The 217,413-nt window shown below is 58.4% G+C and carries 196 protein-coding genes, 2 tRNA genes and 4 pseudogenes (1 of these 202 cut by a window edge); 87 read left to right on the forward strand and 115 right to left on the reverse strand.

The window, feature by feature from the left end; translation table 11 throughout:
* A protein-coding gene (locus tag ABIE13_RS05950; protein WP_354441995.1) for a hypothetical protein crosses the window boundary here: on the forward strand, positions 1-206 show its 3' portion. The gene continues 118 nt to the left of window position 1, outside the view; only the last 206 of its 324 coding nucleotides appear in the window; its start codon lies off the left edge, out of view; its stop codon occupies positions 204-206.
* Positions 207-320: 114 nt separating this feature from the next.
* On the opposite strand, the pseudogene ABIE13_RS27515 reads toward ABIE13_RS05950, so the two are convergent.
* Positions 321-416 (reverse strand): annotated as a pseudogene (locus ABIE13_RS27515) (ESPR domain-containing protein); the annotation flags it as partial.
* Between the two features lie 199 nt (positions 417-615).
* Between ABIE13_RS27515 and ABIE13_RS05955 the strand changes: the two are divergent.
* The gene (locus ABIE13_RS05955) at positions 616-1,089 is read left to right on the forward strand and encodes a DUF4019 domain-containing protein (protein WP_354441997.1); all 474 of its coding nucleotides are present in this window, start codon (positions 616-618) and stop codon (positions 1,087-1,089) included.
* Positions 1,086-2,213, forward strand: a complete 1,128-nt coding sequence (locus ABIE13_RS05960; RefSeq protein WP_354441999.1) for a DUF2827 domain-containing protein — start codon at positions 1,086-1,088, stop codon at positions 2,211-2,213. Before ABIE13_RS05955 ends, ABIE13_RS05960 begins: the two co-directional genes overlap by 4 nt.
* A gap of 237 nt (positions 2,214-2,450) precedes the next feature.
* Here the strand turns inward: ABIE13_RS05960 and ABIE13_RS05965 are convergent, their stop codons facing one another.
* Positions 2,451-5,339 (reverse strand): aconitate hydratase, encoded by a 2,889-nt coding sequence (locus ABIE13_RS05965; RefSeq protein ID WP_354442000.1) that lies wholly within the window; start codon positions 5,337-5,339, stop codon positions 2,451-2,453.
* A 209-nt stretch (positions 5,340-5,548) separates the two neighbouring features.
* Positions 5,549-6,169 carry a DUF3617 domain-containing protein gene (locus tag ABIE13_RS05970; protein WP_354442002.1) on the reverse strand — a complete coding sequence of 207 codons (621 nt, stop codon included), beginning with the start codon at positions 6,167-6,169 and terminating at the stop codon, positions 5,549-5,551.
* A 298-nt stretch (positions 6,170-6,467) separates the two neighbouring features.
* Here ABIE13_RS05970 and trhP point away from each other — a divergent pair, with 298 nt between their 5' ends.
* Complete coding sequence (gene trhP, locus ABIE13_RS05975) at positions 6,468-7,856, forward strand: prephenate-dependent tRNA uridine(34) hydroxylase TrhP (RefSeq protein ID WP_354442004.1); 1,389 nt, start codon at positions 6,468-6,470, stop codon at positions 7,854-7,856.
* Positions 7,857-7,996: 140 nt separating this feature from the next.
* Here trhP and ABIE13_RS05980 read toward each other — a convergent pair whose 3' ends face one another.
* The 5 genes from ABIE13_RS05980 to ppa form a co-directional block, all read right to left on the reverse strand.
* On the reverse strand, positions 7,997-8,953 hold the full coding sequence (locus ABIE13_RS05980; protein ID WP_354442362.1) for a tripartite tricarboxylate transporter substrate binding protein: 957 nt from the start codon (positions 8,951-8,953) through the stop codon (positions 7,997-7,999).
* A 355-nt stretch (positions 8,954-9,308) separates the two neighbouring features.
* Entirely contained in the window at positions 9,309-9,626 is a 318-nt protein-coding gene (locus ABIE13_RS05985) for a hypothetical protein (RefSeq protein ID WP_354442006.1), read from the reverse strand.
* Positions 9,627-9,742: 116 nt separating this feature from the next.
* Entirely contained in the window at positions 9,743-11,194 is a 1,452-nt protein-coding gene (locus ABIE13_RS05990) for a GTPase/DUF3482 domain-containing protein (RefSeq protein ID WP_354442008.1), read from the reverse strand.
* A complete protein-coding gene (locus ABIE13_RS05995) occupies positions 11,187-12,626 on the reverse strand; it encodes a DUF2868 domain-containing protein (RefSeq protein ID WP_354442010.1) in 1,440 nt (479 codons plus the stop codon). Before ABIE13_RS05995 ends, ABIE13_RS05990 begins: the two co-directional genes overlap by 8 nt.
* Positions 12,627-12,704: 78 nt before the next feature.
* Complete coding sequence (ppa, locus tag ABIE13_RS06000; protein WP_354442012.1) at positions 12,705-13,241, reverse strand: inorganic diphosphatase; 537 nt, start codon at positions 13,239-13,241, stop codon at positions 12,705-12,707.
* Between the two features lie 225 nt (positions 13,242-13,466).
* Between ppa and ABIE13_RS06005 the strand changes: the two genes are divergently transcribed.
* Complete coding sequence (locus tag ABIE13_RS06005) at positions 13,467-15,908, forward strand: sodium-translocating pyrophosphatase (protein ID WP_354442014.1); 2,442 nt, start codon at positions 13,467-13,469, stop codon at positions 15,906-15,908.
* A gap of 202 nt (positions 15,909-16,110) precedes the next feature.
* On the opposite strand, the gene ABIE13_RS06010 is transcribed toward ABIE13_RS06005, so the two are convergent.
* Positions 16,111-16,779 (reverse strand): c-type cytochrome, encoded by a 669-nt coding sequence (locus ABIE13_RS06010; protein ID WP_354442016.1) that lies wholly within the window; start codon positions 16,777-16,779, stop codon positions 16,111-16,113.
* A 171-nt stretch (positions 16,780-16,950) separates the two neighbouring features.
* Between ABIE13_RS06010 and ABIE13_RS06015 the strand changes: the two genes are divergently transcribed.
* Genes ABIE13_RS06015 through ABIE13_RS06025 form a run of 3 tightly spaced genes read left to right on the forward strand, consistent with a single transcriptional unit; the run spans position 16,951 to position 18,668 of the window.
* On the forward strand, positions 16,951-17,793 hold the full coding sequence (locus ABIE13_RS06015) for an AAA family ATPase (RefSeq protein ID WP_354442018.1): 843 nt from the start codon (positions 16,951-16,953) through the stop codon (positions 17,791-17,793).
* 4 nt (positions 17,794-17,797) lie between these two features.
* Positions 17,798-18,046, forward strand: a complete 249-nt coding sequence (locus tag ABIE13_RS06020; RefSeq protein ID WP_354442020.1) for a hypothetical protein — start codon at positions 17,798-17,800, stop codon at positions 18,044-18,046.
* A gap of 4 nt (positions 18,047-18,050) precedes the next feature.
* Positions 18,051-18,668 carry a GNAT family N-acetyltransferase gene (locus tag ABIE13_RS06025; protein WP_354442022.1) on the forward strand — a complete coding sequence of 206 codons (618 nt, stop codon included), beginning with the start codon at positions 18,051-18,053 and terminating at the stop codon, positions 18,666-18,668.
* 349 nt (positions 18,669-19,017) lie between these two features.
* Here ABIE13_RS06025 and ABIE13_RS06030 read toward each other — a convergent pair whose 3' ends face one another.
* Positions 19,018-20,331 carry an MgtC/SapB family protein gene (locus tag ABIE13_RS06030; RefSeq protein ID WP_354442024.1) on the reverse strand — a complete coding sequence of 438 codons (1,314 nt, stop codon included), beginning with the start codon at positions 20,329-20,331 and terminating at the stop codon, positions 19,018-19,020.
* Between the two features lie 158 nt (positions 20,332-20,489).
* Between ABIE13_RS06030 and ABIE13_RS06035 the strand changes: the two genes are divergently transcribed.
* Entirely contained in the window at positions 20,490-22,268 is a 1,779-nt protein-coding gene (locus ABIE13_RS06035) for an ABC transporter ATP-binding protein/permease (RefSeq protein WP_354442026.1), read from the forward strand.
* Between the two features lie 126 nt (positions 22,269-22,394).
* Here the strand turns inward: ABIE13_RS06035 and ABIE13_RS06040 are convergent, their stop codons facing one another.
* Positions 22,395-23,672: an MFS transporter gene (locus ABIE13_RS06040; protein WP_354442028.1), complete on the reverse strand. Its 1,278-nt coding sequence runs from the start codon at positions 23,670-23,672 to the stop codon at positions 22,395-22,397.
* A 134-nt stretch (positions 23,673-23,806) separates the two neighbouring features.
* Between ABIE13_RS06040 and ABIE13_RS06045 the strand changes: the two genes are divergently transcribed.
* On the forward strand, positions 23,807-24,526 hold the full coding sequence (locus ABIE13_RS06045) for an ArsR/SmtB family transcription factor (RefSeq protein ID WP_354442030.1): 720 nt from the start codon (positions 23,807-23,809) through the stop codon (positions 24,524-24,526).
* Between the two features lie 231 nt (positions 24,527-24,757).
* On the opposite strand, the gene ABIE13_RS06050 is transcribed toward ABIE13_RS06045, so the two are convergent.
* The 5 genes from ABIE13_RS06050 to ABIE13_RS06070 all read right to left on the reverse strand — a co-directional run bounded on the left by ABIE13_RS06050 (position 24,758) and on the right by ABIE13_RS06070 (position 29,111).
* Complete coding sequence (locus ABIE13_RS06050) at positions 24,758-25,375, reverse strand: acyloxyacyl hydrolase (protein WP_354442032.1); 618 nt, start codon at positions 25,373-25,375, stop codon at positions 24,758-24,760.
* A gap of 79 nt (positions 25,376-25,454) precedes the next feature.
* Positions 25,455-26,180 (reverse strand): 7-cyano-7-deazaguanine synthase QueC, encoded by a 726-nt coding sequence (gene queC / locus ABIE13_RS06055; RefSeq protein ID WP_354442034.1) that lies wholly within the window; start codon positions 26,178-26,180, stop codon positions 25,455-25,457.
* A gap of 7 nt (positions 26,181-26,187) precedes the next feature.
* On the reverse strand, positions 26,188-26,847 hold the full coding sequence (locus tag ABIE13_RS06060; RefSeq protein WP_354442036.1) for a nitroreductase family protein: 660 nt from the start codon (positions 26,845-26,847) through the stop codon (positions 26,188-26,190).
* A gap of 65 nt (positions 26,848-26,912) precedes the next feature.
* Positions 26,913-28,097 (reverse strand): M20 aminoacylase family protein, encoded by a 1,185-nt coding sequence (locus tag ABIE13_RS06065; protein ID WP_354442038.1) that lies wholly within the window; start codon positions 28,095-28,097, stop codon positions 26,913-26,915.
* A 27-nt stretch (positions 28,098-28,124) separates the two neighbouring features.
* The gene (locus tag ABIE13_RS06070; RefSeq protein WP_354442040.1) at positions 28,125-29,111 is read right to left on the reverse strand and encodes a Bug family tripartite tricarboxylate transporter substrate binding protein; all 987 of its coding nucleotides are present in this window, start codon (positions 29,109-29,111) and stop codon (positions 28,125-28,127) included.
* 147 nt (positions 29,112-29,258) lie between these two features.
* Between ABIE13_RS06070 and ABIE13_RS06075 the strand changes: the two genes are divergently transcribed.
* Positions 29,259-30,137: a LysR family transcriptional regulator gene (locus ABIE13_RS06075; protein WP_354442042.1), complete on the forward strand. Its 879-nt coding sequence runs from the start codon at positions 29,259-29,261 to the stop codon at positions 30,135-30,137.
* Here the strand turns inward: ABIE13_RS06075 and ABIE13_RS06080 are convergent, their stop codons facing one another.
* The 5 genes from ABIE13_RS06080 to ABIE13_RS06100 all read right to left on the reverse strand — a co-directional run bounded on the left by ABIE13_RS06080 (position 30,138) and on the right by ABIE13_RS06100 (position 34,199).
* Entirely contained in the window at positions 30,138-30,548 is a 411-nt protein-coding gene (locus tag ABIE13_RS06080) for a RidA family protein (RefSeq protein WP_354442044.1), read from the reverse strand.
* A 75-nt stretch (positions 30,549-30,623) separates the two neighbouring features.
* On the reverse strand, positions 30,624-31,628 hold the full coding sequence (locus tag ABIE13_RS06085; protein WP_354442046.1) for a Bug family tripartite tricarboxylate transporter substrate binding protein: 1,005 nt from the start codon (positions 31,626-31,628) through the stop codon (positions 30,624-30,626).
* A gap of 59 nt (positions 31,629-31,687) precedes the next feature.
* Positions 31,688-32,323, reverse strand: a complete 636-nt coding sequence (locus ABIE13_RS06090; protein WP_354442048.1) for a fumarate hydratase C-terminal domain-containing protein — start codon at positions 32,321-32,323, stop codon at positions 31,688-31,690.
* Entirely contained in the window at positions 32,320-33,189 is an 870-nt protein-coding gene (locus ABIE13_RS06095; RefSeq protein ID WP_354442049.1) for a fumarate hydratase, read from the reverse strand. Before ABIE13_RS06095 ends, ABIE13_RS06090 begins: the two co-directional genes overlap by 4 nt.
* 5 nt (positions 33,190-33,194) lie before the next feature.
* Positions 33,195-34,199 (reverse strand): ketopantoate reductase family protein, encoded by a 1,005-nt coding sequence (locus ABIE13_RS06100; protein ID WP_354442051.1) that lies wholly within the window; start codon positions 34,197-34,199, stop codon positions 33,195-33,197.
* A 105-nt stretch (positions 34,200-34,304) separates the two neighbouring features.
* Between ABIE13_RS06100 and ABIE13_RS06105 the strand changes: the two genes are divergently transcribed.
* On the forward strand, positions 34,305-36,086 hold the full coding sequence (locus ABIE13_RS06105) for a tripartite tricarboxylate transporter substrate-binding protein (protein WP_354442052.1): 1,782 nt from the start codon (positions 34,305-34,307) through the stop codon (positions 36,084-36,086).
* A 39-nt stretch (positions 36,087-36,125) separates the two neighbouring features.
* Here ABIE13_RS06105 and ABIE13_RS06110 read toward each other — a convergent pair whose 3' ends face one another.
* The 3 genes from ABIE13_RS06110 to ABIE13_RS06120 form a co-directional block, all read right to left on the reverse strand.
* On the reverse strand, positions 36,126-38,618 hold the full coding sequence (locus ABIE13_RS06110) for an adenosylcobalamin-dependent ribonucleoside-diphosphate reductase (RefSeq protein WP_354442054.1): 2,493 nt from the start codon (positions 38,616-38,618) through the stop codon (positions 36,126-36,128).
* Positions 38,615-39,907, reverse strand: coding sequence for an NAD(P)H-dependent flavin oxidoreductase (locus ABIE13_RS06115; RefSeq protein ID WP_354442056.1), 1,293 nt, complete (start codon positions 39,905-39,907; stop codon positions 38,615-38,617). The genes ABIE13_RS06110 and ABIE13_RS06115 overlap by 4 nt, the downstream gene beginning before the upstream one ends.
* 224 nt (positions 39,908-40,131) lie before the next feature.
* Entirely contained in the window at positions 40,132-40,860 is a 729-nt protein-coding gene (locus ABIE13_RS06120) for a GntR family transcriptional regulator (protein ID WP_354442058.1), read from the reverse strand.
* Between the two features lie 252 nt (positions 40,861-41,112).
* Between ABIE13_RS06120 and ABIE13_RS06125 the strand changes: the two genes are divergently transcribed.
* From ABIE13_RS06125 to ABIE13_RS06135, 3 genes are all read left to right on the forward strand, one after another.
* Entirely contained in the window at positions 41,113-42,018 is a 906-nt protein-coding gene (locus ABIE13_RS06125; RefSeq protein WP_354442059.1) for a dihydrodipicolinate synthase family protein, read from the forward strand.
* Between the two features lie 212 nt (positions 42,019-42,230).
* Positions 42,231-43,097: a tripartite tricarboxylate transporter substrate binding protein gene (locus tag ABIE13_RS06130; protein ID WP_354442060.1), complete on the forward strand. Its 867-nt coding sequence runs from the start codon at positions 42,231-42,233 to the stop codon at positions 43,095-43,097.
* 84 nt (positions 43,098-43,181) lie between these two features.
* The gene (locus tag ABIE13_RS06135) at positions 43,182-44,225 is read left to right on the forward strand and encodes an Ldh family oxidoreductase (protein ID WP_354442364.1); all 1,044 of its coding nucleotides are present in this window, start codon (positions 43,182-43,184) and stop codon (positions 44,223-44,225) included.
* A gap of 158 nt (positions 44,226-44,383) precedes the next feature.
* Here ABIE13_RS06135 and ABIE13_RS06140 read toward each other — a convergent pair whose 3' ends face one another.
* From ABIE13_RS06140 to ABIE13_RS06160, 5 genes are all read right to left on the reverse strand, one after another.
* Entirely contained in the window at positions 44,384-45,364 is a 981-nt protein-coding gene (locus ABIE13_RS06140; protein ID WP_354442061.1) for a Bug family tripartite tricarboxylate transporter substrate binding protein, read from the reverse strand.
* 164 nt (positions 45,365-45,528) lie between these two features.
* Positions 45,529-46,170 (reverse strand): GntR family transcriptional regulator, encoded by a 642-nt coding sequence (locus ABIE13_RS06145; protein ID WP_354442063.1) that lies wholly within the window; start codon positions 46,168-46,170, stop codon positions 45,529-45,531.
* 164 nt (positions 46,171-46,334) lie between these two features.
* Complete coding sequence (locus tag ABIE13_RS06150; protein ID WP_354442065.1) at positions 46,335-47,303, reverse strand: Bug family tripartite tricarboxylate transporter substrate binding protein; 969 nt, start codon at positions 47,301-47,303, stop codon at positions 46,335-46,337.
* 130 nt (positions 47,304-47,433) lie between these two features.
* Entirely contained in the window at positions 47,434-48,693 is a 1,260-nt protein-coding gene (locus tag ABIE13_RS06155; protein WP_354442067.1) for a metal-dependent hydrolase family protein, read from the reverse strand.
* A gap of 20 nt (positions 48,694-48,713) precedes the next feature.
* On the reverse strand, positions 48,714-49,601 hold the full coding sequence (locus ABIE13_RS06160) for a transporter substrate-binding domain-containing protein (RefSeq protein WP_354442069.1): 888 nt from the start codon (positions 49,599-49,601) through the stop codon (positions 48,714-48,716).
* Positions 49,602-49,700: 99 nt separating this feature from the next.
* Between ABIE13_RS06160 and ABIE13_RS06165 the strand changes: the two genes are divergently transcribed.
* A complete protein-coding gene (locus tag ABIE13_RS06165; protein WP_354442070.1) occupies positions 49,701-50,882 on the forward strand; it encodes an NAD(P)/FAD-dependent oxidoreductase in 1,182 nt (393 codons plus the stop codon).
* 96 nt (positions 50,883-50,978) lie between these two features.
* On the opposite strand, the gene ABIE13_RS06170 is transcribed toward ABIE13_RS06165, so the two are convergent.
* From ABIE13_RS06170 to ABIE13_RS06200, 7 genes are all read right to left on the reverse strand, one after another.
* Positions 50,979-52,097: an NADPH:quinone oxidoreductase family protein gene (locus ABIE13_RS06170; protein WP_354442071.1), complete on the reverse strand. Its 1,119-nt coding sequence runs from the start codon at positions 52,095-52,097 to the stop codon at positions 50,979-50,981.
* A gap of 2 nt (positions 52,098-52,099) precedes the next feature.
* Positions 52,100-53,083, reverse strand: a complete 984-nt coding sequence (locus ABIE13_RS06175; protein WP_354442073.1) for a Bug family tripartite tricarboxylate transporter substrate binding protein — start codon at positions 53,081-53,083, stop codon at positions 52,100-52,102.
* Positions 53,080-54,936, reverse strand: a complete 1,857-nt coding sequence (locus ABIE13_RS06180; protein ID WP_436278375.1) for an acyclic terpene utilization AtuA family protein — start codon at positions 54,934-54,936, stop codon at positions 53,080-53,082. The genes ABIE13_RS06175 and ABIE13_RS06180 overlap by 4 nt, the downstream gene beginning before the upstream one ends.
* The gene (locus ABIE13_RS06185; RefSeq protein ID WP_354442076.1) at positions 54,921-55,709 is read right to left on the reverse strand and encodes an enoyl-CoA hydratase/isomerase family protein; all 789 of its coding nucleotides are present in this window, start codon (positions 55,707-55,709) and stop codon (positions 54,921-54,923) included. Before ABIE13_RS06185 ends, ABIE13_RS06180 begins: the two co-directional genes overlap by 16 nt.
* The gene (locus ABIE13_RS06190) at positions 55,706-56,968 is read right to left on the reverse strand and encodes a CaiB/BaiF CoA transferase family protein (RefSeq protein WP_354442366.1); all 1,263 of its coding nucleotides are present in this window, start codon (positions 56,966-56,968) and stop codon (positions 55,706-55,708) included. The genes ABIE13_RS06185 and ABIE13_RS06190 overlap by 4 nt, the downstream gene beginning before the upstream one ends.
* A 72-nt stretch (positions 56,969-57,040) precedes the next feature.
* Entirely contained in the window at positions 57,041-58,015 is a 975-nt protein-coding gene (locus ABIE13_RS06195; protein WP_354442078.1) for a Bug family tripartite tricarboxylate transporter substrate binding protein, read from the reverse strand.
* Positions 58,016-58,027: 12 nt separating this feature from the next.
* The gene (locus ABIE13_RS06200; protein ID WP_354442080.1) at positions 58,028-59,188 is read right to left on the reverse strand and encodes a CaiB/BaiF CoA transferase family protein; all 1,161 of its coding nucleotides are present in this window, start codon (positions 59,186-59,188) and stop codon (positions 58,028-58,030) included.
* Positions 59,189-59,358: 170 nt separating this feature from the next.
* Between ABIE13_RS06200 and ABIE13_RS06205 the strand changes: the two genes are divergently transcribed.
* The 3 genes from ABIE13_RS06205 (at position 59,359) to ABIE13_RS06215 (ending at position 62,160) form a co-directional block, all read left to right on the forward strand.
* A complete protein-coding gene (locus ABIE13_RS06205) occupies positions 59,359-60,267 on the forward strand; it encodes a LysR family transcriptional regulator (protein ID WP_354442081.1) in 909 nt (302 codons plus the stop codon).
* Positions 60,264-60,998, forward strand: a complete 735-nt coding sequence (locus ABIE13_RS06210; protein ID WP_354442083.1) for an ABC transporter substrate-binding protein — start codon at positions 60,264-60,266, stop codon at positions 60,996-60,998. Before ABIE13_RS06205 ends, ABIE13_RS06210 begins: the two co-directional genes overlap by 4 nt.
* Before the next feature lie 208 nt (positions 60,999-61,206).
* Complete coding sequence (locus ABIE13_RS06215) at positions 61,207-62,160, forward strand: CysB family HTH-type transcriptional regulator (RefSeq protein ID WP_354442085.1); 954 nt, start codon at positions 61,207-61,209, stop codon at positions 62,158-62,160.
* A 108-nt stretch (positions 62,161-62,268) separates the two neighbouring features.
* On the opposite strand, the gene ABIE13_RS06220 is transcribed toward ABIE13_RS06215, so the two are convergent.
* The 3 genes from ABIE13_RS06220 to ABIE13_RS06230 form a co-directional block, all read right to left on the reverse strand.
* Complete coding sequence (locus tag ABIE13_RS06220) at positions 62,269-63,153, reverse strand: alpha/beta fold hydrolase (protein ID WP_354442087.1); 885 nt, start codon at positions 63,151-63,153, stop codon at positions 62,269-62,271.
* Positions 63,154-63,223: 70 nt separating this feature from the next.
* Positions 63,224-64,195, reverse strand: coding sequence for a Bug family tripartite tricarboxylate transporter substrate binding protein (locus tag ABIE13_RS06225; protein ID WP_354442088.1), 972 nt, complete (start codon positions 64,193-64,195; stop codon positions 63,224-63,226).
* Positions 64,196-64,220: 25 nt separating this feature from the next.
* On the reverse strand, positions 64,221-65,261 hold the full coding sequence (locus tag ABIE13_RS06230) for an asparaginase (protein WP_354442090.1): 1,041 nt from the start codon (positions 65,259-65,261) through the stop codon (positions 64,221-64,223).
* Between the two features lie 133 nt (positions 65,262-65,394).
* Here ABIE13_RS06230 and ABIE13_RS06235 point away from each other — a divergent pair, with 133 nt between their 5' ends.
* Positions 65,395-66,099 carry a GntR family transcriptional regulator gene (locus tag ABIE13_RS06235; RefSeq protein ID WP_354442092.1) on the forward strand — a complete coding sequence of 235 codons (705 nt, stop codon included), beginning with the start codon at positions 65,395-65,397 and terminating at the stop codon, positions 66,097-66,099.
* 78 nt (positions 66,100-66,177) lie between these two features.
* Here the strand turns inward: ABIE13_RS06235 and ABIE13_RS06240 are convergent, their stop codons facing one another.
* The 4 genes from ABIE13_RS06240 to purB form a co-directional block, all read right to left on the reverse strand.
* On the reverse strand, positions 66,178-68,481 hold the full coding sequence (locus tag ABIE13_RS06240) for a molybdopterin guanine dinucleotide-containing S/N-oxide reductase (RefSeq protein ID WP_354442094.1): 2,304 nt from the start codon (positions 68,479-68,481) through the stop codon (positions 66,178-66,180).
* Positions 68,482-68,591: 110 nt separating this feature from the next.
* The gene (locus ABIE13_RS06245; RefSeq protein ID WP_354442096.1) at positions 68,592-69,449 is read right to left on the reverse strand and encodes a sulfurtransferase; all 858 of its coding nucleotides are present in this window, start codon (positions 69,447-69,449) and stop codon (positions 68,592-68,594) included.
* Entirely contained in the window at positions 69,446-70,441 is a 996-nt protein-coding gene (locus tag ABIE13_RS06250) for a Bug family tripartite tricarboxylate transporter substrate binding protein (protein WP_354442098.1), read from the reverse strand. The genes ABIE13_RS06245 and ABIE13_RS06250 overlap by 4 nt, the downstream gene beginning before the upstream one ends.
* A 57-nt stretch (positions 70,442-70,498) precedes the next feature.
* Positions 70,499-71,860 (reverse strand): adenylosuccinate lyase, encoded by a 1,362-nt coding sequence (gene purB / locus ABIE13_RS06255; protein ID WP_354442100.1) that lies wholly within the window; start codon positions 71,858-71,860, stop codon positions 70,499-70,501.
* A 238-nt stretch (positions 71,861-72,098) separates the two neighbouring features.
* Here purB and ABIE13_RS06260 point away from each other — a divergent pair, with 238 nt between their 5' ends.
* On the forward strand, positions 72,099-72,857 hold the full coding sequence (locus tag ABIE13_RS06260; RefSeq protein WP_354442102.1) for an IclR family transcriptional regulator: 759 nt from the start codon (positions 72,099-72,101) through the stop codon (positions 72,855-72,857).
* Here ABIE13_RS06260 and ABIE13_RS06265 read toward each other — a convergent pair.
* The 4 genes from ABIE13_RS06265 to ABIE13_RS06280 all read right to left on the reverse strand — a co-directional run bounded on the left by ABIE13_RS06265 (position 72,832) and on the right by ABIE13_RS06280 (position 76,633).
* Positions 72,832-74,217 carry an MmgE/PrpD family protein gene (locus tag ABIE13_RS06265; protein WP_354442104.1) on the reverse strand — a complete coding sequence of 462 codons (1,386 nt, stop codon included), beginning with the start codon at positions 74,215-74,217 and terminating at the stop codon, positions 72,832-72,834. The genes ABIE13_RS06260 and ABIE13_RS06265 overlap by 26 nt on opposite strands.
* 55 nt (positions 74,218-74,272) lie before the next feature.
* Positions 74,273-75,130: a Rossmann-like and DUF2520 domain-containing protein gene (locus ABIE13_RS06270; protein WP_354442106.1), complete on the reverse strand. Its 858-nt coding sequence runs from the start codon at positions 75,128-75,130 to the stop codon at positions 74,273-74,275.
* A 119-nt stretch (positions 75,131-75,249) separates the two neighbouring features.
* Positions 75,250-75,543, reverse strand: a complete 294-nt coding sequence (locus ABIE13_RS06275; RefSeq protein ID WP_354442108.1) for a hypothetical protein — start codon at positions 75,541-75,543, stop codon at positions 75,250-75,252.
* 133 nt (positions 75,544-75,676) lie between these two features.
* Positions 75,677-76,633, reverse strand: coding sequence for a LysR family transcriptional regulator (locus ABIE13_RS06280; RefSeq protein ID WP_354442110.1), 957 nt, complete (start codon positions 76,631-76,633; stop codon positions 75,677-75,679).
* A gap of 55 nt (positions 76,634-76,688) precedes the next feature.
* On the opposite strand from ABIE13_RS06280, the gene ABIE13_RS06285 reads away from it, so the two are divergent.
* The 4 genes from ABIE13_RS06285 to ABIE13_RS06300 are packed head-to-tail and all read left to right on the forward strand — an operon-like array spanning position 76,689 to position 81,251.
* Positions 76,689-77,735 carry a ketopantoate reductase family protein gene (locus ABIE13_RS06285; RefSeq protein WP_354442112.1) on the forward strand — a complete coding sequence of 349 codons (1,047 nt, stop codon included), beginning with the start codon at positions 76,689-76,691 and terminating at the stop codon, positions 77,733-77,735.
* Positions 77,736-77,750: 15 nt separating this feature from the next.
* Positions 77,751-78,722 (forward strand): Bug family tripartite tricarboxylate transporter substrate binding protein, encoded by a 972-nt coding sequence (locus ABIE13_RS06290; RefSeq protein WP_354442114.1) that lies wholly within the window; start codon positions 77,751-77,753, stop codon positions 78,720-78,722.
* Between the two features lie 13 nt (positions 78,723-78,735).
* Positions 78,736-80,109: an MmgE/PrpD family protein gene (locus ABIE13_RS06295; protein WP_354442116.1), complete on the forward strand. Its 1,374-nt coding sequence runs from the start codon at positions 78,736-78,738 to the stop codon at positions 80,107-80,109.
* Positions 80,094-81,251, forward strand: a complete 1,158-nt coding sequence (locus ABIE13_RS06300; protein ID WP_354442118.1) for an alpha-hydroxy acid oxidase — start codon at positions 80,094-80,096, stop codon at positions 81,249-81,251. Before ABIE13_RS06295 ends, ABIE13_RS06300 begins: the two co-directional genes overlap by 16 nt.
* Positions 81,252-81,330: 79 nt before the next feature.
* Here the strand turns inward: ABIE13_RS06300 and ABIE13_RS06305 are convergent, their stop codons facing one another.
* The gene (locus tag ABIE13_RS06305) at positions 81,331-82,170 is read right to left on the reverse strand and encodes an IclR family transcriptional regulator (RefSeq protein ID WP_354442120.1); all 840 of its coding nucleotides are present in this window, start codon (positions 82,168-82,170) and stop codon (positions 81,331-81,333) included.
* A gap of 144 nt (positions 82,171-82,314) precedes the next feature.
* On the opposite strand from ABIE13_RS06305, the gene ABIE13_RS06310 reads away from it, so the two are divergent.
* On the forward strand, positions 82,315-83,352 hold the full coding sequence (locus tag ABIE13_RS06310; RefSeq protein ID WP_354442122.1) for a TRAP transporter substrate-binding protein: 1,038 nt from the start codon (positions 82,315-82,317) through the stop codon (positions 83,350-83,352).
* Positions 83,353-83,365: 13 nt separating this feature from the next.
* On the forward strand, positions 83,366-84,055 hold the full coding sequence (locus ABIE13_RS06315) for a hypothetical protein (RefSeq protein WP_354442124.1): 690 nt from the start codon (positions 83,366-83,368) through the stop codon (positions 84,053-84,055).
* 34 nt (positions 84,056-84,089) lie between these two features.
* Here ABIE13_RS06315 and ABIE13_RS06320 read toward each other — a convergent pair whose 3' ends face one another.
* Positions 84,090-84,872, reverse strand: a complete 783-nt coding sequence (locus tag ABIE13_RS06320) for an IclR family transcriptional regulator (RefSeq protein ID WP_354442126.1) — start codon at positions 84,870-84,872, stop codon at positions 84,090-84,092.
* A 425-nt stretch (positions 84,873-85,297) separates the two neighbouring features.
* On the opposite strand from ABIE13_RS06320, the gene ABIE13_RS06325 reads away from it, so the two are divergent.
* From ABIE13_RS06325 to ABIE13_RS06360, 8 genes are all read left to right on the forward strand, one after another.
* Complete coding sequence (locus tag ABIE13_RS06325; protein ID WP_354442128.1) at positions 85,298-86,296, forward strand: TRAP transporter substrate-binding protein; 999 nt, start codon at positions 85,298-85,300, stop codon at positions 86,294-86,296.
* An 18-nt stretch (positions 86,297-86,314) separates the two neighbouring features.
* A complete protein-coding gene (locus ABIE13_RS06330; RefSeq protein ID WP_354442129.1) occupies positions 86,315-86,752 on the forward strand; it encodes a type II 3-dehydroquinate dehydratase in 438 nt (145 codons plus the stop codon).
* A 70-nt stretch (positions 86,753-86,822) separates the two neighbouring features.
* Positions 86,823-87,407 carry a TRAP transporter small permease gene (locus ABIE13_RS06335; RefSeq protein WP_354442131.1) on the forward strand — a complete coding sequence of 195 codons (585 nt, stop codon included), beginning with the start codon at positions 86,823-86,825 and terminating at the stop codon, positions 87,405-87,407.
* A complete protein-coding gene (locus ABIE13_RS06340; RefSeq protein WP_354442133.1) occupies positions 87,404-88,684 on the forward strand; it encodes a TRAP transporter large permease subunit in 1,281 nt (426 codons plus the stop codon). The genes ABIE13_RS06335 and ABIE13_RS06340 overlap by 4 nt, the downstream gene beginning before the upstream one ends.
* A 562-nt stretch (positions 88,685-89,246) precedes the next feature.
* Positions 89,247-90,275 (forward strand): hypothetical protein, encoded by a 1,029-nt coding sequence (locus ABIE13_RS06345; RefSeq protein WP_354442135.1) that lies wholly within the window; start codon positions 89,247-89,249, stop codon positions 90,273-90,275.
* Positions 90,275-91,438: a hypothetical protein gene (locus ABIE13_RS06350; protein ID WP_354442137.1), complete on the forward strand. Its 1,164-nt coding sequence runs from the start codon at positions 90,275-90,277 to the stop codon at positions 91,436-91,438. The genes ABIE13_RS06345 and ABIE13_RS06350 overlap by 1 nt, the downstream gene beginning before the upstream one ends.
* Positions 91,439-91,512: 74 nt before the next feature.
* Positions 91,513-92,145 (forward strand): hypothetical protein, encoded by a 633-nt coding sequence (locus ABIE13_RS06355; RefSeq protein WP_354442139.1) that lies wholly within the window; start codon positions 91,513-91,515, stop codon positions 92,143-92,145.
* 32 nt (positions 92,146-92,177) lie between these two features.
* The gene (locus tag ABIE13_RS06360) at positions 92,178-93,905 is read left to right on the forward strand and encodes a CsgG/HfaB family protein (protein ID WP_354442141.1); all 1,728 of its coding nucleotides are present in this window, start codon (positions 92,178-92,180) and stop codon (positions 93,903-93,905) included.
* 254 nt (positions 93,906-94,159) lie between these two features.
* On the opposite strand, the gene ABIE13_RS06365 is transcribed toward ABIE13_RS06360, so the two are convergent.
* Positions 94,160-95,101, reverse strand: a complete 942-nt coding sequence (locus ABIE13_RS06365) for a LysR family transcriptional regulator (RefSeq protein WP_354442143.1) — start codon at positions 95,099-95,101, stop codon at positions 94,160-94,162.
* 71 nt (positions 95,102-95,172) lie between these two features.
* On the opposite strand from ABIE13_RS06365, the gene ABIE13_RS06370 reads away from it, so the two are divergent.
* From ABIE13_RS06370 to ABIE13_RS06395, 6 genes are read left to right on the forward strand one after another with little or no spacing between them, the layout of a single operon-like run.
* The gene (locus tag ABIE13_RS06370; RefSeq protein ID WP_354442145.1) at positions 95,173-96,249 is read left to right on the forward strand and encodes a ketopantoate reductase family protein; all 1,077 of its coding nucleotides are present in this window, start codon (positions 95,173-95,175) and stop codon (positions 96,247-96,249) included.
* Positions 96,246-96,995, forward strand: a complete 750-nt coding sequence (locus ABIE13_RS06375; RefSeq protein WP_354442147.1) for an SDR family NAD(P)-dependent oxidoreductase — start codon at positions 96,246-96,248, stop codon at positions 96,993-96,995. Before ABIE13_RS06370 ends, ABIE13_RS06375 begins: the two co-directional genes overlap by 4 nt.
* Positions 96,992-98,107 carry a M20 family metallopeptidase gene (locus ABIE13_RS06380; RefSeq protein ID WP_354442149.1) on the forward strand — a complete coding sequence of 372 codons (1,116 nt, stop codon included), beginning with the start codon at positions 96,992-96,994 and terminating at the stop codon, positions 98,105-98,107. The genes ABIE13_RS06375 and ABIE13_RS06380 overlap by 4 nt, the downstream gene beginning before the upstream one ends.
* Positions 98,104-99,153, forward strand: coding sequence for an NADH:flavin oxidoreductase/NADH oxidase (locus ABIE13_RS06385; RefSeq protein WP_354442151.1), 1,050 nt, complete (start codon positions 98,104-98,106; stop codon positions 99,151-99,153). Before ABIE13_RS06380 ends, ABIE13_RS06385 begins: the two co-directional genes overlap by 4 nt.
* Before the next feature lie 10 nt (positions 99,154-99,163).
* A complete protein-coding gene (locus tag ABIE13_RS06390; RefSeq protein WP_354442153.1) occupies positions 99,164-100,054 on the forward strand; it encodes a polysaccharide deacetylase family protein in 891 nt (296 codons plus the stop codon).
* Positions 100,055-100,070: 16 nt separating this feature from the next.
* Positions 100,071-101,084, forward strand: coding sequence for a Bug family tripartite tricarboxylate transporter substrate binding protein (locus ABIE13_RS06395; protein ID WP_354442155.1), 1,014 nt, complete (start codon positions 100,071-100,073; stop codon positions 101,082-101,084).
* A gap of 258 nt (positions 101,085-101,342) precedes the next feature.
* Here ABIE13_RS06395 and ABIE13_RS06400 read toward each other — a convergent pair.
* Positions 101,343-101,435 (reverse strand) — tRNA-Ser (locus ABIE13_RS06400).
* Between the two features lie 830 nt (positions 101,436-102,265).
* On the opposite strand from ABIE13_RS06400, the gene ABIE13_RS06405 reads away from it, so the two are divergent.
* Positions 102,266-102,598 (forward strand): YegP family protein, encoded by a 333-nt coding sequence (locus tag ABIE13_RS06405; RefSeq protein ID WP_354442157.1) that lies wholly within the window; start codon positions 102,266-102,268, stop codon positions 102,596-102,598.
* Positions 102,599-102,749: 151 nt separating this feature from the next.
* Here ABIE13_RS06405 and ABIE13_RS06410 read toward each other — a convergent pair whose 3' ends face one another.
* The 5 genes from ABIE13_RS06410 to ABIE13_RS06430 all read right to left on the reverse strand — a co-directional run bounded on the left by ABIE13_RS06410 (position 102,750) and on the right by ABIE13_RS06430 (position 106,321).
* Positions 102,750-102,941, reverse strand: a complete 192-nt coding sequence (locus ABIE13_RS06410) for a hypothetical protein (protein ID WP_354442158.1) — start codon at positions 102,939-102,941, stop codon at positions 102,750-102,752.
* Between the two features lie 102 nt (positions 102,942-103,043).
* Positions 103,044-103,607: a hypothetical protein gene (locus ABIE13_RS06415; RefSeq protein WP_354442160.1), complete on the reverse strand. Its 564-nt coding sequence runs from the start codon at positions 103,605-103,607 to the stop codon at positions 103,044-103,046.
* A 485-nt stretch (positions 103,608-104,092) separates the two neighbouring features.
* A complete protein-coding gene (locus tag ABIE13_RS06420; protein WP_354442162.1) occupies positions 104,093-104,638 on the reverse strand; it encodes a DUF6680 family protein in 546 nt (181 codons plus the stop codon).
* A gap of 114 nt (positions 104,639-104,752) precedes the next feature.
* Entirely contained in the window at positions 104,753-105,400 is a 648-nt protein-coding gene (locus ABIE13_RS06425) for a hypothetical protein (RefSeq protein ID WP_354442163.1), read from the reverse strand.
* A gap of 33 nt (positions 105,401-105,433) precedes the next feature.
* Positions 105,434-106,321 carry a hypothetical protein gene (locus ABIE13_RS06430; protein WP_354442164.1) on the reverse strand — a complete coding sequence of 296 codons (888 nt, stop codon included), beginning with the start codon at positions 106,319-106,321 and terminating at the stop codon, positions 105,434-105,436.
* Positions 106,322-107,246: 925 nt separating this feature from the next.
* Here ABIE13_RS06430 and ABIE13_RS06435 point away from each other — a divergent pair.
* Positions 107,247-108,041, forward strand: a complete 795-nt coding sequence (locus ABIE13_RS06435; RefSeq protein WP_354442166.1) for a hypothetical protein — start codon at positions 107,247-107,249, stop codon at positions 108,039-108,041.
* 127 nt (positions 108,042-108,168) lie between these two features.
* Here ABIE13_RS06435 and ABIE13_RS06440 read toward each other — a convergent pair.
* Positions 108,169-108,256, reverse strand: a tRNA-Ser gene (locus tag ABIE13_RS06440).
* A gap of 279 nt (positions 108,257-108,535) precedes the next feature.
* On the opposite strand from ABIE13_RS06440, the pseudogene ABIE13_RS06445 reads away from it, so the two are divergent.
* Positions 108,536-108,667, forward strand: a pseudogene (locus ABIE13_RS06445) (transposase); the annotation flags it as partial.
* Positions 108,668-108,737: 70 nt separating this feature from the next.
* On the opposite strand, the gene ABIE13_RS06450 reads toward ABIE13_RS06445, so the two are convergent.
* Complete coding sequence (locus ABIE13_RS06450) at positions 108,738-111,110, reverse strand: IPTL-CTERM sorting domain-containing protein (RefSeq protein WP_354442168.1); 2,373 nt, start codon at positions 111,108-111,110, stop codon at positions 108,738-108,740.
* A 528-nt stretch (positions 111,111-111,638) separates the two neighbouring features.
* Between ABIE13_RS06450 and ABIE13_RS06455 the strand changes: the two genes are divergently transcribed.
* The gene (locus tag ABIE13_RS06455) at positions 111,639-112,055 is read left to right on the forward strand and encodes an FKBP-type peptidyl-prolyl cis-trans isomerase (RefSeq protein ID WP_354442170.1); all 417 of its coding nucleotides are present in this window, start codon (positions 111,639-111,641) and stop codon (positions 112,053-112,055) included.
* A 437-nt stretch (positions 112,056-112,492) separates the two neighbouring features.
* Here the strand turns inward: ABIE13_RS06455 and ABIE13_RS06460 are convergent.
* Positions 112,493-112,714: pseudogene (locus tag ABIE13_RS06460) on the reverse strand (IS5/IS1182 family transposase); the annotation flags it as partial.
* A 134-nt stretch (positions 112,715-112,848) separates the two neighbouring features.
* On the opposite strand from ABIE13_RS06460, the gene ABIE13_RS06465 reads away from it, so the two are divergent.
* Positions 112,849-114,054, forward strand: coding sequence for a choice-of-anchor U domain-containing protein (locus ABIE13_RS06465; RefSeq protein WP_354442172.1), 1,206 nt, complete (start codon positions 112,849-112,851; stop codon positions 114,052-114,054).
* Between the two features lie 81 nt (positions 114,055-114,135).
* Here the strand turns inward: ABIE13_RS06465 and ABIE13_RS06470 are convergent, their stop codons facing one another.
* On the reverse strand, positions 114,136-116,097 hold the full coding sequence (locus ABIE13_RS06470; protein WP_354442173.1) for a sensor histidine kinase: 1,962 nt from the start codon (positions 116,095-116,097) through the stop codon (positions 114,136-114,138).
* Between the two features lie 51 nt (positions 116,098-116,148).
* The gene (locus tag ABIE13_RS06475) at positions 116,149-116,847 is read right to left on the reverse strand and encodes a response regulator transcription factor (RefSeq protein WP_354442174.1); all 699 of its coding nucleotides are present in this window, start codon (positions 116,845-116,847) and stop codon (positions 116,149-116,151) included.
* Between the two features lie 672 nt (positions 116,848-117,519).
* On the opposite strand from ABIE13_RS06475, the gene ABIE13_RS06480 reads away from it, so the two are divergent.
* Complete coding sequence (locus ABIE13_RS06480) at positions 117,520-118,242, forward strand: IPTL-CTERM sorting domain-containing protein (RefSeq protein WP_354442175.1); 723 nt, start codon at positions 117,520-117,522, stop codon at positions 118,240-118,242.
* Between the two features lie 44 nt (positions 118,243-118,286).
* On the opposite strand, the pseudogene ABIE13_RS06485 reads toward ABIE13_RS06480, so the two are convergent.
* The 6 genes and pseudogenes from ABIE13_RS06485 to ABIE13_RS06510 form a co-directional block, all read right to left on the reverse strand.
* Positions 118,287-118,767, reverse strand: a pseudogene (locus ABIE13_RS06485) (hypothetical protein).
* 163 nt (positions 118,768-118,930) lie between these two features.
* A complete protein-coding gene (locus ABIE13_RS06490) occupies positions 118,931-119,932 on the reverse strand; it encodes a Bug family tripartite tricarboxylate transporter substrate binding protein (RefSeq protein WP_354442177.1) in 1,002 nt (333 codons plus the stop codon).
* Positions 119,933-120,211: 279 nt separating this feature from the next.
* Positions 120,212-121,261, reverse strand: coding sequence for an amidohydrolase family protein (locus ABIE13_RS06495; protein WP_354442179.1), 1,050 nt, complete (start codon positions 121,259-121,261; stop codon positions 120,212-120,214).
* A gap of 315 nt (positions 121,262-121,576) precedes the next feature.
* Positions 121,577-122,335 carry an SDR family NAD(P)-dependent oxidoreductase gene (locus tag ABIE13_RS06500; protein ID WP_354442181.1) on the reverse strand — a complete coding sequence of 253 codons (759 nt, stop codon included), beginning with the start codon at positions 122,333-122,335 and terminating at the stop codon, positions 121,577-121,579.
* Positions 122,336-122,608: 273 nt separating this feature from the next.
* Entirely contained in the window at positions 122,609-123,088 is a 480-nt protein-coding gene (locus ABIE13_RS06505) for a hypothetical protein (RefSeq protein WP_354442182.1), read from the reverse strand.
* A gap of 143 nt (positions 123,089-123,231) precedes the next feature.
* Entirely contained in the window at positions 123,232-124,083 is an 852-nt protein-coding gene (locus ABIE13_RS06510; protein ID WP_354442184.1) for a LamG domain-containing protein, read from the reverse strand.
* Positions 124,084-124,473: 390 nt separating this feature from the next.
* Between ABIE13_RS06510 and ABIE13_RS06515 the strand changes: the two genes are divergently transcribed.
* From ABIE13_RS06515 to ABIE13_RS06530, 4 genes are all read left to right on the forward strand, one after another.
* The gene (locus tag ABIE13_RS06515) at positions 124,474-125,988 is read left to right on the forward strand and encodes a xylulokinase (RefSeq protein ID WP_354442186.1); all 1,515 of its coding nucleotides are present in this window, start codon (positions 124,474-124,476) and stop codon (positions 125,986-125,988) included.
* A 133-nt stretch (positions 125,989-126,121) separates the two neighbouring features.
* Positions 126,122-127,078, forward strand: a complete 957-nt coding sequence (locus tag ABIE13_RS06520) for an ABC transporter permease (RefSeq protein ID WP_354442187.1) — start codon at positions 126,122-126,124, stop codon at positions 127,076-127,078.
* A gap of 46 nt (positions 127,079-127,124) precedes the next feature.
* Positions 127,125-128,072: a sugar ABC transporter substrate-binding protein gene (locus ABIE13_RS06525; RefSeq protein WP_354442188.1), complete on the forward strand. Its 948-nt coding sequence runs from the start codon at positions 127,125-127,127 to the stop codon at positions 128,070-128,072.
* 24 nt (positions 128,073-128,096) lie between these two features.
* Positions 128,097-128,861: an ATP-binding cassette domain-containing protein gene (locus ABIE13_RS06530; RefSeq protein ID WP_354442190.1), complete on the forward strand. Its 765-nt coding sequence runs from the start codon at positions 128,097-128,099 to the stop codon at positions 128,859-128,861.
* 254 nt (positions 128,862-129,115) lie between these two features.
* Here the strand turns inward: ABIE13_RS06530 and ABIE13_RS06535 are convergent, their stop codons facing one another.
* The 14 genes from ABIE13_RS06535 to ABIE13_RS06600 form a co-directional block, all read right to left on the reverse strand.
* Positions 129,116-129,892 carry an IclR family transcriptional regulator gene (locus tag ABIE13_RS06535; RefSeq protein WP_354442192.1) on the reverse strand — a complete coding sequence of 259 codons (777 nt, stop codon included), beginning with the start codon at positions 129,890-129,892 and terminating at the stop codon, positions 129,116-129,118.
* Between the two features lie 134 nt (positions 129,893-130,026).
* Positions 130,027-131,043 carry a tripartite tricarboxylate transporter substrate binding protein gene (locus tag ABIE13_RS06540; RefSeq protein ID WP_354442194.1) on the reverse strand — a complete coding sequence of 339 codons (1,017 nt, stop codon included), beginning with the start codon at positions 131,041-131,043 and terminating at the stop codon, positions 130,027-130,029.
* Positions 131,044-131,151: 108 nt separating this feature from the next.
* Positions 131,152-132,237 carry a glutathione S-transferase N-terminal domain-containing protein gene (locus ABIE13_RS06545; protein WP_354442196.1) on the reverse strand — a complete coding sequence of 362 codons (1,086 nt, stop codon included), beginning with the start codon at positions 132,235-132,237 and terminating at the stop codon, positions 131,152-131,154.
* A complete protein-coding gene (locus ABIE13_RS06550) occupies positions 132,212-133,081 on the reverse strand; it encodes a MaoC/PaaZ C-terminal domain-containing protein (RefSeq protein ID WP_354442198.1) in 870 nt (289 codons plus the stop codon). Before ABIE13_RS06550 ends, ABIE13_RS06545 begins: the two co-directional genes overlap by 26 nt.
* Before the next feature lie 11 nt (positions 133,082-133,092).
* A complete protein-coding gene (locus ABIE13_RS06555) occupies positions 133,093-133,899 on the reverse strand; it encodes an enoyl-CoA hydratase/isomerase family protein (protein WP_354442200.1) in 807 nt (268 codons plus the stop codon).
* 19 nt (positions 133,900-133,918) lie between these two features.
* Positions 133,919-134,695: an SDR family NAD(P)-dependent oxidoreductase gene (locus ABIE13_RS06560; protein ID WP_354442202.1), complete on the reverse strand. Its 777-nt coding sequence runs from the start codon at positions 134,693-134,695 to the stop codon at positions 133,919-133,921.
* Between the two features lie 41 nt (positions 134,696-134,736).
* A complete protein-coding gene (locus tag ABIE13_RS06565) occupies positions 134,737-135,969 on the reverse strand; it encodes a CaiB/BaiF CoA transferase family protein (protein ID WP_354442204.1) in 1,233 nt (410 codons plus the stop codon).
* 9 nt (positions 135,970-135,978) lie between these two features.
* Positions 135,979-136,371 (reverse strand): Zn-ribbon domain-containing OB-fold protein, encoded by a 393-nt coding sequence (locus tag ABIE13_RS06570; protein WP_354442206.1) that lies wholly within the window; start codon positions 136,369-136,371, stop codon positions 135,979-135,981.
* Complete coding sequence (locus ABIE13_RS06575) at positions 136,368-137,537, reverse strand: thiolase domain-containing protein (protein WP_354442208.1); 1,170 nt, start codon at positions 137,535-137,537, stop codon at positions 136,368-136,370. Before ABIE13_RS06575 ends, ABIE13_RS06570 begins: the two co-directional genes overlap by 4 nt.
* Positions 137,538-137,913: 376 nt before the next feature.
* Positions 137,914-138,885, reverse strand: coding sequence for a Bug family tripartite tricarboxylate transporter substrate binding protein (locus ABIE13_RS06580; protein ID WP_354442211.1), 972 nt, complete (start codon positions 138,883-138,885; stop codon positions 137,914-137,916).
* A gap of 144 nt (positions 138,886-139,029) precedes the next feature.
* Positions 139,030-140,184, reverse strand: a complete 1,155-nt coding sequence (locus ABIE13_RS06585) for a CaiB/BaiF CoA transferase family protein (RefSeq protein WP_354442213.1) — start codon at positions 140,182-140,184, stop codon at positions 139,030-139,032.
* The gene (locus ABIE13_RS06590; protein WP_354442215.1) at positions 140,181-141,038 is read right to left on the reverse strand and encodes an HpcH/HpaI aldolase/citrate lyase family protein; all 858 of its coding nucleotides are present in this window, start codon (positions 141,036-141,038) and stop codon (positions 140,181-140,183) included. The genes ABIE13_RS06585 and ABIE13_RS06590 overlap by 4 nt, the downstream gene beginning before the upstream one ends.
* Positions 141,035-141,499 carry a MaoC family dehydratase gene (locus ABIE13_RS06595; protein ID WP_354442217.1) on the reverse strand — a complete coding sequence of 155 codons (465 nt, stop codon included), beginning with the start codon at positions 141,497-141,499 and terminating at the stop codon, positions 141,035-141,037. The genes ABIE13_RS06590 and ABIE13_RS06595 overlap by 4 nt, the downstream gene beginning before the upstream one ends.
* A gap of 3 nt (positions 141,500-141,502) precedes the next feature.
* Entirely contained in the window at positions 141,503-142,249 is a 747-nt protein-coding gene (locus tag ABIE13_RS06600; protein ID WP_354442219.1) for an IclR family transcriptional regulator, read from the reverse strand.
* Positions 142,250-142,766: 517 nt separating this feature from the next.
* Between ABIE13_RS06600 and ABIE13_RS06605 the strand changes: the two genes are divergently transcribed.
* A complete protein-coding gene (locus ABIE13_RS06605) occupies positions 142,767-143,198 on the forward strand; it encodes a cupin domain-containing protein (RefSeq protein ID WP_354442221.1) in 432 nt (143 codons plus the stop codon).
* Positions 143,199-143,383: 185 nt separating this feature from the next.
* Positions 143,384-143,710, forward strand: coding sequence for a hypothetical protein (locus ABIE13_RS06610; protein WP_354442223.1), 327 nt, complete (start codon positions 143,384-143,386; stop codon positions 143,708-143,710).
* Positions 143,711-143,803: 93 nt separating this feature from the next.
* Here the strand turns inward: ABIE13_RS06610 and ABIE13_RS06615 are convergent, their stop codons facing one another.
* A complete protein-coding gene (locus tag ABIE13_RS06615; RefSeq protein ID WP_354442225.1) occupies positions 143,804-144,406 on the reverse strand; it encodes an MOSC domain-containing protein in 603 nt (200 codons plus the stop codon).
* A gap of 516 nt (positions 144,407-144,922) precedes the next feature.
* On the opposite strand from ABIE13_RS06615, the gene ABIE13_RS06620 reads away from it, so the two are divergent.
* From ABIE13_RS06620 to ABIE13_RS06640, 5 genes are all read left to right on the forward strand, one after another.
* Positions 144,923-145,372 (forward strand): tripartite tricarboxylate transporter TctB family protein, encoded by a 450-nt coding sequence (locus ABIE13_RS06620; protein WP_354442227.1) that lies wholly within the window; start codon positions 144,923-144,925, stop codon positions 145,370-145,372.
* A 3-nt stretch (positions 145,373-145,375) separates the two neighbouring features.
* Positions 145,376-146,884, forward strand: a complete 1,509-nt coding sequence (locus tag ABIE13_RS06625; protein WP_354442229.1) for a tripartite tricarboxylate transporter permease — start codon at positions 145,376-145,378, stop codon at positions 146,882-146,884.
* A gap of 56 nt (positions 146,885-146,940) precedes the next feature.
* Positions 146,941-147,633 (forward strand): response regulator transcription factor, encoded by a 693-nt coding sequence (locus tag ABIE13_RS06630; protein WP_354442231.1) that lies wholly within the window; start codon positions 146,941-146,943, stop codon positions 147,631-147,633.
* A gap of 59 nt (positions 147,634-147,692) precedes the next feature.
* Positions 147,693-149,039, forward strand: a complete 1,347-nt coding sequence (locus ABIE13_RS06635) for a sensor histidine kinase (protein ID WP_354442233.1) — start codon at positions 147,693-147,695, stop codon at positions 149,037-149,039.
* A gap of 209 nt (positions 149,040-149,248) precedes the next feature.
* A complete protein-coding gene (locus ABIE13_RS06640; RefSeq protein ID WP_354442235.1) occupies positions 149,249-150,214 on the forward strand; it encodes an EamA family transporter in 966 nt (321 codons plus the stop codon).
* Between the two features lie 69 nt (positions 150,215-150,283).
* On the opposite strand, the gene ABIE13_RS06645 is transcribed toward ABIE13_RS06640, so the two are convergent.
* Complete coding sequence (locus ABIE13_RS06645) at positions 150,284-151,510, reverse strand: serine hydrolase domain-containing protein (RefSeq protein WP_354442237.1); 1,227 nt, start codon at positions 151,508-151,510, stop codon at positions 150,284-150,286.
* Between the two features lie 66 nt (positions 151,511-151,576).
* On the reverse strand, positions 151,577-152,566 hold the full coding sequence (locus ABIE13_RS06650) for a Bug family tripartite tricarboxylate transporter substrate binding protein (RefSeq protein ID WP_354442239.1): 990 nt from the start codon (positions 152,564-152,566) through the stop codon (positions 151,577-151,579).
* Positions 152,567-153,102: 536 nt separating this feature from the next.
* Between ABIE13_RS06650 and ABIE13_RS06655 the strand changes: the two genes are divergently transcribed.
* A complete protein-coding gene (locus ABIE13_RS06655) occupies positions 153,103-153,600 on the forward strand; it encodes a hypothetical protein (RefSeq protein ID WP_354442241.1) in 498 nt (165 codons plus the stop codon).
* Between the two features lie 187 nt (positions 153,601-153,787).
* Complete coding sequence (locus ABIE13_RS06660; RefSeq protein WP_354442243.1) at positions 153,788-155,731, forward strand: trypsin-like peptidase domain-containing protein; 1,944 nt, start codon at positions 153,788-153,790, stop codon at positions 155,729-155,731.
* 54 nt (positions 155,732-155,785) lie between these two features.
* On the opposite strand, the gene ABIE13_RS06665 is transcribed toward ABIE13_RS06660, so the two are convergent.
* Positions 155,786-156,997, reverse strand: coding sequence for an acyl-CoA dehydrogenase family protein (locus ABIE13_RS06665; RefSeq protein ID WP_354442244.1), 1,212 nt, complete (start codon positions 156,995-156,997; stop codon positions 155,786-155,788).
* Positions 156,998-157,023: 26 nt separating this feature from the next.
* Between ABIE13_RS06665 and ABIE13_RS06670 the strand changes: the two genes are divergently transcribed.
* A complete protein-coding gene (locus ABIE13_RS06670) occupies positions 157,024-157,926 on the forward strand; it encodes a LysR family transcriptional regulator (protein ID WP_354442246.1) in 903 nt (300 codons plus the stop codon).
* A 9-nt stretch (positions 157,927-157,935) separates the two neighbouring features.
* On the opposite strand, the gene ABIE13_RS06675 is transcribed toward ABIE13_RS06670, so the two are convergent.
* The gene (locus ABIE13_RS06675) at positions 157,936-158,934 is read right to left on the reverse strand and encodes a Bug family tripartite tricarboxylate transporter substrate binding protein (RefSeq protein WP_354442248.1); all 999 of its coding nucleotides are present in this window, start codon (positions 158,932-158,934) and stop codon (positions 157,936-157,938) included.
* Between the two features lie 254 nt (positions 158,935-159,188).
* Here ABIE13_RS06675 and ABIE13_RS06680 point away from each other — a divergent pair, with 254 nt between their 5' ends.
* The gene (locus ABIE13_RS06680) at positions 159,189-160,742 is read left to right on the forward strand and encodes an AMP-binding protein (protein WP_354442250.1); all 1,554 of its coding nucleotides are present in this window, start codon (positions 159,189-159,191) and stop codon (positions 160,740-160,742) included.
* Positions 160,743-160,790: 48 nt separating this feature from the next.
* On the opposite strand, the gene ABIE13_RS06685 is transcribed toward ABIE13_RS06680, so the two are convergent.
* Positions 160,791-161,450, reverse strand: coding sequence for a dihydrofolate reductase family protein (locus ABIE13_RS06685; RefSeq protein ID WP_354442252.1), 660 nt, complete (start codon positions 161,448-161,450; stop codon positions 160,791-160,793).
* A gap of 201 nt (positions 161,451-161,651) precedes the next feature.
* Between ABIE13_RS06685 and ABIE13_RS06690 the strand changes: the two genes are divergently transcribed.
* Together ABIE13_RS06690 and ABIE13_RS06695 are read left to right on the forward strand one after the other, a co-directional pair.
* Positions 161,652-162,464 carry a helix-turn-helix domain-containing protein gene (locus tag ABIE13_RS06690; protein WP_354442254.1) on the forward strand — a complete coding sequence of 271 codons (813 nt, stop codon included), beginning with the start codon at positions 161,652-161,654 and terminating at the stop codon, positions 162,462-162,464.
* An 82-nt stretch (positions 162,465-162,546) separates the two neighbouring features.
* Entirely contained in the window at positions 162,547-162,960 is a 414-nt protein-coding gene (locus tag ABIE13_RS06695) for a hypothetical protein (RefSeq protein ID WP_354442256.1), read from the forward strand.
* On the opposite strand, the gene ABIE13_RS06700 is transcribed toward ABIE13_RS06695, so the two are convergent.
* The 6 genes from ABIE13_RS06700 to ABIE13_RS06725 form a co-directional block, all read right to left on the reverse strand.
* The gene (locus ABIE13_RS06700; RefSeq protein WP_354442258.1) at positions 162,957-163,535 is read right to left on the reverse strand and encodes a nucleotidyltransferase family protein; all 579 of its coding nucleotides are present in this window, start codon (positions 163,533-163,535) and stop codon (positions 162,957-162,959) included. The two genes, ABIE13_RS06695 and ABIE13_RS06700, sit on opposite strands and share 4 nt — an antisense overlap.
* Before the next feature lie 93 nt (positions 163,536-163,628).
* Positions 163,629-164,645, reverse strand: coding sequence for a phosphoglycerate dehydrogenase (locus ABIE13_RS06705; RefSeq protein ID WP_354442260.1), 1,017 nt, complete (start codon positions 164,643-164,645; stop codon positions 163,629-163,631).
* 2 nt (positions 164,646-164,647) lie between these two features.
* Entirely contained in the window at positions 164,648-165,652 is a 1,005-nt protein-coding gene (locus ABIE13_RS06710) for a Bug family tripartite tricarboxylate transporter substrate binding protein (RefSeq protein WP_354442261.1), read from the reverse strand.
* Between the two features lie 29 nt (positions 165,653-165,681).
* Complete coding sequence (locus tag ABIE13_RS06715) at positions 165,682-166,224, reverse strand: hypothetical protein (protein ID WP_354442262.1); 543 nt, start codon at positions 166,222-166,224, stop codon at positions 165,682-165,684.
* Between the two features lies 1 nt (position 166,225).
* Positions 166,226-167,569: a 3-isopropylmalate dehydratase large subunit gene (locus tag ABIE13_RS06720; RefSeq protein ID WP_354442264.1), complete on the reverse strand. Its 1,344-nt coding sequence runs from the start codon at positions 167,567-167,569 to the stop codon at positions 166,226-166,228.
* Between the two features lie 241 nt (positions 167,570-167,810).
* Positions 167,811-168,710, reverse strand: coding sequence for a LysR family transcriptional regulator (locus ABIE13_RS06725; RefSeq protein ID WP_354442266.1), 900 nt, complete (start codon positions 168,708-168,710; stop codon positions 167,811-167,813).
* On the opposite strand from ABIE13_RS06725, the gene ABIE13_RS06730 reads away from it, so the two are divergent.
* Entirely contained in the window at positions 168,705-168,878 is a 174-nt protein-coding gene (locus tag ABIE13_RS06730; RefSeq protein ID WP_354442268.1) for a hypothetical protein, read from the forward strand. The genes ABIE13_RS06725 and ABIE13_RS06730 overlap by 6 nt on opposite strands.
* Here ABIE13_RS06730 and ABIE13_RS06735 read toward each other — a convergent pair.
* Positions 168,850-169,293 carry a GFA family protein gene (locus ABIE13_RS06735; protein WP_354442270.1) on the reverse strand — a complete coding sequence of 148 codons (444 nt, stop codon included), beginning with the start codon at positions 169,291-169,293 and terminating at the stop codon, positions 168,850-168,852. The genes ABIE13_RS06730 and ABIE13_RS06735 overlap by 29 nt on opposite strands.
* A gap of 230 nt (positions 169,294-169,523) precedes the next feature.
* On the opposite strand from ABIE13_RS06735, the gene ABIE13_RS06740 reads away from it, so the two are divergent.
* Positions 169,524-170,819 carry a hypothetical protein gene (locus ABIE13_RS06740; RefSeq protein ID WP_354442272.1) on the forward strand — a complete coding sequence of 432 codons (1,296 nt, stop codon included), beginning with the start codon at positions 169,524-169,526 and terminating at the stop codon, positions 170,817-170,819.
* A 93-nt stretch (positions 170,820-170,912) separates the two neighbouring features.
* Positions 170,913-173,042 carry a TonB-dependent receptor domain-containing protein gene (locus tag ABIE13_RS06745; protein ID WP_354442273.1) on the forward strand — a complete coding sequence of 710 codons (2,130 nt, stop codon included), beginning with the start codon at positions 170,913-170,915 and terminating at the stop codon, positions 173,040-173,042.
* Positions 173,043-173,453: 411 nt separating this feature from the next.
* On the opposite strand, the gene ABIE13_RS06750 is transcribed toward ABIE13_RS06745, so the two are convergent.
* The gene (locus tag ABIE13_RS06750) at positions 173,454-174,722 is read right to left on the reverse strand and encodes an aspartate kinase (RefSeq protein ID WP_354442275.1); all 1,269 of its coding nucleotides are present in this window, start codon (positions 174,720-174,722) and stop codon (positions 173,454-173,456) included.
* A gap of 137 nt (positions 174,723-174,859) precedes the next feature.
* Complete coding sequence (tilS, locus tag ABIE13_RS06755) at positions 174,860-175,909, reverse strand: tRNA lysidine(34) synthetase TilS (RefSeq protein ID WP_436278376.1); 1,050 nt, start codon at positions 175,907-175,909, stop codon at positions 174,860-174,862.
* A 123-nt stretch (positions 175,910-176,032) separates the two neighbouring features.
* Here tilS and ABIE13_RS06760 point away from each other — a divergent pair, with 123 nt between their 5' ends.
* The gene (locus ABIE13_RS06760) at positions 176,033-176,314 is read left to right on the forward strand and encodes a YkvA family protein (protein ID WP_354442276.1); all 282 of its coding nucleotides are present in this window, start codon (positions 176,033-176,035) and stop codon (positions 176,312-176,314) included.
* A 145-nt stretch (positions 176,315-176,459) separates the two neighbouring features.
* Here ABIE13_RS06760 and ABIE13_RS06765 read toward each other — a convergent pair whose 3' ends face one another.
* From ABIE13_RS06765 to cysS, 3 genes are all read right to left on the reverse strand, one after another.
* Positions 176,460-177,434: an acetyl-CoA carboxylase carboxyltransferase subunit alpha gene (locus tag ABIE13_RS06765; protein WP_354442278.1), complete on the reverse strand. Its 975-nt coding sequence runs from the start codon at positions 177,432-177,434 to the stop codon at positions 176,460-176,462.
* Positions 177,435-177,556: 122 nt separating this feature from the next.
* Complete coding sequence (locus tag ABIE13_RS06770; protein ID WP_354442280.1) at positions 177,557-178,216, reverse strand: DNA-3-methyladenine glycosylase family protein; 660 nt, start codon at positions 178,214-178,216, stop codon at positions 177,557-177,559.
* 43 nt (positions 178,217-178,259) lie between these two features.
* A complete protein-coding gene (gene cysS / locus ABIE13_RS06775; RefSeq protein WP_354442281.1) occupies positions 178,260-179,642 on the reverse strand; it encodes a cysteine--tRNA ligase in 1,383 nt (460 codons plus the stop codon).
* 274 nt (positions 179,643-179,916) lie between these two features.
* Here cysS and ABIE13_RS06780 point away from each other — a divergent pair, with 274 nt between their 5' ends.
* The 5 genes from ABIE13_RS06780 to ABIE13_RS06800 all read left to right on the forward strand — a co-directional run bounded on the left by ABIE13_RS06780 (position 179,917) and on the right by ABIE13_RS06800 (position 183,452).
* Positions 179,917-180,474, forward strand: coding sequence for a tetratricopeptide repeat protein (locus ABIE13_RS06780; RefSeq protein ID WP_354442283.1), 558 nt, complete (start codon positions 179,917-179,919; stop codon positions 180,472-180,474).
* A 90-nt stretch (positions 180,475-180,564) separates the two neighbouring features.
* Positions 180,565-181,233: a peptidylprolyl isomerase gene (locus ABIE13_RS06785; RefSeq protein WP_354442285.1), complete on the forward strand. Its 669-nt coding sequence runs from the start codon at positions 180,565-180,567 to the stop codon at positions 181,231-181,233.
* Between the two features lie 35 nt (positions 181,234-181,268).
* Positions 181,269-181,775: a peptidylprolyl isomerase gene (locus ABIE13_RS06790; RefSeq protein WP_354442286.1), complete on the forward strand. Its 507-nt coding sequence runs from the start codon at positions 181,269-181,271 to the stop codon at positions 181,773-181,775.
* A 37-nt stretch (positions 181,776-181,812) separates the two neighbouring features.
* A complete protein-coding gene (locus tag ABIE13_RS06795) occupies positions 181,813-182,622 on the forward strand; it encodes a UDP-2,3-diacylglucosamine diphosphatase (RefSeq protein ID WP_354442287.1) in 810 nt (269 codons plus the stop codon).
* On the forward strand, positions 182,616-183,452 hold the full coding sequence (locus tag ABIE13_RS06800; RefSeq protein ID WP_354442288.1) for a zinc-dependent peptidase: 837 nt from the start codon (positions 182,616-182,618) through the stop codon (positions 183,450-183,452). Before ABIE13_RS06795 ends, ABIE13_RS06800 begins: the two co-directional genes overlap by 7 nt.
* 28 nt (positions 183,453-183,480) lie before the next feature.
* Here ABIE13_RS06800 and ABIE13_RS06805 read toward each other — a convergent pair whose 3' ends face one another.
* The 5 genes from ABIE13_RS06805 to ABIE13_RS06825 all read right to left on the reverse strand — a co-directional run bounded on the left by ABIE13_RS06805 (position 183,481) and on the right by ABIE13_RS06825 (position 187,101).
* Positions 183,481-184,389 carry an aspartyl/asparaginyl beta-hydroxylase domain-containing protein gene (locus ABIE13_RS06805; protein WP_354442290.1) on the reverse strand — a complete coding sequence of 303 codons (909 nt, stop codon included), beginning with the start codon at positions 184,387-184,389 and terminating at the stop codon, positions 183,481-183,483.
* A gap of 130 nt (positions 184,390-184,519) precedes the next feature.
* The gene (locus ABIE13_RS06810) at positions 184,520-184,945 is read right to left on the reverse strand and encodes a hypothetical protein (RefSeq protein ID WP_354442292.1); all 426 of its coding nucleotides are present in this window, start codon (positions 184,943-184,945) and stop codon (positions 184,520-184,522) included.
* A 176-nt stretch (positions 184,946-185,121) separates the two neighbouring features.
* Positions 185,122-185,778, reverse strand: a complete 657-nt coding sequence (locus ABIE13_RS06815) for a DsbA family oxidoreductase (protein WP_354442293.1) — start codon at positions 185,776-185,778, stop codon at positions 185,122-185,124.
* A gap of 4 nt (positions 185,779-185,782) precedes the next feature.
* The gene (locus ABIE13_RS06820) at positions 185,783-186,667 is read right to left on the reverse strand and encodes an alpha/beta fold hydrolase (protein WP_436278377.1); all 885 of its coding nucleotides are present in this window, start codon (positions 186,665-186,667) and stop codon (positions 185,783-185,785) included.
* Positions 186,668-186,678: 11 nt separating this feature from the next.
* A complete protein-coding gene (locus ABIE13_RS06825) occupies positions 186,679-187,101 on the reverse strand; it encodes an RNA-binding S4 domain-containing protein (RefSeq protein ID WP_354442294.1) in 423 nt (140 codons plus the stop codon).
* A gap of 183 nt (positions 187,102-187,284) precedes the next feature.
* On the opposite strand from ABIE13_RS06825, the gene ABIE13_RS06830 reads away from it, so the two are divergent.
* The 3 genes from ABIE13_RS06830 (at position 187,285) to ABIE13_RS06840 (ending at position 190,769) form a co-directional block, all read left to right on the forward strand.
* Positions 187,285-188,247: a Bug family tripartite tricarboxylate transporter substrate binding protein gene (locus ABIE13_RS06830; protein WP_354442295.1), complete on the forward strand. Its 963-nt coding sequence runs from the start codon at positions 187,285-187,287 to the stop codon at positions 188,245-188,247.
* A 455-nt stretch (positions 188,248-188,702) separates the two neighbouring features.
* Positions 188,703-189,263, forward strand: a complete 561-nt coding sequence (locus ABIE13_RS06835; RefSeq protein WP_354442297.1) for a tripartite tricarboxylate transporter TctB family protein — start codon at positions 188,703-188,705, stop codon at positions 189,261-189,263.
* Positions 189,264-189,275: 12 nt separating this feature from the next.
* Entirely contained in the window at positions 189,276-190,769 is a 1,494-nt protein-coding gene (locus tag ABIE13_RS06840; protein WP_354442299.1) for a tripartite tricarboxylate transporter permease, read from the forward strand.
* 121 nt (positions 190,770-190,890) lie between these two features.
* Here ABIE13_RS06840 and ABIE13_RS06845 read toward each other — a convergent pair whose 3' ends face one another.
* The 3 genes from ABIE13_RS06845 to ABIE13_RS06855 all read right to left on the reverse strand — a co-directional run bounded on the left by ABIE13_RS06845 (position 190,891) and on the right by ABIE13_RS06855 (position 196,282).
* Positions 190,891-193,284, reverse strand: a complete 2,394-nt coding sequence (locus ABIE13_RS06845) for an ankyrin repeat domain-containing protein (protein ID WP_354442301.1) — start codon at positions 193,282-193,284, stop codon at positions 190,891-190,893.
* Between the two features lie 989 nt (positions 193,285-194,273).
* The gene (locus ABIE13_RS06850) at positions 194,274-195,674 is read right to left on the reverse strand and encodes an MATE family efflux transporter (RefSeq protein WP_354442302.1); all 1,401 of its coding nucleotides are present in this window, start codon (positions 195,672-195,674) and stop codon (positions 194,274-194,276) included.
* Positions 195,671-196,282 (reverse strand): DUF2239 family protein, encoded by a 612-nt coding sequence (locus ABIE13_RS06855; RefSeq protein WP_354442303.1) that lies wholly within the window; start codon positions 196,280-196,282, stop codon positions 195,671-195,673. Before ABIE13_RS06855 ends, ABIE13_RS06850 begins: the two co-directional genes overlap by 4 nt.
* A gap of 108 nt (positions 196,283-196,390) precedes the next feature.
* On the opposite strand from ABIE13_RS06855, the gene ABIE13_RS06860 reads away from it, so the two are divergent.
* The 8 genes from ABIE13_RS06860 (at position 196,391) to ABIE13_RS06895 (ending at position 204,254) form a co-directional block, all read left to right on the forward strand.
* Positions 196,391-196,627: a YegP family protein gene (locus ABIE13_RS06860; RefSeq protein WP_354442304.1), complete on the forward strand. Its 237-nt coding sequence runs from the start codon at positions 196,391-196,393 to the stop codon at positions 196,625-196,627.
* On the forward strand, positions 196,627-198,123 hold the full coding sequence (locus ABIE13_RS06865; RefSeq protein ID WP_354442306.1) for a sigma-54 interaction domain-containing protein: 1,497 nt from the start codon (positions 196,627-196,629) through the stop codon (positions 198,121-198,123). Before ABIE13_RS06860 ends, ABIE13_RS06865 begins: the two co-directional genes overlap by 1 nt.
* A gap of 175 nt (positions 198,124-198,298) precedes the next feature.
* Entirely contained in the window at positions 198,299-199,495 is a 1,197-nt protein-coding gene (locus ABIE13_RS06870) for a substrate-binding domain-containing protein (protein ID WP_354442307.1), read from the forward strand.
* Positions 199,496-199,707: 212 nt separating this feature from the next.
* Complete coding sequence (locus ABIE13_RS06875; RefSeq protein ID WP_354442308.1) at positions 199,708-200,505, forward strand: ABC transporter ATP-binding protein; 798 nt, start codon at positions 199,708-199,710, stop codon at positions 200,503-200,505.
* Entirely contained in the window at positions 200,502-201,227 is a 726-nt protein-coding gene (locus tag ABIE13_RS06880) for an ABC transporter ATP-binding protein (protein WP_354442310.1), read from the forward strand. Before ABIE13_RS06875 ends, ABIE13_RS06880 begins: the two co-directional genes overlap by 4 nt.
* Positions 201,224-202,207 carry a branched-chain amino acid ABC transporter permease gene (locus ABIE13_RS06885; protein ID WP_354442312.1) on the forward strand — a complete coding sequence of 328 codons (984 nt, stop codon included), beginning with the start codon at positions 201,224-201,226 and terminating at the stop codon, positions 202,205-202,207. Before ABIE13_RS06880 ends, ABIE13_RS06885 begins: the two co-directional genes overlap by 4 nt.
* A gap of 89 nt (positions 202,208-202,296) precedes the next feature.
* Positions 202,297-203,376: a branched-chain amino acid ABC transporter permease gene (locus tag ABIE13_RS06890; protein WP_354442313.1), complete on the forward strand. Its 1,080-nt coding sequence runs from the start codon at positions 202,297-202,299 to the stop codon at positions 203,374-203,376.
* A complete protein-coding gene (locus ABIE13_RS06895) occupies positions 203,373-204,254 on the forward strand; it encodes an alpha/beta fold hydrolase (RefSeq protein ID WP_354442315.1) in 882 nt (293 codons plus the stop codon). The genes ABIE13_RS06890 and ABIE13_RS06895 overlap by 4 nt, the downstream gene beginning before the upstream one ends.
* A 513-nt stretch (positions 204,255-204,767) precedes the next feature.
* Here the strand turns inward: ABIE13_RS06895 and hemH are convergent.
* Complete coding sequence (hemH, locus tag ABIE13_RS06900) at positions 204,768-205,775, reverse strand: ferrochelatase (protein WP_354442316.1); 1,008 nt, start codon at positions 205,773-205,775, stop codon at positions 204,768-204,770.
* An 84-nt stretch (positions 205,776-205,859) separates the two neighbouring features.
* Between hemH and ribD the strand changes: the two genes are divergently transcribed.
* Positions 205,860-207,002 carry a bifunctional diaminohydroxyphosphoribosylaminopyrimidine deaminase/5-amino-6-(5-phosphoribosylamino)uracil reductase RibD gene (ribD, locus tag ABIE13_RS06905; protein WP_354442318.1) on the forward strand — a complete coding sequence of 381 codons (1,143 nt, stop codon included), beginning with the start codon at positions 205,860-205,862 and terminating at the stop codon, positions 207,000-207,002.
* Positions 207,003-207,067: 65 nt separating this feature from the next.
* On the opposite strand, the gene ABIE13_RS06910 is transcribed toward ribD, so the two are convergent.
* The 4 genes from ABIE13_RS06910 to ABIE13_RS06925 all read right to left on the reverse strand — a co-directional run bounded on the left by ABIE13_RS06910 (position 207,068) and on the right by ABIE13_RS06925 (position 210,761).
* Positions 207,068-207,784: an ABC transporter ATP-binding protein gene (locus tag ABIE13_RS06910; RefSeq protein WP_354442320.1), complete on the reverse strand. Its 717-nt coding sequence runs from the start codon at positions 207,782-207,784 to the stop codon at positions 207,068-207,070.
* Positions 207,785-207,847: 63 nt separating this feature from the next.
* Positions 207,848-208,621 carry an ABC transporter ATP-binding protein gene (locus tag ABIE13_RS06915; protein ID WP_354442322.1) on the reverse strand — a complete coding sequence of 258 codons (774 nt, stop codon included), beginning with the start codon at positions 208,619-208,621 and terminating at the stop codon, positions 207,848-207,850.
* A gap of 5 nt (positions 208,622-208,626) precedes the next feature.
* The gene (locus ABIE13_RS06920; protein ID WP_354442324.1) at positions 208,627-209,820 is read right to left on the reverse strand and encodes an ABC transporter permease subunit; all 1,194 of its coding nucleotides are present in this window, start codon (positions 209,818-209,820) and stop codon (positions 208,627-208,629) included.
* An 11-nt stretch (positions 209,821-209,831) separates the two neighbouring features.
* A complete protein-coding gene (locus ABIE13_RS06925) occupies positions 209,832-210,761 on the reverse strand; it encodes a branched-chain amino acid ABC transporter permease (RefSeq protein ID WP_354442326.1) in 930 nt (309 codons plus the stop codon).
* A 322-nt stretch (positions 210,762-211,083) separates the two neighbouring features.
* Here ABIE13_RS06925 and ABIE13_RS06930 point away from each other — a divergent pair, with 322 nt between their 5' ends.
* Entirely contained in the window at positions 211,084-212,127 is a 1,044-nt protein-coding gene (locus tag ABIE13_RS06930; RefSeq protein ID WP_354442328.1) for a helix-turn-helix transcriptional regulator, read from the forward strand.
* A 109-nt stretch (positions 212,128-212,236) separates the two neighbouring features.
* On the opposite strand, the gene ABIE13_RS06935 is transcribed toward ABIE13_RS06930, so the two are convergent.
* Positions 212,237-213,538: a replication-associated recombination protein A gene (locus tag ABIE13_RS06935; RefSeq protein ID WP_354442372.1), complete on the reverse strand. Its 1,302-nt coding sequence runs from the start codon at positions 213,536-213,538 to the stop codon at positions 212,237-212,239.
* A gap of 300 nt (positions 213,539-213,838) precedes the next feature.
* Here ABIE13_RS06935 and ABIE13_RS06940 point away from each other — a divergent pair, with 300 nt between their 5' ends.
* The gene (locus tag ABIE13_RS06940; RefSeq protein ID WP_354442330.1) at positions 213,839-214,489 is read left to right on the forward strand and encodes a Crp/Fnr family transcriptional regulator; all 651 of its coding nucleotides are present in this window, start codon (positions 213,839-213,841) and stop codon (positions 214,487-214,489) included.
* On the opposite strand, the gene ABIE13_RS06945 is transcribed toward ABIE13_RS06940, so the two are convergent.
* Positions 214,490-215,626, reverse strand: a complete 1,137-nt coding sequence (locus ABIE13_RS06945) for an NAD(P)/FAD-dependent oxidoreductase (protein WP_354442332.1) — start codon at positions 215,624-215,626, stop codon at positions 214,490-214,492.
* 72 nt (positions 215,627-215,698) lie between these two features.
* A complete protein-coding gene (locus tag ABIE13_RS06950) occupies positions 215,699-216,919 on the reverse strand; it encodes a DesA family fatty acid desaturase (protein WP_354442334.1) in 1,221 nt (406 codons plus the stop codon).
* Positions 216,920-217,413 lie beyond the last annotated feature (494 nt).

Genomic DNA, 217,413 nt, shown 5'->3' on the forward strand with positions numbered 1-217,413 from the left:
TGGGCAGAATTGCCGACGGCTACTGCGCTGGTGTTGATGGCCTGGGCGGCGCTGCCAATGGCGACGGCATTGGATCCACTCGTGACCGCGTTGGTGCCACTCGACGAACCGCTTCCCCGCGAACCAATCGTAATATTGGTTGTGGAGCCTTCATTGCTGCCGGTTGTGCCATTGCCTGCAACGTAACCCGCATTCGCGCCAGTTGATCCCAAACCAACCAAAAGCACGAGAACGGCTATTGCCGTCCCTCGCAACCGCGCCCCCCCGCCCGCACGCTCCAGTTCACCAGCGCGATCGCTTACATCATTGAGAACGTTTGACCCACTGGATCGCTTTCCACGCGATACAACAGTTTCGGAAACGGCTACCCAGGCGCCCAGCGCCTCGTTCCAGAGGGTTCTATATGCCTTGTTCATCAGAAATACCTATCTAAGCGATGCAAACGCGGATCTAACGCGCACGTTTTGTTACTTCCTGATTATCGAAGTGCCGAGCTAGGGTTTACACCAACAACCGAGAGAAATCGTGACGAAATTCACAATTTCTCATTTTTTAAAAATCGCGCAGTTTGCCAGACAATTCAACTTGTCCTCATACCAATCGGTTCATTTTTTTATGAAATTCATTTCGCTCATCACTCGCCGGACGGCGGGCACCGCAGCCTTTGCGATCAGCCTGTGCCTTCAATCGCAAGCCATGGCGGCAGGATCTCCCGCCCCAAGCCAATCGGCAGATGACCTGATCACTGCGGCGCAAGCCGTACTCAGCCGCATCGATGCCAAGCAGGAGACCTCACTCTGGCAAACCGCAGCGCCGTTCATGAAGGCCCTGATCAACCAAAGCGAATTCCAGACTCAGACACGCGAGGCTCGTGCCGCACTGGGCGAAGTCACGGAGAGACGTTGGGCATCGGTGACGCGTTTGATCTACCCTGCAGACAGCAAAACTCCCCCACCGGGGCTTTATGCCAACGTGGACTTTGCAAGCATTCAAAAGGATGGCAAAACCTCGTTCGAAATGGTCAGCTTCAGATTCAATGAGCAGGGTCACTGGGAGCTAACCGGCTACCGGCCGCGCCAATCGCAATGAATGCGCCCCGACGCTTGCGCGTAGGTATCACGATTGGCCTGCACAGCGAGGCCGAAACCTTGTGGAACAACGGTATCAAGCAAAACGCCGTGTTCTTGGCTGAAGCGCTTCGTCTCTGTCCCAATGTAGCCAGCACCACGCTGGTCAACACCACGGCCATTCCGATCACCTCCGCCCTGCCCTGGGATTTACAGCGCTGGCCGACAAGAGGATTTGAAGAGGCCAAAGACGAACTGGACGTGGTCATTGAGCTAGGCGGCCAGGTGAGTGCCGAGCAAACAGCCTACCTTCACCAGCGGGGCAGCAAGCTGGTGTCGTACTGCTGCGGATTCGAGTACGTCCATGCCATGCAGGCAGTTCTGTTCAATCGTCCTCTATGGGGCAGCAACCTGTTTGTGAACCAGAGATACGACGCGATCTGGATGATTCCTCAGGTCGAGAACATCAGCAAAAGCTTCTTTGAAACACTGCGCCGGCAGCAGGCCCGTCCAGTCCCGTTTGTTTGGAGCCCTGTGTTTCTCAATCAACGGACGGAGCATCTACCTCGCAGCGGTGAATATGCACCGCGGGGGACTTCGCCGCGTCGGATCTCCGTCATAGAGCCCAATATTGACGTAGTCAAATTCTGCCTGTATCCCATACTGATAGCAGAAGAAGCCTACAGAAGCCAGCCGAAGTCCATAGAAAGACTCCAGGTAACCAACGCTGAACACTTCGCGCGCGAAAACATGGATTTCATTGCGCTGATGAACCAGTTGGACATTGTGCGAGAGCAGAAAGCGGTGTTCCTTGGGCGTTATGAAACGCCACAGTTCCTGGCGGAGCACACCGACGTTGTGGTTTCACACCAATGGGAAAACCCGCTCAACTATTTCTACCTGGAAGTTTGCTGGCAGGGCTATCCGCTGGTTCACAACGCGACGCTTTGTACGGACCTTGGGTACTTTTATCCGGGTAACGACGTGGCGGCCGGGGCGGCGAGACTGCTGGATGTTCTACACAACCATGATGCAATGGCCCAAACTTACCGGGAAGAGCAGCGTCAGAAGATAGGGCGCTTTCTGGTAGATAACGAGGACGTAACGAGAGAATACACCGCGCTGCTTGAGGGTTTGTATTCTTGAGGGGCCAGGGTCCTGGTCTTGGAAGATTGGAGCGGCGTTGAGAGACGCTGGGCTCGTTTGTAAGCAGGCAGCAACTCATTTTGGAGGGGCACTGCGACGTCCGACCCCCTGTCGGGCGCCCCTTGGCGAGCACCCCTCGCCGGGCACCCCCAACCCTCCTCTAGCCGGGCGCCCGCCCGCAGGAGAGGGAGTTAAACGGGGGGCGCCTAGCGGTGCCGGCGCCGATCCCGGGAAACCTTACGCCAGCAACTGCCTGAGGACGTAGGGCAAGATGCCTCCGTTCAGGAAATACTCCACCTCAATGGGCGTGTCTATGCGCAAAGTCAGCGTGGTTTCAAATTTGGAACCATCGGCACGGGTAATCACCAGGCGAGCTTCGCTCTGGGGTGCCAGATCATCGGCAGGAGTGATGTCTATCTTCTCGTCGCCCTTGAGGCCCAGGCTCTCCCAGGATTCGCCCGCCTTGAACTGCAGCGGCAGTACGCCCATGCCGACCAGGTTGCTGCGGTGAATCCGCTCGAAGCTCTTGGCCACCACGGCTTTGATGCCCAGTAACTGAGTGCCCTTGGCAGCCCAGTCACGGCTGGAGCCCGTGCCGTATTCCTCACCCGCAAAGATCACGGTTGGCACCTTGGCCGAAATGTAGCGCATGGCCGCGTCGTAGATGAACTGTTTGCTGCCTTGCAGTTCACCAGGCAATTGAAGCAGGGTCAGGCCGCCTTCTTCACGGCCGCCATCACTCAGTACCGGCAGCATGAGGTTCTTGATGCGAACGTTGGCAAACGTGCCGCGCATCATCACCTCGTGGTTGCCACGGCGCGCGCCATAGCTGTTGAAATCAGCTTTCTGAACGCCGTTTTGCAAAAGCCACTGGCCGGCTGGCGAAGTGTCGCGAATAGAACCGGCTGGAGAAATATGGTCTGTGGTGATGGAATCGCCAAAGAGCGCCATGATGCTGGCACCTCGCACGGCGGCTGATACAGGCTCTTCCGTGATCTCCTTCTCAAGCGCAAAACCGTTGAAAAAAGGCGGTTCGGCAATATAAGTACTGGCGGGCCAGTTGTAGAGGTTGCCCGTGACCCCTTCTATTTTTTCCCAAAGCTTGCCGGGCTCGCTGGCAATCTTGCTGTAGTTTTCGCGGAAGGCTTTGCCTTTCATCGCGTACTTGAGGAGCTTCTGAATCTCGTCGCTGGTGGGCCAGATATCTCCCAGGTAGATTTCTTTCCCGCCTTTTCCTCGTCCCACGGGCTGAGTCATCAGGTCGACCATGACATTGCCCGCAATCGCATACGCCACCACCAGCGGAGGACTGGCCAAGAAGTTGGCCTTGAGGTTGGGGTGGATACGAGCTTCAAAGTTACGGTTGCCTGAGAGCACCGCAGCGCACACAAGGTCATTGCGGGAGATAGTCTCATTGAGTTCAGGCGCGAGATCGCCCGCATTCCCAATACACGTGGTGCATCCATACCCTGCCACCGCGAAACCAAGCTTTTCGAGGTAAGGCAGCAGGCCGGTTTCCGTCAGGTATTCGGTCACGATACGCGAGCCGGGGGCGAGCGAGGTCTTGATGTGAGGCTTGACCCTGAGACCCGCCTCCACAGCTTTCTTGGCCAGCAGGCCCGCGGCCAGTAAAACGCTGGGGTTGCTGGTATTGGTACAGCTGGTGATGGCCGCAATCAGGACGTCACCATTGCCCAGGTTGTATCGGTAAGGTGATGACGGCTCGATCACATCCGCTTCCGCCAGGGCAGATTGGAGAGTCGGCTTGTTGGCCCCCATCTCCATGACGTGGCGCGGTGCGCCCACGGGAATGGGCTTGTCCTCCGGGGCACGCTCAAAATGATCCGGCTCGTTGTCGCGGCGCACCTCAACGCGCCGATGCAACTCTCCCTCAGGCCGATTAAACCCGTTGTCGCTCATGGGCTTGCTGAAGAGTTCAGCAAACTGAGTGGCCACATTACCAATCTCAATGCGGTCTTGAGGCCGTTTAGGGCCTGCCAGGCTGGGGGTGACGTCACCAAGGTCCAGCGTGACAACTTGCGAGTAGTCAATGTCTCCTGCCTTGGGAATCCCAAACAGGCCTTGCGCCTTGAACCAGGATTGAAAGGCATCAATTTCAGCCTTGGTACGCCCCGTGCCTTCAAAATACTCAATGGTGCGCTCATCGACCGGGAAAAAGCCCATGGTGGCGCCGTACTCTGGAGCCATGTTGCCAATGGTGGCGCGATCCGGCAGGGAAAGCGTGCGTGTACCTTCACCAAAAAATTCCACAAACTTGCCGACCACCTTGTGCTTGCGCAAGATCTCAGTGACTGTGAGTACGAGGTCGGTGGCGGTGCAGCCCTCCCGCAAGCGGCCCTTGAGCTCAAAACCCACCACATCAGGCGTAAGAAAATAGACTGGCTGGCCAAGCATGGCAGCTTCGGCCTCGATACCACCTACCCCCCAGGCCACAACGCCAATGCCGTTGATCATGGTGGTATGGCTGTCGGTGCCGACCAAGGTGTCAGGGTAGTACACCCCGTCTTTGGTCTTGTGCACACCGCGCGCCAGATATTCCAGGTTCACCTGGTGAACGATGCCAAAGCCGGGAGGCACGACGCCAAAGGTATCAAACGCCTGCATGCCCCATTTCATGAACTCGTAGCGCTCGCGATTGCGCAGGAATTCGAGCTTCATGTTGAGGTCCAGCGAGTTCTTCTTGCCGTAGTAGTCCACCATCACTGAGTGATCTACCACCAGGTCAACCGGCACCAGGGGCTCGATCTTCTTGGGGTCCTTGCCCAGGCTTTGCGCTGTGGACCGCATGGCGGCCAGATCGGCGAGCAGCGGCACGCCGGTGAAATCCTGCAGCACCACGCGCGCCACGGTAAACGGGATCTCATCCGTTCGAGCTGCATTGGGCTTCCAGTTAGCCAGTTGCTCTACGTGCTCTGCGGTCACCTTCAAGCCGTCGCAATGGCGCAGCACTGATTCCAGCACGATGCGCAGCGACACCGGCAATCTATGCACATTGGGGTATTTGCGCGCCAGCGCAGGCAAAGAATAGAGCTCTCCAGTCTTGCCTGAGGCAGTTTTGAACGATTTACGGGTCGCGGAGAAAGCGTGGGATTTTTTGGTAGCCATGGCGTTTTCCTTCAACATACGGCAGGTGCGCAAAGCGCGCTGGCTACCATTTTGTCAGGCCCGCGAAGGGTCTGCTACCAAAGAGGACATGCCGACCGATTTTTTCCAGGCGAATCAGCCTGGAAACATTGGTTTGATAGCTTCGTCTTGAGTCAGCTCATGCACTCGGCATATGCCCCCTATGCGGGAGTGCTGCATGGGTGGGCCGCCTACTTCTTCGCCGGAGCTGGGCCAGCACCTTTATCCATTTGAGTGCGGATGTCTTTCATCAGTTGATCGACAGGCTTTACCGAACCACAGTCGCTGCTGACGAATTTCATCTGAGTTTCGGTCACCGAGGTGCGCTTGACGCCGCCCGCTTCAGTCACCACGGCGTCCACCTTGGTGGTCATCTGGTCGCCTGCGATCAGGGTTTCGCCTTTGGCCACCGTTTGGGTCCCCCCCTGCTTGCAACTCATCTCGAAATTGGTGCGGTTGCCGTTCTTGCTGAACTTCGGAGTTTCACATTCTGAATTGGCGGGCCGTTGGAACATGGACCCATCTTTAGCGGCCATTTCGGGCGATATACAGATTCGGGACGTTGCGCCGCCTCCGCTCTGCGCCGACATCATGGCTTCCATTCTCTTGCGTTGGTCAGGAGGCAATTGGGCAAGCGACTTGCGCATTTGCTCCTGGGCCGCATTCATCTGGGCGAGCATGTCCTTGCCATCCACCGTCAAACGCAGCACAGTGGAATCCCACAGGCCAGGTTTCACGCTTTGCGCTTGGGCGACGCTGGTAGCGGCCAGCAATACCGTCAAAACAGGCACAGCAATTTGTGCGACTTTCATGGCAACCCCTCTAGAAAAAGCAATGAATTTCAGATGTTAAGCCACTATGTGACGCCCTAGGGCGTGTTCACACTAAATTCGCCCCCGCGCCGGGGCCTGCCGGGCCTCAGCCCGAAGGGTGAGGCTCTGGCCAGCCGCACTCGGCGTTGCAACTCCTCGCCGGGTGTCCAACCCGGCTGCGAGTTGCGCCTTGATTGCGGCTGGCCAGAGCCTCACGCGGGGGCGAATTTAGTGTGAACACGCCCTAATAACAAATTTAGCGGGCACCAATTCTCCAGAACGCGGACAATATGCCCCTATGACGCTACGAGCCCCCGAATTGCTGCTGCCCGCTGGCAGCCTGGACAAAATGTCTGCCGCCTACGATTTTGGCGCGGACGCGGTGTATGCCGGCCAGCCCCGCTACAGCCTTCGCGCAAGAAACAACGAGTTCCGCCTGGAACAGATTGCGACCGGCATCGCGCATGCCCATGCGCGGGGAAAAAAGTTCTTTGTAACCAGTAACTTGCTGGCCCACAACGACAAAGTCCGCACGTACATCCGTGATCTGGAGCCTGTGGTTCAACTGAACCCGGATGCGCTGATCATGGCCGATGCCGGCCTGATCATGATGGTGCGTGAAAAGTGGCCCCATATTCCCATCCACCTTTCAGTTCAGGCCAACACGACCAACTGGGCGGCGGTGAAGTTTTGGCAAAAGATGGGGGTGGCGCGCATCATCCTCTCGCGCGAGCTCAGTCTGGATGAAGTGGCCCGCATACGCGAGGAATGTCCTGACATGGAGCTGGAGGTGTTTGTGCACGGAGCGCTGTGCATTGCCTATTCCGGCCGCTGCCTGCTCTCAGGCTACTTCAACCGGCGCGATCCCAACCAGGGAACCTGCACCAACGCATGCCGCTGGAACTACAAGACGCATGACGCCGAAGTCGACCCCAACACGGGCGAGGCCATGGCTCAGACAGAGGGGTTGCAAGGCTTCAATTTCGCCTCAGCGCAGCAGGAAGCCGAGGAAAACGCTTATTCTGAGTCCAGCTGTGGCAACGGACAGCGGCATCCGTCCGCCGACAAGGTCTACCTGATCGAAGAACAAGGCCGGCCCGGCCAGTTGATGCCGATCATGGAAGACGAGCACGGCACGTACATCATGAACAGCAAAGACCTGCGTGCCGTCGAGTTGGTGGAAAAACTGACCAAGATTGGGGTGGATTCGCTCAAGATCGAAGGCCGCACCAAGAGCCTGTACTACGTTTCGCGCACAGCACAGGTGTACAGACGCGCCATTGATGACGCCGTTGCGGGGCGCCCATTCAACCCGGAACTGATCACGGAACTGGAAGGTCTTGCCAACCGTGGCTACACCAGCGGCTTCCTGGAGCGCCGTCCTGCCGCCGACTACCAAAACTACGAAACTGGCCACTCTGTTACGCAGCGCAGCCAGTACGTGGGGGAAGTCAAGAACGTGTCAGACGGCTGGGCCGAGGTCGAAACGAAAAACCGCTTCGCCGTGGGGGACTGGATTGAAATCATTCACCCTAGCGGTAACCGCACGATGAAGCTGGAAACCATGAAAGGCCTGGACGGCACTCCCATGGAAGTGGCGGTAGGCAACCCAGTGCGGGTCTTGATCCCTGTCACGGGCCCCGCAGACAGCGCGCTGATCGCGAAACTGAGCCAAGCACCGGCCTAACCAGTTTTCTGCGCTTCCAGCCTACGCCTACCCTCGGCGAGGCTAAGCTGAGCAGTTGATCCGCAAGCCCATGACGCTTGTGGTCGGCACCACACAGGCCAGGTCGTCGTTGGGCTATAACGACCTGGTGCCTGGTACCGTCACTCCGGCTTCGCCCCCGAGAACTTGACCACCCTCGCCCAGCGCGTTATTTCGCTCTGTACGAAGGTAGAGAACTGCTCGGGTGTATTGCCCACAGGCAGCGCCCCCTCAATATCAAGACGCTGGCGCATATCAGGCTGCTGAAGCGCCTGGCGGGCCGCATCAGATATCTGTTTGATTCGTGCGGCGGGCATGTGAGCCGGCCCAAAGAGACCGAACCATGCGCTGGATTCATAGCCGGGAAGCGCCTCGGCTATAGCTGGTACGTCCGGGAAAGCTGGCAAGCGTTTCAAGCTGGTGACCCCCAATGCCTTGAGCTTGCCAGCCTGGATATGCGCCTTCACATTCCCTATCGCTGCAAACATGAGCTGTACTTGCCCGGCCAGTACGTCTTGCACTGCAGGCGCAGTACCTTTGTAGGGGATATTCACGATATCCACACCTGATTGCATCTTGAAAGCCTCACCGGCCATGTGCAATGACGAACCCACCGAGCCAATAGCGAAATTGAGCTGGCCCGGCTTTGCCTTGGCGAGTGCAATGAGTTCCTGCACGTCCTTAACAGGCAACGACGGGTGTGCAACAAGAATCGAAGGTGAGGTCGCCACGCAGGTGAGCGCGGTGAAGTCCTTTACCGGATTAAAAGGCAGTGAAGGATAGAGCGTGGCGTTGATTGCGTGGCTGGTAAAACTCAACAACAGCGTATTGCCATCAGGCGCGGCCTTGGCCACCGCGTCGGCTGCGATGTTGCCGCCAGCCCCAGGCCTGTTTTCAACTATGACAATGCGACCCAGCACTGGACCCATGCTAAGAGCGAGCGAGCGGGCCAGCGTGTCGGTCGAGCCACCGGCTGGCGCACCGACAAGTATGCGTATCGGTGCATTGGTACTTTGCCCATGAGCGCCGCCCGTCAAGGCAATGGCCGTAGCCGCAAGTACGACATTGCGACGCGTCATCGTGGTCTTATCAAACGTGGCTAAGGTGCCCGTTTTGGGCGTTTTATTTTCCATGATCGTCTCCCTTTTTAGATAACTTTAGATTTTCTAATGCGCGTTCCGGTGCGCTTGGGAATTGAGGGTTGCAACACACAACGCGAATGCGAGTAAGTGCATTTGCCCCAAAACTCAGCATCCGCCATCATCCCTTGAGCACATCGATTTCAGTATTCACTTTAGCATCAATGTATCTACAGCAATACAAATAGCAGGGACTACTGTGCCCATCATCATGCCGTTACCCCGTCATCGGCATGGCGCGGAGACTGAAGAGTGGCCGCATTGGCCATCGGCCAAATTGACTCGCAGACCGCCTTTACTGGCGGTCCTGCCGAGGAGCTGGCATTCGAGCGCCCTGGCGTGCATGGCCAGTCACCTCGGCGCTCACAGTGTGAAGAGCTTGATCAGGGTCTATACGCGCGCCGCAATTACCGTCTGCGATGCCGAACACCAGCACCGCGCCAGGGCCAAAACGTTCTGGAACGGTGACGTGCAGTGGGTAAGCCATGTTGACCGGGGGATTCGTCGACTCCGAAAGCATCTCCCCTTTCGGTCCCAGGACTCTGTAACATGACGCCGATGCCGCTGCGCTGAACAGTCCAGCAGCAATGAGAATGGCAGCTTGTTTTTTCATGGCCGGGCCGCTCCCAAGATGAAAAAGCACCCCCTTCGGGGGCAGCGGACCGCGCGAAGCGGGGAAGCGTGGGGGCCATTTTTCATGGCTCTTTTGTACGCCAAACAGCGTGCTTATCAAAGAGGCGTAGAGCTCAATTCCGGTACTTTTCCCTCTAACGGGGGTTTTGATAGCAGAATTTCGAGGTGACTAGCCACCGCCTGCAGTGTTTCCTTGCGGTCATTGTCCGTTTCACGCCCTGGTTTGGCGCCACGCTCCCACCCGGGATGGCCACGCGCAGGCTGAAGCGCATTGATGACTTCACGCAGGGCGTTATTTGCGCCATCGGCCCGGTGAGAAGGCAGGCGAAGTTTGTCCATGGCCGCGTGGCCACGCTGCTCCAATGCGCCGACGAGTTGCACCAGATGGTCTGCCAGCAGAAGCAGCACCGGGTCTTCCACCGTCAGTTCCTGCACTCCATTCAGGCGATTTTCCAGTTTGCGCCATAGCGGCTTCCAGCCGCCGCTCAGAGCGCCCCCTATGGTGGCACCCAGGGTAGTGGCAGCACCCAGAGACAACCCAGCCAATGCCACATCAGCCACAGCGCCAACGCCAGCGCCAATCATGGCACCCAAACCCAGCTTCTTGCCTGCTTCACGCAAAGTCTCGGAGTTGAAAAGGTCGTCTTCCCAGCGCGCGGCCATTTGAGGAAGACGCGCCACTTCAGCGTCTCCCCTGCGAAAGGCAAACACCTGCAGCAACTCATCCACGGTCCGGCGAGCATGAGCGCCCACGTCTTCATGCAGGGCTCGTACAAATTCCGTACGACGCAGCTCTATGGAGAAATCCTCTGCACTGATTTGCCGCCTTAATGCCGCCACGTCTACCAAGCCGCTGGCGGCAACCCGGCAGGCTGCGCGCCGCCGATCGGCTGACTCGCGGGCCAGGTACTCTACGATTTCGCTCAATTGCTGGCGCTTTCCATGCAATAGCGTTGCCAGATCACCGTAGAGCCGCCGCTCTGCTCCTACAAAGGGCGCTACAGCGTCAAACTCCACCTGCGCATGCAGATTGCTCTCCAGCAACACTTTCTGCCATTCCTCACGCCGGCTGTTGGGAGCCCGAACGAAATTAAGCACCGGCATGACTGGTTTGGCGCACCAGGTGAGGATCTCGATCTCGGCGCGGTACTTGGGTAAGACGGGCTCACGCGTATCAATGACCAGCATGGCGGCGTCGGCTTGCTCGAGCAAGGCGCGCAGTACCTTGGCTTCCTGCTCGAAGGACTCGCGTGCTTCGGGGCCCTGCAAAAAGGCTCGCACTCGCTCGGGGCGCGATTCGCCTGGCAAACGGCTCAAATACTCCTGCAGTGCGACGGAGTCCTCAAGGCCTGGGGTATCGGTGAAACGTACGGCCGCCACGCCCTCTACCTTGAGGTCAATGGCTTCCGCGTGCCGAGTGGTGCCCGGGCGGTCCGCCACCTCACCAAAGTCCACTTGGCGCGTGAGCGTGCGCAACAGCGAGGTTTTACCTGCGTTGGTATGGCCAACAACGGCCACGCGGATAGGTGCGGTGATCGGTTCAGGCATTTTCTTGACCGACTTCGGGGAAGGCCACCAACTCTATAGCATCCAGTTTTTCGGCTTTGAGCCAATCCGACCACCTGCGCAGACCCGACGCACTGTTGGACAAACGATTGCTTTCTTCAGCTTCCACCAGAAGAATGCGGCTCTTTTCTACCCTATGTGAGGTTTCGCGCAGGAAGCGGGCAGTGCCTCGATCAGGGCTGGACGCGCCATGACATACCAGCAACAGCGTCCAGGGCCTGATCTGCCCCAGTGCCTGGATTGCATTCTGCCGTTCTGCGGCAGCGCCAGCCAGGCGCAATTCGAGCACAGTCGTGCCCTCGATTCCGACAGGCAAACTCTGAAGCGGCCACGGCAACTCAGGGGGCAATTCGAATCCGATCACGGCCAAGGTGCCAGGGATCCCAGGGCCACGCGGGGGGAGCGTGTGAGCTGGATGCGTAGAACGCCGCTCTTCATCCGTGACGAGAGGAGGATCAAGCGCCTCCAGCCGAGCAAATATCCCTCGAACATAGGGGTCGCCGGAGTCAGGTTGTCCCATGTTAGCCACACCTGCACTCCAGCGCAGGTAACTCAAAAGGGCGAAACCCACTCGAGGAAGAAGGCCATAGGTGAAAACACAACCCATGAGCCACCATGCCCAGTCGCGCTGCACGTCAGCACCTGTCAAGGCCGTTAACCCTTGCGCACCGGCATGCTGAACAGCGACTGGATCGGGTACGGGAAAGCCTATCAAGGACGGCAGCCAACCAGCTATCTGCACAAAGCGCTGGAAGAACTCGCTGCTGAGAATGGTAGTTTCCCAGCTGAGTTGATAGGAGTGAAAAGAAAACCCGAAAGCCAGTACTGCCAGAATCAACACAAATGCCAGAGCCCAGATGGTATGGCTGATGAGCCCAAACGCCCAAGGCAAAAGCCTGCGCTCTTGCAACAGTCGATTGGTGGCGCGCACGACGGTGAGCGCATGCGGGCTGCGTTCGCCAGGCATACGCGCACCAAGCCAGAGGGCCAGCCGCCCCAGAGACAGGCCAGACATGGCGCCAGGCCACAGGACACTCAGCAACCACAGGCCTAGCGTCAGGAAATGCAGGCCCAGCAGAGTCACCAGCGCAGCGATGGCATTGATGCTGCGCGACTCACCCACAACGGCGCGGCTCATGCCCAATGCGGACAAGGCCACCAGCACCGCCAACGCTGCCACAACCAAGTGAATGGTAGAGCGCCAGCGCGATAAGTCGTCTGGCAATCCCAAGCGCTCACCCAGCAGCCAGGCACGCTCCATGAACTGTGCGGAGCGAGTAGCTTGTGCGCCATGCGCACGCACCAACTCGGACTGATCTTCCAGCGGTCCTGCGGACTCTATGAGCGCTACCGTGCCGGCAATGATTGCGGCAGGTAGCGGGGGGCGGGAAGTTACTGGATCGGAAGCTGGCACCGCTCGATTATGCCGAGCGGCAGCCAACTTTTAGGGCGAATCAGCGCGTGGGGGGTTAATTGATGACACGCCCTAGCCTCAGCCTTGCGCTTTGCGGTAATTGGCGATGCCGTCCATGATTTCCTTGCGGGCGGAATCTGTGCCTTCCCAACCCAGAACCTTGACCCATTTGCCTGGCTCCAGGTCTTTGTAGTGCTCAAAGAAGTGGGCGATGGTCTTGAGCCGCATGGGGTTCAGGTCTTCGGGCTTCTGCCACTGGGTATAGATGGACAGGATCTTGTCTGTAGGGACCGCCAGCACCTTGCCATCTTGCCCTGCTTCGTCTTCCATCATCAGGATGCCAATGGGGCGGCAGGTCACGACCACGCCGGGAATCAGGGGCACGGGGGTGATCACCAGGACATCTACCGGATCGCCGTCGCCCGACAGGGTTTGGGGCACGTAACCGTAGTTGGTGGGGTAGTGCATCGCCGTGCTCATGAAGCGGTCGACGAATATGGCGCCAGTTTCTTTATCTACTTCGTATTTGATGGGATCGGCGTTCATCGGGATTTCGATGACGACGTTGAATTCATCGGGAGCCTTGCTGCCAGGAGTCACTTTGTCGAACGACATATTGCTTTTTACGTTGATAGGAATTTAAGAAACTATCGCCAATTTTACTTTCGCGCGGCTTTCAACTTGGACATAAGTCACGTTTTCGCGCTAAATTCGGGGCGTTGGCCAATCATCGCCCGATAAATCGGGGGAGCGAGGAAGCAACGCAGTGGGAGATGCCCTTTGCGATGCGAATTGGCTAGAGGCGTCTCCTGAGCGAAAACAGCTAATGAGGAGACGTCTATGAACGGGAATGCAGCGCTGATATTGGCGCTTGTTTGCGGGGTGGTGGCCGTGGCCTATGGTTTTTGGGCTCGCGGTTGGATTCTTTCTCAGGACGCGGGCAACCCGCGCATGCAGGAAATCGCTTCGGCGATTCAGTCAGGTGCCGCGGCCTATCTGGCGCGGCAATACAAAACCATTGCCATTGTTGGCATCGTGCTGGCCATTTTAATTGGCCTCTTTCTTGACGTAACGAGCGCCATAGGCTTTGTAGTTGGCGCCGTGCTCTCAGGAGCCTGTGGTTTCATCGGGATGAATGTCTCGGTGCGTGCCAACGTCCGCACGGCCCAGGCGGCCACCAAAGGGATAGGTCCCGCGCTGGACGTGGCCTTCAGAGGGGGCGCTATCACGGGGATGCTGGTCGTCGGTCTGGGTTTGCTGGGTGTGACCGGTTTTTACTGGTTCCTGGGGGGGACGGCAGCCGCGCCCGAGGCCCTTAATCCCCTGATTGGATTTGCCTTCGGCTCTTCTCTCATCTCTATTTTTGCCCGATTGGGCGGCGGCATATTCACCAAGGGCGCCGACGTGGGCGCTGATCTGGTGGGTAAAGTGGAAGCAGGTATTCCTGAAGATGACCCCCGCAATCCCGCGGTGATCGCTGACAACGTGGGCGACAACGTGGGTGACTGCGCCGGCATGGCCGCCGACTTGTTTGAAACCTACGCGGTGACCTTGATCGCCACCATGGTGCTGGGTGGGTTGATGGTGGTGAACGCGCCCACCAGCGCCGTGCTCTACCCGCTCGGCCTGGGTGCGGTTTCCATCATTGCATCCATCATTGGGTGCTTCTTCGTGAAGGCTTCGCCAGGCATGAGGAATGTGATGCCCGCCCTCTACAAGGGTCTTGCAATTGCCGGGGTGCTCTCGCTGATTGCGTTTTACTTTGTCACCGTCTGGCTGATGCCAGACAACGCCATTACCGAAAGTGGCTCGCAAATGCGCCTGTTTGGTGCTTGCGCGGTGGGCTTGATTTTGACTGGCGGGCTGGTCTGGATCACCGAGTTCTACACCGGTACGCAGTACTCACCTGTCCGTCATATTGCACAAGCCAGCACGACCGGGCACGGCACCAACATCATCGCAGGGCTGGGCGTTTCCATGCGCTCTACAGCCTGGCCGGTGATGATGGTCTGCCTGGCCATCATTGCCTCTTATGCACTGGCTGGGCTCTACGGTATTGCGGTGGCCGCCACTGCCATGCTCAGCATGGCCGGAATCGTGGTGGCCCTGGATGCCTATGGCCCCATTACCGACAATGCGGGCGGCATTGCGGAGATGAGCGAAATGCCCGCGAGCGTGCGTGACATCACCGACCCTCTGGACGCCGTCGGTAATACCACCAAGGCGGTGACCAAGGGCTATGCCATTGGTTCGGCAGGACTGGCTGCGCTGGTGCTGTTTGCTGACTACACCCACAAACTCGAAGCGCTGGGCCAGGACATCAGCTTCAACCTCAGCGACCCCATGGTCATTGTGGGTCTGTTCATAGGCGGCATGATTCCTTATCTCTTCGGCGCGATGGCGATGGAAGCCGTTGGCCGCGCTGCAGGCAGCGTGGTGGTGGAGGTGCGGCGTCAATTCAGCACCATCAAGGGCATCATGGAAGGCACGGCCAAGCCCGAATACGGCAAAGCCGTCGACATGCTGACCAGCGCGGCTATCAAGGAAATGGTGATTCCCAGCCTGCTGCCGGTGGTGGTGCCCATTCTGGTGGGCTTGATTCTCGGCCCCAAAGCGCTGGGCGGCCTGTTGATGGGCACGATCGTCACCGGTTTGTTCGTGGCCATTTCCATGTGCACCGGCGGCGGTGCCTGGGACAACGCCAAGAAGTACATCGAAGATGGTAACTTTGGTGGCAAGGGCTCTGAGGCGCACAAGGCGGCTGTCACGGGTGACACCGTGGGCGATCCCTACAAGGATACGGCCGGCCCTGCCATCAACCCACTGATCAAGATCATCAACATCGTGGCGCTGCTGATCGTACCGCTGGTGGTCCAGATCCATGGAGGCGGAGTTGCCGCGGCCCCTCAGACACCTGCGGTGCCCGCCGGGGCTGTGGTGACCGTGGCAGCCATTGAAGGGGACGCTGTGCGGCTGGAGGGTCCTACGGTATTTTTTTACTTTTCCACCGGAAAGACCACGCCTCATCCTGATGGCGCCACCGCACTCGCTGTGATCGCAGACGGGGTCAAGGCAGGTCGCAAGGCGGTGGTCAGCGGCTATGTGGATGCCTCTGGCAGCGCCGCTGCCAACGAGGAAGTCGCCAAGCAGCGCGCCTTGGCGGTGCGCGATCTGCTGAAGACCCTCGGAGTTCCAGAAGATCAGGTGGAGATGGCCAAACCGGACAATATCCACGCGGGCACGGGCGCCCAAGCAAGGCGGGTGGAGGTGACTCTGCGGTAACGCTTGGCTTTTTTTACACGGGAGGAGCAAGCTCTTCACAAGCGCTCCCCTCAAGCAAAATGCCCCGCACGCAGCGGGGCATTTTCTTTTTCAGCTCGTCAATCAGGCTGCTGGCGCATTCCTGTGCCGGAGCAATCCGGGAGTTTTCTGGAAATAAACCGGCCTGAGTCCAGGTTTGGCCAGAGCCTCTCCTGGATATTTATTAGCGGAAGCGCGACTGCGGTACCGTCTTCATTTCGCCATCAAGCGAACTGATGTAGTTGGCCATAGCCTTCAGTTCTGCGTTGGAGAACTGTTTGACCATGCCTGCCATGACAGGGTTGGCACGGCCCCAGGTGTGGTGTGAGTTGTCGCGATAGGATTTGAGAGCGACAAACAGATAGTCCGAATATTGACCTGCAATCTTGGGATAGCTTGGGTCGATAGGCTTGGAGAAATTGTCTCCATGGCAGGAGATGCAAGCGCCCTTTTGCAGCAACTGCGCCACTTGAGCCGACGGAGCGCGTGGCGCAGGCAGAGGGCTTGCCCCCTCGACGCGACCACTTTGCTCGTAGTAGGCCGCCACATCAGCAATGTCTTGCTCACTCAAGGTGGTGGCAATGCCGCGCATGCTGGGGTGCTTGCGGTCGCCCTTTTTATAGCCTTCCAGCACTGCGGCAATGTATTTGGCGTTCTGGCCCGAAATCTTCGGGACCTTATACACCTCTGGGAAACTGGACTGATAGCCCTGGATACCATGGCATCCAATACACATGGCCACCTTGCCGGCACCTGCCTTGGCATCACCGGCAGTGCCTTGCGCATGGGCCGGAAACACCGCCGCTGCGGCGAGTGTCAGTGCTGCGAACATCGGGGACAAAGCTTTTTTCATTTTGCGCGCACAATTCACGTTGGTTTGATCCGGATCAGCGGACGATTGTAATCGACCATTTCTGGGACTTGTCGCGCAGCTCCACAGCCCTTCCCAGGGCTGTAAGTTGGGCGACACTCTCCAGCGTTCCGACAGCCGCAGCCCCTCCTTCTTTTCGTCCTCATACTCGACATGAAATTTCAAGGCTCAGAAAACTACGTCGCCACCCAAGACCTGAAGCTGGCGGTCAATGCAACCATTACGCTCAAACGGCCTTTGCTGGTCAAGGGCGAGCCAGGCACCGGCAAGACCATGCTGGCCGAAGAAGTGGCCCAATCGCTGGGAATGCCACTTTTGCAATGGCACATCAAGAGCACCACCAAGGCACAGCAGGGGCTCTACGAATATGACGCTGTGAGTCGCCTACGCGACTCTCAATTGGGTGATGCACGCGTGAAAGACATTCACAACTACATCGTCAAGGGGGTTTTGTGGCAGGCCTTCACGGCGGAAGAGCCGGTAGCGCTCTTGATCGACGAGATCGATAAAGCGGACATCGAATTCCCGAACGACCTGCTGCGCGAACTCGACCGCATGGAATTTCACTGCTATGAGACACGCGAGCTCATCAAGGCCAAGAACCGTCCCCTGGTGTTCATTACGTCGAACAATGAGAAAGAGCTGCCCGACGCTTTCTTGCGCCGTTGCTTTTTCCACTACATCAAGTTCCCGGAAGCTGAGACCATGCGCCAGATCGTGGACGTGCACTTCCCGAACCTCAAACAGGAATTGCTGGGTGCGGCCATGAAGGTGTTCTACGACGTGCGCGGCTTGCCAGGGCTGAAGAAAAAACCCTCTACCAGTGAGTTGCTTGACTGGCTGAAGCTGCTGGTCGCCGAAGATATCCCGCTGACAGCGCTTCAAAGTGCCGACAGCAAAGTCTCAGTGCCACCCCTAGTAGGCGCCTTGCTGAAAAACGAGCAGGATGTCAGCTTGTTTGAAAAGCTGGTGTTCATGAACCAGCGTAACCGCTGAACCTATGCAACGAGACGAAACGCCTTCCGCCACACAGCTACTGATTCAGGGCACCAGCCAAGCTGCCGGATTTGTCATTGGAGCCTTGCTGGGCCGATGGCTCGGCACCCTTGTGGGGTGGGATGCTTTCGGTCCCGACGGATACACCTGGCCTGCCATGGCGGGCATTGTGCTCATTGGCTTGGGCGGCGGCGCCGGCCTGCAGTTGGCAAGGCGTTGGTATAACCGCCGCTACGGAATTTCAAGAACCTAGGGATATGACCGCAGACGTTTTTGTACAGCCTGCCGCCTTGAGTGCCTTGCGGCTCAATGGCCTTCTTCTGGAGCCCCTGGCACTGAACCACGAAGAAGCCTTGCGCGAGGCCGCAGCGGACGGGGAGCTTTGGAGAGTTCGGGTGACTTCCGTGCCTGAACCCAAGGACACACGAGACTACATAGAAAACGCGCTCGCCATGCGCGAGGCGGGCAACCGGTTTGCTTTCGCAGTCATTGAAGAAGCCACTGGCAAAGTGCTGGGGTGCACCAGCTACCACGATATCGTTGCGCCCCTCAAGCGGGCCGAGATTGGCTGGACCTGGTACAGGAAAAGCGTGCAACGCACCCACGTGAACACGAGCTGCAAACTGCTCATGATGGGCCATGCCTTCGACACCATGGGCTGCGCAGTGGTGGGCTGGCGCACTGACAACTACAACTTTGCCAGCCAGCGTGCCATTGAGCGCCTGGGAGCTCGCAAGGACGGCGTGATTCGCCACCATGCGGTCCGCCGCGACGGCACGGTACGAGACACTGTCATGTACAGCATGGTGGCCAGTGAGTGGCCTGAAGCAAAAGCGCAGCTGCTTTATTTGCTGGACCGGCACAAACAAGCCTAGGGCGTGTAGAGGCGCCGCATGAGGCTTCGACCTCAATGAGTAGCATTTGCTTTTTGCAAACAGTCGGAGTCCACGCCAATCCGTTCGGGCTGAGCCTGTCGAAGCGTTGCGCGAGGCTTCGACAGGCTCAGCCCGAACGGTTTTAGGTAGTTCAAATGCCAATTTCTACTTGACCAAAACCATAGAACCTCAGCCAGAACGGCTCTTTTCGAAGGAGGGCAGCTCGGTATAGGCCCGCCCCAGCCCTTCAAGCGACGCCAGTCAACGCCAGTCTAAGGCCCTTCGCGCTAGAAGCCAGCTTCAGATGCGTATGAGGTTGCAGGACTGGCTTTGCGACTTGCGCCAGCGGTCACGGTCTCATCAGCGCGAGTATCTGCTCAACCCAGGGTTCGAACAGATGGCCCAGCAGCAGCCCGCATACCCCGGCAATGGCAATCATCACCATCGACAACGCCAATTGCTTGACCAGCAGGGGATTGCGCGTGCGAAGAACAAATGACAGGCTGAAAGCAATGCTGGTGAATGAAGCCAACACAGCACCGACGCCGGCTGTGAGGGGCGAAACACTTCCCTGAGACGCCAGCGCCGCAGCAGCGGCCACCGCGCTGGCACTGGACAACAGCCCCCCCACAATGCTGACAAAATAGAAACCTGAATCCCCAAACTGCCTTTGCGTCAGGGCACCCACTACGTGCAAAAGCAAGAAAATGAGGCCGTACTTGAGCGCCTGGGGAAGAGAAAACGGCATGTCCAGGTGGATGTCAGGCGCACTCCCCGCTGCGTGATTGTGACGATTGCGAAGGCTGAACAACACGAGTATGGCGCTGGCTCCCAGCATGAGTGCGAACGCGCTCATGGCGCCAATCAGCGCAGCGGGCGCAAGGATCAGCAGCAAGGTAGCATTGCGTGCCACCATGGCCGTCGTGGCCAGCAAGATGCCTCTGTAGGCGGTCCCTACAAACGCCGGCCCCACTTCCCGAACGCGGTTGGAAAGCTCAATCACCGTGAAGTTGCTGTTGATCAATCCTCCGAAGAATCCGGACAGCTCGGTTCCGCGAGTTCCATACAGCTTCCATAGAACGTAGTTGAAGAAACCGATTCCCGCGATGAGGATCACGGTGACCCAAGCGGCACGCGGCTCTATCAGGTCCCAAGGGCCCATGGATCCCGCAGGCAAAGCCGGGTAGATGACGATGGCCAAAATGGCCAGCAGCAGTGCGGAACGCACCTCCCCTTCCGAGATGCCCATGGAGAAGTCCGCCAGGCGCTCCTTCCACGCAAGCAAGGCGGTCGCGATCACCATCACGGCCGCTGGTGAAATGGTGTGACCCATACCGCACATGACGCCCGCCACACAGGTCACCATCATGGCGGCGGACGTGGTGAGCTCTGAGCCCAGTCCGCTGCGAAGCGATGAAACATTGAGTATGGCCACCAGGAGCGCTGTCAGCGCCAAAGTCCCCAGTGCGAAAGAAGGCCCTAGCGCGCCTCCCATGGTGCCCAGCAGGCCGATAAACCCGAAGGTGCGCAGGCCGGCCTCTTTGCCACGCCGTTCTCGCTCCAACCCAATCAAAAGGCCCAGCGCCAGACCCAATGCCAACCGGACCAGGATTTGCGCGTAAGGCCATTCGGCCTGAGGCAAACCACTCAACGTATTCGACATGCAGCCATTCCTCCACAGCACATTGAATGTCACTCTTCATGTCACTACATAGACATAAAAATTCAGTATAAGCCCGCTCTTCAGAAACCTCCCGAATACGTGTACCAAGCGTTAGCATGGCAACACTTCAATTGCGGTTGCGCCAAGCAGCAAATTCCATGAACTGGTCAGAAAAACTCTCGCGCTTCAGGGGTTTCCTAAGCCAAGTCTGGCAACTCTCTCTACCCTATTTCCAGTCCGAAGAAAAATGGCGTGCGCGCGCCATGCTGGCGGCCGTGGTGGTGCTGAACCTGGCCGCCGTCTACATGCTGGTGCTGCTCAACGACTGGAATCGCGTTTTCTACGATGCGCTGCAAAACAAGGACCAAGGCATTTTTTGGAGCCAGCTGGGACGCTTTACCTACCTGGCCATGATTTTCATCGCCATTGCGATTTACAGGTTCTACCTCACTCAGCTGCTGCAGGTGCGCTGGCGAGCCTGGATGACCCGCCAAATGATGGGTCGCTGGTTGAGTGGCCACGCGTTCTACGGCATGGAATTGGCACGATTCACTGACTCGGACACAGCGCCTCTTACGGCAACCGGACTTCCCGCGCCTGGCCAGCGCGTACCTGACAACCCTGATCAGCGCCTGCAGGAAGACGTGAACCTGTTCACCGCGCAAACCGTCGGTCTGTCGATGGGGTTTCTGAACGCGGTGGTCACACTGGCGAGTTTCGTGGGCATCTTGTGGGCGCTGTCGGGCAGTTTTTCATTCAGCCTGGGCGGCGAGAGCTTCACCATTCCCGGCTTCATGGTCTGGATGGCCTTGTTGTATTGCGGTGTGGGTAGCGTATTGACTCACTACATTGGCCGCCCTTTGATTGGCCTGAACTTCGCGCAGCAGAAAAAAGAAGCCGACTTTCGCCATCACCTCATGCGGGTACGTGAATACAGTGAATCCATTGCCCTGGACAAGGGTGAGGCATTGGAAAACCGAAACCTTGACACGCGGTTTTCCGCAGTCTTTGTAAACTATCTCAAGCTCATTGCCAAGCAAAAGCAACTGGTGGGATTCACCAATCTGTTCGGGCAAGCCGCGATGGTCTTTCCATTCATTGTGGCTGCCCCCCGTTTCTTCAGCGGGGCAATTCAATTGGGCGAGTTAATGCAGATTTCCAACGCCTTTGACCGCGTCCAGACGGCACTTTCATGGTTTGTGGACAACTATGACAGCCTGGCCAGCTGGCGCGCCACCACGGAGCGTCTGACCAGCTTTGAAGCTGCGCTTTCGCGCCAGAATCAGACTCAGACCGCCGTTGAGAATGTGGCTCCGGCAGAAGGATTCAGCGGAGTGGAAACGCGCGATCTCACCGTGCAATTGCCCACTGGAGTCACGCTGCTGCAAAGCGCCAATCTGAAGGCTGCTCCTGGCCAACATACCCTGCTTCAGGGGCCTTCAGGCAGTGGCAAATCCACCTTATTCCGATCTTTGGCCGGCATATGGCCCTGGGCACGCGGAAAGGTCACCATGCCGAAGGACGCCATGTTCATACCGCAGCGGCCCTATTTCCCGGACGGGTCCTTGCGAGCCGCACTCGCCTACCCCGAGCTGGAATCGCAGTACACCGATCAGGCCCTGCAAGAAGCACTGAGACAAGCGCTTTTGCCTGGGTTGATAGATCGACTGGATGATTACGATAACTGGACTCAAAAGCTGAGCGGCGGCGAACAGCAGCGGCTGGCGATTGCACGGGTGTTCCTTAAAAACCCGGCATGGGTCATGGCTGATGAAGCCACCAGCGCGCTCGACGTACCCACAGAACAGGCCCTGTACGAACGTCTTAGGGATATGACGGAGCAAGCAGGTGGTGCGCTGATTTCGATCGCTCACCGGCCTACAGTCACGCCGTTTCATAACCATTTCTGGAAGATGAGGCCAGACCAGGCGAATTGAGGCCGAGTGGGCACACGACTTCTCTGAGGCTTTGAAGGGTAAAAAACTAATCGGATTATCTTGAACCTGCCGTCTGAGTCATAGATCATGATTCGAAGCAACGGCACTGTCGCAGCGGGTTTTTCGTCAAGGGAGGGCTGGCCGCGTACGCCCACTCAACATACATGCCGCGGCCACCGTCTGCAGCGCAAAGATCACTGCGAAATACCTGCCGGTGGCGCTGTCCAACGAAGCCCCGTCCCCAGCGCCGACGACGATCAGTCCAGCCAGTACGGCGGGTGCAAATGCGTAAAGTGCTTGTGACAGCGCCACGATCCGGGCCACTACACGTGCCACATCGGTCGGGGCGAACTCTGTTTGAGCAATCACCGGCGGCACCGAAGTGGCATTGCCGATGCCGAGGCCGAAGAGCACGATACCCAGTATGAAGAGCGGCAAATGTTCAGGCCCGGCAACCCATAAGAGTATCGTACCGAGTGCCTGCACGGCGTAACTGGCGGCGGCCGCTCTGCGCCGGTCGGCACGCCCACTCAGCAACCGCGCCATGATGAACCGTCCGGCCATTGCGCAGCCAGTCGCCAGCGCCATGATCCCGCCAGCCAATCGCACGCCCGTGCTGGGCGCCATCAAGGAGAAGAGTTGAGCGATGAGCCCTATCTGGGCAAACAGGCCTAGCGACATCGCGGCCGCGAGTGTCAGGAACCTGCGTTCTTTCCAGAGCACCGGTCTGAGGACGGATGCCGCTCCTTCAGAAAAATGGGGGGTGGCCGGGGCATTAATTTGCATCTTTCCATCGACTTGACCTTCAGCGAAGGGGGTCCTGGCCAGTACGCGTGTCGCAATGAACATCACCACGGCGACCATGAGCAGTCCCACCATTATGGCTGTTGCAGGAAAGCCGGCGCGGTCGATCAGCACAGCCCACGTCGGGGAGAAAACCAGGCCGCCCACACTGGCGCCGTTATAGGCCTTTGCCAAGGCAAGAGGCCGCTTCTCAACAAACCAGGGTGCGATGATGGCGTTGATCCCTGCCGCACCCAGTGGCGCCCACCCCCCGCCGGTCAACATGGCGGCGACAAACAACTGCCAAGGCTCGATGGCAGTCGCCCAACCGAGTACACCTGCGGCCAGCAGCAGAGAGCCGACCGTGGTGGCCGCAGGAATACCGAAACGCCTGTGGATTCTGGGTAGGCAGGCGATCACGCCAGCACCGAACAGAAAGTGGAAGGTGACAGCGGCAGAGACTAGTGAAAGGGACCAATCGGTCCGGACCAGAACTGCATGCAGGAAGACGGGAGGTCCGTAGAAGCCCACGCCCCAGCCAAAGAGCGCTACAACAAATGCGGCGCGTACGACCTTATCGCCATAGAAGTTGGAGGGTTGCGTTGAAGGCAGGAATGACATGTTGCGAGCAGCGATAGAGGCGGTGTTTGCCGCGATGCACTCGATACTACGGCTCCGGTCGCTCTGAACATTTCGCTGCGGAACGAAGCGTCAAAGCTGCTGCGTGCCGTAAGCTTGAGCCCCAAAGCCACGCCATGAACACCAATCACATTGCCCGAATCGCATCCCTAGTTGGGGAACCCGCGCGCGCAGCGATGCTGCTGCAACTGATGGACGGGCGCATGCTCACCGCCACGGAACTGGCCAGGGCCGGCAACGTCTCTGCACAAACGGCTAGCCGACATCTGGCTCAGATGGTGGCGTCGGGCCTGATGTGCGTGGAGCAGCGAGGACGGCACCGATACCACCGACTTGCATCCGGCGAAGTGGCCAAGGTCCTGGAAGGACTAATGCGGATCGCAGGAAATCCGCCGATCCATCACACAGTCGTGGTGGGGCCGCGTAACGATGCTATGCGCATGGCCCGCATGTGTTACGACCATATCGCCGGTCGGCTTGGGCTCGCCATCGCTGAATCGCTATTGGCTGCGCAGGCCATCGAGTTCGATGGCGACGGTGGCCAGGTCACGGGTCGGGCTCCCCAGGTGCTCCAGCAGTGGGGTCTCACGCTGGAGCCGGAGTTACACCATTCACGCCAGGTCAGGCCCTACTGCCGACCCTGTCTGGATTGGAGTGAACGGAAAGCGCACCTCGCGGGCCGGCTTGGCGCAATGATTTGCACCCACTGCCTCGATATGGGATGGTTGAACAGAGCAGCGGGAACCCGAACGCTGGAAATCTCGCCCAGCGGTGCACAAACCTTCCGCGAGCGCCTCGGTCTGGATGCATGGCGGCGTGTGACGGACGCAGCATGACAACACCGCGGGTCAGACGCCTATGGACGAACTTCTTCTGCATATCTGGATGCCTGACCACTGGGTGCCTCAAGCCCGTCGTCAAGATGGGCGGCCAGCCGCTTACTCGGAAAGCATCATCAAAACGAAAGATGCCCAAGTAAAAGGCCGAAGAGCAAACCCTCTTCGGCCTCATGTCGGTGACCTTAGGCCTGCCTTTTCGGACAGTGCCTTATGCAATTGGGCTAAAACTCAAAAGCGGTGCCGATAGTAGACCTGCGTAAAGTTGATACCCGGGTTAGGCCTTTTGATACTGGCATTGGAAAGGTGGGTGTATCTCACCCCCACCGTGGAGCGTCCTTGGGGGCCCCATTGAAAGCCCGCACCGATCTGGTCGGAAAACTGGAAGGCGGTGGACATGGTGTGTTCAGGCGATATGTGCGTGTGGGAGAGCAGGCGCACCCCGATGGAGCCTTCGGCAAACAATACGCCCGAGCCCTGTAGCGGGCGCTCCAGCCTAAGGAAGGGGGAATAACCCGCCTCAACGATGTCTTGCGCCTTGGGCACGCGCCAGAAAGCCACTTCCAGCTCATGACGCAAGGTCAGGCGCCATTGATCGCCCTGCCACAACGGAGCTCCGCGCTGCCACCCGGCAATCACGCCTACCTTTTTCACGTTCGCTGAGTCGCTGACACCGTAGTTCAGTTGCCAGTCCAGGCCTTGCGGTGCAGTCTGTGGCTGCGTTTGGGCAGCAGCACCAGAATGCGCGCCTAGCAGCGCCCCGGCCAGCAGGAGCGCGCCCGTCCACGAGCTGCGTACCGGGAAGGATGTTGATTTTTGACTCTCGTGAGATGTTCCGGCTGGCGTCATAACTTTTACTTTCGGCTAAGAATTTACGTAATCCTACCTAACACCCGCATCGTTCATCGGTTGAGGGCGCTTATAGGCATTAGCTGGATTGATTGTGCCACTGGCGCCACCCGCTTGCCCGAAGCTCGCAGGCCGGGCACTGATTGCAGCCATAACCCCACTCGTGGCGGTTTGTCCGATCACCCAGGTAGCAAGTATGGGTATGTTCGGCGATCAGCTCCACAAGGGCATCCCCTCCGCCTGCGGAATCGGCCGCTTGCCCCAGATCTTGCGCAAGCTGCCAGGTGGTTGCCTTGTCAATCCACATCAGAGGTGTTTCGATCACAAGCCGTTTGCTCATGCCCAGCGAAAGCGCCAGTTGCATGGCTTTCATGGTGTCATCGCGGCAATCCGGATAACCGGAGTAGTCGGTTTCGCAGACTCCGGTGACGATGACCTGGAGATCTCGTCTGTAGGCCAATGCACCTGCAAGGGTCAGGAACACCAGGTTGCGGCCGGGTACGAAGGTATTGGGCAAACCTGAGGCTTGCATCTCGATCGCCGTGTCGCGAGTGAGGGAAGTTTCGCTGATCTGACCAAGCACACCGACATCGATCATGTGATCAGGCCCCAGTCTTTCGTTCCACGCTGGGAACCTGGCCCGCAACTCTCGCATCACCACCAGGCGTGCCTCAAGCTCGACGCGGTGGCGCTGGCCATAATCGAATCCGATGGTCTCCACACGGTGATAGCGTGAGAGCGCATAAGCCAGGCAGGTAGCGGAATCCTGTCCGCCAGAAAACAATACGAGGGCGCTGGTGTGCATAAATTCTTCAGTGCTTGTTCAGTTCGCTGACATATCGGCTCACTTCGGGCCGCAACGGAATAGGTTTGGTTTTGATGGTCGTGCCTATGCTGACAAAGCAGAGCGCCTGCTCGTGCTCTGCCAAATCAAACAAGGTTCGCAAAGGCTTCGAATTCATCGCTTTGCCACTGGTCAACGCGCCGCCGTAGCCCAGCGCATGGGCCATCAGCAGCATATTCTGAATAGCACACCCAGCGGAAACCAGGCGTTCGGCAGGCGGGATTTCCGCGTCTTCGTCTGTGATCCGAACTATAGCCAGCATGAGCAGCGGCGCACGCTCTGCTTTTTCGTAGGCCTGAGCCATTTGCTCGGGACTCGCGGAGGGATCGCGCTCCGCCAACGCAGCAGCAAATGCCTCACCCAGACGGGCACGTGAGGTGGCAGGCACCAGCACAAATCGCCAAGGTATGAGCCGATGATGGTCGGGCGCCGCTCCCGCCGCTTTCAAAATGACCTGCAGTTCCGAGGGGCTTGGCCCTGGCCCTGCCAGGCGTCTGGGCAAAATAGTCTGCCGCGTGTGAATCAAGGCCTGAGCGAATTCAGCTACTTCTGGCGGGCGCGGGTAGGCCAGTGCTGACGATGTTTCGGCAAAATCAGCTTGGTTTGCCGTCGATGCGGGGTCTTCCATACCAGTTAGCGTAACGCAAACCCCATACCGTGACGACGAACGCCCATCCCGGAGCCACCGTGCTCTTACAGCGCTTTCAGAAACCTCTCTGCCAGGGCGAACCAGAATCGAGATGCGGGGTCGATCAAATCATCATTGAAATCATAGGATGGATGATGAACCATGCAGGCGCCAGGCGTCCCGGGGGCACCATTGCCAACCTGGAAATAGCTTCCTGGCACCTTTTCCAGCATGAAGGCAAAATCTTCACTGGCGGTCATGGGCTCGCCTTGTGGCACCACCCACTCGGAGCCGAACAGATCCAGCGCCACCTGTGTTGCCAAGTCGGTTTCTTCAGGGGTATTGACCAACACCGAATAGCCATCACGCCAGTCTATACGCGCCTTGACTTGATAGCTTGCAGCCTGCTGTTCTACAAGTTGGACAATCCGCGTCTTGAGCAAGTTTCGAACCTCGCGATCCAGAGCGCGTACGCTCAACGCCATGCAGGCCTGCTGCGGGATAACGTTGTTGGCTTTACCGGCTTGAAGCGCGCCAACGGTGACGACAGCAGTCCTCAGCGGGCTGACGTTACGCGCCACAATGGTCTGCAAGGCCAACACGATCGATGAGGCCGCGACGATGGGATCTGCACACGTATGCGGCATGGCGCCGTGTCCTCCAATACCCTCCAGAACAATGAAAACATCATCGCTCGAGGCCATGGCCGGGCCGGTTCGGAAGACAAATTTTCCGGCTTCGATTCCGGGCATGTTGTGAAGCGCGAAGACGGCGTCGCACGGGAAGCGCTCAAACAGTCCGTCGGCCATCATTTTTACAGCACCCCCGGCACCTTCTTCAGCCGGTTGGAAGATCAGATTCAGTGTGCCGTGAAAATCCGCATGCTCAGCGATCTGTCTGGCTGCGGCCAGCAAAATCGCCGTATGTCCATCGTGGCCACAAGCGTGCATGACGCCCTCATGGCGGCTGCGCCAGTCATTTGTGGTCTGCTCATCGATTGGCAAGGCATCCATATCAGCCCGGATTCCCAATGACCGGCTACCGCTGCCCCGTTTCAGTTGGCCGACCACGCCAGTCCCCCCCAATCCAAGGGTGACGTCATAACCCCATTCGGTCAGTTTCCTGGCCACGAGGGCGGACGTCCGGTGCTCTTCAAAGGGCAATTCCGGATGAGCATGGATGTCCCGCCTCAGTTCTATGAATTCACCGACGCGTGGGGACAGCGCATGCCCCAGATAGCTGGTTTGCATGTCAAGCTTTTCTACTGAGGTTATGAATTACTGAGGCTGTAGATTCATTTCGCGTGCAATGGCGCGGTATCGGGCGGTGTTATCTGAATACAGCTTGTCCAGCGCGGGCAGTGGTTGAGGCCGCGGAACGATCATGGCCTGAGCCTCCAGTGCAGTCCGAACCGATGGGTCATTGGCGACTTGACTCAAGGCCTTGTGCAGGGCCTGAACGACAGGCTCTGGTGTGTCCTTGCGAACAAAGAAACCGGCCCACGTTTCAAATTCGAAACTTTTGAGCGCTTTGCTCTCACTGAGGGTGGGTACCTTGGGGAACATCTCCTGACGCCCGGCCGACAGCACCGCAGGCGCTTTGAGCTTTCCTTCCTCGACCATCGCCACGTAAGCCCTGTTGTAGGGCGTCATGAAAATATCGACCTGGCCCGCCAGAAGATCCTGTGTTGCAGGAGCGCCGCCCTTATAGGGAACATGGGTCATAGGCACGCCCGTAGTCTGGGACATATGCGCGCCCAGCAGGTGATAGAGCGAGCCAGGCCCCACGCTGGCGTAAGTCAAGGGCTTGCCCTCTGCGGCTGTTTTGCGCGCATACGACATCAGTTCGTCGCCATTGGAAGCTGGCAGGTCCTTGCGCGCCAGCATGACGAGCGGATTGATGGTGATCATCTGCACCAGACGAAAATCTTCGCTCTTGTATTTGAGTGCAGCATTGGTGAGCGGAGACAGCACCAATTCGTTAGGCGAGCCCTGAAAAATCAAGTAGCCATCCGCAGGACTATTGAGGATTTTCTGAGCCGCGATGCCGCCACCCGCACCCCCCAGGTTTTCGACGATCACCGGCTGGCCCAGGTGCTTGGCCAGGACAGTGTTCACTGTGCGGGCGATGACGTCCGAAACACCACCGGCGGGATAGGGCACCACCAGGCTTACAGGCTTGCTCGGATAGCCTTGAGCGAATGCCGTACCACCGGCAAGCAAGGCACCTAGAAAAACCAACTGAGTTTTGCGCAGCCAAATCATGAATGTTTCCTTGCGTGAGGTCGAACCATGCCCGCATGTTAGGTCTGCACAAAAAATTCGTCCAATGCATTGTTTGTGAGATATTCATGATCCAGAACTCATTGATATTCGTAGTCAGACTTGCCTGACTCACTGAGCTACCAAGCCATGACATTGATCCAGCTGCGCCACTTCATCACGCTCGCCAAGGTCGGTTCTTTTGTGAAGGCCTCTGCCCAGCTTCACATCACTCAGCCTGCGCTCAGCAGGAGCATCAAGGCACTGGAAGATGAGCTTGGTCAGCTATTGTTCGACCGCGTGGGCAGGCGAATCGAACTGACGCCCGATGGCCGTGAAACTCTGCAGCGCGCTGAACGACTGACCGAAGACGCCGACCAATTGCGGCATGGAGGCAGGGCCCTCGACAGCAGCGCCAGCGGACGGCTGCGGCTTGGATTGAGTTCGGGGCCGGGCATGATGTTGACAGCCCCGTTGATGATCCACTTTGCCCAACACTTCCCGAAGGTACAAATTGATGTGTTACGCGCCAACACCGACACGTTGACCTCCATGCTGCGCGAACGGCAAATCGACGCCATGGTCGTGGATGTACGTTCGCTGCGTCCGGCTTCAGACCTGCGCGTGGATCACCTGTCAGAGATGAAAGGGTGTTTTATGGTTCGCCAAGGGCACCCCCTGGCTGATCGCGCAAGGGTACGCTTTGATCAGGTGAGCAAATTTCCCATTGCCTCGACGCCTCTGAGCGATGAGATGGCGCGAATCCTGGTTGAACGCTATGGTGTAGAAGGACACCCACAGGTGCTGGTGAAATACACGAGCGACGAGATCGCCCATCTACTGAACGTCACCGAACGAACAAATACCGTTCTCCTGGCCATTCGCGCAGCGGGACCTGGCCTTCACGAAGTGCCGGTGTATCCGGCACTGGATGCCAACGCGCGCTTTGCCCACATCACGCTCGCTCACAAATCTGAAGGGCTGTATGTTCCCGTCCTGCGAAGCCTGATGCGCACGGCTCTGCGTTGATCAGTCCGGGATGAGGGCGACGCATTCAATCTCAAGAAGAAAGTCAGGCCGTGGCAGACGAGCTTCGACGGTGGTCCTGGCCGGCCAGGACGCCGGGTCTGTGCCAAAGAACTCTCGGTAGATGTCGTTCATGACCTGAAAGTCCGCCCGTCGGTCCAGAAAGACATTGACCTTGGCGACGTCCGCGAAGGTACAGCCGGCCTCCTCAAGGATATAGCCCACGTTAGTGAGACATGCGCGCATTTGGGCTGCAAAGTCGCCCTGCTTGACCTTGGGCTCCCCGGCCTCGAACCCAGGAATCCCTGAGACGAAAAGCAAGCCACCGGCGACCACACCATGGCAATGTGGGGATGACGATCTTGGAACGCGGTCGCTATAGATGACTTTCTTTTTCGTGGACGCAATGGGCACTTTTTCTCCTCGGGCGTATGAGCAAAGGGGTGAGCGGGAATTTCTGAGCCATCATGGAAACTCAGTCCGAAAAGTTCAGTTCATCGTGACACCTGCTCGTTTGGCCAGACTCCCCCACTTGGCGCTCTCGCTTTGAATGAAGCGAGCAAAGTCCTGGGGCGTCCCGCCGACCGGGGTCACACCTTGCTCCTTGAAGAACGCGAGCGAATCAGGTTGTTGAAGCACACGATTGAGCGCTTCATTGGCCCTTGCAATGACCGCCGCTGGCGTCTTGGATGGGGCCATCACGCCGTACCACGTGGAGCTGAGCACATTGGGCAGCCCCGCTTCTGCCGTGGTAGGTACCTGAGGTAATGCCTCGGATCGTTTGGGCGCTGCGATAGCAAGGGCACGCAGCCGGTTCCCGGCAATGAAAGACATCACCGCAGGAACGTCGGCGACGAGGAAATCTGCGTTACCTGCCATCACATCGACGATGGCAGGCGCTGCGCCGCGATAAGGGATATGCGTCATGAAAACGTTCGCCTCCCGTTTGAGAAGTTCAGCACCCAGTTGTGTGGTGGTCCCACTTCCGGCAGAAGCGAAATTGAGCTTGCCTGGCGCCGCCTTCGCCGCGGCGACTAACTCACGCAGATTGGTGATCTTGCTGTTGCTGGCAACGACAATAACCTGAGGAGTCACTACCGCCTGACCAACTGCAGATAGATCCGTATCAGGGTTGTACGTCATGCTGGTGGACACTGCCGGCACCACTGTAAGCGCACCGGTTGATGAGAACAGGAGACTGTGGCCGTCTGTCGACTTGGCCACATCGGCTGCGCCCAAGGTTCCGCCGGCGCCTGCCTTGTTGTCGATGACCACTGGCTGACCGAATTCTCGAGACAGGCGGATAGATATGAATCGAGCCAGCGTGTCAGCGGGCCCGCCAGCGGCGAATGGAACGACCAGCCGTACGGGGCGGCTCGGCCAGGCAGCCGCCTGTGAGAGCGCTGTGGTGGGAAGAGCGATCAGGCCACCTGCAGCACTTGCACCCGCCACAGAAAGTATGGATCGGCGTGTCATGGGTTGTTCAAAAGTCACTGTGGTCTCCCTTGTCGCTTCTATAAAAAATGTTCTCGATGTCCAATAACTCGGATGTATCAGGAGGCTTGCGCGGTTTGCGCCCGAGCCAACGCAAGCTCATTCATGATGTCTTCGAACCGGTCTCTCGCCTGCTCACGTGCCGTGTCGTAGCAGCTATTGCCGTGGGCATCAATTCCTACGGTCACGGGGCCCAGGCCTTCCACGCGAAGCCGAACCAGCCTGTAGTGGATCAGCATGTCCGGCCAACCCACCTGCAACACTTGCTTGACGGCGGCAGACAAGAGCGCGCAACCACCGCCGAGGAAGGACAGATAAACGCCGCCAACTTCACGCAGTGCCTGCGCGCAGGCGCTGTCGAGTCCACCCTTGCCACCTACCGCATGAAGCTGCAGTTCTCGTATCAGGGTGGGCATGTATGGATTGAAGCGAGTGCTGGTCGTAGGGTTCATGTATTCGACCTCAAACTTGCCGTCAACTTCCTTGCTATAGCTGCCAAGATGAAACAGGCTCTGGCCTGTCAGGTCCATAGGCAAAGGCTCAGCGCCTCCCAGGGCCGCAATCAAGCGCTGATGGGTAGGCAGGCCGGCTGTGATCACGATCTCGCCATCGAGGATGACCTGGTCGCCTGCCCGAAGCCGAAGAGCATCTTCGCGCGACAGAGGAAACTTCATACGGTGTGTGGTGATGCTCATTCAACAATCTCCACTCGTCCGTCGTTATAGATGCGCGCACGTGTCCGCCGGTTGATCCAGCAGTTGAACGCGACCGCTACAGGCGTGAACCCATGGCCCGCCGCGTATTCAACATGGACCGCCATTGCAGTGGTGCTTCCACCCGTGCCCATAGGGCCAAAACCAGTCTTGTTGACCGCAGCATTGAGCCGCTGCTCCATGGCTGCCACCATCGGCTCCGGGTGAGGCTCGGAGATAGGCCGCAGTGTGGCCTCTTTGGCCATCTTGGCTGCATAGTCAAAGCTGCCGCCAATGCCCACACCGATGACCACCGGAGGGCAATGTTGCGACCCCGCCTTCATGACCGTCTCCATAACAAACCGCTCTATCGTGGCGAGATCAGGAAAACTGAAAATCTCCAGTGCCGCCCAACGGCCAGAACCCAAGGCCTTGGGGCTGCAGGTGATGTCCAGGCAATCGCTGCCGTCGACCATGTCGAAGGTGGTGATGGGCATCCCCTTGCCCGCGTAGCCACGTTCAAGCGTCAAAGGATTGGTGACATGCGGAAGAAGCGGTGGCTGGATGCGTTCCACCAGCTCTGCAAAGCCGTCCTGGATGGCTTGCCGCACATCACCGCTGAATCGCGCTTGGGTTCCGACCCGCGCAAAGTACACAGGAACGCCCGCGTCCGAACAGACAAAGTGACCGGTTCGCTCTGCGGTTTCCGCGCTTTGCAGCATGATGCGCAAGGTGTGGCGAGCTGTTTCGCTCGAATCGCTGAGTGCCGCAGCTTGCAGGGCCTGCTGCGTGTCCTTGGGTACACCCCGCAGTGAACGGTCGTACAGCTCTGCCGTCACGGTCTTGATGAGTTCAGGTGAGATTGACATAATTTTTAAGGGGCTTGCTGCGCAAGCACGTTCGCGCGCATCTTGGTGAGTGCATAAAGAGATTCGCTGCGAGGAGCCGAGACTTGCAAGCGTTTGGCAATTTCAACCACCGCTCCGATCAAGGCTTCAACCTCCAGGGACTTGCCCGCTTCCATGTCCTGCAACATGGAGGTCTTCACATGCCCCAGCTTGCGGGTAATTGCGATGCGTGCAGCGGGCGTCACATCGAGTGAGATCCCCACCGCCCGGCCGATGGCAAGGGTTTCTTCCATCAAGGAGCAGAAAAGCTCGAAGATGGCGGGGTTATCTATGAGCTGATCTGTGGAACACCCGGCCAGGACGCTTACCGGGTTAAAGCAGGCATTGCCCAGGAGCTTGGTCCAGACCTCGGCGCGAATATCGGATGAGGCCACCGCATCGAGTCCTGACTGCCGTAACAGATCTACCCAGCCGGTGAGCCGGGAACTCGAGGGAGCGCCAGAGACTTCCCCGAAAACCAGCCGAGAACCTGAGGCATGGCGTACGACGCCGGGCGCGGGTGTGGAGCATGCCGGGTAGATGACGGCTCCCAGCACTTGGCCGGAAGGGATCATCACCGACAGATTCCCCTGCGGATCCAGGGAGTTGAGCGGCTGTGCCATGGCGGGAGCCTTCAACCCATGCGTAAACCACCAGGGAATCCCGTTGAGCGCGGGCACGATGATGGTGTGCGGCCCAACCAGCGGGGGTATGAGATGGGCGATGTCGGCCAGGGCTTGAGCCTTCACAGCGATGATCACGACATCCTGTGGACCCAGGCCAACGAGCGCCTCGGAATCCACCGCCTCCACGGGCACCGTCCAACTTTCATCTCCGCTTTTCAGCGTCCAGCCTGATGCGCGCACCACCTCGAGCGTGCTGCCGCGCGCAAGCACGCTGACATGCGCGCCTGATTTCGCAAGGTTGATGCCTAGATAGCCACCAATGGCGCCAGCACCAAGAACGCAGATACGGGGTCTTTTGTCATTCATCGTGGTTTTTGTTCTGCGAGATACGCAACGATGGAATTAAAGCGCCGCATCCGCAATTTGGAAATCGCGAAATAGAGATAGACTTATCACATAATCTAATAAATCATGCACATCTCCATTCGTCAGCTGCGCGTACTTTTAGCGGTCGCTGATCACGGCAGCTTCAGCGGCGCCGCTCATGCCATTGGACTGTCGCAGTCTGCCGTGAGCCAAGGGGTGAGAGCCGTGGAAGAGTCGATCGGCACCCAACTGATTGAGCGTTCCACCAGGCACGTCCGCTTGACGCCCGCAGGCGAGCGCTTGATTAGCCCCTTGAGAGATGCGCTCGATAGACTGGAGTTGGTTCTGGTGCAAGCGCAATCGGCAGGTGCGGCTTCGCAAAAGGTCATTCAAATGGCCTCAACCCCTCATCTGTCTGGACGCCTGCTGTCGCAGTGCTTGGCCGATGCAGCCAGGCGATACCCGGAACTTCAGGTTCAACTGCGGGAACAGCCCCAGCCTGCTGCCATAGAAAGTGTGCGCAGAGGTACGGTGGAGTTCGGCCTCGCGGTAGGCGATGACCGAATCACGGACTTGATTCAAACCCGGTTGCTCAGAGATCAGTTCATGCTGATTTGCCGTACTGATCATCCGTTCGCACGCAGGAAGGTGATCGGACTCGCTCAACTTCGGCTGGAGCGGCTGATTCTCCTGGCCACTGCGCTTGGCGGGCGCTCAGCATTGAACAGCCTTTTACGAGGCCATGGCGTGGCGGTGGAGAAAGCACAGGAGGTCACGCTGGCCGCTACCGCGATGGAGATGGTGGCCGAAGGCTTGGGAGTTGCCCTGCTGCCGGCCAGTCGCCTGCCAATGCCTGAGCAACTGTCTCTTATTGCGAAAGAGCTGGATCCCTCTCCAGTCAGAGACATTGTGCTGATCCGGCGCAAGGGCATCCCCATGTCGGATCCTGCCCAGAAGCTGCACGATCTGATTCTCAAGCGAGTTTCGGGAGCCGACGATTTGGACTGGGAGCGCCCGCTCACGCTACTTATCCCGTTCCCGGAAGGCGGCCCCGTTGATCGGTACGGCCGTGTATTTGGAGAGATCCTTTCCCGGCACCTTCGCCAGCGGGTGGTCGTCAAAAACGCGGTCGGCATGGGAGGGGCGCAAGGAGTGCATGAACTGACACGTTCCGAGGCTGATGGCTACACGATAGGCATCGCCGGCAATGGAGCGACCGTATTCACCGAAGGTGGGCAGACGCAAGGCTTCGTCGACGTATTCAAGGACCTCACATTCCTAAGTGGCCTGGTTCGGGTGCCTTCTGTTCTGCTTGCAGGCAAGCACCTGCCGGTTTCCAACCTCAAGGAATTGCTTGCGCAAGCCCGCTTGCATCCACGCGGTTTGCGGATTGCGGCAGCGGGGCACGGAAGCAGCCGCGTACTCGCCGAACTGCTCCAGGAGTTGGCTCACATCTCGTTGCAGGTAGAACACTACGATGGGCTCTCCCCCGCAGTTCGCGACATTGCGCGCGGCAAGGTGGATCTGGTGTTTGGGGAGCCCACTGGGGTGCTCCCACTGATTCAGAGCCAGAGAGGAACCGCCATGCTGGTCGCGGGCTCCGAGCGATGCTCCCTGTTGCCCGATGTGCCTTGCTCCGGCGAACTGGGCTTGGAGGGCCTGGACACAGATGGAGGGTATGGGCTTATTGCACCAGCCTCACTACCTGCCCAGGCGCTTGCGCATCTCTCAGGCGCCGTCACCGACGTTCTACGATCGACTGAGATTGCCGAACAGTTCGAGCGATTGGGCGTCAAACCCGACATGCGCAGTGGACCGTTCTACGCAGAATTCATCCGTTCAGAGCAAAAAAAATGGCGAACCTTCAACCTTTCACGAAAGGGTTGAAGGTTCGCCTTAGTGCTTGTCAGCGCGGGGAAGTTGCTATCAGCCGCAGCTTCCTAAAAATCCACACTGCGTGCAGTAGTCGCAGCCATCCTTGCGGATCATGGCATGGGCGCCGCACTCGGTGCATTTCTTGCCAGCCATGGCTGTAGGAGACACCAGCGCCGCGGCTTCCAGCTTGGGCTCGGTCGCAGGCAACTCTTCGCTATCGAACAACGAGCCTTGTGCCGCTAAAGCACGGCGAGCGATCAGGTTCTCAATGGCGTAGCCGATTGCTGCTACTTCGCTGTCATGCCAAAGCGGTACGTGCGTGCCGTCAGGTTTTTCATAGGTACCCAGGCGCACCGGCCCTCTGTCCCAGCTCACCTTGCGCATGTCAGACAGCGCGCGCTCCAGGAAGCCGCCCCGTGCAGCCAGGCTAAGCATGCGCATGGTGGCAGTGATCCATTGCTGTGATTCACCGCTTTGCCCCACGGGCATGAAGAACTCGATGGCGCGGTCCACGCTCCGCCCTTCGGGCAAGGCAACGGGCAAAAATGAGACGATCAGGTACAGGCGCTGCTGGCCTTCGCTGGTCCAGTACTCAATTTTCTCGGTCACAGCAGGCAAGCCGCCCGCAGGACGCTTCTCGATCACAGAGCGCATGGGATCAACCGGCGCTTGCACCGGCGCAGCGGTAACAGGCGCCTCAGGCTTGCTGGCTTCCTTGGCTACCGGAGTGGCTTCCAGCACCGCACCCAGAATACTGTTGGGGCGGTAAGTAGCCAGCCCCTTCAAACCAGCTTCCCAGGCTTGACGATAGAGATCCTTGAAGTCCTCGTAAGGGTAATCTTCCGGGATATTGACCGTCTTGCTGATGCTGGTGTCGATGAACGGCTGCACTGCCTGCATCATGTCCACATGGCCTGCGGCGGTCATTTCCAATGCACTGACGAAGTAATCAGGCAAGGTCACGACGTTTGAATCTGAGGCATCACCGGTCGCGTGGATAGACTTGTAGAGACGGTAAGAGTGGTCTTCAACTGTGTATTGGCTGCGACTGCCGTCGGCCTCACGCTTGTTGCGCGTATAGGCCCAACTGAACGCGGGCTCAATGCCGTTGCTGGCGTTGTCGGCGAAGGCCAGGCTCACCGTGCCTGTTGGAGCAATCGAGAGCAAGTGGCTATTGCGAATGCCATGCTTGCGGATGCTGGCCTGGATGTCCTCTGGCAGACGGCTGGCAAAAGTGCCTGGTGCCAGGTAGCCCTCCGCGTTGAACTTGGGAAACGCACCTTTTTCCTGGGCAAGCGCCACTGACGCGCGGTACGCGGCATCACGCATGCGGCGTGCAATCGCAGTGGCCATATCCCGGCCTGCTGGCTGGTCATAGCGGAGCTTCAACATCGTCAGCGCATTGCCCAGGCCGGTGAAACCCACACCGATGCGGCGCTTCGCCGCGCTTTCGGCGCGCTGCTGCTCAAGCGGCCAGAAGGTGACGTCGAGCACGTTGTCGAGTGCGCGCGTCTGGACGGCCACCACCTTATCAAATTCTTCGAAATCGAAAGCAGGTTCGCCGCCGTCGCCAAACGGATGGCGCACGAAATTCGTGAGAATGATGGGACCGAGGTCGCAGCATCCGTAGGGCGGAAGGGGTTGCTCGCCGCAAGGATTGGTCGCCTCGATGCGCTCGCAATAATTCAGGTTGTTGTCTTGGCGGATCTGGTCAAGAAACAAGATGCCCGGTTCAGCGAAGTCGTAGGTCGACTTCATGATCGTTTCCCACAGTTCGCGCGCAGGCAACGATTGATAGACCCATTGGCCATCAGCGCGCTGCTTCGCGCCTTGTTCTATGAGCTTGGTGCCGGGCAAGGCTTTGTGCACCAACTCCCAGGAGGTGCCGTCCCTTACGGCGTGCATAAAAGCATCCGTCACGCCGACGGACACATTGAAATTGTTCCAGCGGCCAGGCGTACGCTTGGCTGTAATGAATTCCAGTACATCCGGATGGTCGATGCGCAGCACGCCCATCTGAGCGCCGCGGCGAGCACCGGCGCTTTCCACAGTGGAGCACGACTGATCGAACACGTTCATGTAGCTGCAGGGCCCACTGGCCATGCTTGCCGTGCCTTTGACGTAGGCACCCTTGGGACGGATGCGGCTGAAGTCATAGCCCACGCCGCCGCCGCGGCGCATGGTCTCTGCGGCCTCGCGCAAGGCTTCATAGATGCCGGGGTAGCCTTCGTCATCTGTGCCCTGAATCGCATCTCCCACCGGCTGGACGAAGCAGTTGATCAGCGTGGCCTGGATATCCGTGCCCGCGGCACTCATGATGCGGCCTGCGCCAATGGCACCCGCATGCAGGTTTGAAAGGAATTTCTGTTCCCACTCGGCGCGCAGTTTGGGTGCTTCGACTGACGCCAGGGCGCGCGCGACGCGGCCGTAGAGTTGATCAAGGCTGGTTTCGCCAGCTTTATAGTATTTTTCAGCCAACACATCACGGCTGATGGGTTGAACTGCCAGACGGGCCTGCGTTTTGGGCAGGGTGTCTCTTTTCATGTAATGCACTCCGGTGTTAACGCTGCCAGCGTGATCGATCCCAGCAGCCAAACCATTAATTCTTGCACTGATGCAATTCGCGATCCGAAAGGCAACTTCCCTGCCCCTCTAAAGAACAGGCCTTTATCAGTCTCTCCGGTATAAGCATGACCCAGTTGTTGGTCGATACAAAACTGTCCCATGCTGGAGACACCGTCGCGCAGGCCACAGTGTGCCAAACAATCGAAGGCCATGGTGCACTGTTTTTTCACATGTGCAACTGCTTTTAGTTTCGATTCGATACGAATATATTTTTCCAGCCAGGGAGTGCGCACCGCCCGGGCAGGCAAGCCGGCGACGCTGATGAACTCCACCACGTCTTGCGGGCCGGCCTGTGCCAGCACACGCTTGAACTCAGGGGCGGCATCGCACTCCTGCGTCACTGCAAACGCAGTGCCCACCTGCACCCCCGCCGCACCCAGCGCCTGCAGTCGCTGAATATCCTCGAGGCAACTGATACCCCCTGCGGCAATAAGGGGAACTTGGCCCTCAATGCCGGCAAACCGGAAAAATTCACGCGCCTGGGGAATAACGTTTTCGAAATCGAAGCGTGGATCTTGAAGGTCAGCCACTTTGGCCGCGCCCAAATGCCCGCCTGCCAGACGCGGGTGCTCGATGACGATAGCGTCAGGCAATCGACCCTTCTTTTCCCATTTACGAACCAACAGCTGAATACCGCGCGCGTCGGACAAGATTGGAATTAGCGCAGTGTGCGGATGGTCCTTGGCCAGTTCCGGTAAATCCAGTGGCAGGCCCGCCCCGACAACGATCGCGTCGACGCCCTCTTCCAAGGCGCAGCGCACGTAGGCTTCATATTGGCTGAGCGCCTTCATGACATTGACCGCTAGCACGCCCTGCCCTTCTGACAAAGCTCTCGCTCGCCGTATCTCGCGCTTGAGCGCCTCGATATTTGCTGCATTGATGCGCTCCGCAGCATATGGCTCTTTCAGAAGATGGCCTGTCTGCTGCATGAGATCCGGGTGCAAACGCCTCAGATCGACTGAAGAAATGGTGCCCACGCCACCCAGCCGCGCCACCGCGCCGGCCAAGCCACCCGCCGAAACTCCAACCCCCATTCCGCCTTGCACGACCGGTAGCAATGAGCGGCCTTTAAGCTGAAGAAGAGTGAGTGCCGATTCGCGACACAACGACCAAAGTCCTGCGATCGCATCGGAATGCGAGAAATTGGGTGAGGGAACGTTAGCTGAAGCGACGTGCAATCCCGCACGTTCAGCAAAAGGTAATTTCATGGAGGAAAGGCCAGAGCAAAGAACTGAGGAAAAGGTACCTCCAAGTGCTCTCTACCGCCTTGCCTCAGGTCAAGCTAGCGCTAAAAATCGCTCTCACTTCTGCACAACGGGAAGACTCGGCGCTCACTATGGCATTCATACACGGGGCGTGGACGCCCCATTGTGAAAGCAGGCCTATGACAGGACGGCAAGACGGTTCGTTAACGGCCTTCAGTACAGACTAGTCAAGCGTTGTGCCGCTTGGATTTGTCATCGAGTATTCGCGTGACGATTCCCAGAATCTCATCTCCTGCGGTGGCAATGTGCTCCTCGAGAACACGCCGAGCCTGCTCAGCTTGTCCATGCCGACACAGATCAATCAGCTGCTGATGCTCACGATGAGCTTGCTCGCGGACGGGCGCGTTGACCGCTTGGAATCGGAAATAACGCTCTGATTTCTCGTGCAGTCCACGCACGATGGATAGAGCAGCGGGTCGGCCAGCGGGGGCGTAGAGCAACTCGTGGAGTCCCCAATTCAGCGCCCCCCAATCATCGACGTTCGCGTGGTCCATGGCTTCGACTTGAGCTTCCGCACGACGGAGCTCTTCGTCACTGATATTGGCTACAGCTTCATACAACAGCCACGGTTCAAGGCGTTGTCGAATATCGAAGAACTCGCGAACCTCCTCTGTAGACAGCATGGAGACGAATGCGCCTTTGTGAGGCAACACGTCTATCAGCCCTTCTGCACTCAGAATTCGAATGGCCTCGCGAACGGGTATCCGGCTGACCCCCAACTCTTCTGCCAGTGCCTCTTGCCTTAACGGCACTCCAGGAGGCAAGGCCCCGGAAAGAATGCGCGACCGAAGGTCATCCAGGACGAGTTCGACCGTGGTCTTACGGACCAGCCGCCCGGGCGACGACGGCGGGCGTTCAACGTCGTGCGACGGTTGGATGTTCGCGGGGTATGCCATGAGATCGTATGAGTATGCCATCCCACCTATTGGATTCAGGAGGCACGATGGTGGAGAACTAGAGCCCACTAGGGTAAACCCTCTATCACAAACTTTTTCGGGGCAAATATATTGTATCCAATTATCCAAAGCGACATGACAAGTGCGCCTTCGGTGACATCTTGCATGGACTTTTGACAATCTTTCAATTTGGATCCAATATATTGCCTCCAATATGAGGCCAAGCATTCTTTAACTGAAAGGTGATCTGCAATGAAAGCAATCGACTGGTCCGGCGTCTTCCCTGCCGTCACGACCAAACTCAAATCTGACTTCACATTGGACGTGCCCGCCATTGAAAAAGGCCTGGAGAGACTGATCGACGCAGGCGTGGGCGGCGTAGTGATGATGGGCATGGTGGGTGAGAACGCCCAGTTGTCTCCCGAAGAAAAGCTGTTGGTCCTCAAAACCGCCAAGGCCGTCGTGAAAGACCGCGTACCACTTATCTCCGGACTGGCAGAAACCAATACAGCAAAAGCTGAGGCCTTTGCAAAAGAAGCGGAAAAAATTGGCGTGGACGGTCTTATGGTGTTTCCGGGCCTGACCTACAAGTCAGACGCGAGAGAGACGATCCATTTCTATAAGTCCGTAGCTCGGGCGAGCAACCTGTCCATTCTTCTCTACAACAACCCACGCGGCTATGGCGTCGATCTCACGGCAGACATTCTTGCCGAGCTGATGAGCGAGCCGACCATCGTCGCCATGAAGGAAGAGTCCTATGAGACGCATCGCATTACGGAGTTGGTCACGCGCTTCGGCGGCCGGCTAAGCGTCGTTTGCGGCGTAGACAACTTGATCGTCGAAAGCGCAGCCCTCGGGGTCAAGTGCTGGGTCTCTGGCATGGCGAACGCCGTACCCAAGGCATCGGTTGATCTTCTAAACCTGTGCGTTTCAGGAAAATTTGATGAAGCGCGCAAGCTCTACGCCGCCCTGGACCCGCTGTTTTATCTGGATACCGTCGTGAAGCTCGTCCAGCACATCAAACTTGCGGAAAGCATCACCAATGGAAGCGCCGAAACGGTCAAACCCCCCAGACTGAATCTCGAAGGAGAAGAACGTGAACGCACTCTAGCGATCACCAAGGCCACCCTCGCGAACTTGAAGGCCCTTGGTTACTAGTTCGCATTGTCCCCGTCCCGCCTCGTCACGCAACTGCCCCTTCACGCGAGAGCGTTGGAGGCCCATCGGATTCAGCGCCCCGATGGACGGCAGCGTTCATCGGCGCCATCACTCACCCTCAAATCATGAAGATCCTACGCACTCTGACGTTCGCCGCTTTAAGCAGTGCCATGGCACTGGTTCACGCTGCCGATCCATACCCCTCAAAGTCCGTGGAGCTCGTCGTCGCGTACGCGGCGGGTGGGGGAAGCGATGCGGCGGCAAGAGCTATTGCCGAAGCAGCGAAAAAATACTTGCCGCAACCCGTGTACGTGACGAACAAACCGGGTGCGAGCGGTTCGATCGGCTGGGCCTATGTCACCACCGGCACTCCGGACGGGTACAAGCTATCTCTCATGAATCCGGAAATGCTGGTGGTTCCCCTCCTTGGGATCGGAAAAACAACTGTTGACCACTTTCAGCCCATCGCACGGTTCACTGACGACGCGACATCGATAACGGTCCGCGCAGACGCGCCGTGGAAAACGATTGATGAGTTCATTGCCTTTGCAAGGGCTAACCCTGAAAAAGTCGCCATAAGCAACGCCGGACTGGGAACGATTCCCCATACGGCAGCTGTGGCGTTCGCAGAGCGGACCAACACGAAGTTCAACCATGTTCCGTATCAGGGCGCGGCGCCTGCCACTTTGGGGCTTCTTTCGGGCGACGTGCAGGCCACTTCAATTCCTTATGCTGATTTGAAACAGCATGTGGAAGCAGGAAAACTCCGGACCCTGGCCGTGATGGCTGACAAACGGATTCCAGGACTGGACAACGTCCCAACGTTCAAGGAACGAGGCTACGACCTCCAGTACAGCGTATGGCGAGGCATCGGCTTGCCCAAAGGCAGCCCCAAGGAAGCTTTGGACAAATGGCGTGAAGTAGCGAAGGCCGTCTTCCAGGATCCGGCTTTCCAGACCACCATCACCAAGCAAGGGCTGACGCTTTCATGGGCAGACACCCCGGAATTCGCAACAGATATCGCGCGGCAAAACGAGGCGTTCAAGAAAATTGTTCCAAAAATGGAAATGAAACAGTAAGACACGCATCAGCGGCTTGAACGGCGGCCATGCAGTTTCTCCGAAGATCCCCGACACATGAATCAATCTGGAAAGAACCAGTACATGGCCGACACCATCCGCCTCACTCTTGATGAAGTATTTGGCCTTTCTGTGAGGGTATTGAGAGAGCACGGGATGTCTATGGCCCACGCTCAAGCCGTTGCCCGCGTCATCACCGCTGGCGAGAGAGATGAGTGCTACTCGCACGGAATCTATCGACTGCTCATCACGACCCATACCCTCAGGAGCAGCGGCATTTCCCGAGACGCGCTACCGGTGATTCGAGATCGCACACCTGCCGTCGTTGGGGTGGACGCACAATTTGCCTACTCTCCCCTGTCTTTCGAGATGGGAAGCAAAGTGTTGATAGAAAAAGCCAGGAAAACCGGCATTGCCGCTATGGTTATCAACAACTGCTACCACTTCTCGGCCCTTTGGCCTGAGATCGAAGTCCTGACCGCAAGCGGCCTCGCCGCGATCGCGATGAATCCAAGCCATGCGGGCGTTGCGCCCGCCGGGGGAACTCAAGCCGTTCTTGGAACCAATCCCATCGCCTTCGGATGGCCCAGGCCCGGCAAGGATCCCTACGTGTTCGATTTCGCCACCAGCGCAGTAGCCCGAGGCGAAATTGAGCTGCATAGCCGCGCCGGGAGATCCATCCCCCACGGTTGGGGAATCGATGCGCGAGGTCAACCTACAAACCATGCCGATGCGGTCTTGAATGGTGGAGCCATGCTTGCATTTGGCGGTCACAAAGGCTCAGCTCTTTCCACAATGATCGAGCTGCTAGCGGGGCCCCTGATTGGTGACCTGACGAGCTTGGACTCATTGAAGTACGACGATGGCCGTGGGGCCTCTCCATGCCACGGAGAGATCATCATTGCCATGGATCCGTTGATCCTCGGGCAAGGTCACTACGCCGAGGACGACGCCAGGGCGGAGAGGCTTTTCGATGAATTCCTGGGTCAAGGCGCGAGATTGCCATCGCAGCGCCGCTACGCGGCACGAAAAAGAAGCTTGAGCGATGGGGTCCAGGTGTCCCGCACGCTCCATGAAGAAATCATGGGCATGCTTTCCGGTTCTGAGATCGAAACTCAAGTCCCATGAGGCCTCCGTGCAAAGCCCGCGCACAAGTTCCCTCAAACCGCCTGAGACCTGTACCGAATGCTTGATCGCCGGGCGAGTGGTCCATCTCGAGTGATCTGGAACAGACAGCGATTGATCATAAAGGGCTCGCGAGACAGCACAGGGTCAAGCATTGACCATCAAGCCGTCTCCAGTTTAAGGCTCCGAATAAACGGTACCCAGCGCTCACGCTCCCTGCGGGCAAATGCCTCGGCTTCTTGAGGTGTGCTGGGGGCCAGGATTTCCGAGCCGGATTTCTCAACCAGACGGGCGTGCATTTCCGGGATCGCAAGAGACTCGGAAAGCGCCCGGTTGATGCGCGCCATAACCTCTGGTGGCGTTTGAGCTGGCGCTATCAAACAGTTCCATGTGTAGGCCTCATAGCCCCGCAAGCCCTGCTCCGCAAAAGTGGCCAGACCTGGCGCAGCCTGATTGCGCTGTGTCCCTGAAACTGCCAACAGGTTGACCTGTCCTAAAAGAGACATGGGAAGCGACGTGGCGAGACCGTCGAATACGAGATCCACGTGTTCTCCCGCGAGATCTGAAAGGGCCGGCCCGTTGCCCTTGTAGGGGACATGGTTGATCTTGATGTCCGCGGCCTTAGCAAAGGCCTCCCCAACAATATGGCTGGTCGAACCGATTCCACCTGAGCCATAGCTGAGCTGATTCGGGCGTGCCTTGGCTTCTGCGATCAAGGCCTTGAGAGTCCTCGGCCCGGTTGATCTTCCGACCAGCACCATATTGGCTCGACTCACCAAACCGATCGTGCGCAGATCTTTATCCACATCAAAAGGAAGCGACTTGAAGAGTCCAACGTTCATGACCAGTTGCGAACTCGTACCCAAGCCAAGCGTCAATCCATCGGGCGCAGACCTGACCACTGCGTCAGTCCCTATGGAGCCGCCTCCACCGGGCTTGTTCTCAACCGAGACCGGTTGCTTCAAGAAGCCTGACAGGTAGCGAGCAAGATCGCGGGCGGTCTGGTCATTCCCACTGCCTGCTGCAAATGAAACGATGAGCCTGATTGTTCTGCTTGACTGCGCATGCAGACCGGTGGCGAAGGTGGTCGAAGCCGCTACAACGGCCCGCCGGGTTATTCGCACGCGGTGCAAGTTCTGCATCAGCTATCTCCACATTTTTACCCACGGAAGGTCGGGACTTAGGCGCTGACAATGAACCGAGCGCATAAGACGCACCGCAGCACCCGATTTGTGCAGAGCTTCCTTTGGGAACTGAGTTGAATAAGCATAATGCCATATGCAGCATTTCTTATTCATGGGAGGGCTTAATTCTGGAGTGCCAACTGGGTATGTTCAATGTGTTGTTCAAGAAGCTGGACAGCCAAAGGGATATCTTTGGCTATGCATGCTTTCAGGATCAAGTCATGCTCGGCTTGTGGAGCTTTTCGCCCCACTTTGTAAGACTGCAATGCCCGCATATGGCGAGCAATGCCTCGAACACTGTCCTCTATCATTCTGAGCAGCTTCGCTCGCGCGCAAGGTCGATAGAGCACCATATGAAACTCCAGATTGAGTTCAGCCCATTCCTGTGGAGACTCACTACCGGCATAGCGCGACAGAATTGCCTTTGCAGCGAGATGATCAGAAGGCTGCATTTGGGGAATCGCAAGCTTCAAAGCCCGTGTCTCCAGCGCAATGCGAATGTCCAGTGATTCGATCAGTTCCTGAATGGACTGCGCTGCCACCACGGAGCCCTGATGGGGGGTGTGCACGACCAGCCCCTCTGACTCCAAACGCTTGAGTGCCTCTCGAACCGGTATCCGGCTGACCCCGAAACGCTCAGCCAAGGCTTGTTGTTTGAGCTGAACTCCGATGCCCAACTCACTTGTCAGGATAAGCTCCCGCAGGGCATCCGTGACGGCATCTGTTGAGAGGACTGCCTCACGTTCGAGTGTGACTGCACCCATGGTTACTTCCTCTCCGTTCGTCGCATGGATTCGATTCTATGAAAATCCAATAACGGATCCAAATTCTGCTCTGAAAACAAGCTTGGAGAAAGGATTGTGAAGACATTTCGGTGAAGACGGCAGTCACAGGCAGAAGCTGCAACGGCTCCTGCACATGTCGAGCATCACTCTGGCTGGATATTTGACTTCTTCGCGACCTCGATCATGCGCTCGCGCTCCTTGGTCACGAAAGTATCCAGCTCACGGCCTGACAGCTGCGCCATTGGCTGCATGCCGATTTTCTCAAGCTTGGCTTGGAATTCGGGGTTGCCCATCAGGCTATTGGCTGCTTCACGCAATTTGTCTGTCACGGCTTGAGGCGTTTTCCGGGGCACGGCCAGCATTGTCCAACCGGAAAAATCAAATCCTGCATACCCTGATTCTGACACCGTCGGTACGGTCGGAAGTTCAGGCGTACGCTTGCCAGTACTGACCGCTAGCGGTTTCACGCGTCCAGCGGTGATCATGGGCATGGCAGCGATGGAGGTATAGAAAATGCCGTCCACTTCGCCCGTCATGGTCGCAGTCAAACCCTGTGGGCCGTCCTTGTAAGGAACGTGAAGCAACTCGACTCCCGCTGCATTTTCCAGGACCTTGCCAACCAGATGGCCAGTCGATCCCACACCAGAAGATGCATAGCTGACCTTGCCTGGATTCTCTTTGGCAGCTTTGATGAACTCACCCAGTGTTTTGTGTTTGGATTGGGCTGAAACGATCAGAAAGCTAGGCATGCCACCGGTTGGCGCAACGAAACTGAAACTCACCGGGTCATAAGGCAATTTTTTATACAGAATGCTGTTGACCGCAAAAGTGGCATTGGTGCCGAGCAAGACCGTGTACCCATCCGGTGCGCTGTTCTCGACGAACTGTGCGCCAATGGCAGTCCCTGCGCCCGGCTTGGGCTCCACAATCACCGGTTGGCCTAGTTTTTCCGACAAGCCCTGAGCGACGATGCGTCCAAGCATATCGGTCGCACTGCCCGGCGCGAATGGCACCACCAATCTAATGGGTTTGGTTGGATAGTTCTGTGCTGTTGCGGACACCGAAGCTGCGAGGGCAATCAGGGCAAAAGATAAAAATCGAAGGACTCTCATGAAACTCTCCAGTGGTAGATGGGCGGTTGCGCGCAGCGGATGCGTTGGCAGGTTCAAGGACTCTCCGAGTCAAGTCCTGACAAGCCAATAAAAAGGCGTAAGGTGCGATGACGTGCCGTGAAGGTCCATCTCACACTGACGCCCCATTGCGCCTGTCGAGGATGTTTTTGACTGGTTTGCCCGCTTGCCAGATGGCGGGCATGTTCTCCGCAGGATTTGCCAGCACCATGAGGTCTTGGTAAGGATCACCTTTCACGAGAAGCACATCAGCGATCGCTCCTGGAATGAGCTCGCCAAGCTTTTCTTCTTGCCGGATTACCTTGGCATTCACGATCGTCGCAGAACGGATAACTTCAGCATTCGATAGCGATGAAGCGTGAAAAGCCAAGCCCTCGTTTTGGAACTGCTGCGCATGCATGGACAAGTCGCTGCCGTAACCGATCTGCACGCCTGCGCGTTGATAGACCTTGAGTGCTTGCAGCCCGGCCTGGCGGACGCGCTCATTTTTTTCCATCGCGCTGGGCGATTTGCCTGATGCGGCACCCAGCCGCAGGTTGGCTTCATGCACGATGAGGGTTGGAACTACAAAAGCCCCGCGCTCGGCCATGATGGCCGCCGTCTCGTCACCTACAAAGTTGCCATGCTCGATGGTGCGAACGCCGTTCTCAACACCGCGCCGAATGGCGATATCCGAGTAAGCATGTGCGCACACGTAGGAACCCCAGCGCTCTGCCTCTTCCACACATGCGGCGATTTCGTCCACTCGGTACTGAATGCTGTCCAAGGGATCATTGGGAGAAGCCACCCCTCCGCTGAGCATGATCTTGATATGGTCAGCGCCCAGCCGCAGCTGCTCACGAGTAGCTTTGATCACATCGGGAACGCCATCGGCTAGCGTGCTGAAAAGCGCGCGGCCCGTACAGCACGCACAGTCGTATTCAGATTCGGAACGACCACGAAAGTCGCCATGCCCCCCAGTCTGGCTGATAGCTTTGCCCCCTACGAAAAGACGGGGCGATTGAACATAACCAGCCTCCACCGCGTCGCGCATTCCATAGTCACCGCCCGCAACGTCGCGCACGGAGGTCCACCCGCGGTGCAGCATTTCTTTCAGCACAAAGGTGGACTTCGCAGCGGCGTAGGTCTGTGGAACTTCGGCGCCAGCGGCAATGTTGCGCTCGTTCATGTAGATGTGAACGTGGGCATCGATGAGACCCGGCATCACAGTAAGTCCTGTTGCATCAATGCGCTCGGCGTCTTGTGCATTCTGGATGTGCTGGCCGACGGCCAGGATTCTCGAGCCTTCGATCAGAACGTCGGTGGGAGCGCCCAAGCGGTCCTGCCGGGGATCAAGAAGACGCGCGCCGGTAATCAGTGTTCTTTGGGTCATGGCTGCCATTTCCTTCAATGTCAGATCCCCTTGTCGCTGGGGTTTCGGTAGAGTTCCTGCGTGGCATCCGACATGGGGAAGTTCAGATTGACGTTGCGCGGCGGAATGGGCGAAGTGAACCACTTGGCATACATCTGGTTGATTGCGTTGCTTTTCATCAGCCCCGAAACTGTGGCGTCCACCAAGGTCTTGAACTTCGGATCATCCTTGCGGAGCATGATTCCATAGGGTTCCTGGCGCAGCGCTTCGGGAAGGATCTTGTAGTCACCAGGCGCTTGAGAGGCCGCTATCTGGCCTGCCAGAAGAATGTCGTCCATGATGAACGCGCTGACCCGATCTGCCGCCAGCAGCAGGAAGGAGTCGGAATGGTCTTTTCCTAACACCTCATTGACTTGAACGTTGTCGGCTCTCTTGTAGGCTCTCAGCAGCGGTATGGATGTAGTGCCTGTTGTGGTTGAAATGGTCTTGCCATTCAGGTCTGCGAAGGTATTGATGCCAGAATTCTTTTTCACGGCTGCGCTGACGCCCACCATGATGTAGTTCGGGCTAAACGCCACCTGCTGTTGACGTGCAACGGAGTTGGTCGTCGAGCCACACTCAATGTCTACCGTACCGTTTTGCACCAAAGGAACACGGTTCTGCGAAGTAACGGGCTGGTACTTGACTGTCAGATTGGGTAGCTTCAGTTCTGCCTTGACTGCATTGATGACTTCCTTGCAAATGTCGATGGCAAACCCGATGGGTTCTCCAACAGATCTGGTGATGTACGAGAAAGGAATCGATGAGTCCCGATGGCCCATCGTGATCACTCCGCTGGATCTGATCTTTTCAAGCGTGTCATTGGTCTGGGCGAAGCCCACGGTACTGGTCAGCAGAACTGAGGCAACAAGCGCAATCCTGAACTTCATGGGAATCTCCAAAGGCTGGGTAGGTAAGTGAGCGTTTGACCATTGGATCCAATTTAGGATACATTGTCAATACTTTCAATCCAACCCCTGATATTTCTCATGACCACACCCCTTCGGACCAAGTACGACACCGTTGTGATGGGCGGCGGGATCATCGGATCCGCAATTGCTTATTTCCTTCTCAAGGAGTCACCCGGACTCTCGGTCTGTGTGGTCGAACCAGATCCAACCTATGAGTTCGCATCTGCCGTGCGTGCATCCGGTGGGTGCAGAGTGCAATTTACGTGCCCGGAGAACATCGAGATGTCGAAGTTCAGTATTGATTTCATCCGGAACTTCGAGGCCACCATGGCCAGCAACGGACGCCCGGCTCCCGTAGACTGGGTGGAAGGTGGATACCTGTTCATCGTTCCGCCTGAAAACGCTGAGAGCATCCAACGCAACGTCGCAGTGCAGCAGGCCCATGGTTGTGTGGTGAATCTTTTGACACCATCAGAGCTCAAAGAGCGCTTTCCATCGATGTACGTAGATGACCTGGCATACGGAGCGCATACACCGCACGACGGATGGTGCGATCCCAACGGACTACTGTGGGGCTTTCGACGCAAGGCTGTCGAGCTGGGCGCGGAATACGTTCAGGATCGCGTCAAGTCGGCAGACTGTGACTCCATCAAAGTCCGGTCGATCACGCTTGAGAGCAATGTCAAGCTTGAGGCCACGTCGTTCGTGAATGCTTGTGGCGCTTGGGCTGGTCTGGTCGCGGACATGTTTGGAATGAAGCTGCCGGTCACCCCCATGCGCCGCTTTGAGCATTATTTCACCGCAGGTTCGCCCGTGGAACATCTTCCGTACATCAAGGATGTCGCTCGGCTGGCGTTCCGCTCTGAAGGTGCCGGGTTCTCCGGTGGGCTAGTGAACGGCAATGAACAGCGAGGCTTTAATTTCGATGTAGACCACGACTACTTTGAACGCGTGGTCTGGCCCGCAGTAGCCCATCGCTTTCCGGCGTTTGAAGCTGCCAAATGCCACAGGACCTGGTCGGGGTTGTACGAGGTGAATGAACTGGACGGCAACCCCATCATCGGTTCATGGACAGGTGGATTGGCGAACCTCTATACATCTGCTGGATTTTCCGGTCACGGAATGATGCACGCTCCGGCAGCGGGTCGGGGTATGGCCGAACTCATTTTGAAAGGTCGATACGAAAGCATCGACCTGACGAATTTCGGATACGCACGCGTGCACAGCCAAACTCCCTACGCTGAAGCCGGAATTCTCTAGCATTTGCCGGGCGGCCTGCGCCTGGCAGGCCAGTCCCCGGCAGACCAGTCATTCAATGAGCTTTTATATTTCAGAGGATGCGACTGGCCAGCGCTTTCAGGGATGAAGCACACAGCCACCTGTGACATCACCGTTCCAACGAGCCAGCATGGCTTGCTTGAACTCCGAAAGAGGGTAGGTGTGGGATACAAAGGGCTGGATTTTTCCCTCCTTGATCCATCTGAAAATTGCTTCAAGCCGGGGGATTCGGATCGCAGGGTTCTTGTTCACCGAAATAACCGCTGGGCATCCCAACACACTCAGGCTTTTCATCTGAATGATGTTGGTAGGCAAGGTATTGACATTGGGAGCGCCCCGTAGGCCTTTGCCCCGTGCCACGTTGGGCGTGGAAGTCCAGCCGACGATCAGGAAGCGACCGCCGAAGGCCATGCACCGCAGACTTTCGTTGGAGACCTTGCCTCCCACAGCGTCGTAAACCACATCAACGCCCTCACCGCCCGTCAGTTCCTTCACATCTTTCCTGAACTCTCTCACCTCTCCGTCAGAATCCAGGATGTTGACGACGTGGTCTGCGCCTTGCTGCTTGACAGTGGCCAGCTTTTTGTCTGAGCGCCCGGTGGCAATCACGGTCGCACCCAGCAGCTTGGCCACCTGCACGGCGGCCAGGCCGGTCAGGCCTGTAGCGCCGTTGATCAAAACGGTTTCTCCGCTTTGCACCTGACCACGGGCCACCAGGCAGTGATAAGCCGTTTCATAGGCTTGCAACAAGCCCGTGGCGTCGTCATACGTCAGCTCGGCGGGAATTTTCATCACGCCATCCACGGGCAACACGGCATAGCTGGCAAACCCGCCCGAGCCTTGGTAGTCACCAGAAGAGCGAGGGCCGATCTTCCAGGGGTCGGCCAGCACGCGATCACCTACAGCGCATTGCGCCGGATCAACCCCAGAACCTACAGCGAGGACTTCACCAGCGTATTCCATGCCCGGCGTATAGGGCAGTGGTGCCATGTGCTGGTACTGACCGCTGGTCATCAACAGATCCACCCACGCCACGGCTACGCTCTTGACGGCCACGATCACTTCATGCGGCTTGAGCGCCGCCGGGTCTGGCGCGGGCTGCTCCACCAGACGTACGTACTTCTCGATAGCTTCTTCGGGCGTCTCTGCGTACTCGGTCACGAGCACGCGCTGACCAGCAGGAAAAACTTGTGCCATGCTTACCCCACGTTCAACTTGAGACTGCGGATGAAGGGCACCCAGCGCTCGCGCTCCTTGCGGCCGAATTCTTCAGCTTGCGCAATGGTGCTCGGCCCCAGAATCTGAGAGCCAAACTGATCCACCAAACGATCGCGCAACGCAGGCAGGGCCAGAGCTTTGTTCAAGGCCTGGTTGATCCGCTGCATGGCATCTGCAGGCGTATTCGCTGGAGCGATAAGGCAGTTCCAGGTGTAGGCTTCGTAACCTGGCAACCCCTGCTCCGCAAACGTGGGCACATCAGGTGCGACACGGTCACGCTGGCTACCAGAGATACCGATCAAGTGGACCCTGCCTTGCTTGGCCATAGGTTGTGAAGTCACCAGACCGTCAAATACCAGATCCACGTGGCCACCCGCAAGGTCAGCCATGGCGGGACCGTTGCCCTTGTAAGGGACATGGTTCAGCTTGATGTCCGCTGCTCTGGCGAACGCTTCACCCACGATGTGGCTGATCGAGCCTGTGCCACCCGAGCCGTAGCTGATCTGGCCTGGCCGCGCCTTGGCATCGGCTATCAAGGCTTTGAGTGTCTTGGGTCCGTTTGCCTTTCCAGCGAGGACCATATTTGTGCGAGCCACCAGCCCGACGGTATGCAGGTCCTTTTCGATATCGAAAGGCATGGATCTATAAAGACCTACGTTCATGACCAATTGCGAGCTGGTACCCAAACCGAGCGTGAGACCGTCCGGCGCTGCCTTGGCCACAGCGTCTGTGCCTATCATTCCACCAGCACCTGGCTTGTTCTCCACAATCACGGGCTGACCCAGCAACTCGGCCATGTAGCGGGCCAAGTCACGGGCAATCAGATCGTTGGCGCTGCCCGGTGCGAAGGAAACAATGATGCGAATAGGCTTGGCGTTGCCCTGCGCATGCACGCCCGAAGCGAGCATGGCCGAAGCCATGACCAGAGCACGGCGGCTCAATCGAAAGCTAGACAGAGTTTTCATGGGTGTTTCCTTTCATTTAACCCGTTTCTAGGTTCAAACCAATGTGCGGGCGCTTTTACCGGCATGCTGAGCAGGATTTGCCCCATACCCTTGCCCAGCGGATCGTTTCGCAGCGAGGCCATGCCTCCGCCGCCCAGCGCTTGTTCGCAGACGAAGTTGAGTGCGTGAATACCGGGCAGGTCGTAGCGGGTCACAGTCCCCTGAACGAGGTGTTTCAGGTATTTGGCGACACTCGCCTCTGTCAGCTCCTGGCGCAGAAGTGGCAGCCACTCCGGACGCCGCGCGATGATGCCGATATTGGAGGTGTTGCCTTTGTCGCCCGAGCGACCCCAGGCAAGGCGGATCAACGGGACTTCGACCCACCCTTGCGGCGCCTCAGTGGTACCCGAGTCGGGCACGCTTGATGACGGAGCAGCTTGAGGCGTCGTCACTGCGGAATGGGTCGACTGAGGCACGGCTATCGCCTTATCGTCGAGCGTGACCGTAGGGCTGAGGCGGTTCTTGTCCAGCAGAAAGGCATACTGCCGTATAGAGGGCGAAGCAGAAGACCTGCCCCCGCCCGATCCCGTGGTGCCGGGCGCCCAGGAGGTGCCTGCCGGTGCAATCTCGCGCGCCAGCAGCTCAAGCGCAGCCTTCTCAGGGTGGCAGGCCGTCAGTCGCATGGTGATCTCGCGTGCGCGGGCAAGCTCAGGCATGGCATGTTCGCCATAGCAACTTTCAGCACCCAGCATTTCGAGATTGGTGGCGCTGAGAGGGGGCAGTCCGCGGGCCTGCAGAAGCTCACCCACGCGTTGCAGGATGGTCTCCCCGGTGCGCCGCGCTTTGGCCACCGCATCGAATCCAACGATGGTCAGTTGGGCAGATGTCTTGAAACCATCCATATAGGTCGCGCTGACCTTGTAGGTACCTGTAGGCTCACGTCCAGTGGCACCAGACACTCGCACCCGCTGATCGCCCGCAGGTTCTATGCGTACATCTCGCCAGTCGCAGGTCACATCTGGCAGCAGATAGTTCGCGGGATCATGGATCTCATAGACAAGTTGTTCGGCCACGCACTGGGGTGCGATGAGCCCGCCGGTTCCAGCAGGCTTGGTAACCAGGAAACTTCCGTCCTCAAAGCATTCGACAATGGGGTAGCCAATATGCGCCCAATCGGGAACGTCTTGCCAATCCGTGTGAAGCCCCCCGGTCGCCTGGCACCCACATTCCAGGATGTGTCCTGCCAGGCTTCCACCGGAAAGCTTGTCGTAATCTGCGGCGGACCAGTTGAAAGCGTGCATCAGCGTGCCCAAGGTCACCGCTGAATCAACACATCGCCCCGTGATAACGATCTGCGCGCCGCCATCCAAGGCCGCCTTGATGGGCAAGGCGCCCAGGTAAGCATTGGCGGTGATCACCTTGGCCGGCAAGGGAGCGCCGCTTTGCAGTTCCCGCACAGGCGTCTGGGCTGATCGCAGTTCAGGCAGGATGGGCATCACATCATCACCTGAGACGACTGCAATCTTGACGTCAATGCCCTGCTCTGTAGCCAGCGCACGCAGTGCTTCGGCGCACCCTTGCGGGTTGACGCCACCGGCATTGCTGATGACGCGGATGCCTCGCTCCACCACATCCTTGAGCACGCTTTTCATCGCAACGCTCACAAAGTCAGTGGCATAACCCAGCTCGGGCTTTTTCAGCCTAGCGCCTGCCAGGATCGACATGGTCAGTTCGGCCAGATAGTCGAACACCAGGTAGTCGATCTGCCCACTTTGCACCAACTGCGGTGCACCTACGCTTGAATCTCCCCAGAAACCGGAGGCTCCTCCTATGCGCACGGGGTTTTTATTTTTTCCGTTCACTTGCCACTCCATTTTGGTTTGCGTTTCTCACGGAAAGCCGCCTGCCCTTCCACTGCGTCGTCTGTCATAGAGAGCAATCCAATCTGGCTTTCGGTAAAAGCGATGGACTGCTCAAAAGACATGGCCCCAATGTGCTTCATGAGATAGAGGCCGCGGCGAATGGCCGTGGGCGATTTGTCCAGGAAGCGGGCCAGCAGTGCCTGAACGCCTGCATCGAGGTCTTCACTCACCCGGTTGATCATGCCCATCTGCAGCGCCTCCTGGGCCGTGATGGGCTCACCAGTAATGCATAGTTCGGCCAACGCGCGGGGGCCGATCACGCCATTGAGCAGGCTGAGCACCTGCCCCGGAAACACGCCGACCTTGACCTCCGGCAAGCCAAACTGCGCATGCGGGGCAGCGACCACGAGATCGCACATGGCCATCAGGCCCATACCGCCTGCCATGCAGGCTCCGTTGACCCGGGCCACCATAGGCACCATGATCTGACGCGATAGCCGAAACAGGTTGGCATAAGCCAGCATGGGCTCGGAATAGTCGAACTTGAAGGATTGGCCAGTCTGCAGATCTGCACCCGCGCAAAACGCCTTGTCGCCCGCGCCCGTGAGCACGATGGCCCGCAACGAACGATCAGCGTTAGCGCTGGAAAGAGCTGCGCTGAGTCCTGCCAGCACCCCTGGACTGATGGAGTTTCGACGCTCCTCCCTTTGTATCGTGAGCCGCAACACGCCATCAACCTGGCGCACGTCCAGCTCATCGCTCGTTTCATATTTCACGGAAGTCATGAGGTTTTTGTCTCCTTGTTTGATACGCTACTCAAAGCGCCAGCGCGGACTGCGCCACTCGCCAGAAGAGATTCAATTTCTGCTGCGGTAAAGCCCGCTTCATCCAACACCTGAACCGTATGCTCGCCCAGCGATGGCACCGGCAAATGACGGTTTGGCGGAGTGCCTGACCATTCGCTGGGAACGGCAGTTTCAAGAATTTTCCCCACTACCGGGTGTTCGGTCTCATGAAAGAAGCCGGTGCTTGCCAAATGCTCATCCTCCAGCAAGGTCTCGAAGGTGTGCATCGGGAAAATCGGGATCTCGTTCTCAGGCAGAACCGCTTTCCACTCAGCCGTGGTGCGCTGCTCGAGCTCATCGGAGACAAGCTGGTAAAGCTCGTCAATGGCCTTGGTGCGTGTGCCAATGTCACGAAACCGAGGGTCGGTCTTAATGAGATCCGACTTGCCCACTGCCTCCAGAAACAGAGCCCAATGACGATCGGTATAGATCAGGCAACAGACATAGCCGTCTTTGGTCTTGTAGGGTCTGCGGTTTTTGGACATCAGGCGTGGATAGCTAAAGTCTCCCTTGGGGGGCACGAAAGTTCGGCCATAAAGGTGATCACCCAGGACATAGGGGATCATGGTTTCGAACATGGGGATGTCCACGCTTTGGCCTACGCCCGTGCGGTTGCGCGCATGGAGTGCGGCGCAGATCACGCCAAATGCGTAGAGGCCCACCGATCGATCGGCAATGGTGATGGGCAGATAGCGCGGGATATCTCCAGAACTCGCTGCCACCACAGCCGGCAAGCCGGTTGCTGCCTGGATCATGTCGTCAAACGCAGCCTTTCCGGCGTAAGGCCCTTTTTGAGAGAAACCCACCATGCTGGCATAGATAAGCCTGGGATTGACGGCAGACAATTGCTCATACCCTACTCCCAGCCGACGCATGGCAGCAGGGCGAACATTGCTGGTGAAAACGTCCGCGTCCTTGGCCATGCGCAGCAGTGCGGCCACGCCTTCACTTTGCTTCAGATCAATCACTACGCTGCGCTTGTTGCGATTCAATCCAAGAAACAGCGGACCCAGACCCACATCACCCGACGGGCCTATGGCCCGTGTAGAGTCTCCGCCGGGTGATTCGATCTTGATGACGTCCGCGCCCAGGTCAGCCAGGAGCTGGGTACAGGAGGGTCCCATGAAGACTGTCGTGAGGTCCAGGACCCTAACCCCATCAAGGGGTCCGGAAGATGCCGTACCGGCTGCATTGCTCATCATCTAACTTCCTTACTACCCAACCACCCAACTACCGAAAGGCCCAAAGGCCCAAACGCATCACTGCAAGCACTACTCGGGCTGTATGCCCGCAGCGCGTATGACCTGGCCCCATTTCTTGGACTCTTCGGCCTGGAACTTGGCCAGTCCGTCAGCGGTGGAAAGCATGACTTCTCCACTGGTCTTGTCCTGGAAAGCCTTGGATGCCGGGAGCATCATGATCTTGCCGAAGGCCTGGTTCAACGTGTTCAAAATCGCGGGAGGTGCGCCAGGAGGCATGTACGCTGCTGTCCAATAGGTCATCGCATAGCCTTTGACACCCGCCTCTGCCACGGTAGGAAGGTCAGGAACAGACGCTACCCGCTTGGGGCCACTGGCTGCCAATGCGCGCAGCTTGCCCCCTTGCACCTGTGGCAAGGCTGTGGGTGAATCCGCGAACATGAAGTCGACCTGTCCACCAATCAGGTCGGTGATGGCCAATGGATTGCTCTTGTAGGGCACGTTGACCATGTCGACGTTGGCCATTTGCTTGAGCAGCTCACTCGCCACACGGCTGGAAGAAGAGCCGCTGCCGAAGTTGAGCTTGCCGGGCGACTTCTTGGCTGCAGCGATCAGATCGTTCACCGACTTGTACGGTGAATCGGGTCGTACAAGCAATAGCATCTGGCCAACCGCCAAGAGACTTACCGGCGTGAAATCCTTGACAGGGTCATAAGGGATTTTCTTGAACAAGTGCTCATTGGCTGCGTGCGTGGTGTTGGTAGTGATGAGCACCGTATAGCCGTCCGGAGCAGCCTTGGCCACGTACGAAGCAGCAAGGAATCCGCTGGCGCCTGCCTTGTTCTCGACCACGACGGGTACCTTGAGCTCGTCACCGAGCAACTGCGCCAGAAGCCGCGCTTGCTGGTCCGTGCCGCTACCCGGGCCGAAGGGAACGACCAAAGTCACGGGTTTGCTGGGATACTGCTGGGCCATCGCGGGGAGCGCACTCAAGGTGGCGCCCGCTGCAAAAATCGCAGTCATGGCCAATGCGAATCGACGTTTCATGGTGTCTCCTGTCTAGGTGTTGTTGGGGTCGAAAGCGGGTAATCCATGGAGCTCGTTATGAGCGCCCAACCGCGGGGCAGCGGCCTTCAGGCCAGGACGCTCGCCGTCAATCGTGAGCGGTAGCGCGGTGAGTGAAAAGCCATCAGCGCCCACTGGCGAGAGCATTCCGAGCGCCTGCACCTGCGGATGTGCCAAGGCTTCGGGCACTGTGTGAACAGGTGCGCAAGGTACGCCCGCAGACTCGAAGCGCTCGATCCAGTGTTCACGGGATGTAGAGGCCAGAATCGGCTCGAGCTGTTCAAAAAGTGCTGCCTTGTTGGCCAGCCGTGCACGGTTGTTACTGAACCGCTCATCGCGCGCCCATTCCGGACTGCCTACCTCGGCGGCCAGTTTGCCAAACAGCCTGTCGTTGCCGCAGCAGATCAGCAGCGGGCCGTCGGCCGTATCGAAGGCTTCATAAGGAACGAAGCCGGGGTGCCCTGAGCGGTGGCGCATGGGAAGCGCGCCTTCGTTGATGAAAGCGTCGGCCTTCTGACCGTTCCACACGAGGGCAGTCTCCAGCAATGAAGTCTGCAATATGCCGCCTTGCCCTGTGTGCGTGCGCCGCTGAAGCATGGACAGCGCCCCTATGACCACCCACATGCCCGATCCCTGATCACAGATGGAAGCGCCGGCGCGCATGGGCGGATCATCTGGGCCACCGTTGGTACTGGACAGACCACTGAATGCTTGAACCAGAGGTTCGTAGCCAGGCCTGGGCGCCATGGGCCCCAAGTGACCGAAAGCGGAGATCTCGCAATAGATCAGCCGCGGATGACGAGCGCAGACACTGGCACCGTCGATGCCGAGCGCCTTGGGAACACCCGGACGAAGGTTGTGGATGAAGATATCAGCCTCAGCCACCAGGCGCTCGAAAGCTGCCTTGCCGGCGTCTGATTTGAGGTCAACGGCAACCGACTGCTTGCCCCGGTTGAACACCTGGAAATTAAGCGAATCGCCATGCCTGAAGTCCGGGCCCATGCGGCGGGCGTCGTCGCCGCCCTCCACCCGCTCCAGTTTCACGACATCTGCCCCGAGATCAGCGAGGATCGCAGAGGCGAACGGCCCCGCCAACACTTGGCCGAGTTCCAAAACGCGAACGCCTTCCAGCACGCCTGTGCCACGTGAATTCACTTGCTTGTCTCCTGATAGTTCTTCGGTGCGGGCCCACGAAGTCTGGATTGCGTCCGAGCGAACGGTCAATACGTCAGAGCACCTTGTAATGCCTACAGTCTAAGTTCACTGGATTGATCTGTGAATAGCCATTTCGCTATATCTGTGATAACGTAAACACATCAATCTTCATGCGCGAAAACCTTACTCTTCAGCAACTGCAAGCGTTCGTCCAGATCGTCGCTACGGGTAGTTTCCGTGGAGCGGCATCGCAGATCGGCGTATCGCAGCCCGCTCTCAGCAGGACCATCAGGCAAGCAGAGCACACCCTGCAAGCCAGGCTGTTCGACCGCGACACGCGCAACGTCGAAATTACGCCCATAGGTCAGGAACTGCTCCCCATTGCCCAGCGCATCCTGCGGGAATTCGACAACTCCTTTGGCGAACTAGGCCAATTCCTTCAGGGTCGAAGCGGCCGCGTGTCGATTGCAACACTGCCCTCCATCGGCGCCGCTCTGGTTCCGCAAGCCATAGCCGCCTTCCGCAGCCAGCAACCGCAAGTCGAGTTCTCGCTCATGGAGGCGCCTGCTGACGCCCTTTTGTCCAGCATCGACGAAGGTCATGCCGACTTCGGCCTGACCGTGCGGCCTGCCCCGGACAGGAAGCTGCGCTACCGCCATATGCTGAATGATCCATTTGTTTTGCTATGCAGGCGGGACGACCCCCTGGCCAGCAAGGACTCGGTCCCGTGGTCAGTGTTCACCGCCCGCCCATTCATTGGTTCGCAAAGGCGCAGCAGCATTCGCCCCATTACGGATGCCGCCCTGCTGCGGTTGTCCGTGTCTCCTTCGATTGAGTATCCAAGTGTCTCAGCCTGCGGCGCTCTGGTAGGAGCTGGTTTGGGCATCACCGCCCTGCCTCGCATGGCGCTGGATCTCGTTCGTATGGAAAAATTGATCGCCATCCCGCTGGTACGCCCGCAGGTTCACCGATCCATAGGCATCGTGACCCGCATCGGGCGCACCTTGCCACCGGTCAGCCATACTTTCATCGAAACGCTGGTGCATCAGATATCTCTTCAACATCCTCCTACGCCATGACCATCACCTCCGACATCGTCAAAGCCTTTGCGCCCACCGGCAAGCTTCGCGCTTCCATCAATCTGGGTAACCCCATTCTTGCCAACCGAAACGCGAACACGTCAGAAGTGGGTGGCGTTTCCGTAGATCTCGCCAAAGCGTTCGCCCAAAAGCTTGGGGTACCGCTGGAACTGGTCGTCTTCGACGCGGCAGGTAAATCTGTGGACGCCGTCAAGGCAGAGCAGGCTGATATTGGTTTTTTTGCCATTGACCCCCTTCGCGGCCAGGGCATCCGTTTCACCGCGCCGTACGTCCTGATCGAGGGGGCTTATCTGGTGCGCCAGGACTCGCCCTTGAAAAACAATGACGAGGTCGACCGGCAAGGCACGCGTGTCATGGTGGGCAAAGGCAGCGCGTACGACCTCTACCTGACGCGTGAACTCAAAGCCGCCACGATTGAGCGCGCCCCTACTTCTCCCGATGTCGTGCCTGTCTTTCTCTCTCAAGGTGTTGAGGTTGCAGCAGGCGTCAAACAGCAACTGGAAAGCGATGTTCAGAGGTTGGGTGGGCTGCGCCTGCTGCCTGGGCGCTTCATGGTGATTCAACAGGCCATGGGAACGCCCACCAGCCGCGGACAAGCCGCAGCTGATGCCTTGTCCAAATTTGTGGAAGAAAGCAAGGCCAGCGGCTTTGTGGCAGAAGCCCTCGCCCGTCACGGCATTCAGGGCGCCTCTGTCGCACCCGCCGCTTAGGGCAAGCCTCCAAGATTGGCATATTGAAAGTCAGCAAGATTCTTTGCTGCCCCGATCAACCAGGGCAACAATGAGTCTCTGGCGTGCATTGGTGACGCCTGTACGCGCTTGCGCCATAAGCAAACAAAAAGAAAATCGTTGGTATTCGCGAAGTCCCGGTGAATGATGCACTTCTTTGAATTGTTGGCCCACGCCACGCATCTACACCATGAATTTTCAGCAACTTCGCTCGGTGCGCGAAGCAGTGCGCTGCGGCTTCAATCTGACCGACGTGGCGGAAGCGCTGCACACATCCCAGCCGGGGGTGAGCCGCCAGATCCGGGAATTGGAGGACGAGCTCGGCATCGAGATTTTCGTCCGTGCAGGCAAACGGCTGACGGGGCTGACGCCGCCTGGGCAAGCCTTGCTCCCGGTCGTTGAGCGCCTGCTTCTGGAAGCAGAAAACCTCAGGCGGGTGGGCAACGACTTCAGCGCCAGCATGGAGGGCACCCTCTCTATAGCGGCAACACACTCGCAAGCACGCTACGCCCTACCCCCCGTGGTGCGAGACTTCCGCGAACGCTACCCTGGGGTTTCGCTGCACCTGCACCAGGGCTCACCCAGACAGGTCGCAGACATGCTGATGTCTGGCGAAGCAGACATTGGCGTGGCCACAGAGGCGCTCTCCAATCACGATGGCTTGCTCACGCTCTCATGCTACCGCTGGTCCCACAGCGTGGTGCTGCCCGCAGGTCATCCCCTACTGGAAACAAGCCTGCCATTGACTTTGCAGGCCCTGGCTGAGCACCCCATCATTACCTACGACCTGGGGTTTACCGGCCGCTCACACATAGACGATGCTTTTCAGCGCGCGGGCATCCAGCCCAATATCGTGTTGACCGCCATGGACGCTGACGTGATCAAGACGTACGTGGAGCTTGGAATGGGGGTGGGCATCATCGCCATGATCGCGTTCGACCCTGAGCGCGACCGCCAGCTTCGGATGCTGGATGCACGCCATTTATTTCAGTTGAACACCACGCGCCTAGGCCTGCGGCGAGGCGCGTGGCTTAGAGGCTACGCCTATGACTTCATAGAGATGTTCGTGCCGACCATGACGCGGGCCACCGTGGAGCAAGCCATGCGAAACGATGAGCCTCAGCCATGGGGGGACAATATCTAGGAGCAGGGGCACCCAGCCCCCCCCAATGTCCCAGAGCACTGAACGCTGCAAATCAATGGGTCTGCAAACGTTCAATGGCGCCTTCTACCAGGCCAAGTGCGAGGCCGTTTACGAGGACATGCCTGTAGCGTGTGTAGTCGCCAATGCATATTGACGAACAGGCCAGCGTCCGCCATCGACCGCGGCCAGAAAACTCCCGAGAATTCGATTGAATTCATCGGGCGCTTCCAGATTGATGGTGTGTCCACAATTGGGTATCACGCTCATGGCTGCCGAGGCAATCGTGGCTTTGAGCATGAGTGCAGGGCCAAGGCAAGGTGTGTCTTCATCGCCATTCAGAATCAAGGTAGGCAAGCTCAAGTGGGCAAGCCGGTCCGTCAATGCATACAGCGAAGGCCTCTGAAGCTGAATCCCCAACTGCGTATTGGCCAGGCCAAGGGCCGAGAGCTTGGCAAGTGCATCTTCGAACTCCGCATGCCCGCGCGGATCGTTGCGCTCGAAAGACAGGCGTGTGGGGCCTCTTGAGTATTTCTTCGCGAATACCCCGACACCTTGCTCCAGAAGCAGGGTGGCGGTGTTTCGGGTTTCGCGCCGAAAACTCTCTGCTTTCTCAGGCTCAGCGCCATACCCAGCTCCGGCGACGCACAACGATCTAACCCTGGAGGGATAGTCGAGTCCCATATGCAGTGCTGCAAAGCCCCCCATAGAAAGACCCACGATGTGGGCTCGCTCGATTCCCGCATGGTCAAGTATTGCAATCGCATCCCGCACAGCACGCGCCTGGGAATAGGATGCGGCATCAGGCGGAACTTGCGATGGAGGATAGCCACGAGCGTTGTACGCCAGGCATGCGTACCCTCGACTGAAATGCCTGATCTGCGCTTCCCAGCTTTGATGGGTTGCCGCAAACTCGTGGATAAAAAGAACAGGCGTACCTGCACCGGTTAGCTCGTAGTACAGCTCGACTCCATCGTCGGTTGTGGCGATCGTCATCGCACCAGCTCCATATGCCAATCCATACAAATTTCCGGGAGTGTGTCAGCTTTTCGAAGTCCCTTGCCTCTCAATCAACGCTGGCGCTCACGGCCCGCGCAATCGCTCCCCAGCGACGCTGCTCGGAGAGCACATAGCTCCCAAGTTGATCAGGCGTTGAAGACTCTGGCATGGCCGACTGCGCACGGAAGGTTTCCTGAACCTTCGGATCCGCCAAGGCTTCTTTCACAAGTTGATTGATGCGACTGATGACGTCTGGCTTAGTTCCCTTTGGCACATGAATGGAAAACCAGTTTCCGGTCACCACATCTACGCCGAGTTCACGCAGTGTCGGTGCATCTGGCAAGAGCGGCAATCTCTTGTCAGAAGTAACGGCCAACACCTTCGCAGTCCCTGAACGGGCTGCGGCATCCGCGCCTCCGGGTTGCAACATCATAGCGTCTACGTGGCCGGCTTGGACAGCCTGAATGCCCGGTGCTTGCCCTGAAAATGGCACGTGATGCAGCGTCACGCCCACTGCCGTGGACACCAACTCCATCCCAAGATGCGATGCGCTGCCGACTCCCCAGGACGCAAAGGTCAAGGTCCGGGGTTTTGCCTTGGCAGCGGCCACGAAGGTCTTGAAATCAGCACTTGCCGGATTCGATTTGCCAACGACCAAAGCGAATGGCACCGTAGCGAAGAGACTGACAGGCTCGAAGTCCTTTACCGGGTCATAAGCCAGTTTCTTGTAGATGGAGGGATTGATGGCGTGAGTGTCGGTGTTCGAGACCAGTACGGTGTAACCATCCGGCGCCGCCCGGGCGACCGCAACAGCGCCAATGGCTCCGTTGGCGCCTGAGCGGTTGTCCACCACCACGGGTTGACCACTGCTTTGGGTGATCGAATGGGCGATGGATCGAGCCAGAATGTCAGTCAATCCTCCTGCAGGATACGGCACGACCAGTTTAATAGGCTTATCCGGGAAGGCGGCCAGCGCGGGGACTGCCATGAGCACGCCAGTCAAGGCGACCACGAGCGAGCGACGTTTAGATCCAAGCATGCTTTCTCCTAAAGGTTAGTTCAAATCAGTAGTAGGCAAAGATTCGTTCAAGCTCAGTTTTTTCACGAGAGACCGTGAGTGCGAGTGCCAGCAGAATTCGCGCCTTCTGCGGACTCAGGTTGTCTGCTGCAACCATGCCGCTTTGCGTCAGATCTTGGGCAAGGTGAGCACGACCTGACCCCGCGCGGGTGGAGACGACGATCGCCACCCCGGCGTCGAGCGCCTGCTGGCATGCGTCGCGTTGAGCTGGAGAAAGACGCCCTCCCGGAAATCCGGCCACTACAAGGCCTTTCGCACCCGCCGCAACCAAAGCACGCACGACCTGCCCGTCTTCACCCGCGTAGGAATAGGCAATATCCACACGAGGGAGCGTTTCCAGAGATGCGATGTCGAACTCGGTCTCCGGATAACTTCTTCGCACAGGACGGCGGTAGAAGTTCACCCCGTCACCATTGACCTCGCCAAGAACACCGAAGTCTGGAGTGCGAAACGCGTTCAGCCTTGAGGTTGCTCCCTTGACAACATCACGCGCCGCGTGAATTTCGTCGTTCAGGCAAACGAGCACACCCATGCCCTGCGCACCGGCACTTCCTGCCACTCGCAACGCGTTGACCAGATTCAAGGGGGCGTCCGAGGAGATGGCACTCAAGGGACGCTGAGAACCCGTAAGCACCACGGGCTTGGGGGTCTTGAGGCAAAGATTCAGAAAGTAGGCAGTTTCTTCCAGAGTCCCCGTGCCATGAAGTATCACGATACCGTCTACAGGGCCGTGGTCTTCTTCCAGGCGGTGAATCAGTTTCACCAACGAATGCCACTCCCGGTATCCCCAGGAAGTGGACGAACCGGTATTGAACGCCACCGGAGCAATGCTTGCGAAATGCCCGGCCTCTGGCACTGCGGAAATGACTTCTTCAACACTCAGCATGGAGCCAAATGCCATGTAGTTCACAAGATCCAGAGAGCCGAGCGCACTAAGGGTACTGATCGTCCCACCAGCGCCAACGACAGCGATCCTCGGCTTAATCGCCTTGGAAGCTGGGTTGGTTCTGCTCGATTCGGAGGTCATAGGGCTATGATTGAACACAGTTATAAACAAAGTGACTTCACTTTTTTATAAAGTGTAGTCACTTTTTAGATGGGCCATCTTGCGGGTTAACCCTTGGTGGTGCATTTTTCGTTTCCAAGAGAGGTTTTCTTGTATGGCAGTTATTCCCGATGAGGCTCGATCAAGTGCCGTCGATGCTGAGGCGCAGCCCCAGCGGCCGGACACTAGCTTGCCGCTGCGGGTGGCGGAGAGCATCAAAGAGTTGATTTACAGAGGGGACGTGAAGCCGGGGGAGCGATTGAATGAAGTCGCGCTGGCCGCCAAGATGGGAGTGAGCCGCGGTCCGATTCGGGAAGCCATTCGAATTCTTACGGGCTTCGGCCTGGTCACCCCGGTACTCAATCGAGGCGTCTACGTTCGTGAATTGAGCGTTGGGGAGATGGTCGAAATCTCGGAGCTCAGAGCGGTTGTATTTGGATTCATTGCCGGCAGCGCTGCCGAGCTGCGATCCACTAAAGACGTGGAGCGGCTGCGAGGTTTGATTGAGGAGATGGACGCAGCAACCGAAGCCTCGGATAGCGGAAGGTACTACGACCTTAACCTCGAATTCCACTCAGCAGTGACAGGCCTCTGTGGCAGCAAGAGAGCCGCTCGCGTTTATTCTGATTTCGTCAAAGAACTGCATCTTTTTCGTCGGCAGAACTTTGACCACCCAGGAAACATGCGGAAGTCATTGAGCGAGCATCGCCGCATTTACGAAGCCATCGCGGCGGGCAGCAAAGCCGACGCTGCACGTGACGCTGAGCAACACATCCTCGCAGGGTGCCAGAGGATGCTCAGAAGCGACGGTCAGGCCTGAGTACTCAGCGCAGCGCGCAAGCCAACGCCAAATCCGGCGGCTAGCATCAGTCTTGATGCCAAACCGCCCTAAGCCGATTCAAACGGTCTGCGCAGCCGGTGGCTCGAACGCACGCACTGGTGGCAGGGCTCCCGTGAATTTTTCGATCTGCACAATGCCAAGTTGGCCAGAACACCCCTGCGCCAGAGACGAAGTTCCCACGTCTTGAGTCAAAACGTTGGGATTGCCATGCACGCAAAGAGGAGTGCCATCTTCCTGAATGACCGGGTCATACCAGGCCCCTGTCGGCAGCTGAACAACGTCGGCACGCATATCGGACGACAAGGCTGCTGACGCGAGGCACGCACCTCTCGCATTGAACAGACGGACCACGTCTCCTTCGGCAATACCCCGTGCTGCCGCAGCCGCAGGATGGAGAGTGCAGACTTCGCGTTGCTGGCGCTTGGTGGACTGGCTATGTGAGCCGAAGTCCAACTGGCTGTGCAGACGACTGGCCGGCTGATTGGCCACGAGCCACAGGGGGTAGTCGTTGTTGGGCACTTCCTTGGCAGGCAACCAGGCCGGATGGCCGGGACAGTCGGCATAGCCAAAGCTGGCCACAGTGGGAGAGCTGATCTGCGCCTTCCCGGAAGGCGTGGGCAGAGGGTTGGCGACAGGATCTTGGCGAAACGCGCGAAGCAGCCCCCCATCGTCCGGTCCAATTGGCAAATCCATGTTTCCGCGCTGCCAGAATTCGTCGAAGCTGGGCGCCTCAAGGCCCTTGTCCTGCAACCCCTGGCGGGTGCGCTCATACAGATGGGCCAGCCATTGGCGCGTGTCCCTGCCTTCGGTGAAGGCCTCGCGCTTGCCGAGACGCTCAGCCAGGTCAGTGAAGATATCGTAGTCGTCGCGCGCCAGTCCGTGGGGCTCGGCGATGCGGTGCATGGCCACCATGACCGGATCAGTCGGCGTGACGCCGACGTCCTCGCGCTCCAGGGTCATGGTGCAAGGCAAAACGATGTCTGCATGGCGCGCCGTGGCGGTCCAGGCAATCTCATGCACCACGAAGGTGTCCAGCGTGCGGAACCCTTCCGCCAGCCGTGCCAGATCCTGGTGATGGTGAAACGGGTTGCCCCCTGCCCAGTAGGCTAACTTGATATGAGGATAGTTGCGCTGCTTGCCGTCGTAATCGAAAGGCTGGCCCGGGTTCAGCAGCATGTCGGTAATGCGTGCCACCGGGATGAATTCCCTGACTCCGTTGCTGCCCTGCGGCAAGGCACCTGCTGGCACTGCATTGTTTCTCTTGCCGTAATGCGCAAGCGTGCCCAGTGCGTAGTTGTATCCGCCACCTGGCAGACCCAACTGCCCAAGCGCGGCCGCGAGCACAGCCCCCATCCACACCGGCTGCTCGCCATGTTCAGCACGTTGCAGCGAATGGGCAACCACCACCAGGCAGCGCTTGCCGGGAAGGGACTTGGCAAGCGCTTCGATCTGCTCTGCCGGGATGTCGCAAATCGGAGCAGCCCATTCCGCAGACTTGGCCACACCGTCAGCCCGGCCCATCAGGTAATCTTCGAAGGTCGCCCAGCCATCGCAGTATTGGTCGATGAAGGCGCGATCGTGCAGCCCATCGCGCACCAATGAGTGCACAAGCGCCAGCATCAGCGCGGTGTCGGTGGTCGGCCTCACCGGGAGCCACTCGAAACCGGCCTCATCAGGCATATCGCTCTTGAGCGGGCTGAAAGAAACGAAACGGCAGCCGCGCCGAGCCGCATCCCGCATGGAGCTGCGCTCGATGTGCTTGCTGATGCCACCGGAAGCCACACGGGAATTCTTGAGTGCCATGCCACCGAACGCCAGCACGACCTCGGAATGTTCGACGATCTGTTCCCAGGTCACGTTGCGGCGCGCCACCTCTTCCATGCTACCCAGCACGTGGGGCAAAATCACCGCCGAGGCGCCTGCACTGTAGCTATTGACGGACCTGACGTAACCGCCGAGAGCCGTATTGAGGAATCGGTGAACCTGGCTTTGCGCATGGTGAAAGCGCCCAGCGCTCGACCATCCGTAAGAGCCGCCGAAGATGGCGCCGTTGCCATAGGTGTCTTTCACCCTTTGCAGCTCGGCCGCAAGGCGATCAAGCACCTCTGCCCAAGGCATGGCAACGAAATCGTCACTTCCGCGGGTGGCATCCGGACCGGGGCCCCGCTCCAGCCAACCACGTCGAACCATGGGCGTGGTCACGCGAGCGCGATGCTTGAGCGCGTTGGTGAAGTTATCCAGGATGGGATTGGGATCAGGATCGCCAGGATAGGGGCGTACTGAAACCGTTTCGCCCTCTGCGCGAGCGGTGAACACGCCCCAATGGGAGCTGTGCGGAAGAAAAGCGGCTGAAGAGGTCATTGCATATCCTGGAACAGGCTTGCCGTATTTTGCAAACCTGCTCTTATACCAAGCATCTGCGGTTCGCGTGGCATGGCGTGCTCAATGCACCCATGCCTTCCATGGTCGAATCAGTTAGGGCCGGTGGCGATGGGCGCTCCAGACTGCGCGCTCCACTCGCTCCAGGACCCTGGATAAAGCGCGGCTCCCTTAAGGCCAGCGATCTCCATGGCCAGCAAGTTATGGCTTGCGGTCACGCCCGAGCCACATTGGCTGATCAGTTCCGCAGCCGGCCGGCCGCCTGTGATCGCGTCAAATTCCTGACGCAGTTGCTCTGCAGGCTTGAAGCGGCCATCGGCTGCCAGGTTGTCGCGGAACAGGCGATTGCGGGCGCCCGGAATGTGGCCGCCGATGGGGTCCAGCGTTTCGTTCTCGCCACGAAAGCGATCGGGCGCACGGGCGTCTAACACCAGCTTTTTCTTGGTGTCGATATTGGCTTTCACACCTTCATAGTCGACGGTGCTGACCAGCGTGGGGCGCAGGCTGAAATTCCCCTTGGCCAGAGGTGCGGGCGCGGCGGTTTCCAGCGGGTGGCCTGCGGCTTTCCAGGCGGCAATGCCGCCATCGAGCAACGCTGCGGAAGAATGGCCTACCCAGCGCAGCATCCACCACAGGCGGGCAGCGTACATACCGCCCGCGTTGTCATAGGCGATCACCTGGGTGTCGTCGTTCAATCCCAGCTCAGCCATGGACTTCACGAAAGCCTCTTTGGTGGGCAGAGGGTGCCGGCCGTTCTTGCCGGTTTTCTCGGCACTCATGGTGTGCTCCAGATCCACGAACACGGCGCCCGGAACGTGGCCGGCGTCATAAGCACGCCGCCCTGCGGTGAGATCCGTCAATTCAAAGCTGCAATCGATCACCAGTGCCGGCGTGGAGCCCGCGCGCAATTTGATCAGTTGGTCAACGGAGATGAGGGTGTCAAAGCTCATTGCGTAATTTCCTTAAGCAGTGCGGGAGTCAGGGCGCTCTTATAGCGCGCGATGTCTTCCAGAATGAATTTTTGAAAACGGTCTTGGGGTAAGTCACGCTCCGTGGCGGCATCCTTGCGGATGGCATCACGCACCTCTGTGGTGGCCAGAGCCTTGCTGAGATGTTCAGCGAGGAACTTGACCACAGGCTCGGGCGTGCCAGCAGGCGCAACCAGACCATACCACTGAGTGACCGGTATGTTCAGGCCCAGTTCTTTAAAGGTGGGCACGTCGGGAATGGCCGCATTGCGTTTGTCACCCGTAATGGCGAGCAGGCGCAACTGGCCTTGGCGTACCTGGCCGACCAGTGGAGAAGCGGTGGCAAAGAAGGCGTCTACCTGGCCACCCAGCATATCGGTGATAGCCGGGCCGGAACCCTTGTAGGGAACGTGCAGGATATCCACACCCGCTGCTTGCTTGACCATCTCCATGCCGATGTGCGCCGCTGCACCCGTGCCAGTGGAAGCAAAAGTGAGTTTCTGCGTTTTGGCGGCGGCAAGGTAGTCCTTGGCCGTTTTGAAGCGCGAGTTGTGGGCCACGAACAGCCCGTGCGGCGCTTCAAGGATGAGGCCAATGGGTGAAAAGTCATCTGGCACTTTGTACGGGATGCTTTGTGGCTTGGTAGCCGCAGCTACGGCCAGATTACCGCTCATGGCCAGCAACAAGGTATAGCCATCGGGTTTGGACTTGGACACGATATCGGCCGCGATATTGCCGCCAGCACCCGCCTTGTTATCCACCACAACGGTCTGGCCCACACTCTTGCTCAGAGCCTGGGCAATCATGCGGCCATACAGATCACCCCCGCCGCCCGGGGGGAAACCAACGACCAGCTTGATAGGTTGTTCCGGATAAGCCGCAGCAGCGGGTGCCGCCAACGAAAGAGCGGAAACGGCGCCGCAAACCGTCAATGCCATTGCTGCAAGACTGCGGCGTGAAACGAGAGCTTTCATGGTTTTTTGTCTCCAGGCGTGATGAGTCGAAAGGTGAGGAAGAGAGATTTCAGTCGTTCAACCGTTCAACCAGCCGCTCTGCTCTGCCACTACACGATCGACAGAAGCGGCACATTGGCCGAGGTAAGCAGCGGGATTGGTGAAGTCCAGGATTTCCGCATCGGAAAGCGCTTTCCCCAGGCCTTCGTGGTGACGCATGGCATCGGCGAAGGCCAGCTTGTTCTCGATTCCGTGCATCGAGGCCTCGTAGATCCACTCGTGGGCTGTTTGCTTACCCAAACGCTCACTCAATTCCAGCATCACCCGCTCCGAGAGCAGGTAGCCGCGCATCTTGTCGAGGTTGGCAGCCATCACGTCTGGTTTGACCTTCAGGCCACTCAGCAGATTTTTAGCCTGGAACAGCATGGCGCCGGCGATCATGCAGCACTCAGGTACGGCCTTCCATTCCATCTTCCAGGCAATACCGTCACGCTCACCCTCTTGCACCATGCCCTCCAGCATCATGGCGGCGTTATAGCGCAGCGGACGCGAGAGCCCGGCCAGGTTCTCGGCCGAAGTCGGGTTGCGCTTATGTGGCATGGTGGATGAGCCCAGCTTGCCTTCGGAGAAGCCCTCTTCGACTTCGCCGAACTCATTGCGTTGCATGTTGAAGAGTTCGTTGCCGATCTTCGAGAGCGTGGCGCCGATCATCGCCAGCAGGGTGGTGTACTCCGTGAATCGATCGCGCGCTGGCGCCCAGCTGATGGCGGGAGACCCCAGGCCCAGCTTCGCCATCACCCGCTCTTCCAGTTCTTGCGCCTTCGGGCCCAGCGAGGCCTGGCTGCCGACCGCACCTGCCAGCATGCCTACCAGCACACGCGGCTCAGCCTGAACAAGGCGCTCGTGGTGGCGACCCAACTCATCAAGCCAGAGCGCACATTTGTGCCCAAAGGTGATGGGCAAGGCCTGCACGCCATGGGTACGGCCAGCCATGGGAACGTCCCGGTTAGCCACAGCCAGACGGGAAAGCTCCACGCCCACGGCCTTCATGTCACGCATCACCACTGCGTGGAATTCCTTGAGTTGCAATGCCACCCCGGTATCGACCACATCTTGCGTCGTGGCCCCATAGTGCACCCACTCCCCGTTTTCCTTGGAGCAAGCCGCCTGCAATTGCTTCAGCGCCGGCACCAGTGAGTGTTTGATGCGGCGAATCTCAGCCGACATGGCCGCAATGTCGATATTGGCCACCTGCGACTTTTCGGCGATTTCCTTGGCGGCGGCCTCTGGAATGATCTTCATTTCAGCCTGTGCGGCCGCCAGCGCCGCCTCAAAATCCAGCCACTTCTGGATACGGTTCTCTTCGGAAAAGATGTTGCGCAGCTCTTCCGTGCCCCAGAGATGTTGGAGCGATTGCATGTCAAAAACTGATACGGGCATGGCGGCTAGAAATTGAAAAGAAATGGAGCCACGAACCTGGTGAAGTGCGTGGAGGGGGCAAAAATCCGAGTTCACAAGATGAGGTGCAGCAATTCGCGTAAAAAGCAGCCTTGCTTTCAAAGCTTGCCTCATGCTTATCCGCAAAAAGTCTGGCCTCTTTTCGTTTCACTCAATAAAATGCGTTTTAATAAACGAAACTATAAAAGATGAAGCCCCACCCGTCAACTAAGGCAAAACCATGATTCGCCGTGCTTCCTCGCCCGCAGATTCCCCGATCGACGCCGCAACGCGGCCTACCCCTCCGGTTGGCGTGCTGGAGCGCGGCATATCCGTTCTTGAAGCCTTCAGCGAAGATCGTTTGCGCCTCTCGCTGCGGGACCTTGCAGACAGTACGGGCCTGGACAAAGCCACGCTCCTGCGCTTGCTGGGCGTGCTGGTGAAGGCGCGCATGCTCCAACGTGCTGAGAGCGGGCATTACTCGCCAGGCCCTGCCCTGCTGCATATGGGCATGCTCTATCGAAACAGCTTCGATCTGGGAAGCCGCCTGCAGCCCGTACTTCATGCCGTCATGCAGCGCACGGGCGAAACCACCGCCTTCTACGTACGGAGTGGCAATGAGCGCGTCTGTCTTTATCGAGAAATCACACACAAGGAAGTGCGCCATCATGTAGAACCCGGCACCCGGCGGGATCTGGCCTCCGGCGGCGCTTCTGCCCACATCCTGCTGCACTACACAGGCTCACCGACGCCGCATGTCCAGCAAATCCAGGATCAGGGCTTTGCTCTCACCCGGGCCGAACGAGTGCCCGAAATGGCATCGATTGCCCTTCCGGTATTCGAGGGTGATGGCCAGTTTCTGGGCGCATTGGTGGTGATTGGCCTGGCGTCTCGACACCCCGAGGCTGCTCAGCTTGCGGGCGTGGCTTACGCGCGCGAACAACTCGCGCTGCACGGCTTCCAGACGCGCCCGGTTACCGAGAAACTGGCGTCTCGGTAAACAGCCTGGGATCGGGAACGCACAGCTCATCGTCCCGGGCCGGATCCGCGAACGCCTCGCACCAGGCTGTGATGTGGCCTGCTGCAGAAGAGCTCATTGCAGGCGCAAAAGCACGCATGCGCTGCTGCAGTTGATCCCAGGTGAATGGGTCTTCAGGATCTCCCCGCCTGAGTTCGCGCTTGGCGGAGTAACGCTGGCCGCCCTTGAGCGTGACCATCACTTCGGCCGGGCGCCGTTCCGGAAACGCCTTCTGGAACTCGTCGCTGGTGGCCACACGGATTTTTTGGCCGAGCGCGATCAGCGCCGGGTCTGCCAAATCGGGGGTCTCCATCTCCTCAATGCCCAGGCGCCCTTTCAACAGCAAAGCGGCCAGCACGTAGGGCAAGGAGAAAGGCGTTTCGGACGCCTTCAACGGCCAATCCACCCCGGCGATCTTGAGCGCATGCGGGAAGATGGTCACATCGATCGCCTCCACCGCACGCGCATCCAGAGCGTGCTCGTCCATCAAGGCGCGCATCGCATCCAGCGGGGTGAAAATCTGAGCGCAACTGGGCCAGGCCTTGATAGTGGCCGTGTTGAGCCGGTCTACGCCATCCAGCCCGCCGTCGACGGCTGACAACGGCCCTTCTCCGGCCAACAAGGCATACATGCCCCGCTTTCCGGTAAAGAAAGCTCGCGCCCCCGGCAATCCAGCCTGGGCCGCCCATGCGGCCATCATGCCGTTTCGAACCGCGAAGCCCGGATGCAAGGATTTGGATTCATGCGCATCGTCGTCCACCAACTGCCATAACCCCGCGGATTGAGTGGCCGCAATACCAAGCGCGTGATGCAGCTGATCTGCTGAAAGGCCCAGTGCCATCGCGGTCGCCGCGGCCGTCCCTACGGCACCTGCGGTTGCTGTGGCATGGAACAAGGATGCGTGCCGCGTACCCAGCGCTTCTCCGAGCCGCAGCGAAACCTCATAGCCCGCCACCATGCCCGCAATCGCCTGGCGCCTGGTCAACGACGCCTCGGCCGCAAGTGCAAGCACTGGCGAGATGGAAACCACCCCCGGGTGAAGCATGGCGGCTCGGTGCGCGTCATCGATCTCCCGCAAGTGGGCAATGGCGGCATTGGCAAAGCCCGCGCCCAGCGGGGTGAGCCGACCTGCGCCAAACACGGGTGAGTTTCCCGAACCTGCAAACGCCTTGGATGCCAACGCACGAAAAGGTGCCGCCAAATCCATGGCGCTACCAGACCATCCGGCAGTGAACCAGTCCAACAGCGCCTGGGCCACTCGTTGACGGGTATCGACAGGTACCGGACGCCGGGCTTGCGTTATCAAATGGGCGACCAGAGAGTCTTCAGCAAGCTTTGTCATAATTTTATTCAATGAAATCACTTTCATTGTATGAAATCACTGACTTGTCCTGCAATCACTTATTGAGGGCAGCCTGCAGGCGTTCGAGCACCGCGCTGTCCAGATGTCCCTTGTCTTGAGCGAGCCTCAGTTGGCGAAGGGAGACACTGCGATAGAAATCCGCCCGGTCTCCACCCAGCTTGCTCAATTCACGTAAGTGCAAGGCAACTACCGACGCGTCGCCCCTGGAAATCGGCCCTGCCATCGCACCCGCCAGACCTTTGGCGGTGGCAGCGTCCAGGGTGCCGCGCGTCAATGGAAGCAAGGCCGCCAGCGCATCTTGATCGCTGACCCCAAAGCCGTTCCAGAGATCGCAGGCCTCGCGGAGCAACGAGAGCATGAAGCTTGCCGCATAGTTGGTCGCAGCGTGATAGCGACCTCGAACGCCGGGAGGCAGCTTGATCACGCGATAACCTACTGCCGCCGCAAGCCTGGCCAGTTCCAATTCCAACGGGCCTTCTGCCTCAATGGCTACGCTGCTGCCTGCCACTCGTGGCAATGCAATGGATGGATCAGCAAAAATTTGAAGCGGGTGAAATCCGCCAGTCCCTGCGCCCTGAGAGGCCGCATGATCCAGCACCGACACCTCGCTCGCTCCGCTGCAATGGACCACGTACTGGCCCTGCTGCCATTCGATCTGGCGCACCATGGGGCCTATCGCATCGTCAGACACAGTGATGAAGATCAGGTCAGCCAACTCGGCCGCCTCTTGCGGCGTGTCACAGATCCTTGTTCTTCCCCCCGCCATCTTCACGAATTCGTCGGCCGCAGGCCGGGACCGATTGAAAACCGCGGACACCTCGATTCCGGCCATATGAAAGGCGGCCGCGAGTGTCTGGGCGAGTCGGCCTGCCCCAATGAATGCGAGTTTCATGGATCTTCAAGACAAGGTGTGTGGAGTGCAAGGATACTAAGACCACACAACTGCATAACGTCTAGCGTCCAGCCGTCAGTGCCGGACGAAACGCATAAAAATCGTTCCGCTGGAGCTCTTTAGCTGAACTGGCTTAAAGGAGCGCCCGTCTGCTCCGGCGCAGAATCGGCGGCCACCATGTGCACTTCGGCAGCAACGGCTGGGCGGGAAGGTGGGACTGAACGAGCGATGGCCAGATAACCCTGTTCAAACAAACTGTCCATGACAAGCAGGGCACCCTTGCCCAACCAACTAACGATCTCCTGGCGAGACCGCTTCCCATCACACAAGATCAGGATCCTGCGCTCGCTCATCGACATGCTGGCTCTATCAGTCAAGGCTTCACGCCCCTTGGCCGTTTTGATCATCTCCATGGCAACTACTTCTCCTTGGACACTAGGCTGGCGATATTTACATGGAAATATTACCAAGCGTTTAAATCCTTGATGTCTCCAGTGTTAAACCAACTGTACAGCTCCAAGCTGCCCATACAGGAAGGTTCAACCCTCAAGGTGCCTGGCTTACCACGATAGATTTGTCATTGGAGTAGCGCTGCCTGGCCGCGTCTCGCAGTACCCCGACGACCTTGCCCACGGCCCGCGTAGGCAGGGCTCCCCGACGCACGGAAAAGACGCGATCGACCGTCAAGCCTTTGATCGGAATGGCGATCAGGCCCAATTGTTTTTGCAGGTGCACGACCACTGTGCGCGAGAGAATGGTATAGGCCGACCGCGTGGCCAGCTGGTTCGTGAGCAAAGTCATAGCCTCGTGCTCTTGCACGACCAATGGCTGCAGTCCAGCTGAGGCAAAGGCCGCATTGATCACCAGGCGGGTGGTGTCCGGAGCAGGCGTGAGCGTCAACGGGATCGCGCTGATGTCCGCCAGCTTGCAGGACTTTCGACCTCTCAGCGGTGAATCATGGGGACCGAGAAGAAAAAGCGATTCACGCCACAGCGGCGTTGAGGAAACTGTTCGACTGGACCTCCCGTTGGTCAGCACGGCGCATGCCAGGTCGCCCGCATCCAGGCGCTGCTGCAACCAGAACGACGAACCTTCTACCAATTGCACGCTCATTGGCACAGGCGCATTTCTCAGCGTCAGGGAAATCGCATCCACAAGCAGCGGGCTCACCGACGGCGGCATGCCCATGCGCACAGAAAGAAGCTCGTCACCGTCCGTGCGCACGTCCTCAATCAGAGCTTCCATGGCGCCCAGTATGGCCGTTGCCCCGCGTATCACCTTTTCGCCGCCCGGGGTGAGCGATATGCCCTCGCGGTGCCGGCGCAACAGCAGAACACCCAACTCCTTTTCGAGTTCAGTTACCTGTCGGCTGACGGCTGACTGCGCAATCCCCAGACGGGTCGCAGCACTGTTGATGCTGCCGGCGGATGCCACCTCCACGAAGTAGCGCAACTGCCTCAATTCCATGCACGCCCCCTGTATGACCCTATGCCAAACAGGCATAGGGATATCTCAATTATCTGGCATATACAGGGAACCCGAACCTATGCTCGCCCGAATGACTTCTCATCTGCTCCCACCTCAGCGCGTTGCCATTGTCGGTGCCGGCGCTATCGGGTGCCGCATGGCGGCATGTTTGGAACGCTCTGGCCATGATGTCACTCTGTTCGACGGGTGGGCCGAACATGTCTCCACTATCCGACAGCAAGGGCTTGAGTTGGTAGAGCGAGGGCTAAGCAGCAGCCACAAGGTGCGTGCCTTCCATACTGCAGAGGCCATAGAGGCAGTGGATGCCAGCTCTTTTGAGTGGGTGCTGCTGGCCTCGCGCGGCGACGACACCCCACGTTTTCTACCGCTGGTGCAAGCCTTGCTGGCGCCACAAGGTGTCGTCGTCTCTTGTCAGAACGGCATCCACGAGTTTGCGATTGCGCAAGCGCTGGGTGTGCAACGGACCATGGGCTGCTCGATGATCTTCGGCGCCAAGCTCACCGCCCCCGGTCAGGTCACGGCGATTGAAGGCGAGGACACGATGCGTGTCGGTCAGATGGTGCCCGACGGATCGGCCCGCACGGACAAGCTGGCACGTCTGCTGAACAAGTGCGGGTCAGTCACGACCACCGACAACCTCGTGGGGTACCGCTGGACCAAACTCACGTTGAACTGCATGGGCAATCCCCTGCTGTTGCTGTCTGGCCTGACTGGCGCCGAGCTCCACGCACAGGCGCCTGTGCGCAATTTCATGATTGCCGTGGCAGGCGAAGTGCAGCGTGCAGCACTGGCAGACGGTGCGCGGCCTGAGCCCGTGCTAGGCCATTCGAGCCATGAATGGACTGCTCCGGACGCCCAGCACAACCCCGCGCTGCATGAGGCGCTGCGCCATCACGGGGAATTGCTGGGCCAGCGGCGCCTGTCCATGGTGGCGGACTTCGAGGCACGCGGGCGCACCGAGGTGCGCGATTTCAATGGCCTTGTAGTGCGCAAGTCGATGGAGCACGGGCTGCACGCTCCTCTGAACGCCTGGATCCAACAGCAGGTGACCGCGCTGGAGGCGGGAGAGCGCTCAGTTCTTGCCCGCGGCCTGGCGCCACTGCATGCACTCATATAACCAAAGGAGACTCTCTTGAACAAACGCAACCTGATTCTCGCCGCACTGGCGACGAGCGCCGGCCTGGCACTGTCCACAAACGCACTGGCGCAGACCTTTCCGGACCGGCCCATTCGTTTCGTTGTTCCATTTGCAGTCGGTGGTGCCAACGACATCGTGGGCCGCATCGTCGCCAACCGGCTATCGCAGAACATCAAACAATCGGTCGTGGTCGAAAACCGCCCTGGCGCGGGCGGCAGCATCGGCGTGACCAGCGTGGTGCGCTCGCCCGCCGACGGCTACGCACTGGTGCTTGGAGAGTCGGGCTCCATCTCCATCGCCCCATCGCTCATGAAGAAGCCAACCTACGACTCAGTGACTGACCTGATTCCGGTAGCCTCGCTGATCGAGTTACCACTGGTGATTGCGGTACACCCTGCCACCCGCATCCGCAACCTGAAAGACCTGGTGGCCTACGGCACCGGCAAGTCGACGCCGTATGGATCGGCTGGCATTGGCACCGTACAGCATCTGACCATGGAACGGCTCAAACGCGTCATGAAGCTGGACATGACGCATGTGGCTTACCGCGGAGGCGCACCCGCCATGGCGGACCTCATGGCCGGGCAGATTCCCGTTCTGCCCGTGAGCGCATCCACAGCCAAGGAGCCCGCAGCGGGCAACCTGATCTTGCCCATTGCCGCTCTTGGCAAGAACCGTAGTTCGGTGTTCCCGCAACTGCCGACAGCCGCAGAACAAGGTTACCCCGCACTTGACGTAACGGTATGGCAGGGCGTGTTCGCACCTGCCGGAACCCCGCCTGCGGTGGTCGAGTTCCTGGCCACCGAAATCCGCAAGGTACTGGCTGCACCTGACATTCGCAAGAGCATCACGGACCAGGGCGTGGACATAGCCGACATGCCCCGTGAAGATTTCGCGCGCATCGTTCGAGAAGATTCCAAGCGATGGGCTCAGGTGATCCGCGAAGGCAACCTCACCGTTGACTGAAAGGCAACAACCCATGGCCCCCACGCAAGCCATCACGCAAGCAGCAGCTGAGTTCGCAGCGACATTGCGCTTTGACCAGATTCCGCAAGCGGCACACGCCACCGTGGCCGCAGGATTCAGTGATTGCATTGCCGTCATGCTGGCAGGGTCGACCGAGCCAGCCGTGCGCATCCTGTGCGAAGAGCTTGCGGCCGAAGACAGTGGCCAAAGCGCAGTGCTGCTGAGTGGTCGGCGCGTGCGCGCCACGGACGCGGCCTTGATCAACGGCACGGCCGCCCATGCGCTGGACTATGACGACATAGGCCTGGGTGCGCACCCCGCGCATCCCAGTGCGGTGCTGGTGCCCGCTATCCTCGCAGTGGCAGATGAAGCAGGCTCCTCTGGCGCAGAGATGATCGCTGCCTATGTGGCGGGGTATGAAGTCTGGGGCGACGTCGCCTTGCGCGACGCTGACCAGCATTTGGCACGCGGCTGGCATCCTACCGGGGTCTTCGGCCCGCTGGCGGCAGCAGCCGCGGCGTCAAACCTTCTGAAGCTGGACATCGCGCAGACGCGCTCTGCGATAGCTATCGCGGCATCGCGCTCGGCAGGCCTGTTGTCCAACTACGGTTCCATGACCAAGCCCATGCACGCCGGACTGGCTGCCCAGGCTGGGGTCTTCGCAGCGCGGATCGCTGCACGCGGTTTTACCGGAGGTCCGACCGCCCTGGAACATGGCAAGGGACTGATCCAGGCGGTTTCTCCGTCAGGCCGATTTGACCTGGAAAAACCCGCTCGCTATGGTGCCGACTGGCACATTCTGTCGTTGCCTCTGGGCTTCAAACGGTACCCCGTCTGTTATGCAATGCACCGCGCCATCGACGCTGCGGTGCAACTGCAGCAGGAGTTCGGCCCAGGCGATGTGGGCCGCATACGCGAGGTGCGCGTGCGTATCGGCACCGACCAGGCCAAGCTTTTGCACATCCACACACCACAAGACTCGCTGCAGGCCAAATTCAGCCTGGAGTTTGCCATGGCATCTGCGCTGCTGACAGGCCGTGTGGGCCTGGAGCAATTGAGCGACGAATTTGTGCGCAGCGAACCCGTCGTGAAGATGATGGAACGCGTCAAGACCGACATCACTGAAGAGCGCGACCCGGTCTACCGCATCTTCTCTCCCACCGACGAACTCACCCTCGAATTGGACGGTCTGCCCCAGAGATCACTCGGCTGCAGCGTCGCACTAGGCCACCCAGACAAGCCGCTGCAGCGGGAAGACCATAGAACCAAGTTCATCGATTGTGCTGGCCACGCTTACGGACAGGGCGATGCGCTTCGGACATTTGATTTGCTCATGAACTTGCCGGCATTGAGCCGGACCGCCGATCTGCCATGCACCACGCTCTGACCCGCGCCCACAACCTGCATGATTTTCGGGAGCTGGCCAAGCGTCGCCTTCCACGCGGCGTGTTTGAATACATTGATCGCGGTGCCGAAGACGAGGTCGCCCTGCGTGAAAACCGTCAAGCGTTCGAGCGGATCCGCCTCAAGCCCCGGGTGCTGGTTGATGTGACAGGCCGCAGTGCGGGTGCCTCGCTGTTCGGCCAACCTCTGACCATGCCCGTTGCGGTGGCGCCCACAGGTTCGGCTGGTCTGGTTTGGTTCCAGGGCGAACTCGAGTTGGCCAAGGCAGCCGCGAAGGCAGGCATTCCCTTTACGCTTGCCACCGCCGCCATGACATCGATGGAGACCATTGCGCGCGAAGCCGGTGGTCGCCTCTGGTTTCAGCTCAACATGTTTGCGGACCGCAGCATCGGCCATGCCATGGTGCAACGCGCGGCCAACCTGGGTTTTGAGGCACTGGTTCTGACGGCCGACTGTTCGGTGGTGCCCAATCGAGAATACAACGCTCGCAATGGCTTCACTGTGCCGTTTCGGATGTCGGCACGTTCGGCTATGGACATGCTCGCGCACCCGCGCTGGCTCGCAGGGGTCATGGGCCGTTATGCGCTGGGGCCCGGCATGCCGAAGTTCGAGAACTATCCGCCCGAGCTGCGGACCCGGGTGACAGGTTTTTCAACCTCCAAATCAGCGGCACGCTGCGAGGATCTGAGCTGGAAGGACGTGCAGGAACTTCGGGCGCTGTGGCCCCGCCAGCTCGTGATCAAAGGCATCTTGCGGGCTGGCGACGCGCTCCGCGCAGTAGAACTGGGAGCGGACGCCGTCGTGGTGTCCAACCACGGCGGTCGCACGGTTGACGGGGCTATCGCCCCCATCGACGCTCTGCCGGAAATTTTCAACGCCGTCGGTGGCAAGACCACCATCTTGCTGGATAGCGGCGTGCGCCGTGGCAGCGACGTCGTCAAGGCACGCGCGCTGGGCGCCGACGCAGTGCTGATAGGCCGTCCCACCTTGTTCGGCACCGCACTGGCGGGTGCAGAGGGCGGTACCCACGTGCTGCACATCTTGAAAACCGAGATAGAAAGAGAAATGGGCTTGCTGGGATGCCGCACGCTGGCAGACATCACCCCAGATCTGCTCGCGGGTTAAGGCCTGTTCACCACAGCGTCCGCTGGCCGGAATTCATTACAAAGTCCCCACCTCGATCGCCCGGGTCGTAGAGAGTTCGTCAGGAGCCGCGTCGAGGGGTCTGCTTGGGTTTGGCAGGCGCGTTGCCCCATGTCCCGGCATTGGCCGACTTCAGCAGCGGGGAGGCGTCGCCCGTGATGCTCAACTCTTCCGTGGCAGCCAGCAGCGCCGGGCCAAACTGCTGCATCCGCTTGGCGGTAAGCCGCATGGCAGGGCCGGCGATCACGATCACGCCGGTGGCGGGGCCGCCTTGGCGCTGCACAGGCGCGGCCATGGAACTCATACCCGGCGCGTAGGACTCTTCGATGACGCTGTACCCACGCTCACGGTGCTCATCGAGCAGCTTGAGCAATGCGCGCAAAGAGGTTGGAGCGGCTGGGCCGTAGTGGCGCGGCTGGCCCAAGCCTTGGCGCGTAACATATTCGATGGCCAGGTCTTCAGGTAGCGTCATCAGCCAGGCCTGCCCTGCGGCGCTGCACGATAGACGCAGGTCAATGCCCATGTCAGGGTCATAACGCAGGCCCGAGCGCGCGCCCTGGGCTTTGGCCATCAGCGTCAGTCGCTCACCATCAACGATGGCCAGACGCACCAGCTCTTCGGTGGTCTGCGCCAGCCGGTTGATCACTGGCTGGGCAATGTCGACCACACCCGATTTGCTCATGAAGCTCATGCCCATCGACGCCATCTTGGTGGTCAGCGCGTAGTCTCCGCGCGTGGGCAGTTGGCGCACGTAACCGAAGCGGATCAGCTCCTGCAAGGTGCGGTGGCATCCGCTGCGCAGCTGGTTCAGATCGGTGGCGATCTGAACCAATTGAGCGCCGTCCGGGTAATCAACCAGGTATTCCAGAACCGCCAGCGACTTCTCCAGTGCACCACTCATCGTTCGCCTTTCGGAGCTTTCAAAATTTGAAAGATATCAAAAAGTTGAAAGCCTTTCAAGAAAATGTCAGGATCGCGCCATCCCGCGTTTTCATGTGGAGCTTCATGAGATCGCGATTTCCGATTCAAAACACCAGGAGACAACATGATCAATTCCCGTCCATTCCGTCATGCGCGCCGCGCCCTGCTGACCATGTTCAGCGCTGCTGCCCTGCTGGGCGCCACCAGCGCCGTGCAGGCCCAAGACATCAAGGAACGCAATCTGCGCTTCGCCTTCAGCTTGGCCAAGGATCATCCGCTCGGTTTGGGCGCGCAAAAGTTTGCCGACGCCGTGGCAAGCAAGAGCGGCGGCAAGATGAAGGTCACGCTGTTTCCTAATGCGGTGCTAGGCGGTGACCCTCAGAACCTGGCCTCCGTGCGCGGCGGCACGTTGGACTTCACATCGATGGCAACGGGCCTGATCGCCTCGATCGACAAACGCTTCATGGTGTTTGATCTTCCCTTCCTGTTCAACAACGCACAGGAGGCCTACGCCATTGCCGATGGCCCGGTGGGCACGCAAATGTTGAACGATCTGGCCAAGCATGACGCCATCGGCCTGGGTATCTGGGATCTAGGATTTCGGCACATGACCAACAGCCGCCGGCCCATCACCCGGTTTGAAGATGTGCAGGGCCTGAAAATCCGCGTGATTGCATCCCCCATCTTCATTGACCTATTCAATACGCTGGGCGCCAACCCCGTTCCAATGACCTTCGGCGAGGTCTACGGCGCTTTGGAGTCGCGCGCCATCGATGGCCAGGACAACCCTGTAGCAGTCATCGAGTCCGCCAAGTTCGCGGAAGTGCAGAAATTTCTCTCGCTCACCCGCCACGTCTACACCGGCATGCCGTTTCTCATGAGCAAGAAAACCTGGGATGGCATGTCAGCGGCAGAGCGCAACATCATCCGCGCCGCAGCGGAAGAGGCCAAACAGGAAGAGCGAAAACTGACGCTACAAAAGGAAAGCCAGTCAGTGGATGCATTGCGCAAACTCATGCAGGTCAATGAAGTCAGCGCGGAAGAAGTGGCCCGTTTGCGCCAGAAAGTGCAACCTGTGACCGTCAAGTTCACCAAGGAAATTGGTGAGAGCGTGGTGCAGCAGGTGAACACCGAACTGGCCCGTATCCGCAGCGCCAAATAAGCCAGGAGTTTGCATGGCAATGCGAGGAAAGGCCGCCCTGGCCATGTGGTGGGACATGGCTGCCCATGCCCTGCCGGAGTTTGCACACTGGCACGCTCACGAGCACTTCCCTGAGAGGCTGAGCATACCCGGCTTTCAGCGGGCAAGCCGCTGGGTCAGCGCCGATGGCGGTGAGGGCATATTCGTACTGTACGAGTTGGAAGAGCATGCGGTGCTGGGCTCGCCGGCCTATCTGGCTCGGCTGAACGCACCTTCACCGTGGTCCGTGCGCATGATGCCGCACCATAGGCACATGGTGCGCAGCCAGTGCCGTGTGATGGAAAGCTTTGGCGGCACGACGGCCCACAGCGTGCTCACACTGCGTCTGTCTCCCGAGCCGGGCAAGGAGGATGCATTACGCGCGGCAATGCGGGCATTGGGCGCACGTGTGGCGTTTGCTCCCGGCATGGCGGGCTTTCACCTGCTGCGCCACGAAGCACCGGCCATCGCTCAGACTGAGGAGCAGCGCGTGCGCGGTGCCTCGGACCGCGTAGCAGACTGGGTATTGCTGGCTTGCGCCTACGACGCGGAGGTACTTCTGCAGATGTCTGAAACAGAATTCAGCGACTCAGCCTTGCAAGCCATGGGAGCCAGCGCCGGAGCGGAACGCGCCACCTACGCCCTGGCTTATTCCGCCACGCCCGCGGACATGGTGGATGCCTGATTGCCTGAGTTGGAAGCCTGAACGCGGCCAGCGCTCAGGCACGTGTGCGAAACAGGGCAGAGCCGCGGCTGGCCTTTGCGACATCGTTCGCGGTATCCACCAACACGGGTGCCAGCTCCTCCATTCGCGCCGCATTCAACCGTACCACCGGGCCAGCTATGGTGACCACACCAATGGCTGCCCCATTGCGGCCACGAACCGGCGCCGCCATGGCGCTCATGCCAGGTGCGAACACTTCCTCTATGGTGCTGAAGCCCCTCGCGCGTGCTCGATCCACAAAAGCCATCACACCCTTGATGGTGGTAGGCGCCTGCGGCCCATAGTTGGCGGGGCTCCCCAAGCCCTTGCGCGCCACAAGGGCCATCGCGGCGTCTTCGGGCATGGTGGACAGCCAGGCATGGCCCGCCGCGCTGCACCACAGCGGCACAGACAGCCCCATGTCTGGGTCATAACGCAGCCCATGGGTCGCGCCCTGTGCCTTGGCCACAAAAGTGAGTTCGTCCCCATCCACCACGCCCAGGCGAATCAGCTCGCCCGAGGCGCTGGCCAGTTGATCCAGCATCGGCTGCGCCACGTCGACCACGCCGGAATTGCTGAGAAAGGACAGGCCCATGGACACCAGCTTCATGGTCAGCACGTAATGTCCGTCCAGCGGGTCCTGGCGCACATAACCGCCTTTGACCAGTTCAGTGAGCAAGCGATGGCAGGCCGAAAGCGGGATGTCTTGCTCGCTGGCGATCGACGACAACGCACACCCTTCCGGGTGGGCGCTGAGGTGATCCAGCACCTTAAAACTTCGTTCGAGCACGCTGCTCATCATGTCTCCTTGGGATCTAACTGCTACAGACGCTCAGGACTCGCCCACGTTCTGAGAACCTGTTCAAAGCCTTGGCCTGACGCGGTCGCATTGCCCTCACCCGCTCCAAGATGGCATTGGTCTCGACACATCACACGTTACCCCTCTTCGTCATCCCCGCGCAGGCGGGGATCCAGGAGCGCTAGAGAGGCCGCACTGGATCCCCGCCTACGCGGGGATGACGGGGAAAACGATGTGTAACTACCTATGCGCTGGGGAAAAGGAATAACACCAGTACGTCAAAAAGCCCTTGAGCATGTTCCTAGAGAACTGTAGCAAAAACAGCAGGGTATTCCATTATGGAAAAGTTTTCCACTTTTATTACGATCACATCCAGTTCAGCGGCCAAGCCGTGCTCATTCATCCCTTCACCACTGGAGACCACCTTGAAACTCTTACGTAGCCTTGCCGCCGCCAGCTTGTGCGTGGCCATCGCCTTCCCCGTCATGGCCCAGCAGGAGCGCGTGATCCGCTTCGGCCACCTCAACAACACCGACCATCCGGTGAGCTTTGGCGTGAAGCGCTTTTCCGAACTGCTAGCCACCAAGAGCGGCGGCAAGATGAAGGTGCAGGAATTTCCGGCCAACCAACTGGGCAACGAACAGCAACAGCAGTCGGCCTTGCAAGGCGGCGTGCAGCAGATGTATTCGCCAGCCACCACATCGCTGGCAGGCATCGTCAAAGAGTTCGGTGTGGTCGACTTCCCTTTCGCCGTGAGCACCTTTGAGCAGGCAGATGCCTTGCTGGATGGTCCGCTGGGCAAGGCCTTGATCGACAAACTGCCTGAGAAGGGTTTGGTCTCCCTGGGTTACTGGGATCTTGGCTTTCGCAACGTTACTAACAGCAAACACCCCATCAACAAGCCCGAAGATCTGGCCGGCCTGAAGATCCGCGTGATCCCCAACCCGGTGTTCCTGGACACCTTCAAGGCTTTCAAAGCCAACCCGGTGCCCATGCCCTTCGCCGAGCTGTACGGTGCGCTTGAATCCAAAGCTGTAGACGGCCAGGAAAACCCCTTTGCCGTGATCTTGTCGAACAAGTTCTATGAAGTGCAGAAGTTCGTGAGCGCGACCAACCACGTCTATGCCGCCAACATCATCCTCGTCAGCAAGAAGTTCTGGGACACGCTGACACCCAATGAGCAGAAATGGATGCAGGAAGCCGCTAACGAATCCCGCTCTTACCAGCGCCAGGTCAGCCGAGCTGCCGCTCAGAAATCTGTGGGCGAACTGCAGGCCAAGGGCGCGCAATTCAACACCGTTACCCCGGCTGAGCAAACACGCATGCGCAAGATCGCTCAACCCGTCATAGAAAAATTCGCTGCGCAGTACGACCCGGCATTGGTCAAGCTCTACAACAGTGAACTGACCCGCATCCGTAAGTGAATCCCAGGACCTAGACTCATGAAACTGCTTGTTCTGCACGGCCCCAACCTGAATCTGTTCGGGCGCCGCGAGCCCCACATCTATGGCACCACCACGCTGGCGCAAATCGATGCACGCATCGCCGCGCTGGCGCAAGAACTGGGTGTGGAAGTCGAAACCATTCAATCGAACCACGAAGGCTCCCTGGTTGATTTTCTGCATCAGCACATCGACGACGCACAGGGTGCGCTGGTGAACCCGGCTGGTCTCACTCAGCACGGTGTTTCGCTGCATGACGCTATAAAAGCCATGCCTTTTCCGGTGATTGAAGTGCATATGTCCAACATCGCCGCACGCGAGGCCTGGCGCACGCACTCCATCATCTCGCCTGCGGTGCGTGGAACCATACAAGGGCTGGGTCCGCAGTCTTATCTGGCTGCACTGCGTTCGCTGGTAGAGATCAACCGGGCAGCCTGAGGGACGAATGATCCGGTGAAGAAAATGACTGCGCTCGACCATGAGCGCAGTTGTCGTTTGGAGCACGAAGATGAATAGATGGATTGACGGCGTCTGCCACTTGATAGAGGGGCTGATTGCGCTGATGCTGGCAGTGATGGTGGTGCTGGTGTTCGGCAATGTGGTGCTGCGCTATGGGTTTAACTCGGGCATCACGATGTCTGAAGAGGTCTCTCGCTGGCTCTTCATCTGGATCACTTTCCTGGGTGCCATTGTGGCGCTCAAAGAACATGCGCATCTGGGCGTTGACATGGTGGTGAGCCGCCTGCCCGCCTGGGGCAAGAAGGCGTGCCTTGCGATCACCCATGTTCTGATGCTCTACATGTTGTGGCTGCTCTTCCAGGGAAGCGTCACGCAAACCCGCATCAATTGGGATGTACAAGCACCGGTCACGGGCCTGTCCATGGCGGTGGTCTACGTGTCGGGCATCGTATTCGCAATATGCGGAGGATTCTTGATCTTGTTAGAGCTGTATCGCTTGCTGACCGGACAGCTTTCCGAAGACCAACTCGTGACGATTCAAGAATCCGAGGAGGCCGGCGTTCTCGCGCAAGTCCTGGCCCCCCAGAACACATCTGACGGCCTTGATGGCCAAGACAAAAGGCCCCAGCCATGACCATCCTCGTCTTCATCGGTTCCCTGCTGCTGGCCATGGCCATTGGCATGCCCATCGCCTTTGCATTGCTGGCCAGTGGCGTCGCGCTGATGTGGCAGCTCGACCTGTTTGATGCTCAGATCCTCACGCAGAACCTGATCGGCGGCGCAGACAGTTTCCCCCTGCTCGCAGTCCCCTTCTTCATGCTCGCCGGAGAGATCATGAATGCCGGCGGTTTGTCCAAGCGCATTGTCAATCTGGCGCTGGCGCTGGTGGGCCACGTGCGCGGCGGCCTGGGTTACGTGACCATCATGGCGGGTTGCTTGTTATCGGCCCTGTCTGGCTCGGCTGTCGCTGATGCGGCGGCCCTTACCGCCCTGCTGCTGCCCATGATGGTCAGAGCCGGGCACGACAAGGCACGGGCGGGCGGCCTGATTGCTGCGACCGGTATTATTGGCCCCGTCATCCCGCCCAGTATCGGGCTGGTGATATTTGGCGTAGCGGCCAACGTATCTATCTCCAAGCTCTTCATGGCCGCCATTGTTCCGGGCCTGCTGATCGGTGGCGCACTTTGGATTACCTGGGCCTGGCTGGTCCGGCGCGAGAAGATCGAGCCGCCCCCACGCAAGTCGGCCCGTGAAATCTGGGCCGCGGCGCGCGAGGCAGCGTGGGCACTGATGCTTCCGGTGATCATTCTCGTAGGCTTGCGTATGGGCGTGTTCACGCCTACAGAAGCAGCCGTGGTGGCCGCTGTTTACGCCTTCTTCGTTGCCACCTTTGTCTACCGCGAGCTGAATTTCTCCGGGCTTTACAAGGTCTTCGTCGGCGCGGCCAAGACCAGCGCGGTGGTGATGTTCCTGATTGCTGCTGCCATGGTGAGCGCCTGGCTCATCACAGTGGCCGACCTGCCCTCCAAAGTGGTGGGCCTGCTGCAGCCTTTCCTGGACAACAAGATCCTGCTGATGATCATGATCATGCTGCTGGTCATGGCCGTGGGCACGGCCATGGACATGACGCCGACCATCCTGATCCTGACACCCGTTTTGATGCCAGTCGTCAAAGCCGCAGGGATTGACCCCGTTTACTTCGGCGTGATGTTCATCATCAACAACTCCATAGGCCTCATTACCCCGCCGGTGGGGGTGGTGCTCAATGTAGTGGCGGGGGTAGGCAAGATGAAGATGGACGATGTCACGCGCGGTGTAATGCCCTTCATGCTCGCCGAGTTCGCAGTCATGTTCTTGATGGTCCTGTTCCCGCAACTAGTGACCGTACCGGCTAGTTGGTTTCACGGCTGAATCGTTAGAGCAGCTCAGGCTACAGCGAGCATCTGCAACTCCAAGCGGGATGTTTTTGAAGGGCAAGCCACGCATAAGCTATTGGCTCACAGCCCTTTAGGAGCGCGCAAACACAATCGTGCTTGATCTCGCTCATGTGCACGCAAATTTTTTGGCCTGACAGTAGGTAATTGGTTGGCTGTGATGAAATAAATCGTTGCTATACTAAATTGCGTTATCGGTTGCATTCAAGCGCTGAATCAAACTTTGTTTTTGGAGAGATTTGTTTGATTCAGACCGAAACGGATGCCAGGTCGCAATAGCGCGAAAAACTGCGTTGCTCTGGTTATAAGGTGTCGCTGAAACTGACTCGCGAGAGTAGGTTGGCGCAGATAAGAACAAACCAAGAGGACGAGGGATGAGGGTCTTTTTACGTGGCGTAAGCTTGCGCGGGCTATTCCTGCTCGTCACTTGGCTACTCTGTAGCCAATCGGCAGTATCACAACAGATACCCGAGGTCGCATTTGCCGGGTTCGCTTATTCGGGGTCAGCCAGCACAATAGCCACCCGATTTCCTCACTCCGTGCGGTACGAGCAGGAGCTTCAGGGAACCGGCACTTCGATTGGCCAAAACGTCCTTCGACTGCTTGACGCCACGCCGCCGTCCCATCTCAAGATTGTTCCGCAGATAGAAGCCCTGAAAGGGCGCGATCAGGCACTTGCAGTTGCGCTTGTAATCGGTGCCGAAACGATTTCTGTGGAGCAGTTCGGAAACATGCACAAGCTCATGGTGCTGGTTCGGGGTCAGACCATGTTCTTTGACTTCAAGTCGATGAATGTGGTCCGGGCCTATCCCATCAGTTTTGCCTACATCGATTTACTCGATCACGCCCCTACCGCAGACGAGGTGCAAACGAGGGTGAAGCTTGTGTACCAAGGCACTGGTGAGAAGGCCGGGATGTTGGCTCGGTTCAGTCAGAGCATCGCCAAGGCTCAAATTCCTGCAGGAGTTCCCCGATTCCTGCAGGTCGCTTCAGTTCAACTCACCCCTGAAGCGATGGAAGTTTTGCCCTCGTATATCAAAAGCGAGCCGGGTGCCGCTGAGACTTGGGCCGCGGATCTGGTTAGTGAAGCCATATCAACCCGTGCGGGTGTACCTATCGTGCCCTACGCCAAGGGCTATGCCATCGGAAACGTGATGTCCATGCGTGTCTCCGACGGCACGGTGTTCGAACTCAAGCTTCCGAAGCCTGACTATGAAATCAAAGTCGAGCTTTCGGGGTTTCGCAAAGTCAAGTTCAACGAAGTCCAGGGCGGAGCAACCAGCTATGTTTATGGCTCCTATGCACGCATGCAGATCGAAGAGCCTCTGAGCGGGAAAGCTTATCTAAACACAGCGCTGAAAAACGGTGAGACGCGCGTCATTCCCGCCAGCCAACGTTACGTGGACGACTTCCCTCATTTCTACGATGCAGTGAACGGCTTGTTTGTGAAGCTAGCCCAGGGTATGGATGGCAAAGGAGATGAAAAGTGGCTCCGAAGTGCAGCATCCGCCAAAGACATCGATCTACAGATAGCAAGTACCAGGGAGTTGATCAAGCAATGCAAATAATGAAATATCTCATCGCGGTTGTCCTCGCCGCTTTCGCGGCCCAACTCAGTGCGCAGGTGCATCAGGCCCGAGGCCAGTATGCACTGAGCTACAAGGACTCCGTGAGCACGTTCGGCCGCAAAGAAGCACCCGCTGAGATCAAGCAAAAAGCTCAACAAGAAGCAGCCATGAAGGCTGTCGAAGCGTACTACGCGGAGGCAGGCCAGTCTGAATCGGCTAACTTCGACGCCGTCCGCGGAAAGATCCTGGAAAACCAGAGCCGCTACATCCTGGACACCACGGTGATTTCCGAGACCGATAACACCAAGGATCTTCAGTATTCAGTAGTCGTTCGGGTTTCCCTAAATGTGGCGAACTTGCGCAACGCGGTCCAAGCCAGCTCTGCGATTGCCAAAGCTGCCGACAGCGAAAAGTCGGCCCTGAGTTTCGTATTCGTCTCTCGCCAGGTCGAGTCGACCAAGAGCTTCGATGACCGTGTCTTCAAGCGTGAAGACAATTCCGCTGCGTTGTCAGGCTCGCGACAAGTTCGAGACGCCGTCTCCGAAAAAACCAGTGAAGGTGAGGCGATCAAGCGCTCGCAGGTCAGCACACATGGCAGTGCATCGCGGGAGTTGGATCGCAACGTAAACATCTCGGTGAAGTCTACCGTCACCTCCGAGACCGGCGGAAGCACGGTTAGTCGAACCAATGAATCTACATGGCGTGTTGTCCCCAGCGCCAACTTGAATCAAGTGTTCATCTCGCAGTTCTCTCAAGCAGGTTATGACGTCATCGAAGCAGCCATGGTTGAGTCCGAAAAATTCAAGGTTTCGGAAATTGAGGCTGACTACAAGTCTGGCAACGATTTGCAACCCAAGACCCTGCGCTCCATCGCCGCAGGCATGAAGGAAGCTCAAATACCCTACATCGCCCTAGGTACTCTTGACGTGGGATTTCCCGCCAAGGACCCTCAGACTGGACTCGTTCGCGTGTCGGTGACCGTGAATGCCAAAGTTTGGGATGTGACACGTCCAATACCAAGGACTCGCGCAGCAGTGGGCCCAGTGGTCTATTCCGGCGTTGGCCCTAGCGAAGAGGAAGCGCGCGGCAATGCCTTGAAGTCTGCCGCGAACAGTGCCTCTCAAGAGCTCTCAAGTCGCATGACCACGATGGGGCTCCGCTAAGAGGCACGTTGCTTCGCCAAGGCGCGCCAGAGGTGCGCCCGCTCAATTCATTTCAACTCAAGTCAAATTTCGTCATGAAAAAAATCGTCACCATTTCGGTTGCTGCCGCACTTCTCGCAATTGCTCCTCTCAGCCACGCCCAGTTTGGGAGCATGCTCGGCAACGTTAAGTCGGCTCTCGGCTCTGGTTCGAGCGGCGGCGGAGATATTGGCGCACGTCAAGACCAGCTCGTGCGCTCGTACGTCGCAGCGGGCAAGGATGTTTCCACCGCCAATTCGCATTTGGCCGACGCACTGGGCATCAAAGCCCAGGCGGTCAACGCCGCCGCAACATCAGACTCTTTGTCTGCCAAGGACATTGAAGAACAAGACAAGGCCATCAGCGCTAACACTGCCGCAGTATCCGAAGCACTCAAATCAGGTGCGACCTTGAAGGACTCAGAGGCGAAGGCCAAGTACGCCCAAGGCCTTCTGTTTCTTGCAACTGGCGTCAAAAAGTACATCGGCATGAGCAGCGAAGCACAGGGCTTCACTTCAGGCCTCTCCAGTATCTCCCCACTGCAACTCGGAAAACTTCAAGCCGGTGCGTATGTTGTGAAAAGCGTGCCGACCAGTGTGACCAATCTCACCAGCGTCCTGAAGAGCGCCGTGGACTTCGCCAGGAACAACGGCGTCGAGATCCCTCAAGACGCCACCAGTCTCCTCTGAACCAGAGCCATTCTTGAGAGTAGGAGCGCGTGATGCGAAAAATTAAAATATGTACCTTCGTATTGCTCGTTAGCCTGCTCTCGGCTTGCAGCAAAAAGGAAGAAGTGGTGGCTGCTGCTCCGCCGTCCCCTTCACCGGCACCCGCTGCAAGCACACCAGCTCAGCCGGAAGCGAAGAACAATTCCCCTGATTTCGGTGGCGTGACGAAAGTCAGCCGGGAAGTGGAGGCCGTCGGCACCACTCAAGAATTGGCCGTGATCTCTGCGTTGCAATCCGCAGTGGCGCAAGTCAATGGCGTGCGTGTAGCAAGCCAAATGCAAGGATTCCGCTCCTCGTTAAGTGTTTCAACCAGCGGACAAGGTGGTGGCTCCGCGCAAGCGGAAGGCTTCTCCCAGAAATTGATTGCCGCCAGCCAAGGCGCCGTGACCGGATACGAAATCCTGTCTCAGGAAGAAATCGACAAGCTCGACGAGCAGACCGTCGCCAGAGTGCGTGCTAGCGACGGGGGTTACAGCTACTCTGCCTCAGCCTCGACTTCTCACACTGCCAAAGTGGACGCGAGTGAAAGCGGCAATCTTAGTAGTGGTCAGGATAAAGCCAGCTATTCCGGCTCATTTGCGGGCTCTTCCTCATCCGATGAAAAGGCCAACTTGGATATTCGGCGTGGCGCCAGCTCGTATGAGTCGGACCTAAGCCAACAGAAGATGCGCAGCTATTGGAAGGTGCGCGTTCGTGTAGATGTAGCCCAGTATCGCGCTCCCGACGAACAAGGGCGCCCCAAAATCGTCGTCGCGCTACCGAAGACCAGTGCCACAAGCTACGCGGTAGGTGATGGCCGCACAAACTCTGTAGTCGTCGCTAGCGCGGTGCGAGGCAGGCTTTCTGACATTCTCACCCAGACGAAACGCTTCATCGTTCTAGACAGGGAGTTTGGCAGCGAGATGCAGGCCGAGATCGATCACATCAACAGTGGTAACGTTCGAGTACAGGACAGCGCACGTCTAGGACAGCAACTGGCCACTGACTTGATCTTGATCCCGACCATCGAACGGTTCGAGTACCCCCGCAGCGTTCGGAAATTGCGGATGTCTGATCGCGAGTTGGTGTCCTATTCGGGTGGTGGCCGTATCACGCTCCGTCTGCTCAACGCTGCGACGGGCGAAGTTGTCATGTCAGACTCTTTCGAGCATAAGCTGGCGTCAGCTGATCCGAGCACCCTCCCCCGCGTGATCAACGGCGCAAGCATGGTCTCGGAAATGATGGACTCTCTGGCCGGGCAGATCGGCGGCGCTGTTGTGACAGAGATCTTTCCTATTACCGTGGTTTCGATGACAGGCGACCAAGTTGTTCTAAGTCAGGGAGGCGAATCCCTAAAGACCGGGCAGCATTGGCAGGCTGTTTCACTGGGCGAAGAGCTGAAAGACCCCCAGACTGGCCGATCACTTGGCCGTCACGAGAATCCTCTAGGCACAATCCGCGTGGATCGCGTTTCAGCGCAGACCTCGTACGGCACTTTGGTCGACGGTGCCGAAAGCCTTTCTGGCAAGCCCTTCAAACCGGGTGATATCGTACTTCGACACAAGGTAGCAGGCAAAGCGCCGGCTTCCAAACCCATAGAAAACCAGACTCTGGCGACCTCGGCAAAACCGACTACCGCGCGCCCTGCCCGGGAAAATTCCCGTGCCACTCAAAGCAGCGAACCTGCGGTTACCTCAGCACCGCGGACTCCGCCGCCAGGGCCAGCTGAAGATAAATGGTGAGAGACTGAAGCTGCCTGGCCCGTCCTGGCTAAGTTTGGCGCCCTCACCGAGTGTCGTTGCTCGCCTGTGCAGCGAAGGAACCCGATGCACTGCGTATCGGTATTTTTCAGTTGAGGCGACGTCCATAGTCTCTCGCAGTCTGTGAAAGTATGGGCTTCTCGAGGAGACGTGAAGCACGGTCTGACGGCAACGAATGGGCGCACCAGGAAATCAGTTCGGCAAACTGGTTGATCAACGCTTAAGCAGCTGTGGGTTCAAAGCTGCGGCTCAGACACTCCTCGCAAGCCAGCCATGCCGACGACCTCGACCGTCAATTGGCGAAACCATCGATGTGACGCATCGTCTTGAGCATTGTTGTGGTAGAGGATAGACACGTCCAGAGCAGGCAGCTCGAACGGGCTGGGGTGCACCTGTAAGGGCATCTGTTTGGCGAACGACGTTGCCAGACTTTCCGGCAGCAATGCGATGTAGTCCGTTTCCACCAACAGGGAAGGCACAGCCAGGTAGCTGGGAACCGTGAGTGGCAGTCGGCGATGAATCCCGCGCTCCAGCAAGGAGCGCTCCAGAGTGGCGCTGTATGAGCCCTGCGCCACGGAGGCAATCCCTACGTGGGGATAGCGCACAAAAGCATCCAGATCGAAGCTTCGGGCTGCAGGATGACTTTGACGCATCACGCACACCACGGATTCGACGAAGAGGCGCCGTACACGCAGCTCTTCCGGCGCTTCATGGTAGTAGCCTATGGCGAAATCCGCCTCCCTCTTCACAACGGTTTGGAGACGACGGTACGGATTGGGCGGTATGACGCGCAGAGTGGCACCGGGCGCGCGGCGCGCCAATTCGCCGGCCAATGGGGCCAACATCTGGTGAAGGATGTAGTCAGAAGCCAAAAGGGTGTAGCCCCGGTTCGTGCGCGCAGGGTCGAAGACCAATTCGCCCTCAGCCAGGCGCTCCCACATCTCTAGCGTCCCAGCGGTCTGAGCGTGTACGGCTTGCGCCTTGGGCGTCGGCACCATGCGCCCGCCCGTACGAACGAATACCGGATCGTCCAAGACGGCACGCAGACGCTTTAGCGCTGCACTCACCCCCGGTTGACTCACGCCCATCGCCTGGGCAACTTTGGTCGCGTTGCCGTATTTGATCAGCAGATGAAGGTAAATCAACAGGTTGAGATCGGGCAGCGCCATTTCAAACATTACTCCCAGTTATGGGAACTATTATTCCCCATGGCTGGTATTGCCGCAGAGGCACTTCTAGACTCGTTCGCATGGACAGAGACCTAAAAAAGACATCTGCGGCGAGCCAATGGCAGCCTCGAAACCCTGTGCTTGTCTGGGGCGGTGGTGCTATCGGCGGCTGTGTGGCCGCATTTCTGGCGCGCGCCGGTATACCGGTCAAAATGGTCGATGTAGTGGCCGAACACGTGCACATCAGCCGGACTGCGGGCCTTCGCATCGATGGGCCTGTTGCGCAGTTCGTTCAGGCCGTTCCCTCTTCAACGCCTGCAGACCTGGAGGGGATCTACGACTGCATTCTGTTGGCCGTGAAGGCGCAGCACACCGAAGCGGCAGTGGCGCAGTTAACCCCCCACCTGAGCCCTGGCGGCGTGGTGGTTTCCCTTCAAAACGGACTGAACGAAGAACGCATCGCAGCGGGCGTGGGCGCGCATCGCACGATATCCGGCTTCGTGAACTTTGCCGCAGACTATCTCGAACCGGGGCACATCAGCTACGGCAATCGGGGTGCCATCAAACTTGGCGAATACACCCCCGGACTCACACAGCGCGTAGAGGAATTGGCCGCGTTGCTGCGCGCCTTTGATCCGGACACGTCAGCGGAAGCGGATGTTGCACGCTACAAATGGGGCAAGCTGGCCTACGGCAGCCTCCTGTTTGCGACCGCGCTGGCCAATGAAACCATGAGCGACTCGCTCTCGGACGCGCAACATCAGCCTTTGTTCACGGCACTGGCTGGAGAGGTGATCGGCGTTGCCATTCTGGCGGGCGTCAGCCCCATCGGATTCGACGGGTTCGAACCCCAAGCGTTTGCTGTAGAAGCACCTGTGAGCGAATCGAAGCGCTCGCTGTCCTTGATGGCCGATCACTATCGGCATTCGACCAAGCAACGCAGCGGCGTCTGGCGGGACCTGGCCGTGCGCAAGCGCAAGACCGAGGTGGACGTCCAGATCGGTGAAATCGTCCGCGTGGCGAAAGCCCGTGGTGGCCAAGCGCCCATCACTGAGGTGCTGATTCGCATGATCCGTGAGATCGAGAATGGTCAACGATCCATAGCTCGCGAGAACCTTGTCGAGTTCGCTCAAATCGTGAGGGAGCTGAACGCATGAGCGATCTTCCATTCGCTGGCAAACTGGTCGCTGTCACAGGTGCTTGCGGCGCATACGGACAAGAAATTGCCACCGCCTTCTACCAACAAGGTGCGAAGTTGCTGCTGAGCGACATTGCACCGGAGCTTGCACCTTCGGACGAACTGCCGGCGGGCAGCTTTGTCTATCTTCCTGCCGATCTCAGCCAAGCTACAGATGTCCAGGCGCTGGCCGACGGTCTGCTATCGCAGGGTACGCCTGACGTGCTGATCAACAACGCAGGGCTGTTCCCGTTCCTCGATGTGCTGGACATGCCGCTCGATGCCTTCGATCGAATCTTGAGTGTCAACCTGCGCGCGCCATTCCACTTGATGCAGCGCCTGGGCGCTGCCATGGCTGTGCGCGGCTCAGGCGCCATCTGCAACATTTCCTCGGGTGCTGCCAGTGTGGTGCGGGAAAACGGTGCCGTGTACGGGGCGTCGAAGGCGGCCCTCGAACAACTCACGCGCGCCTTTGCCGTTCGGCTGGGTCCGCAGGGGGTACGCGTCAACGCCGTACGGCCCGGTTTGCGCGGCGATACCTGCGACCCTATCCCCGAGTCACACCTGCAGCGCGTTGGCTCCGGCGTGCCCTTGCGGCGCCTCGCACGCCCGGGCGAGATCGGCAACGTCATCACCTTCCTGAGCTCGGACGCCGCTGCCTTCATTTCTGGCGAAACCATCGCCGTCGATGGCGGCAACGCCATCAACCGACGCATCCCAGCATGAGCGCCCCAGCCCTGCTCCACCAGATCCAGCGCTGGATCGAGATTGAAACGCCTTCGCACGATCCTGCCGCTGTGGCGACATTGGCGAGATTGGTACAGGCCGATGCCCGGGCGGCTGGTCTCACGACACAACTTCAGCCCCTGGGTGATGAAGTCGGCCCTCTGCTGACCGTGAGCAACCGGGCAATTGGGGACGAGCGCCCTGGCATTCTGGTGCTGGCCCACCTGGATACGGTCCATCCCGTGGGGTCACTGGCGCGCAACCCCTTGCGCATCGAAGACGATCGCGTCTTCGGCCCGGGCGGATTTGACATGAAGGCCGGCGCCTGCGTGGCATTGGCGGCGCTCAAAAACGTCTCAGCACGCCAGGCGCACTGCCTGCCCATCGACATGCTGTTCGTACCCGATGAAGAAATCGGCAGCGCCAAGTCGAGGCCTTTGATTGAGAACGCAGCACGCAATGCCCGCTATGCGTTGGTGGGTGAGCCGGCAAGAGCTGGAGGTCACTGCGTGACCGCGCGCAAAGGCATAGGCGCGCTTCGCATGCAGGTGCACGGATGCGCGGCCCACGCGGGTTTGCAGCACCATCTCGGCCGCAATGCCATTCGCGAGCTCGCCCACCAGGTGCTGGCCCTGGAGGCAATGACCGACTACGACCAAGGTGTGACACTGAACGTTGGTCGCGTCGAAGGCGGAACAGGCACCAATGTGGTCCCCGATCACGCCGCGCTGGCAGCCGAGTTCCGCATGCCCACACAAGCCCTCGCAGAGTCTGTGCACGCACGCGTGATGGCGCTGGAGCCCTGCACGCCAGATGTGCGCCTGCAGATAGAAGCATGGCTCAAGCGTCCGCCTTATGAAAAAACCGCCGCTAGCGGAGATCTCCTGGCGCAGGCACAACTGCACGCAGCGAAGGCCGGGTTCGAGCTGCAGGAAGCTCCCATGACAGGGGGTGCCAGCGATGGCAATTTCACCGCGGCCATGGGCGTTCCCACCCTTGATGGGTTAGGCGTCGCGGGCGACGGTGCACATACCGCACACGAACATTTCCTCGTGTCCAGCCTCGGGCCACGCCTGGCGTTCTGGACCTCTCTTCTGGAGCATTTGTCATGAGCATCCTTCTCTCTCCCTTGTCGGTCAACGGCCTCACCCTGTCCAACCGGATGGCGCTTTCACCGATGTGCCAATACAAGGCGGTCGACGGGCTGGCAGGTGCCTGGCATCAAGCCCACTACGGCGCGCGCGCAATTGGTGGCGTCGGGCTGGTGATGCTCGAATCCACAGCCATCACCGCCGAGGGCCGCATCACGCATGGCTGTCTGGGTTTGTGGAACGACGCGCAGGAACAGGCGCTCCGCGCACTGGTGGCCAACGGCCACGATCTGGGCGCGGCCATGGGCATACAGCTCAACCACGCCGGCCGTAAAGGCAGCGCTCAGGTGCCCTGGCATGGCGGCAAGGCGCTGGGGATCAATGATGGTGCCTGGCCTGTGCCCGCACCCAGTGCGCTGGCCCAGGATGGAGGTATGTCCCAACCGACTGCGATGTCGCGCGATGACATCGAACGCACCGTGGCTGCGTACGCAGCAGCTGCCCAGCGCGCAGTGCGAGCGGGTTTCGACGTAGTCGAGTTGCACCTGGCCCACGGGTATTTGCTGCACCAATTTCTATCCCCCCTTTCCAACCAGCGCGACGACGAGTTCGGCGGGGACTTTGATGGGCGCACGCGCTTTCCACTGCAGGCGCTTCAAGCGGTTCGCGCCGTGCTCCCAGCGGCCATGCCCTTGTTCGTGCGCCTGTCGTGCACCGATGGCGTGCCCGGCGGGTGGACAGTCGATGAATCAGTCAAGCTGGCGCGCTTGCTGCGCGCAGCGGGCGTCGATCTGATTGACTGCACCAGCGGCGGCATTGCGCCACCGCAGCCCAGGCCCGCCGGCGTCGCCTTCAACGCCGACGCCGCTCAGCGTGTCCGTTCGGAAGGGGACATCGCGACGGGCACAGTGGGCGGCATTACCGATGCAGCCCAGGCCGAGCAGATCCTGGCAACTGGTCAGGCCGACCTCCTGCTCCTCGGTCGCGCGCTGCTCTCCGACCCGTTCTGGCCACTGAGGGGCCGCCGAGAGCTTGTGCCCTCACCCTACCTGCGCGCCCAATTCTGAAAGTCACACCATGAGAATGCACGATCATCCCACCATCCACTACCCTGACTATGTCTGGCCGGAAGGCAAGCGCTGTGCGGTGGTGATTTCTCTCGATCTTGACGCGGAGTCGCCTTTCCTGTGGATCAGCCGCGGACAGGACATCAACCACCTTGGTGAAATCGAACAGCGCCGGTACGGCCCGCGCCAGGGTCTGAAGCGGATCACGGATCTGTTGGCCGAATATGGCATTCAGGGCAGCTTCTACGTGCCCGGTGTAGTGGCAGAAACCTACCCCGAATTGCTTCCCCATCTGGTGGCCGGCGGGCACGAGATCGCCCACCACGGCTACTACCACGAGCGCATCGAAGCCCTTCCTCCAGCACAGGCTGAAGACTACCTGGGCCAGGCACAGGATCTGTTCCGCGCGCAAACGGGACTCACTGGACTCGGCCACCGTGCGCCTTCATGGGAGATGACCCCCGACTTCCTAAGCGCCATGGAGCGCCGCGGTATTTCGTACGACAGTTCCCTGATGGGTTTTGACCACCCCTATCACGTGGGTAACCTGGTGCAGGTGCCCGTGCAGTGGATGGTCGACGATGCCCTGTACTTCCGCTACACCAATAGCGCGCGCGACAAGACCCATCCCGCCAATCCTGGCGCGGTGCTGGAAAGCTGGATCGAAGAATTCGAAGGCATGCGCGAATACGGTGGGCTGTTCATGCTGACGATCCACGACTGGATCTCGGGCCGCCCCCAACGCCTGCGCTTGCTGCGCAAGCTCATCGAGCATATGCGGCGCGACCCGACAGTCTGGTGGGCCCGCGCCGACGAGGTGGCAGCCTGGCACGCGTCATCCATCAACAGCGAACGCTTTCGCGTACCCGCTCATTCCATCAACACGCACTTTCCCATCTGACTTTTAAGGATCGACGATGAAACCGCAAACCACCGCTCTTTCCCGCCGCACCTTGGTCAAGGCTGCAGTTGTGGCACCTCTCGCCCCACTCGGCGTTCTCTCACCCTTCTCGGCTCATGCTTCTACTCCCTGGCCTAACCAGCCGGTACGCGTGATCGTGCCCTTCCCCGCCGGCGGCAACACCGACCTGGTCGGGCGCATAGTCTCCAAGTCCATGGCTGATGATCTGCGCCAACCGGTCGTGATCGACAACAGGGCGGGCGCCGGAGGCAACATTGGCGTTGAAGCTGCTGTCCGCGCGCCCGCCGACGGCTACACCCTGGCGTACAGCACGCTTTCCACCTACGCGCTGAACGTGGGCTTGTATTCCAAGCTGCCCTATGACCCTCTGAAAGATCTGGCACCGGTGGCGATGACCGTGGAAGTCCCCCTGGTGCTTGTAGTGCCAGCCAGCTCCGGGATTCGGACATTGCCTGAACTGCTTCAACGCCTTAAATCTCGCCCAGGGCACTTCAACTATGCATCGGCTGGCAATGGCACCTCCAGCCACATTGCTTGTCACTTGTTCAGCCAGATGGCGGGTGTGGATGTGCAGCACATCCCCTACCGCGGAACAGGTCCCGCCATGACGGACCTGATGGGCGGCATAGTGGCTTTTGCCATGGATGCGCCCTCGGTCGTCAACTCCTTAATCAAGTCCGGCCGCTTGAACGCCATTGCGGTGGCCGTGCCCAAGCGCATGAAGGGCCTGCCCGACGTGCCCACCTTCGACGAAGCCGGACTCAAAGGCTTCCGCGCCTATTCGTGGAATGCTTTCTGGGCACCTGCCGGCACCCCAGACGCCGTACTCGACCGACTCAACGCCTCTGTCAACAAGGCCATGGCCAACCCTGCCAACGCACGTCAAATCGAAGAATCAGGCGTGGTCGCTTACCCCGCCATGAACCGTGCGCAGGTGGCTGCATTCATGAAGAAGGAATACGACACCTGGGTTCCGCTGGTGCGAAGCATGAAAGTTCAACTGGATTAAGCGCCAGACTCTTCGCCACCAAGCGCCCTCATCGAGACAGCTTACGCAAAAACCGCCCCCTGGGCGGTTTTTCGTTTCTGGGGGAAGTTCCAAGGGTCATGCTTTGAAGCGGCACTTGCAGCCGCAAGCTCAGCCCACGCGGCCTTGGCGTTGACGCCATCCGGGATACCACCGCATTACCTTCTCGCGTCCTCGCCACGCAAGGTGGGAATCGCACAAGAAAAAAGCCTAAGTGATTGAATCACTTAGGCTTTATCTTGGCGGAGTGAGAGGGATTCGAACCCTCGATGAGGCTCTACACCCCATACTCCCTTAGCAGGGGAGCACCTTCGGCCACTCGGTCATCGCTCCGGAACTGACGATTATGCCACTATTTTTGGTCAACTCGAGGGCTGATCGCCATCAAATTTGCTGCTGGGGTTGGGAATCAACTCCAAGCACTCGATGTTGATCTGGCCGACCTCCAATCTCAGCCAAAACTGTTCGTCGAGTCAGCACCAACGGAGTGCGCACAACGATGGGTAAATTGGAGGGTTTCAAGGAACACGGCGAACTGGCGCACGGGCTCAAGCCGCTAAGTACCGGGCGATGGAGAAGCCTATGGGCCAAGCCATAACTCGGCCTATACACAGGCATCCACAGAACAGCCCCAGTTTATCCACAAAGTTATCCACAACAAACTACCAGTAGTGTCTTGCAACCGCCAGAGACACCGTATACAGTATGCGTGCTGGGTTTCCATCCAGCTAAAAGAAGACCTGCCGAGAGTACCAGTCCCGGCAGGTAAGCAGACTACCGAAACCGGCGAAATCTGCTCCCGAACTCACGTCCTAGGAAACGTTGAGCATAGCTGAATCAGCTTGATGACGCTTTAGAGGGTTCTACGTACCGGGGGAACTTGCTGTGCCGAAAGGAAAAATATGACAGCAGGAAAGAAGCCCGGTACGAGTACCGGCAACAGTGGCGGCATTTTCCAAGAAGTGGGGCCCCGTGGTGGGCTGCGTGACAACTTCGCGGCAGTGCCTGACCGTAAGCCCTTGCCTCCAACTACGACTCCTGGCAGCACATGGAAGCCAGTAAGCCGTACACCGAATAGCAAGCGGTGACGTAGCTTGGTGAGGACTCTCACAGGTCTCCTGAGGGAGTCCTCACCTCATCAATGTTCAACTAAGCAACACCAAATGTCCGGAATTTTTCATCTCAAACGTAGCGGTACCCAGTACATGTTCAATCTCAAGTCCTCCGGGAATGGCGAGGTTGTCCTGACCAGTGAACGCTACACGACCAAGCAGAATGCAGAAGCAGGCATCGCGTCCGTGAAGGCCAATGCGCCGTACGATGCGCGCTATCAGAAGCTCACTGCCAGTAACGGGAGCCCCTACTTCACCCTGAACGCCACTAACGGTCAAGTAATCGGGGTCAGCGAGTCGTACTCGTCCACCACGGCGCGCGAAAACGGGATCACCTGGGTGAAGACCCATGCCCCATCTGCACCCACCGTAGACCTGACGTAGCCCCTCTGAGCGCAGCTCATCAACTGCGCTCAGGCGCTGCTGGCCCTGTAAGTAGGTTGCAGGGTAGGAATAGTGATTGCGATCAGACGCAGCGACGTTGTGCCGACCACCCGCCACACCGCGAAGCCGACAAGGCTACTAAGGTGCTCCACTACCGCTGCTGGAGCTTGCGTGCATAGGCTCGCAGCTCGGTCTTGGCTGTCGGTAGAGGCTTGAGACCTCGCAGCGGTATCTCAGGGGACTGGGTTCCGTCCGGGAAGCAAACGATGATCGTGTCACCGTCTACGAAATCGTACTCTCCAGCGTACTGGACGCCCTCATAGTCTGCTGTAAATGGATGCATGGGTAGATAGATAGGTGCTAGGTAGGGAACGATAACCAGGTCTTGCGACGGCTCGCCTCAGCATCAAACTAGACAAACCAGAGGCAACGGCGACGCCATCTGTCATAGATTGCGGCGGAACCATGACAAATCCTTCCTACACGGAGGGAGCATGGTGCCGTAAATATCTGTGTACTCAATGTTGACAGTCAGGGGCGCGAGCGCTTGCCGGACTCGATCCCTGCACTGCGGGAAGTTGATTTCGCCATCGTGCTCCGCGAGTTCAAGCAGAACTATCTCCGCTCCGGGTTGCAGGCTGCGTCGACACAGCGCATGTGAAAAGGTATTCCATGGGCGATGCTCAGGGAGAGATGGCATCCACTCTATGAGACTGTCGAGTGCCTTGGAGCCATCGGAGACGGTCACAGCGAGGACAATCAGTGGGCCTGTGCCGTTGTTCGTCAACTTGACACGCAAACTGTCCTCATAGTCCGCGACAGTCACCTCGGCCAGCGGACGCACTGACAGTCTATTGTGCTCGCGTTGACTGCGCGCTGCCGATATCGATATCCATACCGAGGCGCAAGAAACGAATAGTGCCAGGATGGCTGCTGCGGCACTTGCAAGAGCGCCAAATGCGTTTGCTGCATTTGGCTCGGAACGTAGCAGCTCAATCAGTTCCTGCATAGAAGCTCAAATGGATTGACGAACGAAGGATGTTGCCACAGAGGCGCCCCAGTTGGCGTTGAAGAGACCCATCTCACCTCCGCAATCTGATCCTCGGGAGGCAGCGTAGCCCCTCCCGCTCCTTTCCCCCTCGCGCTACCTATCACTCGATGAGCATATATATATTCGAACCCACTCGCGCCAAGAAATCTAAATTGATATCAATTCCAAGCGCTCTACGTTGATCTGGCAGATCTCCAATCTCAGCCAAGCCTAGCCGTCGAGTCAGCACCAACGGAGTGCGTACAACGATGGGCAAATTGGAGGGCAGGAAGAACCTAGGCGGAATGCGAAAGCGCGAGAAATCGCCAAAATGACGCTCGAACGCCGGTCTGTTGGCCCAACGCGACGCTGTCGGAGAAGTGAATTGCCCCTCCCTACCCTGCACGAATCGCGAGAAGTTTCTGGCCGAGATGAAGCGAATAGTGACGTGTCTCAGACAAGCTCTATGACGAATGGGGCTTGTTTTCGGTTGGCTTGATTGCGATAGCTTGCTCGCCCTTTAGCACCTGCAATGCGGCATCGCGAAGCAAGTAACTCTGCTGCTCATTGTGAATGTACCCGATCGGATAGTAGGCGTTATGCTGAAGCGTCGTTTCTGAGAACGGCGTGTTGAGAGCCATCGCCATCGCCTTTAACAACGACATGAATAGCCTGCCGCCTTTTTCAAAGTGAGCATCACCTGCTCGCTCCGCTTCCGGCTGACCGATTGAAAGGTGGCGCATGTACAAGTTCCATGCATCGCTCACGTCGGAGAATTTCTGGGCGGGGAAGACAAGATCGATCCGGTTTAGGGCTGCTACATGGTCAGGTGTCATCCGTGCCCCTCGGGTGCTCATCAATGTATGGAAGACTTTTTCCCGTGCGTCTCGCGCTGAAGCACTGGCCCGAAGCTTTTCCGATGCTTGTACCGCTATGAACGGACTCACTGCCGTGGCTAGCACTACGAGCACGTCTGCCAGTCGCAGCGACCAATCAATCTCAATTGCCATTCCTAACTTCCTCCGTTTTCCCCATCGTAAGCGAAAGTGTCCAGGAATTTTCCGGAGTATCGAAATCAACGCGCCCATTGTCATCGTCAACAAACGACGGTGAGGAAATTCTGATCACGGGTTCAGTGGCGGATCGAACGAGTAGCGAAAGAATCCGTACATAATCTGCAAGGCGTCACGTGCATCCGTTTCAAGAATGATTGATGGGTGAATCTTTCGACTCTTGACGCGCTGACCAATCGTGTCAGGATCGCCCTGATCTCGGCGGTGTATGAACGGGTTGCGGAATTCACTGAGTACCGCAGCCCCATCCAGCAACTCGTCCGGAAACAATCCCGCTGAGCGGGCTTGCTTAATTGCCGTAGCCATAGTTGGAGTCCTTCTACCTACGGGTAATGGTGGAAGAGCATCGTTGACCACGTGTTCAACGTACGCTAACGACAAGACTAACGTCGCAATGAAATTGCCGTGAGCATAGCTGCTACAAGCCTCCCGCATTACACCCGACGTCTCCGATCGCTCCCAATAAACCCCATTCACAGAGACGCGATGCTTGCCCAACCAGATATGCCGCTCCGCACGCTCGACGCGATCCCTCTGATCGAAGTACTCAAGACAGGCAATCACGCGCTCGCGAAACTCTGCTTCGGTTTCTAGCCTCTGGGTTCCATCTTCGTTAGCGCGCGGTGCAAACGGATACTGAGCCATGCCTACAGTCATTCCAAGTTGAGACTTTGAATTGAATCGTGCCACAGCACTCATGCGGCGATCCAGGCAAAAACCCTGCACAGTCAATCAGATTTCAGCGTTCGAATCACAAGACACTTCAGCCGCAAGCTCTCTGAAGCCATTTCTCATGGACTCAAAGCCCCTCAGCATATCTTCGTAGTTTTCCTCAGGCGCTGCATCGAGTTCTGCGCTTTCGTCTTCCGTGAGAGTAATCGTTCGTGTGGACTCTCTACCACTCGCGTCATGGCGGACAGTGAGGTCAACCTGGTGCCGTGGACGTTTGCGTATCTGCATCCTGGCTTTAGTACCTGCTGGAAAATTTATAGCTTCTGCTCGACCAGTGTCGGGATTGAACTTCATAAATTCCAAAGATTGACGAAAACGCACACCCCGGACAATTTCAAATGTCGGCCCGACTGCCTGTGGTGGACGTGGTCGAAAACCCAACCCATCATCGTACGTATGAACGGTTGCGGCTTCCAGCACCCCAATATCGGCCAAGTAGGTTTCCCAAAAATTCAGCACACTGGTCAGTGCTTGCATGACGTCTACGGGTGTTCCATCGGAGAGTTCGGCGACAACCCGCTTTGAGAGGCACTGGTATTCACCCTCAGCGTCCTCGTAGTCGATCATGCTCATGATTTCCTGCAATTGTGTTGCAGAAGTGACAAGCGGGGTCCCGTGCGGGGTTGGCCTCGTGACATTCCGGTGCTTACTCACGTTCGCAATGTCTCCGACCAAAGCCAGATCAGGACAGCGTGCTTCCGCCTCGGCTCGAGAAAGCGCATGAGCCACCGGAAGGTGCTCTCGTAAGTGAAACAGTGCTTCGCAAGCACCGACGGCTAATCGCAAATCGGTACTTCTGCCTGCGCGCGGCTCGGTAAGGCGCTCCTTGAACTCTCGATATGCGGCTCGCACATTTTCATGGAAGTAGGCATGGATGTCGTCAAACATTGTTGGCAGCGGGTAGAAAGTTGGCAATTCGTATGATCGCTCATTGCGCAATGCTCCTGGGCGCATAAAGTCCGATCGTGCCCGATCGACCAGCATCCCACCCCGCCCCCTTGCCCCTACGGGGCCGGGGCGGGGTGGCATCCGAAATTCAGTCAATCCCGGAAAGCAGATAGGCTAGACATCAATCACCGAGGTATGAGTAGGCCGTCTGCCGACACGCTCTGGGACAACGAGGACTGACCTCCATGGTACGGAGTCAACGTCTAGACCCCTGGTCAAAGCATCCTCGGGACAAACCTCGCCAGCAAATATCAGGACAGACACTACACAGCTACCCGCGAGTCAATGAGCAACCAACACGCAATAGTGCCGAAGTCGCACGACGTGGCCCCAAAGAGCCACGCGAACAATCTACCCACTACCCCCATAGTCACTCCGCCCCCGAAGTGCGCGTGAGTACCAGTCTGACCTCCGTCTCTAAAGGTAATGGTCCAGTGCAGTGATCTCTGCCGAGTCCCAGCAGACATGCGCTGTCCCCAGTACTCGCCCCCTCCCGCCCGTCCCCTACGGGGACGATGGGCGGGCGGGGGCTGGAGCACTGGAGCGGCCCTGGCATGACGGTGAAAAATAAGCACGCAACTCTGACTGGAGCCACATCAACTGAGACGCTCACACCCGAGCGCTGGGCTACTGCTACCGCATCAAGGACCGAGATGGACGCAATCAATGTCTTGCGGAAATCCAAGAATCACGGGGTCGATGTCATGCCATCAAGGACCATGACCGTCGCAACGCGTGTCAGGCTTAGGTCCGATAGCTCTCTCATCCAAGTTGAATCACATGGTCAGGCTCTGGACGCCCGAAACACATCAGAAAAAGCTAGGCCACAGGTACGATAGCACCATCAAAGCTATCGGTACCAACCATGCCAGAACTAAAAGATCGCTCGCTAAAGACATCCCCCGAGCACAGAGTTCTAAATGCCGTAGCTCAAACCGGCTCGCGTCTGGTCGGAGATCGATTTCTGGCTAGCTATCTCACTGACTGCCTGCACATGGTGGGAGGCCTGGGACCTCTAAACAAAGTCCTGTTGGTGGATGCGGGGCAAAAGAGAGGGGCCGATCCAAAGACGATAACAGGACTAGTCGCACAAGCAGAAGACAACTTGCGATGGGTGTCTGAAATGCAAGCTGAGGACTATCACCGTATCAACGTTCTTGCATTCCTGAGTCTATGGGCAGCACACGAGTCTGGCACCGAAAACATCATCGCGGCAGCACTGGCAACGATCAAGTCCGCTGCTACATCTGCTGCCAGCAAATTTGACCCCAAACGATATGACATGGACGAGTGGCCATGGCCGGATGAGAAATGCCTAGAAATCGCTCAAAAGCTTGATCCAAAAGCGAAGAAAGCCACGCCCGATGGTGGATGGGATGTTGCTGCTCGGCTGACGACGATATTCGACTGGATCGGAGCCAATCTAGACATCCCAACAGATACATCAAGTACTCTGAATGAGGCATCTATGGTGCGCAACGTGCTCCTCCACCGATATGGTCGGCTAGGCCCTCGCGATATTGAACGAGCGCCTCACCTCGCCTTGAACGAGAACAACGCGGTGCAGATCACGCGCAAAAGATTGGCTGAGTATTCGCAGGCTGTGAACGCGACTCACATTGCCATCTTGCAAGGCGTGCATGCGGCAGGCTGGAAGTGACTGATGCCCAACTATCCGCGACACGACGAGACAAAACATGGAGACATGCTCATCGCTGCGATAGGTAAATTGGAGGGTAGAAAAGCGAAACGGGCCGCGTGGGCCCGTCTGTCATGAATACTTGAAGTGGTGAGAGGGATTCGAACCCTCGATGAGGCTCTACACCCCATACTCCCTTAGCAGGGGAGCACCTTCGGCCACTCGGTCATCGCTCCGGAACTGACGACTATGCCACTGTTTTTGGTCAACTCGGGGGCTGATCGCCATCAAATTTGCTGCTGGGGTTGGGAATCAATTCCAAGCACTCGATGTTGATCTGGCCGATCTCCAATCTCAGCCAAGCCTGGTCGTCGATTCAGCACCAACGGAGTGCGTACAACGATGGGTAAATTGGAGGGTTTCAAGGAACACGGCGAACTGGAGCACGGGCTCCACAGTCAGGGTCCAATCTGAATGGACACCTCGTTAGGGAGTTTTACCAAGGAGAGGACAGCATGACAAGAGACAAGCAAATACGGCGCAGTTTTGATGTGGCTTTCAAGCTGCAAGTGGTGCACATGGTCAGAGAGCAAGGTTTGAGCGTGTCTCAGGTTTGCAAGGACATGAAGTTGGTTGATAGCGCCGTATGCTGGTCAAGTAATTCGGACACCTAGATATGGGCACGTTCTGCCATGAGTCGTTCATAGACATTGGTCGTCAGCTTTTGATCCAGAAATGCTCTAACCAGTCAGCCTTGCGCCTGCGCACGCTTGCCGCCGCGCCCAGAGCCAACAGCGCGGACGTCAAGAGCAGCCCCCACTCACCCAGGGTCGGTATGGGGGCCACCGCGGTTGTCACTGCCGGTGGTTCCCCCGGGCCACCCGGATCCTGGATGAGACTATCGGTGGTGTAGCGATCGTCCCCATCGGCGTTGTCGGTGAATGACAAAGTGATGGTACTGGCGCCAAAGTCGAATTGCGCCCCGGGGAAGACATACCAGTGCGGCGCTGGCTCGCTGAGGGTGGCGCCGAACTTGTAGTACTTCATGCCCGGTTGCAGGGCGCCCTGCGGATAGGTCAGCACTACGCTGGTGCCAGTGCCTGCTGCTCCATACTCCAGCGTCAGGCTGACGACCCCGTGCGGCAGAGTCACTCCCGCAGGTGGTGGCGTACCCAGACTTGCTGTGGTTGCCGTTTCTGCGTGCGTCAGCACCCAGTCGCTGGCGGCAGGGCCATCCACTTGCAGCGGCTGCCCGTCGTAGGGACCTTCCGGGATGATCAGCCCCTGTTGATTTTCAGCATCAAACTCCGCCTCCACGCTGATGCTGGCCTGCACGTTGGTGTCCGTGCGCGGGTTGGCTGTGACGCCATCGCTCCACTGAGTGAAGTGGTAGCCCGCATAGGCCACCGCGGTGATGGTGCTGCCGTTTTGGCCGTAGTCGACGCTTTGTGAGACATTGCCTGTGAGGCTGCCACCCGTGCCTGCGCTGTAGCTGATGCTGTATTGGTTGATCGTATGTTGTGCTGTCACCAAGAGGTCAGAGGTGACGCTGCTGAAGTTGGAGGGGCTCCAGCCGGTCAAGGTATAGCCCGGACGCGCGGGAACGTTGGGGGCAGTTGCACCCCCGCCTTCAACGACAGTTTGGCTGCCCAGTGGATCCCCATTCCAGTTGTTGAAAGTAACGGTGTATCTCTGCAGTTCAACCGCACCCATGTCGCAGCCCCCTCCAATGGGGCGAGCAAGTCCGCGTTGGTCGGTGGGCAGGCAGGTGTCGAGGTTTGCCGTGTCAATGACCGGGCTGGTGGGGCCGGGCCGCAGAGTCAGTACAAAGCCACCGTGGTCTGCAAGCGAGCCCAGCAGCGGATCTGTTTGGAGGTTGCCAACACCTGCGGCAAACGGATCCAGCACAGTGGTTGAGAGGCCACTGCTGGCATTTTCCACTACGCTGTGTCCCAAGCTCAGACTGGTCGCTTGATGCTCGAGGATAGAGGCGCCTGCACTAGCGCGATTCCCCCAGAACACGCTGTCCGTGATGCTAATGTCGAATGGGAAGTTGGTGCTGTTGTGCCGCAAATACAGTGCGCCACCGCTTTGACTTACCAGGTTGTTGGAGAATGTGGCGTGCTTGATGTTGACACGGGCCTTGACGCCGGGGTTGACCAACAGAACGAACATACCCGCTCCGTTCTCGCTGCTGTTGTCGGCAAAGGTGACATTGCTCAGATCCGGGTTCAGCGTGCCACCAACTCCCTCAAGCGAGAATCCACCCCCGCGCTCGGTGGAGTGGTTGTGGCTGAACGTGCTGTCGTTGATCACCAGGTCAATCTGGTTGTTAGCCCCAACTCCGCCCAGGACCTGACGGGAGGAAACAAACAGACCTGCACCGTTAACTGCCTGATTGCCCGCCATATGCAGCTTGCTGAGCCGTATTCTGGCGTGCTGGTCATCATCCACCACTGTCCGCACACCACTGCCTGATTGGTCGAAATTGTCTGACATGGCGGCGCTGATGATCAGTCCTTCCAGCAGCACTTCCTTGACTTGTCCTCCACTTGGCGGAGTGAGTGTGACGACGTTGTAGCTGTTGCTGCCTTGTGCATCGCTCCATCGCTCGGTCACGCCGTCTGCATTGACCACGTCGTTTCCATCAATGTCGCCCGACAGCACGGTCGAATGGCCCGGTACACGTTGGCTGCGGCTGCTCTCGGTGGCTGCAAATCCGCCATGAACGGCCACGCCTGGGCGGACGTTGAAGCGCGCTTGGCGCTCGGTCACTGTCACTTGTGATGGGTTGACAGGATGGATGGGCTTGTACACGCCTTGCGCTATCCAGATCTCGCTGCAACCAGGCGCGTCCAGCGCAAGCCGAAGGCTGGGGATGGCGTTGGCCCAACTGCTGCCGTCACCACTACCTGTAGCGACCTGATTGACGCGGCACAGCGGGCCGTTGATGGTTTGAGCCTGGGAGGCGGTCGCGGCGGCAGCCAACAAGACAAACGCCAGCCACAGCCGTCGAAGCTGCCACTTCGGCGCCGCCAGCATGCCGTGCTCGGGCATTGGCAGGTGGTTACATCGGCTGAGTGTTCGCATTCCCTGCTCCTGATTCATGGCAACGTTTCTGTTTCAAACTGGTCTTTGGTTCAGTGCATTTCCACCGCCCTCACACCAGCGACTCTTTTCCTGAACCTTCGGCCTCGCGCAGAGATTTTGAGCGCGCTCTAGGGCGTGGTGAGCACCAAAGTTACTTAAAAATCAGGCGCCTGTCTGTCACCCTAAAAGGCGACATGGATGACCACACGCCCGGGAAACTGACCGAGAGTCGCATCATCAGCTTGAGAAAGGTCAACGGCCGAGAGGTGAGGCGCTATACCGCAACCTATCAATGACATCTTGGAAAGCTAGGTGCGCCCGCTAAATATGTTGCGCCTGCATCATGAGCGCATCAAGGCTGCGTTTCTTGAGTGGACGGGCGTGCCGTTCGTACCCGGTGCCCCATCGAACAAGCGGACGAAGGGCGGGCAGCAATCGTGTACGAATAGCCGCCCTGGGGGTAGCGAGCTCCGGCCCGCCACGCAAACGAGTGCAGAATGTGGTTTTGACTTGAAAGTGGAAATTCCTATGAAAGCATTGACCGCCAGCGCCGTGTGCGCGGCTCTCGCCTTGGCTGCCGGCTTTGCGCAGGCGCAAAGCAAGCCCGTCACCACCAAGAGCGGCCTGGTTTATGAGAGCGTCAAGGAAGGCACTGGTGCCAATCCCAAGGCCAGCAACACCGTCAAGGTGCACTACAAAGGTACTTTTCCTGACACCGGCAAGGAATTCGACAGCTCCTACAAGCGTGGTGAGCCAATTGAGTTTCCACTGCAAGGCGTGATCCCCTGCTGGACTGAGGGCGTGCAGATGATGAAGGTCGGCGGCAAGGCCAAGCTGACCTGCCCGCCCGGGATTGCCTATGGCGCACGGGGCGCAGGCGGCGTGATTCCGCCCAATGCGACCTTGAACTTCGAGGTGGAACTGCTGGGTATCAGGGGGCAATAAGCGAGGCTCCTGTGTACCCTTCGTGCTGTCGCAGCGAAAAATTCAATGGTACGGCTTAAGCCCGTGCCCCAGTGATAAAAGCCTCAAACTCCCAGCGGATCCTATGGTCCGTCTCGACTAGCCAAGTCAAACGCCAGTAGCGAAGCAAATCGGATGATCGCTTGAACTTGGCGGCAAGAATGTCCTTCTGGCTCATTTTGGTTTTAACAGATCAGTGTGTAGAGAGATCGACATTCGAGGTCACCCTCACCTCTAAAGACTGATCTCCCACATCGCATAGCGGCCTGCCTAGCAGGCTACCGAAATACATCCCGGCAAAGCTCGCTCCTGCCTCGATGACGGCGTGATTTCAGAGGTTCGATCGGACCCGACAGCTTAACTGAGCACTCAGAGCCCGATTCGGGCCGCGCAAGCGCCATTTGTCGCCCCTTTCGGGCTCATCGGGCACCTAGCCGATGGACTTTTCCCAGCGAGCGCATGCGCACGAGGTTGTAGGCAGATATGTTGATCACGAACGTCTGCGCGACCTTCTTGATTCCACGCATCATCACCTGCCGGACTTGCCCGATCGTCTTGGCCCCTCCAAAACCCTGCTCGATGCGCGTGGGGCATTGCATCGACTTGTCATCGCCTTCGCTCTGGGCATTCTCATCGGGCACCTCCTAGCGCCGCCCCGGTGTCGTTGCTGCGCGGGCCCCGAGTTCACGCGTTCCATGTCGCCTTAAAAGGCGACATACAGGCCAGCTCTGCATAAGTACGCTTGCTTTCATTTTCATTTAATCGAACCGTCAAAATGACAAAGCCTCTGACTTCCAAGCTCTTGCAGATGACCTTGCCGCTGTTGGGCGCCACGATGTTGCTGACTATGCCCGGCAAAGCAGAGGCGGCGGACTATCCCATCACCACTACTGTGACTTCTGGCATGAGTACCGGCGGGTGGGTTTGCACCAGCAACAGCGTGCCCGAGAACGGTAGTGCCACCTGCTCGGCCATTCCCGCGCCAGGCTACGTGTTCGACGACGTCACGGGCATCGGCGGATGCGATCAGAGCGGCGACCTCATCAGTGGCCCTTACAACGACATTTGCACGATGACTAACGCACCGGGCCCGCGCCACCTGGCCGCGAACTTCGTACCGTTCATGACCCCGCCCACCAACCTGGACGCCCACCCCGACGGCTCGGGCAACCTCGTCGTGAGCTGGACGCCACCGACGCACAACGGCGGGCATGAGATCGGGCAATACACTGTGTGGGTGGCGCCTGTACCCTTCAGTGGCAACCTCCAGGATATGCTGGGCGCCCAATGCAACGGCAATGTGACCAGTTGCAGTGTTCCGGGCTATCAGAATGGTCAGGCTTACACGATCGGCATCACGGTTTTCAATGAAGCGGGGGCCGGAGACGGCCATTTCGCTTATTCAGAAGAAACCTTCCAGGTGGCTACGCTGAGTCTGCCTGGCGGCAGCGGGCAAGCGACCGTGCGCTGGCATGGCCCGCTCGTGGACCGTAATTCGCAAGAGCCTCAGCCGGCCTGTATGCTGAGCAGCACGCCTAGCTTCACGGCCCGGAGCACCGAGGACCTTCAGAGCCAGGGCGCGCCTTTGGGCGCGGCCGCGCCGCTGGGTGTGCTGCGCTTCCAGGCCACGGGCTGTGGCCTGGATGAGATAACCCGGGTGGTCATCAGCTACCCGGCAGGCGCCCTGGCCGGGCTGCAAGCCTACAAGTATGGCCCGCCCGAAACCGGCGCTGCGCCCAACTGGTTCGCGCATGGTGCCATCAGTGGCGACACTGTCACCTACACGATGGTCAACGATGGCGTGGGAGACAACGACAGCGACACCGCCGCGATCGATGACCCCTTCGCGCCGCTGGCGGTCTCTCCGAAGGAACCTGTCACGAGCGGGCTGCGGGCCGTGCCAACGCTCGGCCAGTGGGGCCTGATGCTGTTGATCGCCGTGGCTGGCTTGTTGGGCGGGCGTATGCGCAAGCCGCTGTGAGCATGGCCTGACGGGCCTCCTACGACTCATGCAGTCAGCCAATGCCGTGCAGGGGGCCGCTGAGCAGCCTGGCAACGTCTTTCATGTCTCGCCGCGCTGTAGCGGCAGCCACAGCTTGAACACGGTGCCGTCGCTTTCGGGTGTCCAGGATACATTCGCACCCAGCGCCCGCGCGCGGCTGCGCACATTGCCCAGTCCGCGGCGGCCCGGTGGTACGGCCTCGGGAGGAGTGAACGGGCGACCGTTGTCCTGCACGCGCACCAGCACGCCGGGCGTGCCTGCGTCCGTGGGTGAGACGGCCTCTGCGGTGGTGAGCAAGATTTCCGCCGCGCCGCTGTGCTTGACGATGTTGGTGAGCACCTCTTGCAGGATACGCAGCACGTGCAGCGCGCTTTGCGCGTCGAGCCAGGGCAACGGCGGCAGATCATTCATGCGCCAGCGCAGTGTCATGCCCGCGCCTTCCAGCCGGGGGCCGAGGCGGTAGCGTAAGGCGGCAAGCAGCGCCAGCAGATCGGCATGTACCGGCTCCAGGGAATCGATCGACAGCTTCAGGTCGTCGATGCACTCCTTGAGCACCTGCGCCACGTCCAGCGGCGCGCCGTCCGGCATGTTCTGCCCATGCTCCACCATGCGCAAGGCGCTCATCAGCGATGAGCCTACCCCGTCGTGCATTTCGCGCATCAGGCGCTGGCGTTCATGCATCAAGGTCTGTTCGCGCTCAGCGGTGCGCAGCCGCTCATGCGCCTGCACCAGTGCGCGTTCCTGCGCGGCCAGGCGCTGTGCCAGCAAATTGCGGGCATGTGCCACCATGTCTTGCGCGCGGCTGTAGCGGGTGAAGACGATCACCAGGAACAGCATGAGCAGCCACACACTGAAGTAGGGCGTGAGGTAAACGCCCTCGAGATCGCCCAGGTGGTTCTGCATGGCCATGTCGTGCGCGCTGAGCGGCGGCACCGTGGCGCCCCAGAGCGCCAGCAAGGCGCTACTGCGGCTGCGCAGGCGCCAGGCGCCTACCGCCACGCCGATCAGCAATGTCAGGATGGCCGGCATCAGCAGCAGGCGAAAAACTGGCAGCATGGCCAGGTAGTTGGACCACCACGGGGGCAGCGTCACCAGTGCCACCGTGGTCCAGTACAGCGGCAGGGCCCGGTCCAGGCGAGGCCAATGCTGGTTCTGCACCCGGCAGAGAAACTGAAACATGAACATCAGCGAGGCCAGCAAGGCTGACAGTGTCAGCCAACAGAACCAGGCGTAATCCATGTCGAGGTCTTCGCTGTCCACCAGGAAGAGCAGGGCAGCTACCGACTGGCTGAGCGACATGGCAAAGAACAACAAGAAGAGACCCGCTTCGTCGGGCCGGCTGCGGCGGTACCGAAACCACAGGGCCAACGCGAACAGGCTCAGGATGGTGAACGCGGCACGCCAATACGTCACCAGGCCAGTCTGCCAGAAATTGCGCCAATGCAGCGATGGCAGCAGCGTTTGCGCGGTCCCAGTCCATACGGATGACAGCGCACCGCCTGCACCTTGGGTACTGGCCATGCGGATGTGGAGGGTGGTAGCCTGTCCTGGCGCTGCGAACCCATCGAGATCGATCCACAAGGGGTGGTTGAAGCCGCTCCATACCTGGCTGCCCGACTGCCAGGCCAGCCGCTCATTCACGTAGACTGCGAGCGTGCCCGAGGTCTGCCAGCGCGGCAAGTACAGGCGGGGTTCCTGTGTATCGGCGGCGGCAGGCAGCGTAAGGCGATACCAGAGTACCTGGGGCACCTCGCCGGAAAGGCCTTGCCCCAGGCCACCGAAAGGCGCGCGCGGCTGGGCGTGCGGCAAAGTTACCGGCTGCCATGGCGCCGAGGTGCCGAGCAGCAGGCGGTCGCTGCTGTCGAGGCTGGCGGCATCGAGGGCATTTGGAGGCTCCCACGTGGTGCTGGCGGAAGGCCAGATGCTGGCTTGCGTCAAGTGCACTTGCGCCCAGACGGCACCCGCTCCGGCCAGAACCCACCAAAGCGCAATCAGGCACAGGCAGTGCAGGCACCTCATCATGGTGTCGCGAGAACTCTTGAATGCGCTTCGGCATTCAGCCTTTTCTGAGGTCTATTTTTTTTCATGCAGCCATCCTTGACGCTCTCCCTCCCGTACCGCCTCGGCGCGGGAGGTCACCTGGAGTTTGTCATAGATGCGCCGCACAAAGGTGCGCACCGTATGGCGTGACACCTTCAGCTCGTCGGCCACTTCTTCTACTGTGTAGCCACGAGCCACCAGGCGCAGCACCTCGGCCTCCCGAGCGGAGAGCGCGGGGCCGCTCCAGGTGGAAACCTGCGCGGGCGGCATTGAAAGCGGCGCGGGTGCCGCACCCGCATGGCCCAGGCTGGCGGCGCGCATCAGCAGCTTGCGCGCCACCATGGGGTTGATCGGGCTGCCGCCCGCGCGCAAGCTGCGGATTTCATCCACCAGGGCCTGGGCACTCAAGTCCTTGAGCAGATAACCCATAGCCCCGGCTTCGATGGAGCGCAGCACATTTTCCTCGTCGCCGAAGATGGTGCTCACCATCACCATGGCTTCTGGCGAACGCGCGCGCAGCGCTGCCAGTACATCGAGCCCGCTGCCGTCGGGCAGGCCCAGGTCCAGCACCAGCACATCCAGCGGCGTGTTTTTTGCCAACTCATCCAACGCTTCCGCGCGGCTACATGCCAGCCATTGCACGCGCATGTCGGGTGCGGCCTGCAGCGCATGTGCCAACGCCATACGGCAGGCGCTGTCGTCTTCCGCCACGGCGACACGAATGGTTTCCATAGAACTTGGCGATGAACTGTTCATAGGGCAATGCTGCCACAGCGCCCGAACGCGTGCATGTCGCCTTAAAAGGCGACATGCAGCGGATCTTTATTTATATACCTTTGGCTAGATTAAAAACATTGAAAAATCCTATTCGCGAGCTATCGATCTCTGCAATGAGCACGACGTTAGCTGCGTGCCTGGCATTTCCGGTCCAGCGCAGATGATTTCGCAACTGGTCAATGGCGAACCCTGGGGAGCCAACCGGGCAGAAGGCCAAAGCTTTACATCTACGGTCCGCGCCTGCCGCATCGTTGTGCCTATGCCCTCCCATGGAATCACCCCAACAAATGTGATGCCGCACTCGTGAAGTCAAATCCATGCAGTTTCTACTGGTCCAGTTACTCTCCAAGCTCGGCGAAGCCAGGCAGCTGAGCCAGTGCCAACGGAAGGCGGGCCACGTCAGGTAAGTTGGAGCATACGACGGCTGGAAAAAAACTCGGTGCGCAGCGTTCTTTCGGAAAGTGACTTCTAGCCCCTGCAGTCTGGTCGATGACCATGAGGGCTCCTCGTAGCCTGCGGCGATCCAGGCCTGCGCGCTGTCACATATTTTCGCGCGTTTCCTTCATTTGAAGGATGCTTTTTAGCAGTGATTTTGTCAAAGTGACAAGCTCCACAAGGAGAACGTCAATGCTTCGATGGTTTGTCATGCTGTGTGCCGCAGTGTCCACTTTCGGTGCCCAGGCTGCTACCTATCTCTACCAGAGCGGCCCCGCGAGTTACGTCTCCAACTCCGTCACCTGCGCCTCACCCCACCACTGCGGACAGTACACGATAGGCCAGCAGGTGGTTACAGGCACCTTCACCACGGCCACTCCGCTAGCGCCCAATCTGGTCGACGCCAATATTATTCCTAACCTCACGAGTTATTCATTCAATGGCGGGTTGTTTGTCATTGACTCTGGCAGCCAGGCATCCCGAGTCAATAGCTTTCGGGTGACCACCAACGCCTCCGGAGCCATTACCAGCGCCTTCGTCGAGCTGCACCGCTGGACATACTCCGCCGCGAGTTCGCCTCCTCAAGGGCCCCACGTAGACGGGGACCGGCGCAACCAGATCGTGCTGTTTCCTTCGGGGGGTGCCTTCTCCGCCATCAACCTCTTTTGCCTGGGCAATGCAATAGGCACCTCAGCCGATGGCACCAGCGACACCTGCCTTGCCTCCGGCGGAGACGAGTTTGGCTCCAGTGGAATATCCGCCAGCGGCGCTTTATTCACCACAAGCGCCCCCATCAGCGTCAATGCCGTGCCCACCCTTTCCGAATGGGCGCTGATAATCCTAGCCCTGGCCTGCGCGGCACTGGGCTGGCGGCGGATGCAATCTGTCTCACCAGATACCCCCCGCCCGTCTTAGGGCCCGTCAGCAGTACCTACACGGCCAGAATCTGAGCAAAAAGATTATCGTGGCGGCTTCTCGTAGCCGGCGGCGATCCAAGCCAGGGCGCTGTCCACGTTCAGTTTAAAGGTGGGTGGCACAGGCACACTGTGCCAGTTCGTCGCCGAATTCGTCCTGCGCGCACAGCGTGGCGGTGGCGCCCTCCTCGTCCGGCACGATGGCCAGGGCCACCCGAATGCGCCGGCCCTCCAAGGTCACACTGACGTTCTTGTTCAACTGCGCGTGCAGATGCTGCTCGGAGCGGCAGATCACTTCCTTGGCCGTTTTTACCAAGGTGTCGAAAGCCGACTTGTCCAGCGGTGTGAGGTTTTTCTTGTCGCGGCCCATGGTCCAGGGCCCTACCAATGCGGGTTCGGCCTCGCCGTCCAGGTACATGGCGACGGCCCAGCCGTCATCGTCATCGCTCTTGATGACACGGGCGGTCCAGTGTTCGTCGCTCCACAGGAGGGCTTCTTGAATAGGCTCTTGGGTGTCAGACGTCATCCACCCAAGGGTACAGGCAAATAGCACAACGCAGTCGGACTTGATTGCGCCGCGCCATCACGACCTGATGCCAACGCGCATTCACTCAGGAGGAAGGATCCACCTTCAGAGTGGCCAGCGGAGCAGCCCGTGCAGAGGCCAACTGCGACAAAGACGCGCAACCTCATTCGGCTTTGATGCCGCCTTCCTGAATAACCTTTCGCCAAAGTGCAGTCTCGCGCTCCATGGACTGCTTGAACGCTGCAGGCGGCATGTCTTCTACCGCAATACGCGCCTTCTCCATGGGCCCCTTGACTGCGGCTGTGCCCATGGCTCGCTGCACGTCTCGGTAGATTCGCTGGAGCAGTTCAGGCTCGAGCCCGGCAGGAGCCATGAGCCCATACCAGACCATGACGTCGTAACCTGGGTACCCGGACTCAGCAAAAGTCGGAACGTCCGGGTATTCAGTTAGCCGCTCGGAGCCGGTGACGGCCAAAGGACGCAGCTTGCCAGAACGCACATGCTCTAGGGCCAGACCGCCCTGGAAGCTCGCCTTGACTTCACCTGCAAGCAGAGCCATGAACATAGGGCCTGCGCCCTGGTAGGAGACGTGCAGAAACTTGGTGCCTGAGGCTTGCTCCATCAAAGCCGCAGCGAGATGCGGCGCCGAGCCTGGGCCGGTACTCGCCACTGCGATGGTGCCAGGGGCCTTCTTCATGGCAGCAGTCAATTCGCCAACCGTGCGAAATGGCGAATCAGCTTGCACGATCAGCGCCATTGGATAGCTGCCGATGCGTGAGATAGGGGTAAAACTTTTGACCGGATCAAAGGTCAGCTTCGGAAACATCGAAGGATTCATGACGTGGCTCACTGCAGCGAGCAGCAAGGTGTGGCCATCAGGCTTGGCTCGAGCAACGTAAGCAGTGCCAATGGTGCCATTTGCGCCGCCGCGGTTCTCCACGACCACGGGCTGCCCCCAGCTTGAGCTAAGGCTGTTTGCCAACGCACGCGCGATGATGTCGGCAGGACCTCCCGCTGTGAAGGGCACCACAATATGTACTGGCTTGTCCGGCCACTTTGACGCGGTCTGGGCCTGGGCACCTCCCGGCATAACGGCCGCAAGCAACATGCTCGAAGCAAAAGCCGTAAGCACTGAACGCCGGCGAGTGGTTTTAAAACTAAGCATCAGAGTCTCCTTCTTCAATAAATCGTTCAACGCAGCTTGCAGCCCTGTATGCCTGTACTTGGAACTGCGCGTGATAAAGCTGCCAGGCATGGCCTTGTGGCACATGGCTGATGGGCCGCCGTCATGCGACGGCTGCTCGGCATCAGAAAAATGCACTGCCTATTGGCAGCGTACTGGCGGGGTCGCTGGTGCAGCGTTCTCGAAAGTCACGAGCTGCTGCTGGCGCGCATTGCACGCGAGCGGCCCATGTCTAGGGATATCGTGAATCACCATCTAAGTTCAGGCATTCAGCCGGTAGACGCGCGCTGCAGTCCCTCTAAATAGCTGGGCTTTCTCTTGTGCACTGGCGCCGCTACTCAAGCGCTTGAACGCGTTCCACACAGCCCTGTAACTGAACTGCCCTTTGTCGACCGGAAAGTTGCTTTCAAACATGCACCGTTCGACACCGAACAACTCGATTCCAGTCTCCATAAACGGGCGCCAAGCCTCGGCCAGCATCGCTGAATGTGGCGGCAGTTCGCGCTCGTGAAAGTTAAAGCCAATGACGTGAATACCGGCTCCGCCGAGCTTGAGAACGACGTTAGGGCAGCTCGCTACACCTGCAAGGGCCGTCTTCCACTCTGCAAAGACCTCAGCGCGCCTCTGCGCAAATGGGCCAGACAGCAGTGGTGTCCCCATATGGTTCAACACAATCTTGAGGTCCGGCTGACTACGCGCAAGATCTCGCACTTCGTCCAGTTGAGTATGGAATGCGTAGATGTCGCAGACCAGTCCATGAGCCGATAGATGCGAGGCTCCTTTTCGCCACATCGGGTCAAGCAATCTGCGCTCTGGCATTTTCCCGAACATCGAACTCACGTCAGGGTGCGAAGACGTCATCGTGCGCACCCCTCTAAGCCGCCCCTCTCCTGCTGCGATCTGCGCTTCGAGAACAGGCACCACAGCATCACCCAACATCAAGTCCGCCATACAGACAATACCTGCAGCGACCTTAGGTTGGTCTGCCGTGAGCCCTCTGGTTGAATTGACGACGAACTCGGTTTCGCCGACAGGACGAAGCTCCTCAGGCCCCTGGCTGCGGTACATGCTGCGGCACTGCACGAACACCGTAGCACGAACATTGTGTCCATCAGCCAAGTCTTCCAGCAGTTCCGGCACGAGATAGCGGTTGTCCGGACGCTCCCACAAATGATGATGGGGATCGATGATTTCCAACTCTGGCTCAATGACGGGCTCAGTGGATAAGGCTAGCCATTCGGGACGCACCGGAATCGGCAAGGGAGGCAAAGTGCTGGAAGAAATACCAGGCAAGGAAGTCGACTGAGTCATGGCGATCGTGCGTGTCTCATGGAGTGTTTTGTGATGTCTGCCGCTTACGGCACCCGCTTTCAATGCGGCCGAGGCAGTCTACAAATGGCTTGTCCGGCGATCCATGCTCGCAGCCAACTATCGGGTATTCGATCTTTCTATAGTCGCCATCGGACTGCAGCCAATTGATTGGTGCGGGGCGGACACAGCAGAGCCGAGCTCCAGTCTCCGAGGGAACCCAGTTGAAATTGCCTTTTGATATGGCGCAGCTCATGCCGGCACTTGCTGCCCTGCGCATGCTCAGGAGCGCGCGCAGCCACCGGCATGACACAGGGATCAGATCATCAGAATGCCGCCATTGATATCGAAGGTCGCACCCGTGACGAAACCCGCTTCTGGAGAAGCCAGGTAGGCGACCATGGCAGCGACCTCGCTCGGCTCGCCAAATCTTCCAACCGGAATATTCTGCAGAACTTGGGCGAGCACATCGGGGGGCGAACTCGCACCCATAGGCGTTTCTATACGCCCTGGCGCCACAGCATTCACGGTAATGCCTTCAGGCCCGAGCTCCTTGGCGAACGCCCTTGTGAGTCCAAGCAAGCCACTTTTGGACGTGACATAGGCCGAACCAGCGGCACCACCCGGGGAACGACCGGCGCGCGATGAAATATTGACTATCCGCCCCCATTTGCGCTCGCGCATGGGAGGCAAACAAACCTGCATCATGCGAAATGGTGCGGTCAGATTCACTTTAAGCACGTGCTCCCATTCGGAGAGTTCTATCTCCGGCGCCGGCACCTTCTTGCCGTTGCGACTGGGTGAGATACCAGCGTTGTTGACCAATATGGCCACGCGCTCAAATCGGTCTCCGATGCGCTGAGGAAGCGCCGCAATTTGCGTGTCATCAGCTAAATCGAGGTGGATAGCCTGCACACTGAGTCCTTCGGACTGAAGGGCCTCAGAAGCAGCGTTCAATTCGTCTTTCAGGGCATCCACGATGACCACATGGTGTCCCAGACTTCCAAGTTTTCTCGCAATTTCCAGACCCATGCCACGAGCGGCGCCCGTCACGATTGCAGTATCTTGTACAGCCAAAACTATCTCCCTTAGTTGTTTGCCTACCGGCTCTACGACAAAGCGGCAGAATGACATTGCACATAAAGTTGGTCCATGGCTGGAGCCATCTAACTGCTATTCGAAAATTCAATCACCGTCGGTGCGTGTGGGGCTCAGAAATGCTGAGCATGAAAGGAGCCTTGGCTTGGGTTCCGGACGGCACCAGTTTTGGCTAGACACTCACCCAAGCGCACGGCTGTCCAATCACTTGAGCCACGCGCATCCAGACCGTCTGCATTTGAGAAAACCAGATCAGCGCGGGGGCTTCTCGTAGCCGGCGGCGATCCAGGCCAGAGCGCTGTCTACGTTCAGTTTAAAGGTGGGTGGCACAGGCACACTGGCCAGTTCGTCGCCGAATTCGTCCTGCGCGCACAGCGTGGCGGTGGCGCCTTCCTCGTCCGGCACGATGGCCATGGCCACCCGAATGCGCCGGCCCTCCACGGTGACGCTAACGTTCTTGTTCAACTGCGCGTGCAGATGCTGCTCGGAACGGCGAATCACTTCCTTGGCAGTCTTCACCAAGGTGTCGAACGCTGACTTGTCCAGGGGCTTGGGGTTTTTCTTGTCGCGGCCCATGGTCCAGGGCCCTACCAATGCGGGTTCGGCTTCGCCGTCCAGGTACATGGCCACTGCCCATCCGTCATCGTCGTCGTTCTTGATGACGCGGGCGGTCCAGTGCTCGTCGCTCCACAGGCGTGCTTCTTGAATAGGCTCTTGGGTATCAGATGTCATCTACCCAAGGGTACAGGCAAATGGCGCAACTCAGTCGGGCGCGCCGCCAGATTTGCCGCTTGGACTATGCCTGGAGTGGACGCAGGCACTGCGCAAGCGCTCCCATGGCTGTCCAAGGGACAGCGCAGGAAGCGAGGTCAGCCTTAGCGACGGGAGCGAACGGCGGCGGCACCGACGGCGAACAATGCCAGCGCCATGGCGAGCAACCAAACCGGCGCGTTGACCGGCACCGCTGCAGGTGCAACTACCGGATCGGTGTAGGCCAAACCAGTCAGCAAGTCGGACGGCGTGAATTCCCCCTCGGCGAAGGTGAACACGCGGACTTCGTCGATATTGCCACTGAAGAACTCCCCATTCGCAGGAGCACCAATGCCTATGGCGAACGCATCTTCTGGCAAAGCGGTCGGCGCTCCAAGGTAGGTATGAACGACCGCGCCATTTTTGTACAGTGTCGAGGTACCGCCACTCACTACCAGGGCGAGGTGAGTCCAGGTATTCAAATCGACGCTGGAATTGGCCGTCAACTCCAATGTCTGACCGCCGTACAGAAAGCCCCAACGGTCACCATCGCGGAAAATGCCCCAACCGCTGGTCGAGGAATTGCCGTTGTAAGCCACTTGGCTGCTGCCCGCCGTAGAAGTTGCGCGAACCCATGCCTCTACCCCGAAGTTGTCCGTGGCGGTCGAGATGACGGCTGGCGTGCGAAACCCATCGGTGCTGCCATTGAATTGCACGCTGAGCCGCGACGGACGGGGCTGCGGCGACCCGGCTATCGAATAGCGTGGGGTGCCAATCACGGGAAGAGTCGTTGCGCCAACCGTGGGGGTTGTGCCAGACGCTATCACGGCATTGTTGGCCGCACCGCTGTCAGCTTCACCGAGCTTGTAATGTGCGACGACATTGATAGCCGCCCAAGCTGGCAATAACCCACAAGAAAGTGCGGCCACCAATGCCCAGCGTAACTGACGCACGCGAAATATCTTCATCCAACTCATGAAATCCCTCCAGGTATGGGCGCTGCGCTGCCGCGGACGCTCGGACGGAAATAATACTTATATTTCGATACAAAGTACACAATCACAGATGCTTCAAGAACAGCGCCCCGAGACGTCGAAGGCGGACTGAGGCATAGACCACAGCAAACACATACAGGCACCTGATGATCACGATCTTCACCACGCGTAAGAAACGAATCGTTCACATCAGGCATAAGTGCGTTGGAATTGGTTTGCCGCCGTACCTTCAGCCCAGGCATCAACGAAAATACGAGACCGGGTGAGTTCCCTCGCCCTAAACTGCTTAGACACGGCCTGCTTCATGATGTTGAGTTTTTCCTGCCACTTCTGCGACCGTCGGAATCTGCTTCTCACAATGACTCAAAAACCATGGGCATGAAAGTGGTCCTGGCGTGCGATCTGGGCGGCACCAGTTTTCGCGCGGCGCTCGTCGATGCGCAAGGCAACACACACGCAGAGGCCGTCATTGCGGGCTCCATCCCGGTGGACCCTCAGGGGTGTTCCGAATTTGATGCCGAAATCTGGTGGACCAACCTGGTGGAGGCCGCTGACCGGCTAGCCCGCACAGAACCCGCTCTTTTTGACCGCATTGAGGGCATTGCGATTTGCGGGTTCACACGGACCCAGGTGCTGCTCAACTCGGCAGGGCAAGCCATTCGGCCGGCCATTTCCTGGAAAGATACCCGCGCCGGGGCTGTGGCCACACGCCTCAAGGCGCAACTGGTCCATCACCCCGAAGCCGAACATATCAACGCGTTTCACCCGCTCGCTCGTCTGGCTTGGGTGGCAGAGCAAGAGCCACATCATTTCAGGGCTCTCGATGGCGTACTGGAGCCCAAGGATTGGCTTAACTTCCGCTTAACGGGGCAGCGAGCGAGCGATCCAGTCTCGATGGCGCGCCTTAGTGCTTGCATAGAGCCTGCAGGCGGTGCAAGCCCCTTCCAGGTGGTCGGGATTGAGCCCACCGTCATTCCCAACACGCTTGACCCTTGCGCCCAGGTTGCAGCGGTTCAACCGGGCCTGCCCGGCGCCCTAGGCCGGTTGCAAGGCGTGCCGGTGTTTTGTGCCTCCAATGATACCTGGGCCGGCGTGACAGGTCTGGGTGCCATGCGAGCGGGCTATGCGTACAACATCTCTGGAACGACAGAGGTGCTGGGCGTGGTAGGCCCCACTGCCGCCACGGCTGAGGGACTCATGAGTGTCGATTGGTGCGGGCTTTGGCAACTGGGTGGGCCCAGCCAGAACGGTGCTGACACGGCTGCGTGGCTGATGAGCGTGCTGGGCGGTGCGGAACGTGGCTTTGGCGGCGTGGCGCAGGGGATTGAGCACTTGACTACCCTGCCCCGTCATCCTCAGCCGGCCTTGTTCTTGCCCTATCTGCAAGGGGAGCGGGTGCCCTACTGGAACCCTCATCTGCGCGGCGCCTTCATCGGCCTGGAGAGACAACACACATCTACCGACCTGGCCTACGCGGTGCTGGAAGGCGTGGCTTTTCTCAATCGGATCGTGCTGGAACGGGCAGAGACATCGCTTGGTCAGCCCGTCGGTGAAATCCGGTTGGGCGGGGGTGCTTCGAGCAACCCGGTATGGGCTCAGATCAAAGCCGACATCTGCAACCGCCCTGTGGTGGTGGGCCACGCCAAGGAGTCTGGCCTGCTGGGCGCGGCCATCATCGCCTGGACTGGCACAGGAATTTTTCCATCGCTGGCTGCGGCGCAAGACCAGTTGGCCACGGTCGCCACCCGGTATGAGCCGCGCCTCGCGCGCCGAGAGGCCTATGACGCGCTATTCCAATTATTCAAGCGAAGTGAGGCGGCTTTGGCACCTATCTCGGCTGGCCTGGTGGCGCTGTCAACTGATACAGACGCTCTGCCTGGGCGGTAAAACGGCCCCATCTGCAACAGTTATCATTGACCGCTCTGTGGGTATCAAATAGATCAGATGTGAGCTGAGTTGCGCCCATCTTGGGCTCAACATTCAGGTGCGCCTCTCCACTTTCGCAAAGAACAACCAAAGCATGGGAAACCTCCAACGGCAAGAGTTGATTAGCCGCTACGGCACGGCTATAGCCGGCCTTTTGCTGATTCTCTTTTTTGCCATCTTTGCCCCCAATTTTGCGAGCGGCAGCAACCTCATCAATATTCTGAAGGACACCAGCACCCTGGCCATTCTGTCCATGGGGTTTGCGCTGGCGCTCACGATTGCCGAGCTTGACCTGTCCATCGCTGAAGTTGCAAGCCTGGCTGCCGTGGTTTGCGGCTTTCTTATCCAGCAGGAATACCACCCAGCGCTGGCCGCATTGGCCGCTCTGGGGGTGGGTACAGCGCTGGGCGTTTTCAACGGCTTTGGAGTGACCCGGCTGCACGTGCCCTCGCTCATCATGACCCTGGGCACTGCGGCCATTGCCAAGGGTCTGAGCTTTCTGATCACGGAGGGGGTCGCCTTTGTGGGTAGCTGGCCCGAAGCTTTTACCGGGCTGGCCCGTGGCAAAACCGGCGGTATTCCCCATCTCATTGTCTGGCTGATCGCGGTCACAGCCTTTGCCTGGTACCTCGTCAAGTGGACGCGTACAGGCGCTCACATGGTCGCTACCGGCGAGGCCGAAGAGGCCGCGCGCCTTTCTGGCATTCGCACCGCTCGCATGAAACGCATCGGTCTGTTGCTCTCAGGTGCGTTGGCTGGCGTTACCGCCATGCTGCTGGCCGCGAACCTGTCTTCAGCAGCCCCCGGTATGGCCGGAGACTATTTTCTGTATGCCATCGCCGCCGTGCTGCTGGGCATGACCATGTTTGAGCCAGGCAAGCCCAATATCGCAGGCACCGTGTTCGCGGCCCTGGTGCTGAAAGTACTTGGCAATGGCTTGGTTCTGCTGGGCGCGCCCTACTACATTCAGGACATCATGCTGGGCGCGATCATCATTGGTTCCGTGGCATTCTCAGCCAGTGTGCTGAAGAAAGCTGCATTCAAGGTCTAGACACCGCGTTCATCGTCAAGCAAAAGATTACCCAAGGAGTGATGAGATGAAGAGTTTGAAGAAGATGCTTTTGGCGCTTGCCGCCACCGTGGCGTTCATTCCGGCAGCGCAAGCTTTTGAAGTCGGCATCGTTGGTTTTCAGTTTGCTTCTGAAACCCATGCCCGGGCAGCCAACGCCGCTGCCCAAGCCGCAAAGGCCAAAGGGTGGGGTGTCACACTGCTCAATTCCGAAGGCGCTTTGCCCAAGCACGCTGAACAGTTTGATGCGTTGATTTCCAAAAAGGTGGGCGCCATCATCGTGGCCATGGGCAAACCTGTGGAAGCCGATGCTCAATTCAAAGCTGCCAAAGCCGCGGGCATTCCCGTGATCACCATCATGTCCGGCACCAGCCCCTATACGCTGTTTGACATTCAGACCAACGAATACAAGATCGGTGCTGATGCCGCGCTGTACCTGATGGGCTTGATGAATTACAGAGGCGACATCCTGACCGCCCGCTTCGACCTCAACCTCGCCACCCGCATTCGCGGCAAGATCCTGGACGACGTGCTTTCCGAGAACAAGGCCGTGAAAGAAATCGGCAAGTTCTCGATGTCACGCACCCAAAGCTGGCGCGACGATGTGCGCAACGGCATGCAGGCGCTGCTGCTGAAGAACCAAGGCAAAGTGCAGGGCATCTGGGCTTCCTTTGACGGCCAAGCCTACGTGATCGACGATCTGCTGAAAGCGCAAGGCGTCAAGAAAGGCGCCATTCCACTGGTATCCATAGATGGTGGTCCTGAAACCTATCGCCGTATAGCAGACCCCGCCTCTTCCCTGGTGGCCACCGTGTCTGTGCCTTTCGAGCAAATGGGCCAAAAGGCTGTGGACGCCATCGACACCATCGTAGTGAAGAAGCAGCCACAGACGACCATCACCTCTGGACCTTACCTCTTCCTTGACGCTGTGCTGGTCGACAAGAGCAACGTCCAGCAATTCCTGACCAAAAAGTAATCTCCTGAGATCACACGAACAGCCATGAACGCTCCCACTCCCCTACTCTCGCTGCGCGGTATCGGCAAGAGCTACGGCGCGGTCGTGGCCGTGCGTGAGGTTGACCTCGACATTTATCCGGGTGAGGTGGTCGCTCTTTGCGGTGACAACGGGGCTGGCAAATCCAGCCTGATCAAGGTCATCTCTGGCGCCGAAGAAGCCACATCGGGCTCCATGAGCTTGCGCGGTCAGACCGTCAGGTTCCGGTCTCCGCATGACGCGCTGGAAAAGGGTGTGGCCACGATCTACCAGGATCTCGCACTGGCTCCCCGCCTGTCCATCGCAGCCAATGTGTTCATGGGCTCGGAGCTGACCAAGTCCTTCGGTTTGCCTTTTCTGCGCGTTCTCGACAAGGCCAAGATGATCTCCGAGTCACAGCGCTACTTGTCCGGGCTGTCGGCAGGCGTGACCGACATGACGCGCCCGGTTGAAAGATTCTCTGGTGGCCAACGCCAGGCCGTGGCGATTGCGCGCGCCCTGCGATGGAACGCCGAAATCATCATCATGGATGAGCCCACTGCGGCGCTGGGCGTCAAGGAAACCGCACTGGTTTTGGACCTGATTCGCAAACTGAAAGCAGATGGCCGCACCGTGCTGCTGATCAGCCACAACATGCGCGACGTGGTGGCCTTGGCTGACCGCGTGGTGATCATGGGTGCAGGCCGCAAGTTTGTCGACCGGCCGTTGGGCGATTTAACGGCGGATGATTTGACGCACCTCATCATGGCCGGCAACGTCCAGGCCGCTTGATCCCGAACGCCAGGCAAGGTCTTCTGCGTCATGCATCGAGACGGGTTCAAGTTGGACGGTGAAGGTGCCCATCGGGGGAAATGTTTGAAAGCCTGGTTCTGGGCGGAGGAAGCCCGTCAGAGGAGAGCTGCATCCCACGGTTCCCCGGCAGAGGCTATCAGTTTCACGCGATGAGTCATCGGCCGGGGACGCTGGGGTACAACTCCACCATGCCTCATGCGGCCAGATACGCGATGCGGTGACGTCCAGCCAGGTCAGCGCGAGTCGTCCGGGACACGACCCGCAACAATCTCGGTGATTCCTGCCGCACACCGCCGCAGCGCGGCTTCGTTGAGCGCCCGGTTCTCGTCTATACGTTGCGAGGGACCGGCCAGCAATACACCAGCGATGATGTTTCCAGCCGCCGAAAACACCGGAGCAGCAAGGCCGTTGACGTCGCGAACACGCTCCCCCCAATTACTTGCGAGCCGGTCCTTGCGGACTTTCTGAATCTGCTCCCTCAGTACATCAACGGAAGTAATGGTGGCCGGCGTATGCTGCTTCAATGCCGTCTGCGCCAGGAAGCGCTCTAGCCGTTTTTCGTCGAACCCTGCCAGCAGCACCTTCCCCAGTGCAGTTGAATGCAGATCCCGCAGCACACCCAACTCTACGGCATACCGAATATCCTGAGAACTCTCTACCTTGTCGATGTAGACGCCGTGGCGCCCATCTGCGCTCAGCACACCAAGTACAGCTGTCTCACCGGTGCTTGCCACCAGCTCAACCAGGAATGGATGCGCCAGATCAGGCAACTGCCGCCCTGCCAACGCATGCATGGCCAAGGTGAAAATGCGTGGGCCCAGCAGATACCGTCTGGAATCGTCCTTACGAATGCAGCCCTCGGAAACCAGCGCATCAAGAAGCCCGACCAAGCTGGTCTTGGGTGCATCAGCGAACGTTGCCAACTCGGACAACGAGGCTCCATCTGGATTGGCAACCAGATACTCGAGCACCGAAAAAACGCGCCCCACAGATTGCGGGCCTTTGTTCATCGAACGCGAATCGAGCACATGACCTCCCCATTTTTTCCCATTTGACTACTCCTGCATCAATACAGTCAATGATAGTTGTAGTCAGATAGATGCCCGCGCGGAGGCAACCGGCGACATTCGCCGGTGACTCACCCTTACCTGGCTTCATCCCCCGCGCGAATGTCGAAGCGCTTCAGTGTGCTGGAAAGCTTCTCGAACTCCTCACGCCATGCGGCTTGTCCCTGATCGGCCGGGATAATCTGGCGGGCATTCAGGCCTGAACGCGCAAGCTTGGCTTTGAACTCCGACGCCTGTGCCGCCTGCGCGACCGCCCGGTTCAACAGACTCACGACCGAATCAGCTGTTTTTGCCGGAGCGGCCAACGCAATCCAAGGCTGCCAGTTATTCGCGGCAGCAAACTCGGCATAACCGAGTTCGGCCATGGTCGGCACGTTAGGCAATGCGTTCAAGCGGTGCGGCGACGCGACGGCCAGCGGCACGATCTTGCCTGATTCGAAGTACTGGAGCATCCCCGTCAGAGAATAGGCAGCAAACGTGATTCGCCCAGCCAGCATATCCAGCGTACCGGGTGCCTGCCCTTTGTAGTTGATCGCCTGGGCGGTTCCTCCGGTCGACTTGGCCATTACAAGAAACGCCAGCCCCGGCGGCGTCAGGTGAGGTAGTCCAATGGAGGCAAAGCTAACGTCGTTGTTCTTGACTTGCATCTTGGCGACCAACTGCTTCATCGTCTTGATGCCGCTTTGCTCGCCCGCCATAAAAACGATGTCGTAATCGGTGAACATGGAAATCATGCGCAGTTCCTCGAATGGACTTTTCTTCGCGCCTGACTCCAATATAGGCATAAGAACCATCTGCGGAGATCCACCGACGAAGAGGGTGTAGCCATCCGGCTCTGCATTTTTTACTGCGTCCACGGCAATCTTGCCCGTAGCACCAGGACGATTTTCCACCACAACCGGGACGCCAAGGATGGGCGAGATTCCATCGGCCAGTATTCGAGCCGCTGCGTCGCCGGGGCCGGCAGCCGCGTATGGCACGATCAGCTTCACCGGCTTGGTCAAGATTTGAGCGCCCGTGATACCAGAGACACCTAAAAGCATGCCCACGAGCATGCCGAAGCGGCCTATCAAACGGAACAGGAAAGCATTCATGGTCAGTCTCCTCTCTGCGGGTAGCTGATGTGTACCCTGGGGATATTGCAAAACATCAGCCTTGCCGGGCACCGGGTTCAGCCGATATGAATCTGTTTCCATCAGATTTCAGATCTGCTCATCCATGAGCGCGGCACAGCCGAACTCGGAAAGCAGTTGCCTGGTCAACGCCTGGTCGGCTGGTGTCAACGCCTTGAATTCTTCCCTGAGCCAGGTCAGACACTTGGCCTGATAGGGGAAGGTGTTTTGAGTCCAACAGGCACCCTCGATATCGAGGGAAAAGCTGGATGTTTTTTTCAGCACTGCTCGCGCGTTCGCCAACATGACGGGAACGTAGATCCGCCCTGCTTCCTTCAGAATTTCTCCGAGCGCTGATGGCAGTTGCTCTCTGGTTCCCCACCCATCTTCCAGGGGTTCACAGCCGGAGAGATCATCCATCAATCCGACCCACGCATAGACACGCGGCGCGAGTTCCAGAGTTAACGCGGAAGGCGTCGGGTCGGACAGTGCCAGTTGGGAGAGTTGCCCATAGAACGCAAAGTCAGCTGCCGCAGGTCGAGTGCCGAACAGGAATGGAGCATTCCGAAGACGGTCTTCGAATAACCCAAGAAAACGCTGATAGCTACGCTCGATGATTGCGGCTGTCGACGGACTCGAACCGACAAAGCGCAAACGCTCGACCTGCCTTTCGATAAACCCGGCTGATATCTGTGCCATCTGCTCGTCGCTGGCCGTGAGTCGACGCCAACGAGGTTGAATATTGCCTGCTCTTTTTCTATCTGCGGCGAAGTGCCAGCGGTAATGAAACAGGGCCTTGGTCAGCCACTCGTCTGCGTAGTCCTCGAGAATACTGTCCAGCAAGGCCAGGACCGCATCATCGGGCCTGGCGTGCCGCCCCTCATACTCCGTTTCGAAGCGCCGCAGCAAAGGAGTGGAATCTGTGACCGCCTCAAGCTCGCCCTGTTGTCCCGGAAGATAGAAAGTGGGCTGCAAATCCACCTTGGCCACCGGCAGTCCCGCGAGCTGCGGTGATTCGGGCACAACCACCCTGTACGGGATGCGCCTGAAGCGCAGCAACGCCAACATCTTGCGTGTGTAGGGGGACCCCGGCGCGCCTTTGAGCAACAGAGATTCCATTGGGTGTTCGGCGCTGTCTCGCCGGCCGTGTTCAGGCGCTTCTTTTGGCATGGCCATGAGTCAGTACCGTGGCATCACGTGCCGGAACGCGAGCACGAAATTGAATGTCAGCCGCTGCAGCCCAGATGTCCAGCACGATCTTGTCTCCTGGATAGACGGGAGAAGAAAACCGGGCGCGGATTGAGCGCATCCGGTTTGATTCATGTTCGAAGCAACCTGCCAGGAGACCGCGGCAGGCAGCTCCGTAGGTACCGAGCCCATGAAGAATAGGCTTCGGAAAACCGGCAGCCTTCGCTACGCGCGGGTCGGAATGCAGAGGGTTGTAATCGCCGGATAAACGATAAATAAGCGCTGTCTCGGGACGAGTTTCCAGATCGATCGTGAAATCAGGTACCCGGTCTGGCGTGGCGGGTGGAGGCTCCAGCGGAGCATCGCCTCCTGCTCCTCCAGAGAACCCGCCATCTCCGCGGCAGAACACTGTTGACAGGCAGGTGGCAAGCAACTCGCCCTGCTCGTCAGAGATGCGTTTTTCCACGTAGACAATAGCGCCCTTTCCTTCGCCCTTATCCACCACGCTGACTACCTTGGAGCAGCCGCTCACGGTCGCCTCGCTGGGCAGTGGACGATGGATAACGACGCTTTGCTCGCCATGAACCATGCGAACAGTGTCGATCCCTGTGGAAGGCTGGCTGTCGCGCATCCAGAAACCCGGCGTGGCGATCACTGCGGCCATTGAGGGCACAGCTCGCAGCTCCGACTCCGTGACATGGGCAAGCTCTGCCTCGTTCATGGGGTCCTGGCCCATGCCGATGCCGAGCGCGTAGAGCATCGTGTCACGCTTCGTGTAGCTATGACGAACGTCGCCGGAACTCCAGTTTCGGACAATGTCGTAGTTCAACATCGCGGTCTCCTTTAGATCTGATAAATCGAGGCCTTTGGCCATTGAAATGCCGGTGGCTTCTTATCGGCGAAGCGTTGGACTGCGTCCTTTGCGTAGCCGCTGGCGGCCGCTATACCCTGATGGGCAGCTTCGTATTCAAGCATCGTGTCCAGATCCATGGAGAGCGAGCGATTGAGCGCGATCTTGGTCATCGAGGACGCCACCGGCGAAGCGCTTGCCAGCGCCTGCGCTACCTGGCGCGTTCGATCCTCCAGGCGATCCACATCTACGATCTCATTCACAATCCCCATTTCGCGGGCCTCCTGCGCACCCAGCTCCCGTCCGCTGAGCATCAAATCTTTTGCGCGATTGAGGCCCACTACACGCGGTAGCGTATAGAGCGCGCCGTAGTCTGGAATGAAGCCAATGCGCGCGAACACCATGCAAAACCGTGCGCGAGGTGTCGCAAGCACCATGTCGGCAAACAGTGCAAAGCTGAACCCGGCCCCATAGGCGGGCCCGTCGACAGCGGCCACAAGCGGCCGGTCGAGATCCGCCAGAAGCTTGACGATGCGGTGCACGCCGCGCAGCCGGTCGCGACGCGCCTCGGGCGTATCCGAATCGACATTCGCGTTAATGACCTTGACGTCACCGCCAGCGCAGAAAACCCCTCCCGCGCCAGTCAATACGACCGCGCGGACATCGCGATCCTCGCGGATCTGCAGCAGCGCCTTTTCCAGGCCGTGGTAGATCTCCGTGTTCAGCGCATTTTTCGCTTCCGGGCGGTTCAGACGCATCGTCGCCACGCCGCCTTCAATGTTCATAAGGAACGCAGGCATCTTCATCTCCTGTGACACTTCACACGCCAATGGTGTAGCCACCGTTGACCGAGAGATGCTGGCCAGTGATGTAGCTCGCCCCCGGTGAAAGCAGGAAGCACACAGGCGGGGCGACTTCATCCGGCGCGGTGAAACGGCCCATGGGCACCTGAGCCAGCACGCGTTCGCGGAACTTGTCAGAACGGACGGTCTCAGTCATTTCCGTTTCCACCACACCAAAGCAGATGGAATTCACACGCACACTCTGGGCCGCCCATTCGCGCGCGGCGCTCATAGTGATGCCAAGAACTCCTGCCTTGGCCGCACCATAATTCACCTGTCCGATCGTGCCGCGACGGCCGGCATCGGAAGAGATGTTCACTATCGACGCCGGGCTGGTGTCACCAGCGCGCCGACGTTCCACCATATGCCGGCCCACCGCTTGCAGGCATTGGAAGACGCCGGTCAAGTTCACGTCGATGACCTGCTGCCAAGTGTCGGTCGACATCGACGTAATCATGGCCGCACGCACAATGCCGGCGTTGTTCACTAAACCATGAATGGCGCCATCCGCCTCTAGAACCGAATGAACCATTTCATTCACGAAAGCGGCATCCGCCACGGAGCCGACACAGGCGCGCGCCTTGTCAGCACCCAGATCTTCAGCCAGGTTCTGCAGCTTCTCGGTTTGCACGTCAACCAGGGTCACCTTGGCGCCGAGTGCGACCGACAAGCGGGCGATCGCTTCACCGATGCCCTGTGCGGCGCCAGTGACAATAATGTTTTTTCCTTCCAGCGTGAGCGGATTGGAAGTCATTCGATTTTTCCTTTCGTGATGGATTCAAGATCGTGCAGTCGTCAGACAGCGGGCACCTGAGGCTCCTGGCTGACATGAAGTTCCAGGAGACGGTCAATCTCCGGAGAGGAGTAGCCCGCTTCCAGCAGGATCTCCCTACTGTGCTCACCCAGTCGCGGCGCCAACCGGCGCACGGAAGAAGGCGAACGGCTAAAACGAATCGGCGGATCACTGACGCGAACCCGCCCCTCGGTGGGGTGCTCCATCAGATGCCAGAAGCCCGAAGCGTCCAGTTGCGGGTCTTGCAGCAATTGCTCCTTCGATCTGACCGTCATCGCCGGCACGTTGGCCGCGTCCAGTTCTGTCTGCCACTGGGCCGTGGTCTTGGTGGCCACGATCTCGGCGAGCAACGCATATACCCACGACGAATGCTGCACGCGGGCGTCCAGTGTCGCCATACGCGGATCTCCCATCAGTTCCTGACGGCCGGCCAGGCGAAGAATGTCTCGCCAGTTGTCGTCCGTATAGGGAAGAACTGCAAGATAGCCGTCCTGAGTCGCATAGGGGCGACGTTCGGGAGTCAGTATTCGGGCATAACCCATCTCGCCTATTGGTGGATCGAACGCCGCTCCGTAGAGATGCTCGATCATGACGTAGTCGACCATGCTTTCGAACATCGGCACTTCGATGGCCTGCCCTTCGCCGGTGCGCTCACGGTGTAGCAGCGCCGCAAGCACTGAAGACACCACGTTGTAGGCTGTCGTCTTGTCAGCCACCACAGTCGGGAGATAGCGCGGATGACCTGCGGTCATTCCCTGAAGGTCTGCCAACCCGCAAGCGGCCTGGATCACATCGTCATACGCGGGCTTATCGGCCAGCGGCCCCTCTTTTCGAAAGCCATAGGTAACGCAGTGAATCAGCTTCGGAAACCGTTCGGTGATGATGCTCGGTTCCAATCCGAGCTTTGCGGCCACCTTCGGCCGCATGTTGCACAAGAACACGTCGGCTGTCGTCAGCAAGCGAAACAGCGCCTCCATGCCTTCTGACGCAGACAGATTCAATACGACGCTGCGCTTGTTCCTGTTGAGGGTCAGATGAAGCGCTGCCATTCCTGGGTTCCGGCGAGGTCCCAGTTGCCGGGTGAGGTCTCCTTGAGGCGTCTCGATCTTGATGACGTCTGCCCCCATGTCTCCCAGCATCTGCCCAGCCCACGGGCCGAGGACGACGGTGGTCAAATCGATGACACGCATGCCGTCCAACGGCCCCTTTTTTACAGAGGAACTTGATTCATTCATGGCAGCATCTCACCCAGGTTGAAAGACTGCCAGGCGCTGGCCACCTTCAGTCCGCACGAAGTCAAGGCGTACACGCGCGCCCACTCGGATCTCATCGAAGGGAACGCCCACCAGATTGGTCATGATGGTCACACCTTCATCCAGCGTGACGTAGGCAATGGCGTAGGGAACGGTCTCTCGGCGCGCGATCGAATAGGAGTAGATGCATCCCTGCCCGGCCGAGCTGTACCACTCGGTGTCACCGGATCCGCAGTACGGACATATCGAACGAGGGTAGTAGTGCGTCCGGTTGCAAGAGCGGCAGCGCTTCAGCAGGAAAACACCTTGTTCCAGGGCTTGCCAGAACGGGCGTGATTCGTCATCGACGACCGGATCTGGATATCGGCGTTCAGTAGAACTCATGCATTGTTCCCCCCCAGAATCAAGGTCGCACTGCCCATCCGGGTGCCAATGGTTCCTCCAGTCCCATGAGCCAGCGCCAGCATGCAATCAGGCACTTGCACCGCCGGATGCGCTTCGCCCCTCAACTGGCGCACAGCTTCGATCACCTTGGTCATCCCACCGCGGTTGCCAGGATGGTTGTTGCAAAGCCCGCCGCCATCGGTATTGAACGGAAGGCGGCCCACGCCCGAAATCAAGTTACCCTCGGAGACGAACTGCCCGCCTTTGCCTTTCTCGCAAAACCCGAGATCCTCCAGTGTGATCAGCACCGTGACAGTGAAGCTGTCATAGATCGACACATAGTCAATATCTGCCGGTGCAAGCCCCGCTTCGGAGAACGCGTCACGACCGGACTGGACCGCCCCTGTCTGGGTCAAGTCGAAACTCCCGCCGTTCAGATGCTTGATGGTCTGCCCTTGGCCGAGCACTTTCACACATCGATTTCCCAGCGTTCGTGCAATTTCGGGGCTTACCACCACCAACGCGCCCCCTCCATCGCTGACGACACAGCAATCGAGACGATGCAAGGGATCCGCCACCATTGGAGATTCAAGGACATCGCGCACGGTTACAGTGTTTCGCAACATTGCGAGCGGGTTGTGCTGTGCGTGCTGCGAGGCGGCCACTTTCACCCACGCCAGTTGCTCAGGCGTGGTACCAAATTCGTGCATGTGCCGCGTGGCAGCCATGGCGTAGAGGCTCACGACCGTGGGGCCGTAAGGCATCTCGAACCCCACATCAGGAGATGCTCCGTAACTCCGGGCACCCACGCTAGACAAGCCGTCCGCACGCGGGCGACCCGCCAAGGTAATGAGCGCTACCGAGCACCGCCCAGCCGCGATCGCATCCATGGCGTGCGCGACATGCACCAGGTACGAGGAGCCACCGGTCTCGGTGCTATCGATATGACTCAGATTAAGGCCGAGGTACTCCGCCATGGATAAGCCGCCCAGCCCCGGTGCGTCGCCTGCGCAGAAGTAGCCGTCTATATCGGCTTTTTCCAACCCCGCGTCCCGCAGAGCACCCATGGCGACCTCGACGTGCAATTGTGCAAGGGTCTTTCCGGTCGCCAGACGGGTGGGATGTTCGTAAGCTCCCGCGATGAATGCCTTGGCCTTCCTAGACATGGTAGCGACTCTCCCCTGCCACGCCTTGCTCAATGTGAGAAGGCCCATCAGCTTCATAGGCGCAGGGGAACACCGACAGCAGCCATCCCAGTGGCTTTATCTTCTCGTTCGTATATACGTATCTCATACGTATAACAGTACTACTGGCAAATCAGCTTGTCAATATCTGAGGCGCCGCTTCTTGCAAAAAAGACGACGGAATAACTGAACGGGATTGAAAACGACGAAGCGAACGCAAGCCAGCGGCATCAAGCAGAGCGGCTGGCTTGCATTCGAGTCAATTAGGCTCGCGGCTGTATTGAAGTACCGATGCGCCTGAAAAATACTGATGATCCAGCCCAAGAAGAACACCACATCCCAGGCTGGCGCCGCGTCCTCATTCCGGTTGAAGAGCGGCCTCGCGTACATGCGCCGCCCAGCGGGATCTTTCTTTCTCCACAAACTCACGGAACGGCTCAGCCTCCTGCGGCCAGGCTTCCATGCCCAGTGTTCGCATCCTTTCCTGTACAGCCGGTTTTTCCATGCTGAGCTTTAACTGCCGACTCCACCATCCGACAACTTCCGGCGGCAACTTGCCGGGTCCATCGATTCCGAGCCAGCCGCTGAGTACCAACGGAGGAAGCCCCGCCTCGGTCATAGTGGGCACGTCCGGCAGCAGGCCCGATCGCCGCTCCGCCATGACGGCCACTGCATTCAAGCTACCCTGCCGCACAAAAGGTAGAACGGCGCCGATATCGGAGCTGACGAAATCAATCTGCTGGCCGATTAGATCGGTCACGGCGGCGGGCTGTCCCTTATACGGAATCGCCCTCACTTGAACGCCTGTCACCTTGCTGAAAGCCACGGAGCTGACTTGCCCCGTTCCTGAGCCGAAGCCGAAAGTTAACGCGTCGGGGCGAGCACGGGCCGCATCGACCAACGCCCGCGCGGTACCATAGGGACCAGTAGCGCGAGTGACCACCACAATATCGAATCGGGCAACACGGCCGATGTGGGTCAGCGAATGCACTGGGTCCATTTTTTCCAGCGCCTTGGACAAACTCGGACCCGAAGAATGTGTCGCGCTAGAGCTGGGCATGAGCGTATATCCGTCTGGCGCAGAGCGAATCACATTCTCCATACCCAACGCGCCGAGTGCGCCAGGCTTGTTCTCGACCACTATCGATGTGCCGGTGCGTGCACGAATGTCGTCCAGAACCACCCGTGACACGGTATCGATGCTGCTCCCTGGCGGAAAGCCAATGACGAATCGAATGGGCTTTTCCGGATACGTTTGCGCTGCCGCAAAGGAAGCCCAAGCGGAGGCCGCAAAGATAGATAAGACGCCCAAAAACTGTTTTGTATTCATGATGTCTCCTGGGAATTGTGATGAATCGCTAGAGCATTTTTGAATCGTATGCTGACGAAAAACGAACGTCATTCCCGGACGGTCGGCCCTGCGCGCAGGCGGGAATGACGGCGAGAGCAGACGCCATCACTTGAGTCAAGCGCTCTAATACTTGGTCTCAGACGATGGCAATAGCTCCTTGGAGTGCTCCCCCAATCCTGGTGCATGGCGTCTAACACTTGCCGGTGTCGCGGAAAAATGGATCGGCAGGCCAGGTTGGAGCAAGCGTCCTTCGCTAGGGTGATCACTCTCTTGCCAAAAACCGATCGCCTGCAGATGCGGATCGGTCAACAGGTCATCGAAGGAGTTCACGCGGGCAAACGGAATGTCTGCATCCTCCAGCAACCTCAACCATTCAATGACCGTCTTGCCTTCCACTACGCGCTCCACGTAGGCATACAGCTCGGGGAAGTGACGACTCCTGGCCGCCTGCGTCGAATACCGCTCGTCTTGCCCCAGATGCGCTTCCCCGACCAACTCAAAGAAGCGCCTCCATTGACCGTCCGTGTAGGGGACGACGCAAAGGTAGCCATCCTTCGCTCGGAATGGCCGACGGAATTCACTCAGAAGCCGTGAATACCCAGCCTGTCCCTGCGGCGGCACGAACGTCAACCCTGCCAGATGCTCGACCGCCATGAACGACACCATGCACTCGAACATCGGGACCTCAATGGCTTGTCCGAGGCCGCTCTTCTCTCGTGCATAGAGCGCGGCCCCGATGGCACTGGTGACATACAGGCCCACTGCCTTGTCGGCAACCACCGATTTGACATAGGCGGGTGCTTGCTCCCCTGCCCCACCTTGTATCCAGGCCAGGCCGCTGGCGGCCTGAATGGTGTCGTCGATGGCTGGCCGCCCCGCGTAGGGACCACGTTCAGAATAGCCGTAGCAGCAGCAATGAATCAGGCGCGGATAGCGTGCGAGAAGAGTAGTCGGATCGAGACCAATACGACGCAGGGCCGGCGCTCGCATATTTGACATGAAGACATCACATTCTGTGATCAGCGTTTCAAGCTGCTCGCGATCACTGCTTTGCTTCATATCCAGCTGCACGCTGCGCTTGTTCCGATTCAGATTCAGATAAGCGTGGCTCATACCGAAATGTCGTTGAGGCTGGACATGACGAAATATGTCGCCTTCCATCGGTTCAATCTTGATCACTTCGGCGCCAAAGTCCCCCAGCAACTGGGATGCCATGGGCCCCATCCCGACAGTCGTCATATCCAGGATACGCACGCCTGCGAACGCGCCGGCCGTCATGAGGCACCTCCGAGAATTCGGCGTGCCAACCTCAGGTGAGGTTGATCGAGCATCTTGCCATCGAGCTGAAGCGCGCCTTGTGCCGGACTGCCCTCAAAGCCAGCAACCACACGTGCCGCCCAGTCCTGCTGTTTCGCCGAGGCAACAAAGCCTGCATGGATAGGCTTCAACTGGGCAGGATGTATGGCCAATTTGCCGGTGAAGCCATCACGGAACGCCAAACGCGATTCCTGCAGTATGCGTTCGTCATCACGCAGAGCGACGCAGACCGTATCGATCGCATGAACACCAGCTGAGGCCGCGCCAAACAGGCACAGTGAACGAGCCAGCCGGAAGGGCTCCGTGTAACCCGCATCGTCGGCGTTCTCCAGCGATCCCACGTCGGCCCCTAAATCCTCCGCGCCCCAGGTAATACCCCACAGGCGCGGCGTGGCGCCTGCAAACTCGCCAAGCCGAAACATGGAGGCGGCCGTCTCCGTAACGATAGCCAGAATGCGCGTACTCCCCCGTTCGATGTTGGCCGCAGCCTCGAACGCATCCAGATAGTGGACAACGGGTTGCAGTGAATCGCGACCGCAGCACTTCGGCAATACGATGCCAAATGGCCGCGTCTTGACAATGGCCGCCAGATCTTCCAGCAGCAGCCCCGAAGACTCCGGATTCACTCGAACCCAGAGAGGTTGCTCGGGGCGGGCTTGTGCGACCCAATCAGCAACCTGCGCACGCGCAGCCCCCTTCTCTGCGGGTCTTACGGAGTCTTCCAGGTCAAGAATCAGCGCACTGGCCTTGCTAGCCAAGGCCTTGCCGAACTTTCCGGCGTCCGTTCCCGGAACAAAGAGCAGCGATGAACTCATGTCTTGTCGCCTTCAAGCTTGCGGTGCATAAGCGCTGTGCGTTGGCATACGCACACGATCACGTTGTCCTGATTGAGCCCGACATGCTCAAACTCAACGATGCCCGCGTTGGGCCGTGAGCGACTCTCACGCTTGGACTTGATTTCCGTACGCACATGAATAGTGTCTCCGACGAAAACCGGCGCCGGAAACCGCGTCTCGCCCAGCCCAAGGTTAGCAACTGTGGTGCGCAACGTGGTGTCGTTGACCGAGATGCCAACGATCAAGCCCAGGGTAAAGAAGCTGTTGACTATGGGGCGGCCAAATTCGGTTTTCGCCGCAAAGTGCACGTCAATGTGCAAAGGCTGCACGTTCATGGTGAGCGAACTAAACAACGTGTTATCCATGTCCGTGACCGTGCGCGTCCAATCGTGCTCGACCACGTGACCTACGCGGAACTCCTCGAAATACAAACCTGCCATGCTTCATTTCTCCTTACGTTGTTGATGATCTCCAGCTTCCTCGGCTGCGCGCTTGAGCGCCTCTCCCAGCGAATTGATACGGTCTTTGGCGCGACTTGCTGGCGCTCCAGCCACGAACGCGAGCGCCGTACCATCCAGAAGAAAGGGCGCCGCGATCGAAACGGTTTCCAGCTGGTGTTCACCCAGGTTGAGATGCCAGCCCCGCTTGCGCCCCTCCTGGACTACGGCAACCAAGGCTTCTGGGGTAGAGAGCGTGGTCGGCGTGAGCGGTGCAAGTTCTATCGACCGCGCAAATTGAAGCACTTCGTCATCCGAGAGCGTTGCTAGCAAAGCTCTGCCCGACGCAGACGCATACACCGGCTTACGTTGCCCGACGAAAGCAGAAAATCGCAGCACATGCGAGGCCTCCAGTACATCTAGATAGACCACTTTGCGTTGCGAGAGCTGCGCCAGCATCACTGTTTCATCGAGCTGTGAGCTCAGGTGCTGTAGGAATTGGCGGCAACGCGGAGCCAGACGGTCGTGACGCGTCACTATCTCCGCTTCACGCGCCCATCGCCCAGTCAAGTAGTAGCGGCCTTCTGCCTGATAGGCATAGCCTTCAACCACAAGCGTCTCAAGCAACGCCAGGCAACTCGATTTCGGCAAATCCAAGGCCGCTGCCACCCTGGCCAGGGACGCCGGCTCCTTCTCCTCTGAAAAGAATCTCAATATGTCCAGCACGCGCCGTGCACTTTTTACATCACTCATAGCTATCGTTCATACATGTGAACGTTCATTCACAAACAAGAATTTATTGTGCATGAATAAGCGTGGCGAATCAAATACTGATTCAAAAAAGCGCTGCGAAAGCCGACCCACGAATCATGCAGAGGCACCGCCGAACCGACGCCAGGTCAAGCCGAAGCAATCGCTTATGCGCTGGGGTTCAGCATCTGGGCTACCTGATCGCCCATTGCAAGGTAAAGGGGGGCGGGTAAACGCGCTGGCGTATCGCCAAGTCGTCCATTTAGCATCACCTTGGCGGGTGCGCTCGCTCAGAAGGTGTGAATGAATCCGGCGTGTCCGAAAGGGCCGTCAAAAGCCGCCCGATCAAGGCGCAAAGCGCAGGCATAGCTCGGGCTATGGCGAGCATTTGTTACGCAGAGCGGGTGGGTTTTGGCGGTCAAGGCGGGCATGAGGGATTCGTTCACACCTTCTCAGGCTGAACACACAGACAACGGCTTCCATGCCCCAACTTCAACATCGCTCACGAGGACTTTCACTTATGCAGATTTCCAGCGTATTGGCACTAACAACAGCTGCCGTTTTCTCCCTGGTGACTGCCACTGCAGCGCAGGCCGAGGTGTACTCCAAAGAAACGCTGATCAAAGTGGACAAGAAGGAGGCCGGCGGCGGCAAGGGCACGCTGTCCGGTGAATACGCGTTCACGCGCGACCAGCCCACCAAGGACCAGGCCATCAAGGAAATCAGCTGGCTCACGTTGCTGCCCGGGGACTCGATTGGCTACCATAAACACACCAGCAACGAAGACACTTACATCATCGTGTCTGGCACCGGCATGTTCCGCGACAAGGACGGTAAGGACTACCCCGTCAAAGCCGGTGATGTGACCATCGTGCGCAAAAATGAGTCACACGGTCTGGTTAACACGGGCACGGTGCCACTGGTTTTCATAGATGTGATTGCCGAGCAGTAAGCGCTATCCTTTTTGAAGCGCTAGCCTGCGATGTCACTGGCGCTCATTGCAAATTTCTTGAGCAGTCTGGCGCCGACAGTCAACCCAGCGCCATAGGCCTCAGTTAACGCGATATCCAGGCCCGCCCTACCTCGCGGCTTTTAGCGCGCGGGCCGCCTACCCTCTTTACTCGCCGCGCACACCCCATGGCCCGCAGAAAACACCACCATGTCTATGTGGTTGAACTTTCCAAAGACGTGCTTTACGAGCCGCGTTTTCTCAAGAACAACCCGGGCTATGTGGAGGGCAAACCCTGTGTGTACGTGGGCATGACGGGCCTGAATCCAGATCTGCGTTTTGACAAACACAAGTCGGGCATACAGGCGAACCGGTTCGTGCAGCAGTACGGTCTGCGCCTGCTGCCTGACCTGTATGAAGGCTTCAACCCCATGAGTTACGAGGAAGCCGTCGACCGGGAAATCGAGATCGGTATCGACCTTCGCTCGGCGGGGTTTGGGGTCTGGCAGGCTTGAGCGAGATGGCGTTGCGGACCAAGTGAGCCCCAGGGACTTTAAAGGGATGTTGCAGGGAGGCGAATTCTGTTTAGGACCGCCGACCGATCTGACTCAACCAAAGTCGTGTGACACATCGAAGAAATCCGCGCCATTCCATCGCGGGCCGGGCAGCGAACTGGCAGCGCTGACGATCCGGCTGGAGACTTCAGTCGGTAAGCTGGACAATATTTTGGGAAAAGCCCGGCAGTAAGCCGTCACCACGCCCGCCATCTCGGCGAGCTGGCGGTAGTGGATGTACTGGCCGGGAGGTACTGCACTTGCAACGCCCCGCACCCGCACTTGCCAGTCATCACTCATGGCAGGCAGGTAGGCGCGCGACAGCAGGACTTCGTCCTTGACGCCGAAAGCCCCGCCACGCAGCACGCGAGCCTGAATGCCTCGGTTGCGCCCAATGAGCTTGACTGTGCCGGGGCGGCGGCGTTCCAGCAGGTAGCAGGGCTCACAATGGAAGGTCAGCCACAACAGCACCTCAGAGCCAAGACGAAGGATGTCGCCTGAGTGAAGTTCTGCGGTTGAGAAGTCGATGCGTACGTTCTCACGTAAGGCGGCCTCAGGCAGCCCGAACTGCTCGTAACCAGCGTTTCCAGCGATCAGCAGTTGCCGGGGCGAGTGCACGCTAGCGTGCCGGTCCCCAACGATGCCATAGCGGGTCATCGTTTCGACTCTCAGCTGACGTATTGGCTCAGGCTCCTTCACGACCCGGCTGTACGCAGCTTGCACTGACCCAATAGGCTGCCAAAAGGGCTCCCCTCGGGCGGGCCTGCCTGGTCTGCAGATAGGCGGCGGCAGAAGAGGGCCTTCAGTCATATGGGGTCTTGAAGTCGCGGGTCACATTGGGGCTTGTCACTGAGGCGCGCAGCAGACATTCTGACAGTAACGGCGTCGAGCGCCTTGTCCAGCGGTTTGAGGCAACGCTGCCGAAGATCGAAGTCCCCCAATGCCCTCACTTTCCACTCAAGATTATTTCTTGTTAATTATCCATCCAGCTCCAGCTAAAACATTAAATCAGTTTAATGCTGGCAGCTTGATATCGCATTTTCATTCCATTCATTAAATACCGTTAATCAATAAAGTTAACCCTCTGTCACCTACCAGCCGACTAGTGAAATTACGTACGTGGTCACAAAATTCTTATAAGAAGATACAACGATCTACGAAACGGAGACCTTCATGCTGGACAGAGACTTCAGAGATATTTTGGCAGGCATATTTATTGCTTTTGTGGGCATTTTATTTGCCCTGATTGGAATGGACTATAACTTTGGGTCTGCAAGCCAAATGGGGCCTGGCTATATGCCCGTCGTGCTGGGTTGGGTGCTCTTTTTCATGGGTATTTTGATTTTCCTTCCAGCGTGTTTCAGGAAGGGGGAACGCATTACAGTTCATTGGGATAGCCTGGCGGCATCACTGGCCTCCTTAGTGGTATTTGCATTCTTACTCAACATGCTCGGTGTATTTTTCAGCACCATGATATCGGTGTTGATTGCCAGCATACCTAAGCCCATGAGCATCTTTACTCGCTTTGCATTGTCGATTGCAATCGCAGTGATTACATGCGTTATTTTTATCGTCGGTCTCGACATGACGGTAGCCACGTTTCCAAAATTCCAAGTATTTTAAAAAATGGAACTATTAAACAATCTGTTGTTGGGATTTCAGGTTGCTTCGGACCCGACCATCCTCTGGTACTGCTTTTTTGGTGTATTTCTAGGTACTGCGGTCGGAGTTCTACCTGGCATAGGAGCCCTCGCCGCGATATCTTTGCTGCTACCCATGACGTATCACATGTCGCCCACGGCGGCTATCGTGATGCTCGCCGGCGTTTACTACGGCGCCCAATACGGAGGATCGACGGCCTCCATCTTGATGAACTTGCCCGGAGGGCCGGCGTCCGCGGTAACCTGTCTGGACGGGTACCCGATGACCAAAAACGGAAAAGCAGGCGTGGCCCTGTTCATCACCACGATTGCGTCTCTCGCGGGGGCCATGTCAGGTCTGATCCTGCTGGTGCTGTTCTCTCCGGCCATTGCCGAGGTGGGACTGAAGTTTGGTCCCTACGAGATGTTCGCCATGATGGTGATGGGGCTTGTAGCCGCTTCGTCAATGGGTACGGGCTCACCCATCAAGGGGCTGGCCATGGTAGTGATGGGTGTTTTGATGGGCATGGTGGGCACAGACGTGAATTCGGGCGTGGCCCGCTACAGCTTCGATGTCCCTGAACTGACGGACGGCATTAACCTAGTGGCTCTGGCCATGGGCCTGTTCGGTGTATCAGAAGTCATACGCAACATTCGCGCACAGGAATCGCACAGAGTGGGCAAAGTCACCTTGCGCTCCATGATTCCGACCAAGCAAGAAATGAGGCTCTCCTATCCAGCCATGGCGCGTGGTTCAGCCCTGGGATCAGCGCTGGGCGCACTGCCGGGTGTAGGACCCTCGATTGCATCTTTCATGTCGTACGCCATCGAAAAGCGTGTGGCCAAAGACCCTGGCCAATTCGGCAAAGGCGCGGTGCAAGGCATTTCGGCGCCAGAGTCTGCCAACAATGCAGCAGCTCAGACGGCCTTTGTGCCTTCTCTGTCGCTCGGTATACCAGGCGACGCCGTCATGGCCATCATGCTGGGCGCTTTGATCATCCACGGCATTACGCCCGGGCCCATGTTCATTAATGAGCAGCCCGAAATGTTCTGGGGCCTGGTGGTCAGCTTCGCCATCGGCAACATCATGCTGGTGCTGCTGAATATTCCGACGATTGGGATCTGGGTGTCGTTGCTGCGCATTCCATTTACATGGCTGTACCCTGCGATCCTCGTCTTTGTGGCCTTGGGCGTCTACAGCGTGAACAACAACGTTTTCGATGTCTACATGGTGGCGGGTCTAGGCGCTCTGGGATATCTCTTCGTGCTGCTGCGCTTTGAAGCCGCCCCGCTGCTCTTGGGCTACATCCTGGGGCCGATGGTGGAAGAGAATTTGCGCAGAGCCCTGCTGCTCTCACGCGGCGATGCCATGGTGTTCTTCCAGCGCCCCATCAGCGCCACGCTGTTGTATTTGACGATGGCCATGCTGGCCTGGGCACTGTTCTCGTACGTGCGCCGGTCAATACGTAAAACACACACTCAGCTCGCGATATGAGTTGTTAAGATAGACCCCATGGTTATTGACATCATGGGGTTTTCTTATTTAATTGAATGAAAAATATTCTATTGGTTGAGGACGACCTTGCTATTGCTGAATATATATTCAGCAACCTATGCAATAAGACCTACAAAATTACCCATGCCACTGACGCCAATGCCGGCTTGCACATGGCTCTTTCGCGCAGCTGGGATTGCATTATTCTGGATCGAATGCTGCCCATGGAGGTCGACGGAATAGACATTCTGAAGGCGCTCCGAGCCCTGGCTAATGCAACGCCCGTCATCATAGTGAGCGCCCTGGGCCAGACCGATCAACGCATACTTTGTCTGAAGGCTGGCGCGGACGACTATCTACCAAAGCCATTTTTCATAGGTGAATTAGAAGCGCGGCTGGAAGCCTTAATCCGCCGCATAGGGCAAGCGCCGTCGCCCAGTGATCATGTTTTGCAATTGGGGGATTTGCGGGTAGATCTGCTTTCGCATTCAGTGCATCGGGCGGGTGAAAAGATTCTGTTAAATCCTCGCGAATTCAAACTATTGGGCTACTTGCTCAAGCACGCGGGGCAGGCCGTGACCCGGGCCATGGTATTGGAAAATGTGTGGGAATATGACTTCCAACCCGAAACCAATATCATCGATGTGCATATCAGCCATTTGCGCCAAAAGATCGACAACAAAAATAGCCCTTCCTTGATTCGTACCATCAGGGGTGTGGGGTATCGCATTGATGCCCCCACGGCTTGAGCGGCCTCGCCAAAATGCCCTGGTTTGGCTCCCTGACATGGCAATCAAGTTCATTTCGCATGGCGCTTTGCTTCAGCGCCGTGGTGGTCAGCATCCTCGCGGGCACCTTGTCTGTGTATTACGTGGAGATTGTGGGCACGGTCAGCCAGCGGCTTGACGACTACGCCTTGCGCAGCGGCAAGTGGCTGTTGAATGTGTACAACCAGCGGGGCGAAAAAGGGCTGACGGATGAAATTCAGCGCCTGGTCAGTGACGGCATAGACAGTCAGGATGAAATCATCATCTACCAAAGCCGTCAAGGCAGCGTTTGGGCCGGTAATGCGGTAGCGGACCTCACGCACCTCCAGCCCACTACGGATTTGCAGGACTTGCCATTCGAGCAGGAAAGCCGACGCTTCATTGGCCGGGTGCAAATTCATGACCTGGGGCAAGACCGATTCTTGATTGCAGGTGGAGACGCACAGGCACTCGTCGAAATCCGGCACCACTACATGAAGGCCACGGGATTCGCCATAGGTCTGGCGGTGGTGTTGTCCTTGCTCGGGGCTCTGGCTTTTCGCAGGCTCATGGATAAGCGCGCGAGCGACATACGCAGGGCCATACGGCACGCGGGCCAGGGTAACTTGCGTTTTCGAATCCCCATGAATCGAAAGAGCGACGAGTTCACCCTGCTCGAGGAAGACATCAATCAGATGCTGGAGCAGCTGGAGCAATTGGTGCATGGCATTCGCCATGTGTCTCACATGGTGGCTCACAATCTGCGCACCCCCCTGAACCGCACCTTGCATCACGTCCATGCGGCCATGCATTCGGCCGAGGCTCTCAGGCCCGCCCTCCTGGAGAAAGCGCAGACAGAGCTTGATCAGCTACAGCGCCTGTTCACCAAGATGTTGCTGTTGGCGGAAGTGGAAGCTGGGGTGGGTCAGCAAGATTTCTTGCGGCTGGATCTGAAGGAAGTCTTGCAGGAGGTTCTGGAGTATTACGAGCCGCTGTTCAAGGACAGGGAGGTCAGCCTGCACCTGAACGCCAAGCCCGGGTGCCATGTGCGAGGTGACACCCACATGCTCGCCAACGCCCTTTCAAACCTGTTCGACAATTTCCTGAAATATGGCGTGAGTGATTCGAGCGAGTCACAGCAACGCCTCGACATCCGCCTGGACGTGCAAGCCGACGTGGTGCAACTGAGCTTGCGCGATTTCGGCAACGGTGTTTCAGAGGGTATGCTGCACCGCTTGGCTGAGCACTTTGTGCGCGATCCGCAGCATCAACAACTGCCCGGGCATGGCCTGGGACTGGCCAGTGTCAAAGCGATCGTTCGGCTCCATCATGGGGAAATTCGCTGGCAGCATGGCAACCCCGGCCTTGAAACCCGGATCAGATTGCCGTGGGCACCACCCGTGACATGAATTCCCCCGCTCATACTACGGAACCGACTTATACCGTCTGATGACGATGGACAACAGCCAAGCAGGTGAGGCATCCAGTGCACGACCAGTTTTCATAACCAAGGAAAATCAAAATTGCGGATTCGATTATTGCCGGTCAGGACTGCACGCTTGCACCCCTTCGGCCAGAGTGTGCTGTGCCATTGGTACGAACTTCGGGGCGAAGTGCTGTGAGCTCGGCATCTCCGACTCAGAGCCCGTTGCAGGGCCGTGATCTGACCGCGGCGTTGGGTGTTGTGATCATCTGGGGCCTCAATTTTGTGGCTATGAAGCTGTCGCTGAGAGACTTCACGCCGTTCCAGCTCGGCGCGATACGCTATGTGTTTGCGGCGCTGCCGCTGGTGTTTCTCGTCAAGCGGCCACAGTTACCCTGGCGCTGGCTGCTGTATTACGGATTGGCGCAGGGGGTGGGCCAGTTCGGCCTCCTGTTCGTCGCACTGCAGGCGGGCATGACTGCCGCGATGGCTTCAGTGGTGATGCAGACGCAGTTGTTCTTCACCACGCTGCTTGGCGTCGTGTTGCTGCACGAACGCATCTCAGGTCCATTGCGCGTCGGCCTCGCGTTGGCAGCCGTCGGCCTGGCTTGCTTCGCGCTGAACTTTTCAACCGGTGGAACGGCTTCTGGAGGCACCACGCTGCTCGGCTTGCTGCTTAACCTAAGCGCCGCGGCAATGTGGGGGACTGCCAACGTGATCACGCGCAAAGCACAGCAAGCGCATCCTGACTATGACGCTCTAGGTTTCGTAGTGTGGAGCAGCATCGTACCTATCATGCCGTTCGTTGCGCTAAGCCTCCTCTTCGATCCGCCGGCTCTGCGCTGGCAGTGGCTGCACGCCAGCCCGGGCGCCTGGCTCGGCGCGGCCTACCTCGGTTGGATAGCGACGATTCTCGCGTATGCCATGTGGACCGGCCTGTTCAAGCGCCACCCAGCCAACCGCGTCGCGCCTTTCAGCTTGGGAGTACCGGTTGTAGGGTTGGCCGCTGGCATGGGCTTGCTGGGTGAACGCATCACAACTTGGCAATGGGCCGGAATTGCGTTTGTGCTGGTAGCCCTGATCGTGGTGATGTTCGGTGGATCGCTTGCACGTCGCGCCCGAAACCACGCAACCGGAACGGACGGTGCGCGACGTCCGTGACATCCGCGCGCGATGCTGTCCCGTCAGTTCATCACCGGCGCGCAAGCACCTCGGCTGCTGTCAGCGTCATCAAGCGGCGAAGTGTGCCGCAAGGGCATGTTGCAGCAGCACGGTAGGGCCATCAAAGGGATGCGGCGGTGGCGCTCCGCCGGCCGAGCTGAACTGCGCCACCACCAGTTCGGCGCGCGGTGACACGTAGATTCGCTGGCCATACCGCCCTGATGCAGTGTAGCCCTGCATGTCATCGTGCATGTTGAAGAAACAGTTGCGATAAGACCCCGTAGGCATGAGCGCATGGCGCGGCGAGGCGGCAAACAAGGCACGGTCGCCGCCACGCCGCGTATCCGCTACAAAAGCTTCGGGCACGATCTGCCGACCATTCCAATAGCCATTGTGGCGCAGCATTTCGCCGAACCGCGCCATGTCGCGCAATGTTGTCGCCAGACCGCCCGCTGTGAATTCGGCACCCAGCCGATCCACAGTGATGAAGGCATCGCGCTGAGCGCCCAAGGGAGCGAAGATGTACTCTGAATACAGGTCGGCGATGGCGCGCCCGGTGGCCCGGCGCACCACCCAGGCCAGGGCCTCCACGGTGCCGTTGTCGTAGTAGAACTGCCGTCCGTGCTGGCCAGCGGGCGGCTTGCGCAGCACGAACTCGTAGAAATCGGCCGCGGAATCGGGCTGCAGAGGCAAAAGACCCAGGATCTCGTAGACGCCCCCGTCCTGCTGGCCCATGCTGGTATCACGTCCAGCAATCAAAGAACGTTGGATGCCCGCCTGCATGTCCAGCAACTGCTGCAAGCTTGCGTCCCCCATGGCAGTCCCACGCAACTCGGGCACGTAATACTGCGCCTCGGCCCCGAAATCCAGCACTTTCTGCCCCTGCAAGATCCCGCACAACACGGCCATGAAAGACTTGCTGACCGAAGCGGTACCGTGCAAGGTGCGGGGCAACATGTTGTGGAAGTAGCGCTCGTAGACGATGCGGCCCCGGTGCAGCACCAAAAAGGCATCCACCTCCAGGCTCGCAAGCACCTGCTGCAGCGGAGCCGACGTGCCATCCAACCCCGGCACCGGCAGCGCATCAAGTTCCTGCGGAACCTCGGGCAGCGGGCTTGTCGGGCCGTCGCCGCGCCAGATCTGCACACTGGGCACTTGCATGGAGCGGTTCATCAAGCTCCAGCGCAGGAAAGCAGGCTCATGCCAGTTTTGCGCAGAGATGCGGGCTTCGGGTGCGGGCGGGAAGCCCTGCATGACGGCTGCGGCATAAGCAGCGGAAGAAGCATCAGCATTCATTTCGGTTATCTCCGTATCATTTTTTTCCGGGCGCCGCGTTCGTGGGACGACCAGGCTGCCTTGGTGTCAGTCCGCGTACACGCCTGTCTTCTGCACAATCGCTGCCCAGGCCTCGGTATCGGACTTCACCTGCCGCGCCATGACGGCGGGACTCATGGCGCGCCAAGATGACCATAAGTCCTCCCGCTTTTTCGCCCACTCCGGTGTCCCGTTGAGTTGGTTGATCGACTGCGCGAGTCTGTCGACGATGCTCTGCGCGGTTCCGGCTTTGAAGAAATACCCTGTCCAACCCATGCGCTCATAACCCGCGTGGCCCAATTCCTTGAAAGTAGGCACGTCAGGCAGGAACTTGCTGCGTTCATCGCCTGTAACAGCCAATACCCGCAAGCTGTTCTTCGTCAATAGCGGGCGCAATGTGAAGGTGTCGTACATGCCGTACTGCACATCGCCTGCCAGCATGGCAAGCAAGCCGGGATTGCCGCCCTTGAAGGGAATATGCGTGGCCTGAAAGCCCATGTCATCCGCCAGCTGAAATCCGTACAGGTGCGATGGTGAGCCGTTGCCCACCGAGCTGTAGTTCAGTTGACCACTCTGCCGACGCGCATACTGCAGCCATTCCTTCAGTGTCTTCTCAGGGCGCGAAGCGGGTATGGCCAGCCCGATCGGAGACAGACCTTGAATGGCCACGGGCACCAGGTCATTCTGGGGGCTGTAGGGTAGCTTCCGGTTGAAACTTGGCAGGATGGTCATCGATGCATTGCCCAGCAGCACACTGTTACCGTCTGCCGGTGCGTTAAGGACTGACTGGTGGGCAAGCACCCCACCCGCACCGGGTTTGTTGTCGGGAACCAGCGTCGCACCTCCCAACAAAGGCGCCAAACCCAGCATGAAATCCCGCATGCGCAGGTCCACCGGATCACCGGCCCCGGACTGCGAGACGAAACGCACTATGCGGTTGGGCCAGACCGGTGCCTGCCCAAACCCCGGCAACACGGGACAAAACACGGAGGCGGCCGCAGACTGCATAAGCAGTCGACGACGAAGTGAGAGAGCCATGGTCCGGAATCCTTTCAACGTGGAAACGTGCAGTGGCAACTTGACGGTCGCCGAGCCATGCATGCTATTGGATGCCTATCGGTCGTCACACTCAATAATCGAATAAGAAGTTCTGATAACTGTGCGTTATGGCGTGAGGATGGCTCGGTCCACGCGCATCGCCGATAGATACGCGGCACACGATCGCCTTGCGATCTGGAGCATCCATGGAACCGGGACGACTTCGCTGTTACTCATCATGGATGAATTCACTTACAAGTCGTTCCCTCTTGCCCCCGCGGCAACCGCGCGGTTCCAATATTCGTTTCAGGATACTCACCAATCAGCTTGACTCAGGCTACTGTGAAACCGCAGGGGCTGCACGTGTTGTCAGAACCCTGGCCTGGTCTATTCAGGCCCTGGTACTTGGAACGATTCTGGGGTGCGGTGGTGATAGAGATTCCCACGAGCCGGTGGCCTCTTCCGCCCCCCTATCTACTACGGAGTTGGTAGCGGTAGTCTCCGAAGACTCCCGCCCGCAACAATTACGTGAAGTCATGCGGCCTAAAGCTGCCGTCGTTGACTCAACCGTCGTGCGACTGGATACCTTTCAGTACGTACAAGAGCCTTCTTCGAACTGGGGCCCCATGAAGATCGGGACCGTTCGGGAGGTCGAGGCGACCGCGCAGCCTGACGATTTTTTTGCCAGGCTGAAGTGGCGGGTGGCAGTTGACGGAAAGCAGACCGCAAGCATCAGTTTTGAGTCACCTCCTGCGCGAGGTATTCGCCTTGGGCTACAGATTGGCCTCTTGCCTATGGACAGCGTGTTTCGCGTATTCGGCTCGGAAGATGAAGAGGCAGTGGAAATTGACAGTTCCGTCATAGCGCAGATCGTCCAGCTCAACCTCAATGCCGCGGTTCCAGACCAGGTAGCGCGTCTGTATTGGTTGCCGATCCTCAAAGGAGCTCGTGTCACGCTGGAAATAGACCTGCCTGCGCAGACCCCGCGTTCGGCAATGGTTCTGTCTGTTCCGCAGCTGTCTCATCTTTGGTAAAGCTTGGGCTAGGGGCGGTGTGTATCACGCGAGCCCAACTGAGTCCGCGTCCCGTGATCAAACGCACGGCATTAAGTTGAGTGTCCTCAATTCTTCCGATTTACAAAATGCTACAGCGTGTTATAAAACCTTCTAGAGGACGGCTAAGTAACAAGACCGCGAGGAAGCTATGCAACAAGGGCATTTCATGACTGGGAAGGCAACATCAAAATTGGAGCATGGCTCACGCTTGGTGCGTAACGCCGGTTTCCTTTTCCTTGCCCTCATGGTGGGATCGATTCTTGGATGCGGCGGAGACGGCGAGGGTCAGGAATTCGTTGGCGCACTCAAGGAGTCTGCCAACCTCACAAAAACCGCAACTGCAGATGCGCGGTTAGAGCAGATCCGTGAAGTGATGCGGCCTAAGTCCGCTGTGGTCGATTCGCCAGTCGTGCTCCTTGGTCCATTTGAAAAAACGGAATCCACATCCAAGAAAGAAGGTGCCTTGCAGATCGGCTCCGTTCGGAATGTAGAGGCCACGCTACAAGCCCAGGACTTCCATTCCAGGCTGAGCTGGCACGTCGGCATTGACGGCAAACAGACTGCGAGTATCAGTTTTGAATCGCCCGCTGCGCATGGCTTGCGGCTTGGCCTGCAGATACACATGCTGCCGATGCGCAGTGTGTTGCGCGTATCCGGCTCGCAACAAGATCTCGCGGTGGAGTTAGATAGCTCCGTACTCGCGCAAACCGTCCAGAACAACCTCAATGCCGGCCTGCCGGAAACGCAAGCGCGCCTATATTGGCTTCCCACCACGAGAGGAGCGCGTACTACGCTTGAAATAGAGCTTCCTGCGGACATCCCGCGTTCCGCTTTGGTGCTGTCCGCTCCGCAGCTTGTTCATTTATGGATCCTGCCCGAGAACGCGGACGAGGAACTCGACATCACAAAGGCCACCGCTGCGAGCTGCCATCGAGATGCCACCTGCAGTCCAGCTTTTGACACTACCGCCAGATCGGTCGCTCGCATGATCTACGTGGAAAATGATGATGCCTACAGTTGCACCGGCACCCTCATGGCAGATTGGAACGACACGGGAACCCCCTACTTTCTAACCGCTCAGCATTGCATTTCAACCCAGGCTGTCGCATCGACCTTGGAGACGGCCTGGTTCTACAAGTCAAGTTCTTGCGATTCAACTTCGGTCGACTCGAACGTGCGTTATGTGCGGGGTGGCGCAACGCTTCTTTACGCCAGCGCTGCAACAGACACTTCCTTCTTGCGTCTGAATTCGTCACCGCCCGCTGGGGTGGTTTTCGCGGGCTGGGACTCCAACACTCCCCGGCCCCCAACCTCTGTGACCGGAATACACCACCCCAGAGGCGACCTCCAGAAGATCTCCACAGGAATATTGAACAACTTCCTCAGTTGCAATCGGGTCGAACTAAGCGTGTTGTGCACTGCGTCTACAGCGTCAGCGGGAAAATTCATGCAAGTGCGCTGGAGCGCCGGAGCTACCGAGGGCGGCAGCAGCGGGAGCCCGCTGTTTTCCGAGAACAATGGCAATCGGTATGTCATTGGTCAATTGAGTTCGGGAAGCGTGAACACCTGCGGCGCAATCCGAAACAGCCAATACGGGCGCTTTGACCTTGCCTATCAAGCTGCCCTGAAACAATGGCTTGGACCTAGCACTACGCCACCTAGCGGAAACCTCACCTCAGTATTTCGATTTTTCAATCCCAGGACAGGTGCCCATTTCTACACGAACAGCGTTTTGGAACGCGACTTCGTAATTTCCAACTACCCTGTATTCAACTATGAGGGCCCGAAATTCAAGGCCGCCGCTCAAGCTGGTCCAGGCCTTGCACCTGTCTATCGATTCTTCAATATCAAAACGGGCGCACACTTCTACTCAATCAGCGCGGCAGAACGTGATTTTGTTCTGGACACCTACCCTCAGTTTCAATACGAAGGGCCCACCTGGTATGCGCAGCCCCAGGCTGGCAATAACGCTGATCAGATGTATAGATTCTTTCACCTGAAGAATGGTGTTCATTTCTATACGCTCATCAAAGCGGAAGCTGACTTCGTACGCGCCACCTACCCTGATTGGCAATATGAGGGCGGTGTGTACTTCGCCTGGCCCAACTAAGCCGGCGTTCGTCGTCACGCTCAGCCTTGTTGATTGAAGGCCTTATTTCTGCTTTCAGGCTTGGCCACCTTCCATCGCCAATATCCCTTTGGCGATGGTATTGCGTTGGATCTCACTGGTACCCGTGACGATACGGTACATGCGCAATCGACGGAAGATGAACTCCACAGGGTGGTCTTGCGTTACGCCGACGTTGCCATGTATCTGGACAGCTTTGTCGGCCACCTCAAAACAGCGCTCCGACACGAAGAGCTTGCACATGGACGCTTCGGTACGAATGTCGTGACCTTGATCCACCTTGCGCGCGGTCGCCAGGATCATGTGCTCGCAAGCGTACAGGCTGGTGGCCATATCCGCCAACATATGCTGAATGGCCTGAAACCGGCTGATGGACCCGCCAAACTGCTTGCGTTGCTGTGCGTAGTCTAATGAAAGCGCATAGGTCTGGCGCGCCAGCCCCAGCATGGTGGGGCAATGCAACAGGCGGTTGGTGTTGATGCGGTTCATGGCGATATGAAAGCCTTGGCCCTCTTGGCCGATGACGTTTTGAACCGGCACACGCACGTTTTCAAAGATGATGTCAGCATCCACAAACTGGCCGCTCATGGGCACACAATCGTAGTCAAGACGAACGCCGGGGGCGTCCAGATCCACGAAAATGGCGGAAATGCCTTTGGCGCCTGCTGCTGGGTCTGTCACGCACATCAGGATGGCCGCATCCGCAAATGTCGAGGCGGTGATGAAGTGTTTCCTGCCGTTGATGACGTAGTGATCGCCGTCGCGTACCGCCCGGGTCTGAATGCTGGCAGCGTCAGAACCGGATTGGGGCTCCGTCATGGCAAAGCAGATGCCCTTTTCGCCGTTGACCACTGGTTCCAGGTATTCAGCTCTCTGGTGAGGGGTCAGGTATTTCACCAAGGAGCCGATGCGGGAGGGGCCGCCCCAGTCTCCCAGTACGTGGGGGAACAAGATGGCGCCGGATGCTGCGGCGTCGTCTTTGAGCAGGCAGTGCTGCTCTATGCTCAGGCCGCGCCCACCCAGCGAGACAGGGAGTTGAACACCGTAGAAGCCCAATTCGCGACAACGTTGCCAGATCGAGCGGATGAGACTGCGATCGAATCGGTCCTTGAAACCCAGCCCCAGTCGTTTTTCGAGCGGAACCAGCTCGGATTTAAGATAGTCGTTCAATCGGGCACGAAGTGATTCAAACGGCTCACTGGCATTCGTGGCTGAAATGTCTTGGTGGGTCGATACAGAGGCGTTCATGATGTTTACTCGGTTCGGGAGTGGCGATGAGAATTGATGACTTGCGCTACTTTGTGGCGGTGGCTGAACATGGGCATGTAGGCCGTGCGGCGCAGCGCCTGGGCGTGACGCAACCCGCGCTGACCAAAGGCGTGCAGCGCCTGGAGGCCAGCCTGGGGTTGCAGCTGTTTGAACGCACTTCCAAAGGCATGACATTGACCACGGTGGGCGAAGTCTTCTTTGAACGCGCCAAGCATGTGTGTATGGACCTTGATGAGGCGGTACAGCAAGCCGAAGATTTGCACCTGGGCGCCATTGGCACCATCCGCGTCGGCGTGTCCCCACCATTTGCTGATAGCCTGGTGACGGAGGCTTTTGTGCAGTTGCTCAAGCAAAGACCTGGCGCCAAGGCGCGCGTGACCATCGGTTTGAATGACACCTTGTTAAGCTCCTTGAGGCTGGGTGATCTGGACATCACGGTGAACGCTGTAGATGACGTTGAGCCTGACGACCTGCACTATCAAGTTCTGTTTGACGATGAACTGCGGGTGGTTTTGCGCGAGCATCACCCGCTGCTGACCAAGCAGAACTTGAAGCTTGCGGACCTGGCCGCGCAGCAGTGGGCACTTCCGGGGCCTCAGGTCATGGCTCGGCGCAGGATAGAAACGCGCTTTGCCGACATGGGGTTGCCCCCGCCTGATGTGGTGTTTCAAACCGACACCTCGATGACGCTGGCACCTTCCATCTTGCGGCGCACCGACTTGCTTGGCTTGATAAGCAAACAATCATTGCGCTCCAGCGCAAGCCGTGGCCTGGTGGCACTGGACTTGAGTGATGCCTGCTGGTCACGCCGTATTGGCGTGATAACCCGCAAGGGCGCCTATCTCTCGCCGCTGGTGCAGCGCTACATTGAAGTACTGAGCGGGCGGGCCCAAGAGTTGCTGGCATAGCCGCCGCCCTCAAAGTTTCAGATTGCGAATGACCGCACTGAAGGCCTTGGCTTCCTGAACTGAGAACTGCTTCATCTGGGCGGGCGTCGTCGGCGTGGCAACAAATCCCTGCTCTTCGAACATGCGCTTCAAATCTGCGCTCTGAAGGGCTCTGTGTGCACTCTGGTTGAGCCGCTCCACAATGTGGGCGGGCGTGGCCTTGGGCGCTGAAAGGCCGGCCCAGCTTCCTGTATCAAGATCTGTGACGCCCAATTCGGACAGAGACGGGATCTCTGGAGCGACTTTTGAGCGCGCCTTGCTGGTAAGTCCCAGCGGAACAACTTTCTTGTTCTTGATGAAGCTCAGCGCCGGGCCAATGGCGATGATGCCAAGATCAATGTTGCCCGCGATCAGATCGGTCATGACATTGGCGCCCCCTTTGTAGGGCACGTGCAGAACGTCCAGCCCCATCTGCTGTTTGACAAGCTCGAAGGTCAAATGCATGGACGTCCCCACCCCGGGCGATCCATACGAGAGTTTGGCGCCACTATTGAGCTTGTCTCTCAATTGCTTGAATGAGGTGATGCCACTGGCCGGAGATGCCATGATCACGTGCGGCGCAAGACTAAGCCGGGAAATGGCCTGGAAGTCATTCAGCGGGTCGTAGTCCAGCGTTTTATATATATCGCCAGCGGTGGCGAGGTTACCGCCGTAGAGCAAAAGCGTTTGGCCATCCGGCTTGGCCCGGGCCACCTTGCCCCCAGCGATCGTGCCGCCGGCGCCCCCGGTGTTTTCAACAATCATGGGCTTGCCCAAATCAGCCGCCATGGCCAATGCGACTGCGCGGCCAATGGAGTCAAACTGACCGCCTGCAGAAAAAGGGACGACCAGCGTCACAGGGCCCGTGGGATAGGGCGTTGCTGAATGGCTCCAGACAGGTGCGGCGATGGCGGCACCCGCACCCAGGCGCTGAAGCATGCGTCTGCGGTTGATGGGCAAAGCAAAGAGGAAACCAGGCTTCTCGTTCATGTTGTCTCCTTGTACGTCGTAGTGTGAACTTCGCAGGAAGCTCCGTGGCAGGTTCGGTTGCAAGTTTCGTTGGCATAGGTCGGCCTGCTGATAGCGCAATGTGGCCGGGCGATAACTCAGCGGAATCAAGCGAGCCATAACGGGGCGGCATCAAACCGGGCAATCTGCTTATCAACGACGCTGAAGCACGCTCCTAGCATTGCCTTTATCCGACGCTCACAGGACGCTGAGCACCGCAATCCCAGGAGACTTTCATGAACCAAGGCAGATTCATTACCCGCAACGCACGGTACTTTCCGCAACAACCGGCAGTGATTTTTCAAGATCAGGTCATGAGCTTTCAACAGCTGGACCGTCGCTCCAGTCGTTTGGCCAACGCGCTGCTGGGCCTGGGGCTGAAAAAGGGTGACCGCGTGGCTTTCCAGATGACCAACAGGCCGCAGATCGTGGAGATTGAGATTGCGCTTTACAAAGCGGGCCTCGTCAAGATGCCACTGAATGCGCGCCTGTCCGCTAACGAGGTGGTGGACGTGATCGAGAACGGCGGACCCCGTGTTTTCATCGTAGGCGATTCACACACAGAGTTGGTTCAATCCGTCATGGACCGCGTGGAAGTGCCGCACTACGTGGCCTGCGGTGCAAAGGTAGCGGGATGGTTCGAATACGAGTCCTTGCTGGAACAAGCCAGCGACATCAGCCCGGACGTGGAGATGCAGGCTAATGATCTCGCAGTGCTGCACTACACCTCCGGCTCTACCGGAAAACTCAAGGCCGCGATGCAGACCGTGGGCAACAGGCTGTCGCACCTGCGCAAAGTGGGTATGCATCGCATGCGTGTGAGCCCTGGCGACGTACTGGGCTTAAGCGGCCCACTTACCCACGCGAGCGGCATGTTCATGCAGCCGTTTCTCTATCAGGGTGGAACCCTGCTGATTCAGGATCGGTTTGACCCTGATCTGCTGCTTTCCGCCATTGAGCGCTGGAAGGTGAGCTATACCTTCATGGTGCCCACCATGCTCAACAAATTGACGACGCATCCGGGCGTACGCAACTACGACATCAGCAGCCTCAAGCAGATTGCCTATGGCGGCGCGCCCATGGCGCCCGCACGCATTCGCGAAGCCTGGGAAACCCTGGGACCGGTATTGTCACAAGGCTATGGCGGTGGTGAGACCACGGGCGGCTTGATCTTGTTCGACACCGCATCGCATGCACGTGCATTGGCCGAGGTACCCTCGCGCCTGGCCTCTTGCGGGCGGCCCATTGGAGAGTCCCAGTTGATCGTGGCGGATGCCGAAGGCAATCCGGTCAGGGGTGATGCCGTGGGCGAAATCGTGGTCAGAGGTCCGGATGTTTTTGCCGGCTACTGGGGCGAGCCCGAACTGACTGCGCAGGCGTTCAATGAGCAAGGCTGGCTCAAGACGGGCGATCTTGCCAAGGTAGATGATGAAGGCTATGTCTACATTGTCGACCGCAGCAAGGACATGATCATCTCCGGTGGGTTCAATATCTATCCAACCGAAATTGAGCAGGCGCTCTATCAGCACCCCGCCGTGTATGAAGCTTGCGTGGTGGGCGTACCGGATGACATCTGGGGTGAGTCGGTGAAGGCAGTGGTCGTGCTTCGCTCCGGTAAGAACGCAAACGATGCCGAACTGATCAATCATTGCAAGAGCGCGCTGGCCGATTTCAAGAAACCGCGCTCAATTGAATTCGTTGAAGAGTTGCCCCGCAATCCCAACGGAAAAATCTCTCGCAAGATCGTTCGAGACCGCTACTGGGCGGGACGTGAGCGCATGGTAGGTTGAAGCACCCCTGTGGCGAGACCTGAACCGGCAGTGCAAGACCGAAGAGGCTCAACCCTTGCTGATGTCCTGGGCTCGGGGTTGGCGCACGTAACGCAAGTGAGTCGCGTCTGAACCGTCAAGTACTCGGTCAATGCGAAAACGCGGCGACGAATCCGGCAAGTTTTCAAAAAGACGCCGCCCTCCCCCGAACAACACGGGAGCCAAGGCGATCTCCAACTCATCCACCGCATCCAGGCTCAGGTATTGCTGGATCACATCGGCGCCGCCTGCAATACGGATGTCGCGAGTGCCTGCGGCTTCGCGAGCCAACGCGAGGGCACGCTCAGGCCCATCGTTAACGAAGTAGAAAGTCGTTCCGCCCGGGCGCTCCCAGGGCTTGCGTTTTTCATGGGTCAAGACATAGACCGGTGTGTGAAACGGAGCCTCTTCCGGCCAGGCGACTTCACCCTGATCGAACATCCGCTTGCCCATGATGTTGGCACCGATGCGCTCAACAGTACTGCGAACCAGGTCATTGACCGGTCCCGTCTCTCCCCCAGGTCCTAGTTTGAGGAGGTTCTCACGAAAGTACTGCTGCTTGAGTATCCAGGCCATCATCGCGCCCCACTTGGCGCCCCAGCCTTTGTATCCAGGATCACTCATGATCATGCCCTCTGGGGCCATGTAGCCATCGAGGCTGAGACCAATATTGACGAATACCTTGCTCATGACATTCCTTCGCATAGTTGAGCGCCAACGCCACACATGCACCTGTGTTGGCTTGGCTCGAACTGCGAGATGTTCAAGCAAGCCTGGGTGCCAACACGGCTGGCAGTCGGCATTTTCATTGTGTACGCTGTCCACAAGCATATCCTGAAAGTGAGCATGCGAGCGCAACGTTGAGCATTCCTTGAGGTAAGGTAATGGACCATGACCTCCACCAGCTCCACTGTCCTTACACCACCTCATCCTGCGATCGGGCTTCTGGTGCAGCAGTGGCGTAAGCGTCGCCGGATCAGTCAGATGCAATTGGCTTTTGATGCCGGGCTGTCGACACGGCATTTAAGCTTTATTGAAACGGGCCGCTCCCGCCCCAGCCCGGAAGTGTTGATCTCCATCGCAGGCCAACTGGATGTGCCGTTCAGGGAACGCAACGTCATGCTGATGGCTGCAGGGTACGCACCCCGCTACCCACAGAAAAGCCTGGACGCACCGGATATGCAGCCCGTACACACCGCGCTGACGCGTTTGCTGCAAGCACATCAGCCATATCCCGGGCTGGTGCTGGACAGAAAATGGAACGTGGTACTGGCCAATCCGGCCGCCATGTCATTGGCGAGCCTCTTACCCGAGTCGCTGCGCACGCCTGCAATCAACATCTACCGTGCTTCTCTGCACCCTGAAGGCTTGGCCCGCTTCACGCGCAATCTGGAGGAATGGGCACCTCATCTACTGGCCAATCTGCGACTGGCCGTGGAAGGCAGCGGGGACCCGGAATTGATCGCACTGGAAGCCGAAGTACTGGGGTACCCTGGCATGCAGGCAGCATCTCGCCGTGAGCCGAGCGAGCAGGGGCTGCTCATTGCCTGCCACCTGGATCTGCCCATGGGAAGCCTTTCCATGTTCAGCACGGTGACAAGCTTCGGCACTCCGCAGGATGTGACCTTGCAGGAACTTTGTATCGAGCTTTTCTACCCCGCTGATGCAGCCAGTGAGGCGATGATGCGCAGTTTGGCGACATGACCTCTGAGGTAATCGACGGCAGGCGGCTCATTTCTTAAAGTGAACCCACCCAGGCACGGTGCCTGGACTCATGGAGGTTCATATGTCCAATGTCGCCATTCACTCATTCCTTAAAAACGTCCTCTTGCTGGACGCAGTGACCGGAGTCGCGGTAGCAGCACTGCAGTTGGCTCTGCCGCAACTTCTCAGTTCCTGGTTGGGATTGGCCGTGCCGCTTCTGGTGGGAAGCGCCTTCCTGCTTCTGGGCTACGTGGCTTTGCTCCTGTGGATGGCCTTCGCCGGTCGCGTGGGGCGCTGGGTGTTGCAGTTTCTCGTGTGGGCTAACGTGGCATGGGCGCTTGCCTGTCTGGCACTGGCCATCGGTATGACTGGAGTCACCAAACTGGGCATGGCTTACCTGGCAGTACAGGCGATTACGGTACTTGCCTTCGCAGGCTTGCAGTGGCACCTGGGACGTGAAGGCCGCGCAAAATCCCTTTCCGTGCAGGGCGCTTAGGGGGGCGAGCGGTCAATCCGCAGCCAAGGCCACCGCTCTTGATAGCTAATCGCCTTGGCTTCAAACTGCCGCAGATCTCGGTACAGAGGGTTGGGGCGCAGTACCCCCGCGGCCAGGTCAGTCAAGCCATCAGGTGCGTACAGCTGGCCCGTAGCGACATTGATCCCTACACGGGTGCAGGCGACCAGGTAGCGATCGATACCTTCACGCGCATGCCGCAACTGTGGATACGATGCATTGAACCGTCTTTGGTACCAGAGATGCACCCGTGCCTGGTTCCTTACTTCTACCTTGACACCTAAATCAACACTGGCCTTGAGAGCACGCTGGATAACGCGATCTTCTGCCTCCTCACTCAAGTCTGAGTCATCGAAGTAAAAGATATCGTAGTCATTGACGCCCCAATGCGCGGGAAGGCCCGAATGAAGGTTCCACACGGCTTGGAATAGACAGCCAGCCGTCAGATAGCACTGGGGAATTTCCAGATCCCGAAGGCGGTGGAGCAGCTGTAAATTGATGGGATTGCGCAACGCAATTGAAATGAAATCGGCAGGAGATAGCGACGCTGTGGGCATTCCAAACTTATAGCATTTAAGCGCCGTCCGGTGCGCGCGGGAGAAAGCGCGCCCCTCAGGAGCGCTTGCTGTCGCGAGAATCGGGCTCAGCCCTTATGATGCCGACACCGCACGCTGAGGCTGCCATGCAGCTGGATTGACCACATGCTTTGGCATACTTCCGCGCAAGCCCGTGATAACGCTTTCCGCCACTGACATCGCTACGCGTTCAATCGACTCGTGTGTAAAAGTCGCCATGTGAGGGGTTACCGTAATTCCCTCTACCCCAATCAAGCGACTTTGGCTCCCAGCGCCCTGCTCACGAAGCACATCGACGGCGGCACCAGCGAGTTGACCGTTGGCAACAGCTTCTACCAACGCCTCCTCATCTATCAATCCACCTCGTGCAGTATTCACAAGGTAGGAGCCGCGCTTCATTTGCCCCAGCGTAGCCCTATTGATCAGGTTTTCCGTCAACGAAGTAAGCGGCACGTGAAGCGACACAATGTCGGCTTTAGCCAGAGCTTCCTGGAGCGAGCAGTAGTGGACACCGTGGGCAAGCTCAAAGTCACGGTCGGGCGTGCGGCCCACTGCCAATACTTCCATGTCGAAACCGCGAGCTCGCCTGGCAACGCCCCTGCCAATCCGACCCATGCCGATCACGGCTATCGTCTTCTTCCAGAGTTCAGTTCCAGTCACCCGGTCCCAGCCACCACGGTTCACACCAGCAGAGGCGCGAGACACTCCTCGCATCGATTCCAGCATCAATGCAAAGGTGAAGTCCGCCACACTTTGGTCGTTCGTTCCCGCCGCCGTGGCCACCACAATGCCGCGCCTGGTGGCGAAGTCGATATCGACGTTGTCGTACCCCACCCCGGGCCGTGCAATCAGCTTTAATCTATTGGCAGCCTGAAGTACCCTCTCACCCATGGGCTCCATTGCAAACACGAGAGCGTCAATGTCACGTACTTGTTGCATGAGCCATGCCTCATTTATCGGCGTGGGGGTGTTCATGATTACGACGTCCATATCCGCATCGCGCATCAGAGCAATCGCTGCATCGCAATTGGCCACGCTCTTGGCGGTCACCAGTACGCGCTGGCGGGTTTCGTTTTGTTGGGCTTCTCCCATGATTACTCCATCTTGATATCAAGTCGTGTGAGTACTGGCTTGAGACGTTTCTCTTCAGCGTCTATGTAGTCAATAAGCTCCTTGGCATCCGTCACGCGCAGCTCTATGCCTGCAGCACCAAGTCGCGCGCGGCGGGCTGGATCTGTGGCCGCTGCGCGCATACCGCGAAGGATTTTTGCCCTTACATCCGCTGGAGTACCGGCGGGTGCTGCCACTCCGTACCAGGACTCAGAAAGAAAACCCGGAATACCCGCCTCGGCAGCTGTAGGGACATCAGGAAGCAACGGTGAACGCTGGGATGTAGTCACCGCCAGAGGTCGGATCTTTCCACTTTTGACGAAGGGCACCTGAGGGGGCGTGTTGACGAACGACACTTCCACTTCGCCGCTGACCAGCGCCAAAACGGCAGGAGAAGCGCCTTTGTAAGGAATGTGCGTGATCGGTGCGCCTGTGAGGTCCTTGAACATCTCGCCTCCCAGATGCGGGCCAGTGCCCGCGCCAGCACTGGAATAGTTGAGTTTTCCCGGATTTTTCTTCGCGTAATCAACCAGTTCCCGGACCGAATGAACAGGCGTCGCAGCGTTCACTGAGATCATGCTGCCAATGACTCCCCACATGCCAATGATCTCGAAGTCCTTCCTGGCGTTGTAGGGAATTTTTGGATTGATCAGCGGCATGATGACATGCGTCGCTGGACCAATCATCAAGAGGTTATATCCATCCGGGGGAGCAGTGGCCACCGTCACTGTGCCAACGATGGTGCCGGCTCCGGGCTTGTTTTCAGTGATAACCGCGGCGCCATTGAATGCCGTCTTCAGCCCTTCTGCCAACTCGCGGGTCAGCATATCGCCCGCACCTCCTCCAGCGTAGGGGTGCACTAGCCGCACTACTTTCTCCGGGTAATCAGCCCATGCGGAGACGGGCTGGACCATGGCCGCACAGCACAACAAGCCGATGAACGTCCGAATCTTGTTGGCAAAGTTGAACTTCTGTTTTTTTTGATTCATGGTGTCTCCGTGGGTGAAATAATGATTGCTTATCGCGACGGTTCGCCATTGGTGCCTGGCGACTGAAACTCCTGCTGCAGGGCAGCGACCAAGCCACCGGCACGCCATATCGCCAGCATGCGATCTGAAAACTGCTGCGCCTGAAGTACGCTGCCGTCCGCCAGCCCAATGCGCCCAGTGGCAGGGTCCACAGTGATGGTGTCGCCGTCCTCCACATGCGCCGTGATACCTGGCACCGTCAAAATAGGAAGCCCTTGGGACAACGCTCGGCGGACAAACCCTGACTCGCAAGATTCGACCACCACGACGGCGATGCCTGAGAGCTTGATGGCGGCGCTGACTTCGATGTGGTTGTGGTGAGCAAAATTCTGACCCGCTACCACGATGTCCCCAAGCTGGACCTCTTGAGGGAACCTGGGGTTGAGGCGTCTAAAGCACATCGACTTCAAGAGAGGAACGTCGAACGGCTTGCCGAAGCCATCTCGAACGGCGGAGAAATCGATGATCCCATCGTCACCAGATACTTGATCTCCGAACTTCCAGACTCTTCCCTGCATCGCTGTTGACGTCATTTCAACCACCTTCTGCAATGCAGGACGGCACGGTAGCCGAGGTCAGCAGTTGTCTTGGATCAGTGATTTCGCCGCACACGGCAGATGCTGCGACAGTCATCGGCGAGCCGAGGTAAATCCTCGCGCTCTCCGCGCCATTTCTGCCTTGATAGTTGAACTGATGGGTGGAAATGGAGTTCTCGCCGTCGCTGAGCACGCCCAGGTATCCCCAGCAAGTGTTGCACCCCGGCGAGAGCACTGTCGCCCCTGCGAGTGCAAATGTCTCCAGCAAGCCCTCTCGGGCTGCTTGTGCGTAGACGTTCTGGCTGCCCGGAGATATGTACATAGTCACGCTTTTTGCGATCGTGCGCCCCTTGAGAATCAAGGCTGCATCTCGCAGATCCTGCAGTCTGTTGCCAGCGCAAGAACCTATCGTGGCCTGATGTACCGGTGTGCCTGCCAAAGAATTGACATCTGTAGCACCCGTAAGTTCTGGGGGCACTGTCACCAATGGCGTCAAATGCGAAATATCCAACTCAATGACGCGTTCGAAGGATGCATCCGGGTCGCTACGAACAGCCGAGTACTCCCGTCCGTTGGCGCGTTCCTCAACATATCGCAATGCCAACTCGTCGACATCCATGATGGCCGTGTCCGACATCGTGTGGAACGTTGAAGCCAAAATGGTCTGGCGATCGTCCAGCGTCAGGTGCTGCAAGCCAGGTCCCCCGTATTCCACGCAGCATTGCAGAAACTCCCCCGCCCCGTAGTCCCTGATGATGGACTGGACAACGTCGCGTGCAGAAACGCCCGATTGCAGCTTTCCGTGCAAATTGATGCGCACTGTCTTGGGGACTCGAACCCAGTTCTCGTCTTTCAGCAAAGGGACCAGAATGTCAGCCGACGTGGGGATGTTGAGCGCGCCCACGGCACCGATGCTCGCGATATTCCCTTCATCGGAAAATATCAATGATCCAGGACGCGCGAAGCCACGTTCGACCAGGACCAGGTGACGCAAGCCTGTGTTGGGTCCAAAAAAATTCTCCACACCGAGCTTCGCTGTCAGGTCCTTAAGCAATCTATGCGTAGCGGCGTGCGCAGATCCGACTGCCGCTGAAGGCGTATGGTCGATGACGATGATGGCCTTGTCCGGCCTTGCCAGACGGGTCGCACCGATCTTGTCCAGATTGCTCTTGTGAGTTGGCCAGTAAAGCTCCTGAGTAACGACATGATCAGGTACGCAGTTGACATACTCACCAATGTCCACGTGGCTACGCGACGCATGGCGGGCAATGATTTTCTGAGCGATGGTTTGCCCTTTGCGCGCAGTGGCTGCGGCGCGCGAAGAGTTCGAGTCGTGGGGCATGGGACAGTCTCCTGGATCGACCGCATATGTCTTGCGATTTCGATTTCTCGCGGTCTAAAACCAGGAGGCAGTCTAGGTACTTGTCACACCAAGGACAAATGAATAGTTCTACGCAAAAGATGAATGAAAATCATCTTTTCATGTGCTTACTGCGCTAGAGAGCCTCTGCAAAACCCATCGCGGATGCCGTGCGCTGTCCTCGGGGCGGGCGGCGAGCTATGGGCTGCAAGGCGAGTTTTGTTCAGCCATCTGCCAAGCGCGTTTTCAGGAAATCTACCGCGCGCGCCTGAAGCCACCTCTCCCGCTCATTAGTCGAGTCGTCCCTGCGATTCACGGCGCACAGCGTCCTCTGGATACGCGGTGAGTTCAAACGCACAATGGCGACACCAGGTTCGGGCCTCAGGCTCAGCCTGGGAACGATGGTCAAGCCCAAACCGGCTCGCACCATGTCGACTGCGACCGAGTTATGGAGCGCCTCGTAGCGCCAGTGCAGATGCTCTCTTGCTCGACCTAGAGCACCATCGATCGTTGTACTGTTGCCCGTGGTCAGACTGATCCGAATCATGGTCTCGTGTTCGAGTGCAGAACAATCCACACTACCCAGGCTCGCGAAACGATGGCCCAGCGGGCATATAAGCACGAACGGCTCTTCTGCAATAACTTCCACCGATAAATTGCCGTAGCCCTGGTGCATGACGGAAATACCAAAGGCTGCCACCTTCGATTCCACCAACTCAACGATCTCGCGCGTTGCTGTATCGAATACACGCACAAACGTATCGGGCCAGGTTTGACTGGCTTCGGTCAGCAATGGGCTCACAAGATTCGTGCACAAAGTGGGAAGGCACGCAAATGCCAACCAGTCCGGAGCATGCTGGCCATGCTGACGAACTGCTTCGCAAGACATGCCAAGCTCCCGAACCGCCCTGCGCGCATCGGGCAACAAAGCGCGACCCGCATCTGTCAGGGTGACGTCGCGCGTGGTCCTTGCAATCAGTCTGACGCCCAGGAACTCCTCAAGCTTGCGCATGCGGTGACTAACTGCCGTCTGCGACAGATTGAGTTCCACTGCTGCCAGTTGAAAGCTGCCGTTTTCCACGATGGCTAAGAACGCCTGGATACCGAGAAAGTCAATATGCATGGACGCAAATCAAGTTATCTGAAGCTGGATTGGACCAACCCTGAAGGAGCAGATGTCGGTCGCTTGCAAGCAGTCCAACGCGACAACAGCCTCACCGATGAACCGGTGATCGTAGTTTGCCTGAGCGACCGGCCCACCCTCAATCGCCGATATTCGGGCGATAACTGAGCCAGCCGGCCGTCAGCGCCACACCGCCGCTGTCCCTGGGATGATTCTGGCCTTCCATCACGGGAATCTCAGAGAAATCGAAAGGGCTAAGGCCTTCGATGCATGAAGCGTTCACCCCATATTGAGTCGGATCGGAGCGCCGGGAATGAAAGGTGTAAATGCCGCAAACCGAACAGAAATAGTGCTTGGCCTGCCCGGTATTGAACTGATAGAGCGTCAGCTTGTCTTCACCTTGCACAACCTGCAAATTCTCCAGATTGACCGAAACAGCTACGGCGCCGCGCATGCTGCAGTAAGAACAGTTGCATCGTCGGGCGCTGCGCAAACCGTCTGTGAGGACCAGTCTGAAACGCACGGACTCGCAATGGCAGGTGGCGTTCAGCTCGCGAGGTTCATCAAAGTTGGAGAGATTCATTTTTTGCAATCCTTTGGAAGTGCCCCCGGCTGGGTGTTGCCTGGGACACAAGAGATTTTCAAGGATTTCTTGCCGCACAGATAGTCGCCATTTCCGATCTTCTTCTGCGACTCGCCCAAGCGTTCGACGGCTCCCGGAAGGAGGAGCCTCGCCCCCACAATCCAGCATAGCAGCTCTCAATGTGATGTGATAACATAACAAATCAATCATACGGAAAGAGGTCTTAAGCCATGGGAGTTTCATTGGTGCGCTGGAAAAGAGCTGTTCTGGTTGCCGCCTGCGCGGCCGCGTTGGCCGCCTGCGGTGGGGGTAGCAGCGACGTCGAAGATGTAGGCGGCAGCGACCCAGACCATGGTCACGATCATGGGCATATAGAGACTGCGGGGCGCCTGGTGGTGCTCGAACCCGGAAGCAACCAGGTACATGTGGTCGACCTGGATGCAGGCGCTGTCTTGCAAAGCTATGCCGCTGACAGCGCGCCATCAGCTGTGTATGCCAGCCCCGATCGCCGTTACGCCCTGCTTTTTCAAGGCACTCAGAACCAGATCCAATTTGTGGACGGCGGCATCTACCAGGAGCCTCACGACGATCACATGGACGACAAGAAGGAATCGCCCAGGTTGCTCAATACGCGGCTGTCGGGCGCACGACCCACGCACTACGAAAGCCATGGCGGCCTTGCCGCTGTGTTCTTCGATGGAAATGCTGCTACCAGCGCGAATGCTTCCATCGCATTGCTCAACGACTCGAGCATTGGCGGCAGCGGCATGACGCTGGCCACCCAGCGTCTGGGCTCGCCCATGCACGGCACGGCCGAGCCACGAGGCGACTGGTTGCTCACGACCTGGAAAGCGCCAGAAGTTGAAGGTACGACGCCCACCCATGTGGAGCTGTACGAGCGCCATGGGGATCACTTCCACCAAGCTAAGCGCTTCGAACAAGAATGTCCAGGCTTGCATGGCAGCTACTCCAACACAAGCTATACGGCCTTCGGCTGCAGCGATGGAGTGCTGGTGATACGACAGTCGGGAGACGCGTTCACGGCGCAGAAAATCCCCAACCCCACCAGCATGGACGGAGCCCGCATAAGCACCATCATCGGCAACGATCACATGGCAAGCTTTGTGGGAATCGGCAGCGGCGGCAATATGTTCGAGATCGATCCGGTCGCAGGAGCCATCAAGCGCATTGACTGGGCTGAAGGTCGAGTACGCCGTGCGCATGCGATTGACGCCGAAGGCGCGAACTTGCTGGTGCTCGACGACATGGGCTCATTGCACATCCTGTCCACCCAGAACTGGAACCAACGTGCCGTGCTGACAAGTGTGATTGCGAACATGCCCACTGCCTCGCCCTACCCCGCCCTCGCGGTGAGTGCCCAGGATGACAAGGCATGGATCAGCGATCCGCAAGGCCGGCGCCTTCACACCGTCGATCTCGGCGATGCAGCGGTGACGGGCTCAATCGCACTGAACTTCAACCCGGGCGGCTTGACCTGGCTGGGCATCTCTGCCCACAAGCACTGACCCGAAAAACATCCACCTGTGAGTTAACCACTCAAAAAAGCGCCCGCTGTCACGGGCGCTTTCTCTTGCCCCGCAAATGATTTCGACTCGATCATGAATAAACCACATTACCCGCACCACGCGCTCACGCTGGCCATTGCCTTGGCGGTGATGCCTAGCGTTGCATCCGCGCAGGACACAGGAGCGGCATCAGCAGCCGCAACGCCCACCCTGGATACGGTGCGCGTCACCGGCACCGCGCTGGACATTCCACTGGAAGAGTCCGCCACACCGGTGGAATTGCTGGACGAGCGCGCACTGCTTCAACGTCGCGCCGGAACGCTGGGCGAGACACTGGACGGGCTTCCTGGTGTGCGCAACAACAACTATGGTGCTGGCGCCGGCAGGCCCGTGATCCGTGGCGCCGACTCTGCACGCGTTCGCATCCTTTCTGATGGCAGCCAGGTGCAAGATGCTTCCACCTCCAGCCCGGATCATGCGGTTGGACTCGAACCCATGCTTTCGAGCGAAATCGAAATTCTGCGCGGCCCTTCAACGCTGATCTATGGCGGGGGCATCGTGGGTGGCGTGGTCAATGTGCGCGACAAGCGCATTCCCACTGAGGTACCGGAAAAGGGTTACGCTGGCAACGTTGAAGTGCGCTCGGAATCCAGCGCCCGGGAAAAGACCGGCCTGTTCTCTCTGACCGCTGGCAGCGGCCCCATTGCTCTGCACGTAGAAGGCCTCAATCGATCAGCCGGCGACTACGAAACAGGCAGTGGCTGGAGCGCGCCCCGCGTTGCAGGTTCAGCCGCGAAGACCTGGTACGGCAGCATGGGCGCTTCTTATATCCACTCGCGCGGCTACCTGGGCGTTGCCTACAGCCGGTTGCGCAGCAAATACGGCCTGCCAGGCCACAGCCATGAGTATGAAGATTGCCATGTGCATGGCAATTCCCTGCATTGCGGGAGCGACCATGGTCACAGCCACGATGAGCCGGCTGCTCCGGCGGGCTGCCATTGGCATGGCACGGAACTGCATTGCACCGGGTCAGAAGGTGAGAGTGAAGAAGTTGCCCTGGTCGACATGGACACGGAGCGGTGGGATATCCGCGGCGAATGGCGAGACCCCTTGCCTGGCTTTGCTCGCGCCCGGCTCCGTGCCAGTGTCACCGACTATCGCCATGATGAAATTGACCATGGTGAAATCGGCACCACATTCAAAAACAAAGCCCACGACGCTCGCCTGGAACTGGAGCACCACCCGCTCTCTTTAGGCCCCGGAACCCTGCGCGGCCTGCTGGGCGCTCAGCACAGCAGGCGCAAGTTCAGTGCGGTAGGAGAAGAAGCTTACGTTGAACCCACTGACACCCAGAGCTACGCCGTCTTCGGGCTGGAAGAGTACCGCCTGGGTGACTGGCGGTTCGAGCTCAGCGGGCGCTATGAATGGCAGGATTCCCAGCTGGATGGAGCATCCCGCAGGGGAACAGTCAAACATCACATGGGTTCTATTTCCGGCGGTGCGAGCTGGAACTTCACCCCAGGGCATACGCTGGCCATGAGCGTGTCGCGGTCGCAGCGCGCGCCCACAGCTGAAGAGCTGTTTGCCAGTGGCATACACCTGGCAACCAACACCTGGGAGCGAGGCAACACGCTCTTGAAGTCCGAGCAGTCCACCAATTTGGACATCAGTTTGCGCAAAACCAGTGGTGACACGCGTTATGAGCTGACGGCATTCCACAACCGCATTGACAACTACATCTACGCAGACACGACAGACCGCTACGAAAACTTCCGCTTGGTCGACTACCGCCAGCGCGACGCCAGCTTTACAGGGCTTGAGGCCCGAGTAAGCCATCAGTTGAACAGGCAGTGGCGCGTGGGCATGTCTGGGGATATGGTCAGGGCCCGTTTTTCGAGTGGCGGTGACGTGCCCCGCATTCCTTCCTACCGCCTGGGCCTGAACGCCCATTGGCAATCGGGAGCGTGGTCTGCATCGGCGGAGTGGTACCGCAACTTTGCGCAAAACCGCCTGGCCAGCTTCGAAACCCGCACGGCGGCCTATGACATGGTGAACCTTCGCATGGCCTGGCGCGGACGACTGTCCTCAGGGCAAACATACGAGTTGTACGCCGCGCTCAACAATGCTCTGAATAAGCTAGCTTTCAACCATACCTCCTTCGTGAAGGACGCGTCACCGCTGCGAGGCCGCAGCTTGGTGGTTGGAGCCAGGTTTAACTTCTGATGCTGAATTCGGAGCGATGAACCAGGTGTTAGCGAGGCTTGGTCTGCATTGAGCTTCTATGGTTTTGGTCAAGCTAGTATTGGCATTCGAACTAGGGCGTGTTAACTCGCCCTAACATTAACCGTTCGGCCTGAGCTTGTAGAAGGCATGCGCAACGCTTCGACAAGCTCAGCGCGAACGGACTTGTGTGATGTTCAGCCTACCGAAATCTGCAGTTCAAAGCTATCCGCTTAGCCTGACGAGGGGAGAACCCAATGAAAAACGGGCCACATGGGCCCGTTTTTCTTTTTGAAGTACCTGCATGGAGGTGCGATCTGCCGCAGTGATGAGACTTCACGCCACCCTGTCAAAAGCCAGGCATTTCAAGTTGCCACGCCTTCATTGCTGAAGGCCGGTGCCGTCATCGAAGACTCAGCTTGGTGCTTGCTCGAGATCAAAAGCACGGTGCAAGGCGCGGACGGCCAGCTCCATGTATTTTTCATCGATCACCACAGAAGTTTTGATCTCGGAGGTGGAGATCATCTGGATGTTGATGCCCTCTTCGCTGAGCACACGGAACATTTTGGCAGCGACGCCGACGTGGCTGCGCATGCCGATGCCCACAATGCTCACCTTGCAGATGCGTGGGTCGCCTTCGACTTCTGTAGCGCCCAGCTCAGGCAGCACTTTTTCCTTCAGCAGGTCGATGGTGCGGGCGTAATCCGCATGATTGACCGTGAAGCTGAAGTCGGTGATGCCGTCTTTGCTGACGTTCTGGATGATGACGTCAACCTCGATGTTGGCGTCAGCCACTGTGCCCAGGATTTGATAGGCAATGCCTGGGCGATCGGGTACGCCCAACACGGAAACCTTAGCTTCGTCGCGGTTGAAGGCAATGCCGGAGACAACGGCGTGTTCCATTTGTTCGTCTTCCTCGAAAGTGATCAGGGTGCCGGATTTGGCTTCTTCAGCGAGATCGATATCCCAAGGCGTGAAGCTGGAGAGCACACGCATTGGAACCTTGTATTTGCCAGCAAATTCGACTGAGCGGATTTGCAGCACTTTGCTGCCCAGGCTCGCCATTTCCAGCATTTCCTCGAAGCTCAAGGTATGCAGGCGGCGTGCTTCTGGAACCACACGAGGGTCGGTGGTGTAGACGCCATCGACATCGGTGTAGATGAGGGCCTCGTCGGCCTTCAGTGCGGCCGCAATGGCCACCGCTGAGGTGTCAGAGCCACCACGCCCCAAGGTGGTGATGTTGTTATCTTCATCGACCCCTTGGAAGCCGGTGATGACGACCACCTTGCCAGCATCGAGATCAGCGCGTACGCGCTTGTCGTCAATACTGTCAATGCGCGCCTTGGTGTAGGCGTTGTTGGTCTTGATAGGCACTTGCCAGCCGCTGTAGCTGACCGAGGTCATGCCTTCCGCCTGCAGGGCGATGGCCAGGAGCGCAGAAGAAGCCTGCTCGCCCGTGGAGGCCAGCATGTCCAACTCGCGGCGATAGGCCGCAGTGTGCTTGCCCGGCGCCAATTCCTTGGCCAAACCGAGCAAGCGGTTGGTCTCGCCGCTCATGGCACTGGGTACCACGACCATCTGATGACCCGCGCGCGCCCATTTGGCGACGCGCTTGGCAACATTGCGTATGCGCTCTGTGGAGCCCATCGAAGTGCCGCCGTATTTGTGAACAATCAATGCCATGGCGAGAAAAAGATGACCGAGCCCACTTCCAGGTGCCTGGAGACACCAGCAAAAGTGAAGGCGCGTAAGTAAATCTGATCTGGGCTTACCCCGCAAAACCCAGCATTTTAACTACTTACGGAAACCGTGGCGCAAAGTCAGTCGTCCGGCGCTTCCGGCTTCGATACCTGTCCGTCCAGGGCACCGGGTGCTGGCTGCCAGATCAAGGTGCCGCCCTTGCGTACAACGAACCCCGTACCCACCTTCAAATGAATGCGGTGTCCGCGGGTGGTACATGCCGCAATCTGGCTTAGCAATTCGTTCAGTTGAGCACTGCTGGGGATGACAGCATACGCCTGTCCAAGCCAATAGCGGATCAGGTTGGCTTGCCGCGGCACAGACAGCGCCTGCAAGGCGCGAATGCGAGGGGGTGAACCTGCGTCCGCCAAGTCGCTTACGGCCACTTCGTCCAGCACCAGTTGCGCCTGCGCCGCGTGCGCCGCACTGCGTGAAAAAGTACTTCTGAATTGAGGAAATGCCGCCTCCAGCGCGGGCAGAAGGCGCGCGCGAATGCGATTGCGGGTAAATTGCTCGTTCGAATTGCTGGGATCCTCGATCCACGTCTGTTCACGCGACCTCAGCCATGAGCGAATGGCGGCTCCGGGCACCGATAGCAGTGGACGTGCATAAGCCAGGTCTTGACGCTTCCAACGCTCTGGCATGGCTGCCAGGCCGCGCAGGCCGGCACCCCGCGAGAGCGCCAACAAAATGGTTTCCACCTGATCGTCCGCATGTTGTGCGATGACCACCGTGCCAACCGCCCCAACGCCTGCACAGACGCTGGTCAGGACGTCCAACGCCTCATAGCGATACTCGCGTGCCACAGCCTCCGGGCTTTCGCCACTCGTGTGGCGAGCATCCACTCGACGAACGTGCAGCGGAATATCCAGGCGGGCGCAAAGCGCAATGCAATGGCGTTCGAAATCATCTCCGGCGGCTTGCAGCCCGTGATGCACGTGCAAGGCTACAACCTGCCCGGGCCAGCGCTCAGCACAGGCCAGCAACAGCGCGGTGGAATCTGCGCCGCCCGAAAGCGCCACAGCCAACGGCAGCGCGGGGCCCGTGGCTGCAAAGCGAGCCATGGCGTTGTCGACCGTACGAGCGGCCATCAGATCAGTACGCGACGAGTTGGACGGCGAGGTGGGCATTTCAGTGGTGAATTAGGCCAGAGATAAAACTTTGTAAGGCTGCAACATTGGACCTTGTCATCCCCTGGACTGCACCCACGTTAATAGTTGGTCTGCCCGATCTGCGGCGTGAAGGGAATTGTCATGTGGAAGCTGGGAAAAATTGTTGCCATGTTCCGCAAGGAGTTGCTCCTGGCGTGGGCCATGCTACGCGATCCACGGGCGCCCATGGCGGCCAAGGTGACTGCGGTACTGGCTCTTGTGTATGTGATCAGCCCGATCGACCTGGTGTCCGATTTCATCCCTATTCTTGGGTGGCTGGATGACGGCTTGATCGCCTATCTCTTGCTGCAGGCAGCCTTCAAGTTCCTACCCGCTGACCTGCACACCGCACTGCGCTCCAAAATCAAAGCCAAGGCGGCTTGATCCGCTTGGGGGGGCGGCAGTGTGCCGTCATTGGGAGCGCGCCCGAATGGCACGGCTCAGCCAAGGCCGTCTGACCGCCTGCAACGGCGCCAGACGGACCTGCGGCAAGCAAGCCGCCACTCCAGCTGAGCCCAAAGTCGAAAATTCAACGTTCGGCCTTGGTGTCGGTAAAGCGCCCATAGCTTTGCAGGCGCTCGTAGCGGCGGTCCAGAAGCTCCTTGCCCTTGAGATCGCTGACCTGGCGCCACGCATCGCCCAAGGCACGCTTGAGAAAAGCCACCATTTGTCGATGATCGCGGTGGCCGCCACCCACGGGCTCGTTGACGATCTTGTCGACCAGGCCCATGGCCTTCAGGCGGTGCGCGGTGATGCCCAGGGCATCTGCGGCCTCCTGAGCCTTGTCGCTCGTCTTCCAGAGAATAGAGGCGCAACCTTCTGGGCTGATGACCGAGTAGATCGAATACTGCAGCATCAGCACTTGATCGGCGACTGCAATGGCCAGCGCGCCACCGGAGCCACCTTCACCGATGATGGTGGTGATGATGGGCACTTCCAGCTGCGCCATCTCGTAGATGTTGCGGCCAATAGCCTCTGACTGGCCACGCTCTTCAGCGTCGATTCCGGGAAATGCGCCCGGAGTGTCTACGAAGGTGAAGACGGGAAGCTTGAATTTCTCGGCGGTTTTCATCAACCGCAGCGCCTTGCGGTAGCCTTCGGGACGGGTCATGCCGAAATTACGCAGGGTACGTTCCCGCGTATCGCGGCCCTTCTGGTGGCCCAGCACCATACAGGCATTGCCATTGAAGCGAGCCAGGCCGCCTACGATGCTCTGGTCATCCGCAAAGTGCCGGTCGCCGTGCATTTCCACGAAATCTGTGAAGATGCCTTGTACGTAATCGAGCGTATAGGGACGCTCGGGGTGACGGGCAATCTTGGTGATCTGCCAAGGACTCAGGTCGGAATAGATGTCCTTGGTGAGCTGCAGGCTCTTCTTGTCGAGCTGCTCAATTTCCTCGGAGATATCCACAGCGCTCTCGGTTTGCACGTAGCGCAGCTCTTCGATCTTGTTTTCCAGCTCGGCGATAGGCTGTTCAAAATCAAGAAATGTCTTCTTTGCCAAATTTTTCTCCCACTGCCTGAATGCAGTAATGTTACTAGATGCACCCGGATTCCCGCTACCAGGGCCAATTCAGCCGGCGCTGGCGAGGGTGCGCTTTCACAATTCAATCAATTCAAGTCAACTCAGTACGCTACAGGTATGGGCTCCAGTGAACGCCACATATACCAGGTGGCCACACTGCGCCATGGGTGCCAGGCAGCGGCTACTTCACGCGCGTCGCTGCGGCTGACCGGTTCACCAGAAAAATAGTTCAGGCTGATGCCGTTGATGAGCCCTACGTCGTCCAGCGGTAGAACGTCTGGGCGCATCAAGTGGAACATCAAGAACATTTCAGCTGTCCAGCGGCCAATGCCGCGGATGGCCACCAGCTCAGCGATGATGGCCTCGTCTTCCATCTCATCCCATTGGCCGACATGGATTTGACCACTGCTGAAATGCAGTGCCAAGTCAACCAGATACTCCACTTTACGCGCGGAAAGGCCGGCCGCGCGCATGTCGTCAACCTTGAGCTTCAAAACGCTGGCGGGTGTCATGCGCTTGGGCAGGATCTCAAAGCGATTCCAGACGGACTGGGCTGCCTTGACAGAGATTTGCTGCCCTACGATGCTGCGAGCGAGCGTAACAAACGCATCGCCACGCGATTCCAGGCAGGCATCACCGAACTGCGGGATGAGTCGCTTCATCACGCGGTCTTTCTTGGCCAGATGTGCGCAAGCCTCTGCCCAATACGTCGGCGTGCTGGACCTGACAATCTCTTTCTTAGCCGCCGCCTTCACTGCCATGAGAACTCCCTGGCGCACGCACCGGGTCTTGATCGTCCAATCTTCATGGCGCGGCCTCCCACGTAGTGCCGGCGGCAGAGTCTTTCAACACAATACCAGCGGCCAGCAATTCAGCCCGGATTCGATCCGCAGCGGCAAAATCCTTGGCTTTCTTGGCCGCCGCACGGGCGTCAATCCGCTCGGCAATGGCCGCATCATCGAGCGCAGCACCCGCGCGCAAGTACTGCGTTGGAGGCGTCTGTAACAAGCCCAGGCAAGCCCCCAGGGCTTTCAGCAAAGCGGCTTCTTGCGCGGATTTGCCACGATTGACCTCGCCCGCCAGATCAAACAGGACGGCCACAGCCTCTGGCGTGCCGAAATCCTCATCCATGGCCGACTTGAAGCGAGCAGCGTACGGATTCGTCCAATCGATAACGGGGGTTTCAGCGATAGGCCCCGCCCCCTCCAGCGCCGTGTAGAGGCGCCTCAGGGCTGCGCGAGCGTCCTGCAAATGGGCGTCGCTGTAATTGAGCGGACTGCGGTAATGGCTACGGACAATAAAGAAGCGGATCGTTTCCGCGTCAAATTGCTCGAGAACTTCTCGGATAGTGAAAAAATTGCCCAGACTCTTGGACATTTTTTCGTTGTCGATATTGACGAATCCGTTGTGCATCCAAAGGCGTGCCAGGGCCACACCGTGGCCACCTTCGCTTTGGGCAATCTCGTTTTCGTGATGCGGAAACTGCAGATCGGCCCCGCCGCCGTGGATGTCGAAGGTTTCACCTAACAGTGCGCAGCTCATGGCCGAGCACTCGATGTGCCATCCTGGCCGTCCCAGGCCATAGGCGCTTTCCCACTTCGCACCGTCGGGCTCACTCGGTTTGGCAGATTTCCACAACACGAAATCCAGGGGATCGCGTTTGTCGCCATCCACCGCCACACGCTCGCCTGACTGCAATTCATCCAGAGATTTGCCCGAGAGCTTCCCATAGCCGGGAAACTTTCGCACGGCGTAGTTCACGTCACCGCCGTCAGAGACATAAGCCAGGCCCTTGTCCTGCAACTTGCGTACGAGATCAAGCATTTGCGGAACGTAGTCCGTCGCTCGCGGATCATGGGTCGGACGCCCAATGCCCAGCGCATCGAAATCTCGGTACATCTCGGCGATCATGCGGTCCGTGAGTTGGCGGATGGTCTCGCCGTTCTCCAGCGCCCGGCGGATGATCTTGTCTTCAATGTCTGTGATGTTGCGTACAAAGGTGACCCGAAGGCCCGAGACCTCCAGCCAGCGGCGAGCCACATCGAAGGCCACCGCGGAGCGTGCGTGTCCAATGTGGCAGAGGTCGTACACCGTGATGCCGCACACGTACATGCGCACATGGCCGGGCTCTATCGGCGTAAAGCGTTGCAACCCACGCGAAAGCGTGTCGTATATATTCAATGTCATCGGAAATAAGGTGCAGGGCGGGCAGCGGTTCAGGACCGAGGCGCTCGACCTACCTAAAAAATTCGCGCGGGAGTGTGTTCGGCCAGCGACTATCGGGCATGGCGGGCCGCTTGGCTACAATGACCCGCAGTATACGGCGCACCTGAGGTGCGCGAAACTTCTTTGAACGCTCATTTTGGACGCTCATATCCAGCATTGGCCTATTGCCAGCATTTCTTCCGAGATGAATTTGCGGCTGCACCTCTTATCCTCCCTCCCGCGGTGGTTTCGCACCATGGCTTTGTTCGGCTGCCTGGCGACACTCAGTCCGCTGGTTCTGGCCGATGAATACACTGAAGTCAATCGCCTGCTGAATGCGGGGCAGACTTCGGAAGCACTGGCGCGCGCCGACAAATACATTGCCGCCAACCCGCGTGACCCCCAGATGCGGTTCGTCAAGAGCCAGGTTTTGCAAAAAAGCGGGCGCTCCAGCGACGCGGAATCCATATTGCAGCAACTGACCCAGGATTATCCTGAGCTGGCGGAGCCCTGGAACAACCTGGCGGTGCTTCACGCTGGGCGGGGTGAGCTGGAAAAGGCCCGTGCAGCACTTGAGACTGCCGTCCGCCAAGATCCCAAGTACGCCACTGCACTGGAGAATCTGGGAGACGTACAGGCCCGCCTGGCCAGTCAATCCTACGAGCGGGCCCGCCAACTGAGCAGCGGCAACCGCCGTCTTGGGCCCAAAATTGAAGCCCTGGACGACATGTTGAAAATAGGCGCCACGACCTCACCTACGCCGGCACCGGAAACCAGTCCTGCACGCCCTCACCGGCGGCTGGGTGGTGGTTGAAGTTTGTTGCACTTCACGGTGCTTCCAGGAACTTGCGGCGCCTTACACGAACCAAGTCACATCTTCCAGCTGTTTTTCAGGAGTTCATCCATGTTGATTTCCAGAAGGCGCGCTGCAGCTCTTGCTGCCGCCATTTCACTTTCCGCCTCTCTTCCTGCCCTGGCAGCCAGTGCGCCCAAGGTAAAGTTTGTTACTTCCGAAGGCGAGTTCGTGATTGAAGTCTACCCAGACAAGGCGCCAAAGACCGTGGAAAACTTCCTCCAGTACGTGAAGGACAAGTTTTATGACGGCACCATTTTTCACCGCGTGATTCCCAATTTCATGGTGCAGGGCGGCGGCTTTGACAAGGACTACAAACAAAAGCCGACACGTCCATCCATCGCGCACGAAGGCCGTGCGGCCTTGGCCAAAGGCTTGAGCAATTCGGTGGGTACAGTTGCGATGGCACGTACCAACGACCCGCATTCAGCCAGTTCGCAGTTTTTCATCAACGTGGTGGACAACGCCCGTCTGGACCCGGTACTGATTCCAGCTGGCGATCCCGTCACGTTTGAATATCAGGGTCAAACCCACAAAGATATTCCACGCAAGAACGTCATCAACCACCCGCAACTGTTTGGCTACACCGTGTTCGGAAAAGTCATCAGCGGCATGGATACAGTAGAGAAAATCCGCAACACGCCTACCGGCGCGGCGGCTCAATTCCCAACGGATGTGCCCACGAAGATGGTGATCATTGAGTCCGCGAGAATTCAATAATCTTTCAAAATCAACCTTTAGAAAACTTAAAACACATGTCGAACCCCCAAGTAGAACTGCACATTGCCGGCCGCGGCGTCATCACCATTGAACTGGATGAGGCCAAGGCGCCCAAGTCGTCCGCCAACTTCCTTTCTTATGTCAAAAGCGGGCACTACGACAACACAGTGTTTCACCGCGTGATTCCCGGTTTCATGGTCCAGGGCGGCGGCTTTGAGCCCGGCATGAAGCAAAAGTCCACTCAGGCACCCATTACCAACGAAGCCGACAACGGCTTGAAGAACGACGAGTACACCGTCGCGATGGCGCGCACATCCGATCCGCACTCGGCCACTGCGCAGTTCTTCATCAACGTTTCCAAAAACGACTTCCTGAATTTCAAGTCGCCCACAGCCCAAGGCTGGGGCTACGCGGTGATCGGCAAAGTGGTCAAAGGCCAGGACGTGGTCGATGGCATCAAAGCTGTCCCCACTGGTCGCAAAGGTGGCCATGACGACGTGCCTCAGGCCGACGTGGTCATCGAAAAAGCGGTAGCGCTGTAAGCAGCCTGCCGCGATCTTGGAGACCGCAGCGTTTGAATTGACAGCCTCGCCTCATTGGCGGGCGCTTGATTTCCTTTCCGATCTGCATCTGCAAGCCTCAGAGCCCGCTACCTTGGCGGCTTTTGAAAGGTACCTGCAAGCTACGCCTGCCGACGGCATTTTCATACTTGGCGATCTGTTTGAAGTATGGATTGGCGACGATGCCGCCGAACCTGGCAGCTTTGAAGCCCAATGCGGTGCTTTGCTGAGAGAAGCCGCCCTTCGGCGAGCCGTCTTCTTCATTCGCGGCAATCGCGATTTCCTGATCGGCTCCCAATTTTTGAATACCTGCGGGGCCCAGGATCTGCCTGACCCTACGGTGCTCAGCTTCGGCGGGCAACGTTGGCTGCTCTCCCATGGTGATGCACTTTGCCTGGATGATGTGGACTACCAGCGTTTTCGTGCCCAGGTCCGCAGTGCAGCCTGGCAAGAAGCGTTTCTGACGCGCTCTCTATCCGAACGCCAGGCCATGGGAAGAGCCATGCGAGAGGCCAGCACTGCCCGCCAAAGTGAATTGGCTGAGTATGCTGATGTCGACTCCCAGGCCGCCAAGGCCTGCCTTGTCGCAGCCAACGCCACGACCATGATTCATGGCCATACGCACCGTCCTGCAGAGCATGCTTTGGGGACAGATGAACAAGGTCGGGCATTGACGCGTGTCGTGCTTTCTGACTGGCACCTGGACGATGCCAAGCCGCGCGCGGATGTGCTGAGATTGAGCGCTGACGGTCTGCGCCGTTTGAGCGTGAATGAACTGAACGCTCTACCCAAGACGCCAGCGAGCATACGGCCGGCGGGGACATGCTGAACCTGGCGCGGCGATTCTCTCGTTGGGCTCGGAGCATCCATGCGCCCCCCTCAGTGCCTGATGAGCTCTGGCTTGCCACCTTGGCCCGCTACCCATTCCTACCGCGCCTGGGCAAGCCTGAAAACGCCCGGCTGCGCCTGCTCACAGCTTACTTTTTAAATCAGAAGCAATTCACCGGAGCCCATGACTTCAACATCACGGACTCCATGGCTGTTGCGGTTGCTGCTCAGGCCTGCCTTCCTTTGCTGCATCTGGGCCCAACTGAACGTCCGGAAGCGGCGCTGGCTTGGTATGACGACTTCGTAGGCATCGTCATTCAACCGGCCGAGGTCATGGCCCGAAGAGAGGTCATCGACGCAGCGGGGGTGGTGCACCGCTTTGAGGAGGTCATTACCGGGGAAGCCATGGAGCATGGTCCTGTGATGCTCAGTTGGCCAGCGGTGGAAGAAGCTGGGCACGCTCAGGATCTAGGGCACAGCGTCGTGATCCATGAGTTCATTCACAAGATGGATATGAAGGGCGGAGAAGCCGACGGGTGCCCGCCTTTGCCTCCCGGCTTCATGGGAACGCGCGACGCGCGCTCCGCACGGACAGCCTGGTTCAGTGTGTTGAAGCCAGCCTTCCAAGCCCTGCGAGACCAAGTGGTACTTGCTGAACGCTTTGGTCAGCCTATGCCATGGCTGGATGCGTATGGGACCACTTCTATCGTTGAATTTTTCCCAGTCGCCTGTGAAGCGTATTTTGTACAGCGATCGCGCTTTACCGAAGAGTGGCCCGCGTTAACGCACTTGTTTGACGCCCTGTTCAACCCCCATGGGCAGAGAAGCTAACAGGCCAGGTGGCGCCTGATAGCCCCGGCTACCACCAAACAAACAAGGCAACCAAGCCCACGACCAAGCCGACCTTGGTCAGTTTGTAGACGGTGGGGTTCCATGCCTTGAAAGCACGACGAGCCCTGCCGGCGTAGAAAGAAATGCGAAACAGCTTGCTGATGAGGCCGGTCGGATCGCCATCGCTATTGGGTGAGCTGGCGGCCGCAACCACATTCCGGCCGAACCAGTGGTTCAGCCATTGCGCAAAGCGGAAGGTCATCGGACGTTCTACGTCACAAAATAGAACGATGCGATTTTGTCCGCTCTGGTTTTCTGCGTAGTGAATGTAGGTTTCGTCAAAGACCACGCCTTCACCTTCGTGCCAGACGTACCGCTCCCCATCGACATCGATAAAGCACCGATCGTCGCCTGGTGCCACCAGGCCCAGGTGATAGCGGAGCGAGCCTGCGTAGGGGTCACGGTGCTTTCCCAATTTTGCCCCATGCGGTAGTTCGGCAAACATGGCGGCCTTGATAGTCGGCAATCCCGCCAACAGCGCGGTGGTGCGTGGACAGAACTCGGCAGCAGAGGGGTGGGCCTGCCCGTACCACTTGAGGTAAAAACGCTTCCAACCCGTCTTGAAGAACGAGTTGAATCCCGCGTCATCCATATTGGCTGCAGCCCGAATGCGCTGCGCCTCTGCCAATGCCAGCGCCTCTTCCCGAATCTCCCGCCAATGCGCTTGTAGCACTGCGAGGTCGGGAAAACTCTCCGGCGGCAGATAGGGCTGGCGTGGAACACCAGAAAAAGCCAGCATGAACACGTTGATGGGTGCCATGAAGGTCGAATGATCGAACACCTGCCGCGACGCCTTCAAGCGAACCCGGCCGCGGAAATGCATCACGGCCGCGCTGGCAGCAAACAGCAGCACGATGATAAGAATGATGGTTTTCATGAACCTCTATTGTCACGCGGTTAGAGGGATTTTGCCTTTTTGCCGGTATTGGTCAGGATAAAGACCCCAACCCCCGACTCTACAAGCTTGCCATGCCGGCCGAAAAACCATCTGTCATCCGGTTGATTTCTCAGGCTTTCAATTGGGCGGTGACGCGGTCGAGCCAATGTACCCCTTCCTCACGACGGTCAAAGCTTCCGAGGTACATGGGCCATCGCCCCCGCACGCCGAGGCGAATGACAAAGTACGGTCCATCTTCGGAGCTACGCTCCTGCAAGCTTGGAGGTTCGAGCTCCGCATAGGCAATGCAAGCTGGGTGCCACTTGAACGGTAGGCGCGAGGTACGCAGGAGACGACCGCCGGACGCATCAAAGTGCAATCTCAGGCAACGCCCCAATGCAATGGTCAGAAACAGGAGCCCCGCCAAGCAAGGCAGCACCACACAAAGAGCTGCCAAGCCAAGTTGCCACCAAGGCAGGCCCAGATGGGTATGGAGCACAAACGGCACAGGAATGAGAAACATGGCCAGCGCGATCACGCCGACAAAAAAACGCATCGGTACACTGATGTGCTCTTGGTAGCGAAGGCCGTCCGATGCGTCTATGAAGCCATGCGTCATGGCCTGAGTATGTGACGAATAAATGACAAATTGGTGACATTCTCAGCCACACCTTGGCGCCTGATACCAGGGGTTTGATTCAGCCCAGGCTCACTTGGATGACTTCGTTCTTCTTAATTAGATCCAGCTGCAAGCTGCCGAATTGCTCTCTCAAACACTTCCGGAGGCTGACCACCAGAGATCAGATGCTGGTCGTTGATGACCACCGCCGGTACAGATGAAATGCCCGCTTGCTGATAGAGGCGTTCAGCAGCCCGAACCTCAGCAGCAAATTCCTCACTGGCGAGGATTTCTTCGGCGCGTTTAGCGTCCAAGCCGGCCGCACGGACCGCAGCCAGAAGCACCTCGTCCTTTTCCACGGCTTCACTTCGCCCGTGGTAGGCGTCCAGCAGTGCGCGCTTGAGGGCCAGTTGAGGCTTTTCCCCCTCCAAACCGGCCCAGTGCAGCAGCCGATGTGCGTTGAACGTGTTGTAGATGCGGCTGCGGCCCTCAGGATTGAAAGCAAAGCCGACGGCTGCGCCCCGCTCCCGGATAGCCTGCCGATTACGCTCGAACTGTTCGGGCGTGCCGCCGTATTTACGCGTCAGGTGTTCGGTTACGTCTTCCCCGCCCGGGGGCATGTCGGGATTGAGCTCAAACGGCTGGAAATGCAAAGTGGCTTGAACAGCGTCGCTGCTGTTAGCCAGGGCTTGCTGGAGCGAAGCCAGACCTACCGCACACCAGGGGCAGGCGACATCGGAGACAAAGTCAATTTTCATGGGAGTAGGCATGGATTCAGTTTCCTTGATTCAGGGCTTGCAACAGCTCCGCGTCAAAAATCTCGTTGGCTTCGAATTGCACCCAGTGGCCAGCATCCTCAATGAGCGCGAGCCCACGAAAATCTGGCGCATTGGTTGCCAGGGCGGCCTCGAGTTCAGGCCAATATCTCCGGTACAACACGTCATGCGCACCATAAATGGCATGAACTGGACAAGACACTTTGGGAAGACTGCGCGCAAGAATGTCAGTTGAGGGTAAACGGCGTCTTGGCAAGCGGTCACGCACCACATTGGCAATATGAATTTCCAGCGCCAGCCCATCGATCAGGTCATGGTCGTGCAGCATCAACACGCCCAGGTTATGCCGGTGTATTTCGGCTTGCTCTTGCGGCGTTTTGAGGTGGCGCCAGGCTTTGAGCTCAAATTGGCGACCAGGCACCACACCCATACCAGGTGCGCCAGCCAATACCAGGCGCCGGGCCAGTTCCGGGTGCGCCGCCAACAGCAAGCCAGCCGTCAGGCCGCCAAAAGAAAAGCCGACCAGATCCACAGCCACGCCAGGCACGAGCTGGCGCAGTCCGGCGGCCAGAGGCTCCACCATGACATCCGCGTCAGTGCCTGCCTTCGGAGCGGCGGAATCGCCAAATCCGGGTAAATCTGCTGCCAGGACCCACCGCCCGGCATCCACCAGAGGCAGTATGTTCTTGACCCAATGCGTCCAGGAACCGCTGCCACCATGAAACAGCACTACAGGAGGAATGTCGTCACGGCGGTCGCCCCACGCATGCCAGACAATGTCCCCATCTCCGCAGGGCGTGACCATACGGCGACCCTGCGCCAATCGCGTGCGCTCTGCCACTGGGAGCATCACGGGAACTTCAAACTCAATCACTTCTGACATCTGGTTTTCTTTCATTCGTCCAGGGAGGCGGACCAGCGATCGCCCCAGCCACGTTGTTGATCCAGTGCACGTCGATCCCGTTTGGTAGGACGCCCCTGCTCGATGGTATGCGCAGGCTCCGGCGCCAAACGGCGCGCTGACGCCGCTTCTGCACGAGAGCTTGCGCTGTCGGCTGTTTCTTCATAGAGCAACTGAGCCACAGGTGCGGGGCCACGCATGGCGCTCAAGCCTTTGACAATGACCGTCAACTCATCACGGCCACTGCGCAAGCGAACGCAATCTCCAGGCTTGACCTCCCGCGATGGCTTGGCCACCGCGCCGTTGACTTCCACACGTCCATTGTCCAGTTGTTCCACGGCCAGTGAGCGAGTCTTGTAGAAGCGCGCAGCCCAGAGCCATTTGTCAATGCGTTGTCTATCGAGAATGTCCGCCATGGCTTTCAATGCTACCGCGATATGGCGCAATCCGCTTGTAAGCGAAAAGCTCGCACCCCAATTCAAAAATCAAAGGATCACGGAGGCCTTCGAGGGTTTCTCCCTAGCAGCATATCCGCCGGAAAAGGCTCCGGTTGGAGGATGATCTCGGATACACCATCTAGTTGTAGGAGACCAATTTCCATGCGTCGTGATACCTTTCTCAAGTCCCTGGCTGCCCTGGCTGCCGCAGGCGCCCTGCCCCTTCCAGCACTGGCCGCGCCCAACCTGAAAATGCTGATTCCTGCCAACCCGGGTGGCGGCTGGGACACCACAGGCCGTGCATTGGGCAAGGCCATGCTGGATTCCAAGCAAGCTGACACTGTCACGTACGACAACAAAGGTGGCGCCGCGGGTGCCTTGGGTCTGGCGCAGTTTCTGAGCGGATCCAAGGGCGACCCCAATTCACTGATGGTAATGGGCGCCGTGATGCTGGGCGGCCTGATCACTTCAAAATCCCCGCTGAATCTGATGCAGTGCACGCCCATTGCGCGCCTGACGACTGAGTACAACGTCTTCGTGCTGCCCGCCAATTCGCCGTTCAAGTCCATGGCTGATGTGGTCGCGCAGCTCAAGAAAGATCCGGGAAGCGTGAAATGGGGCGGTGGCTCGCGTGGCTCTACCGAGCACATTGCAGCAGCGATGATCGCGCAAAAAGTGGGGGTCGACCCTTCCAAGATCAACTACGTCGCGTTCCGAGGGGGTGGTGAGGCCACCGCGGCCATTCTGGGTGGCAACGTGACGGTGGGGGGTTCTGGTTACAGCGAGTTCGCCGAATACATTCAGACGGGCAAGATGAAACCGATCGCTGTGACTTCCGCTCAGCGGATCTCGAGCGTGAACGTTCCCACGCTCAAGGAACAGGGCATTGACGTGGAACTAGGTAACTGGCGCGGCATCTTCGCACCTGCAGGCATTACGCCTGCTCAACGCAAGACCTTGACGGATTTGGTGGTCGCGACCACCAAATCAGCATCATGGGCAGAAGCGCTCAAGAAAAACGACTGGACACCGGCCGTGATCACAGGCGATACCTTCAGCAAATTTGTTGAAGACGACTTCGCCTCATTGCGAGCCATCATGGCCAAGTCAGGAATGACCACCTGATTCACAAAAAACGCTGAATTCGGAGCGGCGCGGATGCCGGTAGGTCGGTTGCATGGCGGTGGGCTTTGGCCACAACCGCATGGCCCGACCTGCTCAGCCTTGTGGAGAAGCGGCTTCAATGACGCTCAGAACTCAAGGTCTGGGATTTCTCTGCAATGCGTGCCTGCCGAATCGAATTGAAAAAATGGTCCGAGCGACGCCAGTTGAATTGAGTGTCGCCCGGGGGCTTGCCGAATTGCAGCACCTGTCACCGACCTTCATTCAGCGGTCTTGATCGTATCGACGTTTGCTCAATCAATGACAACCCTCCTACCGCCGTTCACGCTGAGCTTGTCGAAGCGCCTGGCGAGGCTTCGACAAGCTCAGCCCGAACGGTTATTTGTGGTTATTTGTCATGTTTGATGAAAGTATCAAGCCGTGGTCACCCACCAACATTCACAGGAAGCACTGTCATCATGACCAGCCCGCTGCCCAATATCACCCCCGAACTACGTCCTGACCACCCGCCTCCCGCCCAGCCTGGAAAGGCGACGCTTTTCTGGGAGAGCGTCGTAGGCGCTGCGGTCATACTGATTGGCGTGGGCCTGGGTGTGGGAGCTCTCAGCATTTCGTCGGAAGCGGGTTATGGTGGCGTCGGATCCAACTTCCTGCCATGGGTCGTTGCAACGGCACTGGTGGTGTGCGGCAGCTTCATGGTCTGGGAGTCGCGCACCGGTGGGTTTAGAGCCATGGACGAGGCCCCCGACCAAACCAAACCCGACTGGGGAGGCTTTGTGTGGGTATCCGCAGGTTTGCTCTTGAACGCTGCGCTCATCACTACCTTGGGATTCATCTTGAGCTGCGCGTTGTGCTATGTGCTGGCAGTACAAGGACTGCGCCGCGCCTATGGGCAGAAGGGCAACACCTGGTTGGTGGACATCATCACTGGTTTGGCCATTGCCGCACCGGTTTACTGGATGTTCACCAAGTTTCTGGCCATCAATCTTCCGGGCCTCACAGGCACCGGCTGGCTCTGAGGAAGACCCGCCATGGATACTTTGAATCAGTTGATGCAAGGCTTCAGCACGGCGTTCACGCTTGTGAACCTGCTGTGGGCGCTGTTTGGGTGTGCACTGGGCACCGCGGTAGGCGTGCTGCCTGGAATAGGCCCTGCCACCACGGTGGCCATGCTGCTACCTATCACCGGGAAGGTGGACATCACCGCCTCCATGATCTTTTTCGCCGGCATCTACTACGGCGCCATGTATGGCGGCTCCACCACCTCCATCTTGCTGAACACGCCTGGCGAAACCGCCAGCATGGTGACCGCCATGGAGGGCAACAAGATGGCCAAGAGTGGCCGTGCCGGCTCGGCCCTTGCAACAGCAGCCATAGGCTCCTTCGTGGCCGGCACGATCGCTACGATCGTGGTGACCTTGTTCGCTCCTCTCGTGGCCGAATACGCTGTTCGGCTCGGTCCGCCTGAGTATTTCCTGCTCATGGTTCTGGCTTTCACCACAGTGAGTGCCGTCCTGGGAAAAAGCACCGTTCGTGGACTCACCGCGCTGTTCCTGGGCCTGGCAGTAGGGCTTATCGGGATGGACCAGATCAGCGGCCAGCCGCGCTATACGGGTGGCGTTCCCGAACTGCTCGACGGCATAGAAATTGTGCTCGTGGCCGTGGGGCTTTTCGCGGTGGCAGAAGTGCTGCACGCGGTACTTTTCGAAGGCAAGGTGGTTGAATCGCAGAACCGCTTCAGCAGGGTGCACATGACAGCGCGCGATTGGAAGCGCTCCATACCCGCGTGGTTGAGAGGCACTGCCATTGGCACGCCCTTTGGTTGCATTCCGGCGGGCGGGACTGAGATTCCCACCTTCTTGAGTTATGCCACCGAAAAGAAGTTGGCCAAAGGCGAAGACAAGGCCGAGTTCGGAACCAAGGGTGCCATTGAAGGCGTCGCGGGGCCTGAAGCTGCCAACAACGCCACGGTGACTGCGGCCCTGATTCCCCTGCTCACCCTGGGTATTCCGACCAGCAACACCACGGCTATTTTGCTGGGCGCTTTTCAAAACTACGGCATTCAGCCAGGACCGCAGCTGTTCACAACTTCCGCAGGCTTGGTGTGGGCACTGATAGCTTCGCTCTACATAGGCAACGTGATGCTGTTGGTGCTGAACCTGCCTCTGGTCGGTCTCTGGGTCAAGCTGCTGAAAATCCCAAAACCGCAGCTTTATGCAGGCATTCTGATTTTTGCAACGGTGGGTGCCTACGGCATGCGTCAAAGCGCTTTCGACATTTTCCTGCTCTATGCCATTGGCGCTATTGGTGTGGTGATGCGCCGCTTCGACTTCCCGACTGCGCCCGTGGTGGTGGGCATGATCCTAGGCCCGCTGGCAGAGGCGCAGATGCGCAATGCACTGTCCATTGGGGAAGGAAAATGGAGCGTCTTTGTCGAGCGGCCCATGTCGATATTCCTGCTGATAGTCATCGCCTCGATTTTGATCTTGCCAAGACTCTTGGCGCGGCGCAAGGCGAAGGCTTGACTGCTAGACGAGGCGCTCATGCTGGGGTGATTCATGCATAAGCGCGCCCGCGAGCGCTGCCCGCCCTCAACCCTCCCCTCTCCCCACCGGGAGAGGGAGAATCTACGCCAGACAAGGCAAGTTAATCATCCTGGATCTTCGACTGAATCAACTCAAACGCGTTGATACTCTGAGTGTCTGCCAATACCATGAGCGAACGCGCCATCATGGCGTCGTAAGACGCGGCATTTTCAGGCAAATCCCGCCATTTTTTTAGCGCGGGCAATTCCAGCAGTTGGCCAAAGATGTTCGAGCCGCCTACCCGTGCAATTGCTGAGATAGCGGCTGCCACCTGTTGGCCGTCCTGTTCGTTGCGAGGCCACAAGCCATGTGATGTGAGAATCCTTTTCTCCTGCTCGCCCACGCCTTCTGCGCACCAGACAAAGTCGAACGCAGCCCAGGCTCGATGATCTGCAAGCAATTCCCTGCCAATCAGCCACTCACGACTCGTAAGTTCGCCTCTTGGCGGGCAAGCCCCCGATCTGATGAGGCGGTTCAGCTGTGCAATATCACCCGTATATTCAACCCGCGTGAACATGCTTCCAATGTCCTCTTGTGGCAATGCCTGCGCCTCCAGAACGGCCCCACGTGCAGGTTTCCGCGATTTATTCGGGAGCAGATCGTTGAGCATCAGAATGTCAACGAGCGCGCCGTGATCCCTGTTCTTGAGCGCCTCGGTCAAAGCGTTTTGCATAACACCTTTGTCAATCGCATCGACCCAGCCGTCCTTCTGCAGGGCCTTCACGACGTTCCAACTTCCTGTCGTGGTAGCCTGGTACATAAGCTGATTGACGAATTTCGCATCGGAAGATTCAGTCAACAGGGTTCTCACAATGCCCACACATCCATTGAGGGAGGCCGCGCGCAATGCCGCGTTGCGTTGAGAAACGTTGTTCAGGTCTTTAGGCCAAAGGCCACGACTTTGGAAAAATTGCAAATAAGGATCCCGCTCCGACACCGGGCCCGAGAAAACCAACCAGTCCAATAGATTCAAGGGGAGATCGGACGGGGCCATCACTCGCCCGCCATTTAATCCCCACGATGGCGTTAACAGGCTAGAAAGCAGATCGGGTTCGGCGCGATCGTCGCACTGGCCGCTACTCACCAGGAAGCTCGCAAGATGCAGAGCTTTCAGCTTCACTGCCAACGTCAACATGCTCTCACCCGCTCTTGTCTTGACAGTCGAATCAACGCCTGCGTGCAGCAGTAGCATTCCGACTTGGTCATAGAGCTTGCTGTTGGGATGGTGAGACTGGGGGCGCGAGACGGCATGCTCGAGAAACGCACGCAAGGGATTCAGGCCAGTCTTTTGCAGCGCGGCGTTCACACCATCAATTTCCGCGAACAGCGGGTCAAGGTCCACAAATTGATATTGATTGAACAGGGCGCGCGTCAAAGTGTCAACGCGCATCAGCCGATCCAGCAGGACAACGGCCTCTGTTTGCCCGGCTGTTCTCGCAAGTGCCTTGGCCCTCTCCAGTTGGGTCGGTGAGTATGTGCTTGCATTCAGTCCGTTAAATAGCATGTACAGCGCTTCAAGATTGCCTTGCTTGGCGGCAACATGCAGGGCAGTTACCGTCTCGTTATGGCTAAATGACTGTTCACCGGCTTGTTCCACGAACCATACATACTGCCCTGCCGGGCGAGCCAGGAGGGCATGCAGCACCTGGTGGTGATTGCCTAGAACTGCGAGGCTCAAAGGGCCATGGTTCATGCGCGTGCGAACCATGACGGAAGCTCCGTTTTGAAGCAATTTCTTGGTTACTTCAACATGGCCGAGTTCTGATGCGACCAACAAAGCTGTCTGACCCTGGAGGGTTCGCTCGTTGACATCGGCGCCAGCCTTGATCAGCGGCTCAACCGCTTTTTCAAGGCCGAGGGCAGCGACGGTAAGCAACGCAGAATTTAGCCAAACTGTATCTTTGCCTGTTATGACTTGCTGTAGGGCCCCCGGACCTTTGCTCATTGCGGCGTTAATCAAGCTGAGCTCGCTGGAACGTGCTTCACTCAGCAACTCGCGCACAGCTAGAGGATAAGTTTCGTCCATGAGCTGTCTCTCCAACTGCGGGTGCCTGCATGCCGTGAGAACAGGTATTTCTGCCAGCAATGTTCGCACCACCTCGAGATGTCCCGCTCTGGCAGCCAAGGAGAACGGCGTATCCCCCTTTGAGGTGGCTAGCCAGATGCTCGCCCCGGATTCCATCAGAAATTTAACCATTCTCGCGTGTCCGCCCTCGGCTGCAAACGCCAACGATGTGCGCCCGTCATGGGCTTGGTCGTCGATATCAGCCCCCTTGTCAAGCAATCTTGTAGCTGGCTTGATATTCTCACGTTCGGCGGCAAACATCAGGGGTGAGCGTCCATCCGGTGCTCGGACGCCCAGCAGTTGCTTCAGCAATTGAGGCGCCATCTCGGGCGCTGCAGGCCTTCCCGACGGTGCCCGCATGAAAACGTAGTGAGGATCGGCTGCGGACATTCGATGTTGTTTGAGTCGATACCTCTCATCGTCAAGAATAGTGTGTTGATAGCCACCTGGGAGGTGGAGGGTCAAAATTGTCGAGGAAAGCAGCGCTCTGGTTGCGTCATCATCATCAGCACCTGCGGCGAGCATGAGTGCAGAGTGGCCTGTTTCGTGGTTATCTTTGTATCGCTTGCTGGGCTCGGCGTAATACTTCAGAAAGGGAGCGGATGTGGCTCCCCCAGAGAAGATCAAATTGAACTCTTCTTGATCCGCTACCGGTGCGACTCCCCTTTGCTCGAAAATAGGATCTATTTGGTTGGGGCCGCGAAAGGCCTGCTCGTTTGCCAGCGGGAGTATGTTCAGAATTCCAACCTGCTGGACAGGCGGAAATGCCATGAGCGGGACGTTCATAGCACCGTTCATGTTCCCCATCCCCCCGGGCTGCCCAAGTTGTACCCATTGATTGGCGGGATGGAGATGTGCCAGAGGGCCTGGTGGCGGCCGACGCGCGCGCGGCTGAGCTTGCTCCAATTGCAGGTCTGGCGGGCGAACTTGCGCGAGAGGCCACGCCGCGCCAGCCTGCGCTGGTGCGTTCCTCGCAAACGCGTCCATAGCATGCATGCGGTCAGCCTGAATGGCTGCTCGCTCCTGGCCTGGACCTATGGCTAAAGGTTGTGGGGCAAGCATAGCCTGAAGAAAGGCAGGCGCAGGGTTAGCAACTCGATCTTGCGGCGGTGCCTGCCCCTCTGCGGGAGCGTTGGCGTTTGGATTGAATCGGAGCACGGCTATCCTTGGAAATCAGGTGATCTATGGACAATGAGTCACATCGATTGCCGTATGGTTCCAAAAAAAGGCCTGCTCGGGGTGAGGTCAAGATGGACTCGATCCACCGCTGCATGCGCGCATCCTGGCCCTCTCCTCGAGGGGAGATGGAGACTTCACAGGTCCTGGGCCCTTACGGAAACTGGCAGGGCCAGCTGCAGCAGCAAGATCGGAAGCCGAAATCACACGAGCCGAGTGACCTTCTTGTGTCGCCACACCAGCAGGTAGAAAGCACTTTGCAATACCAACATCGCAACAAACACCACCGGATAAGCCATCCACACCCCTTCCAGCCCATAACGCGCGCTGAGCAGGTTGGCCGCAGGTAACTGCACCAGCAAGATGCATCCGACTGCGATGGCCACCGGCACGACTACGGTGCCGCTGGCACGCATGATCCCTGCGATCACCGCCTGCATTCCGAACACGAGACTGCTCCAGAGCATGATGCGCAGCAGGTGTGCGGCCATCTCAAGTACGGGCTTTTCCGTGAGGAAAAAGCCAAGCACCCAGTGTGCAAGCGCGTAGCCGATCAGGACCAGGGTCCCCGTGACCGCCAGATTCATCACCAAGCCTGTTCGCACAATCTTGCCAAGCAGTTCAGGACGCCCTGCTCCGATCGCCTGAGCGCCCAGAATCGACGCCGTGATGGCAATGGAAAGCGCGGGAAACTGCACGTAGTTGACCACCTGGTTGACCGCTCCGTACGCTGCAGTGGCTGAAGACCCGTAATGATTCACCAGGCTCAAGATGGCCAGCTCAGCAGCAGAGATGGTCACCATCTGAACGCCTGTAGGAACGCCGATTCGAAGCACCGCCTTGAGCAAGGTGGGGTCTATGCGCAGGGCGCGCAGCAACTCTGCATCGGGCGCAAGTGCATGGCGGCGCCGCAGCAGGTAAAAGTACAAAAACCCCAACGACACCATGAAAGATACAAGCCCTGCAACAGCGGCGCTCACTACCCCCAGTTGAGGCAAGCCGCCCCAGCCACGGATCAAGGCGGGGGTCAGGATCAAACCTATGCCTGTGGAAAGCAGCAGCGCGTACAAAGGCGTGACGGTGTCGCCCACACCGCGCAGCAGTTGGGTGTAGAGAATGAACACCAGCAAGAGCGGCAAGCTGAACATGAGCACCCGCGCATAAGCCACTGCATCATTCAATACCTCCACTGGCGTGCCGAGTGCCGCCAGCGCCGGACGCGTAAAAATGCTGCCCAGAATCGCCCCGACAATCCCGATCAATGCACCCAGCGAGAGCGCGGTACCGGCAATCGCTTTCACTTTTTCAACTTCGCGAGCGCCCCAGGCCTGCCCGATGAGTACCGACGCGCCTGCCCCAATGCCGATCACCAGCGCGATAAAGAAAAATACCACGGGAAACATGCCGGCGACGGCAGCCAACGCCTGGGTGCCCAACATCTGCCCGATGTAGACGCCGTTGATGCTTCCAGAGAGCGACTGAAGGATGTTGGCCAGGACCATAGGGCCCAGGAAGGCAAGGTAGGTACGCCACAACGGGCGCCCTGAAGATAGAGAGCGCGACGAGCCTGGACCCGTGCTGGCATTTTGCCGAGGTGAATTCATGGACGGGCCTCGTTTTTGAAAGCGTTCCGGGTCAAGGACAGGAGGTGTTTGCGGACGTCAGGCGGCCATGAATCGGTATGGGTGAGAAAGCTGGCTTCGTCATACGCAAAAAGCGCACGCGAGGCCTCTTCAAAGCCTGCTTCATGACCTGCTATGGCGCTCATGAAACGGTAGGCCCTCTCCGTGGCGGCTCGCTGCATGTCTCGATCAGCGTGCGTGCGCCGCGCTTCATCGACCAGGCGGCGAAGCGCCGCAGACGCCCCACCCTGCTGTGCAGACAACCACTGCCAATGGCGAGGCAGCAAAGTGACTTCACGCGCGACAACTCCCAATCGAGGGCGTCCCACGGCCGGCGCAGGAGCGGGCTCCAGTGAACCAGGCATGACGCGCAAAGCGCTCGCGGACATCTTCGCCAATTGATCTTCGGAGGGCGGCGTATCAACGGGCTCACACGTGAGATCGTTGAACACCAAAACGGAGGCATCGCCAAGATCCAAGGCCGAAAGCGCCTGCGCTATGTCCGCCAGAGAGCCATGGGCCAGTTGCTTTCCGGCAGCAAACGCCGTGTAGGTGAGCTCGTCCGAGCTACTAGGATCATTATTCATCATGGCTCCATTGTACCCGGATTAATTATTTAGCCCGGGTATAAAACAAATCGGCTGTCTTTTTCGCTGAAGGGGTACGATGCCGTGATGGGCTTACCAACGGAGACCGTCATGACACCTGTATTCAAGATCTTCATGGATTCACAAGGAGCTTGGCAGTGGCAACTGCGCGCAGCAGACGGTCAGGTCATGGCTACTTGTGGCCAAGGATTCACAGATCAGCAGAGCTGCTTGAAATCGGTTGATTTTGTGCGCACGGTGGCCCCGTTGGCCCAGGCCGACATACTTGATTCGCCGGGCACCAATGAAATGGATGGTGGCGAGTTCCTGGGAAGACAATTGACCTGATGCTCTCCGCTGCTGCCCCGATCGATTCCGGCCTGCCCCGCGACGCCGCCAGTATTCTGGAGCTGGCGGCCCGCTCCATGTTCGACTTATTCGCCGGTGCCAGTGAAGGCATGATCCTGGTCGACCGCAATGCGCGGGTGGTCTGGATCAACGACCAATACCGGCGTTTCCTGCCTGCGCTTGGTTTCGCCAGCGAACAGGAGTTCATTGGCAGGGCGGTCTCCAGCGTGGTGCAGAACACGCAGATGGACCAGGTGCTGAGTACCGGGCGCCCCATCTTGATTGACTTGCTCACCAACCGCGCAGGCACCTTTGTGGTCAGCCGCATACCGCTGCGCGACGAGGCGGGTGAAGTCATTGGGGTTTTGGGCATTGTCCTGTTTGACCAGCCCACCACCAATCTGCAACCACTGATTGCCAAGTTCGCGCGCCTGCAACAAGACCTGGATGATGCACGCCGTGAACTGGCGGCGCAAAGGGGGGCCGGACCCCGCGCGGAAAGACAATCGCGCTATACATTTGCGAGCTTTATCGGTGCCAGCCCCGCGGCGGTGGAAGTCAAGCGGCAAGCCAGACGCGCGGCGCAATCGCGCAGCCCGGTGCTTCTGCTGGGCGAGACCGGTACCGGCAAAGAGCTGCTGGCACATGCCATTCACGCGGCATCTGCGCGCGCCGAAGGTCCGCTGGTCAGCGTCAATATCGCGGCGGTTCCCGACACCTTGCTGGAGGCCGAGTTCTTCGGCGTCGCAGCAGGGGCGTATACCGGCGCGGAGCGAAAAGGCAGGGTCGGCAAGTTCAAGCTGGCAGATGGGGGCACGCTGTTTCTGGACGAAATAGGCGACATGCCGCTCAGTTTGCAGGCCAAACTTTTGCGTGCGCTGCAAGAGGGTGAAATTGAACCTCTAGGCAGTAATCAATTGGTGCCTTTCGATGCGCGGCTCATTGCCGCAACCAGCCGTGATTTGTCGGCCCTGGTAGCGGCAGGGACCTTTCGTGAGGACTTGTATTACCGGCTGAACGTATTGCCCATTCGAGTGCCCCCTTTGCGCGAGCGGCGTGGAGACATACCGGCTTTGGTCGAAGCCCTGGGCGAAGACATGAGCCACCGGGGAACGCCTCCTCCTGAATTGACCGAGAGTGCCCTCGCCTTGCTGGCAGCTCAAGCGTGGCGAGGCAATATCCGTGAGTTGCGCAATGTGCTTGAGCAAGCGGCCCTGCGTGATGATTCGGACCGAATTGACGCCGATCTGATGGAAGCGGTGTTGCGAGACTCAGGGTTGGCTCATGTGCAGCCCGCCTTGCCTCCGCTGCCTTCACCACCGGACGCTGGCGCTCTGCTGCGCCCCTTGTTGGAACAGGTCAGTGAGCTTGAGCAACGGGCTATCGCGGCAGCCATGAAATCCACGGGAGGCAACAAGCTGGCCACCGCCCGCCTGCTGGGGATATCGCGCGCAAAGCTCTATGAACGCCTGGACCAAAAGCAGGGACAACCCTGATCTTTTTTCAGACAATTGTATTTTTATTAGACATTGTTTTTGCCTATTTATCAGACAATCCTAGAAGATCCGAGTAGAAAAAAATAAAAATACAAGGAAAATCAACAATTTACGATCTGGCACGCCATATGCGTTATCGCTTGCATCGTGTTCGTTTTTCTCAGGAGACAATCTCATGAAGCGCCGTAACATCATTTCTCTGGCCATGGTGGCCTCGCTGACTGCCGCCTCCGCCCCGGTCCTTGCACAATCGGGCACCATCAAAATCGCACACGTCTATAGCAAGACAGGGCCCTTGGAAGCCTATGGCAAACAAACCCAGGCGGGATTGATGATGGGGTTGGAATACGCCACCGGTGGCACCATGACGGTGAACGGCAAGAAGATCACCGTGCTGGAAAAAGACGACCAGGGCAAGCCAGATCTTGGCAAAAGCCTCTTGGCTGCGGCCTACGCAGATGACAAGGTGGATTTGGCTGTCGGTCCCACCTCTTCGGGCGTGGCGCTGGCCATGCTCCCAGTGGCTGAAGAGTACAAAAAAATCCTGCTGGTCGAACCTGCCGTGGCGGACTCCATCACCGGCGATAAGTGGAACAAATACATCTTCCGTACTGGCCGTAACTCCAGCCAGGATGCCATCAGCAATGCGGTGGCCATGGACAAGGAAGGTGTTTCTGTGGCGACCCTGGCTCAGGACTACGCGTTCGGGCGTGACGGCGTGAAGGCTTTCAAGGACTCCCTGAAGAATGCCAAGATCATCCATGAAGAGTACCTGCCCCAGAACACCACAGATTTCACAGCGGGCATCCAACGCGTGGTTGATTCACTTAAAGGCAAGCCCGGCCGCAAGGCCATTGAGGTCATCTGGGCCGGAGGCGTGCCGCCCTTCAACGCCCTTGCCGCGCAGGATCTGAAAAAGCGCTACGACATTGACGTGTTCACTGGTGGCAACATCTTGCCAGCCATGGCTGCCTACAAAAACTTCCCCGGCATGGAAGGGGCCACCTACTATTATTTCGGCATTCCGAAAAACCCCGTGAACGAAGCCATGGTGGCCGCCCATTACAAAGCGTACAAGACACCTCCTGATTTCTTCACTGCAGGTGGGTTCTCCGCCGCCATGGCCATCGTGACGGCTCTGAAAAAGACCGGCGGGGACACCAATACCAACAAGCTCATCAACACCATGGAAGGCATGAGCTTCGACACGCCCAAAGGCAAGATGACTTTCCGCAAGGAAGACCATCAAGCCATGCAGAGCATGTACCACTTCAAGATCAAGCACGACCCCGCATTCGCATGGGGCGTGCCTGAACTGGTGCGCGAGATCAAGCCTGAAGAGATGAACGTTCCCATCAGGAACAAACGCTGATCGACTCCCACCAAGGCGTGACCTGAGGGGCGTGGGCAGCGACTGGAAAGCAGTTCCGGTCGTTGCCCGATTGAGATCACTCATCTACGCCTGGTGATATTTGCGAGCACCCCAAGTTACCCTGACTCGCTCGCAATCTTGCGGCCCCTTTGCTTTCTCCCCGTTGTCGGAGAGGGCTCCCTCACGTCCAAAGTTCAACGCTGAATTCACGCATGCTTGAAACCCGAGACCTCACCATCCGCTTTGGCGGCCATGTGGCCGTCAATGCGGTCACGTGCCGCTTTGAGCCGGGTACGCTCACAGCCATCGTCGGCCCCAATGGGGCCGGCAAGACCACGTACTTCAACTTGATTTCAGGCCAGCTCAAGGCCAGTTCAGGCAGCGTGTACCTGGGCGGGCAGGAGCTGTCCGGACTTTCTCCTTCTGCCCGTACCAAGGCAGGCCTGGGGCGCGCGTTTCAGCTCACCAACCTGTTTCCCAATCTAAGCGTGCTGGAGAACGTGCGCCTGGCAGTGCAGGCCGTTGAAAACGTCGGCCTGAGCCTCTTTCGGATCTGGAGCGACCATACCGAACTGACGCGGCGCGCGCTTGCACTGCTGGAATCCGTAGCCATGGCTGACAAACAGCACATGCCGGTAGCGAGCTTGCCGCACGGCGATCAGCGCAAGCTGGAAGTGGCGCTGCTGATGGCGCTGGACCCCAAGGTCTATATGTTCGACGAGCCCACCGCTGGCATGAGCCACGATGAAGCGCCTGTCATCTTGAACCTCATTCGTGAACTCAAGAAAGATCGAACCAAGACCATCTTGCTGGTTGAACACAAGATGGACGTGGTGCGTGAACTGGCTGACCGCATCATCGTTCTGACCAATGGCACCCTGGTCGCAGATGGGGACCCTGCGGAAGTGATTGCCTCCCCCGTGGTGCAGGAAGCTTATCTGGGGGTGAGCAAGGAAGATGAAAAGCCACTGTCACATCCGCACACGCCTCATCAAGGAGCCTCGGCATGAGCGACAACCTCCTTACCCTTGAAGGCGTTCACACTCACATTGGGGCCTATCACATTCTGCATGGCGTGGACCTGGTCGTGCCTCGCGGCCAACTCACCATGCTGCTGGGGCGCAATGGCGCGGGCAAGACCACCACGTTGCGCACCATCATGGGCTTGTGGCAGGCCTCGCAAGGCCGTATCAGTTTTGGCGGGAAAGACATTACCAGCCAACGAACACCACAGATAGCGCATCTTGGCATTGCCTATGTGCCGGAGAACATGGGAATTTTTGCCGATCTGACAGTGAAGGAAAACATGTTGCTGGCCGCCCGCAACGCCCGCAGCGCTGCACAGATGGATGAGCAGCGCCTGCAATGGATCTTCAAGCTCTTTCCCGCCGTTGAAAAATTCTGGAACCACCCGGCCGGAAAGCTCTCTGGCGGACAAAAGCAGATGCTGGCAGTCAGCCGGGCGATTGTCGAACCCCGCGAATTGCTGATCGTCGATGAGCCCAGCAAGGGCTTGGCGCCCAGCATCATCAACAACATGATTGAAGCGTTTCAGCAGCTCAAACAAAGTGGTGTGACGATCCTGCTGGTGGAGCAGAACATCAACTTTGCCAAACGCCTGGGAGACACAGTCGCCGTCATGGACAACGGCCGTGTAGTGCACGCCGGCAGCATGCAGGCGTTGTCTCAGGACGAAGCTTTGCAGCAATCGCTTCTGGGGTTGTCACTATGAATATGCGCGACATCGACTTCAAACCCCTTTTGCTGGTTCCAGTGCTGGCCGTGCTGGCACTTCCCCTGGTGGGTTCGCCTTCCACGTGGCTCACATTGACCGTAGCAGGCCTGGCGATGGGCATGATCATCTTCATCATTGCCTCTGGCCTCACGCTGGTCTTCGGCCTCATGGACGTGCTCAATTTCGGGCATGGCGTCTTCATAGCACTGGGTGCCTTTGTGGCCACCTCTGTTCTCGGACTGATGGGCGACTGGACTGGTTCGGGGGACATCTGGCGCAACCTCATGGCCGTGCTGCCAGCCATGCTCATCGCCATGCTCGTGGCCGGGGCCATTGGTCTGGCGTTCGAGCGCTTTATTGTGCGGCCTGTGTATGGCCAGCACCTGAAGCAGATCCTGATCACCATGGGTGGCATGATCATCGGCGAGGAGTTGATCAAAGTCATCTGGGGGCCTCAGCAGATACCGCTGCCGCTTCCAACCGGTATGCAAGGCTCCTGGCTCATCGGGGAAGCGGCCGTTGAAAAGTACCGTGTGGTCGCAGTGATCGTGGGCTTGGCCGTGTTTGCCTTGCTGGCATGGACGCTTTCTCGGACAAAAGTCGGCCTGCTCATTCGCGCAGGCGTGCAAGACCGGGAGATGGTGGAATCGCTTGGCTACCGGATTCGACGCCTGTTTGTGGGTGTATTCGTCGCCGGGAGTGCACTGGCCGGGCTTGGCGGTGTGATGTGGGGGCTTTATCAACAAAGCGTCGTCCCTCAGATGGGCGCACAGGTCAATGTGCTCATCTTCATCGTGATCATCATTGGCGGACTGGGTTCGACCGGCGGCGCGCTGATTGGCGCCCTTCTAGTGGGCTTGATGGCCAACTACACCGGATTTCTGGCGCCCAAGGTGGCGCTGTTTTCCAACATTGCACTGATGGTCGCTATCTTGCTGTGGCGCCCCCAGGGCGTCTATCCGGTCACCAACCGATGAAACTGGAAACCGCACATGACCGCCCGCCCATACCCGTGCTATTTCCAGGTTGAACCCTTGCAACCCTTGACCGACCAGGACACCTCGTCATGCTGAGCCGTCTACTGTCTCATGATCTACCGCGCAGCAAGCTGCTCGCGCTGATCCTCATCGCCATCGTTGCCGGATTGGCCTTTGCGCCGTTCATTTTCCCAGGCGTGAAAGCCCTCAACGTAGCTGCCAAAATACTCGTATTCATCGTACTGGTGGTGGGCTTCGATCTGCTGTTGGGCTACACCGGCATCGTCAGCTTTGCGCATACGATGTTCTTCGGCATTGGAGCGTACGGCATCGCCATTGCAACCACGCGCATGGGTCCTACCTGGAGTGCCTTGGCTGTGGGTGTGGCGGGAGCGCTTGTACTGTCGTTGCTGCTGTCACTTGCGGTCGGGCTCTTCTCCTTGCGAGTGAGGGCCATCTTCTTTGCCATGATCACGCTTGCGGTGGCCGCTGCTTTCCAGACCCTGGCCTCTCAGCTTTCTGAATTCACAGGCGGTGAAGACGGCTTGACATTCAAGCTTCCAGAGCTTCTCTCGCCTTCGTTCGAATTCAGCGAAGAGCCGTTTCTAGGGGCCTCTCTCGATGGCCGCCTGCTTAGCTACTACCTGCTCTTTGTGGCCTGCGTGGTACTGGTGCTGGTCTTGCTGCGCATCGTCAACTCGCCGTTCGGGAGAGTGCTTCAAGCCATCCGGGAAAACGAGTTCCGCGCTGAGGCCATTGGTTATCGCGTGGTCGTTTACCGCACGCTTTCATCCGTGCTCTCTGCCCTGTTTGCGACGCTCGCGGGCTGCATGCTGGCCATCTGGCTGCGCTACAACGGCCCTGACACCTCGCTCAGCTTCGAGATCATGATGGACGTGCTGCTAATCGTAGTGATCGGTGGCATGGGCACGGTTTATGGTGCGGTGATTGGCTCCGTTCTGTTCGTGGTGGCGCAGAGCTACCTGCAAGACCTTTTGCGCGTAGGAAGCGATGCTGCCGCTGGCATTCCGCTTCTGCCCTCCCTGCTTTCTCCGGACCGCTGGCTGCTCTGGCTGGGGGTGTTGTTCGTGCTTTCCGTCTATTACTTCCCCACCGGCGTGGTGGGCAAGCTGCGCGCCCGTGCCACCAGCCTTCATAAACCGTCATGAGCTTCTCTTCCCAATACCTCACCTGCGCGGGCCGCGAGATCCATTACACCGATTGGCAGCCCGTGGGAGCCGCACGCGGCACGGTGATCGCATGGCACGGCCTGGCGCGCACCGGGCGAGACATGGACGAGCTGGCAGAACACCTTTCGGCTCGTGGCTTTCGCGTGATATGCCCTGACACCATAGGACGTGGGCTGTCGCAATGGGCATCCAACCCCAAGGACGAATACTGTCTGGCTTTTTATGCCCGTCTGGCCCGTGAGCTGTTGGTGCAATTGGGCATTGAGCGTTGCCACTGGGTTGGCACCTCGATGGGTGGTGCTATCGGCACAGTGGGTGCATCAGGCTTTTTTGAGCCCGAATTGAAAGCGCGCATTCAAAGCCTGGTGCTCAACGACAACGCACCTCAACTGGCGCAGTCCGCCATTGAACGCATCAAGCAATACGCTGGCAATCCCCCTCAGTTCTCCACGATCGCCGAACTGGAGGCCTTCTTCAGGGCAGCCTATAAGCCCTATGGATTCCTGACGGATACGCAGTGGCGCCGCTTGACCGAGACCTCTACCCGCCGCATGCCCGACGGCCGTGTAACCCCTCACTACGATCCCGCCATGACAGGCCAGTTCGTGCACCACCCCGAGGACTATTTGATCTGGCAGCACTACGACGCCTTGCGAATTCCGGTCTTGCTGCTGCGAGGAGCCGACTCGGATCTGGTGCTGCGCGAAACCGCTGATGAGATGACAAGGCGCGGGCCGGGAAGTCAGGGGCTTTTGCAGATGGTGGAGGTCCCAGACTGCGGACATGCGCCTGCGCTGAACGTACCGTTTCAGCTTGAACTGGTCAGCAAGTTTATTGAGGCCGCACAAACTCATTAGCAGCTCGAGGGCTCGAGGGCCGAGCGAAGCGATGGCCCGAGTGAGGTATCCCACCCCTTTGGCCGTGCCGAGGAGCGCAGTGCCCAGGGCGGGCAAGAGCACTGCAAGATGCTCTTGCTTCGTGAACTAGCTTGCGGCAGCTGTTTGAGCAGAGAGAGCGAAGCGAACGTCGCGAGTTCTGCCGCACCGCCTTGGGCATGAGCACCGGAGGTTGCCCGTAGCGAAGCGAAGGGACACGGACAGTGGGGCCGCCTTTTCTTGCGCCAGGTTCTTTTGGCGGAGCAAAAGAAGGTGGCTGCGCTGCCGGGCGCACTCCCCGGCCTCCGACATTAGTGCAAGAGCAGAAGGCAATTAGTTATCGCAGCGTTCAATCAACCGCCGCTTGCCCTCACCGGTTGGCCGGCCCCGCCCCGCCCTCTCCCTAGAGGGAGAGGGAGTAAACACAACCCCCGGATGGCCGGCCCCCGGATGGCCAGCCCTGCCCCACGTCACACAAAGGTAGAGGCAGTAAGGTCAGAGCCTTTCTTGAACCAATTCCGATAGCGCGACCATCCAGGCCGCGTTGTCATTCAAGCAAGGGATGTAGTGAAACTCCTGCCCGCCAGCGTGAAGGAAAGTTTCCTTGCCCTCAATGGCGATTTCTTCCAGCGTTTCCAGGCAATCGCATACGAAGCCCGGGCAAACGACGTCCACGCGTCCAACGCCCTGTTGCGCCAGCCGCTGCAGCGTTTGATCTGTATAAGGCTCCAGCCACTTGGCTTTGCCGAAGCGGGATTGGAAGCAAACCTCAAAATCGTCGCTTTTGAGCGCCAGCCGCTCGGCCAGCAAGCGAGCCGTTTCCAGACATTGCGCCTGATAAGGGTCGCCCAGTTTGATCGATCGCTCAGGCACACCGTGAAAGCTCATGATCAGCTTGTTGGGGCGGCCATGACTCATCCAGTAGTTGCTGACCTGGCGCGCAAGGGCGCGAATGTAGCCTGGATCGTCATGGAAGCGGTTGATGAAGTGGAACTCCGGCACATGCCTCACCTGGCGCGCCCATGCACCCACAGCATCAAAGACGCTGCCAGTGGTCGAGCCTGCATACTGAGGGTAGAGCGGCACGACCAGCACCCGGGTGCAGCCTTGTGCCTTCAGCTCATCCAGCATGGAAGCCATGGACGGGTTGCCATAGCGCATGGCGTGCCTGACAGTGACGCGGTGACCACGCTCGCCCAGGTAGCCCCGGAGCATGACCGCCTGCCGGGCCGTCCAAAATGCGAGAGGAGAACCTTCTGGCATCCAGATCTTGCGGTACTTTTCAGCCGATTTGGATGGGCGAGTAGGCAGGATGGCACCATAAAGTATGGGCTTCCATACCAGAGGAGGAATCTCGACCACGCGGGGGTCACTCAGAAATTCGGCTAGGTAGCGCCGGACGGCGGATGGAGTGGGCTCATCGGGCGTACCGAGGTTGCAAAGCAGCACTCCTGTGTGCGGCGCCTGCGCATCACCTGGCGCAGGTTCTGGTTTGAAAGACATGCTGCTATTGTCGTCGAAGCCGCAAGCTCGCCACGGAGCGTTACCTCATGCTACTATTTTTGATTATTCGAAGGATTTCACCTCATGCACCCTGCCGCACATTCTCTTGACGCTGCCATGGCGCAGGCACTGGAGTTGGCCGAGCGCGCACGGCTGAATTGCCCTCCTAATCCTGCCGTAGGTTGCGTGCTGATCAGCCCCAACGGTGCCGTACTGGGGGAAGGCCTCACGCAGCCGGTAGGTCAGGCGCATGCGGAAGTCATGGCTTTGCGAGATGCTGCAGCCAAAGGCCTGGCGGTGGCGGGCTGCACTGCCTATGTCACGCTGGAGCCCTGCTCACACCATGGTCGTACGGGGCCTTGTTGCGACGCGTTGATTGCAGCGGGCGTCAAGCGTGTGGTTGCTTCCATGCAAGACCCCAATCCCAAGGTGGGAGGCCAGGGCTTCGCGCGCCTGCGCGCGGCTGGCGTCGATGTGGAAGTCGGACAGGGCGCACTGCAAGCACGTGAACTGAACATTGGATTTTTCAGCCGCATGGTGCGGGGTATTCCATGGGTTCGCATGAAGGCGGCTACGTCATTGGATGGCCTCACTGCACTGCCGAATGGCACCAGCCAATGGATCACCTCACCAGCTGCGCGTGAGGACGGTCACGCCTGGCGTGCGCGCGCAAGCGCCATCTTGACGGGTATTGGCACGGTGCTCGAAGACGACCCCAGGCTGGATGTCCGTCTTAACAGTATGGCCAGCGTGACCAGGCAACCCGATCTGGTCATCGTAGACAGCCGGCTTGAAACGCCGCTGACTGCTCAGCTCTGGAATGCCACCACTCGGCGTATCCTCATCTACACCGCCAGCTCCGATGCCGCCCTTGGGAACGCCTTGCTCGATAAGGGTGCGCAAGTCATCAGGTTGCCGGACGCCAACGGCAAAGTCGAGCTGCAAGCCATGCTGCGCGATCTGGGAACACGCGAAATCAATGAATTGCACGTAGAAGCGGGCTACAAGCTCAATGGATCACTTCTGCGCGCCAAGCTGGTAGATGAGTTGCTGCTCTATCAGGCCCCCATCTTGCTGGGTGAAGGTGCAGGCATTGCAGCGCTGGGGCCGTTGACCGAACTTGCGCAAGGCGTTGCCTTCGAATGGGTTGAATCCAGGCGGATAGGTGCGGACATGCGCTCTGTGGTTCGCGTGGCTGGGCACGATCAATTCCTGAGCCAGGTTTAAACCGACGCGCCAAACACGCTCACGTTGTGCGGTGAGCGAGGATTGAGTGCCACGGCTCGGGGCGCTTATTCCCCCAGATACGCAGCACGCACTTTCGGGTCGCTCAAAAGATCTCTACCAGCACCAGACATGTTGATCAGGCCCGATTCCATGACGTAACCACGGTCAGCCAGTGCCAGCGCGCGGCTGGCGTTTTGCTCAACGAGCAGGATGGTCACCCCTTGGGCGTAGACGTCCCGGACGACCTCAAACACCTTGTCCACCATGATGGGAGATAGGCCCATGGAGGGTTCGTCCAGCAGCAACAACTTGGGCCGGCTCATCAAGGCCCGGCCCATGGCGAGCATCTGTTGCTCGCCACCGGACATGGTGCCTGCCAGTTGATCCTTGCGCTCGCGAAGACGAGGAAAGATGGTGAAGATCTTCTCTATATCCTCTGCAATGACTGCCTTGTCGTTGCGTATGTACGCGCCCATCATCAGATTTTCTGTGATGCTCATACGGGTGAAGACGCCACGCCCTTCAGGAACCATGGCCAAGCCTTCCTTGACCAGGTCCCAGGGGCCTCGACCCTTGATGCTGCGTCCCATGTATTCGATATCGCCCGAGTTGATAGGGAGCGTACCGGTAATGGCCTTCATGGTCGTGGTCTTGCCCGCACCGTTGGAGCCGATCAAAGAGACCAGTTCACCTTCGCGCACTTCGAAGTCCACACCTTTGACGGCCTGAATGCCGCCATAGGCCACCTTCAGGCCGGACACCTTGAGTAATGTTTGTGCCATATCAGAAATCCAATCCAGAAGTGCCGACGTCCGGTTTTAAGGGTCCAGAAACAGGTCTTTTCATCAATGGCTTTCCGTGCCTAGATACGCTTCAATCACTTTTGCGTTTTTCTGCACGTCGTACGGTGTGCCCTCTGCAATGGGCTTACCGTAGTCCAGAACAGTCACGCGGTTGCACAAGCCCATGACCAGCTTCACGTCATGCTCTATGAGCAGGATGGTGCGGTTGTCCTTGCGGATGCGGTCAATCAGCTCGCGCAACATGACTTTCTCGGTGGCGTTCATACCGGCCGCTGGCTCATCGAGTGCAATCAGCTGCGGATCGGTGGCCAGAGCCCGGGCAATCTCCAGACGTCGCTGGTCTCCGTAGGACAGGGTTCGGGATTTGTAGTCTGCGTATTTCCCAATGCCCACGTAGTCAAGCAGTTCCCTTGCGCGCTTCTCGATGGCCGCCTCTTCGGACTTGAAGCTTCCGGTGCGGAATATGGCACCGAACAGGCCGGAGCGCGTTCGCACATGCCTTCCGACCATGACGTTTTCAAGCGCTGTCATCTCAGCGAACAGCCGGATGTTCTGGAATGTGCGCGCTATGCCCGCCTTGGCCACCTGATGCACTGCACTGGGTTTATAGGACTTGCCCGCCAACTCGAAGCTGCCGCTGTCCGGGGTGTAGAGCCCCGTCAACACGTTGAAGAATGTGGTCTTGCCAGCACCATTGGGGCCGATCAGACCGTAGATCTGGCCACGCTCTATGGTGATGCCCACGTCAGATAGTGCCTGCAGGCCTCCAAAACGCTTGGAGACGCCCTGTACTTTGAGAACGATGTCTGTACTCATGATCTTTAAGGATTGACAGGGAATTGGCGGTTTTCCACATTGCCAGGCACTGCGTCGCCGGGAAACTCGATGCCAGGCGGGTCTTGCTGGGCAGATGTAGGCTGCGCCAGGCCGTCATCCGCGGCCGTCTTTCGTACCCGCCCATGCTCGGGCGTAGGCCACAAACCCCGTGGACGCAGCAGCATGATGATGATCATGGCCAGCGCAATCAGCAATTGGCGCAAGATGGAGGCGTCCAGCCGGCCGCCAGTCATGCCTTGCAACGGTCCGGCCACATAACGCAAAACTTCTGGAAGTGCCGCCAGCAACAACGCTCCCAGCACCACACCAGGCAAGTGGCCCAAACCTCCCAGCACCACCATGGCAACGATCATGACGGATTCCATCAGGCTGAATGATTCAGGCGACACAAACCCCTGGAACGCCGCAAACATGGCGCCTGACATGCCTCCGAACGAGGCGCCCATACCGAATGCCAGCAATTTCAGATTTCGGGTGTTCACCCCCATCGCCTTGGCAGCGATCTCATCTTCGCGGATAGCCATCCAGGCGCGGCCAATGCGCGAGCTCTGCAGTCGGTAACACACGATGATGGTAAAAATCACCAGCATCAGGAACAGGTAGTAGTACAAGGTGACCGAGGCGATCTCAAACCCGCCTATGGTGAGCGGCCTGCCCAGATCGAGCCCGAAGAACTTCACCGAATCGATCTGGCTCACTCCTTTGGGGCCGTTGGTGATGTTGTAGGGGTGGTCAAGGTTGTTGAGGAAGATACGGATGATTTCCCCGAATCCCAAGGTCACGATGGCCAGGTAATCGCCACGCAGTTTCAGCACCGGCACGCCCAGCAAAACCCCCACTCCCGCAGCCAGTAAGAGCGCCACCGGTATCACCATCCATAGCGAGGTGTGAAACCCATTGGGGAACATGGCGGCAATAGCAGGGAAAGTCGAAGTCAGATGGGGCGAAGCCAGCAAGGCATAGAGGTAGGCCCCCACCGCAAAGAACGCCACATACCCCAGATCGAGCAAGCCAGCGTAACCCACGACAATGTTCAGCCCCAGTGCCAGCAACACGTACAACAGGGCGAGATCCAGAATGCGCACCCAGGCATTGCCAAACTGCTGCAGGAAAAGCGGCAGCACGAGGATGGCTATGCCACAGATGATGAAGGCGATGATCTTGTTCTTTTGAGTCATGGTGGCCTCCATCACGCCCTGTCAGCCACGCGCTCGCCCAGCAGTCCGGATGGGCGCAAGGTCAGGATGATGATGAGCACGACGAACGCGAAGATGTCCGTGTAATGGCTACCCAGCAACCCGCCCGTGAGCACTCCGAGATAACCGGAGCCAATGGCCTCTATCAGCCCGAGAAGCAGCCCGCCGATGACCGCCCCTGCCAGATTGCCAATGCCACCAAACACCGCTGCCGTGAAGGCTTTGAGCCCGGGCAGGAATCCCATGGTGTGCTGCACCGTGCCGTAGTTGGAGGCATACATCACCCCTGCGATGGCTGCCAATATGGCGCCGATGATGAATGTGGCGGAAATCACCATGTCTGGCTTGACGCCCATCAGCCCGGCAACGCGGGGGTTCTCTGCCGTGGCCCGCATCGCCCGGCCCAGTTTGGTGTAGTGAACAACCCACATCAGAATGGCCAGCGATACCGCTGTCACGCTCAAGACCATGATCTGCGTCCAGGTGATCACGGCCCCGCCGATGAGAAACGGTTCTGTAGGAAGTAGCGTTGGAAACGGCTTGTAGTTGGGTTTCCAGATGATCATGGCCAAGGTCTGCAGCAAGATCGACATGCCGATAGCGGTGATGAGCGGAGCGAGCCTCGGACTGTTGCGCAATCGCCTGTAGGCAATTTTTTCTATGACGAAATTAAGCACCGCCGCCACAGCACATGCGATGAGCATGGCCAGTATGAGCATGACCCACCCAGGTACACCTGACATGTGCGATTGCATGATGCCGATGCAGGTCCAGGCGGTCAGAGCCCCGACCATCAGCACTTCGCCGTGAGCGAAGTTGATAAGCTGAATGATGCCGTACACCATGGTGTAACCCAGTGCGATCAAGGCATACATGCTGCCCAGCACCAGACCATTGATGATCTGCTGAAGCAAAATATCCATGAAGGTTTTCTCCTGTGCCACCGAGATCGCCGGGGCCGGTTTTGTTTTCGATCAAAAGGTATGGCTACCTTGTGGGTAGCGCCCGCCTACTTACTCAAGGACACCTTGGCACCCTTCATGAAAAAAAATTCTAGCTGAGAGGATTTGACAGAGAGTGCCGAAAATGGCGCTTATCGCGAGGGTTTTCCCTCGCGGGTGTGAAAAAAAAACACGAAGTGGAACTCATTGGATCCTTTCGCTACTCATAGGTATATCGGGTAAACGCGGCAAAGCACTGTTTTGGGGCCCACGCTTTGCATGTGAGACATTGCTTGCAAATATCATGCCTTTCACTACTATGGGCACCATGCCGGCCTCTGATTTGCCCCCTTGCATACTGGAATGCATCTCCTCCCACGACGCCGAACCTCAGGTTCGATTCGATTCGTGGCGTGAGCGTGCGCACCAGTGGGTGGAGATGCTGCCCCCGGCGCCCGATGCGGCGCTGGACGCAGAGTTGCGCATGCTGCGTGGTGCCAACAGCTTTTTTGGGTCGATGCGCTCTTCTGCGTATGAAACGCGAGCTGCTCCCCATCGCCTGACCCACGCGCCGGATATGGTCATACTCACCCTGGTTCAAACGGGTGAGGTCTTGCACAATGGGGCGCCCGGGCAAGAACAGCGCATCGGCGCGGGGAGCCTTGGCCTCTATGATCCTCGCAAGATGGGCAGCTACCGCTGGGACCATAACTCTCGCGAGGCATTCCTGGCGCTGCCGCGCAGTGACGTCCTTCTGGCGCTGGGATGTGATCCAGACCCCTTGCCAATTGGGCTGGAACGCGGCGCACTGGCTCCAGTACTGACCAGCCAATTCAATCACCTCACTCTTCTGATGCGCCAGCCGCAAAGCCTGGACACCGAGGAATTCGCGGACCTGTTGGAAAACACCAGGTCATTGGCACTACTGATGCTGCGCAACCTTGGCCGCAATGGTCTGAAAGTGGATGCGGGCCGGGAAGACCAGGACCTGGATGCAGGCAGGCGAACTGCGGCACTGCGCTTTATGGAACAGGAAGCGCACCGCCATGACCTCGACGCGGCGGCTGTTGCGCACGGTGCGAACTGTTCTCGTACACGCCTTTACGCAGCGTTTGCCGCCCGCAACGAGACTGTCATGGGCGTACTGCGGGAAATACGTTTGCAACGCGCCAAAGGCTTGCTTGAGAAGACCCCTCGCCTTCACGTGGGAGCTCTTGCATGGCGCTGCGGCTTCTCCGACCAATCAGGCTTCAGCAAGTTGTTCCGAGCCCGTTTTGGAATGCTGCCTTCTGAATGGCACCAGAGGACTTGGACCTATTCGGGCAGCATCGATACCTCCCAAAGTTGAAGCGAGTCTTTTACCTGGCGCCCAGATACAAGAAGGCACCCCCGCCGCTCCAAATCTCTTGCCGCAGCTAGCCCCCGCTTGCCTCGCTTAGGACCCTTTGAGGGTCAATTCAACCTTCGGCTTCATCGTCCCACTTTCTGAGCAGCGCCAGCTTTTCGCCAATCTTCACCTCCAGGCCTCTCGGGACAGGTTGATACCAGCCTGGCTCAGCTATGCCGTCTGGCAAATAGGTTTCCCCGGCCGCGTAGGCATTGGGTTCGTCATGGGCATAGCGGTACTCATGACCGTAGCCCAGCTCTTTCATGAGCTTGGTCGGAGCATTGCGCAGGTGAACCGGGACCTCGCGGCTCTTGTCCTGTTTGACGAAAGCTCGGGCCTGGTTATAGGCGTTGTATCCGGCATTGCTTTTGGCAGCAATGGCCAGATAGATCACGGCCTGGCCCAGTGCCAACTCCCCCTCTGGACTGCCGAGACGCTCAAAGGTCAAGGCCGCGTCATTGGCGATCTGCATGGCCCTGGGGTCTGCAAGTCCAATGTCTTCCCAGGCCATGCGGACAATCCTGCGTGACAGATACCGCGGGTCTGCTCCGCCGTCGAGCATGCGGGTGAGCCAATACAGCGCGGCATCCGGGTGCGAACCTCGAACAGACTTGTGAAGCGCAGAAATTTGATCGTAGAAATTGTCTCCGCCCTTGTCGAAACGCCGGCTGTTCAAGGTCAAGGCATTTTGAAGAAAGTCAGCGGTAATGTGGGTCAGGCCTGAAGCTCGGGCTGCTGTACTGGTCTGCTCCAGCAGGTTCAGGAAACGCCTGGCGTCGCCGTCTGCATAGCCGATGATGGTGTCTCTGGCCACATCGTCAAACTCCAGGTGACCCAGCGCAATGTCTTGAGCACGCTTCAGTAAGAGCTTGAGCTCCTCGTCTGTCAACGATTTCAGCACATAGACCTGGGCGCGCGAAAGCAAAGCCGAGTTCACTTCGAAAGACGGGTTCTCGGTAGTGGCCCCGATGAAGGTCACCAGGCCGCTTTCCGCATAGGGAAGAAGTGCGTCTTGCTGGGACTTGTTGAACCTGTGAATCTCGTCCACAAACAAGATCGTGTGTTTGCCCATGGCCAGGTTCTGCTGGGCTTGCTCCATGGCGGCCCGGATATCCTTCACCCCTGAAAATACCGCGGACAGTGCAATGAATTCGCATTTGAAAGCGGTTGCCGTAAGCCGCGCCAGCGTGGTCTTGCCCACCCCGGGTGGCCCCCAGAAGATCATGGAATGAGGCTTGCCGGATTGAAAAGCCAGGCGCAAGGGCTTGCCCTCCCCCAGCAGATGGGATTGGCCAACGACTTCATCCAAAGTCTTGGGACGAAGGGCTTCAGCCAGTGGTGCGGAAGGCTCCTGTGAAAACAGATCGGGCATTCCCAATAGTATGCCGACTTGCAAACCCTTTCTTGCGCTCGGCTTCCGAGACCATGCGCCATCCAATGTGACCCATTGAAGGCGGTCGCGCCACTGTACACACTTGAGCGGCCGACATCTCTCAACGCCATCCCACCCCTTGGGGCCCAGCTTGGCTAAGCGTTTGAGGCCCGGAGGCAGGGATTGGCTTAAGAGCCAGGAGTACGGCTGTAGAAAGCACCTGGCCTTCTGCCGCGTGCTTGAACACCTTGCATGAAGGATCATGGCCTTAAGTTGATATGAATCAATGCTCTTTGGCCCATGACAAGTCAAAGTTCGGCCATGCTGAACTTGAGGTCTTTTGACTGGCCGGGAGAAACCTGCACCTTACCCGCGGGCACCCAGCTGGTGCAACGTGCTGCCAACACGTCCGAAGTGCTTTATCTCTCTGCCGGGCGGGTTGCGCTCGGCATGGTGGAGGGCGGTGAGCTGGCGCATCGCATGGGAATGGTGGAAGGGCCTTCCTGGCTCAATGCCAGTTGCGCGGTGTTAGGGCTCGCGCCCATGGCTGACGCCGTGGCTGAAACCAGCGTTTTGGTGCAACGAGTGCCGGTAAAACTGTTCAGAGACACTCTGGCAGAACTACCGCCTTCTGCCTTGACCGTTTTGCGAGATGTCGCCCTCGCCCACAGGCAGCAAGCCGAACTGGTCATCAGCCGCCTGGCCAAGGATGCTGAAGCCCGCTGTGCCGAATGGCTGCTGCGACATGCGGAGCCAGCCGAGGGGGCGCCTGACAAGCAGGCCGTACTTCTGCGCCAGCGAAAGTGCGTCATTGCAGCCCAACTCGGAATTGCGCCCGAAACACTTTCCCGGGTGCTGCGCCACCTGCGAGAGCGTCAACTTATCAGCGGTTCTGGGCGTGTTCTGGATCTTCTGGACCTTCACGGCTTGCGCACGCTGGCCGGCGTTTGATTACCGCTTGCGAAGGCGCGAAACCGACACTGCAGCTGGATCCACCCCGTACACCTGCAGTTCTTGCGGCAATGCTTTGGCTCGCACCAGACTGGCCGCCAAAAGACTGGCGCCCGCTGCGCTCTGAATTCCATAGCCCCCCTGCCCGGCCAGCCAGAAAAACCCTGGGCAGACGTCGTCGAAACCAATGACAATCTCACCATCAGGCACGAAGCTGCGAAGCCCTGCCCAGGTGCTGGCAGGCCTGCGAATGCTCAGCAGCGTGGCTTCTTCGATTCGATGGATTCCCATGGCAATGTCCAGCTCTTCAGGTTGAACATCATGAGGGGAAACAGGGTCAGCGTTGGCCGGAGAGCCGAGAATCTGACCTGCGTCGGGTTTGAGATACCAATCTTCGGCGACGCTGATCACAGCCGGCCACGCTGTGGCATTGACCCCTTCAGGTGAACGAAAGGTGAACGCGCTGCGCCTGCGAGGCTCTATGCCAATGGGAGTGGCCCCCAACATGACGGCCACCTCATCGACCCATGCGCCAGCAGCATTGACCACGCAAGTTCCGCGCAGCTGTTCTCCGCTTTCAAACTGCAGAGACCAGGCACCCTGCTCGTACGCCGCGCCGGTAAGCACCTTTCCCGACAGCAGGGACACGCCGCCTGCTTTGGCACCTCTTAAAAACCCCTGATGGATGGCATGCACGTCCATGTCTTGAGCATTTGGATCGTATAAGGCACCGGCCAGAAGCTCAGCGCGCAAGACGGGCACCCTTTCCAGCGTTTGGGAAGCGTCCAGGCTTTGAAGCTCAGGGCAGGCACCAATCAACTCCTCACGCAAGGCTTCCAGGGCCGCTTCCTGACCGTGCATAGCCACGTACATGGCTCCACGCGGATGGATCAGGGGTACATCTGCAAAACCTGCTGGTGGATGCAGATAGAAGCTTCGGCTTGCACGCGTCAACGCCCGCACCTGGGGCGGGCCGTAGCTCTCCATGAACAGGGCCGCAGAGCGCCCGGTGCTGTGATAGCCGGGCTGCGCCTCGCGCTCAATCAAAAGTACAGAGGCGCCTGACCCCACGAGTCGCCAGGCCAATGAAGCCCCCGCCATGCCCGCGCCCAAGATGATGATGTCAAAGCTGTCCATGTCCTGATTCTGGCACGCTCCAAAACACAAAAGCCCGGCATGCCGGGCTTTTAGTGGGAATAGCGCAGGTGGTCAGGCCACTCGCACTGCCCGCAGTTTCATCGAGAATTCACGCAGGCTGGCAATACCGCTTTCTTCGGCGCGCTTGCACCAGGCTTGCAGATCGCCAGTGAGTTGCTCACGGTTGCGGCCCGTATTCAGCCAGATCTGGCGTAATTCTTCGCGCATGGTGATCATCTTGTCGAGCACTGGCCAGGCAGCGCGCGCCTGAGTCAGTTTTTCGGCAGCCGATGCAGGCACCTTTTCAGTGTCACGGTGGAGCCAGCGATTGGCGGCCTTGACGATCTGCGCATCGACAGCGCCGGCTTTCAGTGCAGCCACTTCCTTGGCGAGCTGATCGCGAATCTGGCCCGCATACCCAGCCATCACTTCGTAGCGATGGGCAATGACGGCTTCCAAGGTCTTCTCGTCAGCCACGGGGCGAACTTCACCGTAGGACAGCCGAGGCGGCGTCTTCTTGGCCTTGGCCAGGCCCAATTTGGACAGAACGGTGATGTAGGCCCAGCCCACGTCAAACTCATAAGGTTTGACCGAGAATTTGGCGGAGGTGGGGTAAGTGTGGTGGTTGTTGTGCAGCTCTTCACCACCAATGATGATGCCCCAAGGAATCAGGTTGGTGCTGGCGTCTTGCGCCTCGAAGTTGCGGTAACCCCAGAAGTGGCCCACGCCATTGACGACGCCGGCAGCCCAGAAGGGAATCCATGCCATTTGCATCGCCCAGATAGCCATGCCCAAACCACCAAATAGAACGACGTTGATGATCATCATCAAGCTGATGCCGACCACAGAGTGCTTGAAATACACGTTGCGCTCCAGCCAATCGTCTGGGGTGCCGTGACCATAGCGGTTCAGGGTATCTGGATTTTTGGCTTCAGAGCGATAAAGCTCTGCGCCTTCCCACATGACCTTCTTGAGGCCATAAATCTGAGGGCTGTGCGGATCTTCTTCCTGCTCACACTTGGCGTGGTGCTTGCGGTGAATCGCAGTCCAGGCCTTGGTGGTCATGCCCGTGGTCATCCACAGCCAGAAGCGGAAAAAGTGCTGAACCGCAGGATGAAGGTCCAGCGAACGGTGAGCAGAGTGACGGTGCAGGTAAATCGTGACGCTGGCGATGGTGATGTGCGTCATCAACAAACCGGCCAGCAACACTTGCCACCAGGCAAGATTAAGCACGCCATTGGCCAGCACATCCAGAGCGCCATTGACCAACGGTGAGTCGAAAAGAAGCGTCATAAAAAAGGGGGTCTTTACAAAACTATCCCCGCCGCAGGTGCTCGCAGGAATGGATGTGCGCCACCGGCGCGGGCTGACATTTAAAAGCTAACTCCACAATTGGAGCCGCGTCTGTCAGAAAAGTTCTATTTTATAAGTTTCCCCCTCCGGGATAAACACATTACGTGACCGGAAGAAGTAACTGACCTCACATTTACGACAGATTTGCGCTAAATCAAGAGAAAAAACCACCAAAAGCACGAACGTGCTTATTTAATCGCGTTTAAACCACACATTCTGAATGTGCTTTAAAACAGCTTCCAGGGGCCTTCAAATTCATGCCGGGCCGCTCGGCTCCAAACCGCCAGGCGTCTGGGCAGGCCTAGGGCGTGTCATCAATTAAACCCCCCACGCGCTGATTCGCCCTGAGGATGGATACGCGAAGGCAGGCGCAGGCCGTAGTGATCTACGGTCAAGGCTGGCGACAAAGTAGACGCCGCAGGGCGAGCCAGCCC

It is taken from the genome of Ottowia thiooxydans, assembly GCF_040548795.1.
Lineage (GTDB): Bacteria > Pseudomonadota > Gammaproteobacteria > Burkholderiales > Burkholderiaceae_C > Ottowia > Ottowia thiooxydans_A.

Coding starts and splice junctions, on each gene's coding strand:
- ABIE13_RS05955 (WP_354441997.1), top strand. CDS start 616: ATGAAATTCATTTCGCTCATCACTCGCCGGACGGCGGGCACCGCAGCC.
- ABIE13_RS05960 (WP_354441999.1), top strand. CDS start 1,086: ATGAATGCGCCCCGACGCTTGCGCGTAGGTATCACGATTGGCCTGCAC.
- ABIE13_RS05965 (WP_354442000.1), bottom strand. CDS start 5,339: ATGGCTACCAAAAAATCCCACGCTTTCTCCGCGACCCGTAAATCGTTC.
- ABIE13_RS05970 (WP_354442002.1), bottom strand. CDS start 6,169: ATGAAAGTCGCACAAATTGCTGTGCCTGTTTTGACGGTATTGCTGGCC.
- trhP (WP_354442004.1), top strand. CDS start 6,468: ATGACGCTACGAGCCCCCGAATTGCTGCTGCCCGCTGGCAGCCTGGAC.
- ABIE13_RS05980 (WP_354442362.1), bottom strand. CDS start 8,953: ATGACGCGTCGCAATGTCGTACTTGCGGCTACGGCCATTGCCTTGACG.
- ABIE13_RS05985 (WP_354442006.1), bottom strand. CDS start 9,626: ATGAAAAAACAAGCTGCCATTCTCATTGCTGCTGGACTGTTCAGCGCA.
- ABIE13_RS05990 (WP_354442008.1), bottom strand. CDS start 11,194: ATGCCTGAACCGATCACCGCACCTATCCGCGTGGCCGTTGTTGGCCAT.
- ppa (WP_354442012.1), bottom strand. CDS start 13,241: ATGTCGTTCGACAAAGTGACTCCTGGCAGCAAGGCTCCCGATGAATTC.
- ABIE13_RS06005 (WP_354442014.1), top strand. CDS start 13,467: ATGAACGGGAATGCAGCGCTGATATTGGCGCTTGTTTGCGGGGTGGTG.
- ABIE13_RS06010 (WP_354442016.1), bottom strand. CDS start 16,779: ATGAAAAAAGCTTTGTCCCCGATGTTCGCAGCACTGACACTCGCCGCA.
- ABIE13_RS06015 (WP_354442018.1), top strand. CDS start 16,951: ATGAAATTTCAAGGCTCAGAAAACTACGTCGCCACCCAAGACCTGAAG.
- ABIE13_RS06020 (WP_354442020.1), top strand. CDS start 17,798: ATGCAACGAGACGAAACGCCTTCCGCCACACAGCTACTGATTCAGGGC.
- ABIE13_RS06025 (WP_354442022.1), top strand. CDS start 18,051: ATGACCGCAGACGTTTTTGTACAGCCTGCCGCCTTGAGTGCCTTGCGG.
- ABIE13_RS06030 (WP_354442024.1), bottom strand. CDS start 20,331: ATGTCGAATACGTTGAGTGGTTTGCCTCAGGCCGAATGGCCTTACGCG.
- ABIE13_RS06035 (WP_354442026.1), top strand. CDS start 20,490: ATGAACTGGTCAGAAAAACTCTCGCGCTTCAGGGGTTTCCTAAGCCAA.
- ABIE13_RS06040 (WP_354442028.1), bottom strand. CDS start 23,672: ATGTCATTCCTGCCTTCAACGCAACCCTCCAACTTCTATGGCGATAAG.
- ABIE13_RS06045 (WP_354442030.1), top strand. CDS start 23,807: ATGAACACCAATCACATTGCCCGAATCGCATCCCTAGTTGGGGAACCC.
- ABIE13_RS06050 (WP_354442032.1), bottom strand. CDS start 25,375: ATGACGCCAGCCGGAACATCTCACGAGAGTCAAAAATCAACATCCTTC.
- queC (WP_354442034.1), bottom strand. CDS start 26,180: ATGCACACCAGCGCCCTCGTATTGTTTTCTGGCGGACAGGATTCCGCT.
- ABIE13_RS06060 (WP_354442036.1), bottom strand. CDS start 26,847: ATGGAAGACCCCGCATCGACGGCAAACCAAGCTGATTTTGCCGAAACA.
- ABIE13_RS06065 (WP_354442038.1), bottom strand. CDS start 28,097: ATGCAAACCAGCTATCTGGGGCATGCGCTGTCCCCACGCGTCGGTGAA.
- ABIE13_RS06070 (WP_354442040.1), bottom strand. CDS start 29,111: ATGATTTGGCTGCGCAAAACTCAGTTGGTTTTTCTAGGTGCCTTGCTT.
- ABIE13_RS06075 (WP_354442042.1), top strand. CDS start 29,259: ATGACATTGATCCAGCTGCGCCACTTCATCACGCTCGCCAAGGTCGGT.
- ABIE13_RS06090 (WP_354442048.1), bottom strand. CDS start 32,323: ATGAGCATCACCACACACCGTATGAAGTTTCCTCTGTCGCGCGAAGAT.
- ABIE13_RS06095 (WP_354442049.1), bottom strand. CDS start 33,189: ATGTCAATCTCACCTGAACTCATCAAGACCGTGACGGCAGAGCTGTAC.
- ABIE13_RS06100 (WP_354442051.1), bottom strand. CDS start 34,199: ATGAATGACAAAAGACCCCGTATCTGCGTTCTTGGTGCTGGCGCCATT.
- ABIE13_RS06105 (WP_354442052.1), top strand. CDS start 34,305: ATGCACATCTCCATTCGTCAGCTGCGCGTACTTTTAGCGGTCGCTGAT.
- ABIE13_RS06110 (WP_354442054.1), bottom strand. CDS start 38,618: ATGAAAAGAGACACCCTGCCCAAAACGCAGGCCCGTCTGGCAGTTCAA.
- ABIE13_RS06115 (WP_354442056.1), bottom strand. CDS start 39,907: ATGAAATTACCTTTTGCTGAACGTGCGGGATTGCACGTCGCTTCAGCT.
- ABIE13_RS06120 (WP_354442058.1), bottom strand. CDS start 40,860: ATGGCATACCCCGCGAACATCCAACCGTCGCACGACGTTGAACGCCCG.
- ABIE13_RS06125 (WP_354442059.1), top strand. CDS start 41,113: ATGAAAGCAATCGACTGGTCCGGCGTCTTCCCTGCCGTCACGACCAAA.
- ABIE13_RS06135 (WP_354442364.1), top strand. CDS start 43,182: ATGGCCGACACCATCCGCCTCACTCTTGATGAAGTATTTGGCCTTTCT.
- ABIE13_RS06140 (WP_354442061.1), bottom strand. CDS start 45,364: ATGCAGAACTTGCACCGCGTGCGAATAACCCGGCGGGCCGTTGTAGCG.
- ABIE13_RS06145 (WP_354442063.1), bottom strand. CDS start 46,170: ATGGGTGCAGTCACACTCGAACGTGAGGCAGTCCTCTCAACAGATGCC.
- ABIE13_RS06150 (WP_354442065.1), bottom strand. CDS start 47,303: ATGAGAGTCCTTCGATTTTTATCTTTTGCCCTGATTGCCCTCGCAGCT.
- ABIE13_RS06155 (WP_354442067.1), bottom strand. CDS start 48,693: ATGACCCAAAGAACACTGATTACCGGCGCGCGTCTTCTTGATCCCCGG.
- ABIE13_RS06160 (WP_354442069.1), bottom strand. CDS start 49,601: ATGAAGTTCAGGATTGCGCTTGTTGCCTCAGTTCTGCTGACCAGTACC.
- ABIE13_RS06165 (WP_354442070.1), top strand. CDS start 49,701: ATGACCACACCCCTTCGGACCAAGTACGACACCGTTGTGATGGGCGGC.
- ABIE13_RS06170 (WP_354442071.1), bottom strand. CDS start 52,097: ATGGCACAAGTTTTTCCTGCTGGTCAGCGCGTGCTCGTGACCGAGTAC.
- ABIE13_RS06175 (WP_354442073.1), bottom strand. CDS start 53,083: ATGAAAACTCTGTCTAGCTTTCGATTGAGCCGCCGTGCTCTGGTCATG.
- ABIE13_RS06180 (WP_436278375.1), bottom strand. CDS start 54,936: ATGGAGTGGCAAGTGAACGGAAAAAATAAAAACCCCGTGCGCATAGGA.
- ABIE13_RS06185 (WP_354442076.1), bottom strand. CDS start 55,709: ATGACTTCCGTGAAATATGAAACGAGCGATGAGCTGGACGTGCGCCAG.
- ABIE13_RS06190 (WP_354442366.1), bottom strand. CDS start 56,968: ATGAGCAATGCAGCCGGTACGGCATCTTCCGGACCCCTTGATGGGGTT.
- ABIE13_RS06195 (WP_354442078.1), bottom strand. CDS start 58,015: ATGAAACGTCGATTCGCATTGGCCATGACTGCGATTTTTGCAGCGGGC.
- ABIE13_RS06205 (WP_354442081.1), top strand. CDS start 59,359: ATGCGCGAAAACCTTACTCTTCAGCAACTGCAAGCGTTCGTCCAGATC.
- ABIE13_RS06210 (WP_354442083.1), top strand. CDS start 60,264: ATGACCATCACCTCCGACATCGTCAAAGCCTTTGCGCCCACCGGCAAG.
- ABIE13_RS06215 (WP_354442085.1), top strand. CDS start 61,207: ATGAATTTTCAGCAACTTCGCTCGGTGCGCGAAGCAGTGCGCTGCGGC.
- ABIE13_RS06220 (WP_354442087.1), bottom strand. CDS start 63,153: ATGACGATCGCCACAACCGACGATGGAGTCGAGCTGTACTACGAGCTA.
- ABIE13_RS06225 (WP_354442088.1), bottom strand. CDS start 64,195: ATGCTTGGATCTAAACGTCGCTCGCTCGTGGTCGCCTTGACTGGCGTG.
- ABIE13_RS06230 (WP_354442090.1), bottom strand. CDS start 65,261: ATGACCTCCGAATCGAGCAGAACCAACCCAGCTTCCAAGGCGATTAAG.
- ABIE13_RS06235 (WP_354442092.1), top strand. CDS start 65,395: ATGGCAGTTATTCCCGATGAGGCTCGATCAAGTGCCGTCGATGCTGAG.
- ABIE13_RS06240 (WP_354442094.1), bottom strand. CDS start 68,481: ATGACCTCTTCAGCCGCTTTTCTTCCGCACAGCTCCCATTGGGGCGTG.
- ABIE13_RS06245 (WP_354442096.1), bottom strand. CDS start 69,449: ATGAGCTTTGACACCCTCATCTCCGTTGACCAACTGATCAAATTGCGC.
- ABIE13_RS06250 (WP_354442098.1), bottom strand. CDS start 70,441: ATGAAAGCTCTCGTTTCACGCCGCAGTCTTGCAGCAATGGCATTGACG.
- purB (WP_354442100.1), bottom strand. CDS start 71,860: ATGCCCGTATCAGTTTTTGACATGCAATCGCTCCAACATCTCTGGGGC.
- ABIE13_RS06260 (WP_354442102.1), top strand. CDS start 72,099: ATGATTCGCCGTGCTTCCTCGCCCGCAGATTCCCCGATCGACGCCGCA.
- ABIE13_RS06265 (WP_354442104.1), bottom strand. CDS start 74,217: ATGACAAAGCTTGCTGAAGACTCTCTGGTCGCCCATTTGATAACGCAA.
- ABIE13_RS06270 (WP_354442106.1), bottom strand. CDS start 75,130: ATGAAACTCGCATTCATTGGGGCAGGCCGACTCGCCCAGACACTCGCG.
- ABIE13_RS06275 (WP_354442108.1), bottom strand. CDS start 75,543: ATGGAGATGATCAAAACGGCCAAGGGGCGTGAAGCCTTGACTGATAGA.
- ABIE13_RS06280 (WP_354442110.1), bottom strand. CDS start 76,633: ATGCCTGTTTGGCATAGGGTCATACAGGGGGCGTGCATGGAATTGAGG.
- ABIE13_RS06285 (WP_354442112.1), top strand. CDS start 76,689: ATGACTTCTCATCTGCTCCCACCTCAGCGCGTTGCCATTGTCGGTGCC.
- ABIE13_RS06295 (WP_354442116.1), top strand. CDS start 78,736: ATGGCCCCCACGCAAGCCATCACGCAAGCAGCAGCTGAGTTCGCAGCG.
- ABIE13_RS06300 (WP_354442118.1), top strand. CDS start 80,094: ATGCACCACGCTCTGACCCGCGCCCACAACCTGCATGATTTTCGGGAG.
- ABIE13_RS06305 (WP_354442120.1), bottom strand. CDS start 82,170: ATGAGTGGTGCACTGGAGAAGTCGCTGGCGGTTCTGGAATACCTGGTT.
- ABIE13_RS06310 (WP_354442122.1), top strand. CDS start 82,315: ATGATCAATTCCCGTCCATTCCGTCATGCGCGCCGCGCCCTGCTGACC.
- ABIE13_RS06315 (WP_354442124.1), top strand. CDS start 83,366: ATGGCAATGCGAGGAAAGGCCGCCCTGGCCATGTGGTGGGACATGGCT.
- ABIE13_RS06320 (WP_354442126.1), bottom strand. CDS start 84,872: ATGAGCAGCGTGCTCGAACGAAGTTTTAAGGTGCTGGATCACCTCAGC.
- ABIE13_RS06330 (WP_354442129.1), top strand. CDS start 86,315: ATGAAACTGCTTGTTCTGCACGGCCCCAACCTGAATCTGTTCGGGCGC.
- ABIE13_RS06335 (WP_354442131.1), top strand. CDS start 86,823: ATGAATAGATGGATTGACGGCGTCTGCCACTTGATAGAGGGGCTGATT.
- ABIE13_RS06340 (WP_354442133.1), top strand. CDS start 87,404: ATGACCATCCTCGTCTTCATCGGTTCCCTGCTGCTGGCCATGGCCATT.
- ABIE13_RS06350 (WP_354442137.1), top strand. CDS start 90,275: ATGAAATATCTCATCGCGGTTGTCCTCGCCGCTTTCGCGGCCCAACTC.
- ABIE13_RS06355 (WP_354442139.1), top strand. CDS start 91,513: ATGAAAAAAATCGTCACCATTTCGGTTGCTGCCGCACTTCTCGCAATT.
- ABIE13_RS06360 (WP_354442141.1), top strand. CDS start 92,178: ATGCGAAAAATTAAAATATGTACCTTCGTATTGCTCGTTAGCCTGCTC.
- ABIE13_RS06365 (WP_354442143.1), bottom strand. CDS start 95,101: ATGTTTGAAATGGCGCTGCCCGATCTCAACCTGTTGATTTACCTTCAT.
- ABIE13_RS06370 (WP_354442145.1), top strand. CDS start 95,173: ATGGACAGAGACCTAAAAAAGACATCTGCGGCGAGCCAATGGCAGCCT.
- ABIE13_RS06375 (WP_354442147.1), top strand. CDS start 96,246: ATGAGCGATCTTCCATTCGCTGGCAAACTGGTCGCTGTCACAGGTGCT.
- ABIE13_RS06380 (WP_354442149.1), top strand. CDS start 96,992: ATGAGCGCCCCAGCCCTGCTCCACCAGATCCAGCGCTGGATCGAGATT.
- ABIE13_RS06385 (WP_354442151.1), top strand. CDS start 98,104: ATGAGCATCCTTCTCTCTCCCTTGTCGGTCAACGGCCTCACCCTGTCC.
- ABIE13_RS06390 (WP_354442153.1), top strand. CDS start 99,164: ATGAGAATGCACGATCATCCCACCATCCACTACCCTGACTATGTCTGG.
- ABIE13_RS06395 (WP_354442155.1), top strand. CDS start 100,071: ATGAAACCGCAAACCACCGCTCTTTCCCGCCGCACCTTGGTCAAGGCT.
- ABIE13_RS06405 (WP_354442157.1), top strand. CDS start 102,266: ATGTCCGGAATTTTTCATCTCAAACGTAGCGGTACCCAGTACATGTTC.
- ABIE13_RS06410 (WP_354442158.1), bottom strand. CDS start 102,941: ATGCATCCATTTACAGCAGACTATGAGGGCGTCCAGTACGCTGGAGAG.
- ABIE13_RS06415 (WP_354442160.1), bottom strand. CDS start 103,607: ATGCAGGAACTGATTGAGCTGCTACGTTCCGAGCCAAATGCAGCAAAC.
- ABIE13_RS06420 (WP_354442162.1), bottom strand. CDS start 104,638: ATGGCAATTGAGATTGATTGGTCGCTGCGACTGGCAGACGTGCTCGTA.
- ABIE13_RS06425 (WP_354442163.1), bottom strand. CDS start 105,400: ATGAGTGCTGTGGCACGATTCAATTCAAAGTCTCAACTTGGAATGACT.
- ABIE13_RS06430 (WP_354442164.1), bottom strand. CDS start 106,321: ATGTTTGACGACATCCATGCCTACTTCCATGAAAATGTGCGAGCCGCA.
- ABIE13_RS06435 (WP_354442166.1), top strand. CDS start 107,247: ATGCCAGAACTAAAAGATCGCTCGCTAAAGACATCCCCCGAGCACAGA.
- ABIE13_RS06450 (WP_354442168.1), bottom strand. CDS start 111,110: ATGCGAACACTCAGCCGATGTAACCACCTGCCAATGCCCGAGCACGGC.
- ABIE13_RS06455 (WP_354442170.1), top strand. CDS start 111,639: ATGAAAGCATTGACCGCCAGCGCCGTGTGCGCGGCTCTCGCCTTGGCT.
- ABIE13_RS06465 (WP_354442172.1), top strand. CDS start 112,849: ATGACAAAGCCTCTGACTTCCAAGCTCTTGCAGATGACCTTGCCGCTG.
- ABIE13_RS06470 (WP_354442173.1), bottom strand. CDS start 116,097: ATGATGAGGTGCCTGCACTGCCTGTGCCTGATTGCGCTTTGGTGGGTT.
- ABIE13_RS06475 (WP_354442174.1), bottom strand. CDS start 116,847: ATGGAAACCATTCGTGTCGCCGTGGCGGAAGACGACAGCGCCTGCCGT.
- ABIE13_RS06480 (WP_354442175.1), top strand. CDS start 117,520: ATGCTTCGATGGTTTGTCATGCTGTGTGCCGCAGTGTCCACTTTCGGT.
- ABIE13_RS06490 (WP_354442177.1), bottom strand. CDS start 119,932: ATGCTTAGTTTTAAAACCACTCGCCGGCGTTCAGTGCTTACGGCTTTT.
- ABIE13_RS06495 (WP_354442179.1), bottom strand. CDS start 121,261: ATGACTCAGTCGACTTCCTTGCCTGGTATTTCTTCCAGCACTTTGCCT.
- ABIE13_RS06505 (WP_354442182.1), bottom strand. CDS start 123,088: ATGACATCTGATACCCAAGAGCCTATTCAAGAAGCACGCCTGTGGAGC.
- ABIE13_RS06510 (WP_354442184.1), bottom strand. CDS start 124,083: ATGAGTTGGATGAAGATATTTCGCGTGCGTCAGTTACGCTGGGCATTG.
- ABIE13_RS06515 (WP_354442186.1), top strand. CDS start 124,474: ATGGGCATGAAAGTGGTCCTGGCGTGCGATCTGGGCGGCACCAGTTTT.
- ABIE13_RS06520 (WP_354442187.1), top strand. CDS start 126,122: ATGGGAAACCTCCAACGGCAAGAGTTGATTAGCCGCTACGGCACGGCT.
- ABIE13_RS06525 (WP_354442188.1), top strand. CDS start 127,125: ATGAAGAGTTTGAAGAAGATGCTTTTGGCGCTTGCCGCCACCGTGGCG.
- ABIE13_RS06530 (WP_354442190.1), top strand. CDS start 128,097: ATGAACGCTCCCACTCCCCTACTCTCGCTGCGCGGTATCGGCAAGAGC.
- ABIE13_RS06535 (WP_354442192.1), bottom strand. CDS start 129,892: ATGAACAAAGGCCCGCAATCTGTGGGGCGCGTTTTTTCGGTGCTCGAG.
- ABIE13_RS06540 (WP_354442194.1), bottom strand. CDS start 131,043: ATGAATGCTTTCCTGTTCCGTTTGATAGGCCGCTTCGGCATGCTCGTG.
- ABIE13_RS06545 (WP_354442196.1), bottom strand. CDS start 132,237: ATGGCCATGCCAAAAGAAGCGCCTGAACACGGCCGGCGAGACAGCGCC.
- ABIE13_RS06550 (WP_354442198.1), bottom strand. CDS start 133,081: ATGTTGAACTACGACATTGTCCGAAACTGGAGTTCCGGCGACGTTCGT.
- ABIE13_RS06555 (WP_354442200.1), bottom strand. CDS start 133,899: ATGCCTGCGTTCCTTATGAACATTGAAGGCGGCGTGGCGACGATGCGT.
- ABIE13_RS06560 (WP_354442202.1), bottom strand. CDS start 134,695: ATGACTTCCAATCCGCTCACGCTGGAAGGAAAAAACATTATTGTCACT.
- ABIE13_RS06565 (WP_354442204.1), bottom strand. CDS start 135,969: ATGAATGAATCAAGTTCCTCTGTAAAAAAGGGGCCGTTGGACGGCATG.
- ABIE13_RS06570 (WP_354442206.1), bottom strand. CDS start 136,371: ATGAGTTCTACTGAACGCCGATATCCAGATCCGGTCGTCGATGACGAA.
- ABIE13_RS06575 (WP_354442208.1), bottom strand. CDS start 137,537: ATGTCTAGGAAGGCCAAGGCATTCATCGCGGGAGCTTACGAACATCCC.
- ABIE13_RS06580 (WP_354442211.1), bottom strand. CDS start 138,885: ATGAATACAAAACAGTTTTTGGGCGTCTTATCTATCTTTGCGGCCTCC.
- ABIE13_RS06585 (WP_354442213.1), bottom strand. CDS start 140,184: ATGACGGCCGGCGCGTTCGCAGGCGTGCGTATCCTGGATATGACGACT.
- ABIE13_RS06590 (WP_354442215.1), bottom strand. CDS start 141,038: ATGAGTTCATCGCTGCTCTTTGTTCCGGGAACGGACGCCGGAAAGTTC.
- ABIE13_RS06595 (WP_354442217.1), bottom strand. CDS start 141,499: ATGGCAGGTTTGTATTTCGAGGAGTTCCGCGTAGGTCACGTGGTCGAG.
- ABIE13_RS06600 (WP_354442219.1), bottom strand. CDS start 142,249: ATGAGTGATGTAAAAAGTGCACGGCGCGTGCTGGACATATTGAGATTC.
- ABIE13_RS06605 (WP_354442221.1), top strand. CDS start 142,767: ATGCAGATTTCCAGCGTATTGGCACTAACAACAGCTGCCGTTTTCTCC.
- ABIE13_RS06610 (WP_354442223.1), top strand. CDS start 143,384: ATGGCCCGCAGAAAACACCACCATGTCTATGTGGTTGAACTTTCCAAA.
- ABIE13_RS06615 (WP_354442225.1), bottom strand. CDS start 144,406: ATGACCCGCTATGGCATCGTTGGGGACCGGCACGCTAGCGTGCACTCG.
- ABIE13_RS06620 (WP_354442227.1), top strand. CDS start 144,923: ATGCTGGACAGAGACTTCAGAGATATTTTGGCAGGCATATTTATTGCT.
- ABIE13_RS06625 (WP_354442229.1), top strand. CDS start 145,376: ATGGAACTATTAAACAATCTGTTGTTGGGATTTCAGGTTGCTTCGGAC.
- ABIE13_RS06630 (WP_354442231.1), top strand. CDS start 146,941: ATGAAAAATATTCTATTGGTTGAGGACGACCTTGCTATTGCTGAATAT.
- ABIE13_RS06635 (WP_354442233.1), top strand. CDS start 147,693: ATGGCGCTTTGCTTCAGCGCCGTGGTGGTCAGCATCCTCGCGGGCACC.
- ABIE13_RS06645 (WP_354442237.1), bottom strand. CDS start 151,510: ATGAATGCTGATGCTTCTTCCGCTGCTTATGCCGCAGCCGTCATGCAG.
- ABIE13_RS06650 (WP_354442239.1), bottom strand. CDS start 152,566: ATGGCTCTCTCACTTCGTCGTCGACTGCTTATGCAGTCTGCGGCCGCC.
- ABIE13_RS06655 (WP_354442241.1), top strand. CDS start 153,103: ATGCGGCCTAAAGCTGCCGTCGTTGACTCAACCGTCGTGCGACTGGAT.
- ABIE13_RS06660 (WP_354442243.1), top strand. CDS start 153,788: ATGACTGGGAAGGCAACATCAAAATTGGAGCATGGCTCACGCTTGGTG.
- ABIE13_RS06665 (WP_354442244.1), bottom strand. CDS start 156,997: ATGAACGCCTCTGTATCGACCCACCAAGACATTTCAGCCACGAATGCC.
- ABIE13_RS06670 (WP_354442246.1), top strand. CDS start 157,024: ATGAGAATTGATGACTTGCGCTACTTTGTGGCGGTGGCTGAACATGGG.
- ABIE13_RS06675 (WP_354442248.1), bottom strand. CDS start 158,934: ATGAACGAGAAGCCTGGTTTCCTCTTTGCTTTGCCCATCAACCGCAGA.
- ABIE13_RS06680 (WP_354442250.1), top strand. CDS start 159,189: ATGAACCAAGGCAGATTCATTACCCGCAACGCACGGTACTTTCCGCAA.
- ABIE13_RS06685 (WP_354442252.1), bottom strand. CDS start 161,450: ATGAGCAAGGTATTCGTCAATATTGGTCTCAGCCTCGATGGCTACATG.
- ABIE13_RS06690 (WP_354442254.1), top strand. CDS start 161,652: ATGACCTCCACCAGCTCCACTGTCCTTACACCACCTCATCCTGCGATC.
- ABIE13_RS06695 (WP_354442256.1), top strand. CDS start 162,547: ATGTCCAATGTCGCCATTCACTCATTCCTTAAAAACGTCCTCTTGCTG.
- ABIE13_RS06700 (WP_354442258.1), bottom strand. CDS start 163,535: ATGCCCACAGCGTCGCTATCTCCTGCCGATTTCATTTCAATTGCGTTG.
- ABIE13_RS06705 (WP_354442260.1), bottom strand. CDS start 164,645: ATGGGAGAAGCCCAACAAAACGAAACCCGCCAGCGCGTACTGGTGACC.
- ABIE13_RS06710 (WP_354442261.1), bottom strand. CDS start 165,652: ATGAATCAAAAAAAACAGAAGTTCAACTTTGCCAACAAGATTCGGACG.
- ABIE13_RS06715 (WP_354442262.1), bottom strand. CDS start 166,224: ATGACGTCAACAGCGATGCAGGGAAGAGTCTGGAAGTTCGGAGATCAA.
- ABIE13_RS06720 (WP_354442264.1), bottom strand. CDS start 167,569: ATGCCCCACGACTCGAACTCTTCGCGCGCCGCAGCCACTGCGCGCAAA.
- ABIE13_RS06730 (WP_354442268.1), top strand. CDS start 168,705: ATGCATGGACGCAAATCAAGTTATCTGAAGCTGGATTGGACCAACCCT.
- ABIE13_RS06725 (WP_354442266.1), bottom strand. CDS start 168,710: ATGCATATTGACTTTCTCGGTATCCAGGCGTTCTTAGCCATCGTGGAA.
- ABIE13_RS06735 (WP_354442270.1), bottom strand. CDS start 169,293: ATGAATCTCTCCAACTTTGATGAACCTCGCGAGCTGAACGCCACCTGC.
- ABIE13_RS06740 (WP_354442272.1), top strand. CDS start 169,524: ATGGGAGTTTCATTGGTGCGCTGGAAAAGAGCTGTTCTGGTTGCCGCC.
- ABIE13_RS06745 (WP_354442273.1), top strand. CDS start 170,913: ATGAATAAACCACATTACCCGCACCACGCGCTCACGCTGGCCATTGCC.
- ABIE13_RS06750 (WP_354442275.1), bottom strand. CDS start 174,722: ATGGCATTGATTGTTCACAAATACGGCGGCACTTCGATGGGCTCCACA.
- tilS (WP_436278376.1), bottom strand. CDS start 175,909: ATGCCCACCTCGCCGTCCAACTCGTCGCGTACTGATCTGATGGCCGCT.
- ABIE13_RS06760 (WP_354442276.1), top strand. CDS start 176,033: ATGTGGAAGCTGGGAAAAATTGTTGCCATGTTCCGCAAGGAGTTGCTC.
- ABIE13_RS06770 (WP_354442280.1), bottom strand. CDS start 178,216: ATGGCAGTGAAGGCGGCGGCTAAGAAAGAGATTGTCAGGTCCAGCACG.
- cysS (WP_354442281.1), bottom strand. CDS start 179,642: ATGACATTGAATATATACGACACGCTTTCGCGTGGGTTGCAACGCTTT.
- ABIE13_RS06780 (WP_354442283.1), top strand. CDS start 179,917: ATGGCTTTGTTCGGCTGCCTGGCGACACTCAGTCCGCTGGTTCTGGCC.
- ABIE13_RS06785 (WP_354442285.1), top strand. CDS start 180,565: ATGTTGATTTCCAGAAGGCGCGCTGCAGCTCTTGCTGCCGCCATTTCA.
- ABIE13_RS06790 (WP_354442286.1), top strand. CDS start 181,269: ATGTCGAACCCCCAAGTAGAACTGCACATTGCCGGCCGCGGCGTCATC.
- ABIE13_RS06800 (WP_354442288.1), top strand. CDS start 182,616: ATGCTGAACCTGGCGCGGCGATTCTCTCGTTGGGCTCGGAGCATCCAT.
- ABIE13_RS06805 (WP_354442290.1), bottom strand. CDS start 184,389: ATGAAAACCATCATTCTTATCATCGTGCTGCTGTTTGCTGCCAGCGCG.
- ABIE13_RS06810 (WP_354442292.1), bottom strand. CDS start 184,945: ATGCGTTTTTTTGTCGGCGTGATCGCGCTGGCCATGTTTCTCATTCCT.
- ABIE13_RS06815 (WP_354442293.1), bottom strand. CDS start 185,778: ATGCCTACTCCCATGAAAATTGACTTTGTCTCCGATGTCGCCTGCCCC.
- ABIE13_RS06820 (WP_436278377.1), bottom strand. CDS start 186,667: ATGTCAGAAGTGATTGAGTTTGAAGTTCCCGTGATGCTCCCAGTGGCA.
- ABIE13_RS06825 (WP_354442294.1), bottom strand. CDS start 187,101: ATGGCGGACATTCTCGATAGACAACGCATTGACAAATGGCTCTGGGCT.
- ABIE13_RS06830 (WP_354442295.1), top strand. CDS start 187,285: ATGCGTCGTGATACCTTTCTCAAGTCCCTGGCTGCCCTGGCTGCCGCA.
- ABIE13_RS06835 (WP_354442297.1), top strand. CDS start 188,703: ATGACCAGCCCGCTGCCCAATATCACCCCCGAACTACGTCCTGACCAC.
- ABIE13_RS06840 (WP_354442299.1), top strand. CDS start 189,276: ATGGATACTTTGAATCAGTTGATGCAAGGCTTCAGCACGGCGTTCACG.
- ABIE13_RS06845 (WP_354442301.1), bottom strand. CDS start 193,284: ATGTCCGCAGCCGATCCTCACTACGTTTTCATGCGGGCACCGTCGGGA.
- ABIE13_RS06850 (WP_354442302.1), bottom strand. CDS start 195,674: ATGAATTCACCTCGGCAAAATGCCAGCACGGGTCCAGGCTCGTCGCGC.
- ABIE13_RS06855 (WP_354442303.1), bottom strand. CDS start 196,282: ATGATGAATAATGATCCTAGTAGCTCGGACGAGCTCACCTACACGGCG.
- ABIE13_RS06860 (WP_354442304.1), top strand. CDS start 196,391: ATGACACCTGTATTCAAGATCTTCATGGATTCACAAGGAGCTTGGCAG.
- ABIE13_RS06865 (WP_354442306.1), top strand. CDS start 196,627: ATGCTCTCCGCTGCTGCCCCGATCGATTCCGGCCTGCCCCGCGACGCC.
- ABIE13_RS06870 (WP_354442307.1), top strand. CDS start 198,299: ATGAAGCGCCGTAACATCATTTCTCTGGCCATGGTGGCCTCGCTGACT.
- ABIE13_RS06875 (WP_354442308.1), top strand. CDS start 199,708: ATGCTTGAAACCCGAGACCTCACCATCCGCTTTGGCGGCCATGTGGCC.
- ABIE13_RS06880 (WP_354442310.1), top strand. CDS start 200,502: ATGAGCGACAACCTCCTTACCCTTGAAGGCGTTCACACTCACATTGGG.
- ABIE13_RS06885 (WP_354442312.1), top strand. CDS start 201,224: ATGAATATGCGCGACATCGACTTCAAACCCCTTTTGCTGGTTCCAGTG.
- ABIE13_RS06890 (WP_354442313.1), top strand. CDS start 202,297: ATGCTGAGCCGTCTACTGTCTCATGATCTACCGCGCAGCAAGCTGCTC.
- ABIE13_RS06895 (WP_354442315.1), top strand. CDS start 203,373: ATGAGCTTCTCTTCCCAATACCTCACCTGCGCGGGCCGCGAGATCCAT.
- hemH (WP_354442316.1), bottom strand. CDS start 205,775: ATGTCTTTCAAACCAGAACCTGCGCCAGGTGATGCGCAGGCGCCGCAC.
- ribD (WP_354442318.1), top strand. CDS start 205,860: ATGCACCCTGCCGCACATTCTCTTGACGCTGCCATGGCGCAGGCACTG.
- ABIE13_RS06910 (WP_354442320.1), bottom strand. CDS start 207,784: ATGGCACAAACATTACTCAAGGTGTCCGGCCTGAAGGTGGCCTATGGC.
- ABIE13_RS06915 (WP_354442322.1), bottom strand. CDS start 208,621: ATGAGTACAGACATCGTTCTCAAAGTACAGGGCGTCTCCAAGCGTTTT.
- ABIE13_RS06920 (WP_354442324.1), bottom strand. CDS start 209,820: ATGACTCAAAAGAACAAGATCATCGCCTTCATCATCTGTGGCATAGCC.
- ABIE13_RS06925 (WP_354442326.1), bottom strand. CDS start 210,761: ATGGATATTTTGCTTCAGCAGATCATCAATGGTCTGGTGCTGGGCAGC.
- ABIE13_RS06930 (WP_354442328.1), top strand. CDS start 211,084: ATGCCTTTCACTACTATGGGCACCATGCCGGCCTCTGATTTGCCCCCT.
- ABIE13_RS06935 (WP_354442372.1), bottom strand. CDS start 213,538: ATGCCCGATCTGTTTTCACAGGAGCCTTCCGCACCACTGGCTGAAGCC.
- ABIE13_RS06940 (WP_354442330.1), top strand. CDS start 213,839: ATGACAAGTCAAAGTTCGGCCATGCTGAACTTGAGGTCTTTTGACTGG.
- ABIE13_RS06945 (WP_354442332.1), bottom strand. CDS start 215,626: ATGGACAGCTTTGACATCATCATCTTGGGCGCGGGCATGGCGGGGGCT.
- ABIE13_RS06950 (WP_354442334.1), bottom strand. CDS start 216,919: ATGACGCTTCTTTTCGACTCACCGTTGGTCAATGGCGCTCTGGATGTG.